General features: G+C 72.5%; 195 protein-coding genes, 4 pseudogenes and 1 riboswitch (2 of these 200 only partly in view). Of the genes and pseudogenes, 137 read left to right on the top strand and 62 right to left on the bottom strand.

Annotated features, from left to right (window positions below; translation table 11 throughout):
- Positions 1-176 carry the final stretch of a bifunctional DNA-formamidopyrimidine glycosylase/DNA-(apurinic or apyrimidinic site) lyase gene (mutM, locus tag O7634_RS16330; RefSeq protein ID WP_278150979.1) on the top strand. The gene continues 682 nt to the left of window position 1, outside the view, so the window shows 176 of its 858 coding nt (coding positions 683-858); the start codon falls outside the window, past its left edge; it ends in the stop codon at positions 174-176.
- A gap of 222 nt (positions 177-398) precedes the next feature.
- On the top strand, positions 399-2618 hold the full coding sequence (locus O7634_RS16335) for an MMPL family transporter (RefSeq protein ID WP_278150980.1): 2220 nt from the start codon (positions 399-401) through the stop codon (positions 2616-2618).
- 245 nt (positions 2619-2863) lie between these two features.
- Here the strand turns inward: O7634_RS16335 and O7634_RS16340 are convergent, their stop codons facing one another.
- Entirely contained in the window at positions 2864-3706 is an 843-nt protein-coding gene (locus O7634_RS16340; RefSeq protein ID WP_278150981.1) for an endo alpha-1,4 polygalactosaminidase, read from the bottom strand.
- 117 nt (positions 3707-3823) lie between these two features.
- The gene (locus O7634_RS16345) at positions 3824-5017 is read right to left on the bottom strand and encodes a CAP domain-containing protein (protein ID WP_278150982.1); all 1194 of its coding nucleotides are present in this window, start codon (positions 5015-5017) and stop codon (positions 3824-3826) included.
- A 371-nt stretch (positions 5018-5388) separates the two neighbouring features.
- Here O7634_RS16345 and O7634_RS16350 point away from each other — a divergent pair, with 371 nt between their 5' ends.
- The 3 genes from O7634_RS16350 (at position 5389) to O7634_RS16360 (ending at position 10165) form a co-directional block, all read left to right on the top strand.
- Positions 5389-5583, top strand: a complete 195-nt coding sequence (locus O7634_RS16350) for a hypothetical protein (protein WP_007456482.1) — start codon at positions 5389-5391, stop codon at positions 5581-5583.
- A 347-nt stretch (positions 5584-5930) separates the two neighbouring features.
- Positions 5931-9545, top strand: a complete 3615-nt coding sequence (gene smc, locus O7634_RS16355) for a chromosome segregation protein SMC (protein WP_278150983.1) — start codon at positions 5931-5933, stop codon at positions 9543-9545.
- Positions 9545-10165, top strand: coding sequence for an HAD-IA family hydrolase (locus O7634_RS16360; RefSeq protein WP_278150984.1), 621 nt, complete (start codon positions 9545-9547; stop codon positions 10163-10165). The genes smc and O7634_RS16360 overlap by 1 nt, the downstream gene beginning before the upstream one ends.
- A gap of 5 nt (positions 10166-10170) precedes the next feature.
- Here the strand turns inward: O7634_RS16360 and O7634_RS16365 are convergent, their stop codons facing one another.
- From O7634_RS16365 to O7634_RS16385, 5 genes are all read right to left on the bottom strand, one after another.
- On the bottom strand, positions 10171-10695 hold the full coding sequence (locus O7634_RS16365; RefSeq protein ID WP_278150985.1) for a DinB family protein: 525 nt from the start codon (positions 10693-10695) through the stop codon (positions 10171-10173).
- Between the two features lie 42 nt (positions 10696-10737).
- The gene (locus O7634_RS16370; protein WP_278150986.1) at positions 10738-11232 is read right to left on the bottom strand and encodes a universal stress protein; all 495 of its coding nucleotides are present in this window, start codon (positions 11230-11232) and stop codon (positions 10738-10740) included.
- A 9-nt stretch (positions 11233-11241) separates the two neighbouring features.
- Entirely contained in the window at positions 11242-12861 is a 1620-nt protein-coding gene (locus O7634_RS16375) for an MDR family MFS transporter (RefSeq protein ID WP_278150987.1), read from the bottom strand.
- 150 nt (positions 12862-13011) lie between these two features.
- Positions 13012-13452, bottom strand: coding sequence for a MarR family transcriptional regulator (locus O7634_RS16380; protein ID WP_278150988.1), 441 nt, complete (start codon positions 13450-13452; stop codon positions 13012-13014).
- A gap of 10 nt (positions 13453-13462) precedes the next feature.
- A complete protein-coding gene (locus O7634_RS16385) occupies positions 13463-15190 on the bottom strand; it encodes an alkaline phosphatase D family protein (RefSeq protein WP_278150989.1) in 1728 nt (575 codons plus the stop codon).
- 181 nt (positions 15191-15371) lie between these two features.
- Here O7634_RS16385 and ftsY point away from each other — a divergent pair, with 181 nt between their 5' ends.
- The 10 genes from ftsY (at position 15372) to O7634_RS16435 (ending at position 27480) form a co-directional block, all read left to right on the top strand.
- Complete coding sequence (gene ftsY / locus O7634_RS16390; protein ID WP_278150990.1) at positions 15372-16553, top strand: signal recognition particle-docking protein FtsY; 1182 nt, start codon at positions 15372-15374, stop codon at positions 16551-16553.
- Between the two features lie 6 nt (positions 16554-16559).
- Positions 16560-17423 carry an aminoglycoside phosphotransferase family protein gene (locus O7634_RS16395; protein WP_278150991.1) on the top strand — a complete coding sequence of 288 codons (864 nt, stop codon included), beginning with the start codon at positions 16560-16562 and terminating at the stop codon, positions 17421-17423.
- Positions 17424-17698: 275 nt separating this feature from the next.
- Positions 17699-19111 carry an ammonium transporter gene (locus tag O7634_RS16400; protein WP_278150992.1) on the top strand — a complete coding sequence of 471 codons (1413 nt, stop codon included), beginning with the start codon at positions 17699-17701 and terminating at the stop codon, positions 19109-19111.
- Between the two features lie 25 nt (positions 19112-19136).
- Positions 19137-19475 carry a P-II family nitrogen regulator gene (locus O7634_RS16405; RefSeq protein ID WP_172862163.1) on the top strand — a complete coding sequence of 113 codons (339 nt, stop codon included), beginning with the start codon at positions 19137-19139 and terminating at the stop codon, positions 19473-19475.
- A 17-nt stretch (positions 19476-19492) separates the two neighbouring features.
- Positions 19493-21769 carry a [protein-PII] uridylyltransferase gene (locus O7634_RS16410; RefSeq protein ID WP_278150993.1) on the top strand — a complete coding sequence of 759 codons (2277 nt, stop codon included), beginning with the start codon at positions 19493-19495 and terminating at the stop codon, positions 21767-21769.
- Positions 21770-22253: 484 nt separating this feature from the next.
- Positions 22254-23414 carry a sensor histidine kinase gene (locus O7634_RS16415; RefSeq protein ID WP_278150994.1) on the top strand — a complete coding sequence of 387 codons (1161 nt, stop codon included), beginning with the start codon at positions 22254-22256 and terminating at the stop codon, positions 23412-23414.
- Positions 23411-24067, top strand: a complete 657-nt coding sequence (locus O7634_RS16420) for a response regulator transcription factor (RefSeq protein ID WP_278150995.1) — start codon at positions 23411-23413, stop codon at positions 24065-24067. Before O7634_RS16415 ends, O7634_RS16420 begins: the two co-directional genes overlap by 4 nt.
- Before the next feature lie 114 nt (positions 24068-24181).
- Positions 24182-25735, top strand: a complete 1554-nt coding sequence (gene ffh / locus O7634_RS16425; protein WP_278150996.1) for a signal recognition particle protein — start codon at positions 24182-24184, stop codon at positions 25733-25735.
- A 68-nt stretch (positions 25736-25803) separates the two neighbouring features.
- A complete protein-coding gene (locus O7634_RS16430; RefSeq protein ID WP_278150997.1) occupies positions 25804-26382 on the top strand; it encodes a Uma2 family endonuclease in 579 nt (192 codons plus the stop codon).
- 18 nt (positions 26383-26400) lie between these two features.
- A complete protein-coding gene (locus O7634_RS16435; RefSeq protein ID WP_278150998.1) occupies positions 26401-27480 on the top strand; it encodes an amidohydrolase family protein in 1080 nt (359 codons plus the stop codon).
- 204 nt (positions 27481-27684) lie between these two features.
- Here O7634_RS16435 and O7634_RS16440 read toward each other — a convergent pair whose 3' ends face one another.
- The gene (locus tag O7634_RS16440) at positions 27685-28284 is read right to left on the bottom strand and encodes a TetR family transcriptional regulator (RefSeq protein WP_278150999.1); all 600 of its coding nucleotides are present in this window, start codon (positions 28282-28284) and stop codon (positions 27685-27687) included.
- Positions 28285-28464: 180 nt separating this feature from the next.
- On the opposite strand from O7634_RS16440, the gene proS reads away from it, so the two are divergent.
- The 12 genes from proS to O7634_RS16500 all read left to right on the top strand — a co-directional run bounded on the left by proS (position 28465) and on the right by O7634_RS16500 (position 36701).
- Positions 28465-29871, top strand: a complete 1407-nt coding sequence (gene proS, locus O7634_RS16445; protein WP_278151000.1) for a proline--tRNA ligase — start codon at positions 28465-28467, stop codon at positions 29869-29871.
- 1 nt (position 29872) lies between these two features.
- Positions 29873-30541 carry a DUF402 domain-containing protein gene (locus O7634_RS16450; protein WP_278151001.1) on the top strand — a complete coding sequence of 223 codons (669 nt, stop codon included), beginning with the start codon at positions 29873-29875 and terminating at the stop codon, positions 30539-30541.
- Positions 30542-30770: 229 nt separating this feature from the next.
- Positions 30771-31265: a 30S ribosomal protein S16 gene (gene rpsP / locus O7634_RS16455; RefSeq protein WP_278151002.1), complete on the top strand. Its 495-nt coding sequence runs from the start codon at positions 30771-30773 to the stop codon at positions 31263-31265.
- 1 nt (position 31266) lies between these two features.
- Positions 31267-31500, top strand: coding sequence for an RNA-binding protein (locus tag O7634_RS16460; RefSeq protein WP_013284588.1), 234 nt, complete (start codon positions 31267-31269; stop codon positions 31498-31500).
- Positions 31500-32057 carry a ribosome maturation factor RimM gene (rimM, locus tag O7634_RS16465; RefSeq protein ID WP_278151003.1) on the top strand — a complete coding sequence of 186 codons (558 nt, stop codon included), beginning with the start codon at positions 31500-31502 and terminating at the stop codon, positions 32055-32057. The genes O7634_RS16460 and rimM overlap by 1 nt, the downstream gene beginning before the upstream one ends.
- Before the next feature lie 11 nt (positions 32058-32068).
- The gene (gene trmD / locus O7634_RS16470) at positions 32069-32842 is read left to right on the top strand and encodes a tRNA (guanosine(37)-N1)-methyltransferase TrmD (protein WP_278151004.1); all 774 of its coding nucleotides are present in this window, start codon (positions 32069-32071) and stop codon (positions 32840-32842) included.
- A 141-nt stretch (positions 32843-32983) separates the two neighbouring features.
- Positions 32984-33340: a 50S ribosomal protein L19 gene (gene rplS / locus O7634_RS16475; RefSeq protein WP_030335223.1), complete on the top strand. Its 357-nt coding sequence runs from the start codon at positions 32984-32986 to the stop codon at positions 33338-33340.
- Between the two features lie 181 nt (positions 33341-33521).
- On the top strand, positions 33522-34391 hold the full coding sequence (lepB, locus tag O7634_RS16480; RefSeq protein ID WP_278151005.1) for a signal peptidase I: 870 nt from the start codon (positions 33522-33524) through the stop codon (positions 34389-34391).
- A 10-nt stretch (positions 34392-34401) separates the two neighbouring features.
- Entirely contained in the window at positions 34402-35037 is a 636-nt protein-coding gene (gene lepB, locus O7634_RS16485) for a signal peptidase I (RefSeq protein WP_278151006.1), read from the top strand.
- Between the two features lie 52 nt (positions 35038-35089).
- Positions 35090-35575, top strand: coding sequence for an NUDIX domain-containing protein (locus O7634_RS16490; RefSeq protein ID WP_278153987.1), 486 nt, complete (start codon positions 35090-35092; stop codon positions 35573-35575).
- Positions 35569-36381: a ribonuclease HII gene (locus tag O7634_RS16495; protein WP_278151007.1), complete on the top strand. Its 813-nt coding sequence runs from the start codon at positions 35569-35571 to the stop codon at positions 36379-36381. The genes O7634_RS16490 and O7634_RS16495 overlap by 7 nt, the downstream gene beginning before the upstream one ends.
- A complete protein-coding gene (locus tag O7634_RS16500; RefSeq protein WP_007075222.1) occupies positions 36378-36701 on the top strand; it encodes a DUF2469 domain-containing protein in 324 nt (107 codons plus the stop codon). Before O7634_RS16495 ends, O7634_RS16500 begins: the two co-directional genes overlap by 4 nt.
- 63 nt (positions 36702-36764) lie before the next feature.
- Here O7634_RS16500 and O7634_RS16505 read toward each other — a convergent pair whose 3' ends face one another.
- Positions 36765-37892, bottom strand: a complete 1128-nt coding sequence (locus O7634_RS16505) for a sulfite oxidase (RefSeq protein ID WP_278151008.1) — start codon at positions 37890-37892, stop codon at positions 36765-36767.
- 186 nt (positions 37893-38078) lie between these two features.
- Between O7634_RS16505 and O7634_RS16510 the strand changes: the two genes are divergently transcribed.
- Positions 38079-38756, top strand: coding sequence for a M23 family metallopeptidase (locus tag O7634_RS16510; RefSeq protein ID WP_278151009.1), 678 nt, complete (start codon positions 38079-38081; stop codon positions 38754-38756).
- On the opposite strand, the gene O7634_RS16515 is transcribed toward O7634_RS16510, so the two are convergent.
- The 5 genes from O7634_RS16515 to O7634_RS16535 all read right to left on the bottom strand — a co-directional run bounded on the left by O7634_RS16515 (position 38677) and on the right by O7634_RS16535 (position 44360).
- Entirely contained in the window at positions 38677-39858 is a 1182-nt protein-coding gene (locus O7634_RS16515) for an aminotransferase class V-fold PLP-dependent enzyme (protein WP_278151010.1), read from the bottom strand. The genes O7634_RS16510 and O7634_RS16515 overlap by 80 nt on opposite strands.
- Before the next feature lie 43 nt (positions 39859-39901).
- The gene (locus tag O7634_RS16520; protein WP_278151011.1) at positions 39902-40936 is read right to left on the bottom strand and encodes a tyrosine recombinase XerC; all 1035 of its coding nucleotides are present in this window, start codon (positions 40934-40936) and stop codon (positions 39902-39904) included.
- A 317-nt stretch (positions 40937-41253) separates the two neighbouring features.
- Positions 41254-42453, bottom strand: a complete 1200-nt coding sequence (locus tag O7634_RS16525; RefSeq protein WP_278151012.1) for a DNA-processing protein DprA — start codon at positions 42451-42453, stop codon at positions 41254-41256.
- Positions 42450-43970 (bottom strand): YifB family Mg chelatase-like AAA ATPase, encoded by a 1521-nt coding sequence (locus O7634_RS16530; RefSeq protein ID WP_278151013.1) that lies wholly within the window; start codon positions 43968-43970, stop codon positions 42450-42452. The genes O7634_RS16525 and O7634_RS16530 overlap by 4 nt, the downstream gene beginning before the upstream one ends.
- A 30-nt stretch (positions 43971-44000) precedes the next feature.
- Complete coding sequence (locus O7634_RS16535; RefSeq protein WP_278151014.1) at positions 44001-44360, bottom strand: YraN family protein; 360 nt, start codon at positions 44358-44360, stop codon at positions 44001-44003.
- Positions 44361-44658: 298 nt separating this feature from the next.
- Between O7634_RS16535 and O7634_RS16540 the strand changes: the two genes are divergently transcribed.
- From O7634_RS16540 to frr, 5 genes are all read left to right on the top strand, one after another.
- The gene (locus O7634_RS16540; RefSeq protein ID WP_278151015.1) at positions 44659-45822 is read left to right on the top strand and encodes a hypothetical protein; all 1164 of its coding nucleotides are present in this window, start codon (positions 44659-44661) and stop codon (positions 45820-45822) included.
- Between the two features lie 406 nt (positions 45823-46228).
- Complete coding sequence (gene rpsB / locus O7634_RS16545) at positions 46229-47092, top strand: 30S ribosomal protein S2 (protein WP_278151016.1); 864 nt, start codon at positions 46229-46231, stop codon at positions 47090-47092.
- A 134-nt stretch (positions 47093-47226) separates the two neighbouring features.
- Entirely contained in the window at positions 47227-48054 is an 828-nt protein-coding gene (gene tsf / locus O7634_RS16550; protein ID WP_278151017.1) for a translation elongation factor Ts, read from the top strand.
- Between the two features lie 161 nt (positions 48055-48215).
- Positions 48216-48983, top strand: coding sequence for a UMP kinase (pyrH, locus tag O7634_RS16555; protein WP_151490294.1), 768 nt, complete (start codon positions 48216-48218; stop codon positions 48981-48983).
- Between the two features lie 56 nt (positions 48984-49039).
- Entirely contained in the window at positions 49040-49597 is a 558-nt protein-coding gene (gene frr, locus O7634_RS16560) for a ribosome recycling factor (RefSeq protein WP_278151018.1), read from the top strand.
- A gap of 52 nt (positions 49598-49649) precedes the next feature.
- Here the strand turns inward: frr and O7634_RS16565 are convergent, their stop codons facing one another.
- Complete coding sequence (locus O7634_RS16565; RefSeq protein WP_278151019.1) at positions 49650-50093, bottom strand: hypothetical protein; 444 nt, start codon at positions 50091-50093, stop codon at positions 49650-49652.
- Positions 50094-50475: 382 nt separating this feature from the next.
- Between O7634_RS16565 and O7634_RS16570 the strand changes: the two genes are divergently transcribed.
- The 3 genes from O7634_RS16570 (at position 50476) to O7634_RS16580 (ending at position 54366) form a co-directional block, all read left to right on the top strand.
- Positions 50476-51891: a phosphatidate cytidylyltransferase gene (locus tag O7634_RS16570; RefSeq protein ID WP_278151020.1), complete on the top strand. Its 1416-nt coding sequence runs from the start codon at positions 50476-50478 to the stop codon at positions 51889-51891.
- 104 nt (positions 51892-51995) lie between these two features.
- On the top strand, positions 51996-53153 hold the full coding sequence (gene rlmN / locus O7634_RS16575) for a 23S rRNA (adenine(2503)-C(2))-methyltransferase RlmN (protein WP_278151021.1): 1158 nt from the start codon (positions 51996-51998) through the stop codon (positions 53151-53153).
- Between the two features lie 31 nt (positions 53154-53184).
- Positions 53185-54366, top strand: a complete 1182-nt coding sequence (locus O7634_RS16580; protein ID WP_278151022.1) for a DivIVA domain-containing protein — start codon at positions 53185-53187, stop codon at positions 54364-54366.
- An 88-nt stretch (positions 54367-54454) separates the two neighbouring features.
- Here the strand turns inward: O7634_RS16580 and O7634_RS16585 are convergent, their stop codons facing one another.
- Complete coding sequence (locus O7634_RS16585; protein ID WP_278151023.1) at positions 54455-54676, bottom strand: DUF2631 domain-containing protein; 222 nt, start codon at positions 54674-54676, stop codon at positions 54455-54457.
- A 198-nt stretch (positions 54677-54874) separates the two neighbouring features.
- Between O7634_RS16585 and O7634_RS16590 the strand changes: the two genes are divergently transcribed.
- The 3 genes from O7634_RS16590 to O7634_RS16600 all read left to right on the top strand — a co-directional run bounded on the left by O7634_RS16590 (position 54875) and on the right by O7634_RS16600 (position 59067).
- Positions 54875-56455: a Rieske 2Fe-2S domain-containing protein gene (locus O7634_RS16590; protein WP_278151024.1), complete on the top strand. Its 1581-nt coding sequence runs from the start codon at positions 54875-54877 to the stop codon at positions 56453-56455.
- Positions 56456-56601: 146 nt separating this feature from the next.
- On the top strand, positions 56602-57888 hold the full coding sequence (locus O7634_RS16595; protein WP_278148195.1) for an IS256 family transposase: 1287 nt from the start codon (positions 56602-56604) through the stop codon (positions 57886-57888).
- A 213-nt stretch (positions 57889-58101) separates the two neighbouring features.
- Entirely contained in the window at positions 58102-59067 is a 966-nt protein-coding gene (locus O7634_RS16600) for an IS30 family transposase (protein ID WP_347404235.1), read from the top strand.
- Between the two features lie 111 nt (positions 59068-59178).
- On the opposite strand, the gene O7634_RS16605 is transcribed toward O7634_RS16600, so the two are convergent.
- Positions 59179-60771 (bottom strand): NAD(P)/FAD-dependent oxidoreductase, encoded by a 1593-nt coding sequence (locus O7634_RS16605; RefSeq protein ID WP_278151025.1) that lies wholly within the window; start codon positions 60769-60771, stop codon positions 59179-59181.
- Between the two features lie 145 nt (positions 60772-60916).
- On the opposite strand from O7634_RS16605, the gene O7634_RS16610 reads away from it, so the two are divergent.
- Positions 60917-62080, top strand: coding sequence for an alkaline phosphatase PhoX (locus tag O7634_RS16610; protein ID WP_278151026.1), 1164 nt, complete (start codon positions 60917-60919; stop codon positions 62078-62080).
- A 114-nt stretch (positions 62081-62194) separates the two neighbouring features.
- Here the strand turns inward: O7634_RS16610 and O7634_RS16615 are convergent, their stop codons facing one another.
- The gene (locus tag O7634_RS16615) at positions 62195-63028 is read right to left on the bottom strand and encodes a YhjD/YihY/BrkB family envelope integrity protein (RefSeq protein ID WP_278151027.1); all 834 of its coding nucleotides are present in this window, start codon (positions 63026-63028) and stop codon (positions 62195-62197) included.
- A gap of 51 nt (positions 63029-63079) precedes the next feature.
- Here O7634_RS16615 and O7634_RS16620 point away from each other — a divergent pair, with 51 nt between their 5' ends.
- Positions 63080-63631: a GNAT family N-acetyltransferase gene (locus tag O7634_RS16620; protein WP_278151028.1), complete on the top strand. Its 552-nt coding sequence runs from the start codon at positions 63080-63082 to the stop codon at positions 63629-63631.
- 385 nt (positions 63632-64016) lie between these two features.
- On the top strand, positions 64017-67985 hold the full coding sequence (locus tag O7634_RS16625; RefSeq protein ID WP_278151029.1) for a CARDB domain-containing protein: 3969 nt from the start codon (positions 64017-64019) through the stop codon (positions 67983-67985).
- Between the two features lie 55 nt (positions 67986-68040).
- Here the strand turns inward: O7634_RS16625 and O7634_RS16630 are convergent, their stop codons facing one another.
- The 3 genes and pseudogenes from O7634_RS16630 to O7634_RS16640 form a co-directional block, all read right to left on the bottom strand.
- Positions 68041-68301, bottom strand: a complete 261-nt coding sequence (locus tag O7634_RS16630) for a hypothetical protein (RefSeq protein ID WP_278151030.1) — start codon at positions 68299-68301, stop codon at positions 68041-68043.
- Positions 68298-68558, bottom strand: a pseudogene (locus tag O7634_RS16635) (DivIVA domain-containing protein). Before O7634_RS16635 ends, O7634_RS16630 begins: the two are co-directional and overlap by 4 nt.
- Positions 68555-68809, bottom strand: coding sequence for a hypothetical protein (locus O7634_RS16640; RefSeq protein WP_278151031.1), 255 nt, complete (start codon positions 68807-68809; stop codon positions 68555-68557). Before O7634_RS16640 ends, O7634_RS16635 begins: the two are co-directional and overlap by 4 nt.
- Positions 68810-68944: 135 nt before the next feature.
- Here O7634_RS16640 and O7634_RS16645 point away from each other — a divergent pair.
- From O7634_RS16645 to ispG, 6 genes and pseudogenes are all read left to right on the top strand, one after another.
- Positions 68945-69826 (top strand): annotated as a pseudogene (locus O7634_RS16645) (helix-turn-helix transcriptional regulator).
- A complete protein-coding gene (locus O7634_RS16650) occupies positions 69816-70007 on the top strand; it encodes a DUF397 domain-containing protein (protein WP_278151032.1) in 192 nt (63 codons plus the stop codon). Before O7634_RS16645 ends, O7634_RS16650 begins: the two are co-directional and overlap by 11 nt.
- A gap of 438 nt (positions 70008-70445) precedes the next feature.
- On the top strand, positions 70446-71108 hold the full coding sequence (locus O7634_RS16655) for a Uma2 family endonuclease (RefSeq protein ID WP_278151033.1): 663 nt from the start codon (positions 70446-70448) through the stop codon (positions 71106-71108).
- A 43-nt stretch (positions 71109-71151) separates the two neighbouring features.
- Positions 71152-72363 carry a 1-deoxy-D-xylulose-5-phosphate reductoisomerase gene (gene dxr, locus O7634_RS16660; RefSeq protein ID WP_278151034.1) on the top strand — a complete coding sequence of 404 codons (1212 nt, stop codon included), beginning with the start codon at positions 71152-71154 and terminating at the stop codon, positions 72361-72363.
- The gene (locus O7634_RS16665; RefSeq protein WP_278151035.1) at positions 72363-73613 is read left to right on the top strand and encodes a site-2 protease family protein; all 1251 of its coding nucleotides are present in this window, start codon (positions 72363-72365) and stop codon (positions 73611-73613) included. Before dxr ends, O7634_RS16665 begins: the two co-directional genes overlap by 1 nt.
- A 9-nt stretch (positions 73614-73622) precedes the next feature.
- Positions 73623-74795, top strand: coding sequence for a flavodoxin-dependent (E)-4-hydroxy-3-methylbut-2-enyl-diphosphate synthase (ispG, locus tag O7634_RS16670; protein ID WP_278151036.1), 1173 nt, complete (start codon positions 73623-73625; stop codon positions 74793-74795).
- Positions 74796-74974: 179 nt separating this feature from the next.
- On the opposite strand, the gene O7634_RS16675 is transcribed toward ispG, so the two are convergent.
- Complete coding sequence (locus O7634_RS16675) at positions 74975-75580, bottom strand: PadR family transcriptional regulator (RefSeq protein WP_278151037.1); 606 nt, start codon at positions 75578-75580, stop codon at positions 74975-74977.
- 52 nt (positions 75581-75632) lie between these two features.
- Between O7634_RS16675 and O7634_RS16680 the strand changes: the two genes are divergently transcribed.
- Positions 75633-76547 carry an MFS transporter gene (locus O7634_RS16680; protein ID WP_278151038.1) on the top strand — a complete coding sequence of 305 codons (915 nt, stop codon included), beginning with the start codon at positions 75633-75635 and terminating at the stop codon, positions 76545-76547.
- Between the two features lie 5 nt (positions 76548-76552).
- Positions 76553-77392 (top strand): DUF4081 domain-containing GNAT family N-acetyltransferase, encoded by an 840-nt coding sequence (locus O7634_RS16685; protein ID WP_278151039.1) that lies wholly within the window; start codon positions 76553-76555, stop codon positions 77390-77392.
- Between the two features lie 275 nt (positions 77393-77667).
- Here the strand turns inward: O7634_RS16685 and O7634_RS16690 are convergent, their stop codons facing one another.
- A complete protein-coding gene (locus O7634_RS16690) occupies positions 77668-78234 on the bottom strand; it encodes a hypothetical protein (protein WP_278151040.1) in 567 nt (188 codons plus the stop codon).
- Positions 78235-79086: 852 nt separating this feature from the next.
- Here O7634_RS16690 and O7634_RS16695 point away from each other — a divergent pair.
- Complete coding sequence (locus tag O7634_RS16695) at positions 79087-82716, top strand: ABC transporter ATP-binding protein (RefSeq protein ID WP_278151041.1); 3630 nt, start codon at positions 79087-79089, stop codon at positions 82714-82716.
- Between the two features lie 49 nt (positions 82717-82765).
- On the opposite strand, the gene O7634_RS16700 is transcribed toward O7634_RS16695, so the two are convergent.
- The 4 genes from O7634_RS16700 to O7634_RS16715 all read right to left on the bottom strand — a co-directional run bounded on the left by O7634_RS16700 (position 82766) and on the right by O7634_RS16715 (position 87022).
- Entirely contained in the window at positions 82766-83833 is a 1068-nt protein-coding gene (locus tag O7634_RS16700; protein WP_278151042.1) for an NADH:flavin oxidoreductase/NADH oxidase, read from the bottom strand.
- A 74-nt stretch (positions 83834-83907) separates the two neighbouring features.
- Positions 83908-85200 carry a dicarboxylate/amino acid:cation symporter gene (locus O7634_RS16705; RefSeq protein ID WP_278153988.1) on the bottom strand — a complete coding sequence of 431 codons (1293 nt, stop codon included), beginning with the start codon at positions 85198-85200 and terminating at the stop codon, positions 83908-83910.
- A gap of 198 nt (positions 85201-85398) precedes the next feature.
- On the bottom strand, positions 85399-86064 hold the full coding sequence (locus O7634_RS16710) for a DUF998 domain-containing protein (protein WP_278151043.1): 666 nt from the start codon (positions 86062-86064) through the stop codon (positions 85399-85401).
- On the bottom strand, positions 86057-87022 hold the full coding sequence (locus O7634_RS16715; protein ID WP_278151044.1) for a glutathione S-transferase C-terminal domain-containing protein: 966 nt from the start codon (positions 87020-87022) through the stop codon (positions 86057-86059). Before O7634_RS16715 ends, O7634_RS16710 begins: the two co-directional genes overlap by 8 nt.
- A gap of 104 nt (positions 87023-87126) precedes the next feature.
- On the opposite strand from O7634_RS16715, the gene pcaF reads away from it, so the two are divergent.
- The 4 genes from pcaF to O7634_RS16735 all read left to right on the top strand — a co-directional run bounded on the left by pcaF (position 87127) and on the right by O7634_RS16735 (position 93135).
- Complete coding sequence (pcaF, locus tag O7634_RS16720; RefSeq protein WP_278151045.1) at positions 87127-88332, top strand: 3-oxoadipyl-CoA thiolase; 1206 nt, start codon at positions 87127-87129, stop codon at positions 88330-88332.
- A 155-nt stretch (positions 88333-88487) separates the two neighbouring features.
- Complete coding sequence (locus O7634_RS16725; RefSeq protein ID WP_278151046.1) at positions 88488-90653, top strand: EAL domain-containing protein; 2166 nt, start codon at positions 88488-88490, stop codon at positions 90651-90653.
- Between the two features lie 93 nt (positions 90654-90746).
- Positions 90747-91247, top strand: a complete 501-nt coding sequence (locus tag O7634_RS16730; protein ID WP_278151047.1) for a DUF456 domain-containing protein — start codon at positions 90747-90749, stop codon at positions 91245-91247.
- Between the two features lie 301 nt (positions 91248-91548).
- A complete protein-coding gene (locus O7634_RS16735) occupies positions 91549-93135 on the top strand; it encodes an amino acid permease (RefSeq protein ID WP_278151048.1) in 1587 nt (528 codons plus the stop codon).
- 18 nt (positions 93136-93153) lie between these two features.
- On the opposite strand, the gene O7634_RS16740 is transcribed toward O7634_RS16735, so the two are convergent.
- Positions 93154-94284, bottom strand: a complete 1131-nt coding sequence (locus O7634_RS16740) for a PQQ-dependent sugar dehydrogenase (RefSeq protein ID WP_278151049.1) — start codon at positions 94282-94284, stop codon at positions 93154-93156.
- Positions 94285-94374: 90 nt separating this feature from the next.
- On the opposite strand from O7634_RS16740, the gene O7634_RS16745 reads away from it, so the two are divergent.
- From O7634_RS16745 to O7634_RS16770, 6 genes are all read left to right on the top strand, one after another.
- Positions 94375-95739 (top strand): glutamine synthetase family protein, encoded by a 1365-nt coding sequence (locus O7634_RS16745; RefSeq protein ID WP_278151050.1) that lies wholly within the window; start codon positions 94375-94377, stop codon positions 95737-95739.
- Between the two features lie 107 nt (positions 95740-95846).
- A complete protein-coding gene (locus O7634_RS16750; protein WP_278151051.1) occupies positions 95847-97202 on the top strand; it encodes an aldehyde dehydrogenase family protein in 1356 nt (451 codons plus the stop codon).
- A gap of 5 nt (positions 97203-97207) precedes the next feature.
- Positions 97208-97975 carry a 3-oxoacyl-ACP reductase gene (locus O7634_RS16755; protein ID WP_278151052.1) on the top strand — a complete coding sequence of 256 codons (768 nt, stop codon included), beginning with the start codon at positions 97208-97210 and terminating at the stop codon, positions 97973-97975.
- Between the two features lie 116 nt (positions 97976-98091).
- Positions 98092-98790 carry a gamma-glutamyl-gamma-aminobutyrate hydrolase family protein gene (locus O7634_RS16760; RefSeq protein WP_278151053.1) on the top strand — a complete coding sequence of 233 codons (699 nt, stop codon included), beginning with the start codon at positions 98092-98094 and terminating at the stop codon, positions 98788-98790.
- Positions 98791-98837: 47 nt separating this feature from the next.
- Positions 98838-99389, top strand: a complete 552-nt coding sequence (locus O7634_RS16765; protein ID WP_278151054.1) for a pyridoxamine 5'-phosphate oxidase family protein — start codon at positions 98838-98840, stop codon at positions 99387-99389.
- Between the two features lie 192 nt (positions 99390-99581).
- The gene (locus O7634_RS16770) at positions 99582-103241 is read left to right on the top strand and encodes a SpoIIE family protein phosphatase (RefSeq protein WP_278151055.1); all 3660 of its coding nucleotides are present in this window, start codon (positions 99582-99584) and stop codon (positions 103239-103241) included.
- A gap of 28 nt (positions 103242-103269) precedes the next feature.
- Here O7634_RS16770 and O7634_RS16775 read toward each other — a convergent pair whose 3' ends face one another.
- Complete coding sequence (locus tag O7634_RS16775; protein ID WP_278151056.1) at positions 103270-103584, bottom strand: STAS domain-containing protein; 315 nt, start codon at positions 103582-103584, stop codon at positions 103270-103272.
- 95 nt (positions 103585-103679) lie between these two features.
- Here O7634_RS16775 and map point away from each other — a divergent pair, with 95 nt between their 5' ends.
- Both map and O7634_RS16785 read left to right on the top strand, forming a co-directional pair.
- A complete protein-coding gene (map, locus tag O7634_RS16780; protein WP_278151057.1) occupies positions 103680-104537 on the top strand; it encodes a type I methionyl aminopeptidase in 858 nt (285 codons plus the stop codon).
- Positions 104534-105247, top strand: a complete 714-nt coding sequence (locus O7634_RS16785; RefSeq protein WP_278151058.1) for a VIT1/CCC1 transporter family protein — start codon at positions 104534-104536, stop codon at positions 105245-105247. Before map ends, O7634_RS16785 begins: the two co-directional genes overlap by 4 nt.
- 6 nt (positions 105248-105253) lie before the next feature.
- Here O7634_RS16785 and O7634_RS16790 read toward each other — a convergent pair whose 3' ends face one another.
- The 7 genes from O7634_RS16790 to O7634_RS16820 form a co-directional block, all read right to left on the bottom strand.
- The gene (locus O7634_RS16790; RefSeq protein ID WP_278151059.1) at positions 105254-105982 is read right to left on the bottom strand and encodes a nucleotidyltransferase domain-containing protein; all 729 of its coding nucleotides are present in this window, start codon (positions 105980-105982) and stop codon (positions 105254-105256) included.
- Positions 105983-106158: 176 nt separating this feature from the next.
- Entirely contained in the window at positions 106159-106659 is a 501-nt protein-coding gene (locus O7634_RS16795) for a nitroreductase family deazaflavin-dependent oxidoreductase (protein WP_278151060.1), read from the bottom strand.
- Between the two features lie 72 nt (positions 106660-106731).
- Positions 106732-109500: an ABC transporter permease gene (locus O7634_RS16800; RefSeq protein ID WP_278151061.1), complete on the bottom strand. Its 2769-nt coding sequence runs from the start codon at positions 109498-109500 to the stop codon at positions 106732-106734.
- Positions 109497-110231 (bottom strand): ABC transporter ATP-binding protein, encoded by a 735-nt coding sequence (locus O7634_RS16805; RefSeq protein WP_278151062.1) that lies wholly within the window; start codon positions 110229-110231, stop codon positions 109497-109499. The genes O7634_RS16800 and O7634_RS16805 overlap by 4 nt, the downstream gene beginning before the upstream one ends.
- Positions 110228-110830 carry a PadR family transcriptional regulator gene (locus tag O7634_RS16810; protein WP_278151063.1) on the bottom strand — a complete coding sequence of 201 codons (603 nt, stop codon included), beginning with the start codon at positions 110828-110830 and terminating at the stop codon, positions 110228-110230. The genes O7634_RS16805 and O7634_RS16810 overlap by 4 nt, the downstream gene beginning before the upstream one ends.
- A 52-nt stretch (positions 110831-110882) precedes the next feature.
- On the bottom strand, positions 110883-111320 hold the full coding sequence (locus O7634_RS16815; RefSeq protein WP_278151064.1) for a ferritin-like domain-containing protein: 438 nt from the start codon (positions 111318-111320) through the stop codon (positions 110883-110885).
- Positions 111317-111721 carry a hypothetical protein gene (locus tag O7634_RS16820; protein ID WP_278151065.1) on the bottom strand — a complete coding sequence of 135 codons (405 nt, stop codon included), beginning with the start codon at positions 111719-111721 and terminating at the stop codon, positions 111317-111319. Before O7634_RS16820 ends, O7634_RS16815 begins: the two co-directional genes overlap by 4 nt.
- A 278-nt stretch (positions 111722-111999) precedes the next feature.
- Here O7634_RS16820 and rimP point away from each other — a divergent pair, with 278 nt between their 5' ends.
- From rimP to O7634_RS31905, 18 genes and pseudogenes are all read left to right on the top strand, one after another.
- Entirely contained in the window at positions 112000-112692 is a 693-nt protein-coding gene (rimP, locus tag O7634_RS16825; RefSeq protein WP_278151066.1) for a ribosome maturation factor RimP, read from the top strand.
- Positions 112689-113732, top strand: a complete 1044-nt coding sequence (gene nusA, locus O7634_RS16830) for a transcription termination factor NusA (RefSeq protein WP_278151067.1) — start codon at positions 112689-112691, stop codon at positions 113730-113732. Before rimP ends, nusA begins: the two co-directional genes overlap by 4 nt.
- Positions 113733-113748: 16 nt before the next feature.
- A complete protein-coding gene (locus tag O7634_RS16835; protein WP_278151068.1) occupies positions 113749-114081 on the top strand; it encodes a YlxR family protein in 333 nt (110 codons plus the stop codon).
- A 93-nt stretch (positions 114082-114174) separates the two neighbouring features.
- A complete protein-coding gene (gene infB, locus O7634_RS16840; RefSeq protein ID WP_278151069.1) occupies positions 114175-117186 on the top strand; it encodes a translation initiation factor IF-2 in 3012 nt (1003 codons plus the stop codon).
- A gap of 90 nt (positions 117187-117276) precedes the next feature.
- On the top strand, positions 117277-117573 hold the full coding sequence (locus tag O7634_RS16845) for a DUF503 domain-containing protein (RefSeq protein ID WP_278151070.1): 297 nt from the start codon (positions 117277-117279) through the stop codon (positions 117571-117573).
- Between the two features lie 126 nt (positions 117574-117699).
- On the top strand, positions 117700-118194 hold the full coding sequence (gene rbfA, locus O7634_RS16850) for a 30S ribosome-binding factor RbfA (RefSeq protein ID WP_278151071.1): 495 nt from the start codon (positions 117700-117702) through the stop codon (positions 118192-118194).
- On the top strand, positions 118191-119240 hold the full coding sequence (locus O7634_RS16855) for a bifunctional oligoribonuclease/PAP phosphatase NrnA (RefSeq protein WP_278151072.1): 1050 nt from the start codon (positions 118191-118193) through the stop codon (positions 119238-119240). The genes rbfA and O7634_RS16855 overlap by 4 nt, the downstream gene beginning before the upstream one ends.
- A 98-nt stretch (positions 119241-119338) precedes the next feature.
- Entirely contained in the window at positions 119339-119746 is a 408-nt protein-coding gene (locus tag O7634_RS16860) for a hypothetical protein (protein ID WP_278151073.1), read from the top strand.
- The gene (locus O7634_RS16865; RefSeq protein ID WP_278153989.1) at positions 119746-119955 is read left to right on the top strand and encodes a DUF6186 family protein; all 210 of its coding nucleotides are present in this window, start codon (positions 119746-119748) and stop codon (positions 119953-119955) included. Before O7634_RS16860 ends, O7634_RS16865 begins: the two co-directional genes overlap by 1 nt.
- A 429-nt stretch (positions 119956-120384) precedes the next feature.
- Positions 120385-121710, top strand: a complete 1326-nt coding sequence (locus O7634_RS16870) for an MATE family efflux transporter (RefSeq protein WP_278151074.1) — start codon at positions 120385-120387, stop codon at positions 121708-121710.
- Positions 121711-121786: 76 nt separating this feature from the next.
- A complete protein-coding gene (truB, locus tag O7634_RS16875; RefSeq protein WP_278151075.1) occupies positions 121787-122671 on the top strand; it encodes a tRNA pseudouridine(55) synthase TruB in 885 nt (294 codons plus the stop codon).
- A 75-nt stretch (positions 122672-122746) separates the two neighbouring features.
- Positions 122747-123676, top strand: a complete 930-nt coding sequence (locus tag O7634_RS16880; protein ID WP_278151076.1) for a bifunctional riboflavin kinase/FAD synthetase — start codon at positions 122747-122749, stop codon at positions 123674-123676.
- A gap of 187 nt (positions 123677-123863) precedes the next feature.
- Complete coding sequence (rpsO, locus tag O7634_RS16885; protein WP_278137994.1) at positions 123864-124133, top strand: 30S ribosomal protein S15; 270 nt, start codon at positions 123864-123866, stop codon at positions 124131-124133.
- 227 nt (positions 124134-124360) lie between these two features.
- Positions 124361-126736: a polyribonucleotide nucleotidyltransferase gene (locus O7634_RS16890; protein ID WP_278151077.1), complete on the top strand. Its 2376-nt coding sequence runs from the start codon at positions 124361-124363 to the stop codon at positions 126734-126736.
- A 48-nt stretch (positions 126737-126784) separates the two neighbouring features.
- Positions 126785-128209, top strand: a complete 1425-nt coding sequence (locus tag O7634_RS16895) for a pitrilysin family protein (RefSeq protein WP_278151078.1) — start codon at positions 126785-126787, stop codon at positions 128207-128209.
- A gap of 58 nt (positions 128210-128267) precedes the next feature.
- On the top strand, positions 128268-129032 hold the full coding sequence (gene dapB, locus O7634_RS16900; protein WP_278151079.1) for a 4-hydroxy-tetrahydrodipicolinate reductase: 765 nt from the start codon (positions 128268-128270) through the stop codon (positions 129030-129032).
- Between the two features lie 105 nt (positions 129033-129137).
- Positions 129138-129308, top strand: a complete 171-nt coding sequence (locus O7634_RS16905) for a hypothetical protein (protein ID WP_278151080.1) — start codon at positions 129138-129140, stop codon at positions 129306-129308.
- Positions 129309-129326: 18 nt separating this feature from the next.
- Positions 129327-129452: pseudogene (locus O7634_RS31905) on the top strand (GNAT family N-acetyltransferase); the annotation flags it as partial.
- An 84-nt stretch (positions 129453-129536) separates the two neighbouring features.
- On the opposite strand, the gene O7634_RS16910 reads toward O7634_RS31905, so the two are convergent.
- Positions 129537-131651, bottom strand: a complete 2115-nt coding sequence (locus O7634_RS16910) for a glycogen debranching N-terminal domain-containing protein (RefSeq protein WP_278151081.1) — start codon at positions 131649-131651, stop codon at positions 129537-129539.
- A 145-nt stretch (positions 131652-131796) separates the two neighbouring features.
- On the opposite strand from O7634_RS16910, the gene O7634_RS16915 reads away from it, so the two are divergent.
- The 4 genes from O7634_RS16915 to O7634_RS16930 all read left to right on the top strand — a co-directional run bounded on the left by O7634_RS16915 (position 131797) and on the right by O7634_RS16930 (position 136167).
- Positions 131797-132780 (top strand): LacI family DNA-binding transcriptional regulator, encoded by a 984-nt coding sequence (locus O7634_RS16915; protein ID WP_278151082.1) that lies wholly within the window; start codon positions 131797-131799, stop codon positions 132778-132780.
- A 24-nt stretch (positions 132781-132804) separates the two neighbouring features.
- On the top strand, positions 132805-134055 hold the full coding sequence (locus O7634_RS16920) for an extracellular solute-binding protein (protein ID WP_278151083.1): 1251 nt from the start codon (positions 132805-132807) through the stop codon (positions 134053-134055).
- A 104-nt stretch (positions 134056-134159) separates the two neighbouring features.
- Entirely contained in the window at positions 134160-135281 is a 1122-nt protein-coding gene (locus O7634_RS16925) for a sugar ABC transporter permease (protein ID WP_278151084.1), read from the top strand.
- Between the two features lies 1 nt (position 135282).
- Positions 135283-136167, top strand: a complete 885-nt coding sequence (locus O7634_RS16930) for a carbohydrate ABC transporter permease (protein WP_278151085.1) — start codon at positions 135283-135285, stop codon at positions 136165-136167.
- 39 nt (positions 136168-136206) lie between these two features.
- On the opposite strand, the gene O7634_RS16935 is transcribed toward O7634_RS16930, so the two are convergent.
- Complete coding sequence (locus O7634_RS16935) at positions 136207-136788, bottom strand: GNAT family N-acetyltransferase (protein ID WP_278151086.1); 582 nt, start codon at positions 136786-136788, stop codon at positions 136207-136209.
- 35 nt (positions 136789-136823) lie between these two features.
- On the opposite strand from O7634_RS16935, the gene O7634_RS16940 reads away from it, so the two are divergent.
- Positions 136824-138098: a glycosyltransferase 87 family protein gene (locus tag O7634_RS16940; RefSeq protein ID WP_278151087.1), complete on the top strand. Its 1275-nt coding sequence runs from the start codon at positions 136824-136826 to the stop codon at positions 138096-138098.
- Here O7634_RS16940 and O7634_RS16945 read toward each other — a convergent pair.
- Positions 137997-138548: a GNAT family N-acetyltransferase gene (locus O7634_RS16945; RefSeq protein WP_278151088.1), complete on the bottom strand. Its 552-nt coding sequence runs from the start codon at positions 138546-138548 to the stop codon at positions 137997-137999. The two genes, O7634_RS16940 and O7634_RS16945, sit on opposite strands and share 102 nt — an antisense overlap.
- 80 nt (positions 138549-138628) lie before the next feature.
- Between O7634_RS16945 and O7634_RS16950 the strand changes: the two genes are divergently transcribed.
- The 5 genes from O7634_RS16950 to O7634_RS16970 all read left to right on the top strand — a co-directional run bounded on the left by O7634_RS16950 (position 138629) and on the right by O7634_RS16970 (position 144394).
- Positions 138629-139858, top strand: a complete 1230-nt coding sequence (locus O7634_RS16950; protein WP_278151089.1) for a crosslink repair DNA glycosylase YcaQ family protein — start codon at positions 138629-138631, stop codon at positions 139856-139858.
- A 4-nt stretch (positions 139859-139862) separates the two neighbouring features.
- Complete coding sequence (locus O7634_RS16955; RefSeq protein WP_278151090.1) at positions 139863-140483, top strand: DUF2752 domain-containing protein; 621 nt, start codon at positions 139863-139865, stop codon at positions 140481-140483.
- Between the two features lie 455 nt (positions 140484-140938).
- The gene (gene thyX / locus O7634_RS16960; protein ID WP_278153990.1) at positions 140939-141679 is read left to right on the top strand and encodes an FAD-dependent thymidylate synthase; all 741 of its coding nucleotides are present in this window, start codon (positions 140939-140941) and stop codon (positions 141677-141679) included.
- Positions 141680-141726: 47 nt separating this feature from the next.
- Positions 141727-142653, top strand: coding sequence for a 4-hydroxy-tetrahydrodipicolinate synthase (dapA, locus tag O7634_RS16965; RefSeq protein WP_278151091.1), 927 nt, complete (start codon positions 141727-141729; stop codon positions 142651-142653).
- A gap of 52 nt (positions 142654-142705) precedes the next feature.
- Positions 142706-144394, top strand: a complete 1689-nt coding sequence (locus tag O7634_RS16970; RefSeq protein WP_278151092.1) for a ribonuclease J — start codon at positions 142706-142708, stop codon at positions 144392-144394.
- Between the two features lie 62 nt (positions 144395-144456).
- Here O7634_RS16970 and O7634_RS16975 read toward each other — a convergent pair whose 3' ends face one another.
- Entirely contained in the window at positions 144457-146007 is a 1551-nt protein-coding gene (locus O7634_RS16975; RefSeq protein WP_278153991.1) for a YbjN domain-containing protein, read from the bottom strand.
- Positions 146008-146096: 89 nt separating this feature from the next.
- Entirely contained in the window at positions 146097-146576 is a 480-nt protein-coding gene (locus O7634_RS16980) for a YbjN domain-containing protein (protein ID WP_278151093.1), read from the bottom strand.
- 113 nt (positions 146577-146689) lie between these two features.
- On the opposite strand from O7634_RS16980, the gene O7634_RS16985 reads away from it, so the two are divergent.
- Positions 146690-149146 (top strand): DNA translocase FtsK, encoded by a 2457-nt coding sequence (locus tag O7634_RS16985; protein ID WP_278151094.1) that lies wholly within the window; start codon positions 146690-146692, stop codon positions 149144-149146.
- Between the two features lie 63 nt (positions 149147-149209).
- Here O7634_RS16985 and O7634_RS16990 read toward each other — a convergent pair whose 3' ends face one another.
- Together O7634_RS16990 and O7634_RS16995 are read right to left on the bottom strand one after the other, a co-directional pair.
- Positions 149210-149455: a hypothetical protein gene (locus O7634_RS16990; protein ID WP_278151095.1), complete on the bottom strand. Its 246-nt coding sequence runs from the start codon at positions 149453-149455 to the stop codon at positions 149210-149212.
- An 82-nt stretch (positions 149456-149537) separates the two neighbouring features.
- Positions 149538-149852 (bottom strand): SMR family transporter, encoded by a 315-nt coding sequence (locus O7634_RS16995; protein ID WP_278151096.1) that lies wholly within the window; start codon positions 149850-149852, stop codon positions 149538-149540.
- A gap of 61 nt (positions 149853-149913) precedes the next feature.
- Positions 149914-149987: riboswitch (guanidine-III (ykkC-III) riboswitch) on the bottom strand.
- A 93-nt stretch (positions 149988-150080) separates the two neighbouring features.
- On the opposite strand from O7634_RS16995, the gene O7634_RS17000 reads away from it, so the two are divergent.
- From O7634_RS17000 to O7634_RS17030, 7 genes and pseudogenes are all read left to right on the top strand, one after another.
- Positions 150081-151004: an ornithine cyclodeaminase family protein gene (locus O7634_RS17000; protein WP_278151097.1), complete on the top strand. Its 924-nt coding sequence runs from the start codon at positions 150081-150083 to the stop codon at positions 151002-151004.
- 86 nt (positions 151005-151090) lie between these two features.
- Positions 151091-152602: a 30S ribosomal protein S12 methylthiotransferase RimO gene (rimO, locus tag O7634_RS17005; protein WP_278151098.1), complete on the top strand. Its 1512-nt coding sequence runs from the start codon at positions 151091-151093 to the stop codon at positions 152600-152602.
- A 77-nt stretch (positions 152603-152679) separates the two neighbouring features.
- The gene (pgsA, locus tag O7634_RS17010; RefSeq protein ID WP_278151099.1) at positions 152680-153270 is read left to right on the top strand and encodes a CDP-diacylglycerol--glycerol-3-phosphate 3-phosphatidyltransferase; all 591 of its coding nucleotides are present in this window, start codon (positions 152680-152682) and stop codon (positions 153268-153270) included.
- A gap of 270 nt (positions 153271-153540) precedes the next feature.
- Positions 153541-154059 (top strand): annotated as a pseudogene (locus tag O7634_RS17015) (CinA family protein); the annotation flags it as partial.
- A 501-nt stretch (positions 154060-154560) separates the two neighbouring features.
- On the top strand, positions 154561-154995 hold the full coding sequence (locus O7634_RS17020; RefSeq protein WP_278151100.1) for a helix-turn-helix transcriptional regulator: 435 nt from the start codon (positions 154561-154563) through the stop codon (positions 154993-154995).
- A gap of 229 nt (positions 154996-155224) precedes the next feature.
- Entirely contained in the window at positions 155225-156097 is an 873-nt protein-coding gene (locus O7634_RS17025; protein WP_278151101.1) for a PspA/IM30 family protein, read from the top strand.
- 23 nt (positions 156098-156120) lie between these two features.
- Positions 156121-156906 carry a hypothetical protein gene (locus O7634_RS17030; RefSeq protein ID WP_278151102.1) on the top strand — a complete coding sequence of 262 codons (786 nt, stop codon included), beginning with the start codon at positions 156121-156123 and terminating at the stop codon, positions 156904-156906.
- An 8-nt stretch (positions 156907-156914) separates the two neighbouring features.
- On the opposite strand, the gene O7634_RS17035 is transcribed toward O7634_RS17030, so the two are convergent.
- Both O7634_RS17035 and O7634_RS17040 read right to left on the bottom strand, forming a co-directional pair.
- On the bottom strand, positions 156915-160529 hold the full coding sequence (locus O7634_RS17035; protein WP_278151103.1) for a hypothetical protein: 3615 nt from the start codon (positions 160527-160529) through the stop codon (positions 156915-156917).
- A gap of 115 nt (positions 160530-160644) precedes the next feature.
- On the bottom strand, positions 160645-161457 hold the full coding sequence (locus O7634_RS17040; protein WP_278151104.1) for a DNA-formamidopyrimidine glycosylase family protein: 813 nt from the start codon (positions 161455-161457) through the stop codon (positions 160645-160647).
- Positions 161458-161566: 109 nt separating this feature from the next.
- Here O7634_RS17040 and O7634_RS17045 point away from each other — a divergent pair, with 109 nt between their 5' ends.
- On the top strand, positions 161567-162832 hold the full coding sequence (locus tag O7634_RS17045) for a hypothetical protein (RefSeq protein ID WP_278151105.1): 1266 nt from the start codon (positions 161567-161569) through the stop codon (positions 162830-162832).
- Positions 162833-162858: 26 nt separating this feature from the next.
- Here O7634_RS17045 and O7634_RS17050 read toward each other — a convergent pair whose 3' ends face one another.
- The gene (locus tag O7634_RS17050) at positions 162859-163080 is read right to left on the bottom strand and encodes a CPCC family cysteine-rich protein (protein WP_278151106.1); all 222 of its coding nucleotides are present in this window, start codon (positions 163078-163080) and stop codon (positions 162859-162861) included.
- A gap of 46 nt (positions 163081-163126) precedes the next feature.
- Positions 163127-163927 carry an SAM-dependent chlorinase/fluorinase gene (locus O7634_RS17055; RefSeq protein ID WP_278151107.1) on the bottom strand — a complete coding sequence of 267 codons (801 nt, stop codon included), beginning with the start codon at positions 163925-163927 and terminating at the stop codon, positions 163127-163129.
- A gap of 149 nt (positions 163928-164076) precedes the next feature.
- Between O7634_RS17055 and O7634_RS17060 the strand changes: the two genes are divergently transcribed.
- The gene (locus O7634_RS17060; RefSeq protein WP_278151108.1) at positions 164077-164667 is read left to right on the top strand and encodes a hypothetical protein; all 591 of its coding nucleotides are present in this window, start codon (positions 164077-164079) and stop codon (positions 164665-164667) included.
- A gap of 158 nt (positions 164668-164825) precedes the next feature.
- Here O7634_RS17060 and O7634_RS17065 read toward each other — a convergent pair whose 3' ends face one another.
- Positions 164826-169481, bottom strand: coding sequence for an ATP-dependent helicase (locus O7634_RS17065; protein WP_278151109.1), 4656 nt, complete (start codon positions 169479-169481; stop codon positions 164826-164828).
- A gap of 175 nt (positions 169482-169656) precedes the next feature.
- Here O7634_RS17065 and O7634_RS17070 point away from each other — a divergent pair, with 175 nt between their 5' ends.
- The 10 genes from O7634_RS17070 to O7634_RS17115 all read left to right on the top strand — a co-directional run bounded on the left by O7634_RS17070 (position 169657) and on the right by O7634_RS17115 (position 180152).
- Entirely contained in the window at positions 169657-170043 is a 387-nt protein-coding gene (locus O7634_RS17070) for a hypothetical protein (RefSeq protein ID WP_278151110.1), read from the top strand.
- Positions 170044-170340: 297 nt separating this feature from the next.
- Complete coding sequence (locus tag O7634_RS17075; RefSeq protein WP_278151111.1) at positions 170341-173175, top strand: Na+/H+ antiporter subunit A; 2835 nt, start codon at positions 170341-170343, stop codon at positions 173173-173175.
- Positions 173172-173651 carry a Na(+)/H(+) antiporter subunit C gene (locus O7634_RS17080; RefSeq protein WP_278151112.1) on the top strand — a complete coding sequence of 160 codons (480 nt, stop codon included), beginning with the start codon at positions 173172-173174 and terminating at the stop codon, positions 173649-173651. The genes O7634_RS17075 and O7634_RS17080 overlap by 4 nt, the downstream gene beginning before the upstream one ends.
- Positions 173651-175156, top strand: coding sequence for a Na+/H+ antiporter subunit D (locus tag O7634_RS17085; protein ID WP_278151113.1), 1506 nt, complete (start codon positions 173651-173653; stop codon positions 175154-175156). Before O7634_RS17080 ends, O7634_RS17085 begins: the two co-directional genes overlap by 1 nt.
- The gene (locus O7634_RS17090; RefSeq protein WP_278151114.1) at positions 175153-175752 is read left to right on the top strand and encodes a Na+/H+ antiporter subunit E; all 600 of its coding nucleotides are present in this window, start codon (positions 175153-175155) and stop codon (positions 175750-175752) included. The genes O7634_RS17085 and O7634_RS17090 overlap by 4 nt, the downstream gene beginning before the upstream one ends.
- Positions 175749-176012: a monovalent cation/H+ antiporter complex subunit F gene (locus O7634_RS17095; RefSeq protein ID WP_278151115.1), complete on the top strand. Its 264-nt coding sequence runs from the start codon at positions 175749-175751 to the stop codon at positions 176010-176012. The genes O7634_RS17090 and O7634_RS17095 overlap by 4 nt, the downstream gene beginning before the upstream one ends.
- Positions 176009-176371 (top strand): monovalent cation/H(+) antiporter subunit G, encoded by a 363-nt coding sequence (gene mnhG, locus O7634_RS17100; protein ID WP_278151116.1) that lies wholly within the window; start codon positions 176009-176011, stop codon positions 176369-176371. Before O7634_RS17095 ends, mnhG begins: the two co-directional genes overlap by 4 nt.
- Positions 176372-176589: 218 nt before the next feature.
- Positions 176590-177945 carry a hemolysin family protein gene (locus O7634_RS17105; RefSeq protein ID WP_278151117.1) on the top strand — a complete coding sequence of 452 codons (1356 nt, stop codon included), beginning with the start codon at positions 176590-176592 and terminating at the stop codon, positions 177943-177945.
- Positions 177942-179006, top strand: coding sequence for a hemolysin family protein (locus O7634_RS17110; protein WP_278151118.1), 1065 nt, complete (start codon positions 177942-177944; stop codon positions 179004-179006). Before O7634_RS17105 ends, O7634_RS17110 begins: the two co-directional genes overlap by 4 nt.
- A gap of 231 nt (positions 179007-179237) precedes the next feature.
- Entirely contained in the window at positions 179238-180152 is a 915-nt protein-coding gene (locus tag O7634_RS17115) for a sporulation protein (RefSeq protein ID WP_278151119.1), read from the top strand.
- 130 nt (positions 180153-180282) lie between these two features.
- Here O7634_RS17115 and leuE read toward each other — a convergent pair whose 3' ends face one another.
- Both leuE and O7634_RS17125 read right to left on the bottom strand, forming a co-directional pair.
- Positions 180283-180954: a leucine efflux protein LeuE gene (gene leuE / locus O7634_RS17120; RefSeq protein ID WP_278151120.1), complete on the bottom strand. Its 672-nt coding sequence runs from the start codon at positions 180952-180954 to the stop codon at positions 180283-180285.
- Positions 180954-182198, bottom strand: a complete 1245-nt coding sequence (locus tag O7634_RS17125; protein ID WP_278151121.1) for a bifunctional pyridoxamine 5'-phosphate oxidase family protein/GNAT family N-acetyltransferase — start codon at positions 182196-182198, stop codon at positions 180954-180956. The genes leuE and O7634_RS17125 overlap by 1 nt, the downstream gene beginning before the upstream one ends.
- Before the next feature lie 34 nt (positions 182199-182232).
- Between O7634_RS17125 and O7634_RS17130 the strand changes: the two genes are divergently transcribed.
- The 9 genes from O7634_RS17130 (at position 182233) to rny (ending at position 193061) form a co-directional block, all read left to right on the top strand.
- The gene (locus O7634_RS17130; RefSeq protein ID WP_278151122.1) at positions 182233-183573 is read left to right on the top strand and encodes an aminotransferase class I/II-fold pyridoxal phosphate-dependent enzyme; all 1341 of its coding nucleotides are present in this window, start codon (positions 182233-182235) and stop codon (positions 183571-183573) included.
- A 329-nt stretch (positions 183574-183902) separates the two neighbouring features.
- Positions 183903-184607 carry a UdgX family uracil-DNA binding protein gene (locus tag O7634_RS17135; protein ID WP_278151123.1) on the top strand — a complete coding sequence of 235 codons (705 nt, stop codon included), beginning with the start codon at positions 183903-183905 and terminating at the stop codon, positions 184605-184607.
- Positions 184608-184782: 175 nt separating this feature from the next.
- Complete coding sequence (locus tag O7634_RS17140; protein WP_278151124.1) at positions 184783-186387, top strand: flavin monoamine oxidase family protein; 1605 nt, start codon at positions 184783-184785, stop codon at positions 186385-186387.
- Between the two features lie 96 nt (positions 186388-186483).
- Complete coding sequence (locus tag O7634_RS17145; RefSeq protein ID WP_278151125.1) at positions 186484-187080, top strand: hypothetical protein; 597 nt, start codon at positions 186484-186486, stop codon at positions 187078-187080.
- A gap of 127 nt (positions 187081-187207) precedes the next feature.
- Positions 187208-188545 (top strand): MFS transporter, encoded by a 1338-nt coding sequence (locus O7634_RS17150; protein WP_278151126.1) that lies wholly within the window; start codon positions 187208-187210, stop codon positions 188543-188545.
- A gap of 4 nt (positions 188546-188549) precedes the next feature.
- Positions 188550-188750 carry a DUF3046 domain-containing protein gene (locus O7634_RS17155; protein ID WP_278151127.1) on the top strand — a complete coding sequence of 67 codons (201 nt, stop codon included), beginning with the start codon at positions 188550-188552 and terminating at the stop codon, positions 188748-188750.
- A 184-nt stretch (positions 188751-188934) separates the two neighbouring features.
- Positions 188935-189981, top strand: coding sequence for a recombinase RecA (gene recA / locus O7634_RS17160; protein ID WP_088990914.1), 1047 nt, complete (start codon positions 188935-188937; stop codon positions 189979-189981).
- A 14-nt stretch (positions 189982-189995) separates the two neighbouring features.
- Positions 189996-190679 (top strand): regulatory protein RecX, encoded by a 684-nt coding sequence (locus O7634_RS17165; RefSeq protein ID WP_278151128.1) that lies wholly within the window; start codon positions 189996-189998, stop codon positions 190677-190679.
- Positions 190680-191294: 615 nt separating this feature from the next.
- Positions 191295-193061 (top strand): ribonuclease Y, encoded by a 1767-nt coding sequence (gene rny, locus O7634_RS17170; protein WP_278151129.1) that lies wholly within the window; start codon positions 191295-191297, stop codon positions 193059-193061.
- A gap of 62 nt (positions 193062-193123) precedes the next feature.
- Here the strand turns inward: rny and O7634_RS17175 are convergent, their stop codons facing one another.
- From O7634_RS17175 to O7634_RS17190, 4 genes are all read right to left on the bottom strand, one after another.
- The gene (locus tag O7634_RS17175; RefSeq protein ID WP_278151130.1) at positions 193124-193996 is read right to left on the bottom strand and encodes an amino acid ABC transporter permease; all 873 of its coding nucleotides are present in this window, start codon (positions 193994-193996) and stop codon (positions 193124-193126) included.
- A gap of 28 nt (positions 193997-194024) precedes the next feature.
- Complete coding sequence (locus O7634_RS17180; RefSeq protein WP_278151131.1) at positions 194025-194681, bottom strand: amino acid ABC transporter permease; 657 nt, start codon at positions 194679-194681, stop codon at positions 194025-194027.
- A gap of 80 nt (positions 194682-194761) precedes the next feature.
- The gene (locus O7634_RS17185; protein WP_278151132.1) at positions 194762-195697 is read right to left on the bottom strand and encodes a glutamate ABC transporter substrate-binding protein; all 936 of its coding nucleotides are present in this window, start codon (positions 195695-195697) and stop codon (positions 194762-194764) included.
- 57 nt (positions 195698-195754) lie between these two features.
- On the bottom strand, positions 195755-196510 hold the full coding sequence (locus O7634_RS17190) for an amino acid ABC transporter ATP-binding protein (RefSeq protein WP_278151133.1): 756 nt from the start codon (positions 196508-196510) through the stop codon (positions 195755-195757).
- A gap of 196 nt (positions 196511-196706) precedes the next feature.
- On the opposite strand from O7634_RS17190, the gene selD reads away from it, so the two are divergent.
- Positions 196707-197696 (top strand): selenide, water dikinase SelD, encoded by a 990-nt coding sequence (gene selD / locus O7634_RS17195; RefSeq protein WP_278151134.1) that lies wholly within the window; start codon positions 196707-196709, stop codon positions 197694-197696.
- A 274-nt stretch (positions 197697-197970) separates the two neighbouring features.
- Positions 197971-198450 carry a hypothetical protein gene (locus tag O7634_RS17200; RefSeq protein WP_278151135.1) on the top strand — a complete coding sequence of 160 codons (480 nt, stop codon included), beginning with the start codon at positions 197971-197973 and terminating at the stop codon, positions 198448-198450.
- 10 nt (positions 198451-198460) lie between these two features.
- Here O7634_RS17200 and O7634_RS17205 read toward each other — a convergent pair whose 3' ends face one another.
- Positions 198461-198691: a DUF2277 family protein gene (locus tag O7634_RS17205; RefSeq protein WP_278151136.1), complete on the bottom strand. Its 231-nt coding sequence runs from the start codon at positions 198689-198691 to the stop codon at positions 198461-198463.
- Positions 198692-198851: 160 nt separating this feature from the next.
- Between O7634_RS17205 and O7634_RS17210 the strand changes: the two genes are divergently transcribed.
- The 6 genes from O7634_RS17210 to fxsT are packed head-to-tail and all read left to right on the top strand — an operon-like array spanning position 198852 to position 208028.
- Positions 198852-199040 (top strand): hypothetical protein, encoded by a 189-nt coding sequence (locus tag O7634_RS17210; protein WP_278151137.1) that lies wholly within the window; start codon positions 198852-198854, stop codon positions 199038-199040.
- 30 nt (positions 199041-199070) lie between these two features.
- Positions 199071-201383 carry an FxsB family cyclophane-forming radical SAM/SPASM peptide maturase gene (locus O7634_RS17215; RefSeq protein WP_278151138.1) on the top strand — a complete coding sequence of 771 codons (2313 nt, stop codon included), beginning with the start codon at positions 199071-199073 and terminating at the stop codon, positions 201381-201383.
- Positions 201367-202191, top strand: a complete 825-nt coding sequence (locus O7634_RS17220; RefSeq protein WP_278151139.1) for an AAC(3) family N-acetyltransferase — start codon at positions 201367-201369, stop codon at positions 202189-202191. The genes O7634_RS17215 and O7634_RS17220 overlap by 17 nt, the downstream gene beginning before the upstream one ends.
- 52 nt (positions 202192-202243) lie before the next feature.
- Entirely contained in the window at positions 202244-202903 is a 660-nt protein-coding gene (locus O7634_RS17225) for a TIR-like protein FxsC (protein WP_278151140.1), read from the top strand.
- Positions 202900-204162 carry a TIR-like protein FxsC gene (locus O7634_RS17230; RefSeq protein ID WP_278151141.1) on the top strand — a complete coding sequence of 421 codons (1263 nt, stop codon included), beginning with the start codon at positions 202900-202902 and terminating at the stop codon, positions 204160-204162. The genes O7634_RS17225 and O7634_RS17230 overlap by 4 nt, the downstream gene beginning before the upstream one ends.
- Positions 204159-208028 (top strand): FxSxx-COOH system tetratricopeptide repeat protein, encoded by a 3870-nt coding sequence (gene fxsT / locus O7634_RS17235; protein WP_278151142.1) that lies wholly within the window; start codon positions 204159-204161, stop codon positions 208026-208028. Before O7634_RS17230 ends, fxsT begins: the two co-directional genes overlap by 4 nt.
- A gap of 52 nt (positions 208029-208080) precedes the next feature.
- Here the strand turns inward: fxsT and O7634_RS17240 are convergent, their stop codons facing one another.
- Positions 208081-208989, bottom strand: a complete 909-nt coding sequence (locus O7634_RS17240; RefSeq protein WP_278151143.1) for an alpha/beta hydrolase — start codon at positions 208987-208989, stop codon at positions 208081-208083.
- Positions 208990-209139: 150 nt separating this feature from the next.
- Here O7634_RS17240 and miaB point away from each other — a divergent pair, with 150 nt between their 5' ends.
- Positions 209140-210702: a tRNA (N6-isopentenyl adenosine(37)-C2)-methylthiotransferase MiaB gene (gene miaB / locus O7634_RS17245; protein ID WP_278153992.1), complete on the top strand. Its 1563-nt coding sequence runs from the start codon at positions 209140-209142 to the stop codon at positions 210700-210702.
- A 40-nt stretch (positions 210703-210742) separates the two neighbouring features.
- On the opposite strand, the gene O7634_RS17250 is transcribed toward miaB, so the two are convergent.
- The 4 genes from O7634_RS17250 to O7634_RS17265 form a co-directional block, all read right to left on the bottom strand.
- Positions 210743-212101, bottom strand: a complete 1359-nt coding sequence (locus O7634_RS17250) for a cellulose binding domain-containing protein (protein ID WP_278151144.1) — start codon at positions 212099-212101, stop codon at positions 210743-210745.
- 238 nt (positions 212102-212339) lie between these two features.
- Positions 212340-213920 carry a cellulase family glycosylhydrolase gene (locus O7634_RS17255; protein WP_278151145.1) on the bottom strand — a complete coding sequence of 527 codons (1581 nt, stop codon included), beginning with the start codon at positions 213918-213920 and terminating at the stop codon, positions 212340-212342.
- Between the two features lie 726 nt (positions 213921-214646).
- Entirely contained in the window at positions 214647-216053 is a 1407-nt protein-coding gene (locus tag O7634_RS17260) for an IS4 family transposase (protein WP_278150502.1), read from the bottom strand.
- A gap of 191 nt (positions 216054-216244) precedes the next feature.
- The gene (locus O7634_RS17265; RefSeq protein ID WP_278151146.1) at positions 216245-217453 is read right to left on the bottom strand and encodes a DUF349 domain-containing protein; all 1209 of its coding nucleotides are present in this window, start codon (positions 217451-217453) and stop codon (positions 216245-216247) included.
- A 150-nt stretch (positions 217454-217603) separates the two neighbouring features.
- On the opposite strand from O7634_RS17265, the gene O7634_RS17270 reads away from it, so the two are divergent.
- The 3 genes from O7634_RS17270 to dapF are packed head-to-tail and all read left to right on the top strand — an operon-like array spanning position 217604 to position 220237.
- On the top strand, positions 217604-218485 hold the full coding sequence (locus O7634_RS17270; protein ID WP_278151147.1) for a hypothetical protein: 882 nt from the start codon (positions 217604-217606) through the stop codon (positions 218483-218485).
- Complete coding sequence (miaA, locus tag O7634_RS17275) at positions 218482-219393, top strand: tRNA (adenosine(37)-N6)-dimethylallyltransferase MiaA (RefSeq protein ID WP_347404264.1); 912 nt, start codon at positions 218482-218484, stop codon at positions 219391-219393. Before O7634_RS17270 ends, miaA begins: the two co-directional genes overlap by 4 nt.
- 7 nt (positions 219394-219400) lie before the next feature.
- Positions 219401-220237 carry a diaminopimelate epimerase gene (dapF, locus tag O7634_RS17280; protein WP_278151148.1) on the top strand — a complete coding sequence of 279 codons (837 nt, stop codon included), beginning with the start codon at positions 219401-219403 and terminating at the stop codon, positions 220235-220237.
- A 223-nt stretch (positions 220238-220460) separates the two neighbouring features.
- Here the strand turns inward: dapF and O7634_RS17285 are convergent, their stop codons facing one another.
- Positions 220461-221927, bottom strand: coding sequence for an NAD-dependent malic enzyme (locus tag O7634_RS17285; RefSeq protein ID WP_278151149.1), 1467 nt, complete (start codon positions 221925-221927; stop codon positions 220461-220463).
- 183 nt (positions 221928-222110) lie between these two features.
- Between O7634_RS17285 and hflX the strand changes: the two genes are divergently transcribed.
- Positions 222111-223565, top strand: coding sequence for a GTPase HflX (gene hflX / locus O7634_RS17290; RefSeq protein WP_278151150.1), 1455 nt, complete (start codon positions 222111-222113; stop codon positions 223563-223565).
- 50 nt (positions 223566-223615) lie between these two features.
- Positions 223616-225361, top strand: a complete 1746-nt coding sequence (locus tag O7634_RS17295; RefSeq protein WP_278151151.1) for a hypothetical protein — start codon at positions 223616-223618, stop codon at positions 225359-225361.
- 73 nt (positions 225362-225434) lie between these two features.
- On the opposite strand, the gene lexA is transcribed toward O7634_RS17295, so the two are convergent.
- Complete coding sequence (lexA, locus tag O7634_RS17300; protein ID WP_278151152.1) at positions 225435-226220, bottom strand: transcriptional repressor LexA; 786 nt, start codon at positions 226218-226220, stop codon at positions 225435-225437.
- Between the two features lie 539 nt (positions 226221-226759).
- Between lexA and nrdR the strand changes: the two genes are divergently transcribed.
- The 3 genes from nrdR to pyrE all read left to right on the top strand — a co-directional run.
- Positions 226760-227260: a transcriptional regulator NrdR gene (nrdR, locus tag O7634_RS17305; RefSeq protein ID WP_278151153.1), complete on the top strand. Its 501-nt coding sequence runs from the start codon at positions 226760-226762 to the stop codon at positions 227258-227260.
- Positions 227261-227292: 32 nt separating this feature from the next.
- Positions 227293-230187, top strand: coding sequence for a vitamin B12-dependent ribonucleotide reductase (locus O7634_RS17310; protein WP_278151154.1), 2895 nt, complete (start codon positions 227293-227295; stop codon positions 230185-230187).
- Positions 230188-230300: 113 nt separating this feature from the next.
- Positions 230301-230686: the 5' portion of an orotate phosphoribosyltransferase gene (pyrE, locus tag O7634_RS17315; RefSeq protein ID WP_278151155.1), read on the top strand. It continues 139 nt past the right edge of the window; the window shows 386 of its 525 coding nt (coding positions 1-386); the start codon lies at positions 230301-230303; the stop codon falls past the right edge of the window.

The following is a 230686-nucleotide window of genomic DNA, read 5'->3' on the forward strand; positions in this document are numbered from 1 at the left end:
ACGTCAACGTCAACGGCGAGAGCGGCTACTTCGACCGGGCGCTCAACGCCTACGGCCGGGAGGGCGATCCCTGCCGCCGCTGCGGCGCGCCCATCCGCCGCGAGGCGTTCATGAACCGCTCGTCGTACAGCTGCCCACGCTGCCAGCCCCGGCCCCGGGGTTCCCTACGGGGATGACCCGGAGTCGTCTCCGGGGCGCCGCCGGCGGGTCGCGGCGCGTCGCTCCGGGCTGGACCCGGGGGTACGACCGAATCGCGGTCGATGTCCGCCGCGCCCACCCCCGCTCCCCACTGCGGTGATTCCAGGGTGAGCCAGGGCCGATCCCCGATGTGACCGTCTCGTCACCTACCTAGCGTCAGCACCGATGAATGGGGGGCTGACGTGACAGGGGGACCCGTGATGGGGAAAAGACCGGTGACGGTGCGGTTGGCGCGGTGGAGCGCCGAGCACCCGTGGCGCGCGATCGCACTCTGGATCGTGTTCGTGGCGGTGTGTTTCGTCGGCGGCAACGCCGCCGGCCTCAACGAGGCCACCGGCGATGACCAGGCGATCGGCGAGGCGGGCCGGGCCGGGCTCATCGTGACCGCCGGCGACTTCGACAACCCGGCGGTGGACAACGTCCTGATCACCTCCCGCAGCGGCGCGCTGGACCAGGCGGCGGCGCGGGCGGCCGCCGACGACGCGGCGGCCCGATTGCGTACGGTCACCGGAGTGGCCGAGGTCGGCCAGCCGATCCCCGCCCGGGACGGCTCGGCGCTGCTGCTGCCGATCACCATGTCGGGTGACCCGGAGACGGCCTCGGAACGCGTCCAGCCGTTGCGGGACGCCACCGCCACCGTCCAGAAGGCCCACCCGCAGCTCCGCGTCGAACAGGTCGGCGGACCGTCGATCGGGCAGGCCCTCGACGACACGCTGGGCAAGGACTTCAAGCGCGCCGAGCTGCTCAGCCTGCCGGTCACGCTGGCGATCCTGATCATCGCGTTCGGCGCGCTGATCGCGGCGAGCGTGCCGGTGCTGCTGGCGCTCTCCTCGGTCGCCGCCGCGATGGGCCTGTCCACCCTCGCCTCGCACCTGGTGCCGGCCACCGACACCACCGGGCCGGTGATCCTGCTGATCGGCATGGCGGTCGGGGTGGACTACTCGCTCTTCTACATCCGTCGGGAGCGCGAGGAACGCGCGAAGGGCCGATCCGGCCTGGACGCCGTCGAGATCGCTGCGGAGACTTCCGGCCACGCCGTCGTGGTGTCCGGGTTCGCGGTGATCATCTCGATGGCCGGGCTGCTGCTTGCCGGCGACGTGGTCTTCTCGTCCCTCGCCGTCGGCTCGATCCTCGTGGTCGCCGTCGCGGTGGCCGGTTCGCTGACCGTCCTGCCCGCCCTGCTGGCCCGACTCGGCCGCTGGGTCGACCGGCCCCGGGTGCCGCTGCTCTGGCGACTGACCGCCCCGCGTACCGGTCGGCACGGCCAGCCCCGCGCGCCCCGGCTCTGGCCCGCGGTGCTCCGGCCCGCGCTGCGTGCGCCGGTGGCGACGCTCGTCATCTCGGTCGGGCTGCTGCTCGCGCTGGCCGCGCCGGCGCTGGGTATGAAGCTGAAGTTCCCCGGCATGGAGGACCTGCCCCGCACCACACCGGCCATGCAGGCGTACGACCGGCTCACCGCCGCGTTCCCGTCCGCCGGCACCAACCACGTGGTGGCCGTCCGGGCGCCCGCGGAGCAGGTTGACCGGGTCCGCGCCGCCCTCACCGAACTCTCCACCCGGGCGGCGGGCGACCCGCTGTTCGCCCCAGTCGAGGCGGACGGGCCGAAGATCGAGGTGTCGGCCGACCGGCGGGTGTCGGTGCTGGACGTCGCCACCCCGTACGCCAGCCGGGACGACCGGTCGGCGCGGTCACTGGAGAAGCTGCGCGAGGACCTGGTCCCGGCCGAGCTGCGGGGCATCCCCGGCGTCGAGTACGCGGTCGGCGGCAGCGTGGCCGACAGCGTCGACTACGCGCAGCATGTGCGGGACAAGTTGCCGCTGGTCATGGGCTTCGTGCTGGTGTTGACCTTTCTGGTCATGGCGTTCACCTTCCGGTCGGTGGTGGTCGCGGTCAGCTCGATCGCGCTGAACCTGCTCTCCGCCGGCGCCGCGTACGGCCTGTTGGTGCTGGTCTTTCAGGGTGAGTGGGCGGAGGGGCTGCTCGGGTTCACCTCGATGGGCGCGATCGTGTCCTGGCTGCCGCTGTTCCTCTTCGTGGTGCTCTTCGGTCTCTCGATGGACTACCACGTGTTCGTGGTCAGCCGGATTCGCGAGGGGGTGCGGTCCGGCATGCCCAACCGCGACGCCGTGTCGTACGGGATCACCTCGTCGGCCGGGGTGGTGACGAGCGCGGCGGTCGTGATGGTCGGGGTGTTCTCGATCTTCGCCACGTTGAGCACCATCGACATGAAACAGCTCGGCATCGGCCTGGCGGCGGCGATCCTGCTGGACGCCACGATCATCCGGGGAGTGGTGCTGCCGGCGCTGATGACCATGCTGGGTGACGCCAACTGGTGGGCCCCGCGCTTCCTGAGGCCCCGCCCGGAACCCGCTCCCACCGACCCCCGCGAACCCGCCCCACAACTAGTCCCGGTGCCCTGACCCTCCCACCCTCGCCCCGCCCCACCCTCCTCGCCCTCCGCACCCGCGCCCCGGGACCTCGACCTTTGATCTCGTTGATCTTGCACTTGCTGCCGCGACATAAGTGGGCCAAGTCCACAATTCGGCAACAGAAAGTGCAAGATCGCCGGGGCGTGGGGCGTGGGGCGTGGGGCGTGGGGCGTGGGGCGTGGGGCGTGGGGCGTGGGGCGTGGGGCGTGGGGCGTGGGGCGTGGGGCGTGGGGTGGTTACGGGAGGGGGCAGGGTTGGCGGGGGGCGTCCAGGGTGCGGTCCTTGCGGATGGACGCGAAGCCGTAGCCCACCGTGGTGACGCAGAAGTCGTCGGTCGAGCCGGTGTACTCCACGTGGAAGACCGGCTTGCCGGCGTCGGTGAAGGGCAGCAGCTTGGCGCACTGGTTCAGCCGGACGCACTCCTCGTTGACGGCGAAGTCGAAATCCGGGGCCAGCGCGGCGACCTGCGGAACGTCATTGATCAGCCCGGGAGACAGGCTCAGTGAGCGGGCCAGCTCGGCCAGCCGCCGGTTGAACAGCAGTTGGTCGTCGAAGTCGAGCGGGAAACCGGTGGGGGACGCGTACCCGTCGGCGTCAGCGAGGGCCACCGCGCCGAAGCCCTTGCCCCGGCAGAGCCGGAACCGGTCGGCAAGCACCGGTTCGAGGGTGTCCCAGGCCCGCACGTCCAGCCATCGGCTGTCAGGCCGGCGTCCGGCCGCTCCCCGTACGACGTCGGGTAGGCGGCTCGCGTCCGGGTCTGCGGAGCGGACCGACCCGACGTACACCTGGCAGATCAACCGGCGGTCGCGGGAGCGCAGGTCGGCGGTCTGCGCGCTGGTGGTGCCCACCGGGTCGAGCAGGAAGACAGTCGCGTCCACCGCCGGGTCGAGGGGGCCGGTGAGCTGCCACTGCCACTGCCAGTGCCGAGCCTGGTCGGCCGGCCACGCGGTGGGCGCGCCGGGTGGGGTCACCTCGGGTCGACAGCCGTACGCCGGCACCGCCAGCACGAGGACGACTCCTGCCGACAGGGCGCGGCGCAGCGGGCGTACGGCGATGTGACGCCGTGGCCGGATCCGCATCGGCAGCTCCCGGGTCCCGGGCGGCCCCGCGCCACCCTCGCCGGCACCCGGCCCGCACGCGCCGGTCCGGCATACCTCAGCCTGTCAAACGAGCGCGGGGGCGGGAACGACGCGCGCTCAGCGCGGCGCCGCGAAGACCTGCGTCCAGTACGGCCCGTTGCTGCTGGCGATGCCGACGCCGATCTCGGTGAACGCGCAGTTCAGGATGTTGGCGCGGTGACCGGAGCTGTTCATCCACGCGTCCATGACGGCGGTCGGGCTCTTCTGGTTCCAGGCGACGTTCTCGCCGTACGTCCGCCAGGTGTAGCCGACCCGGTCCAACCTGGTGCCGGCGTTGCTGCCGTCGCTGCCGGTGTGGGACATCTTCTGGTGGTCGGCCTGGTCCTGGCTGTGCCGCTGGGCGGCCGTCATCAACTTCTCGTTGATGGTCAGCGCCTTGCAACCGGCCTTGGCCCGTTCGGCGTTGACCAGGTCCACGACCTCGCGGGCCTGCGCGCTGACGGCGCCGCTGGAGCCGGTGGACCCGCTCGAACCGCCGTTCGTACTCGGCGCGCTGCTGCGCTCGACGCCGCGGCGCGACGCGGCGGTGGTCCGGGAGGCGGCCGGTGTGGGCTTGACGACCTTGCTCGGCGTCGGGCTGGCGGACGTCGGGCTGGGTGTGGCGGACGGCGAGGGCGCGGCGAGTGTGTCGAGCGCCGGCTCCTCGGTCGGCGCGGCGGGTGTGGCATAGGTGTCGTCGACGGCTGTCGACTGCGGGGCGCCGTCGTCACCACCGGGCATCGCGAGCGCGCCGACGCCGACGCTCACCACGAGGGTGGCGGCCGCCGCGGCGCCGCCGATCATCAGCGGCCGACGCCAGCGGCGTGGGGAGCGGTGCCGCCCCTCGCCGGTGCGGCCGGTCGCCGCGGCGTCTCGCCAGGTGCCGGAGGTTCCCGCCGCGGCGTCGCTGTGCCAGTCGTCAGTCCGCTGCGTGCCCGGATCGGGGCGCCACCCGTCGGACGCGCCCGGGGCCGGGGGGTTGCCGGCCCAGCGGTCCGTCGTGCTGTCCGGGTCGTGGCTCGCCCAGCTGGCGGTCGGCGCGTCGGCGTGGGCGGCCCGCTCGGGCTGGCGGTCGGCGGCGGACTGCTCCCGGTGCCACTGTTCGTCAGCCTGCTCCCGGTGCCACTCGGCGTCGGACTGGCCGGGCTCGTCGCCGAACAGGTAGGCCGAACGGGGCTCCGGGCGGTCGTGCAGCCAGGCCGGCTCGTCGGTCGGCCGTCCGGCGCGCCGGGGGGCGCCGTTCGGGTCCATTGGATCGGTCCAGCCGTGCACGCCTATGCCTCCCGTTGTCGGTAGTGGGCCGGGCTGACGCTACGGCGAGCCTGCGACCTGCGGCAACGCGGCTAAGAAAGAGTTAAGGGGAAGTCGGACACGAGGGTGCGGACTTCTGCCGATCCGGGCGTACAGTAAAGGCGTCCGGACAGAGCGTGTCCGTGCCTTGCGGCAGCCCCCCGACAAGTGGACAGGTCGACGTGGAGATGATCTACGGCCTGCGAGAACTTGACGAAGGAGGGGTTTGCGGCTCAATATATAGGTGTCGCCAGTCGCGCCCGGTCATGCCCAGATACAGCCTGGAATGACAGCCGCGTACAAATGGGCGCGCGTTGGCCGGCCTTTCCGGCAGCGCATATCAAGGAGTCAGCATGGCGAAGGCCCTCTACGGCCACGTAGGTGCAGCGCCCGACCGGCGTCTGCTCGACGAGGTCACCCGACTGCGTGCCAGGGTTCAGGCACTGGAGTTCGAGATCACGCGTCTGCGTGCCGACAATGATCGGCTCGCGGCGGCTGCGGCGGAGGCGGACGATCTGCTCCGTCTGGCCGAGCCGGCGCTGACCTGATCTCCACGTCGAAAAAACTGAATCGCACCACCGCAGAAATGCGCGCCGACACCTCCGTGCCGGCGCGCAACACTGTCCGGGGGCCTTTAGCCGTCGGACCATTCGTGATCTTGCTGTGGGTCGCGTACCGGAACCGCGACCGTAGTTCCGTAAACTGCGGCACCGGATAAGCGATCATGAAAAGCTGTTGTCTTTTGGTCGACCCACTGAACAACAGCGCGCCCTCGGTCGGCGCGGCCCGGGGCGGGTCGCGTGCCGACCCGGTCCCACCGCCGGGTTAGTCTGCGAGTTCACCCAGGTCCCGCAGCCGGCGACGGTACGGCGGCCACCGGACGAGGATCGAGTAGGTGTATCTCAAGAGCCTGACGGTGAAGGGGTTCAAGTCCTTCGCCTCCGCCACGACGTTGAAGCTGGAGCCCGGGATCACCTGCGTGGTGGGCCCGAACGGCTCGGGCAAGTCCAACGTCGTCGACGCCATCGCCTGGGTCCTCGGCGAGCAGGGCGCCAAGGCCCTGCGTGGCGGCAAGATGGAGGACGTCATCTTCGCCGGCACCGCCGGCCGGGCGCCGCTGGGTCGCGCCGAGGTCACCCTCACCATCGACAACACCGACGGCGCGCTGCCGATCGAGTACACCGAGGTCTCCATCACCCGCCGGATGTTCCGCTCCGGCGAGAGCGAGTACGAGATCAACGGAAACTCCTGCCGGTTGCTCGACATCCAGGAGCTGCTCTCCGACTCCGGCATCGGCCGGGAGATGCACATCATCGTCGGGCAGGGCCGCCTCGACGGCATGCTGCACGCCAAGCCGGAGGACCGCCGGGCGTTCATCGAGGAGGCGGCCGGCGTCCTGAAGCACCGCAAGCGCAAGGAAAAGGCGCTGCGCAAGCTCGACGCGATGCAAGTGAATCTCAACCGCTTGGCCGACCTGACCACTGAGCTGCGCCGCCAGCTCAAGCCCCTGGGCCGGCAGGCGGAGGTGGCCCGGCGGGCCGCCGCCATCCAGGCCAACCTGCGCGACGCCCGGCTGCGCCTGCTCGCCGACGACCTGGCCACCCTGCGGACCACCCTGGACCGGGAGATCGCCGACGAGACCGCGCTGCGCGAGCGGCGCGAGCAGATCGAGGGTGAGCATGCCGAGGTGCAGGGCCGGCTCGGCGAGCTGGAGGCCGCGCTCGCCGAGGACGCGCCGCTGCTCGCCGCCGCCCAGGACACCTGGTACAAGCTGTCCGCGCTACAGGAGCGCTTCCGCTCCATCGAGCAGCTGGCCCGGGAACGGTTGCGGCACCTGAGCACCAGCGGCGACGACGAGCGTCCGGGCCGCGACCCGGACCAGCTGGAAGCCGAGGCGGAACGCGTCCGCGAGCAGGAGGAGGAGCTGCGCGCGGCGCTCACCGACGACCAGATCCGGCTGGCCGAGGCCGTCGAGCACCGCCAGGAGCTGGAGCGGCAGCTCGCCGCCGCCGAGCGGGAGTTGGTCGCCGCGGCCAAGGCCATCGCCGACCGGCGGGAGGGGCTGGCCCGCCTCACCGGCCAGGTCAACTCCGCACGGGCGCGGACCACCAGCGCCGGCGAGGAGATCGAACGGCTCGCCGTCGCGCACGCCGACGCGCTGGGCCGGGCCGAGCAGGCACAGGCCGACCTGGACGCGGTCGCCGCCCAGTCCACCGAGGCGGACCGGGACAACGCCGACCTGGACGCCCGGCACGCCGAGGCGGTCGCCGCGCAGGAGCGGGCGCAGGCGACCGTACGCTCGCTGGCCGACGCCGAGCGGGCGGCGGAGAAGGACGCCGCCACCTGGAAGGCCCGGGAGGAGGCGCTGGCTCTGGGTCTGCGCCGCAAGGACGGCGCGGGCGCGCTGCTGGCCCGCGCCGACGACGTACCCGGTCTGCTCGGCAGCCTCGCCGGGCTGCTCACCGTCGCGCCCGGTCACGAGGCCGCGCTGGCCGCGGCGCTCGGCGGCCTCGCCGACGCGGTAGCGGTGAGCGGGGTGGACGAGGCCGTCGAGGCGATGCGGCTGCTGAAGATCTCCGACGCGGGCCGGGCCGGTCTGCTGGTCGGCAGCCCGGCGGGTCCCGGGATGACCGGCTCCAACGACGCGCTGCGCCCGAAGCTCCCGGACGAGGCCCGCTGGGCCCCCGACCTGGTGGAGTGCACCGCCGAGCTGCGCCCGGCGGTGCACCGGGCGCTGCGCGACGTGGCGCTCGTCGACGATCTCGCCGCCGCTGCCGAGCTGGTCGCGGGCAACCCCGAACTGCGGGCTGTCACCCCGGACGGTGACGTGGTCGGGGCGTACGCGGCGGCGGGCGGTTCGGCCAAGGCGCCCAGCTACATCGAGGTGCAGGCGGCCGTCGAGGAGGCCCGTGCCAACCGACTCACCGCCGAACGCGCGGGTGCGGAGCTGCGCGACCAGCTCGTCGAGGCGCGCGCCGAGGTGGCCGCCGCCAAGGAGGCGGTGCAGCACGCCGCGGCCGAGAAGCGCGAGGCGGAGAGTCACCGCAACGCCGCCGCCCGCCGACTCGCCGAGCTGGGCGCCGCCGCCCGGTCCGCGAAGGCGGAGACCGACCGGCTCGGCGAGTCCCGCTCCCGCGCCGAGGCCGCCCGGCAGCGCGACCTGGCGACCCTCGCCGAGCTGGAGGAGCGGCTGCGGCTGGCCGAGGAGACCCCGGTCGACGCCGAGCCCTCCACCGAGGAGCGGGACCAGCTCGCGGCCATGGTGCCGCAGGCCCGGCAGAACGAGATGGAGGTCCGGCTCGCGGTGCGTACCGCCGAGGAGCGGGTCTCCTCGATCGCCGGCCGGGCGGACTCCCTCGCCCGGCAGGCCACCGCGGAGCGCGCCGCCCGGGAGCGCGCGGCGGCCCGGCGGGCCGCCCGTACCCGGGGCGCGGGCATCGCCCGGGCCGTCGCCGGCGGCGCCCAGGCGGCGCTCACCCGGCTGACCGCCTCGATCGCGACGGCCGAGGAGCACCGCGACGCGGTCGCCCGGGAACGCGCCGCGCGCGAGGCGGAGCTTCAGGAGGTACGCGGGGCGGCCAAGCGGCTCGGCGCGGAGCTGGAACGGCTGACCAGCCAGGTGCACCGCGACGAGGTGGCGCGGGCGGAGCAGCGGCTGCGCATCGAGCAGTTGGAGGCGAAGGCCGCCGAGGACTTCGGCCTGGACGTGGAGGCGCTGGTCGCCGAGTACGGTCCCCAGCAGCCCGTCCCGCCGACCCAGGTGGACGTGGCGGCGGCCGAACGCGACGGCCTGCCGGTGCCCGAGCCGGTGCGCTACGAGCGGCCGGTGCAGGAGAAGCGGGCCGCGAAGGCGGAGCGTGAGTTGGCCCTGCTCGGCAAGGTCAACCCGCTCGCGTTGGAGGAGTTCGCCGCGCTGGAGGAGCGCTACAAGTTCCTCTCCGAGCAGCTGGAGGACCTCAAGGCCACCCGGCGGGACCTGCTCACCGTGGTCAAGGACGTGGACGAACGCATCCTGGAGGTCTTCGCCAGCGCGTTCGAGGACACCGCGCGGGAGTTCCAGCAGGTGTTCACGGTGCTCTTCCCCGGTGGCGAGGGTCGGCTGATCCTGACCGAACCGGACGACCTACTCACCACCGGCGTCGAGGTGGAGGCGCGCCCGCCCGGCAAGAAGATCAAGCGGTTGTCGCTGCTCTCCGGTGGCGAGCGGTCGCTGACCGCGGTGGCCATGCTGGTGGCGATCTTCCGCGCCCGACCCAGCCCGTTCTACATCATGGACGAGGTGGAGGCGGCCCTGGACGACGTCAACCTGGGCCGGCTGATCACCCTGCTGGCCCAGCTGCGGGAAAAGAGCCAGTTGATCGTCATCACCCACCAGAAGCGGACGATGGAGATCGCCGACGCGCTCTACGGCGTGACCATGCGCAGCGGGGTCACCCAGGTGATCAGCCAACGGCTCAACCGGGCCGACGAGGACGACCAGCGGCACGGCCGCGGCGAGGAGAACGGGTAGTGGCTCGGGAACGCGCGACGGCGCTCCTGCTGGATCTGGACGGCGTGGTGCGCCGGTTCGACCCGGCGGTGGCCGCCGGGGTGGAGCGGGAGTACGGCCTCGACGAGGGGGTGCTCACCGAGATCGCCATGCAGTGGGGTCGACTCCGGCCGGTGCTCACCGGCCAGGTCACCCACGCCGAGTGGGTGAGCAGTGTGGCCGACGCGCTGGCCGGGCCGGCCGGCGGCCCGGACCGGGCCCGCGCCGCTGTCGAGCAGTGGCAGCGCTACCGGGGCGAGGTGGACACCGCCGTGCTCGACCTCGTCCGCGAGGTGCGCGCCGCGGGGATCACCGTCGGTCTGGGCACCAACGCCACCGACCTGCTCGACGCCGATCTGGCCGCCCTCGATCTGGTCGGCGAGTTCGACGTGGTGGTCAACTCCTCGGCGCTGGGCGTGCACAAGCCCGCCCCGGAATACTTCCGGGCCGCCTGCACGGCGCTGGCCACCCCGCCGGCCCGGGTCCTCTTCGTCGACGACGAGGACTGGGCCGTCCGGGGCGCGCGGGCCGCCGGGCTGTCGGCGCACCGATGGGGCGGCGCCGCCGACCTCCGCTACCTGCGGGCGGCCCTCGACCACTGAGCCTGTCAGTCGCCGGTGACGCCGTCGATGCGTTCCCGGATCAGGTCGGCGTGCCCGTTGTGCCGGGCGTACTCCTCGATCATGTGCACGTACACCCAGCGCAGGTTGAAGGTGCGCTTCTTCGCGCCGACCTCGGTGAACGTCTCGTCGAGCGAGTGGCCGGCGGTGGCGTCGCGGGCCAGCGCCACCTCGCGGTGGAAGGTGGCGAAGTCGGCCTCGGCGTCGGCGTCGCTGACGTCGTGGTCGGCGTCCGGCGTCTCGGGGGTGAAGTACGGGTAGTCGACCGTCTGGCCGGCGAAGTTCTCCCGGAACCACCAGGCCTCCACCTCGGCCATGTGCCGGACCAGGCCGAGCAGGGTCAGCCCGGACGGCTCGACGCTCGGCGTGCGCAGCTGCTCCTCGGTCAGGCCGGCGCACTTGAGCAGCAGGGTGTCGCGGTGGTAGTCGAGCCAGCCCTCCAGCATGGCGCGCTCGCCGGCGACCAGCGGCTCGTGTCTGCGGTCAATCTCGGGTGCTCTCCACGTCGTCATCCGGTCATCCTGCGACCGGGATACGACAGTCGCGAGCGGATTTCAGGGCACCACGACGACCGGCCAGCGGCCGGTGCGAACCAGCCGGGTGGCCACCGAGCCGACCAGCCGGTGGCCGGCCTGCTCGGAGGCGCCCACCACCAGCATGTCGGCCTGGAACTCGTCGGCCGCCGCGCACAGCTCGCCGTACGCGTCACCGCGCCGGACCAGCAGGGTCAGCGGGATGCCCCACTGCTCGGCGCCCCGCCGGCACTCCCGGCGCAGCTCGTCGGCCAGCTCGTCGTTGGCGCGTTGGACCGCGCCGGCGTCCATCCCGGGCACCAGGGCGGTCAGCCCGCTCGCCGAACTGACGTAGACCACCACCAGGGCGGCGCCCTGCCGACGGGCCAGGCCGGCGGCGTAGGAGCCGGCCCGCTCGGAGGTGCGGGTGCCGTCGACGCCCACCATGATCACCCGGGGACCGTCGGTGCCGCGCTCGAACGGCAGCGGTCGGGTCCGGGGGCCGTACTCCTCGCGGTCCGGTGCTCCCACGCTCATCGTCCTACCTCACCTCTGCTCGCCGGTTCGGAGCACCGCCGCGCCAGCGCCGGCGGCGACCGTCGACTCCCGCTCGACCTCGGTGGAGACCGGGTCGCTGTTGTGCTGCCGCAGCGGCACCTCCTTGATGAAGAGCACCGCGATCAGCGCGATCAGCGCGAACGGGGTGGCCGCCAGGAAGATGTCGCCGGCACCGTGGCCGTACGCGCTCTCCACCACCGCGCGCAGCGGGCCCGGCAGGGTGTGCACGTCGGGCAGGGTGCCGCCGCTGCCGGAGTTGGACGCGGGGATGCCGAGCTGGGCCAGCCCGTCGGCGGTGTAGTCCTTGACCTTGTGGGCCAGCACCGCGCCGAGGGCGGAGACGCCGATCGCGCCGCCGAGGCTGCGGAAGAACGCCACCACCGAGCTGGCCGCGCCGAGTTCGTGCGCGCCCACCGTGTTCTGCACGGCGAGGACCAGGTTCTGCATGGTCATGCCCAGGCCGACGCCGATCAGCGCCATGTAGACGCTGAGCAGCATGAAGTTGGTGTCCGCGCGCAGCGTGCCCATCAGGGCGAAGCCGACGGTGAGCAGCACCGAGCCGGTCACCAGGTACCGCTTCCAGCGGCCGGTCTTGGTGATCACCCGCCCGATCACCGTGGAGGCGACCAGCAGGCCGAGGATCATCGGCAGGGTCATCAGGCCGGACATCGTCGGGCTCTGGCCACGGCTGATCTGGAAGTACTGACCGAGGAAGATCGACGCGCCGAACATGCCGACGCCGACCGCGATGCTCGCGACGACGGCGAGGGTGATGGTGCGGTTGCGGAACAGCCGGGGCGGGATCATCGGCTCGGCGGCGCGTGTCTCGACCCGGATCGCCAGCGCGCCGAGGAGCACCGCCCCGATGACCATGGCGGCGGTCTGCCAGGAGACCCAGGCGTACTGGTCGCCGGCGAGCGAGACCCAGATCAGCAGCAACGAGACGGCCGCGGTGATCAGGGTGGCGCCCCACCAGTCGATCTGCGCCTTCCGCTTGACCACCGGCAGGTGCAGGGTCTTCTGCAGCACGATCAGCGCGATGATGGCGAACGGCACGCCGACGTAGAAGCACCAGCGCCAGCCGAGCCAGGAGGTGTCGACGATCACGCCACCGATCAGCGGACCGCCGATGGTGCCGACGGCCATCACCGCGCCGAGGTAGCCGCTGTAGCGGCCCCGCTCGCGCGGCGAGATCATCGTGGCCATGATCACCTGAGCCAGCGCGGTGAGGCCGCCTGCGCCGACGCCCTGGAGCACCCGGCAGGCGATCAGCTCACCGGTGCCCTGGGCGAGACCGGCCAGCACCGAGCCCAGCACGTAGATCCCCAGGGCGAGTTGAACGAGGGTCTTCTTGCTGGTCAGATCGGCTAGTTTGCCCCAGATGGGGGTGGTCGCGGTGGTCGCGAGCAGGGCCGAGGTCACCACCCAGGTGTACGCGGACTGGCCGCCGTGCAGTTCGGTGATGATGCGCGGCAGCGCGTTCGAGATGACCGTGGACGAGAGGATCGCGACGAACAGGCCCAACAACAACCCGGAGAGCGCTTCCAGGATCTGCCGGTGGGTCATGTCGACGGCGGCCGCCCGGGTCGGGACTGTGGCCTGGCTCATCGTGTGTTGCCTCCGAATGGAGTCGATGTGGAACGGCGGCGGGCTGAGCGCGCACGGGCCGCCTGAGAGTTGCCCGGGACAACCGTATGCCTTGGTTGCCTGAAGCAACAACTTGTCGGACGCCAGCGGTATTCCCCGCCCGTGGCCCGGTCAGCCCCAGGAGTCGTTGAGCCGGCCGAGCAGCCGGGCCAGCTCCTCAAGGTCCCGCTCCGGCCACCCGTTGAGGGCGCGGAGGAACTCACCCAACCGGGCCGCGCGGGCGACGTCGAACCGGCGCTGCCCCTCCTCGGTCAGGCTGATCTGCGCGGCCCGACGGTCACTCGGATCGGGGTCGCGGTGCACCAGGCCGAGGACCTCCAGCGCGTTGATCTGCCGGCTCAGCGTCCCCTTGCCCACACCCAGCCGCGCCGCCAACTCGGTCAACCGGATCGACCCGCTGCGCCGCAACCAGAGCAGCAGCCCGTACGTGTTCGGCTCGAGATTCGGGTGGACCTCCCGGGCGATCTCCCAGGAGACCGCCCGGCCACGACGCAGTAGCGCGGTCAACTCGTGCTCGACCGCGCGGATCGGCTCCGGCAGGTGCTCATCCACGGCGTAGAGACTACGGCGCGGACGGCTCGCCGCCACCGGACAGTCGGCGTCGCATCACCGGGCGTAGGTGCCCGTCCTTCGTGGTGCCCTCGATGAGCACATCCGCGCCGCGCCCGCGATGGGTCAGGGTGGCGACCGCGTTGCCGAAATAGGGTCCGGCCAGCTTGCGCCAGCGCACCCCCGGACGGCGTACGCCCGCCGAGCGGGCCAGCGCACGGGTGGCCCCGGCCGGGCCCGCCGACCAGCCCAACCGCATCAACGGACGGATGCCGGCCGGCACCTGGTTGTGGATCGGCGAACAGGTGAGCTGGTGTACGGGTGTGACCACCGCCGGATCGGCGAACCGGGCCCGCGCCACGTACGAGTGGTGCACGTCCCCGGAGAGCACACTGATCGACGCGGGCGGGGCGTACGCCGGGCCCGCGCCGACGCGCGCGCCCGACTCCCGGGGGGTGCCGGTCCCGATCCGGGCGAACGTCTCCGCGAGCGCCTCGAAGGAGCGCCGGAACGCCGCCCAGTGCTCCAGGTCCAGGGCGCGGCGCAGCTTCTCCGCCCCGCGTGCCACCCACGGCCGGCGGGAGTCCGCCAGCTTCTCGTTCCACGCCTCGATGTGGTGGATGCCCTGCGGCAGCAGCCACGGCAGCGAGGCGCCCACCACCAGGTGGTCGTAGACGCCGTGCGCCTGGTCGAGGAACCACGACCACTCGCCGGGCGGCAGCATCGCCCGGTTGCCCGACTCCAGCACCCGGCTGCACCTGTTGTCCAGCATGACCAGCCGGGTCCGGCCCAGGTCGAGCGCGTAGCTCCACTGATATTGCACGGCGCGCCAGCGCTCGGTGTCGTGCGCCAGGTCGGACTCCTGGTCGACCCGGTGCCCGAACTCGCGCAGCACCCCGGTCGCGTCCTCGGCGGCGACGACCTTCGCGTAGACCGGGTCGGCGGCGATCTCGTCCGGGGAGAGGTTGCCCAGGTGCTGGTAGACCCAGTAGGAGGCGAGCCCGCTGCCGATCCGCTCCGCCCACCAGGGCTGCTCGCGCATCTCGGCGCGCCACGTCGCCGAGGTGTTCCAGTCGTCGATGATCTCGTGGTCGTCGAAGATCATTACGCTCGGCACCGTGGAGAGCAGCCAGCGGATCTCCGGGTCCCGCCAGGACTCCAGGTAGAGCTTGGTGTACTCGTCGAAGCTCACCACCTGGTCCGCCGGAGCGCCCTTCGGCCGCCTGCGCCGTCGGCGCAGCAGCCGGCGCACTGTGGGCGAGGTCTCGTCGGCGTAGACCTGGTCGCCGAGCAGCACGAGCAGGTCCGGCAGCGGGTTCGCCTCCGGGTCGGCCATCAACCGGCGGGCGTACGCGTCGAGCGCGTCCGGCGGAAGCTTGCGGGTGGTCGCGTGCTGGGTGGTCTCCCGGCACGAGCCGAAGATCAGGCTGACCGGGCGGTCCCGGTCGTCGACGGGCCGGGTGCGGATCACGCTCGGTGGGAAGCCGCTGCTCGGCACCGGCCAGACCAGCTCGTCGTCGACGAGCACCTGATAGGTCGTCTCGCTGTCCGGGGTGAGTCCTTCCACCACGACGAGGGCGTAGTGGTGGTCGTACGCCGAGAAGGTGGACGCGGTGCCGGTGGCGCCGCCGGCCGTGCGGACGGTGACCACGGCGGGCCGGGCGGTCTCCACCCAGATGGTGGCCCGGGTGTCCACGACGCGCCGCAGGAGTGGGCCGATGAGGAGGTGGGCGGCGGACATGGCGCGAGCCTACCGCCGGTTTCCGGGCATCCGCCGGGTGCGGTGCTGAGACGCCGGGCACGGCATCGGGGGCCGTGGCGGGGACGCCGGGCACGGCATCGGGGGCCGTGGCGGGGACGCCGGGCACGGCATCGGGGGCCGTGGCGGGGACGCCGTCGCCCGCATCTGACAGGATTCCGGCATGGCCGAATACCTCGTCCTCGTTCTGGTGCTGCTCGGTGTGCTGATCGTCGGCACGGTGGGGCTTGTCGTGCCGCGGCTGCGGCGGCGACCCGAGCCCCCGTTGCCGCGCACCGAGGTCGACACCAGAGCCGAGGAGGATCTCGCCGGCCCGCCGGTCGAGGCGCCGGAGTCTGATCTGTCCACCGGTGTCCTGGTCGAGCCGCCACCGGTGATCGAGGCACCGGTGGAGGTGCCCGAGCCCACCGCCGGGCGACTGGTCCGCCTCCGGTCGCGGCTGTCCCGTTCGCAGAACGTCTTCGGCAAGGGCCTGCTCGGCCTGCTCGCCCGCGACCACCTCGACGAGGACGTCTGGGAGGAGATCGAGGACAGCCTGATCACCGCCGACGTCGGTGTCGACGCCACCCGCGACATCGTCGACCGGCTCCGCGAGCGCACCCGGGTGCTGGGCACCCGCTCGGCCTCCGAGCTGCGGGCGCTGCTCGCCGCCGAGTTGGTCAACGCGCTCGACCCGAACCTGGACCGCTCGCTGCGGACCGCCCCGAAGGACGGCGTGCCCGCCGTGGTCCTCGTCGTCGGTGTCAACGGCGCCGGCAAGACCACCACCTGCGGCAAGATCGCCCGCGTGCTGGTGGCCGACGGTCGCAGCGTGCTGCTCGGCGCCGCGGACACCTTCCGGGCCGCCGCCGCCGACCAGCTCGAGACCTGGGGCTCGCGGGTGGGCGCGGAGACCGTCCGGGGTCCCGAGGCCGCCGACCCGGCGAGCGTCGCCTTCGACGCGGTGAAGCGGGGCATCGACACCGGCGTGGACACCGTGCTCATCGACACCGCCGGCCGCCTACAGAACAAGGTCGGCCTGATGGACGAGCTGGGCAAGGTCAAGAGGGTGGTGGAGAAGCAGGGCCCGATCGACGAGACGCTGCTCATCCTGGACGCCACGACCGGGCAGAACGGTCTGGAGCAGGCCCGCGTCTTCACCGAGGTGGTGAACGTGACGGGCGTGGCGCTGACCAAGCTCGACGGCACCGCCAAGGGCGGCATCGTGATCGCCGTGCAGCGCAAGCTCGGCATCCCCGTGAAGCTGGTCGGCCTCGGTGAAGGCAAGGACGACCTGGCCCCGTTCGACCCGGCGCAGTTCGTCGACGCGCTGCTGGGGACCGAGGCCACCGGACGGGACGCGTAGTCTCGGGTGACCACCGACGATCGCGCGTACGCGGGTTGGCGCGACCCCGGCAACTCCTCACAGCGCCTCGGGAGACCGTACGTGACTTCGCAGGAGATCCCGCTGCACGGCGGCAACGTGAGCACAGTTGTCCGCGTGGGTGACACAGTGCGCCGCAACGCAGGACCGTGGACACCGTCCGTGCACGCCCTGCTGCGCCACCTGGAGTACGTCGGCTTCACCGGCGCCCCCCGCGCCCTCGGGATGGACGAGCGCAACCGCGAGGTGCTGTCGTACCTGGAGGGGGAGTGCGGGGAGTACCCGCTCGCCCCGCACTGGGTCACCGACGAGGCCCTGGTCACCGTCGCCACCATGCTCCGGATGTTCCACGACGCGCAGTACGGCTTCACCCCGCCGCCGGGAGCGGTCTGGCGTTCGTTCGGGCCCCCACCGCCGGACACCGAGGTGATCTGCCACCACGACGCCGCCCCGCACAACGTGATCTGGCGTCCGGACGGCACCCTCGGCCTGATCGACTTCGACCTCGCCTCACCCGGCGCCCGGATCTACGACGTGGCGTACGCGGCCTGGACCTGGGTGCCGATCTTCGCGGACCGGGACTCGATCACGCTCGGCTGGAAGCACCCGGACCGGCCCCGCCGGCTCCGGCTCTTCGCCGACGCGTACGGGCTGATCCCACGGGACCGGCACCGGCTGATCCGGACCATCCGCAAACGGATCGTGGACCACGTCGAGGGGATCCGCCGGATGGCGGCCGCCGGCGAGCCGGCGTTCGTCCGGATCGTGCACAAGGGCCACCTGCGCCGACCGATGCGCGATCTGCGGCTGCTCGACTACGAGCGGCACGCCCTGGAGAACGCCCTCCGCTGAGCGCGTCCCGGCCGATGTCCGGCCGGTCCGTCGAGCGGACCGGTCAGTGGGTTCCACCGGTCAGCCATCGACGCCCGCCACCCGGTTGATCCACCACCGTCCATGTCGACGAGTGTGCGGACTTCGTGACACGTACGAAACAACCTGTCACGAACCGGAAACCCGCGCGGGACCCTTGGTGAAACAGCCGGCCGCGAAGCTTCCGCGCAACCGGCCTACGGGCGACGCTGCCCCGGAAAGCCGCGAAGGAGGACTTCACCCTTTAGGAGGCCAGCGTGCCTGAAGCACCGACGATCGACGGCGCCAATACCACGTGGCTGCTGGTTTCGACCGCGCTCGTGCTGCTCATGACTCCCGGACTGGCGCTGTTCTACGGCGGCCTCAACCGGGCCAAGGGCGTACTCAACATGATGATGATGAGCTTCTCCGCCATCGGGCTCATCTCTGTTCTGTGGTGGTTCTACGGTTTCAGCGTCGCCTTCGGGACCGACGTGAACGGCTTCTGGGGTGACCCGGGCGCGTACCTCGGCACCAAGACGTTCCTCGCCGAGACCGACCTGTGGGGCGCCACGGCGGAGAACCCCAGCGGCATCGGGGTCCCGCTCTACGTGTTCATGGCCTTCCAGATGGTCTTCGCGGTCATCACCGTGGCGCTGATCAGCGGTGCGATCGCCGACCGGGCGAAGTTCGCCGGCTGGCTGCTGTTCGCCTTCGGCTGGGCCACCCTGGTCTACTTCCCGGTCGCCCACTGGGTGTGGGGCGGCGGCATCATCGGCGCCGACATCCACGCGCTGGACTTCGCCGGTGGCACCGCCGTGCACATCAACGCCGGTGCGGCTGCCCTGGCCGTGGCCCTGGTCCTCGGCAAGCGGCTCGGCTGGCCGCGCGAGGGCATGAAGCCGCACAACATCCCGCTGGTCGCGCTCGGCGCCGGTCTGCTGTGGTTCGGCTGGTTCGGCTTCAACGCCGGCTCGGAGCTGACCGTCGACTCGGTCGCCGGTCTCGCCTTCATCAACACCCAGCTCGCCACCGCGGCGGCCGTGCTCGGTTGGATCGCCGTCGAGTGGGTCAAGGACCGTAAGCCGACGATGGTCGGCGCCTCGTCCGGTGCCGTCGCCGGCCTGGTCGCCATCACGCCCGCCTGTGGCTTCATCGCCCCGTGGGCGTCCGTTCTGCTCGGCGTCGTCGCCGGCGCCGTGTGCGCGCTCGCGATCAGCCTGAAGTACAAGCTCGGCTACGACGACTCGCTCGACGTCGTCGGCGTGCACTTCGTCGGTGGCTGGATCGGGTCGCTCTGGCTCGGTCTGTTCGCCACCAACTCGGTCAACGGCGCGATCACCGATGTGGTGGGCGCCTCCGACGGCCTCTTCTACGGCGGTGGGGCAACCCAGCTCGGGCGGCAGGCGCTCGCCGGTCTGATCGTCACCGTGTGGTCGTTCGGCATCGCCTGGGTGCTCGCCTTCGTCATCGAGAAGACGATCGGCTTCCGGGTCCAGGCCGAGGCGGAGGTCGAGGGCATCGACATCGGCGAGCACGCCGAGAGCGGCTACGACCTGTCCCCGGCCGGTGGCGGCACAGGCGGAGCGTTCGCGATGGCCGGCATCGGTACCCCCGGTGGCGGCGCGACGAGTGGTGCCAAGTCGGAGGCGGAGCCCGCCGAGCCGGTCAGCGAAAAGGTCGCCGGTTAACGTTCCAGGGATGGAGGGGTTGGACATGAAGCTGGTGACCGCGGTCATCAAGCCGTACCAACTGGACGCGGTGAAGGAGGCCCTGCACGCCCTCGGCGTGGCCGGGCTGACCGTCAGCGAGGTGCAGGGGTACGGACGGCAGAAGGGGCACACCGAGGTCTACCGGGGTGCCGAGTACACGGTCGAGTTCCTGCCCAAGATCCGGGTCGAGGTGCTCACCGACGAGATCGACGTGGACAAGGTCGTGGACGCCATCGTCGGGGCGGCCCGCACGGGCAAGATCGGGGACGGCAAGGTCTGGGTCACCGGTGTCGAAGAGGTCGTCCGGGTGCGTACCGGCGAACGCGGCCTCGACGCCCTCTGACCCCGGTCGCGACCGACATGACCTCGTTGATCAAGAAGAATGCGTCAGGACAGGCCGATGACGGCGACGCGAACCTCTTGATCAACGAGGTCGTCGGCGTACACGGGGGGATCGGGGACGCGGCACGGCTCGGGCGGGCGGCGGCGTACGACACCTTCCTGCGCGGGTTGCTGCCGGCCCGGGAGGGGGTGGCGCTGCTGGCGGTCGGGGGGTTGGGCCGCCGGCAGTGCGCCCCGTACAGCGACCTCGACCTGGTGTTGGTGCACGCCGGCGTGCCCGGCACGGACGAGTTGGCCGCCTCGGTCTGGTACCCGATCTGGGACGCGGGCCTGCGCCTCGACCACTCGGTGCGCACCGTCGCCGAGGCGCTCTCGGTGGCCCAGGACGACGTCAAGGTCGCCCTCGGCCTGCTCGACGCCCGGCTGGTGGTGGGCGACCAGGCCCTGGCCGACGCGTTGATCCGCACCGCCGCCGACCACTGGCGGCGCACCGCCGTCCGCCACCTGCCCGCCCTGCGCGAGATCACCGCCCGTCGCTGGGAGGCCCACGGCGAGCTGGCGTTCCTGCTGGAGGGCGACCTCAAGGAGGCCGCCGGCGGCCTGCGGGACGTGGGGTTGCTGCGGGCGATCTCCACCGCCGGCATCACCGACGCGTTGCGCCCGGCCGTGTACGCCGCCCACCTGCGCCTGCTGGACACCCGTGACGCCCTGCACCAACAGGTCGGCCGCCGGGTCGACCGGCTGGTCGCCCAGGAACGCGACGGCGTGGGGCGGCTGCTCGGCCTCGACGACGGCGACGCCCTGCTGCGCCGGGTCGCCGGTGACGCCCGTACCGTCTCGCACGCCCTGGACGACGCGTTCCGCGCCGCCGACCGGCTGCGCTCCGGCCGGGCGCGCGGCGGCGGCGGCCGCCCGGTACGCCGTCCCGTGGCGCGGGACGTGGTGGAGCACGACGGTGAGCTGGTGCTGGCCCGCACCGCGATCGGGGCGCGTCCCGACCCGAGTCTCTCGCTGCGGGTCGCCGCCGCGGCGGCCACCACCCGGCTGCCCATCGCGCGGGCCACCTGCGAGTGGCTGGCGGCCTACTGCCCCCCGCTGCCCGCACCCTGGTCGGCCGAGGCCCGGGCCGCGCTCACCACCCTGCTCGGCGCCGGCGCCGGGCTGGTGCCGGCCTGGGAGACCTGCGATCGGTACGGGCTGGTCGACGACTGGCTGCCCGAGTGGACCCGGCTGCGCAGCCTGCCCCAGCACAACCCTGTGCACCGCTTCACCCTGGACCGGCACCTGGTGCAGACCGCGTACGAGGCGAGCCGGCACACCCGTGACGTGGAGCGCCCCGACCTGCTGCTGCTCGGGGCCCTGCTGCACGACATCGGCAAGGGCCTGCCCGGCGACCACAGCACGGTGGGTGTGCCGGTCGCCAAGGCGGTGGCGACCCGGATCGGGCTGTCCGCCGCCGAGACCGAGCTGATCGGCACGATGGTGCGACTGCACCTGCTGCTGCCCGACGTGGCCACCCGACGGGACCTCACCGACCCGGTCACCATCTCCTCGGTGGCGACGGCGGTCGCGGACACCCGCACCCTCGACCTGCTGCACGCGTTGGTACGCGCCGACGCGGCGGCGACCGGACCGGCGGCCTGGTCGGACTGGAAGGGCCGGCTCGTCGCCGAACTGGTCGCCCGGGTCCGTACCGCGCTCGACACCGGCGTGCTGCCCGAACCGCCGGCCCCCGACCCGGCGCTGCTGGCCGGCCCGCTGCCGGTCGTACACCTGACCGGCGACCGGGTGTCGGTGGCCGCGGCGGACCGGCGGGGCCTGCTCGCCACGGTGGCCGGCTGCCTGGCCCTGCACCGGCTGGAGGTGATCTCCGCGGACGCCTCGGTGGTCGACGGCCGGGCCCTTGTCGAGTGTCGGGTGCAGCCCCGCTACGGCCTCCCGCCGGACCCGGTCCCGCTCCGCGCCGACCTGCGTCGCGCGGTCGGCGGCGACGTGTCGGTCACCCAGCGGCTGCGCGGCCGTGCGCTCGCCGCCCGGGGCGCCGGTGCCGCGCCCCGGGTCGTCTGGCACCGCGAGGCGGCCACCGACGCCGTCCTGCTGGAACTGCGGGCGGCTGACGCCGCCGGGCTGCTCTACCGGGTCACCTGCGCGCTCGACGAGGCCGGTGCGTTGGTCCGCGCGGCCCGCATCTCCACCCTCGGCGGCGACGTGGTCGACGCCTTCTACCTGGTCGGCGGCTGGCCGGACGACGACACCCGCGCCCACCTGGAAGCAGCCGTCCTCGCCGCCGTCTAACCCCACCCCACCCCCACCCCCACTTCCACCCCGTCCTCCCTCCCACTCCCTCTGCCCCCGCCCCCTTCCGCGCCCCCTTCCCGCGCTCCCGCGCCCTCCGCGCCTCCCTTCCCGCGCTCCCGCGCCCCCTTTCCGCGCCCTCCGCGCCTCCCTTCCGCGTCGATCTTGCACTTTCTGTCTTCGCAAAACCCCGTAAAAAGGTGCTTATCGGCAACATAAAGTGCAAGATCGCCGCGGCCTGCGCCCCGCGCCCCGCGCCCCGCGGCCTGCGCCCCGCGCCCCGCGGCCTGCGCCCCGCGCCCCGCGCCCCGCGCCCCGCGGCCCCGCGCCCCGCGCCCCGCGGCCCGCGCCCCGCGCCCCGCGGCCCGCGCCCCGCGCCCCGCGGCCCGGGCTGCGGGCGTGGGGTGGGTACGTCTGGGGGCGTAGGGGCGGTGTCGCTTGCGGGCGCACGTCGGGGGGCTTCGGCGCGGGCAGAATGACGGCCATGCGACGAGACGGGCAGGGGCGGTGGCCGGGGCTGGCGGCAGATGCCGTGCTCGCGCTGGTGCTGCTCGGGTTCGGGCTGCTCGCCACCGGTCTGGCGGGGGAGAACCAGCCAGGGTCGAGGCCGGTGGACGCCGCCTGCCGGGCGCTGATCGTCGTCGCCGCGCTGGCCCTGCTGGCTCGGCGGCGCGCCCCGGTCGTCACGCTCGGCGTGGTCGGCGTGGCGGTGTCGACGTACCTGGTGCTCGCTTACCCGTACGGACCGATCCTGCTCACGTTCCTGGTCGCGGTGTACACCGTGGCGGTGCTCCTGCCGCTGCGCACGGCGGCGGTGGCCACCGGCGGCGCGTTCGTGCTGCTGTTGATCCACGTCCTCTGGTCCCGTGGTTCGGCGCCCGGCTGGGCGGGAGTACTGCCGGCGTCGGCCTGGGTGGTCGTACCGTTCGCTGTGGGTGTGGTGGTGCGGGTCAACCGGGAGGCGGCCGCGCGTGCCCGTGCGGAGCAGGCGCGGGACCGCGCCGCGCAGGCCCGCCGGCAGGCCGACGAGGAGCGGCTGCGCATCGCGCAGGAGGTGCACGACGTGGTGGGGCACGGGCTGGCTGCGATCAGCATGCAGGCGGACATCGCCCTGCACCTGCTGCCGAAGCGGCCCGAGCAGGCGGAGGTCGCGCTGACCGCGATCAGCCGGACCAGCCGGGAGGCGCTCGACGAGCTGCGGGTCACGTTGGGCGCGGTGCGGCGGGGCGCCGAGCGGGAGCCGGTGCCCGGTCTGGCCCGGCTCCCGGCGCTGCGTGACCGGCTCGCCGGAGCGGGACTGACCGTCGAGTTGCGCGTGACGGGCACACCGCGGGACCTGCCGGCCGGCGTGGACCTGGCCGCGTACCGGGTGGCGCAGGAGGCGTTGACGAACGTGCTGCGCCACGCCGGGGTGGCGCGCGCGGAGGTGACTGTGGGCTACCGGGCCGACGGGATCAGCATCGAGGTCACCGACCGGGGTGCGGCTGACCAGCGCGCCGGCGCGACGCCGGCCGGAGCGCCGGGTCACGGCCTGGCCGGGATGCGCGAGCGGGTCGCGGCGCTGGGTGGGCGGTTGGCGACCGGGCCGCGCGTCGACGGCGGGTTCCGGGTGTACGCCGAACTGCCCACGGAGCCGACCACGTGATCCGGGTGCAGATCGCCGACGACCAGGACCTGGTCCGGCTCGGCCTGCGCGCGTTGGTGCAGAGCGAGGACGACCTGGCGCTGGTCGGCGAGGCGGCCGACGGGCTGCGAGCGGTCGAGCTGGCCCGTCGGGAGCGACCCGACGTGGTGCTGATGGACATCCGGATGCCCGGCATCGACGGGATCGAGGCGACCCGCCGGATCGTCGCGGACCCGGACCTGGCCGGTACGCGGGTGGTGGTGCTGACCACCTTCGAGCTGGACGAGTACGTCTTCGACGCGCTGCGGCACGGCGCGAGCGGGTTCCTCACCAAGGACACCAGGCCGGCCGAGCTGCTGCGCGCGATCCGTCTGGTCGCCGAGGGGGAGGCGCTGCTGTCACCGTCGGTGACCCGGCGGGTGGTGCGGGAGTTCGCCACCCGGCCGTCCCGGGCGCTGCGTCCGCACCCGCTACTGGACACGCTCACCGACCGGGAGCGTCAGGTCGTCGGTCTGGTCGGCGAGGGGCTGAACAACGAGGAGATCGCGGAACGGCTGGTGGTCAGCCCGGCGACCGCCCGTACCCACGTCAGTCGGGCGATGGGGAAACTCGGCGCCCGGGATCGGGCCCAGCTCGTCGTCTTCGCGTACCAGTCGGGGTTGGTCTCGGGGTGAGGCCGGGGCCGCGCGACAGCGGGCCCGCGCGGGGACGGCTACCCTAGCGGTGGTCGGACTCCGCAGTGCCGGCCGCGTTGTGCCCGCCGGAACACTGACAAACGGGATGTTCGCGTGTTTGACACCTTGAGTGACCGCCTGTCCGGGATCTTCACCAAGCTCCGCGGCAAGGGACGGCTCACCGACGCCGACATCGACGCCACCGCGCGCGAGATCCGCCTCGCGCTGCTGGAGGCGGACGTCGCGCTGCCGGTGGTCAAGGGCTTCATCGCGGCCGTCAAGGAGCGCGCCCGCGGCGCCGAGGTCTCCCAGGCGCTGAACCCGGCCCAGCAGATCATCAAGATCGTCAACGAAGAGCTGATCAAGGTGCTCGGCGGCGAGGGGCGACGGCTCCAGTTCGCCAAGCAGCCGCCGACCGTGATCATGCTGGCCGGTCTCCAGGGTTCCGGTAAGACCACCCTCGCCGGCAAGCTGGCCCGCTGGCTCAAGGGCCAGGGGCACCAGCCGTTGCTGGTCGCCGCCGACCTCCAGCGTCCCAACGCCGTCGGGCAGCTCCAGGTGCTCGGTGGTCGGGCCGGGGTCGAGGTGTACGCACCGGAGCCCGGCAACGGCACCGGTGACCCGGTGCAGGTGGCCCGCGCGTCGATCGAGCACGCGAAGCGGGCGGCCCGTGACATCGTCATCGTGGACACCGCCGGCCGGCTCGGCATCGACGCCGAGATGATGCGGCAGGCCGCCGACATCCGCGACGCCGTCTCGCCGGACGAGGTCATCTTCGTCATCGACGCGATGGTCGGTCAGGACGCCGTCCGCACCGCCGAGGCGTTCCGCGACGGCGTCGGCATCACCGGCGTGGTGCTCTCCAAGCTCGACGGCGACGCCCGTGGTGGCGCCGCGCTGTCGGTGCGCGAGGTCACCGGGCAGCCGATCCTGTTCGCCTCCACCGGTGAGAAGTTGGAGGACTTCGACGTCTTCCACCCGGACCGGATGGCCAGCCGGATCCTCGGCATGGGCGACGTCCTCACTCTGATCGAGCAGGCCGAGCAGGCCTTCGACTCCGATCAGAAGGAGAAGATGACCGCCAAGCTGATGGGCGGCGAGCAGTTCACCCTGGACGACTTCCTCGACCAGCTCATCGCGGTGCGGCGGATGGGTCCGATCGCCAACGTGTTGGCCATGATGCCGGGCATGGGGCAGATGAAGGACCAGCTCGCCGAGCTGGACGACAGCCACTTCGACCGGGTCACCGCGATCATCAGGTCGATGACCCCGGGCGAGCGGACCAACCCGAAGATCATCAACGGCTCCCGCCGGGCGCGCATCGCCAACGGCTCCGGGGTCACCGTGATGGACGTCAACCAGCTGCTCAACCGCTTCGCCGACGCGCAGAAGATGATGAAGCAGATGGGCGGCATGATGGGCCTGCCCGGTGGTGGCCGGCGCAAGGCGACCAAGAGCCCGAAGAACAAGCGCAAGGGCACCAAGGGCGGCGGTCGGCCGCGTACCGGCGCCGGGATGCCGGGCGGCTTCCCGGGCGGCATGCCGCAGCTCCCGCCGGGAATGGACCCGAACGACCTCACGGGTGCGCAGGGCCTGCCGCCCGGCTTCAAGCTTCCGAAGATCGACTTCAACAAGCTCGGCAAGGGTGGTGACAAGGGCCCGCGCTGACGCGTGTCGGTGACGGCGGGCGACTGATCCGGTGCTTAGGGTGATGTCGCCCCCTGGAAGGAGATGTCATGACCGCGGCCCCGATCCTGCCCGAACGGCACGAGTGGACGGTCGACGACCTCGGTGATCTGCCGAAGGACCTTCCGTACGAACTGATCAACGGAAGGTTGATCGTGCCGTCCCCCACTGCCGTGCACCAAGATCTCTGCGTCCGACTACTGCTGGCTGTCGAAGTAAACTGCCCACCGGAATACCTGGTCAGCATCGACCTGTCGATGCGGGTCGACCGGCGCAACGAGCCACGCCCGGACGTGGTGGTCATCCGCCGCAAGCATGCCGGCCGGTCGCCCGTCCCGGTTGAGGACGCCCTGCTCGCGCTGGAGGTCGTCTCGCCGACCTCCAGCTTCCGCGACATGTACGACAAGGCGAAGGTCTACGCGCACGCTGGTGTCCAGTCCTACTGGGTGGTGGACCCGCTCCAGGAGCGCGTCACGCTGACCGAGTACGCGCTCGGCGCCAACCGGGAGTACGAGCAGGTCGCGCACACCGAGGATCTGTTCGTCACCGAGCGGCCGTGGAAGGTCTCCGTGGACCTGCCGGCCCTCACCGTACGGAAGAACAGCCTGCTCGCCCCCGACGAGGAGTGATCGGGTAGGACTGTGCGCATGGCTCTTCACGTGCGCGGTGTCGTACTCCCCGACGACGAGGTCCGGGACCTCTGGCTGGTCGGCGATCGGGTGACCTTCACCCCGGTGCCCGGCGCGGAGACGGTTGTCGACGGTGGGTTCGTGCTGCCGGGGCTGGTGGACGCGCACTGCCACATCGGCATCGCCCGCGGTGGCGCCCCGATCACCTCGCTCGACCAGGCCCGCGCGCTGGCCCGGCTCGACCGGGACGCGGGGGTGCTGGCGATCCGCGACGCCGGCTCGCCGTACCCGTACCCCGAACTGGACGACGAGCCTGACCTGCCGCGACTGGCCCGCGCGGGCCGGCACGTCGCGCCGCCGAAGCGTTACCTGCGCGGCATCGGCGTGGAGGTCGACGCCACCGACGTGGCGGCCACGGTGGCCGAGCAGGCGCGCGCCGGCAACGGCTGGGTCAAGCTGGTCGGCGACTGGATCGACAGGGGCGTCGGCGACCTGGCACCGGCCTGGGACGCCGAAACCCTCACCGCCGCCGTGCGCGCGGCGCACGACGCCGGGGTACGCGCCGCCGTGCACACCTTCTCCGAGTCGGCGGTCGAGATCATGGTCCGGGCCGGGGTGGACTCGGTGGAGCACGGCACCGGGCTGAGCCTCGACCTGATCGACGAGATGGCCCGCCGGGGCACCGCTCTCGTCCCCACGATGATCAACATCGCCACCTTCGGCGGGATCGCCGAGCAGGCGCGCGGCAAGTTCCCCGGGTACGCCGACCACATGCTGGCGCTGCGCGACCGCTTTCCGGAGGTGGTGCGCGCCGCGCACGAGGCGGGGGTGCCGATCTACGTGGGCACCGACGCCGGCGGCGGCATCGACCACGGGCTGGCCGGCGAGGAGATGCTGCTGCTGCACGAGCGCGCCGGCATGGCGCCGCTCGACGTCCTCGCCGCGGCCTCCTGGGGCGCCCGCGCATGGCTCGGCTTCCCCGGCCTGGTCGAGGGCGGCCTCGCCGACCTCACCGTCTACCCCGAGGATCCCCGTGTCGACCTGCGCGTCGTCCGCGCGCCGTCGCGCACGATCCTGCGCGGCCACGTCATCCGCTGACTCCGGGGTAGCGGGCGCGCTCGCTCGGGGCCGTCCGCGCTGGGGCTGCTCCGCGCTGGGGCCGATCCGCGTCGGGCGCCCCGCCCCGAGATCGTGCTCGAACCAGGATGTAGTGGCCTCGGCGTCGCTCGGATGCCACCAAATCCAGGATCGAGCGCGATCTTGGGCGGATCTTGCGCTGGTGCACGGTGGCGCGGGGAGGGGTCAGCGGGGGGCGCGGGCGGCGGCGAAGAGGCGGACGGCGAGGTCGGTCAGGGCCGTCGCGGTCTGGTCGACCGGCTCGCGGGGGAGGACGATGTGGCTGACCACCAGTCGGACGATCGTGTCGGCGGCGAAGGCCAGCGCGGCCGGGTCCGCGCCGGGCAGGTGATCGCCGGCCCAGTCGATCAACGCGCCGGACGCCTCGGTGAGCACCACCTCGGCGCGGGTGGTCAGGTACGGCAGCAACTCCTCGGACCCGCCCCGGCCGCTGCTCAGGATCGCCTTGACCAGGGGATTGTCGCCCGCCGTACGGAGGGTGTGCGCGATGGCCGCGTAGGCGCCGGCGGACACGTCGGAGCCGTGCGTGAGCAGCGCGTCGCGGACGTCGCCGACGAACCGGTCCACCTCGGCCCGGGCCAGCGCCTCGGCCAGCCCCGCCTTGCTGCCGAACTCGTTGTAGACGGTCTGCCGGCTCACGCCCGCCGCGGCGGCGACCCCGCCCATCCGGACCGCGTCCCACCCGACAGCGATGGTCCGCGCGCGGGCGGCGTCCACGATCGTGTCCCGCACCCGCTGGCGCGACGAACCGGTCGACGTAGTCATGGTGGTCGAATCCTACGGCCGCGCCGCGCACCCGCCCACCGCCGATCCGCCCCGCGCGGGCCCGCCGGGCGGGGCCGGCCGCCGAGTGGAGCCGAGCCGGGCGTCGTCCGGACCGGGGCGCGGCGCGGCGGCGACTCCCGGAGGAGGTGTCCGCGCGGGTGGCGCATAGGATGTGCGGTCATGGCACGCGTGCTCACTCCCCGTGCGGAGGATTTTCCCCGCTGGTACCAGGACCTGATCGCCAAGGCGAAGCTGGCCGACAACGGCCCGGTTCGCGGCACCATGGTCATCCGACCGGCCGGCTACGCCATCTGGGAGCGTATGCAGGCCGAGATGGACGCCCGGATCAAGGCGGCGGGTGCGGAGAACGCGTACTTCCCGCTGTTCATCCCGGAGAACTACCTCAAGCGCGAGGCGGAGCACGTCGAGGGCTTCTCGCCGGAGCTGGCGGTGGTCACCCACGGTGGTGGCAAGCCGCTGGCCGAGCCGGTGGTGGTGCGGCCGACCAGTGAGACGGTCATCGGCGAGTTCATGGCCAAGTGGATCGACTCGTACCGGGACCTGCCGCTGCTGCTCAACCAGTGGGCCAACGTGGTCCGGTGGGAGCTTCGCCCGCGGATCTTCCTGCGTACCAGTGAGTTCCTCTGGCAGGAGGGGCACACCGCGCACGCCACCCGGGAGGACGCCCGGGCGTACGCGCGACGGATCCTGCACGAGGCGTACGAGGACCTGATGGTCAACGTCATCGGCATCCCGGTGGTGGTCGGCCTGAAGACGGCGCGCGAGCGGTTCGCCGGCGCGACGGCCACGTACACCTGTGAGGGCATGATGGGTGACGGCAAGGCGTTGCAGCTGGGCACCAGCCACGAGTTGGGTCAGAACTTCGCCAAGGCGTTCGACATCACCTACTCGTCGGCCGAGGGCGGCCGGGAACACGCCTGGACGACCTCCTGGGGCACGTCGACGCGGATGCTCGGCGGCCTGATCATGGCGCACGGCGACGACAACGGTCTGCGCGTGCCGCCGAAGCTGGCGCCGGTGCAGGCGTACGTCATGGTGGTCAAGGACGGCGAGGGCGTGGGCGAGGCGGCGGCCAAGCTGCGCGACGGCCTGCGCGACGCCGGTGTCCGGGTCGCGCTCGACGACCGCACCGACACCCCGTTCGGCCGCCGGGCCGTCGACGCCGAGCTGCGTGGTTATCCGGTACGCGTCGAGGTCGGCCCCCGGGACCTGGCCGCTGGCAACGCCGTCGTGGTGCGCCGCACCGACGGGTCGAAGACCCCGACGCCGGTGGCCGACGTGGTCGCCGCGGTGCTGAGCGCGCTGGAGACCGACCAGCAGGCGCTGCACGACCAGGCGCTGGCCAACCGCGAGGCGCGCACGGTGGAGGTCGCCACCCTGGCCGAGGCGATCGAGGCCGCCGCGACCGGTTGGGCGCGGGTGCCGTGGTCGGCGGTGGGCGTGGCCGGCGAGGCCGAGGCGAACGGCCAGGGCGTCACGGTGCGCTGCCTGGTCCGTGCCGACGGCTCGGTGCCGGACTCCGAGGACGAGCCCGACCTGGTCGCCATCCTGGCCCGCGCCTACTGAGGTGCGACCGGGCGACTCCGTCGACCGGTTCGTGCCCGGTCGGCTGATCGTGCACCGGAACGTGCGGCGTGGCCGGATCGGGTGGGTCCGGCCGGGCCGCGTGGTCAGCGACGACGAGCGGGGCCTGCTGCTCTGGATCGCCCGGGACTCGCCGGTGGCCCACGAGGTCAACGCGGCGGGCCTGACCATGCGGGCGTTGCCGTTCGCCGACTGGGTCACCCCCAGTTACCGGTTGGAGCAGGTCCGCTGGAACGGGCCACCGCTGCTGAAGTTCCTGCCCACCGGGGCGGCGCACTCCGTCTGGTGGTTCCGGGACGCGCGGGGACGGTTCTCCCACTGGTACGTGAACCTGGAGGAGCCCGCCGTCCGCTGGGACGACGGCCCGCTGGCCGGCGTCGACATGGTGGACCAGGACCTGGACGTCGTGGTGCGACCGGACCTCAGCTGGGAGTGGAAGGACGAGGACGAGTTCGTCGAGCGGCTCGCCTTTCCGGACGACTACTGGGTCACCGACGAGAAGGCGGTCCGCGCCGAGGGGGAGCGGATGATCGCCCGCGCCGAGGCGGGCGAGTTCCCGTTCGACGGCACCTGGTGCGACTTCGTCCCGCCGTCGGAATGGGGCGTACCGGACCGGCTGCCGCCGGGTTGGGACCGTCCGCCGGTGCGCTGAGGGGTGTTCCGGGTCACCGGCGCGGTGGTGTGCGGGTCCGGTGCGGGAGATCGGCTGCGGATCTGGCAGAATGGTTCGCTGGTATCCGGCGCGCGTCCGGCGCCCTCTAACCCGGGCACGTCGCCAGTCCACCGAGCAGTCTCCGGCCCAACCCCACTGTGCCGGTCGGCGCTCACCCATGCACACCGCCCGTACGGGCCGGTGAGATCGCAACAGGAGCGAAACAACTGTGGCCGTAAAGATCCGGCTCCTGCGGATGGGCAAGATCCGCAACCCGCAGTACCGCATCGTCGTCGCCGACTCCCGCACCAAGCGTGACGGTCGGGCGATCGAGTTCGTCGGGGTGTACCAGCCGAAGGAGGACCCTTCGGTCATCGAGGTCAAGTCGGAGCGGGTCCAGTACTGGCTGTCCGTCGGCGCTCAGCCGAGCGAGGCGGTGCAGCGGCTGCTGGAGCTGACCGGTGACTGGCAGAAGTACAAGGGCCTGCCGGCCCCGCCGCCGCTGAAGGTCGCCCCGGAGCGGGCCGACCGCAAGGCGGCGTACGAGGCCGAGGCGAAGGCCGCCGCCGGGCTCGCCCCGGAGACCCCGGCCAAGCCGGCCAAGAAGGCCACCAAGGCCGCCGAGGCTCCGGCTGCTGAGGCGAAGACCGAGGCTCCGGCTGAGGCGAAGACCGAGGCTCCGGCCGAGGCCCCGGCCGCCGCCGACGCCGGTGAGCAGGCCTGACATGCCACTGCGTCCGGCGTTGGAGCACCTGGTCAAGGGCATCGTCGACCACCCGGATGACGTCCGGGTGCGGATGGTCGATTCCCGTCGGGGCAAGCGGCTCGAGGTCCGCGTCCACCCCGAGGACCTCGGCACGGTGATCGGGCGGTCCGGCCGGACCGCCAAGGCGCTGCGCCAGGTGATCGGCTCCATCGGCGGACGCGGCGTGCGCGTCGACATCGTCGACTCGTACTGATGCAGCTCGTCGTCGGCCGGATCGGCAAGCCGCACGGTGTCCGCGGTGAGGTCACCGTGGAGGTGCGGACCGACGAGCCCGAGGCACGGTTCGCACCTGGCTCAGTGCTGCGCACTGAGCCGGGTGCGGTCCCGTCGCCGGTGCCGACGGGCGGGCCGGGCGTGCCGTTCCGGGTGCCGGCCGAGTTGACCGTCGAGGAGGCCCGGTTCCACCAGGGCCGCCTGCTCGTCGCGTTCGACGGCATCCTGGACCGGAACACCGCCGAGGCGCTGCGCGGGACGCTGCTGACGGTGGAGAGCGCCGACGTGGCACCACCGGACGATCCGGAGGAGTTCCACGATCACCAACTGGTCGGGTTGGCGGTGGTGACCCCGGCCGGCGAACGTCTGGGCGAGGTCGCCCGCATCGACCACGCGCCCGCGTCCGACCTGCTGGTGCTGCGACGCCCCGAGGGGCGTACCGCGTTGATCCCGTTCGTCCGGGCGATCGTTCCGGAGGTCGACCTGGCCGGTGGACGTGTGATCGTCGACCCGCCGGCCGGACTGCTCGATCTTTAGGACCACCAGGCATGCGCGTCGACATCGTGTCGATCTTTCCGGAGTACTTCGCCCCACTGGACCTGTCGCTGGTCGGGCGGGCGCGGGCCAACGGCGTACTCACGCTCGGCGTGCACGATCTGCGGACCTGGACCCACGACGTGCACCGCACGGTCGACGACACCCCCTACGGCGGCGGGCCGGGGATGGTGATGCGTCCGGAGCCGTGGGGCGCGGCGCTGGACGCGCTCGCGCCGGCCGAGGCCCCGCCGCCCCGGCTGCTGGTGCCCTCTCCGGCGGGTGTCCCGTTCACCCAGGCCATGGCGCACGAGCTGGCCGCCGAACCGCACCTGCTCTTCGCCTGCGGCCGGTACGAGGGGATCGACCAGCGCGTCCTGGCGCATGCCGCCACCCGGATGCCGGTCACCGAGGTGTCGCTCGGCGACTACGTGCTCTTCGGTGGCGAGGTCGCCGCGCTGGTGATGCTGGAGGCGGTCATCCGGCTGCTGCCGGGAGTGCTCGGCAACGCCGGCTCGCTGGACGAGGAGTCGCACGCGCACGGGCTGCTGGAGGCCCCGATCTACACCAAGCCGCCGAGTTGGCGGGGGCACGACGTGCCGGAGGTGCTCCGCTCCGGTGACCACGGCAAAATCGCCCGCTGGCGTCGTGAGGAGGGTCTGCTGCGCACCGCCGCCCGCCGTCCGGACCTGCTCGCCGCGCTGCCCGCCGATCGGCTCGACAAACGGGACATCGCGGCCCTTCAGCAGGCCGGATTTCAGCCCCCGCCGGGGGATGTGGCAAAGTAGGGGGGTTGCCGCATCCGTCCGCGCCCGCGGTCGGCTGCGAGGATCCCCGACCCGGGGTCGGTCCGCCGATCACCCGGGGATCAGAATCACCCATCCGCGCGCCGAGTGACGGTGCGCCGTGAGCCTCACGAGGACGCAGCGATGAACATCCTGGACGCCCTTGACGCCCAGTCGAAGCGGACCGACCTTCCTGACTTCCGGGCTGGTGACACCGTCAAGGTGCACGCCCGCGTCGTCGAGGGCAACCGGTCCCGTGTCCAGATCTTCCAGGGCGTCGTGATCCGCCGCCAGGGTGACGGTCTGCGCGAGACCTTCTCGGTCCGCAAGGTCAGCTTCGGTGTCGGCGTCGAGCGCACCTACCCGCTCAACGGCCCGGGCATCGACCGGATCGAGGTCGTGACCCGCGGTGACGTGCGTCGCGCCAAGCTCTACTACCTGCGCGAGCTGCGCGGCAAGAAGGCCAAGATCAAGGAGAAGCGGGAGAAGCAGCCCAGCTGACTTCCCGTTCGCCACGCCGCCTGAGCTGCGCGGATGCCGTACCGATCAGAGCGCATTACGCTGGTCGTACGGGCGCAGCGAGGCGGCGGACCCGCCCTGGTGGCGGGCAGCCGTCCACTGCCGCCCGTGGAGCCTCGACGAGGCTCCCGGGCGGTGGTGTTTCTGCGGACCGGGGAGTGGCGTGGTGCAGACGCTTGACGAGGACGGCGCCGTCGATCCGTGGCGTCGGCGGGCCCGCCGCACCCGCCGGCAGATGCCCCTCTGGCAGGAGCTGCCGCTGCTGCTGGTCGTCGCGTTCTGTCTCGCGGTGCTGATCCGCACCTTCCTGCTCCAGGCGTTCTTCATCCCCTCCGGCTCGATGGAGGACACCCTCCTCGTCGGGGACCGGGTGCTCGTCAACAAGGTCGTCTACGACGTGCGGGACCCGGTGCGGGGCGAGGTGGTGGTCTTCCGGGGCACCGACCGGTGGGCGCCACAGGTCGACGAGCAGCCGAAGCCGGGTGTCGCCGGCCGGCTCGCCCGCACTGTCGGCGACCTGGTCGGGGTCAGCCGCCCCGGCGAGAAGGACTTCATCAAGCGGGTGATCGGCGTCCCCGGCGACCGGGTCGCGTGCTGCGACAGCCAGGGGCGGGTGACGGTCAACGGCACCCCGCTCAACGAGCCGTACGTGCTGCGGGACTCCCCGCTGGACCTGCCGCCCAACCCCGCCGAGTGTCGGTCGCGGCGCTTCGACGAGGTGGTGGTGCCTCCGGGTCAGCTCTTCGTGATGGGCGACCACCGCGAGGTCTCGCAGGACGCGCGGTGCCAGGGGCCGGTGCCGATCGACAACGTGGTGGGCCGGGCGTTCATGGTGGTCTGGCCCTCGTCCCGATGGGCCTCGTTGTCCGTCCCGGCGACGTTCGACGACGTGTCCGGCCCGGCCACCGCCTCGCCCGCCGCGCCTCCGGCGCGACCCACGCCGCAGGGCGGTGTGCTGCTGGTTCTTCCCCTGGCGCTCGCGGTGCGGGGTTCCCGCGCGTTCCGGACGGTGACGTCCAGTTCGGCAACGTAGGCTCCTTGGCGTGATTGACGAGCAGACCGACAAGCCGCGTAGCTCCTTCTGGAAGGAGCTGCCGATCCTGCTGGGTGTGGCGATCCTGGTCGCGGTGCTGGTCCGCGCCTTCGTGCTGCAGACCTTCTTCATCCCGTCCCCGTCCATGGAGAACACTCTCAAGATCGATGACCGGGTGCTGGTCAACAAGCTGGTCTACGACTTCCGGTCACCGCACCGCGGCGAGGTGATCGTCTTCAAGGCACCGACCGAGTGGAGCGGCAATCCCGACGGTGAGGACTTCATCAAGCGGGTGATCGGCGTCCCCGGCGACCACGTGGTCTGCTGCGACCCGCAGGAACGGCTGATGATCAACGGCAAGTCGCTCGACGAGCCGTACATCTTCTCCCTGGACGGGGTCCGCGACAAGGCCGCCGACCAGGAGTTCGACATCACCGTGCCGGAGGGCCGGCTGTGGGTGATGGGCGACCACCGCTCGGCCTCCGGTGACTCGCTGGAGCACTGGCAGCAGTCCGGGCAGAACATCACCGAGGCCACCATCCCGGAGAAGGACGTGGTCGGGCGGGCCTTCACCGTGTTCTGGCCGGTCAGTCGGGCCACCTGGCTCACCGTGCCGGACACGTTCGACGGCATTCCCAAGCCGTAGACCGGCGGGCATGGGCGATCCGTCGCCCGTCTGGCAGTCTGGTGCCGTGAACGTGAGCGTCTACACCCCGCGACGGGCGGCCCGGGTGCTGCTCGTCGACGTGGCGGGGCGGGTCCTGATGTTCGAGGGCTTCGACCCGGCCCGACCCGGGCACCGCTACTGGTTCACGCCCGGCGGCGGGCTCGACCCGGACGAGTCCCCGGCGGTCGGCGCGGCCCGGGAGTTGGCCGAGGAGACCGGGCTGCGGCTCGACCCGGCCGAGCTGGGCGACCCGGTCTGGGCCGACGCGACCGAGTTCCCGTTCGACGGCGTCTGGTACCGCCAGACGCAGGACTTCTTCCTGCTCCGGGTCGAGTCCTGGGACGTGGACACCACCGGCTTCAACGACGTCGAGCAGCGCAGCATCGCCGGGCACCGCTGGTGGCTCCCGGACGAGCTGGTGGCCAGCGGCGACCTCTTCTACCCGCCCGAGCTACCCACCCTGCTGAGCCGGCTGGGGCAGTCGACGGCCACCGACCGGGACGAGACGCCGTGCTGACCCCACCCCGTACCGTCGTGCGCCGCGAGGCCGGCCTGTACGCCCTGGAGCGGGCCCTGCAACGGCGTGGCTTCCGGCACGTCGCCGGCGCCGACGAGGCGGGTCGGGGCGCGTGCGCGGGTCCGCTGGTCGCCGCCGCGGCGGTGCTGCCCGAGGGGCGACGTGGCGAGATCGAGGGGCTGGCCGACTCGAAGCTGCTCACCCCGGCCAGCCGGGAACGGGTGTACGCGGAGGTGGTGGACCGCGCCCTCGCGTACGCCGTGGTGGTCATCCCGGCGGAGGAGGTCGACGCCCGGGGGCTGCACGTGTGCAACCTGGCCGCGATGCGTCGGGCGCTCGCCTCGCTGACCACCCGACCGGAGTACGTGCTGACCGACGGCTTCGGCGTGGACGGCCTGGGGGTGCCCGGCCTGGCGGTGTGGAAGGGCGACCGGGTGGCGGCGTGCGTGGCGGCGGCCAGCGTGCTGGCCAAGGTCACCCGGGACCGGCTGATGGTGGAGCTGGACGAGGTGTTCCCGGCGTACGGCTTCGCCGAGCACAAGGGCTACATCACCCCGGAGCACTCGGCCGCGCTGCGCGAGCACGGGCCGTGCCGGGAGCACCGTTTCTCGTACGTCAATGTCGCAGCGGTCTCCGGCCGCGACGGTCGGCCACCGCGCGCCCGACGGCCCGGCGGCCACGGCGCGGACGAGCCGATGGAGCGCTCCGGGGCGTCAGGGGGTACCGTCGGCGTGGCGTTGGGCGAGCAGCCTCGGCCTTCGGCGCCGGTGGGGGAAGATGTGGCCATGGAAGGCGGAGTGCGATGAGCGCGGAAGATCTCGAGAAGTACGAGACCGAGATGGAGCTGCAGCTCTACCGGGAGTACCGCGACATTGTCCGCCAGTTCTCCTACGTGGTGGAGACGGAGCGCCGGTTCTACCTGGCCAACCAGGTCGACCTGCACGTGCGCAACTCCGACGGCGAGGTCTACTTCGAGGTCGAGATGCACGACGCGTGGGTGTGGGACATGTACCGTCCGGCCCGCTTCGTCAAGAACGTCCGGGTGATGACGTTCAAGGACGTCAACGTCGAGGAGTTGGAGAAGCCCGACATCTCGCTGCCCGCCGACTCCGGCTTCGGCGGCTGACCCGGCCCAAGCCGTCCGACCCCGCCACGGGCCCCCCACCCGTGGCGTGCCACCGACCGCCCGTCACTCGGCGGGCACCACGACCTCGACCCGCTGCACCAGGTTGTTGGCGAAGCCGCCCCGGTTCCACTCCTGCTCCACCGGCTGGGTCCGCCCGGACGCGTCGGTCGCCCGCGCGCCGAGCAGGTACCGGCCGGGCGTGGCGACCCACTCGTGCCGCCACCGCCGCCAGGCGAAATCCCCACCCTCGGCCGGGGCCAGCTCCGCCGGCGTCCACGTCCGCCCGCCATCGGTGGTCACCTCCACCGCCACCACCGGCGCGTGCCCCGACCAGGCACGACCATCGAGGGTGCACGGCCCGGGGCGCAGCACCCGACGCCGGGACATGAAGTCGGGAAAGCCGGGCGGGCGGACCAGGGCGCGCGGCTCGATCCGGGTCACCGGCACGCCGGGGTCGTCGGCGTCGCGGCGCAGCCGGTAGGCCACCGCGTTCTGGTACCCCTCGAACGGCTCGGTCCGGACGTCGACGGAGTGGACCCACTTCACGTGCGCCATGCCGTACCAGCCGGGCACGATCAGCCGCAGCGGCGCGCCGTGCTGCGGCAGCAGGGGAGCGCCGTTCATCTCGTACGCCAGCAGCACCTCCTCGCGCAGCGCGTCGGCGACCGGGAGCGCCCGCTGGTAGTCCTGCTCGACCCCGCGCTCGACGCCGTGGTCCGCCCCGGTGAAGACCACGTCCACCGCGTCCGCCCCGAGACCCGCCTCGCGCAGCAGCGGCGCCAGCGGGGTGCCGGTCCACTCGGCGTTGCCGACCGCCTCGACCAGCCAGGGCTGGCTGACCGGTCGGGGGTGCAGCAGGGCTCGCCCGTTGCCGGCGCACTCCAGGGTCACCTGGTGGGTCACCCGTGGCCGCGCCCGCAGGTCGGCGAGCGTGACCGTCAGCGGCCGGTCGACCGCGCCGCCGATCCGCAGCGTGTGCGTCGCCGGGTCGAGGTCCGGGATGTCGTAGTGGATCAGCAGATAGTGCAGCCCGGCCGGGGTGACGTCGTAGCGCAGCGCCTCCAGCGGAATGCCGTGGTTGCGGGCGGCGAGCTGCAACTCCTCGGCGCTGATCGCCTCGTCCGGCGCCGCGAGCCGTGCGGGTTCGCTCACCTCGGCCACCGTCGGAGCCCGGTCGTTGACAGTGGTCATGCGAACCTCCCCGGCCAGACGGCGGCCTCCGCCGTACTCGACCCAGCCTAGGCGCAGCGCGCGGCGGGGAGGGTGGCGCATAGCAGATCATCGACGCTGGTGGGGGGTCGTCCACAGGAGCCCCGGTTGTCCACAGCTCGGCGGGCCGGGCTGGCGGCTGCCCGCTGCCGGCGCGAGGCTGCCGACATGCGTCCGTCCCTCGGCCCGATCCGCCGCACCGTCCTGCTCTGCGCCGCCGTGCCGCTCGCGCTGGCCGTTCAGCTCTGCGGGCTGGCGGTGCTGGTCGCGGCGGTGCCCGGCCAACCACCGGCGCCGACAGCGCCGGTCGCGTCCCAGGCGTTCGCCCCCGCGCCGGTCGAGCGGTTCCGCTGGCCGCTCGACGGGCCACCCCGGCCCGTGCGCCGCTTCGATCCGCCAGCGCAGCCGTGGCTACCCGGGCACCGGGGCGTCGACCTGGCCGCTCCGGCCGGAGCCACGGTCCGCAGCGCCGGGTCGGGCACCGTGCTCTTCGCCGGCCCGGTCGCCGGCCGACCGGTGGTCACCGTGGGGCACGCCGACGGGTTGCGGACCACCCACGAGCCGGTCCGACCGGGGGTACGCGCCGGCCAGGCGGTCACCGCCGGCACGCCGCTGGGCGAACTGCTGCCCGGCCATCCGGGTTGTCCGGCCGCCGCGTGCCTGCACTGGGGCCTGCGCCGGGGCGAGGACTACCTAGACCCGTTGGCGCTGCTCGGCCTCGGCCCGGTGCGGCTGCTGCCGGTCGGGATTGCCCGCTCCGGGCGGGTCAACGCTGGGCGAGCAGGGCCGGCAGTCGCACGGCCAGCCGTTCGTACTCGTCGGCGGCGTTGTAGACCTGCCCGGTGAGCCGCAGCCACCCCCGGCCGTTCCAGCTCATCACCGCCACCTCCGTGGCGAGCCGTTCACCGATCCGTGTCTGCAACGCCCGCGCGGCGTCGATGGTGGTGCCCGTGCCGTCCGGTAGCGGGACGAGACGCAGCGACACCCCCGGTCCGCCGGGGTCGGGCAGCGTGGCGGGGGGCACCCCCAGAGCGTCCCCCACCACCCGTTGGCCGTACGCGGCGAGCGCGGCGTTGTGCGCGCGTACCCGGTCCACACCGAGACTGCGCAACGTGAACACTCCCGCCGGGGCGGCCAGCCAGGACGTGTAGTCGAGCGTCGCCTGCCATTCGAGCCGGGCCGGGAAGCCCGACTCCTGCTCCCAGGACACCACCAGCGGCTCGATCCGTTCCCGCCACTGTTCCGCCACCGCCAGCAGCGCGGTCCCGCGCGGGGCGTACGCCCACTTGTGCAGGTTGCCCACCCAGAAGTCGGCGCCGATGCTCGCCACCGGTGTGGGCAGCATGCCCGGCGCGTGCGCGGCGTCCACCAGGACCGGGACGCCGTGTTCACGGGCCACCCCGACGATGGCGGCGGTCGGGAAGAGCCGGGCGGTGGCCGAGGTGAGCTGGTCGACGACGAGCAGCCGGGTCCGGCCGGGGCGCAGACCGGCGCGGACGGTCTGCACGATCTGCTCGTCGCTGGCGGTCAGCGGGATCGGCAGGACCCGGCTGACGGCGCCGGTACGGCGGCACTCACGCTGGATGGCCAGGCTGACCGCGCCGTACCCGTGGTCGGTGCTGAGCACCTCGTCACCGGCGCGCAGGCCGATCGACTGGAGCACCACGGCGACGCCGGTGGTCGTGTTGCCCACCAGGGCGCTGCCGTCCGGGTGGGCCCCGAGGAACCCGGCGAGGTGCCGGCGGGTGTGCGCGATCCGGTCGACCAGGCCCTGGGTGAAGAAGCGCAGCGGGTTAGCCTCCATCTCGTCACGTAGCCGCTGCTGGGCGCGCTGCACGCCGACCGGCACCGCGCCGAACGAGCCGTGGTTGAGGTGACTGACCGCCGGGTCCAGGGAGAAGAGCAGGCGGGCGCCCGGGATCGGCTCCGGAGGCTGCGGGACGCTCACCCGATGATCGTAACCGTCCGGCCTCCCACCCTCCGGGCCCTGCTCAGGCGCGTGGGTGGGCCTGCCGGTACGCCGCGCGCAGCCGCTCGACCGAGACGTGCGTGTAGATCTGTGTGCTCGCCAGCGACGAGTGCCCCAGCAACTCCTGCACGGCGCGCAGGTCGGCGCCACCCTCCAGCAGGTGGGTGGCGGCCGAGTGACGCAGACCGTGCGGGCTGGTCCGGGGCAGGCCGGCGGTCTCCGCGTACGCGCCGACGATCTGCCGCGCGGTCGTCGGGTTGAGCCGACCACCCCGTGCCCCCAGCAGCAGAGCGCTGCCGGTGTGCGCCGCCACCATCGTCGGCCGGCCACGGCGCAGCCAGTCGTCCAACGCCCGCTGGGCGGGCACCCCGTACGGCACCGAGCGCTCCCGCCCACCCTTGCCGAACACCCGGATCACCCGTCGTCCGTGGTCGACGTCTGCGACGTCCAACCCGCACACCTCGCTCACCCGGACGCCGGTGGCGTAGAGCAGCTCCAACAGCGCCCGGTCGCGCAGCGCCACCGCCTCGGCCGGCGAACCCTCGGATGTCGGCGGTGGATCGGCGGGTGCCCGCTCGGTGGGCGTGGGCGCTGTCGCCGGTCGGCCGGTGGGCGTGGGCCTGATTGCTCGACCCGGCGCCTCGACCAGCGCGGCGGCCTGGTCGGCGCGTAGGACGCCGGGTAGCTCCCGGTGCGCGCGAGGGCTGGCCAGCGCGGCGCCCACGTCGCTGGGGAGCAGCCCGGCCCGGTGCGCCCAGGCGCTGAACGCCCGCGCCGACGCGGCTCGCCGGGCCAGCGACGTGCGGGCCGCGCCGGTGGTGCGCTGCCGCGCCAACCAGCTCCGCAGCACCGACAGGTCCAGCTCGGCGAGGTCGACGCAGCCCATCCGCACCGCGTGGTCGAGCAGCGAGACGAGATCCGTGACGTACGCGCGGACGGTGTGCGCCGACCGGTTGCGCACCCCGGAGAGGTGCTCGGCGAAGGTGTCGACGGCGTCGCGCAGCCCCGGCGGTAGGGCCTGGTGCATCGCCCGGGTGCCCCGGGCCGGCCGGCTCATCGTGGCCGCACCGGTTCGCTGTGCGGTGCCTCACCCCGGGCTCCCGTGCGGACAACTGGCACGTCGCCCAGCGTACGGCCGAACGGCGTGCCGCACCGGCCACGGCACCGCCGTCCTACCGGCGGTTGTTCTTCTTGATGAGGAACACGACCAGCCCCACGGCGAGGACAGCGGACGTGACGAGACAACACAGGGTGGCGACGTGCCACGGCTTGATTGCGCCCATGATCGCGCACCGTACCGGTAGGAACGGCTGTCGTGGTGCCCGGTGACGCGCGGTGCGCCGCACGGCACGTCGTCGTCGGGGCGGGCGACGCCTACGCGCCGCCGGTTGGCCTGCGCTCGGCTTTTCCTGGCGGGGCGAGGGCGTAGCCGTCATCCCGCCGGACCACAAGGGACAGCTCCTCCAACAGCGACAGCTTGCGCAACGCGGTCCGGACGTCGACACCGGCTCGGGCGGTGAGCCGGTCGACGCCCAGCGTGCCTCGGCGCGGCAGCGCCTCCAGCAACGAACGGGCGTCGTCGTCGAGAGTGTCGGCGGCCCGCTGCGGGCCGCGCGCCACCGGGGCCAGGTCCGCCCCGATGCGGCCCACCTCCTCCAGCACGTGCGCCACACCGGTGACCAGCCGGGCCCTGGGATGGTCGCGGAGGAACTCGTGCGAGCCGACGGACATCGCCGACGTCACCGGCCCGGGCACCACCATGGTCACCCGGCCGGTGTGGATGGCCCGCCGGGCGGTCTGCGTCGCGCCGCTGCGTGCCGACGCCTCCACCAGGACGGTGCCCAGCGTGCCGCCAGCGAGCACCCGATTGCGGATCAGGAACCGGGGCCGCAGCGGCTCGGCGCCGGGTGGCCATTCGCTGACCAGCAACCCGGTGTCGGCGATCCGGTCGAAGAGCGCGGTGTTGCCCATCGGGTACGGCCGGTCGAGCCCACAGGCGAGCACCGAGACGGTCAGGCCACCCGCGTTGAGCGCGCCCCGGTGTGCGGCGGCGTCGATGCCGAACGCGCCACCGGACACGACGGTCCAGTCCCGCTCGGCCAGCCCGTACCCCAACTCGGTGGCGACGTGCTGGCCGTAACCGGTGGCGGCCCGCGCGCCGACCACCGCCACCGAGCGCTCCAGGGCCTCGCCCAGCGGCCAGCCGCCGCGCACCCAGAAGCAGAGCGGTGGGGCGGTCTCGGCGTCGACGCGGCGGCTGACGTCCGGCAGACGCAGGACCGCCAGATCGGCCACCCGGGTAGGCCACTCGTCGTCACCGGGGATGACCAGCCGAGCACCCAGCCGGTCCGCCCGGTCCAGCGCCTCGGCCGCCACCGCCCGCGCGTCAGCCGCCGCCGAGCGGGCGGCCACTGTCGTGTGCAACCAGCCGTCCGGGCTGCCGCCGTCGAGCAGCAGGTCCAGGGCCGCCACCGGACCGAGCCGTTCGACGAGTCGGTGCACCGCGCGGGTGCCCGGCTCGGCCAGCCAGGTCAGGGCGACCCGGGCCAACCGGCTGTCGTCGTCGACGCTCACGTCGCCTCCCCCGTGCGTAGTTGTGTCGCCTCCCGGACGTCCTCCCGGTCCGGCCGGTCCCGGCCGTCCAGGTCGGCGATGGTCCAGGCCATCCGGATCACCCGATCGAAGCCGCGGGCCGACAGCGAGCCACAGTCGAGTCGGCCGCGCAGCTCGCTGGTGACCGATGCGGGCAGCCGCCATGGCGGTCGCCGCAGGTGCGGACCGCCCACCTCGGCGTTGAGCCGTCGGCCCAGATCCGTCCACCGGGCGGCGGCCGCCTGCCGGGCCGCCACCACCCGGGCGGCCACCGTCGCCGACGGCTCCACGTCGTCGCCGGTCGCCATCAGCTCCGCCGCGCGCACCGGCAGGAGCCGTATCTGGACGTCGATCCGGTCGAGCAGCGGCCCGGAGAGCCGACCCAGGTAGCGGCGGCGCACGAGCGGGCTGCACTCGCAGTGCGCGTCGCCGCCCGGCTGGGCGCACGGGCACGGGTTGGCCGCCAGCACCAACTGGGTACGCGCCGGGTACCTGGTGCTGCCGCCGCTGCGACTCAACTGGACGTGACCGTCCTCCAGTGGCTGGCGCAACGCCTCCAGCGCGCCCTTGCTGAACTCGGGCGCCTCGTCGAGGAAGAGCACCCCCCGGTGCGCCAGCGACACCGCGCCGGGCCGGGCCAGACCCGAGCCGCCGCCGACGAGTGACGCCACGCTCGCGGTGTGGTGCGGTGCCTGGAACGGCGGACGCCGCAGCAACCGGACGCCCGGCGGCAGCAACCCGGCGACCGAGTGCAGCGCGGTGACCTCCAGCGCCGCCTCGTCGTCCAGCTCGGGAAGGATCGACGGCAGGCGTTGAGCGAGCATCGTCTTGCCGGCGCCCGGCGGGCCGAGCAGGGCCACGTGGTGCCCTCCGGCGGCGGCGACCTCCAGCGCGCGTCGGCCCAGCTGCTGGCCGGCGACCTCGGCGAGATCCGGCCCGTCGACCATCGGCGGCGGCTCGGCGCAGGGCGGATCGAGCAGCGGCGCGCCGTCGCGCACGAAGGCGACGAGCCGGTGCAGGCTGTCCACGGCGCGCACCCGCACCCCGGGTATGACCGCCGCCTCGGCGGCGTTGCCGACCGGGACGATCACCCGCTCGACACCCGCCTGGGCCGCGGCGGCGACCATCGGCAGCACGCCGCGCACCGGACGGACCGTCCCGTCCAGCCCCAGCTCGCCGAGGACCACCACCCCCTCCAGGGGGAGCAGCGGTAGCTCGCCGGAGCCGCCCAGCAGCGCCGCGGCGATGGCCAGGTCGAACGCCGAACCGAACTTCGGCAGCGTGGCGGGCAGCAGGTTGAGGGTGATCCGCCGGTTGGGCCAGCGCTGGCCGGAGTTGACCACGGCGGCGCGGACCCGGTCGCGGGCCTCGTGCAGGGCGGTGTCCGGCAGTCCGGAGATCACCACCGCCGGTAGGCCGACAGCCAGGTCGGCCTCCACCTCGACCAGGTGACCGGTCACCCCGACCAGCCCCACGCAGAGCACCTTCGCGTAGCTCACGGCAGGTCACCGATCCTCGGCGGGCGCATCTCAGAACGCGCCCTTGAGGTGCTCGACCTGGGCTGGACCGGCGGCGGGCAGTCGCACCGACAGCACGTCGAAGCGCACTTCCTCAGCGGTCGTGCCGGTCTCGGTCAGCCAGAGCGCGGCGAGCCCCCGGAGTCGACGTGCCTTGGCCGGCACGACCGCCTCGGCCGGGGTGCCGAAGGTGTCGCCCCGGCGGGTCTTCACCTCGCAGAAGGCGAGCACCGGCCCGTCCCACGCGATGATGTCGATCTCCCCGGCGGGACAGCGCCAGTTGCGCACGACCGGGCGTAGCCCCGCCTCGGTCAGGTGCTGGACGGCGCACCGCTCGCCGTACGCGCCAACCGCCTGGTTCCGCTTCGTCATGACCGGGACGGTGCCCGGCGGAGCGGGCTCGCCGCGACCCCGCGACCGCTCGTCTGTGGACAACCGACGTCCTGTGGACGACCGAACGATCATGCTCTCGTTGTGCTACGGCGGGCGGACCCGGCACCGGCGGTGACAGCGAGGGTGGGGCACCGGATGCCCCGGCGGGTGGGTGCCGGCGCGGAACGGCTGGGGGTGCCAGCGAGTGACGGACGGGGGTGCCAGCGCGTGACGGCAGGTGGGTGCCAGCGCGGGACGGGTCGGGCCGAGATGGCGCGGTAGCAGCCGGTCGCATACGGTGCCGGACGTGGACGGACGACGGAGCTTGCCCGAAGATCAGGAGTCGCGCTGGTACCCCGACGATCGGGGCCGCGGTTACGGCGAGTCGGATTGGCGTGGCGCGGGTGAACCGCGTTACCGGGACACCGACATCCCCGAGCAGCGTGGCGGTGACGGCGGTCGCTCCGTCGAGGACACCGGGGCCGGCCGACGCCGGGAGCCGGACTCGGGCCGCTTCGGGACCACGACCGAGCCGGACTCGGGACGCTTCGCGGCGACGACCGAGCCGGACTCCGGCCGCTTCGGGGCGGTCGACGTGAGCCGCTTCGGCACGACGACCGAGCCGGACCCTGGTCGGCTGAACACCGCCGACCCGGGTCGCTTCGGTACGCCGGAGCGGGACTCCGGGCGTTTTCCGGCCGTCGACGCGCAGTCCGGACGGTACGGTCCCAGCGAGAACGAGTCCGGACGCTTCGGCGCGGTGGATCCGCTCGGTGACGTCCGGCCGGAGGCCGACGGATACCGCGCGAGCCGGTCCCGGCGGGCGGATCGGGACCCGTCGGAGATCTCCGGTGAGCTGCCCGGCCGCCGCGCCGCCCGGGAGCCGGTCGCCGTGGAGACCCCGGCCGCGAGCGCCCCGCCGGAGGCGCTGCTCGACAGCCCGTCGGCAGCCGCCGTACCGGGTGGTGTGCTCGCCGACCCGGTCCGTCCCGCCCCGCTCGGCGGGTACCCGATCGTCGAACCGGGTCGGGGCGGTGACCCGGGTCGGGGCGGTGACACGCCACACCCGCTGGAGATGCCGACCGGCCCGATGCCGGGCATCGGCCCCCGCCCGGACCTGGCCGGTGTCGAGGCGGCGGCGTTCTCCCCGGCGGGCGACGGCGTCTACCGGACCCGCCGACCGGTGTTGGCCGTACTCTTCGCCCTGCTGGTCGTGATCTTCGAAGTTCCCGCGCTCCGGGTGCTGCTGGCCGGCGTGACCGGCGATCCGGTGGGCGCCGGGAACGTGGTGGTCGGTATCGCCCTGGTGGCCGGGTTGCCGATCTTCGCGACCGGGCTGTACGGGCTCCGCACCGGCGGTCTGGCGCTCGCCGACAGCGGTCGGGGTTGGCTGCGCCCGCCCACGGCCTACCTGACAGTGGGCCTGGTGCTCTTCGTGGCCGCCGCGCTTGCCGCCGGCTGACGCGCTCGCCGCGAGCCCGTTCCGGCTGATGATCCTCACCAAACCCAGGAAATAGTGGCCTCCGGCGACGCGGAGGCCACTATTTCCCGGAAACAGCGCGATCAACGCTTCCCGGAAACAGCGCGATCAACACGATCAAGCAGCCGGGCGATCAACAGGCCGAGCCGCCGGGCCGGAGCAGCCGCGCAGCACCCCGGGGCGGTCGGACGGGTGGGGGGCGTACACTGGCCAACTGGCGACCGCCTAGCGCGGTCGACCTCGCGTGCCCTCTTCACGAATCGTCGTGAAGCGACGGCCTCCCTGGTCCCGATCCCGATCGGGCCCACCATGGGCCGGCGACCAGGCACCAGGACGCCCGGCCACCGGTCGGGCGTGACAACCAGGGATCTTGAGGAGTACCCCAACCATGGCCGTCGTGACCATGCGCCAGCTGCTGGAGAGCGGTGTCCACTTCGGGCACCAGACCCGGCGCTGGAACCCGAAGATGAAGCGCTTCATCATGACCGAGCGCAACGGCATCTACATCATCGACCTGCGCCAGACCCTCGACTACATCGAGAAGGCGTACGAGTTCGTGCGTGGGACCGTCGCCGAGGGCGGCAGCATCCTGTTCGTCGGCACCAAGAAGCAGGCCCAGGAGGCCATCGCCGAGCAGGCGACGCGGGTGGGTCAGCCGTACGTCAACCACCGCTGGCTCGGTGGCATGCTGACCAACTTCCAGACGGTGTACAAGCGGCTCCAGCGGATGAAGGAGCTGGAGGCCCTGGGTGACCTGAGCGGCACCGCCGCCGGTTACACCAAGAAGGAGACCCTGCAGCTCTCCCGCGAGAAGATCAAGCTGACCCGCACCCTCGGTGGTCTGCGGGACATGCAGAAGCTTCCCGCCGCGGTCTGGATCGTCGACACCAAGAAGGAGCACATCGCCGTCGACGAGGCCCGCAAGCTGGGCATCCCGGTGATCGCGGTGCTGGACACCAACTGCGACCCGGACGAGGTCGACTTCCCGATCCCGGGCAACGACGACGCGATCCGCTCGGCCGAGCTGCTGACCAAGGTCGTCGCCGCCGCCGTCGCGGACGGTCTGATCGCGCGTTCCGGCCGTCGTCGGGGCACCGACGAGAAGCCCGAGGCGGGTGTCGCCAGCGACGAGCCGCTGACCGAGTGGGAGCGCGAGCTGCTCGAGCCGAAGAAGGCCGACGAGCCCACCACCCCGGAGCAGCAGCCGGCGCAGGCCGCCACCGAGCAGCCGGCGACCGCCACCGCGGAGTGATCGCACCGTCGCTGCCCCGCCGTCCGTTTTCGCGAACGGCGGGCAGCGACGGTACGCCGGGCACGATCCGCCCGGATCCGGGTAACCGGCACCTCTGACCATCCACACGCCGACTCAACACCGAAGAGAGAGCCATGTCCCAAATCACCGCCGCGGACGTCAAGAAGCTCCGCGACCTCACCGGCGCCGGCATGATGGACAGCAAGAAGGCGCTGACCGAGGCCGAGGGCGACTTCGACAAGGCCGTCGAGATCCTGCGCGTCAAGGGCGCCAAGGACGTCGGCAAGCGGGCCGGCCGCACGGCCGCCAACGGCCTGGTCGCCCACTCCGGCACGTCGCTGCTCGAGCTGAACTGCGAGACCGACTTCGTCGCCAAGACCGAGGCCTTCATCGCGCTGGCCCAGCAGCTCGTCGAGCACGGCGAGCGTTCCGGCCTGAACAGCGCCGAGGAGCTGCTCGCCTCCGAGCTGGACGGCAAGGTCGTCGCCGACCTGATCCAGGAGCAGTCCGCCAAGATCGGCGAGAAGCTGGTGCTCAACCGGTTCGCCCGCGTCGAGGGCACCACCGCTGTCTACCTGCACCGCAAGGCCCAGGACCTGCCGCCGGCCGTCGGCGTGCTGGTGTCGTACACCGGCAAGAGCGACGAGGCCGGTGACGCCGACGCCCGTGGTGTGGCCATGCAGATCGCCGCCATGCGGCCGAAGTACCTGACCCGGGACGAGGTGCCGGCCGACGTCGTCGAGTCCGAGCGGCGCATCGCCGAGCAGACCGCCCGCGAGGAGAACAAGCCCGAGGCGGCCCTGCCGAAGATCGTCGAGGGTCGGGTGAACTCCTTCTTCAAGGACTACGTCCTGATCGAGCAGGCGTCGGTGGCCGACAACAAGAAGTCGGTGAAGCAGGTGCTGGCCGAGGCCGGCATCGAGGTCACCCGCTTCGTCCGGTTCGAGGTCGGCCAGGCCTGAGCCGTGACCGGGCGCCCTCGGCGCCCGTGGGCAGAGGACGTCAACGAGGAGGCCGCCGGTGTACGTGACAGGCACCGCGGCCTCCTCGTCACATAGGGTCGGCAGCGGCAGGTTCGCGGTACGCGCCGCACGGTGCGTGCGCGTGGGGAAGGGCGGGGCGGATGACGCAGGTTGTGAGTGACCGGACGCTGGCGGTGGACGACCCGACGGCACCGCCGCCGGGGCGTGCCCGCCGGGTGGTGCTCAAGCTCTCCGGCGAGGTGTTCGGTGGCGGCGCGATCGGCGTCGACCCGGATGTCGTCCAGGCCATCGCCCGGCAGATCGCGACGGTGGTGCGTCGGGGAGTGCAGGTCTCCGTGGTGGTCGGCGGTGGCAACTTCTTCCGAGGCGCGGAGTTGCAGAAGCGCGGGATGGACCGGGCCCGCGCCGACTACATGGGCATGCTCGGCACCGTGATGAACTGCCTGGCCCTCCAGGACTTCCTGGAGAAGGAGGGCATCGAGACCCGGGTGCAGAGCGCCATCACCATGGCCCAGGTCGCCGAACCGTACATCCCGCTGCGCGCGATCCGGCACCTGGAGAAGGGGCGGGTGGTCATCTTCGGCGCCGGTGCCGGGATGCCGTACTTCTCCACCGACACGGTGGCCGCCCAGCGGGCGCTGGAGATCCGGGCCGACGTGGTGCTGATGAGCAAGAACGGCGTGGACGGCGTCTACACCGCCGACCCGCGGATCGACCCGACCGCCAGCAAACTCGACTCGATCACCTTCTCCGAGGTGCTGCGCCGCAACCTGCGGGTGGCCGACGCGGCGGCGTTCAGCCTCTGCATGGAGAACGGCCTGCCGATGCTGGTCTTCGGCGCGCAGGGTGACGACACCATCATCCGCGCGGTGGGTGGCGACAAGATCGGCACCCTGATCACCGCCTGAGCCGTGACGACTTTCCGCAGAGCCCACGACGAGCACAGAAGGAGGCGAGGAGACCGGTGATCGACGACACCCTCCTCGAGGCCGAGGAAAAGATGGAGCGTGCGGTCGAGCACGCCAAGGAGGAGTTCGGCGCCATCCGCACCGGTCGCGCCAACCCCGCCATGTTCTCCAAGGTCATCATCGACTACTACGGCACGCCCACGCCGTTGACGCAGATGGCGTCCATCGCGATCCCCGAGCCGCGGATGGCGATCATCAAGCCGTACGACAACTCGCAGATCAATGCGATGGAGAAGGCGATCCGCGACTCGGACCTCGGGGTGAACCCGAACAACGAGGGCACCCAGCTGCGCATTCTGCTCCCGCAGATGACCGAGGAGCGGCGCCGCGACATGATCAAGGTGGCCCGGCACAAGGGCGAGGAGGCCAAGGTCGCCATCCGCAACGTCCGTCGCCGGGGCAAGGAAGAGCTGGACCGCATCGTCAAGGGCGGCGAGGCTGGCGAGGACGAGGGTCGCCGCGCCGAGAAGGAACTCGACGACCTGACCCAGCGCTACGTGGCCAACGTCGACGACCTGGTCAAGCACAAGGAGACCGAGCTGCTCGAGGTGTGAGCCCTGCTCCGAGGCCCGTTCCCGACGTCGGGAACGGGCCTCGTGTCGTCGGTCAGCAGGGGATCCAGACCGTCCTGGTGCTCTCCGCGAACTGCTCGCCGGTGTCCCAGTCCCGCAGCGCGAAACGGGCGGTTGCCCGGCCGGGGTGCAGCGCCGGAGTGATGCGGGCGAACGCCATCGAGAGTTCGACGGTGCCGCCGTCACAGACGATCTCGCCGGCGCCGTGTCCTCCGGTGGCCCAGAGGGTCGGCAGGCCGTCCTGCACCAGCGACGCCGACATCAGGACGATGCCGGCGGGGCAGTTGCGGGCGGTGGCGGTGACCGCCGTGGCCGGGTACGTCACCCCCGGTTCGCCGACGGGCGGCTCGAACGGGAACAGCTCGCTGGCGTGGCGGTCGATGGTGATCTGGGTCTGGGTCGCGCTGGCGGCGGCCGGCGCCGCCGCGGTCAGGACCATGGCGGCCGCGGTCAGCACCGCCACACCGAACTTGTACATGTGAGTGCCCTTCCCCCGTTCGGACGCGCCGGCGGGTGCCCGCGCCCCATCAGCGGACCACGCCCGCGGTCGCCGCTCAGTAGTCGATCGAGCACCGGGCGAGTCGGATCGACGGCAGCGGATCGCCTGCGGGGTGTCGTACCGGATGGGTGTGCGTCGCCGGCCGCGGCCTGGCGGCGGGGGGTGGCGTCGGTCCGTGTGCCTCGTCCGCCGTGCCGGTGCGGTGTGTGCAGTAGGCTCGGCAGGATTCCCGGCCACCGGGCGGTGCGCACCGGGGATCGACCGACCGTTGCGGCGGTCAATCGGAGGAAACATCGCACGTGTAGGGGATGCTTGTGGTCTTGCGTCATGTGGTGGTTCTCGTGCCGCGTCGCGGTGCGTGATGGGCCACCCCGACCCCTACGGCAGCGAGCCTCGCGGCTGGGACCGGCCGGAGCGCCCGGCGGCACTGCCCTGGCCCGACCAGGATCTGGATGCCGGCCACTGGGGCCGCCGTCCGGCCGCCGGCCCCGAACTGCACACCCGGCCGTACGCCGACACGCACCCCGGGTACGACGAGCCGGGCCGGCCGGTCCGGCCGGACGACCGGGACCGGCGTGGCCGGTTCGACGACCGCGACCGGTACGAGGATGACCGCAACCGCCCGGACCGGTACGACGACCGGGGGCGTGCTGGCCGGTACGTCGAGCGTCCTCCCGTCGACGGCGACGGGCCGGGCCGTTTCGACGATCCGGAACGCGGGCGCTTCGACGGGCCGGCCCGTTTCGACGGCTCGGAGGGCGGGCGCTTCGACGGTCCGGGCCGTTTCGACGGCTCGGAGGAGTTGCCGCCGGCCCACGTCGACGACCCGGGCTACCCGACCGAGCAGCTCACCCCCGTCCGGGACGAGGTGACGCCGGACGAGCCGCCGACGAGTGGTCGGCGGCCGAAGGGTCGGCGTCGGGCCAGCCTCGACCGGCCGGCCACCCAGCAGGCGAGCACCGGCCGGGCCGGCCGCAACCTTCCGATGGCGATCGGTGTCGGGCTCGCCCTCGGCGCGCTGATCGTGGTGCCGCTGGCGTTCTATCCGCTGGCGTTCCTGCCGGTGATCGCCGGGGCGGTCGCCATCGGCAGCTGGGAGATGGCCCGCGCGGTGCGCCGCAGCGGGGCCCACCCGCCACTGGTGCCGCTGATCGCCGGTGGCGTGCTGACAGTGGGCCTGGCCTGGTTCGCCGGCCCCGACGCGCTCAGTCTGGGCCTGCTCGTCACGGTGCTCGGCACGATGATCTGGCGGTTGGGCGACGGACCTGCCGGCTTCCAGCGGGACCTCACCGCCGCCACCCTGATCGCCGTTTACGTGCCGTTCCTCGCCGGTTTCGCGGCGCTGTTGGCGGCCGCGCCCGACGACGGCCCGCTGCGCATCCTCGCCACCCTGGTCGCCGTGGTCCTCTCCGACACCGGCGGGTACGCGGCCGGCGTCTCGTTCGGCAAACATCCGATGGCGCCGGCGATCAGTCCGAAGAAGTCCTGGGAGGGCTTCGCCGGCTCGGTCACCGCGGCGGCCCTGGGCAGTGCCCTGCTGCTGTGGCTGCTGCTCGACGTGGCTCCCTGGTGGGGGGCGCTGTTCGGGGTGGCCGTCTCCTGCGCGGCGGTCCTCGGTGACCTGGCCGAGTCCATGATCAAGCGGGATCTCGGTGTCAAGGACATGAGCAACCTGCTGCCCGGTCACGGCGGTCTGATGGACCGACTCGACTCGATCCTGTTCGCGGTGCCGACGGCCTACCTGTTGCTGGCGATCTTCGTGCCGGTGGTGGGGTGAGGCATGGATCACCACGTTCCGGCCTTGCACCTCCGGCGGTCCCGGCCCGTCCGACACCTCCGGACCGGCATCAGCCGCCGTCGGCGTGCCACACTGGACCAGCCATGACGAGCCTGCCCCTGATCCCCGCCATCTCGGACGCCCCCACCGCGCGCCGAGCCTCCATGCCCCCGCAGCACCTCGCTGACCTGGACCTGGCCGGCCGCCAGGCGCTGGTCACCGGGCTGGGCGAGCCTGCCTTCCGCGCCAAGCAGGTTTCCAACCACTACTTCGGGCGGCTGGTCCGGGACCCGCAGGCGATGACCGACCTGCCCGCGGCGACCCGTGAGCGGCTGGCCGAGCGGTTGCTGCCCACGCTGCTGAACCCGGTGCGTGAGCTGGCCTGCGACGACGGCGCCACCCGCAAGGCGCTGTGGAAGCTGCACGACGGCGCGCTGGTGGAGAGCGTGCTGATGGGTTACCCGGACCGGGTGACCGTCTGCATCTCCAGCCAGGCCGGCTGCGGCATGGCCTGCCCGTTCTGCGCCACCGGCCAGGCCGGGCTGACCCGCAACCTCTCGACCGCCGAGATCGTCGACCAGGCGGTCTACCTGGCCGGGGTGGCGGCCTCCGGGGCCGTCGCCGGTTCCCCGCCGCGACTGTCGCACGTCGTCTTCATGGGCATGGGCGAGCCGCTGGCCAACTACAGCCGGGTGGTGGCGGCGATCCGCCGCCTGGTCAGCCCGGCTCCGGAAGGGCTCGGCCTGTCCCAGCGGCACATCACCGTTTCCACGGTCGGCCTGGTTCCGGCCATCCACCGACTGGCCAGCGAAGACCTCTCTGTGACCCTTGCGCTGTCGTTGCACGCGCCTGATGATGATCTGCGCGACGAACTCGTGCCGGTCAACCAGCGCTGGAAGGTAGCCGAGGTGCTGGACGCAGCGTGGGAATACGCCGCCCGGACGGGCCGTCGCGTGTCGATCGAGTACGCGATGATCAAGGACGTGAACGACCAGCCGTGGCGAGCCGATCTGCTCGGCCGGCTGCTGGCCGGCAAGTTGGCCCACGTGAACCTCATCCCGCTCAATCCGACGCCGGGCAGCCGCTGGGACGCGAGCCCGAAGCCGGTCGAGCGGGAGTTCGTCCGGCGGTTGCGCGACGCCGGAGTGTCCACCACGGTGCGGGACACTCGAGGTCGCGAGATCGACGGCGCGTGTGGCCAGCTCGCCGCCGCCGAGGACAACGACACCAACACCGACCGCGCCGGAGAGGCACCGGCGTGACCGGGCGTGGCGAACGAGACCAGGAGACATAGTGGCGAGTCAGGGTCAGCGTTTCCGGCGCAAGGCGCTCCGCCGGGGATACAAGGTCGACGAGGTGGATGCCTTCCTCGACCGGGTCGAGGCGACGCTCGACGGCCGGCAGGTTGGCGCGCCGGTGGCCTCGCAGGAGGTCCACGACGTTGTCTTCCGGGTCCGCTTCAACGGTTACGACGAGTGGCAGGTCGACCTGCACCTGGACCGGGTCGAGCGACAGCTGGCCGAGCTGGAGGAGCGCAACAGCGCCGGGCGCGGTGGCGACCCCCGGATGGTTGACCGGATGGGCCCACCGGACCGGATGGGCCCACCGATGCGCGACGACAGGGGCATGGTCCCGCAGCCGATGCCGCCCCGGCCGATGCCGGCGCAGGCCGGGCCGCCCGCCGACCGCTACGGCCGCTACGACGAGCCGACCGGCGCCTTCGCCGGTGGGTACGACGGTCCCCGCGGTGGTTACGACGCGCCGCGCGGCCCGGCCGGCCCCGGCCCGATGGGGCCGGGCGGCCCGATGGGTCCCGGCCCGATGGCGGGCCAGGGCCTTCCGCCGCGCGGCCTGCCCGCCGGCCCCAGCGCGTACGGCCCGGACGACCGTTCGCCCGGTGGGTACGGCCCGGACGACCAGCGTGGTGGGTACGGCCCTGACGACCAGCGCTCGCCCGGTGGTTACCCGCCCCCGCCGGACGAGTCACGCTTCGACGGCTTCGAGGCCGGACGGCACGGCCGCGCCGACATGACCGCCGAGATCCGGATGCCGGAGCGGGACCTGCGCGACATGCGCCGTGGCCCGGCCGGTCCCCCTCCGCTTCCGCAGCAGGGCATGGGTGGCCCGCCGATGGCTGGCCCACCCGCCGTGGCCGGTCCGCCGATGGGCGGCCCTCCGATGGGCGGGCCCCCGATGGGTGGCCCGCCGATGGCCGGCCCGCCCGGCAGCGACCTCTACCGGGTCGACCAGATCCGCCGTAGCTTCCAGGTGCGCCGGTTCGGCAGCGGGTACGACCCCGACCAGGTGGACCGGTTCTTCGAGAGCCTGCTCGGCGGCATGCAGCGCCGTAACCCGATGCCGGTCGACCCGAAGGACCTGGACACGCTCCGGTTCGGCCTGGTCCCCGGCGGCTACTTCGAGGCCGAGGTCGACGCCGCGCTCAAGGACGTCCAGGACATCCTCTTCGGGCGCTGACCCGAGGCGTACGGACGAGGGCCCGTCCCCCGGGTGGGGGCGGGCCCTCGGCGTACGTCGGCCGGTCGTCCGGCGGTGGGGGATGGGCTCAGGAGCGCAGGCCGCTGCGGCGCAGCACGACATCGCCGATCACGATGATCAGCAGCAGCGCGGCCAGGCCGATCAGCCAGATGTCCTCGACCCTGCCCTCGTGGTTGCCGCAGATCATCGCCAGCAGCGCCAGTGCGGACAGCACAGCGCCGATCTGCCCGGCCCTGCGGTGCCCGGGCTTGTGCTGGTCTGGCGACGTTACCGGCTCGCTTCCTGCCACTGTCGGTCCTTCCCTCGCGATCGGATCTTTGGTTAGTCTGGCACGCCTCGTGCTCGGCGCGGTCGGGTGGGGGTTTCCCGACCACCGGTGCCGCCCACCTCGGGCTGGATGCCACTACCGGCGTCGCGGGGCAAGGGTCGGACCCACTCCGGTAGCGTTTGGCGTACACCTGATTGTCTGTTTGAGGGGGACTGTGCGGTGCGAGTGACCGGAACCGGGCACGCCAGCATGCGGATCGACACGGCCGCGGGCAGCATCCTGTGCGACCCGTGGGTCAACCCGGCCTACTTCGCGTCCTGGTTCCCGTTCCCGGACAACTCCCTGCTCGACTGGGAGAGCCTGGGCCAGGTCGACTACCTGTACGTCTCCCACCTGCACCGCGACCACTTCGACGCGAAGCACCTGCGGGACCACATCTCGAAGGACGCCACCGTCCTGCTCCCCGAGTTCCCCACCTCGGAGATGGAGGACGAGTTCCGGGCGCTGGGCTTCACCAAGTTCCTGAAGGCTCCCAACGAGCAGGTGGTGGAGCTGCCCGGCGGCCTGAAGATCATGATTCAGGCGTTGACCAGCCCGACCGACGGGCCGATCGGCGACTCCTCGCTCTGGGTCGAGTACGACGGGGTGCGGCTGCTCAACCAGAACGACGCCCGCCCCACCGACCTGAGCGCCTTCGCCGAGTTGGGGCACGTGCACGCGCACCTGCTGCAGTTCTCCGGGGCGATCTGGTACCCGATGGTCTACGAGTTGCCGCAGGCGGCCAAGACGGCCTTCGGCAAGCAGAAGCGGGACCGGCAGTTCGACCGGACCTGGCGCTACATCGACGACCTGAAGGCCGACCACGTCTTCCCGATCGCCGGTCCGCCGTGCTTCCTCGACGACGCGCTGTGGCAGTTCAACGACATCCACGGCGACGAGGGCAACATCTTCCCCGACCAGTCCGTGTTCCTGTCCGAGTATGCGAAGGTCGGCGGCACCAACGGCATCGTGCTGCTGCCGGGCAGCGTCGCCGAGGTCACCACCGAGGGGGCGACCACCACGCACCCGGTGCCGGTGGAGGAGTTCTTCGCGAACAAGGTCACCCACCTGGAGGAGATGCGGGAGCGCAAGCGCCCGATCATCGAGGCGGAGAAGGCGTCCTGGCGGCACCCCGAGGTGGACGTGCTCGGCGAGATGAAGCGCCGCATCGAGCCGCTGCTCGACGAGTCGATCTACCTGGCCAAGGGCGTCGGCGGCCCGGTCCGGTTCGACCTGGTGGGCTACGACGGCGAGAGCGTCGAGTCGATCGTGGTGGACTTCCCCGGCAAGGAGGTCCGGCCGTACGCGGACGAGAAGGTGCGCTACCGGTTCCGTACCGAGCGGTCGCTGATCGAGCACCTGCTCTTCATCGACGAGGTGGACTGGGTCAACTCGCTGTTCCTGTCCTGCCGGTTCTCGGCGGCCCGGATCGGCCAGTACAACGAGTTCGTCTACGCGTTCTTCAAGTGCCTCTCCGAGGAGCGGCTCCAGTACGCCGAGGGCTGGTACGACGAGCACGAGCGCAGCACCGACGCCGAGGACATCACGCTCGGCGACTGGGTGGTCCAGCGCCGCTGCCCGCACCTGAAGGCGGACCTGACCCGCTTCGGCATCGTCGAGGGTGACCAGCTCACCTGCCAGCTACACGGGTGGCGCTTCGACCTGCCCAGCGGTCGCTGCCTCACCAGCGTCGGCCACAAGGTCCGCGCCCACCGCGTGGACGCGGAAACCCCCGCCCCCGCCGGCGAAGCAGCAATCTAACCCCCACCCCCACCCACCCCCACCCCCACCCCACCCCACCCCACCAGGCCCACCCTGTTGATCATGAAGTTATGACGGGAGTGTGGGTCTAAGGGTGTTTCCGGCCTGACCTGCCGGGCGTTGTGCCTGGTGAGGAGGGTGCCGTGATGACCGCGACGCTGAACGAGCAGACCGGACGCAGGAAGCGGCCCGAGCCGTCGGCGGAGGCGAAAGCCGCCGCCGAGCTGGTTCGGGCCGCAAAGGAGCAAGGGCTGTCGTTGACCGGCCCGGACGGGCTGCTCAAGCAGTTGACCAAGACGGTCCTGGAGACTGCGCTGAACGAGGAGATGACCGAGCACCTCGGCTACGAGAAACACGACCAGGCCGGGGCGGGGTCGGGCAACATCCGTAACGGAACCCGGTCGAAGACCGTGTTGACCGAGGCCAACGGTCCGGTGCAGATCGACGTGCCGCGGGACCGGGCTGGCACGTTCGAGCCGCAGATCGTGCGCAAGCGGCAGCGCCGCCTGTCCGGGGTCGACGAGGTCGTGTTGTCGCTGTATGCCAAAGGGCTCACGACCGGGGAGATCTCGGCGCACTTCGCCGAGATCTACGGGGCTTCGGTGTCGAAGGAGACGATTTCGCGGATCACCGACAAGGTGATCGAGGAGATGACCGACTGGTCCCACCGGCCCTTGGACGAGATCTACGCGGCGGTGTTCATCGACGCGATCGTGGTCAAGGTCCGCGATGGGCAGGTCGCCAACCGGCCGTTCTACGCCGCGATCGGGGTCACCCTCGACGGTGATAAGGACATCCTCGGGCTGTGGGCCGGCGCCGGCGGTGAGGGCGCGAAGTTCTGGATGAGTGTGTTGACCGACCTGCGCAACCGGGGCGTCAAGGACGTGTTCTTCCTGGTCTGCGACGGCCTCAAAGGGCTGCCGGAGGTGGTCACGAACGTGTGGCCCCGAACGGTGGTGCAGACCTGCATCATCCATCTGATCCGCAACACGTTCCGGCTCACGTCCCGCCGCTACTGGGATGAGCTCAAGCGGGACATCAAGCCGATCTATACCGCCGTGAACGCTGACGCGGCCAAGGCCGCGTTCGACGACCTCGCGGAGAAGTGGGGCGGCCGGTATCCGGCGGTGATTCGGCTCTGGGACAACGCCTGGGCCGAGTTCATTCCGTTCCTCGACTACGACCTGGAGATCCGCAAGGTCATCTGCTCCACGAACGCGATCGAGTCGCTCAACGCCCGCTACCGGCGGGCCGTGAAGGCCCGTGGCCACTTCCCCAACGAACAGGCCGCGTTGAAGTGTCTGTACCTGGTGACCCGATCCCTGGACCCCACCGGAGCAGGCAGAACCCGATGGACGATGCGCTGGAAACCCGCGTTGAACGCCTTCGCCATCACCTTCAGCGACCGCTTCCCAGCCGCTGAAACCTACTAACCAAGATCGCCGGAAACACCGTTAGCGAGACAGCCCCGTTATGACCCACTACGACGGGGTGGTTTCTAGGCTTCAGTGCAACTGATCTTGGTTGGGCTGGGGGTGCTGGTGGCGAGGCCGGGTGTGGTGACGTTTGGGCATCGGCAGGTGTTGGAGCATCTGTGGGGGGCAGGGCGGACGATTTCGCAGATCGCGGGTGTGCTTGGGGTGTCGGTGAGCACGGTCTCGCGGGAGGTGGGCCGGTATCACAGTGCCCGGCATGGGACGAAGAACCCGTTGGGGCGGTCGTTGCCGTCGGGGCGGGCTCGGGCGCCGTATCGGTGGGGGTATCAGGCGCAGTGGGCGCAGCGGCGTGCTGACGCGGCGCGGCGTCGGCCGAAGGCGACGAAGTTGGGGGCCGGGACGCGGCTGCGGCAGGTGGTGCGGGGCAGACTGGCGCGTAGGTGGTCTCCGACGCAGATCGCCGCGTGGCTGCGGGCCATGTTCGCTGACCGGCCGGAGTTGCAGGTGTCTCACGAGACGATCTACCAGGCGATCTACGTTCAGTCGCGGGGCAGCCTGCGGGAGGAGTTGACTCGGCAGGTCGCTCTGCGCTCGGGACGCGCCGACCGGCGTGCCCAGTCGCGGCTGGCGGCAGCGGATCGGGGCCGCCGCCCCTGGATCGGGGACCTGCACATCAGTAACCGGCCCGCCGAGGCCACCGACCGGGCCGTGCCGGGTCACTGGGAAGGTGATCTGGTCATCGGCAAGGGCGGCCGCTCGGCGATCGTGACACTGGTCGAACGCGCCACCCGCTACGTGATGCTCGGCGCGCTGCCGCACGGGCGTGACACCGAAGCCGTCATCGGCGTGCTCACCGACCTCACCGCCCGACTACCGACGCACCTACGCCGCTCACTGACCTGGGACCAAGGCAGCGAGATGGCCGCCCACGCGGTCTTCACCGTCGCCACCGGCTGCCCGGTCTACTTCTGCGACCCCCACAGCCCCTGGCAACGCGGCAGCAACGAGAACACCAACGGCCTGCTACGCCAGTACTTCCCCAAAGGCAGCTACGACTTCCGCAGCATCAACCAGAGCGGCCTCGACGAGATCGCCCACGAACTGAACACCCGCCCCCGCCAAACACTCGACTGGGCAACCCCAGCCGAACGCCTAGACCACCTCATCGCCGCCTAACGATTGCACTCACCCCTTGACCCCAAGCGGCGTGTCACGGCGATAACTTCATGATCAACGGGGTCGGGCGGGGGCGGCAACGGGGTCGGGCGGGGGCGGGGGCGGAGGGGATTAGTGGAGGTCTTGCAGGATCCGCCGGGCGGCGTTGTGACCGGCGGCGCCGATCACGCTGCCGGCGGGGTGGCAGCCGGCGCTGCCCGCGTACACGCCGTCGATGCCGGTGGCGTAGGGCATCCGGTCGGTAAAGGAGACGGTGTTGTCGAGGTGGTGGATGTGCCCACCGGTGATGCCGAAGTGCTTCTCGATGCCGGGCGGCGGCAGGGGCACCGCGTCGGCGATCAGGTCGGCGGTGCCCGGGGCGTACCGCTCGACGATCGCGACCAGCCGGTCGACGTAGCCGGGCAGCTCCGCGTCCCAGGTGGTGCCGGCCAGGTCGTAGGGGACGGACTGCACGAAGAGCGCCGACGAGTGGTGCCCGGCGGCGTCGGAGAGCGACGGGTCGACCGTCGTGTGCAGGTACCACTCGATCGTCGGCTCGGCCGGCAGCCGCCCGGCCTGCACGTCCGCCCACATCGCGCGCAGCGCGGTCATCGGCGAGGTCGCCTCCCCGCCGACCAGCGACGCGGAGCCCGGCAGCAGATGGATGGTGGACCCGAACGGGCTCGGCGCGTCGGCCGGCAGGCAGGAGAACCGGGGCAGTCCGGTGAGCGCCAGGTTGAGCTTGAGGGTGGTGCCGGGGCGGCGGACCGCCGCCATCCGCTCGCCGAGCGAGGCCGGGAGCGCGCCGTCGGGCAACAGCTCCAGCAGGGTGTACGGGTCACACGCGCCCAGCACCACCCTCGCTGCGACCTCCCGGCCGTCGGCCAGCACCACTCCGCTGGCCGCGCCGCCGTCCAGTGTCACGGCGCTCACCGGCGTACCGGTCATGATCGCCGCTCCGGCGGCGCGCGCGGCCTCGGCGAACGTCCGTGAGACGGTGCCCATGCCGCCCTCGGCGATCATCCAGGTGCCGCCGGAGCCGGGCAATCTACACATGTTGTGCACCAGGAAGTTGTGCCCGGTGCCGGGGTCGTCCGGGCCGGCGTTCAGTCCGGACAGGCCGTCGGTGACGGCGTACATGCTGACCAGCAGTTCGGAGCGGAACTCGAACCGGGCCAGGTAGTCCGCGACCGACCCGCGGACCAGGTCGACGAAGACCTGTCGCAGCTCCGGGCGGATGTACCGCTCGGCGGTCTCCGGCACGCCCAGCGGCTCGGCCAGCCAGGCCGGGGCGAGATCCGCGCGCAACGCGGCCAGCTCGGCCTGCATGGCGTCGTCGGCGGCCACGTCGGCGGGGGAGAAGAACTCGGCGAGCTGGGCCCGGGTCGCGGCGGTGTCACTGCCGAAGAGCAGGTACGGCGAGCCGAGCCCACCCGGCGTGGGGAGGAAGTAGTGCGGATCGCGGCGCAGCACCGGGATCCGTACGTCGAGCGTGGCGAGCAGTTCCGGGGGCATCAGCCCGAGCAGGTACGAGCCGGTGGAGTGACGCAGCCCCGGCACCTTCGGGAACGGGTTCTCGGTGCGGGCCGCGCCGCCGATCACGTCGGCGGCCTCCAGCACCAGAACGTCCAGGCCGGCGCGGGCCAGCAGGATGGCGGAGACCAGGCCGTTGTGCCCGGCACCGACGATCACGACGTCGGCGCGGGCCGGAATCTCACTGCTCATGCCGGGGGAGCCTAGTCCGGACCGGCCCTCCGGTCAGCCCACCGCCCGTCGACCCGTCACCCCTCGTTCACCGTACAGCGGCTGCGGTCGATGCCCCCCGAGCCCTACCGTCGGTCGGACATCGACCACTCCGGGAGGTTCACCGATGGACCGTCGTACCGTCCTGCGTTCCGCCGTCGCCGGCGCCGCCGCCTTCTCCGGCAGCCTCTGGGCCGGTGCCGCCCTGGCCGCGCCCGCCCAGCCCGGCGTCGGCCCGTACGGGGAGCTGCTGGCCGCCGACGCCAACGGCATCCAGCTGCCGGCCGGGTTCACCAGCCGGGTGATCGCGCGTTCCGGCCAGCGGGTCGCCGGCACCTCGTACCTCTGGCACTGGGCGCCCGACGGTGGCGCCTGCTTCCCCGTCGGCGACGGCTGGATCTACGTGTCGAACTCGGAGATCCCATTGGTCGGTGGCGCGTCGGCGGTCCGCTTCGCGGCCGACGGGTCGGTCGTCTCGGCGTACCGGATTCTCGGTGGCACGAACGTCAACTGCGCCGGCGGAGCGACCCCGTGGGGGACCTGGCTCTCCTGCGAGGAGGTGCCGCTCGGTCGGGTCTTCGAGACCTGGCCGGACGGCAGCCGGTCGGCCGAGGAGCGGACCCGGATGGGGCGGTTCACGCACGAGGCCGCCGCCTGCGACCCGGACCGCCGGGTGGTCTACCTGACCGAGGACGAGGAGGACGGGTGCTTCTACCGCTTCGTGCCGGACACCTGGGGTGACCTGCGCACCGGTCGGGTGCAGGTGCTCTGCGCACCTGCCGACCAGGTGGCCGGGCCGGTGACCTGGCGGGACGTGCCGGACCGGGACGGCTTCCCGATCCCGACCCGGCTCCAGGTGGGCGCGGCGAAGCACTTCGACGGCGGCGAGGGCTGCTGGTACGACCGGGGCACCTGCTGGTTCACCACCAAGGGCGACAACCGGGTCTGGGCGTACGACGCTGTCAACCAGCGTCTCGACCTGGCGTACGACGACTCGTTGGTGCCGGCGGGCGCCGCGCCGCTGACCGGCGTGGACAACATCACCGGCACGGCCTCGGGTGACCTCTACGTGGCCGAGGACGGCGGCAACATGGAGATCAACGTGATCACGGCGGCCGGTGTGGTCGCCCCGGTCGTACGGCTCCTCGGCCAGTCGTCCTCGGAGATCACCGGCCCGGCCTTCTCCCCGGACGGCTCCCGCCTGTACTTCTCCTCCCAACGCGGCACCACCGGCACCTCCACCGGCGCCAACGGCATCACCTACGAAGTCCAAGGCCCCTTCCGCCCCTAACAGCCCCCCGCCCCGCCCCCCGCCCCGCCCCCCTTCTGGTTGATCATGAAGTTATGGTCACCGCGCGCGGCGTGTCGCGGCCATAACTTCATGATCAACCGGGGGTAGGTGGGGTCAGGCGGGGGACCGGGGGGTGCGCCAGTGGGAGAGGGCCAGGGTGGCGGAGTAGCCGGCCAGGACGATCACGTGGAACAGGTAGAGCCAGAGCAGGACGGCCACGCCCGCGCCGATGTCGTCGAAGCCGCCGAACGGCACGCCCAGGTCCAGCGGCAGCGAGGCGAAGAGGACGAAGCCGTGCAGGAAGCCGGACAGGTTCGCCGCGGTGAAGGAGCCGATCGCGATCGTGGAGAGCCAGTCCGGTGAGGCCGGCCCGACGACCCGGAACACCCACACCAGCACCGGCGTGAGCACCAGCCAGACCGCCAGGAACGACAGCACCACACCGAGCACACCCAGCCAGCCGCCCTGGCGGACGAGGCGGGTGGTGAGCGGCAGCGCCAGCAGGATCGACAGCAGCAGCGCGGGGGCCGGTGCGAGCAGCGGCAGCAGCAGCAGCCGGCCCCGCCAGCCGACCAGGTGCTCGTCGGAGCGGGGCGCGGCCACCGAGACGAACGCCCGGCGCAGCCCTTCGCCGTACAGCGACGCGGGCAGCAGGGAGGCCAGCGCCAGCAGCGGGGTCAACCCCACCCCGGCCTCGACCAGCGCCTCGACCGCCCGGGGCGCGCCGATCGCGGTGGGCAGGGCCTCCACGGCGTACGAGGTGAGCCGGCGGACCCGGTCGACCCCGGCGACGAGCGCGGTGAGCCAGATCGCCAGCAGGGCGACGGGCACCACGGCGATCGCCCCGTAGAAGGTGATCGCGGCGGCGTGCAGCGACAGGTCCCGTCCGCGCACCGGACGGAACGCGGCGCTGGTGATCCGTTTCGCACGCTGCCATCCGTTGCCCATCGCCGTCTCCTTCCCTGTCGCCGTGGCCCTCACTCCTTAAGATCGCCGCTCATGACTGTTGTCACCACCGAACGTCTCATCCTGCGCGACTGGACCGATGATCCGGCCGATCTGGCCCGGATCTACGACATCTACTCCCGTCCGGAGATCACCCGATGGCTCGCCGTGTCGCCCGGTCTGCCGATGACCGACCCGGCCCAGGCGGCCGAGCGGCTACAGATCTGGCGGGATCGGCACGCCGCCGACGGCGGCCGGTACGGCACCTGGGCGATGGAGATCCGCGAGACCGGCCAGGTCGCCGGCACGGTGCTGCTGAAGCCTCTGCCGGGCCTCGACGAGGCGGTGCTCACCGAGCACATCGAGACCGGCTGGCACCTGCACCCGGACTCCCGTGGTCACGGGTACGCCACCGAGGCGGCGCGTGCGCTCATCGCCCGGGAGTTCGCCACCGGCACCCCGGAAATCTACGCGGTCGTGTCGCCGGGCAACGAACCGTCGATGGCTGTGTGCCGCCGGCTCGGCATGGCGTACGTGGGCCGGCGCACCGACTGGTACGGCGGCGAGGAGCTGGAGACGTTCGTCGTGCGAGCGCCAGATGCCTGATCGTTCCCGTACGACCTGACGCAAGATCCGCGCAACTTCGGGGAAGGTGTGGCCTCCAGTCGTCGGGAGGTGACACCTTCCCCGACCCGTGTGCGGGAAGGTGGCTGGCGGAGGAGGCAAGCCCGTCAATAGTTACCGCTGTCGAACTGTTGACGCTCTCGTAGCACGTCAGTAACCTTTGGTCAAAGTAACGCAAGATTTCGACAAACACGTGCACGATTCTGTGCATGCCTCCGGAAAGACGCAACGGGCCTCCAGGGGAGGTCCGTTGATGGTCGTACCCCATCTCGCCGGCCCACCCCCGATCCGCCGGTGACGCACCGCAGCACACCCCGGCCGTGGTCACGCCGCCCACGGCGACCGTCCCCCGACGACAAGGACAGTGATGAGACGTACCAATCTGATCCGGATGGTGGCGGCGACAGCCGCGGCCACGCTGATCGCCACGGCAGGGGTGACCGTTGCCGCCAACCCGGCCGGCGCGGCCCGCCCCGCCGCCCCGGCCGTGTCGAACAGCGGCTTCGCCCCGGCCGCCACCAACCTCGCCCAGGGCCGTCCCACCCAGGAGAGCGGCCACGCCGACGTCTACGACTCGGCGAAGGTCGTCGACGGCAACGCGGGCAGCTACTGGGAGAGCGTCAACAACTCGTTCCCGCAGTGGGTGCAGGTCGACCTCGGCTCGGCGCAGAGCGTCAACCAGGTCGTGCTGAAGCTGCCCACGAACGGTTGGGCCACCCGGACGCAGACGTTGAGCGTGCGGGGCAGCACGGACGGTACGTCCTTCGCCGACCTGGTCGGCTCGCAGACGTACACCTTCAACCCGGCCAGCGGCAGCACCGTGACGATCAACTTCAGCGCGACCTCCACCCGCTTCGTCCGGATCACCGTCACCGCCAACAGCGGCTGGCCGGCGGGGCAACTGTCCGAGCTGGAGGTGTACGGCAGCGGCGGCACCACCCCCGACACCACCGCGCCCAGCGTGCCGGGCAACCTCTCGTACACCCAGTCCGGCACCACCATCAGCCTCAACTGGGTCGCGTCGACCGACAACGCGGGCGGCAGCGGCATCGCCGGCTACGACGTCTACCGCAACGGGGCGTTCCTCCAGTCCGTCGGGAACGTGACCACGTTCAACGACACGCAGCCGACCACGGCGACGGTGTCCTACCACGTCCGGGCGCGCGACGCCGCCGGCAACCTCTCCGGCAACAGCAACACGGTGACCCGCACCGGTAGCGGCGACACCACCGCGCCGAGCGTCCCGGGGACGCTGTCGCAGAGCACCTCGGGCAGCACCATCACGCTCACCTGGGGCGCCTCCACCGACTCCGGTGGCAGCGGGCTGGCCGGCTACAACGTCTACCGGGGCGGCAACCTGATCGCGACGTTGGGCACCGTCCTCACCTACCAGGACACCCAGCCGGTCACGGCGACGGTGTCGTACCACGTCCGCGCCCGCGACGGCGCCGGCAACCTGTCCGGCAACAGCAACACCGTCACCCGTACCGGCAGCAACCCGCCGGCCTGCGTCAACGTGGCGCAGGGCAAGAGCATGACGGCGAGCGGCTCCACCTTCACCTTCACCCCGGACAAGGCGAACGACGGGCAGCTCGGCACCTACTGGGAGGGCGCGGCGAGCTACCCGCAGAACCTGACCGTGGCGCTGGGCGCCAACCACTCCATCTCCGGTGTCACCGTCAAGCTGAACCCGGATTCGGCCTGGGGCACCCGTACCCAGACCATCCAGGTCCTCGGCCGCGACCAGGCGGCGTCGTCGTACACCAGCCTGGTGCCGGCGGCGGCCTACCAGTTCGTGCAGGGCGTCAACACGGTGACCATTCCGGTCAGCGCGACCACCGCGGACGTGCAGTTGCGGTTCACCGGCAACACCGGCGCCCCCTCGGGCCAGGTCGCCGAGCTGGAGGTCTGCGGCACGCCGGCCCCCAACCCGGACCTGGTCGTCAGCTCGCTGACCTGGTCGCCCGCGTCGCCCAGCGAGGTCTCCCCGATCACGCTCTCGGCAGTGGTGCAGAACATCGGCACCGCCGCCGCGGCGGCGACCACCGTGAACTTCAGCCTGGCCGGCGCGGTCGCCGGCAGCGCCACGGTGGGCGCGCTCGCCGCCGGGGCCTCGACCACCGTGTCGTTCAACGCCGGGACCCGGCCGATGGGCAGCTACGCCGTCTCGGCGGTGGTCGACCCGACCAACACGATCGTCGAGCAGAACAACGGCAACAACAGCCTCACCGCGCCGTCACCGCTGGTGGTGGCGCAGGCGCCGGGGCCCGACCTGCAGGTGCTGGGCATCGCCTCCAACCCGCCGAACCCGGCCGTCGGGGCGTCCGTCAGCTTCACCGTGACGGTCCGCAACCGGGGCACCACCGCCACCGGCGCGACCACCGTCACCCGGCTGGCGGTCGGCGGCACCACGCTCAACACCACCACCGCCTCGATCGCCGCCGGCGCGACCGTCACCGTCAACGTCAGCGGCACCTGGACGGCCACCAGCGGCGGCGCCACCATCACCGCCACCGCCGACGCCACGAACGTGGTGACCGAGACCAACGAGGCCAACAACGCGTTCAGCCAGTCGATAGTGGTCGGACGCGGTGCCGCCGTCCCGTACGTCTCGTACGAGGCGGAGGCCGGCCGTTACTCGGGCACGCTGCTGGAGGCGGACCCGCTGCGCACCTTCGGCCACACCAACTTCGCCAGCGAGTCGTCGGGTCGCAAGTCGGTGCGGCTCACCGGCGCGGGCCAGTTCGTCGAGTTCACCTCGGCCAACCAGGCCAACTCCATAGTGGTGCGCAACTCCATCCCGGACGCGCCGGGCGGCGGCGGCATCGAGGCGACCATCAGCCTCTACGTCAACGACGTCTTCTCCCGGAAGTTGACCCTGTCGTCGAAGCACAGCTGGCTCTACGGCAACACCGACGGGCCGGAGGCGCTGACCAACACCCCGCAGGCCGACGCCCGACGGCTGTTCGACGAGTCGAGCGCGCTGCTGGCGCAGTCGTACCCGGCCGGCACCCGGTTCAGGTTGCAGCGCGACTCGGGGGACACCGCCTCGTTCTACGTGATCGACATGATCGACCTGGAGCAGGTGGCGCCACCGGCGAGCCAGCCGGCCGGTTGCACCTCCATCACGTCGTACGGCGCGGTCCCCAACGACGGCCTCGACGACACCGCGGCCATCCAGCGGGCGGTGACCGACGACCAGAACGGCGTCATCGGCTGCGTGTGGATCCCCGCCGGGCAGTGGCGGCAGGAGCAGAAGATCCTGACCGACGACCCGCTGAACCGGGGTACGCACAACCAGGTCGGCATCAGCAACGTCACCATCCGGGGCGCCGGCATGTGGCACTCGCAGCTCTACACGCTGACCGAGCCGCAGAACGTGGTGGGCGGCATCAACCACCCGCACGAGGGCAACTTCGGCTTCGACATCGACAAGAACACCCAGATCTCCGACATCGCCATCTTCGGCTCGGGCCGGATCCGGGGCGGCGACGGCAACGCCGAGGGCGGCGTCGGCCTGAACGGTCGCTTCGGCACCGGCACGAAGATCAGTAATGTCTGGATCGAGCACGCCAACGTCGGTGTCTGGGTCGGCCGCGACTACGACAACATTCCCGACCTGTGGGGGCCGGCCGACGGGCTGGAGTTCAGCGGCATGCGGATCCGCAACACGTACGCCGACGGCATCAACTTCAGCAACGGCACGCGCAACTCGCGGGTGTTCAACTCGTCGTTCCGAACCACCGGTGACGACGCCCTCGCCGTCTGGGCCAACCCGTACGTCAAGGACCGCAACGTCGACATCGCGCACGACAACCACTTCGTCAACAACACCATCCAGCTGCCCTGGCGGGCGAACGGCATCGCCATCTACGGCGGCTACGACAATTCGATCGAGAACAACCTGATCTACGACACGGCCAACTACCCGGGCATCATGCTGGCCACCGACCACGACCCGCTGCCGTTCTCCGGCACGACGTTGATCGCCAACAACGGCCTCTACCGCACCGGGGGCGCGTTCTGGAACGAGGACCAGGAGTTCGGTGCCATCACGCTGTTCCCGGCGACCAGGGACATCGTCGGCGTGACGATCCGGGACACCGAGATCGTCGACTCGACGTACGACGGTATCCAGTTCAAGAACGGCGGCGGCAACATGCCGAACGTCGCCATCACCAACGTCCGGATCGACAGATCCAACAACGGCGCCGGCATCCTCGCGATGAGCGGCGCGCGCGGCAACGCCAACCTGACGAACGTGACGATCACCAATTCGGCCGACGGCAACATCGTCGTTCAACCGGGCTCGCCGTTCGTCATCAACGGCGGCTAATCAGCACGGTTTTCCATGAGGTCGGGGTGTCCGCAAACTGCGGACACCCCGATTTCTATGAAACCGAGTCGACCACCGCGGCGCAGGGCCCGTCGTGGGCATCGCGCCGCCGGCACCGGCCGGCAGCGCCGAGCCCGACGTCACAGAACACTCGGGTACGCAGGAACTGCGCGTCCTCCTCGCTGAGCGTGGCCTCGCCGAAGTCGACACCGGTGAGGTGACCGAGCGAGTCGCGAAGTGCCACGGCCACAGCGGCGACCTCGTCCAGGCTGGTCAGGGTGGTCGGCAGGTGGATGATCCAGCGTGATGCGGTCATCGCGGCCGCCGATTGTCAGGTGCCGTGGGCCCGCGGTGGCGGCAGTTTTGCCGGGCCTGCCACTGGCTCAGGGCTCGCCGGATGCGTTCCGCCTCGGTGTTGGCGGTCATCACCTCGCGGTGCAGCCGGTCCAACTCGTCCGCCACCCGGTTGAGGTAGTCGCGCACCTGATCGGGGTGCAGGCCGCGCCACCGGGTGTCGAAGGTCTAGGCGCGCACGTGCGGTGGCGGCAGGCGATCCCCGTCTGCGAAACTCATCGCAGTGCCACCGATCCGCCAGTGATCAGCGTCCGCACCTGTGCGTCGGTCAGGCCGCGCCGCTCCAGGACGCGACGGCCCCAGCGGTGCAGCCGGCACGGGTGCGGAGCCTCGTCCTTGCGGCAACGCTCGCCGTCGGGTGTCAGGTCGGCGGCGTGCACGGTGAGGGCCCTCAGCGCGAACACGACGTCCTCCTTGGTCACGTAGGGCGGCAGCGGCAGATCTTCGTTGCTGTCGTCATCCGGGTCCATGACCCTCCTTCGGCTGGCTCGCTTTTTCGTGGTCATCCACAAGGGTCATTTCGATGCTGGCCCAGCGCAATCTTGCGGAGCAGAATGCGGACCAAGGGTTGAGGTGACTAACGCGACGACAGCCAGGGAGATGACGTGGACGATTCCGGCAGCACAGTTCCCCGGAGGCAGCTCGGCAGATATCTGAGAGAGCTTCGCGAAAACGCCTATGTGACCGTTACCGCGGCGGCCAAGGAGTTGGAATGGTCGGCACCCCGGATCTGGCGGTACGAGACCGGCCAGGTCTCCATGCACCCGAACGACGTGGAGGCCATGTGCCGTGTCTACGGCGCGTCGGCGGAGACGATCGGGACGATGCGGGCGCTGGCCCGCGAGACAAAGGCGCACGGCTGGTAGCACAGCTACGGCGAGGCGGTCAAGGACTGGTTCAAGCTGTACGTCGGCCTGGAAGCCGCCGCCACCAGCATCCGTCACTACGAGGCGAATCTCGTCCCCGGGCTGCTTCAGACGGTCGACTACATGACCGACGTGATCGCCATCGACCACCCGCGGATGGTCGATGCGCAGCGCCAGGCGAAGGTCGACGTGCGGCTGCGCCGGCAACGTCTGCTGGCACGGGCGATCCCTCGCGCCCCGCGCCTCGACGTCATCCTCAGCGAGGCGGTGCTGCGCCGCCCGCTGCGGGATCGCGGGGCGATGGCCCGGCAACTGGAATCGCTGGTGGTGTCGTCGCGGCAGCACAACATCGGCATCCGGGTGCTGCCGTTCGACGCCGGTCTGGTGCGCTGGGCGCAGGCCGGCACCTTCACCATGCTCGATTTCCCGTCCGACGTGCGCGAGCCGGAGCCGACGACGATCTACATGGACGGTCCGTGCGGCGCGGTCTCCCTTGACAAGACCCACGAGATTGAGATCTACGAAGACGCCTGGCGCTCCCTCGGTGAGCGGGCGCTCGGCGCGGACGAGTCCCGTGAGCTGATTGCGGCCACAGCGAAGGAGATGACCGATGGTGCGTGACGGAGTCTGGCGCACGTCGTCCCGGTCCGGCGGCGAGGGCAACTGCGTCGAGGTGGCGGGATTCCCCGACACGGTTGCCGTACGCGACAGCAAGGACCGGCACGGGCCGGTGCTGACCTTCACCCCCGCGGCCTGGACCGCGTTCGTCGCGTTGACGAGGGCGCCCGATCCCGTCCGGTGACCAGAGCTGCCGCACCGTCGGAGTAGTCCCGCGACCGCCGCCCCGAACCCGGCCGCACCGTGGTGCCTGACCAACCGGTCCCGCTCGGCCCGCCCCGGTCGACACGCCGGATGGCCCCGGCTCCCGCTGCGCGCGGCTGGAGCCGCCCGGGGACCCTCCGGGCCGTCCTGCGGGGTGACCGAGGGCGTGGCGCGGCGAACCCCTTCGGCACCGTCGATGCCACCATCGATGCCGGCTGGCCGATGACGTCGGGTGGCGCCGCGGCTGACCGACGGCGGCGTCGTTACCGGGCTCGGTGGTGGTCGACGGTGACCGTGGCGGCGTCGACGGTGAGTTTCGGTGCGTCCGGTGGCGGACTCGGTGTGCGATGGCGCGTCGCGCGGGCTGCGGTGGCTAGGCTGAGCCGAGCAGGATGGTCCGCTGAGGGGGTGAGCCCGGATGGCCCAGGCAGCATTCGCGCCGGAGCCGGCGCCGCAGCACACCGAGCCGTCGTTCGACGTGCTGCGGTGGCACGACGAGCCGTGGACCGCACAGCTCGCCCTCGACCTGTTGCCGGAGACCAACGGCCCCAAGGTTGAGGTCCTGAGCGGAAGCGTGATCGTGACACCACACGCCGGATACGACCATCAGGACGCGGAGCTGGATCTCGCGTATCACCTCAAGCAGGCGGCGCGCCGAGCGAAGCTGTGGCTCTATCTGGAGACGAACGTCGTCTCTGGTAAGGATCTGTTCATTCCCGACATCGTCATTCTCGACGCGCCGGGCGGCGGGCAGACGACGATGGACATCGGGCATGCCGTGCTGCTGGGTGAGATCGTCTCTCCGGGCAACCGACGTAAAGACATCATCGACCGTCCGCGCGAGTACGCCGCGGTCGGCGTGCCCTTCTTCCTCCGCGTCGACCTGCGCAACCGGGTGCCCACTCTCGCGTTGTACGAGTTGATCGAGGGGGAGTACCGGCCGGTCGCCGCTGCGGCTGCCGGAACGCAATTTGTCATGCGGGAACCCTTCGAGTTCTCCATCGATCCGGGCGACCTGCTGGGCGAGGAGGCGGCACCGACCGGGCAGGCGCCAGAGTCGGCCGGCGGCGGGGAGGGCTGAGGCTCCCAGCGGGCGCTCAGCGGGGGTGGGGAAGAATGGGCGGGTGACTACCCCCCGCGACCTTGTCCTGCTCGGGTCCACCGGTTCAATCGGTACGCAGGCCATCGACATCGTCCGGCGCAACCCGGAGCAGTTCCGCGTGGTGGCGGTGGGCGGCGGTGGCGGCAACGTCGAGCTGCTCGCCACGCAGGCCCTGGAGTTGGGCGTCGAGGTGGTCGGGGTGGCGAAGGCGTCCGCCGCGCAGGATCTCCAGATCGCGTTCTACGCCGAGGCGAGCAGGCGCGGGTGGGCCACCGGCGACTTCAAGCTTCCCAAGATCGTGGCCGGGCCGGAGGCGATGACCGAGTTGGCCCAGATGCCGTGCGACATCGTGCTCAACGGCGTGGTCGGCTCGCTGGGCCTCGCTCCTACGCTGGCCGCGCTGCGCTGTGGTCGTACCCTCGCCCTGGCGAACAAGGAGTCGCTGGTGGCCGGCGGCCCGTTGGTCAAGGCCGCGGTGACGCGGCCGGGGCAGATCGTCCCGGTCGACTCGGAGCACACCGCTGTCGCCCAGTGCCTGCGGTCCGGCTCGCGCCCGGAGGTACGCCGACTGATCGTCACGGCCAGCGGCGGCCCGTTCCGGGGTCGGCGGCGCGACGAGTTGACGCAGGTCACACCCGAACAGGCCCTCGCCCATCCGACCTGGAACATGGGCCGGGTGATCACGATCAACTCGGCCACGATGGTCAACAAGGCGCTCGAGGTGATCGAGGCGCACGAGTTGTTCGACGTGCCCTACGCCGACATCACGGTGGTGGTGCACCCGACGTCGGTGATCCACTCGATGGTCGAGTTCGTCGACGGCTCGACGATCGCCCAGGCCAGTCCCCCCGACATGCGGCTCCCGATCGCTGTCGCGCTGGGCTGGCCGGACCGGGTTGCCGGCGCTGCCGCCCCTGTCGACTGGACGGCGACGCACACCTGGGAGTTCGCGCCGCTCGACGACGTGGCGTTCCCGGCCGTCGCCCTGGCCAAGGCCGCCGGCGAGGCCGGCAGGTGCCGCCCGGCGATCTACAACGCGGCGAACGAGGAGTGCGTCGAGGCGTTCGTCGCGGGCCGACTGCCGTTCCTCGGGATCGTGGACACCCTCGAGCGCGTGTTGGACGAGGCTCCGGACTTCGGCGAACCAGGTACCGTCGAGGACGTGCTCGCGGCCGAGTCGTGGGCGCGCGCGCACGCGCAGGAGATCATCGCGGGTTCGGTGGAAGGAGCTTGATGTCGTACCTGCTCGGGGTGGTCCTCTTCGCCCTGGCCATCCTCGTCTCGGTGAGCCTGCACGAGGCCGGTCACCTGCTGACCGCCAAGGCGTTCGGGATGAAGGTCACGAAGTACTTCGTCGGGTTCGGCCCCACGATCTGGTCGTTCCGGCGGGGGGAGACCGAGTACGGCCTCAAGGGCATCCCGCTGGGCGGTTTCTGCAAGATCGTCGGGATGACGCCGCAGGACGACGACGTCGAGCCGGGCGACGAGTCGCGGGTGATGTGGCGCTACCCGGTCTGGAAGCGGACGATCGTGATGGCCGCCGGGTCGATCACGCACTTCGCGCTCGCCCTGATCACCATCTGGATCCTGGCCGTCTCCGCCGGCCTGCCCAACCCCGACTTCCCCACCACCGATGCCCAGGCCCGCCAGGAGCCCGCCGTCATCCGGCTCAGCGACTGCGTGGTCGCGGAGAACGCGGTGCGCGCCTGCGCCCCCGGCGACGCGGCCAGCCCGGCGGCCCAGGCGCAGCTGAAGAACGGTGACCGGATCACCGCTGTCAACGGCACGCCGATCAGCAACTACGGGGAGCTGCTGACCACGCTGCGCGGACTCAAGCCGGGCGACACCGCCCAGATCGCCTACGACCGCGACGGCCAGCCGGGCACCACCAGCACCGTGCTCGCGCAGACCCAGCGTCCGCCGCTGGACGACCCCGACGGCGCGACCGCGCCGGTCGCCGCGCTCGGCGTCGGGCTCGTCCCCAGCACCCCCACCCGCGTGACGTACGGCCCGATCGGCGCCTTCGGCGCCACCGCCGACTTCACCGGTGACCTGGCCGTCGGCACCCTTCAGGCGCTCCAGCGCCTCCCGCAGAAGGTCCCCGCGCTGTGGACCGCCCTCACCGGCGGCGAGCGGGACGTCGACACCCCGATCAGTGTGGTCGGCGCCAGCCGACTCGGCGGCGAGGCGGTGGAGAACAACGCCTGGCTGGTCTTCTTCATGCTCTTCGTGTCACTGAACTTCTTCATCGGCGTGTTCAACCTGCTGCCGCTGCTCCCGGTGGACGGTGGTCACATCGCCGTCGCCTGGTTCGAACGGGCCCGCTCCTGGATCTACGCGCGGATCGGCCGGGCCGACCCCGGCCGGGTGGACTATCTCAAGCTGATGCCCTTCACGTATGCGGTGATCCTGATCGGTGGCGCGTTCACGCTGCTGACGATCGCCGCGGACGTCGTCAACCCGATCACGCTCTTCTCAAGGTGAGTGCCTGAAGTGACAGCAATCAGTCTCGGTATGCCCGCCGTACCGCCGCCGCCACTGGCTCCCCGCCGGGCCAGCCGCCAGATCATGGTCGGTTCGGTGCCCGTCGGTGGCGGTGCCCCGGTCTCCGTGCAGTCGATGACCACGACCCTCACCTCGGACGTCAACGCGACCCTCCAGCAGATCGCCGAGTTGACCGCGTCCGGTTGTCAGATCGTCCGGGTGGCCGTGCCGTCCCAGGACGACGTCGAGGCGCTGCCCGCGATCGCGAAGAAGTCGCAGATCCCGGTGATCGCCGACATCCACTTCCAACCGAAGTACGTCTTCGCCGCCATCGACGCGGGCTGCGCGGCGGTGCGTGTCAACCCGGGCAACATCCGGCAGTTCGACGACAAGGTCAAGGAGATCGCCCGGGCCGCCGGTGACGCCGGGGTGCCGATCCGGATCGGGGTCAACGCCGGGTCACTGGACAAGCGGCTGCTGGCCAAGTATGGCAAGGCCACCGCCGAGGCGCTGGTCGAGTCGGCGCTGTGGGAGTGCTCACTCTTCGAGGAGCACGGCTTCCGGGACATCAAGATCTCCGTCAAGCACAACGACCCGGTCGTGATGATCCGGGCGTACCGCCAGCTCGCCGAGCAGTGCGACTATCCGCTGCACCTCGGCGTGACCGAGGCCGGCCCGGCGTTCCAGGGCACCATCAAGTCGGCGGTGGCGTTCGGCGCGCTGCTGGCCGAGGGGATCGGAGACACCATCCGGGTGTCGCTCTCCGCCCCGCCGGTCGAGGAGATCAAGGTCGGCAACCAGATCCTGGAGTCCCTCGGTCTGCGCGAGCGCGGCCTGGAGATCGTGTCCTGCCCGTCCTGCGGGCGGGCCCAGGTGGACGTCTACAAGCTGGCCGAGGAGGTCACCGCCGGTCTGGAAGGGCTGCCGGTGCCGCTGCGGGTCGCCGTGATGGGCTGCGTCGTCAACGGTCCGGGCGAGGCCCGCGAGGCCGACCTCGGCGTCGCCTCCGGCAACGGCAAGGGCCAGATCTTCGTCAAGGGGCAGGTCGTCAAGACGGTGCCCGAGGCGCAGATCGTGGAAACGCTGATCGAGGAGGCGCTGCGGATCGCCGACGAGATGGGCGCCGAGCTTCCCGAGGAACTGCGCGGGCTGGTCACCGGCCCGACGGTCACCGTGCACTGACCTCGGTCCGTACCCGACGACGGCCGCTCCTCCCGTGTGGGGGAGCGGCCGCTGCCGTTGTGGCACCGCCGTTGTGGCGCTGCCGTTGGCGGTGCCGTCGTTGTGGCGCTGCCGTCGTTGTGGCGCTGCCGCGTGCGGATCGGTGAGGTGACTTCGCGCCCGTGCCGCCGGTCGGCGCGTCACTCGGATTCGGCGAGAATCGCGTACAGCTTGCGTCGGGTCTCGTCGAGCACCCGGGCGGCCCGCTCACGCTGGTCGTCGGTGCCGTGCGTCATCACCTGGCGCAGCGCGTTCATCGCCTGCGCGCCGGAGTCGCGGATGTCGTGCCAACTGGTCACCGTGTCCTGGGCGACGTCCGCCCAGGGTGGGGTCTGCGCTGCCTCGGTGGCCTCCGCCTGGCCGGCCTCGGTGAGCGTGAACCGCTTCCGCCCGCCACCGGACTCCTCGGTGTTGGCGACGATCACACCCTCGTCCTCGAGGAGCTGAAGGGTGGGGTAGATCGAACCCGGGCTGGGCCGCCACGCGCCGCCGGTGCGGGAGTCGATCTCCTGAATCATCTCGTATCCGTGCATCGGCCGCTCGGTGAGCAGGGCCAGCACCGCGGACCGGACGTTCGGCCGGCGGCCGCGACCCCGCCCACGCCCCCGCCCCCGACCGCCGTGGCCGTGCTCGTGATCGGGGCCGGGCGGACCGAACGGGCCGGGCGGGCCGAACGGGCTGGGCGGAACCGGCGGGAAACCGAACCCGCGCATCCGCGCCTCGTGCGTGTGTCGATGGAACCTCATTGATCTTCTCCTTGCGTCGTAGTGTCGCTGATGCATCAACGATATATCGGCAATGCATCGGCGACAACCGGCGCTGATCGCCGGAGCGGTCCCGCCCGACCAACGGGTACGCACCCGCGCCTACCTGCGCGCCACCACGAACGTCGGGATATCCGTCGGCGCCGTCCTGGGCGGGTTCGCCATCGCCGCCGACACCCGGACCGCGTACGTCGCGCTGATCCTGACCGCGGCGGCCGCGTCGGTGATCGCGGCGGCGGTCTTCCTGCGGCTGCCCACTGTCGCCCCGGTCGCCGCCCCGGCGCACGGCCCGCGGTTGGTCGCCCTGCGGGACCGCCCGTTCCTCGCCTTCACGCTGGTCGACGGGCTGATGTCGATGCACTTCAGCCTGCTCACCATCGCCCTACCGCTGTGGATCGCCGGGCACACCCGGGCTCCCGCCTGGATGATCTCCGCGTTGACGCTGATCAACACCGTGGTGGTGGTGCTCCTCCAGGTGCGCGCCGCCCGCACCGCCGCCACGGTGCCCGGGGCCGCCCGCGCCGCCCGTCGGGCCGGCGTCGCCATCGCGCTGGCCTGCGTACTCTTCGCCGCCAGCGGCGCGCTGCCCACCGCCGGGGCCATCGGCCTGCTCGGTCTCGGCGCGCTCGCCCACGTCACCGGGGAGCTGTGGCACTCCGCCGCCGGCTGGGCGATCTCCTTCGGGCTGGCGCCCGCGGAAGCGCAGGGGCAGTACCAGGGGGCCTACGGCATGGGCTACGAACTGGGCAAGATGCTCGCGCCGGTGGTGGTGACCACCCTGGCGCTCGGCTGGGGCGTACCGGGCTGGCTCACGCTCGGTGCCCTGTTCCTCCTGCTCGGGGGGCTGGTGCCGCCGGTCGTCCGGTGGGCGGAGCGGACCCGGCCGGGCGGAACCGGTGCCGGCCTTGTCACTCGACCGGCGAAGCGGGGGGCCGATCTGGCAGGCTGATAGTCGTGCTGACGGTGCCGGTACGCCAACTGGGGGAATCGGAGCGCCGCGCGGTCGAGCGACTGCTCGACCATGACCCGTTCGCGGGCGCGCAGGTCGCCGAGCGCATTGCCGCGCGCGGACTCTCCTGGTGGAGGGCCGAGGGCAGAATCCTGGGGTACGGCGCGCGCCGCAACCTCGAATCGCTCTGCTGGCTCGGCGGCAACCTCACCCCGGTCCTGGCGAGCGAGCCGGCGGTGGCTGCCTTCGCCGACCTGCTCGCGGGCGAGGAACGGCTCTGCTCCTCGATCGTCGGCCGCGCCGACGCCGTCCTCGGGCTGTGGGACCGGCTCTCCGACACCTGGGGGCCAGCGCGAGACGTCCGCCCCAACCAGCCGCTGCTGGTCACCGACACCATGCCGGCCATCCCGGCCGACCCTGAGGTACGCCAGGTCCGCTCCGGAGAGGTCGATCGCCTCTTCCCGGCCGCGGTAGCGATGTACACCGAAGAGGTGGGCGTCTCCCCGCTCGCCGAGGACGCCGGGCGCAGCTACCGCCGGCGGGTCAACGACCTGGTCCGAGCCGGTCGCGCGTACGCCCGCGTCGTCGACGGCAAGGTCGTCTTCAAGGCCGAGCTGGCCGTGGTGACCAAGCGGACGGCGCAGGTCCAGGGCGTCTGGGTGGCACCGGAGTGGCGTGGCCGAGGGATCGCCGCCGCCGCCATGGCCGCCGTGGTCCGCGACGCGCTGCTGCGGGTCGCCCCAACGGTCAGCCTGTACGTCAACGACTTCAACCTGCCCGCCCGGCGCGTCTACGAGCGCTGTGGCTTCCAGCCGGTCGGCACCCTCGCCACAGTCCTCTTCTAATCACTGCCGGTCCTTCCTGACCGCTGCCACCCGTCGCGTCCGTCCAGCCTCGCTCCCCGGTTCGGCCCTGGCGGCTCCGGCTCGTCTCGGCCTGGCTCGGCTCGGCCTGGCCCGGCTCGGCTCGCCCCGGCCTCGGCTCGTCCCGGCTCGGCCTGGCCGGCCTCCGCGTCGAGATCTTGGATAGTTTCCGTTAGCGCGTGACGGGAACTGTCCAAGATCTGAGAGAACGCCGACGGGCCGGCACCCCGGTCAGGGGTGCCGGCCCGTGGTGCGGGTCAGCTGTTCCAGTGCTGGGCGACGAGGTCGGTGGCCTGCTGCTCCCACTGGGCGTACGCGTCCGGGTACGCCGAGACCTGCACGGTCTGCGCGGCGTCGGTCAGGGGCATGTCCTGCCACCCGTCGACCTGCTTGAGGCCCTTGAGGAACGCGGTGGTGGAGTATTCGGGGTCGGTGATCTGTTCCGGGGTGCCCCAACCGCTGGACGGGCGCTGCTGGAACAGGCCCAGCGAGTCGTGGTCGTTGGCGTCACCGAGGTGGCCGAGGTTCTCCAGCTTGGACTCCTGCAGGCTCGTCGCGATCGAGATCACCGCGGCCCGCTCGGGCAGGCCGGCCTTCTTGGTCGCGGCGATGATCGCCTTGACGTTGGCGGTCTGCTCGTCGTTGAGGGTGATGTGCGACTGCTCGCCCTGCGGCTTCGGCGCCTGCACGGCCACCGCGGCGGTGGTGGCGGGCTTGGCGTCCACGGCCGGCGCGGCGTGCGCGGCGACCGGGCCGGCGAAGATCCCACCGGCGAACGCGAGACCGGCGACGGACAGCACGCTCTTACGCATGATCGTGTTCATGGGGTGAGCTCCTTCGGGGGTAAGGACACCCCTGCGCGATGCGGGGGTGTGAGCACCTCGTCCGGCGCTGCGAAAGTCTGGGGGTCGGCACACGCGGTGTGCCGGGGTGGCGATGTTCAGGCCGGGGGCCTGTCAGGCCGGGGGGCCTGTCATTCCGGGGGCGACCACCTACCGGCGGGCCGGGCTGGTCCTGCGATCGTCGGGGTATGTAACGACTCCGGCCCGGCCACGATTCCGGGCCACGGGTGCAACCGCTCACATCCCCAAAACGCCAAAACGCCCATACCGAACGATCCTCCCAGCACACTGGGTCGGTCGGTGGGTCACGTCGGCCCGCAGCAGCATGGTCGACTCGGCTTTCTGGAAATCGCGGCATCCGCGAGCGGAGGAAGCCCCGGCATCACGAAACTCGAGTCGATCACGGGCCGGCCGAACGCCCGCTTCTCCCTGAAATCGGACAAAAACGGCCCGGTCGGCTCGAGACGGGAGCCCGAGGACGGGCATAAGGAACCCTACAGGCGTCCGGCAGCACCGGCCAGGTAAACACGGGCCATGTCGCCCGAAACGTCCCGCACGGACCCGGCCCGGGGCAGGGGCATGGACGGGACGGTGGGCCGAGGGGTTGGCCGGGGCCGTGAGTCGGGCCGGCCCGGGCCCGTGGACGGGACGGTGGGCCGAGAGGTCGGCCGGGGCCGTGAGTCGGGGCCGGGTCGGGTCCGTAACCCGGACTGGGGGTCGCAGCGGGGACCACAACCGGACGGAGTCCCTGATCAGGGCCGGAAAATCGGTTGAGTTGACGGTTTTGCGCCGGCAGGCTGAGGTCTCCGCCACCCCACGTCCGGAGGACTTTCCATGCGCCTGCTCCGTGATCTGTGGGGCACCTCGACCCGTCGTATGACGATCGTGGTCGTTCTCATCGTGCTCGGCGCCGCCGGTCAGGCGGGCGCCTCGGCGCTGGCCGGGGCGGTGCTGGTGCACCGGTCGGCCGGCTTCTTCGTCGTACTGGCCGGGGCGCTGGTCGCCGTGGTCCTCAGCGACCTCGCGGTGAGCCTGCTGATGGCCGGCCTGACCGCCGACTGGTCCGCCGACGTGCGCCGCCGGCTGTGTCGCGTCGCGTTCGGGCAGGACCTGCCCACCCTGGAGACCACACCGGTGGGCGAGCTGCTGGACCGGATCGACGGGGACGTCTACCAGGTTGCCTCTGCGGTCCGTAACCAGGGCACCCGGCTCGCCCAGGGGTTGTGCGTCGGGCTGCTGTCGATGGTCGTCGCGCTGGTCGTGTGGTGGCCGGGCGGTGTCGCGATGCTGCTGCTCACCGTTGTGCTCGCGATCGGGCTGCGGCGGCCGACCGCGCGGATCGGCCCGGCGCGGATGGCCGAGGAGGAGGCGTGGTCGGACCTCGCCGCGGTCATGGAGGAGGCGGTGCACGGCCAGGACGACGTACGGACCAGCCTGGCCCGTCCGTACGTGCTGCGGCTGTACGCCCGGCGGGCCGCCGCCGTGCTGTCCCGGGGAAGAGTGGTCTGGGTGCTGTCCGCCCGGGTGGCGACGGCGGCCACGGCGACGATCCGGGCCGGCATCGGCGCGGTGGTGCTCGGCGGAGCGTGGGCGCTGACCACCGACCGGATCGACGCCGCCCGGCTCACCGCCATCTGGCTGCTCGCCCTGGCCTTCGGGGCCACGGCGGAGCATGTCAGCCGCATGGTGCCGGAGATCCAGGAGGCGCTCGGCGCGTGGGCCCGGGTGCAGTTGCTCCAGAAGGCGCGGCAGGAACCGGTCGGCGGAGCCAGTCCGAGCGAGGGTGACCTGCGCATCCGGGATCTGACCTTCACCTACCAGGAGGGTGGCCGGGGGGCCGCGTTGCGCGGGCTCAGCCTCACCTTCGCGCGCGGCCGGTCGTACGCGTTGATCGGCCGGACCGGCTCCGGCAAGTCGACGTTGGCGAAGGTGCTCACCCGGGCTGTCGACGTCCCGCCGGGCTCGGTCTTTCTCGGCGGCACCGACCTGTGTGACCTCGACGTCGAGCAGTTGCGTCGCTGGGTGGCGCTGGTGCCGCAGCGTACCGAGATCCTGGCCGGCACGCTCGCCGAGAACGTCGCGCTCTTCGACAGGGAGTTGCTCGACGCCGCCGCCAGGGCCCTGCACGAGCTGGGTCTGGCCGGCTGGATCGCCGAGCTGCCGGACGGGTTGGCGACCCGGCTGGGGGAGGGCGGGCACGTGCTCTCCGCCGGGCAGGAGCAGTTGGTGGCGTTCGCGCGGATCCTGGTGCGTGACCCGCACGTGGTGATCCTCGACGAGGCCACCGCACGTCTGGACCCGGTCACCGAGGCGCGGGTGCAGCGGGCCACCGAACGACTGCTCCGTGACCGCATCGGCATCGTCATCGCGCACCGCCTCTCCTCGGTGCGCCGCTGTGACGAGGTGGTGGTGCTGGCGGACGGGGCAGTGGTCGAGGCTGGCCCGTTGGAGACGTCGACGCGCTTCGCCGAACTGCTGGCGACGAGCCACGCCGCCGCGTACGCCACGGCGGCGCCGCTCGGCCGCACCGCTGCCGGCACCGACCTGCTGGTCGGCCCCGGCCCGAACGAAGCCTGGCCGACCGAGCCGACAACCGCGCACGCCGGGCTCACCGCGCACGCCGGGCTCACCGCGCACGCCGGGCTCACCGCGCACGCCGGGCTCGCCGCGCCGGCCGAGGAGGGCGCGCCGGCAGGTCACCCCGCGCCGGCAGGTCACCCCGCGCCGGCAGGTCACTCCGCGCCGGCGGGATCGGCCCGGACCGACCCGCCACCGCTACCGCCGACGCCTCCGGCCCGGACGCTGCGGGAGATCCTCCGGCTCTGCACCAACGATCCCCGGTACGGGGCGGCCGCGATCGGGCTCTTCCTCGGGCTCAGCCTGCTGGGGTTGGACGGCCCCGTGCTGCCGTGGCTCTGGGCGGACCTGGTCGACGGGACCGGCAACGCGTACCTGCCGGCGGTGGGCATCGTGGCCGGGCTGCTGGTCACGCTGCCGTTGCCGTACTACACCCACGTCTGGTTCCCCGGCTGGTGGGTGCGGCAGATGCTCCGCATCGGCCTGCGTCTGGTGCACGGTCAGACCGGAGCGCGGCGGGTCAGCTCGCACACCCCGGCCGAGGTGGTGGCGCAGGGCGGTGACACCGAGCGGGTGGTCCAGCTCGCCGACAACGTGCTGGACCAGACCGTCGCGCTGGTTCTCGTGGTCGCCATGACGGCGGTCACCGGCAGCGTCGTACCCGGGCTGTTCTTCCTCGGCACGATGGTCGTCTCCGGGCTGGCGGCGACGCTGTTCGGCCCGAAGCTGGAGCGTGCCGCCCGCGCGACGGTGGCGGCGCGGGCCGCCTTCGCCACGGCGTTGGTCTCCGCGCTCTCCGCGGCGCGGACGGTGAAGCTCGCCGGCGCGACCAGTGCGGTGCTGCACCACCTCGCGGCTCTGGACGTGCTGCGCAGCGACCGGCAGCGGCGGGAGATCTCGGTGCAGGTGTGGGCGCGTTCCACGCCGTCGATGGCCAGCGGGTTGTTGCCGATCGGCGCGTGGGCGCTCTACCTGGGTGGTGGGCTCTCCGCCGGTGCGGTGCTGGTGGCCGTGTCGACACTGGGCGCGGCCCGCTGGTTCGCCTGGACGACCGCCTCGCTGATCTCGCAGTTGCCCTCGGCGCGGGTCTGGACGCGGCGCACCGTGGCGATGACCGGGGTGGGCGCGTACTCCGCGGGGGTGCCGGCTGTCGACCTGGCCGCCGGCACGGCGCCCGCGCCGACCCCGCCACCCCGGCACCCGTTGCGTCGCCTGGAGCTGCGCGGCTTCAGCGTGGTGCACTCCGACGGTACGGTGGCCGTCCGGGACGTGGACCTGACGGTGCACCGTGGACAACTGGTGCTCGTCGTCGGGCCGGTGGGGTCGGGCAAGTCCTCGTTGCTGCGTGGGCTGGCCGGGATCGTGCACCACACCGGCGTACTGGCCTGGAACGGTGACCCGGTCACCGAGCCGGAGCTGTTCCTGCGTCCCAACCAGGTCGGCTACGTGGGCCAGTTGCCCCGGGTGCTCTCCGGCACGGTGGCCGACAACATCGCGCTCGGGCACCAGGTGGACGCGGCCGGGGCGGTCAGCACCGCCCAGCTCGACCACGACCTGGCCGCCGCCGGTGGCGGGTTGGGCCTGCTCATCGGGCACAAGGGCACACGGCTCTCCGGCGGGCAGTTGCAGCGGTTGGCGCTGGCCCGGGCGCTGGCCCCGCGTACCGAACTGCTGGTCGCCGACGACGTGTCGTCGGCGCTGGACGTCACCACCGAGCTGGCGCTGTGGCAGGCGTTGCGCGAGCACGGCGTGACGGTGGTGGGCTCGACCGCGAAGCGTGCGGCGCTGGTCCGGGCCGACCACGTGGTGGTGCTGCTCGGTGGCGCGGTGGCGGCGCAGGGCGCCTGGCGGGACCTGGAGGGCGACTGGTCGCACCTCGCCGGCTGAGGGTCGGGCGGCCGCCGCGCGGGCAGCCGCCCGACCGGGCCGGTTGGGGTCAGAACGCGCGGGCGTACTGGGCGGGACCGGTGTACGCGACGCCGAGCTTCGCGGCGGCCCGGCGCGGCCAGTACGGGTCGCGCAGCAGCTCCCGGCCGAGCAACACCAGATCGGCCTCGCCGCCGGCGACGATCTGCTCGGCGTGCTCGGGCTCCACGATCAGGCCCACCGCGCCGGTCGGCACGCCGGCGTCCCGGCGGATCTGGGCGGCCAGCGGCACCTGGTAACCGGGGCCGATCGGGACCTGCTGGGCGGTGCTCACCCCGCCGGAGGACGCGTCCACGAGGTCGACGCCGACGCCGGCCAGTTCACCGGCGAGCGCCACGCTGTCCTCGATCGTCCAGCCGCCGTCGACCCAGTCCGTGGCGGAGATCCGGGTCAGTACGGGCACGTCCTCGCCGACCGCCGCGCGGACCGCGCGGGCCACCTCCAGGGTGAGCCGCATCCGGGCGGCCCGGTCGCCGCCGTAGGCGTCGGTGCGGTGGTTGGTCAGCGGCGACAGGAACTCGTTGAGCAGGTAGCCGTGCGCGGCGTGGATCTCCACGGCGGCGAAGCCGGCCGCCAGCGCGCGGTCGGCGGCGGCCGCGAACGCCTCGACCACACCGTCGATGCCGGCCTCGTCGAGGCTCGTCGGCGTGCGGTAGCCGGGGGTGAACGGCTCGGAGCCGGGGGCGACGGGCGTCCAACCGCCCTCGCCGTCCGGCACGCCGCCCGTCCGCGGCGCCCACGGCCGGTAGGTGGACGCCTTGAACCCGGCGTGCGCGAGCTGTACGGCCGGCACCGCGCCGTGCGCGGCGACGAACGCGGTCACCGGTCGCCACGCGTCGACGTGCGCGCCGGACCACAGCCCGGTGTCCTGCGGGCTGATCCGACCCTCGGGCAGGACGGCGGTCGCCTCGGTCAGGATCAGGCCCGCGCCGCCGACCGCCCGGCTGCCGAGGTGGATGAGGTGCCAGTCGGTGGGCAGGCCGTCCGGGCCGGTGGAGTACTGGCACATCGGCGCCATGGCGACCCGGTTGGGCAGGGTCACCGCGCGCAGGGCGAGGGGGGTGAACAGTGCGCTCATGGGGGACATCCTCTCGATACGGCGACGGCGACGGGCCCCGGGGAGGGGGCCCGTCGCCGTACCGGGTGGTCTGGTCAGGCAGGCGCAGGGGTCAGGTCGGGCCGGGTCTCGACGGCCGGCTCCGGCTCGGTCAGGTCGCGCCGACCGGCCGCCTCGTACGCGGCCCGGTCGAGGGTGCCCTCGCGGGCCGCGACCACCGTCGGCACCAGCGCCTGTCCCGCCACGTTGGTGGCGGTGCGCATCATGTCCAGGATGGGGTCGATGGCCAGCAGCAGACCGGCGCCGGCCAGCGGCAGACCCAGTGTGCTGAGGGTCAGGGTGAGCATCACGATCGCGCCGGTCAGGCCGGCGGTGGCCGCCGAGCCGACCACCGACACGAAGGCGATCAGCAGGTAGTCGGTGAGGCCGAGCTGCACGCCGAACACCTGGGCCACGAAGATCGCGGCGAGTGCCGGGTAGATGGCGGCGCAACCGTCCATCTTCGTGGTGGCGCCGAACGGCACCGCGAACGAGGCGTACTCGCGGGGGACGCCGAGCCGCTCCACGGACCGCTGGGTCACCGGCATGGTGCCCACCGACGAGCGGGACACGAAGGCCAGCTCGATGGCCGGCCAGGCCCCGGCGAAGAAGCGCAGCGGGTTGAGCCGGCCGGCGAGGATCAGCACCAGCGGGTAGACCACGAAGAGCACGATGGCGCAGCCGACGTAGACGGCGGTGGTGAACTTCGCCAGCGGGGCCAGCAGGTCCCAGCCGTACGAGGCGACGGCGTTGCCGATCAGGCCGAGGGTGCCGATCGGCGCGAGGCGGATGACCCACCAGAGCGCCTTCTGCACGATCTCCAGCAGCGAACGGTTCAGCGCCACGAACGGCTCGGCCGCCTCGCCGACCAGCAGCGCGGCGGCGCCCACCACGACGGCGAGGAAGACGATCTGGAGCACGTTGCCCTCGACGAAGGCGCCGACCGGGTTGGTGGGCACGATGCCGGTGAGGAAGTCGGTCCAGGAGCCGGTCTTCTTCGGCGCGGCGGCGCTGCCCAGGTCGAGGGTCACGCCGCGGCCGGGGTTGGTGAGCAGGCCGAGGACGATGCCGATGCTGACCGCGATCAGGGCGGTGATGGCGAACCACAGCAGGGTCTTCACCGCCAGCCGGGCGGCGTTGGCGACACCGCGCAGGCTGACCACGCTGACCACGATGGCGGTGAAGACCAGCGGCGGCACGGCCAGCTTGAGTAGTTGGACGAAGAGGTTGCCGACGGTGTGCAGGGTGCTGGTCAGCCAGCCCAGGTCGTTGCCGCGGGCGAGGAAGCCGAGCGCCACGCCGAGCACGAGGCCGAGCAGGATCTGCACGGAGAAGGGGATTTTGCGCAGGCCGAAGGGCATGAGATGTCCAGGTGAGGTGGTCTGGTCGGGGTAGGCGGGTGCGGGACGGCTACGCCGGACAGACGCCGCTGGCCTGTAGTCGGAGATCGACATACAGGCGGACGGTGAGGCCCCAGACATTGGTCATCGTTCGCCGACGATACCCCGATCCACCCGAACTGCAAGGTGCGGTGCTCGTGATGCTCCTTACAGACTTCGGTCACGGCAAGTCAGGGCGAGCGCCGTGCCGGTGGCCACGCCCCACAACACGGCCAGCCCGAGCAGCAGCCGTTCCGTCACGCCGACCAGCGAGCCTCGGCCGACCACGAGCATGGCCAGGCCGATCGTGGCGCACAGCGGCAGGGCGAGCGTCGCCGTCCCCGCCGCCAGCCGGCGTACCACAGGGCCGGCCGGCCTGGACACGGCCAGCGCGACCATGGCGAGGACCACCGCCGCCGTCGCCGCGATGCTCGCGCCACCGTGCACCAGGTCGGCCACCGTGGTCCGCTCGAACGGCGGCAGCGGGCAGCCCGCGGAGCAGGTCACGGCCCCGGACACCGCCGTGAGCACGGCGCCGCAGGCGAGCAGCGCCGGCGCGACCCGGACCCCGGGCGGCAGCGCCGCGGCGATCAACAGCACCGCGCCGGCCAGGGCGAGCACCCCGATCCGGTACGTCACCGCGTGCGCGCTGCCGGCGATACCGGCCTCGCTCACGTACCCGGTGAGGCCCGGACCGGGACCGGCGACCACCGCGACCGTCACCGCGACCGCCCCGGCGACCGCGCAGCCGGCGGCGGCCGACGCGGCGACCCGGCGCGCGACGTCCCCGCGGGCGACGACCCCGGTCGCGCCGGCCCGGCCCGGCTCAGCCACGTCCGTGCGGCGTCGTCCAGCCGGACTCGTCGGGCCCCGACGGCACGATGCCGGTCGGATTGATCTCCCGGTGGGTGCCGTAGTAGTGCCGCTTGATGTGGTCGAAGTCCACGGTCTCGCCGAAACCCGGGGTCTGGAACAGGTCCCGGGCGTACGCCCAGAGCACCGGTAGCTCGGTCAGCTTGTTGCGGTTGCACTTGAAGTGCCCGTGGTACGCGGCGTCGAAGCGCACCAGCGTGGTGAACAGCCGGACGTCCGCCTCGGTGATCGTGTCGCCCATCAGGTACCGCTGCCCGGTCAGTCGGTCGGAGAGCGCGTCCAGCCGGGCGAAGAGCGCCCGGAACGCCTCGTCGTACGCCTGCTGGGAGGTGGCGAAGCCGCACCGGTAGACGCCGTTGTTGACGTCGGTGTGGATCTCGGCCATCAGCGCGTCCATCTCGGGGCGCAGCGCGACCGGGTAGAGGTCCGGCGCGCCGGGCGCGTGCAGGTTGCGCCACTCGGTGGAGAGGTCGAGGGTGAGCTGCGGGTAGTCGTTGGTGACCACCCGGCCGGTCACTGTGTCGACGAGCGCCGGCACCGTCACCCGCCCGGTGTAGTCCTCGTCGGTGGCCAGGTACGCCTCGGAGAGGAAGCGCACCCCGAGGACCGGGTCGAAGCCGTCCGGATCGAGGGCGAACGCCCAGCCCCGCTCGTCCCGGATCGGGTCGACGGTGCCCAGCGAGATCGCGTCGTCCAGCCCGAGCAGACCCCGCACGATCAGTGCGCGGTGCGCCCATGGGCAGGCACGGCACCAGATCAGCCGGTAGCGACCCGCCTCCAGGGGCCAGCGGTCCTGCTCGTCCGGACCGCCACCCGGCGGGGAGGTCGAGTCGGCGGTGACCCGGCCGGTGAACCGGTTGGGTTGGCGGACGAACGCGCCTTCGCCGCTTGTCTCTGCGCTGAACTGGGCCCGGACCATGCCGTCAACCTATCCGCTGTCGGCGTGGATATCCTGGCGGCTGGCAGCCCTCGCGACCCGGTGGGCGTGCCCACCCCCGCCGTCTGCACCCCTAAGGACTCGCGATGACAGTGGCATACCTGGTGGCCGGTGTCCGCACCCCGATCGGCCGGTACGCGGGCGCGCTGGCCGGCGTCCGCCCCGACGACCTGGCCGCGCACGTGATCCGCGAGCTGGTCGCCCGCCACCCGTCGGTGGACTGGGCGCGGGTGGACGACGTCGTGCTCGGCTGCGCCAACCAGGCCGGCGAGGACAACCGCAACGTGGCCCGGATGGCGGCCCTCCTGGCCGGCCTGCCCGAGGAGGTGCCGGGCAGCACCGTCAACCGGCTCTGCGGCTCCGGCCTGGACGCCCTCGCCATCGCCACGCGAGCGATCGTGGCCGGGGAGGCGGAGCTGGTCGTCGCCGGTGGGGTGGAGAGCATGAGTCGGGCGCCGTTCGTGATGCCGAAGGCGACGTCCGCGTACTCCCGCTCGGCCGAGGTGTACGACACCACCATCGGCTGGCGGTTGGTGAACCCGCTGATGCGCGACGGGTGGGGCATCGACTCGATGCCGGAGACGGCGGAGAACGTCGCCGCCGAGTACGGCGTGAGCCGCGCCGAGCAGGACGCGTTCGCGTACCGGTCGCAGCAGCGTGCGGCCAAGGCGCAGGCCGACGGCCGGTTCGCCGAGGAGATCGTGCCGGTGTCCGTGCCGGCCGGTCGCCGCGAGACCCGGCTGGTCGAGGTCGACGAGCACCCTCGGGAGACCACGCTGGAGAAGCTGGCGACCCTGCCCACCCCGTTCCGCGACGGCGGCACGGTGACCGCCGGCAACTCCTCAGGCGTCAACGACGGCGCTGTCGCGCTGCTGGTGGCCAGCGAGGCGGCGGTGCTGCGGTACGGCCTCACCCCGCTGGCCCGCGTCACCGGCGCGGCGGCGGCCGGCGTGCCGCCCCGGATCATGGGGATCGGTCCGGTGCCCGCCACCCGCAGGCTGCTGGACCGGCTCGGCGTCGACCTCGGCGCGGTGGACGTGGTGGAGCTGAACGAGGCGTTCGCCGCACAGTCGGTGGCGGTGCTGCGCGAGTTGGGCCTGCCGGTCGACGCCGAGCACGTCAACCCCCACGGCGGTGCCATCGCGCTCGGCCACCCGCTCGGCGCCAGCGGCGCCCGGCTGGCGTTGACCGCGGCGCTGGAGCTGCGTCGTCGCGGCGGCCACCGGGCCCTCGCCACCATGTGCATCGGGGTGGGCCAGGGGATCTCGCTGATGCTGGAGTCAGCCGCCTAGAGTGGTCCACACCACACGACCCGCGGCCCGCCCCGGCGCCGGTGCCGTTCCGCGCCGCGGTGAACGAACTGGGGGCGTGCCGATGCCGGACGGGTTGCCAACCGAGATCACCCTGCGGGCCGTCGCCCGGTACGACCAGCCGGCCGACTGATCCCGTGGCCGCCGTCCCGGACCCCGCCGACAGCGCCGCCGGCCGGGCCGACACGCAGGGGTACGCGGCCGACTGGGCCCGCGCGGTGCGCCGCCTCGGGTTCGTGCCGTTCAGCACCACCGAGACCGAGCGGATGCTGCTGGCGCACACGATCCGGCTGGCCGCCGTGGTGCGCGGGGAGCCGTTCGACGCGCGCCCGGCCGAGGAGGTCGGACGGGCGCTGGTGCGGGCGCACCTCACCGATCCGCAGATTCTGGAGTGGACGCTGCACGCCCTCGGCGCGACCTTTCCGCGCCGGGTCCTCGGAGCCGGTGACCGGCCGGCCGACCTCACCGACCGGATCGCGGCGGTGCAGGGTGGACTGGCCGCCGGTTTCGCCGCCGCGCTGCGCGAGCGGACCCTCGGCGAGCAGGAGCGGATCGCGCGCTCCGCCTGGCGGGCGCGCGACGAGGTCGAGCAGGCGTTGCGCGAGAGCGAGGCCCGGTTCCGGGCGGTCTTCACCGGCGCCGCGATCGGGATCGGGATCGCCGACGTGAAGGGCCGGATTCTCGACGTCAACGAGGCGTTCGCCGACATGCTCGGCTACGCGATCGAGGAGTTGCGCGAGACCGACGTGGCGGCGCTGTGCCACGCCGACGACGCCCCCGGGATGTGGGAGCTGTACCAGGAGCTGATCGAGGGCAGGCGGGACGCCGCCCGGGTCGAGAAGCGCTACCACCGCAAGGACGGCAGCGTGGTCTGGACGGATGTGGCTCTCTCGCTGATCCGGCACGAGGGTCGACCGCGCTTCACCGTCGCGATGATCGAGGACATCACCCAGCGGCACGAACTCCAGCAACGGCTGCGCTTCCAGGCGCTGCACGACCCGTTGACCGGGCTGCCGAACCGGACCCTGTTCTTCGAGACGCTCGGCCGGGTGCTCGACGGCGCCGGCGACGGCCAGCGGGTCGGGGTGTGCTTTCTCGACCTGGACGGCTTCAAGGCGATCAACGACAGCCTCGGCCACGACCTCGGTGATCGCCTCCTGGTGATGATCGGCCGGCGGCTCGCCGCGTGCGTGGCCGATCACGGCCACCTGGTCGCCCGGATGGGCGGCGACGAGTTCGTGATCCTCGTCGACGGGGGCAACGACAGCGTCGACCCGGTCGCCGTCGCGAAGGCCGCCCTGGCCGCCGTGGCGGCCCCGGCGCATGTCGGTGACCACCAGTTGGCCGTCTCGGCGAGTGTCGGGATCGTGCAGTGCCCCGCCGCGGAGACCAGCGCGTCCGAGCTGATGAAGGCCGCCGACACCACCCTCTACTGGGCCAAGGCGGCGGGCCGGGGCCGGTGGGCGGTCTACGAGCCGGAACGCGCCGCCCGTGACCTGGCCCGCTCGGCGCTCGTCGCCGGGCTGCCCGCCGCCCTGGACCGGGGCGAGTTCGTGCTGCACTACCAGCCGATCGTGTCGCTGCTCGAGGGCCGGATGCTCGCGGTGGAGGCGCTGGTCCGGTGGGAGCATCCCGAGTTGGGCCTGATCGGGCCGGACCGGTTCATCGGCCTGGCGGAGGAGACCGGCCTGATCGTCCGCCTGGGTGAGTGGGTGCTGCGGCGGGCCTGCGCGGACGCCGAGCGGTGGTGGCGGGAGTTCCCCGACGCCCGGCTGGTGGTCAGCGTCAACCTGGCCGCGCGGCAGGCCGACGACCCCGCCATCGTGGACACCGTCGCGGACGCGCTGCGCGACAGCGGACTCCCCGCGGACCTGCTGCAACTGGAGCTGACCGAGAGCGCCGTGATGGGCAGCGCCGGTGAGCCCCTGCGCAGCCTGCACCGGCTCGCCGAGCTCGGGGTGCGGATGGCCGTGGACGACTTCGGCACCGGCTACTCCAACCTCGCCTATCTGCGGCGACTGCCGATCCACTGCCTGAAGCTCGCCGGCCCGTTCGTCGAGGGCATCCGGGCCGACGGCGTGGACCTGGCGGCCGACCACCGCGACGAACGCATCGTCGACGCGTTGGTGCGGTTGGCGCACGCCCTGGAGCTGTGGGTCACCGCCGAGGCGGTGGAGACCGGGGCGCAGGCGGAACGGCTGCGGGCGCTGCGCTGCGACACCGGGCAGGGACGGTTCTTCGGGCCGCCGGCCCCGGCCGACGCGATCACCGCCCGGCTGCGGGACGGTCAGGTGGCGGCGTGAGCGAGCGGACAGCAGGCCCGGCGTTCTGGCGGATCGCGGCTGGCGACGGCGGCGACCGGTGCGGCGCGGCCGGCGGCGGGAGAGGGTGACAACGTGGATCTGACCGACTCGCAGACGGCGGTGACGGTGGTGGCCGGGTTGGCCATCCTGGCCGGTCTGGCCGGCGTGGTGGTGCCGGGCCTGCCGGCGTTGCCGCTGTGCTGGGGCGGCGTGCTGGTCTGGGCGATCTTCGGCGGCGCCGGCCCGGGTGGTTGGGCGGTGTTCGCCGCCGCCACGCTCGTGGTCGCCGGCGGCACCGTGATCAAGTACGCCTGGCCGGGCCGGAACCTGAAACGCACCGGTGTGCCGACGTCCACCCTGCTCGCCGGCGGGGTGCTCGGCATCGTCGGGTTCTTCGTGGTGCCGGTCGTGGGGCTGGTGCTCGGTTTCGTCGCCGGGGTCTGGGCGGCGGAGCGCCTGCGGCTGGGCAGCAACAGCCTGGCCTGGCCGTCCACCGTCCAGGCGCTGAAGGCCGCCGGGCTGTCGATGCTCGTGGAGTTCCTGGCCGGCGTCCTCGTCGCCGCTCTCTGGGTGGCCGGCCTCCTGCTGACCTGAGCGAGGGCGCGGGGCACTTTTCGGGTACGGCGGGACGCCGTACGGAGAGAGAGGTGTGCCCCGCGCCGCGGGTCGGGCGGTCCGAGCGCCCGGGTGGCCCCGAGCGGGCCTGGTCACCTGTTCAGGATGCGTGTCGCGGTGGCGGCGGGCAACGCAATTAGGGCCTGTGTCAAAGCCCCTGGCCGGCCTGCGGCGGGCCCGAACGACGCTGAGATTCCCGCCGGCGATGTATTGACCGTCCTAATTGGCCGGGACGACACTTTGCGCACTCGCACGCGTTACCACAGCAGGGAGGTGTGCAGTGGCCACGACGCCCGTGCCGACAGCCGAGCAACCGATGGACGACGACGCCCGCCGGCTCGCCGAACTCGGCTACAAACAGGAGTTGCGCCGCAAGTGGAGCGGCTTCTCCAACTTCGCCATCTCGTTCTCGATCATCTCGATCCTGGCCGGCTGCTTCACCACCTTCGGCCAGGCGTGGAACAACGGCGGACCGGTCGCCATCTCCTGGGGCTGGCCGCTGATATCGCTGTTCATCCTGATCATCGGCTTCTGCCTGGCGGAGCTGGTGTCGGCCTATCCGACCGCCGGGGGGATCTACTGGTGGGCGGCGACCATGGGCCGTCCGGTGCACGGCTGGTTCACCGGCTGGCTGAACCTGATCGGCCTGGTCGCGGTCACCGCGTCGGTCGACTACGGCTGCGCGACGTTTCTCAATTTGACCCTGTCGGCGCTCTTCGACGGCTGGGCCGGGACGCTGCGCCAGGCGTTCGTCCTCTTCGTGATCATCCTGGTGCTGCACGGGCTGATCAACATCTTCGGGCACCGGATCATCGACGTCCTGCAGAACGTCTCGGTCTGGTGGCACGTGGCCGGCGCGGCGGTGGTGGTGGCCATCCTGGTCCTCGTCCCCGACGACCACCAGAGCTTCCAGTTCGTGTTCACCGAGCGGTTCAACAACTCCGGCTTCGGCGACGGCGACACCGCTGGCCTGACGTTCTGGATCTACGTGCTGCCGCTGGGCTTCCTGCTCACCCAGTACACGATCACCGGCTTCGACGCCTGCGCGCACGTCTCCGAGGAGACCCGGGGCGCCTCGCAGGCCGCCGCCCGTGGCCTCTGGCAGTCGATCTTCTACTCGGCGGTCGGTGGCTGGGTCCTGCTGCTGGCGTTCCTCTTCGCCGCCACCGACGTCGAGGCGGTGAACGCCGCCGACGGCTTCTCCGGCGCGATCTTCGAATCCGCCCTGACCCCGGTCTTCTTCAAGGTTGTCATCATCATCAGCACCATCGGGCAGTTCTTCTGCGGGATGAGCTGCGTGACGTCGATGAGTCGCATGGCGTACGCGTTCAGCAGGGACCGGGCGGTGCCGGGATGGCGGCTCTGGGCGACCGTCGACCGCAACGGCACCCCGGTCAAGGCGATCATCGGCGCCACGCTGGCCGGTCTGGTGCTGACCCTGCCGGCCCTCTACGAGAGCGCGGCGGGCATCCCGGTCGCCTTCTACGCGGTGGTCTCCGTCGCGGTGCTCGGGCTCTACCTGTCCTTTCTCATCCCGATCGCGCTGCGACTGCGGATGGGGGACCGGTTCGTCCCCGGACCGTGGACGCTCGGCCGCAGGTACAAACTGCTCGGCTGGATCGCGGTGGTCGAGATCGCGGTCATCGCCGTGTACTTCGTGCTGCCGATCGTGCCCGCGGGGGTGCCCGGCAACGACGGGTTCACCTGGTCGGCGGTGAACTACGCGCCGATAGCCGTCGGCGGGGTGCTGCTGGTGGTCGCCGTCTGGTGGTACGCGTCCGCGCGGAGATGGTTCACCGGTCCGGTGCGTACCGTCGGGGAGCCGGCAGCCCCGTCGCGGCCGGCGGCTGTCGACGGGCCGGAGTGACGGCTGCCGCGCGGTGGGTCAGGACCGTGCGGTGCCGGCACGACCGACGGGCGGCGGTTGCCGCTCGCCGGTAGGGAACCGCAGGATGCGGTCGTCCGGCGGCGTGGGCGTGCCGTTGTCGTCGCGGTTGCTGGTGGTCACCCAGAGTGAGCCGTCCGGGGCCGTGGCGACGGTACGGAGGCGGCCGTACACGCCGACCAGCGCGGCGACCGGGGTGCCGACCGCTCCGGCGGCGCTCACCGGCACCGTCCAGAGCCGCATGCCCCGCAGGGCGGCGACGTACAGCGTGCCGCCGGCGAAGGCGGCGCCGCTCGGCGACGCCTGCGCCGGCGGCCAGGCCACCACGGGAGCGCGGAACCGGGGGTCGGCGCTCGGACCCTCCACGATCGGCCAGCCGTAGTTGCCGCCCCGGACGATGACGTTCACCTCGTCCCAGGTGGCCTGGCCGAACTCGGTGGCGAACAGCCGACCGCGCGGGTCCCAGGCCAACCCCTGCACGTTGCGGTGCCCGTAGCTGTAGACCGCTGAGCCCGGGAAGGGGTTGTCCGCCGGGATGCCGCCGTTCGGCCGGACCCGCAGGATCTTGCCGTTGCGGCTGGTCGGGTTCTGCGCGTTGGCGGGCGTGCCGGCGTCACCGATGCCGGCGTAGAGCAGCCCGTCCGGGCCGAAGGCGATCCGGCCGCCGTTGTGTACCGCCGCCCGGGTCAGGCCACTGACCAGCACCTGCTGGGTCTGCGGCGCGCGGAGCCGGAAGCGGGTGATGCGGATGTCGGAGGCGGTGGTGAAGCAGGCGTACACCCAGCGGTCCTGTCGGTAGCGGGGCGACACCGCCAGGCCGAGCAGCCCGCCCTCGCCACCGGCGACGACGCCGGGGATCCGGGCGACCGGCACGGGCGGCCGGCCCGGTCGTACCCGCAGCACGGTGCCGAGGTCGCGTTGGCCGACGAGCGCGCTGCCGTCCGGGAGGAAGGCGAGCCCCCAGGGCACGTCCAGCCCGGTCGCGACGACCTCCGGGTCGGCGAGGTCGACGCCCCCGGCGTCCGCCGCGACCACCGGCGTCGGTGGTGGCCGTACGTCCGCCTCGGCGCGCACGGTGGTGCCCAGTCCGGTGACGAGGACGGCGACGGTCAGGATCGCGCGAAGACGCATGACAGCTCCTCGGTGGTTTGCCGCCGACCGGGCCGGGGGCATTGACGGTGATCCGGATTGCCAGTAGACCTTGGTGATGGAGGGCCCCTGATGAGCAGAACGCCGTTCACGCTGGAAGAGTTGCGGGTCGCCGTCCAGGCCGGTGAGATCGACACCGTGGTGCTGGCCCTCGTCGACATGCAGGGCCGCTTGCAGGGCAAACGCTTCCACGCGCCGTTCTTCCTCGACCAGGTCGCCGAGCACGGCAGCGAGGGGTGCAACTACCTGCTCGCCGTGGACGTCGAGATGAACACCGTCGACGGGTACGCGATGTCGAGCTGGGAGCGCGGCTACGGCGACTTCGCGATGGTGCCGGATCTCAGCACCCTGCGCCGGATGCCCTGGCAGCCGGGCTCGGCGCTGCTGCTGGCCGACCTGACCTGGCTCGACGGCTCGGGTGACGTGGTCGCCTCGCCCCGGCAGATCCTGCGTCGGCAGTTGGCGCGGCTGGCCGAACACGGGTTGACCGCGTACGCCGGCACCGAGCTGGAGTTCGTGCTGTTCCGCGACTCGTACGAGGACGCGTGGGCGCGCGGCTACCGTGACCTCACCCCGGCCAACCAGTACAACGTGGACTACTCGCTGCTCGGCACGGCCCGGGTGGAGCCGCTGCTACGCCGGATCCGCACCGAGATGGCCGCCGCCGGGTTGACGCCGGAGAGTGCGAAGGGCGAGTGCAACCTCGGCCAGCACGAGATCGCCTTCCGGTACGACGAGGCGGTGGCCTGCGCGGACCACCACGTGATCTACAAGAACGGCGCGAAGGAGATCGCCGCCCAGGAGGGGATGTCGATCACCTTCATGGCCAAGCCGAACGAGCGGGAGGGCAACTCCTGCCACATCCACTTCTCGTTGCGCGACGCGTCCGGCGCGTCGGCGATGCTCGGGGACGGACCGGCGCACCTGTCGCCTATTGGGCAGCGGGTGCTCGCCGGGCTGCTGGCCACGATGCGCGAGTTCAGCCTGCTCTTCGCCCCGAACATCAACTCCTACAAGCGCTACCAGCCCGGCTCGTTCGCGCCGACCGCGCTGCGGTGGGGCGTCGACAACCGCACCTGCGCGCTGCGGGTGGTGGGCCACGGGCAGGGCATGCGGGTGGAGAACCGGGTGCCCGGCGCGGACGTCAACCCGTACCTGGCGATCGCCGGGCTGGTCGCCGGGGCGCTGCACGGCATCGAGAGCGAGCTGGAGTTGGGCGCGGAGTGCACCGGCAACGCGTACGACGATCCGGAGGCCGAGCGTGTCCCGACCACCCTGCGTGACGCCCTGGCGTTGTGGGAGGCGTCCGAGGTGGCCCGTGACGCCTTCGGCGACGAGGTGGTGGCCCACTACGCCAACCAGGCGAGAGTAGAGCTCTCGGCTTTCGACGCCGCGGTCACGGACTGGGAGCTGAGACGTGGATTCGAACGCCTCTGACCGCCCCCGTCCTCCGCGATCTTGCACGTGCTGTCGACGATTCGCGCCGATGTGCACCTTGTGTCGGCACCGTAACCGCAAGATCGCGTAGGGGAGGGGGCGGGGGCGTGACTGTTGTTGTTGATCCAGCTACCGGGGAGGGGTTTCGGGAGGTATCCGCGGCCTCCCTGGTCGAGGTCGACTCGGCTGTCGCCGCCGCGGCGCGGGCCTTCGAGACATGGCGACGGGTGGGGCCGGGGGATCGGGCGCGGCTGCTGCGGCGGTTCGCCGCCGTCGTCGACGCGCACGTCGAGGAGCTGGCCGCGATCGAGGTCCGCAACTCCGGGCACACCATCGGCAACGCCCGGTGGGAGGCCGGCAACGTCCGGGACGTGCTCGACTACTACGCCGGTGCGCCCGAGCGGCTGACCGGGCGGCAGATCCCGGTGCCGGGCGGTGTGGACGTCACCTTCCACGAGCCGCTCGGTGTGGTCGGCGTGATCGTCCCGTGGAACTTCCCCATGCCGATCGCCGCCTGGGGATTCGTCCCGGCCCTCGCCGCCGGCAACACGGTGGTGCTCAAGCCGGCCGAGCTGACCCCGCTCACCGCGCTGCGGCTGGCCGAGCTGGCCGTCGAGGCGGGCCTGCCCGAGGGCGTGTTCACCGTCGTACCGGGGTCGGGCGCGGTGGTGGGGGAGCGGTTCGTCAGCCACCCCGCGGTCCGCAAGCTCTGCTTCACCGGCTCCACAGCGGTGGGCGCCCGGATCATGGCCGGCTGCGCCGAGCAGGTGAAGCGACTCACCCTGGAGCTGGGCGGCAAGAGCGCCAACATCGTGTTCGCCGACGCCGACCTGGAACGCGCCGCCGCGACCGCGCCGGCCGCGGTCTTCGACAACGCCGGCCAGGACTGCTGCGCGCGGTCGCGGATCCTCGTGCAACGCCAGGTGTACGACAGGTTCCTGGCCCTGCTCGAACCAGCGGTACGCGCGGTGCGGGTGGAGGACCCGTCCCGGGACACCGCCGAGATGGGACCGCTGATCTCCGCCGCCCAGCGGGACCGGGTCGCCGGGTACCTGACCGGCGCGACGGTCGCCTTCACCGGCTCCTGCCCGGACGGCCCCGGGTTCTGGCACGCACCGACCGTGCTGCTGGCCGACTCGCCGGCCGACCGGCACTGGCGGGAGGAGATCTTCGGCCCGGTGGTGTCGGTGCTGCCGTTCGACGACGAGGCGGACGCCGTCCGGCTCGCCAACGACACCGAGTACGGCCTCTCCGGCTCGATCTGGACCAGGGACGTGGGTCGCGCGCTGCGGATGGCCCGCGCCGTCGAATCGGGCAACCTCAGCGTCAACTCGCACTCCTCGGTGCGCTACTGGACCCCGTTCGGCGGGATGAAGCGCTCCGGGCTCGGCCGTGAGCTGGGCCCGGACGCGTTGCACTCCTTCACGGACGTCAAGAACGTGTTCATCGCGACGGAGGAGTGACGCCAGTGCAGAGTCGGTTGCGGGACCGGGTGGCAGTGGTCACCGGGGCGGGTAGCGGTATCGGCCTGGCCACCGTGCGGCGGTTCGCCGCCGAGGGGGCCCGGGTGGTCTGTGTGGACATCGACACCACGGCCGGCGCGAGGGCCGCCGAGGAGTGCGGCGGAGAGTTCGTGGCCACCGACGTCGCCGACGAGTCGGCGGTACGGGACCTGTTCGACGGCGTCGTCGACCGGCACGGCCGGGTGGACATCGCCTTCAACAACGCCGGCATCTCACCGCCGGAGGACGACTCGATCCTGGACACCGGCCTGGACGCGTGGGAGCGGGTGCTGCGGGTCAACACGACGAGCGTCTACCTGTGCTGCAAGTACGCGATCCCGCACATGCGCCGCCAGGGCAAGGGGTCGATCATCAACACCGCCTCGTTCGTGGCGCTGATGGGCGCGGCGACGTCGCAGATCGCGTACACAGCGAGCAAGGGTGGCGTGCTGGCGATGACCCGGGAGCTGGGCGTGCAGTTCGCCCGCGAGGGCATCCGGGTCAACGCGCTGTGCCCAGGCCCGGTGGCCACGCCGCTGCTGCTGAAGCTGTTCGCCGCCGACCCGGAACGGGCGGCCCGCCGGCTGGTGCACGTGCCGATGGGCCGGTTCGGCGCACCGGAGGAGATCGCGGCCGCGGTGGCGTTCCTGGCCAGCGACGATGCCTCGTTCATGACCGCCGCCCAGTTCGTCGTGGACGGTGGCATCACCGGCGCCTACGTCACGCCACTGTGAGCGTGAGGAGTGAGCCGGGTTTGCGAGCCCCGCAGTCGCGAACCGGTGCCGGCGCTGTGAGCGTGAGGAGTGAGCCGGGTTTGCGAGCCCCGCAGTCGCGAACCGGTGCCGGCGCTGTGCGGCGACGTCCGCTGATCGGGATCAGCGCGTACGTGGAGCCCGCCGGTTGGGCCGTCTGGCAGGGGGTGCGGGCGGTGCTCCTGCCGGAGGCGTACGTGCGGGCGGTGACGGCCGCGGGAGGACGGGCGGTGCTGCTGCCCCCCGACGACGTGGACGGCGACGTGGTGGGCGTTCTCGACGGGCTGCTGCTGGCCGGTGGCGCGGACGTCGGCCCGGGGCGGTACGGCCAGCCGGCCGACCCGCGTACCGAGGACCGGCCGGACCGGGACGCCGGCGAGCTGACGCTGTTGGCCGCCGCGCTCGCCGCCGACCTGCCGGTGCTGGGGGTGTGCCGGGGGATGCAGTTGCTCGCTGTCGCCTACGGCGGCAGCCTGCACCAGCACCTGCCGGACGTGGTCGGGCACGACGGACACCGGCCGGCGCCCGGGGTCTTCGGGCGCCACCGTGTGCGGTTCGCTGCGGGCAGTCGGGCGGCGACGGTGCTGGCCGGCATCGACGAGGTGAACTCGTACCACCATCAGGCGGTCGCCGACGCGGGCCGGCTGACCGTCACCGGCTGGGCCGCCGACGGCGTCGTCGAGGTGGTGGAGGACCCGGCGCGGCGGTTCGTGCTCGGGGTGCAGTGGCACCCGGAGAACGAGCCGGACCCGCGCCCGATCGCCGCGCTGGTGCGGGCCGCCGAACAGCGGCTGTGACTGACGTCGCCCCCGTCCGTGGGCGTCGTCGATGGGAGGATCGTCGCATGGGCAAGGTTTATCCCGAGATCGATGACCGACTACGTGAATTCATCGCGGCCCAGTCGATGTTCTTCGTCGCCACCGCGCCGTCCGGCGCCGGAGGGCACGTCAACGTCTCGCCGAAGGGCATGCGGGGCACGTTCGTCATCCTCGGCCCACACCGGGTGGCCTACCTCGACTACCACGGCAGCGGGGCGGAGACCATCGCCCACCTGCGGGACAACGGTCGGATCACACTGATGTTCTGCGCCTTCGACGGGCCGCCGAAGATCGTCCGGCTGCACGGCCGGGGCAGCAGCGTCGCGGTGACCGAGGAGGCGTTCGCCGACCGGCTCGCCGAGTTCCCGACGCCGCCGGACGTGCACGCCGTCCGGGCGGTGATCACCGTCGAGGTGGAGCGGGTCAGCGACTCCTGCGGCTACGCGGTGCCGTTGATGGACTTCCGCGCCGAACGTGGTCTGTTACTCACCTCACACTCGCGTCGTACGACCGAGGACCTGGTGACCTACCGGGCCACCAAGAACGCGGCGAGCATCGACGGACTGCCGGTTTTCTGACCGGTCAGGGCGGTTCGGCGACCGTCGTCGGACGCCACCCGCGCCCGCGCTGTCCGGTGCCCGACGTGGCAGGCGAACGTAAGCAGCGTCCGCCGTTCGTGATGCGTTACGTTGCTGGTCCGCTTGGGTACAAGTCGGAGCACAGCGGGTGAAGATCAACGGTCGAGGGGTACGGCCGGAGCGGGAGGCTGCATGAGCTCGGCCCAGGGGGGCACCGACGAACGGCATGCCGTCGCGTCCCGCCGTGACATCCCCCCGATGCTGGCGGCGGCGTTCGCGGCCGGCGGCGAGATGGGCGAGCGCCTGGCCCGCTTCGACTGGTCCTCCGCCCAAGTCGGTGAGCCCGCCCGCTGGCCCCTGGCGCTGTCCAGCGCGATCGGCATGATGCTCGCCTCCAGCGCGCCCATCGTCATGTTCTGGGGCGACGAGCAGTACGCCTTCTACAACGACGCCTACCGGCCGACGATCGGCGCCAAGCACCCGGACGTGATCGGGCAGCCGGCCCGCGCGTACTGGTCGGAGACCTGGGCGGTGCTCGGCCCGCTGCTCGACGGTGTCCGCAGCACGGGGCGCTCCTACCGTGGCGAGGACCACCCCTTCCTACTGGACCGGCACGGCTTCGTCGAGCAGACCTACTTCAACGTCTCGTACGACCCGATCCGGGGCGACGACGGCTCGGTGCACGGTGTCTACTGCATCGTCAACGAGACCACCGGTCGGGTGCTCGGCGAGCGGCGGCTGCGGGCGCTCTCCGATCTGGGCACCGAGCTGAGCGACATCGCCGACGACGCCGAACTGGGCCGGACCGCTGCCGAGGTGCTCGGCCGGCACAACGCGGACGTGCCGTTCGCCCTGATCTACCTGGCCGACGACGGTGGCCAGCTCACCCCGGCCGGGTTCACCGGCGTCACCCCGCCCACCACGGACGTCGTGGCGGAACTGCTCGCCCGGGTGACCGCCGACGGCGGCGCCGCCACCGTCGAGGTGACCGACCTCTTCGACACGCCGCCGCCCGACGCCGCCGCCCAGGCGCTCGTGCTGCCGCTCACCGCCAACAACGAGACCGTCGGCGCGCTGGTCGTCGGAGTGGCCCGGCAACTGCCGCTCGGCGACGACTACCGCGACTTCCTGCACCTGGTCGCCGCCCAGATCTCCCGGGCGATCGGCACCCAGCGGGCGTACCAGCAGGAACGGGCCCGCGCCGCCGAGCTGGCCGCGCTCGACCGGGCGAAGACCAACTTCTTCGCCAACGTCAGCCACGAGTTCCGTACCCCCCTGACCCTGGTGCTCGGTCCGCTGGAGGACATGCTGGCCGACCCGGAGCTGCCCGCCGCCGAGACGGCCCGGCTCACCACGATGCACCGCAACGCGCTGCGCCTGCTCAAGTTGGTCAACACGGTGCTGGACTTCTCCCGGCTGGAGTCCGGTCGACTCGCCGCCCGCTTCCAGCCCACCGACCTCTCCGGCTACACCGCCCGACTGGCCAGCACCTTCCGCTCGGCCACCGACCGGGCCGGGCTGCGCCTGGTGGTGGACTGCCCGCCGCTGCCGACGCCGGTCTACGTCGACCGGGACATGTGGGAGAAGATCGTCCTCAACCTGGTGTCCAACGCGGTCAAGTTCACCTTCGACGGCGAGATCCGGGTGCGGGTCCGGGTCGTCGGTGACGCGGCCCAGCTGGAGGTGGCGGACACCGGCATCGGCATCGTGCCGGAGGAGCTGCCGCACGTCTTCGAGCGGTTCCACCGGGTGCAGGGCGCGCGCGCCCGGACCCACGAGGGCACCGGGATCGGCCTGGCGCTGGTCCGGGAGCTGGTCGAGATGCACGGCGGCGAGGTCGGCCTGACCAGTCAGCTCGACCAGGGCAGCACCTTCACCGTCACCATTCCGTTCGGGTCGGCGCACCTGCCAGCGGACCGGGTGGTCACGTTCGCCGCGCTGCCCCCGACGGAGCCCGAGCAGGCCCGGCTCTACGTGGCCGAGACCGCCCTGTGGGCCGGCACCGGCCCGGTGCCGGAATACGACAGTCGCCCGGCCGAGGGCACCTCGGCCGGGCGCATCCTGGTCGTCGACGACAACGCCGACCTGCGCGAGCACGTCACCCGCCTGCTCTCCCCGACCTGGGAGGTGGTCACCGCCAGCGACGGGCTGGCCGCGTTGCCACTGGCCCAGGAGGGTGGTTTCGACCTGGTGCTCAGCGACGTCATGATGCCCCGCCTGGACGGGTTCGGGTTGGTCAGCGCCCTGCGCGCGGACCCGCGTACCCGACACGTGCCGATCGTGCTGCTCTCCGCCCGCGCCGGCGCGGCGGAGGCCGTCGCGGGCCTCTCCGTCGGCGCCGACGACTACCTGACCAAGCCGTTCGCCAGCCAGGAGCTGATCGCCCGGGTCCGGGCCAACGTCGAGCTGGGCCAGCTACGGGGGCAGATCATCCGTCGGCTCCGGGCGCTGGCCGACGCGGCGGTGGCGGTGAACAGCGCCCGTTCCACCGCCGACGTGCTCCAGGTCGCCGCGCGGCACGCGCTCAGCCTCGCCGAGGCCGCCCGGGTGGTGGTCAGCGCCAGCGGCGCCCGGTCCGAGGCGGACGGCGGCGGTGACACCGCCGACGCACCGTCCTTCGTGGCCGAGCTGACCGGCACCACCGGCGAGACGCTCGGCGAGCTGCGGGTCTGGCGACCGGCCGGCGACGGCGCCCAGGCCGACGAAGCCGCGCTGACGCAACTGGCCCGGCTGGTCGGCGTACGCCTGGAGAACGCCCAGCTCTACGAGGCCGAGCACCGCATCGCCACCACGTTGCAGCACAGCCTGCTGCCCCGGTCGCTGCCCCAACTGCCCGGCGCCGTGGTGGCCAGCCGGTATCTTCCCGGCACCGCCGACGTCGAGGTCGGCGGTGACTGGTACGACGCGATCACCCTCGACGACGACGACCTGGTGCTGGTCATCGGCGACGTGGTCGGCAAGGGCGTGCAGGCCGCCGCCGCGATGGGACAGCTCCGCAACGCGCTGCGCGCGTACCTGCTGGAGGGCTACGACCCGGGGGAGTCGTTGACCCGGCTCAACCGGCTCGTCGCGTCCACCGAGCGCCGCTCCTTCGCCACCGTGGTGTGTCTGCTGTTCAACCCGCGTACCGGCCGTCTGCGGTACGCGAGCGCGGGTCATCCGTCCCCACTGCTGATCAGAGGAGGCGACGTGGCTTTCCTGCACGCCCGGGCGCTCGGTCCGCCGGTCGGCGCGATGCCCGATGTGACCTACGAGGCGGTTGAGGGCGAGTTGGCGCCGGGCAGCCGGCTGCTGCTCTACACCGACGGGCTGATCGAGGATCGGCAGCTCGACATCGACTCGGCGCTGGCCCAGCTGCGTGCCGACGCGGCGACCCCCAGCGAGCACGTGGCGGACCTGATCGACGCGGTGGTCGAGCGGGTCGACGGGCGGCCACGCCGCGACGACGTGGCGGTCCTCGCCCTGGAGGCGGCGGAGCTGAACCGCTTCGCGCTGCGGCTGCCGGCCGACCCGACCCGGCTCAGCGTCCTGCGCAAGCGCCTGGAGGACTTCCTGGTCGCGCACGCGGTCGGTGAGACGGACGTGTTCGACCTGACCGTCGCGGTCAGCGAGGCCGCCGCGAACGCCATCGAACACCCGGTGCACCCCGCCGAGGCCATGATCAGTGTCGAGGTGGCCATCGAGGGCCGGACGGTCACGGCCACCGTGCGCGACAGCGGGCAGTGGCGCGAGTCGACCGGTTCGGGGTTCCGGGGGCGCGGTCTGGCCCTGATCAAGGCGCTGGGGGACCTGTCGGTACGCCGTACCGATGAGGGCACCGAGGTGACCCTGCGCCGGGAGCTGCGGGACTGACCGCGCGCCCGGCGGCGGCCGGGGCGTGTCAGGTCGGGCTGAGCCAGCTCTGCTCGCCGAGGCCGGAGATCTCCAGCACCCGGCGGACCTGCCGGGACGGGCGCACGGTGAGCGCGCCGGAGAACTCCTGGGCGAGCCGGACCAGGGCGTGGATGGCGGCCGAGTCGAAGAAGGTGACCGCGCGCAGGTCGAGGGTCATCCGCCCGGCGGGCTCGCGTAGCGCCGTCTGGAGCATCGTGTCAGCGGTCGCCATGTCGACCTCACCGGCCACCACCACCTGGAGGTGATCCCCGTCGATCCGCGCGCTCGCGGAGAAGACGGGCGGTGCTCCCCCTTGATCCACGCAGACACCATGGCACAGCCACCGGGGCGGGGCAACAACCTCCTCCGGCCGGCCGTGGCGCGGGTCACCGACGGTCCCGGCGATAGGCTTGGAGCATGACCGTCCGTCCGCCGCTGACACCAGGCACGCTCTCCCCGACGCGACCGGTGCCGTCCCACATCGCCCGACCGGAGTACGTGGGCAAGAAGCGCCCGCAGGAGTGGCGTGGCTCGCACGTGCAGACGCCGGAGACCATCGAGAAGATGCGGCTCGCGAGCCGGCTCGCCGCCCAGGCGACCCAGCTCGCCGGTGAGCACTGCAAGCCCGGCGTGACCACCGACGAGATCGACAAGGTGGTGCACGAGTTCCTGTGTGACAACGGGGCGTACCCGTCGACGCTCGGCTACCGGGGCTTCCCGAAGTCCTGCTGCACCAGCCTCAACGAGGTCATTTGCCACGGCATCCCGGACTCGACGGTGCTGCACGACGGCGACATCATCAACGTCGACGTGACCGCGTACATCGGTGGGGTGCACGGTGACACCGATGCCACCTTCTGCGTCGGCGAGGTCAGCGAGGAGGCCCGGCTGCTGGTCGAGCGGACCCACGAGGCGATGATGCGGGGCATCCGCGCGGTCGCCCCGGGCCGACAGATCAACGTGGTGGGGCGCGTCATCGAGTCGTACGCCAAGCGGTTCGGCTACGGCGTGGTACGCGACTTCACCGGGCACGGCATCGGCGAGTCCTTCCACAGCGGCCTCTACGTGCCGCACTACGACAGCCCTCGCCCCACCGACGTCATGGAGCCGGGAATGACGTTCACCATCGAGCCGATGATCACGCTCGGCACCTACCAGTACGACATGTGGGACGACGGGTGGACGGTCGTCACCAAGGACCGGAAGTGGACGGCGCAGTTCGAGCACACCATCGTGGTGACCGAGGACGGTCACGAGATCCTCACCCTTCCATGACGGACACCCCGGCGGCGCTGCGTGAGGCGCACCACGCGGACGTCAGCGGTGGCTGGCTGCGTCCCGCCGTCTTCGGCGCGATGGACGGCCTGGTCACCAACATCGCCCTGATCGCGGGCGTCGGTGGCGGCGGGGTGTCGCCGCACAACATCGTGCTCACCGGTGCCGCCGGTCTGGTCGCCGGCGCCATCTCGATGGGACTCGGCGAGTACACCAGCGTGCGCTCCGCCAACGAGCAGGTCGCCGCCGAGGTGGCCAAGGAACGGCGGGAGCTGGAACGGCACCCCGAGGCGGAGGCCCGCGAGCTGGCCGACGCCTGGGTGGCCCGGGGCCTGCCGCGGGATCTCGCCACCCAGGTCGCCGAGGCGGTCCGGCGCGACCCCGAGGAGGCGCTGCGGGTGCACGTCCGCGAGGAGCTGGGCGTCGACCCCGACGACCAGCCCAGCCCGTGGGCGGCCGCGATCTCGTCGTTCCTGTGCTTCTCGGTCGGCGCGCTGATCCCGCTGCTGCCCTACCTGTTCGGCGCCACCGCGTTGTGGCTGGCCCTCGCCGTCGGCGGGCTGGGGCTGTTCGGCGCCGGCGCGGTGGTGGCCCGCTTCACCAAGCGGCCCTGGTGGACGAGCGGCCTGCGCCAACTGCTGCTCGGCGCGGCGGCAGCCGCCGCCACCTACCTGATCGGCTCGCTGATCGGCGTGTCGGGCGGGCTGTGACCCGGTTCAGGCGGTGAGCAGATCGTCGATCGTGCCGTCGACGGCGCGACCCCGAGCGGCCAACTCGTCCGCCTGGCGGCCCAGCACCACACCCACCTCGGTCATGTCCGCGCCGGCCAGGCCGGTCCGCCGCACCGCGTCCCCCGGGTCCCGGAAGTAGGTGCGGGTCAGCAGCCCGGTGACCGTGGCCGCCGCCAGCCGGGCCTCGCCGAGCATCAGCAACGCCTGGTCCGTCTCGTACCACTCGGCGAGGCGGGCGGCCCGGGCGTGCGCCGCGCTACCCCTGTACCACGCCTGCCGGGCCGCCGCGCTGAACTCCGCCGGCCGGGCTCGGGCCAGCCGCCCCAGGTGCTCGTCGCGCAGCGTCCGCAACCAACCTGTCGGGTCGTGCAGCGCCTGCGTGGTGACGTACCGGTCCGCTGTCAACGGCCAGAGCGGGGAGAGCACCCGGGCCTGCGCCAGATAGTCCTCGGCGGCGGCCACCGTCAGGTCGACGAGCACCCCGTCCACCCGCCGGGTCGCCGGCGGCGGGCCGGTCCCCGGCCGGTAGGTGACCACGAGCATCCCCGCCTCGCCGTCCCCACCGCCGTCGTCGTCGCCGTGCGCCAGGGGGCCGTGCACCGCCACCGCGAGCACGTCGGCGGGGAAGCGCCGCCGGATCGCCTCGGCCACCCGCTCCGCGACCGTCCACCGCCGATCGTCGAGGCCCCGGTCCACACCGACCAGCTCGCTCACGGAACCACGGCTGTTCGCGGCTGCGGGGCTCGCAAACCCGGCTCACTCCTCGCGCTCACGGGAACCACGGCTGTTCGCGACTGCGGGGCTCGCAAACCCGGCTCACTCCTCGCGCTCACGGGACCTTCCCCCTCCGCTACCGAGCGTCAGCCACCGATCCCTCACCGCGGGTCAGCCTAGCCAGCCGGCGGCGGTTCGGCCGCCGCGCCGCGCCCGGTCGGTACCAGCCGGAAGATGTGGATGTCCCGGCCGCCGGCCCGCCGCACGTACGTGCGGTACGCGGGCCAGGCGTCGACCAGCAACTGCCACAGCCGGTCCCGTTCGACGCCGGACGCCAGCTCGGCCCGCACCGGAACGCGCCGGCCCTTCACGTCCACCTCCGCGCTGGGCTCGGCGAGGAGGTTCATCGCCCAGCCGGGGTGGTGGGTCTGCCCCCAGTTGGAGCCGATCACCACGTAGGCGTCGCCGTCGGGCACGTACAGCAGCGGGTTGCTGCGGGGCTTGCCGGAGCGGCGACCGGTCGTGGTGATCACCAGGGACGGCAGCAGCCCGAGTGCCACCACCCGGCCCCGGGTGAGCCGACCGATCACCCGGTCGGCGGGCACCAGCAGCCGGGCGGCGGCCCCGAACCAGCGGTGGTGACCGACTCGGCGGGTGAGGTTTGCCAGCGCTGACACGCTGATCAGTCTGCCGGCTGCCCGGCCCCGGCGGCACCCCCGGACGGCTCCGGGTTGTCCGCCGGGCCGAGGTCAGTCCAGCCGTCGTTCGATCGGCAGCCGGGCGCGGGTGAACAGGCCCGCCCCGAGCATCGCCACCATCGGCACCAGCACCAGCACACCGAGCGCGGGCCACGGGACCCGGATCGGGTACGGGTCGGGCACCGGCCAGTCGCTCGCGTACTGCCTGTTGACCGAGAACAGCACGATCGCGGCGGTGCCGAGCCCGGCCACGATGCCGAGCGCCGACCCCAGACCGGCGATGACCCCGGCCTGGCAGATCGCCAGTAGCCGGCGCATGGCCGGCGCCGCGCCGACCGCCGCCAGAGTGGTCAGCTCGACGCGCCCCTCGGCGGCGGCGAGCGCGGTGGCGATGCCCGCCGCCCCCACCGTGATCAGCCCCGCCGCCGCCGCGAGCAGCAGGAGCAGGGGGGAGACGTCGCTGTGCGCCTCGCCGTGCTCCACGTCGAGCGTGAACGTCCCGAACGAGCGCAGGGCGGCGGTGAACCGTGCCTGCCGTTCCTCCGTCGGCGGGGTCGAGGCACCGATCAGCCAGCCGGCCGGAGACCAGTTCAGGCCGAGTTGCCGGGCCGCGTCGGTGGACAGCAGCAGGCGGGAGTGGCCGACGGCCCGGGGCAGCGCGTACCCCGGCAGGTCGCGGGTGGCGGCCGCCCGGCCCGGTTCCGCGTCCGCCTCGTCGACCCGTACGGTCACCAGACCGTCGTGCAGGTAGCGCGGATCGGTCACCACGACGCCGCCGGCGCGCAGCACCGCCGCGGCCGCGGCGACCTCCGCCGGGTCCGCGCCGGTGAGCAGCGGCAGCGCCGTGCCGTCGTCCACCCCGGGCTGGACGTACCCGCCCGGGTAGTCCGACTCGACGACCCGGCAGCGTGGGTCGGCGCGGGCCTGCCGACGCTGCTGCGCGGACAGGTGGTCGCCGGGCTGCCAGGGACAGGCGCGGCCCGCCGGGACCACGGGCCTGACCTCGCAGTACGCGGCGTCCCGCGCGCAGCCGGGCGCGTACACGACGGCGACCGCGTCGGTGCCCAACTGCTCCCGCGCGGCGTCGGTGACCTCGGCCAGCGTGGGCTGCCCGTCCGGCCGGTGCGCGTAGACCATCAGGTGGCCGGTCGGCAGCGCGGGCCGGTAGCCACCCGCGTCCCGGGCGCCGTCACTGGCCAGGTACCCGCCCAGCGCCACGCTGCTGGCGACGGCGGCCATCACCGCGCAGATGGCCGGCGCCGCGGCGGCCCGGTTACGGCTGGCGTCGCGCAGCGCGATCCGGGGCGCCAGCGGCAGCACCCGCCCGAGGCGGGCGAGCGCCCCGATCAACGTGGGCGTGCAGCACACCAGACCCAACTCGCCGAGGATCAGGCCGGTGAGGATCACCGCCGGGGAGGTCCGGGTGGCCCCGAACGCCGCCAGTCCCGCGCCGCCGGCCGCCAACGCCAGCCCGACCAGCAGCCAGCGGACCCGGGACGTCGGTGGGGTGCGTCGGCCGGCGAGCCCGGCGCTGACGTCCTGCCGGGCGGCCGTCCAGGCCGGCGCCAGCGCGGCGAGCACCCCGGCGAGCACCGCGACCCCACCGAGCAGCACCAGCGCCGCCGGCCAGCAGCGGTAGCCGCCGAAGCGGGCGCCGAAGACGTACTCCTCCATCAGCGGACGACCGGCGAACGCCGCGCCGACGCCGACCAGCAGGCCGGCGGCGGCGCCCAGCACGCCCAGCACCACGCCGTCGGCCAGCACGACCCGGCGTAACTGGGCGGCGTCCCCGCCGGCCACCGCGACCAGCGCCAGATCCCGCCGTCGCCGACGGACGCCGACGGCGAAGGCCGGCCCGACCAGCAGGACGACCTCGAGCAGCCCCAGACCGGCGATGAGTACGCCGGTGCTCAGGTCGTTGGCCCCGCTGTAGCCGACCAACCCGAACCACGTCCGGTTGCCGCCGGCCCGGTCGTCGGGATGGCGTGCGGCGACCACCACCCCCCGCGCGTTGAGCCGGGACACCAGCGCGGCGTCGACCGCCCCGGGTACGTCTGCCAGCCAGACGCTGCCCGGCTGCGGGCCGGTCGGTGGAACGGCCCCGGGGTGCAACGCCACCACCGAACCCAGATCGTCGGGGAACTCGACCACCCCCACCACCGGGTACGCCGCGCTCCCGTCGGTGAGGGTCACCGCCTGACCGAGACGCAGGTCCAGGCGGCGCAGCAGCGCCGGACTCACCGCCACCTCGCCGGGCTGCTGCGGGGCCCGGCCGGCCCGGAACCGCACCAGCCCCCGGGCCAGCGGGTCGTTGAGGTCCAGTACCCGACCTTCCACGCGCACGTCCCGGTCCGGACCGCGGAGCGTCAGCGGGACGTGTGGGCGTACCTCGGTGACCCGGCTGCCCGGCCCCAGCAGGGCGGTTATCTGGGCCGCGGTGACCCGCGCCGGAGGGGCGCCGCCCTGCGTGTACCAGCCCTCACCCCACTCGTCCTGGCCCACCGGGCCGGTGGAGAGCCACTGCAACTCGGCGTCGGCCACGCCGAGTCGGCGGTCGACCCGTTCCCCCGGGGTCAGCTCGGCCATGTCGTAGCTCGCCGCCAGAAACGCCAGCGCCGCCACCGGAAGGGCGATCATCGCGAGCACCAGGCCGGTCCGGCGCGGGGACCGGCGGGACTCCCGCCGGGCGATCCGCAGCGCCGCCCGCCAGGAGCCGATCAATTCGGCGAACCGCCGCCGCCGCAACGCGGCCGGTGTGGCGACCGACCCCGCGCCGGCGCTCTCGACCTCGCGGGACCGCGTGGTACGGGGGGTGGTCACCTGTCGCTGCCGGACAGCAACTGCTCGACGCTGCCCAGCGGAGCGGTCGTGTCGACCAGGACGCCGTCGCGGAGGAACACCACCCGATCGGCCCAGCCCGCGTGCCGTGCCTCGTGGGTGACCAGCACCCCGGCGGCCCCCGCGTCGATCCGACGACGCAGCAGGTGCAGGATCGCCTCGCCGGTCTGCGAGTCCAGGGCGCCGGTCGGCTCGTCGGCGAGGACCAGCCGGCGCTCGCCGACGAGCGCCCGGGCGATGGCGACCCGCTGCTGCTGCCCACCGGAGAGCTGGTCGGGGAAGCGGTCACCCAGTCCGGGCAGACCCACCTCGGTCAGCGCGGCCCTGGCCAGGGCTCGGGCGCGGCGTCCGCTGGTGCCGTCGAGCTCCAACGGGAGCGCCACGTTCTCCAGCGCGCTGAGGCTGCCCAGCAGATTGAGCTGCTGAAAGATGTAACCGATGCGGCGGCGTCGCAACTGGGCCAGCCCGCGGCGGTCCAGAGCCGCCAACGGTTGCCCCTCGACCCGCACCTCGCCGCGGGACGGGCGGTCCAGCCCACCGGCGAGGGCCAGCAACGTCGACTTACCCGAGCCGGACGGCCCCATCACGGCCACCAGCTCGCCGGGCCGGACGACCAGGCTGACCCCGCGCAGCGCGTGCACCGCGGCCGGTCCGGCCCCGTGCGTGCGGTGGACGGCGCGGAGATCCAGCACCGCGTCGTCCGACCCGCTCACCGCCGTGCCGCCTCGCCGGCCCAGCGTGCCGCCGCAGCCGCGTCGGCGTCGCCGGGTCGGGGAGCCGGTGGCGTAGGGCCGGTGGGCTGCTGCCGGACCAGGCTGGTCTCGCAGTGGTCCAGCCAGCGCACCTCCGCCTCGGCCTGGAACACCATCGAGTCCAGCACGAGGCGCCAGGGAAGGTCCTCCGGCCGGTTGCTGCCGTACTTCAACCGGGTCAGCTCCTGCAGGGTCCGCATCGTCGCGCTGCGCTGGGCCTGCACCACCGAGCGGACGTCCACCCCGGGGGTGGTCAGGGCCAGCGCGAGTTTGATCGCCAGCTCGTCCCGGGGCCGGTCGGTACGGCTGATCGGGGTGGCGAACCACAGCGCCAGGTCCGCCCGTCCGGCGTCGGTGATCTCGTACGGGCGCTGGCCGGCCTCGCTCTCCGGCAACGGGCGCACCAGCCCGTCCCGCTCCAGCCGGGACAGCGTGGTGTAGACCTGCCCGATGTTCAGCGGCCAGGTCGAACCGGTCGACTCCTCGAACGCGGCGCGAAGCTGGTAGCCGTACATCTGGCCGCGTTCGAGCAGGGCGAGCAACCCGTGACGGATGGACATGGAAACGGAGTATGCATACCTGGTATGCGCGCCGCAACCGGAGCGGACCGGTTCAGGCCGGTCGGCCGGGAAACGGCACTGTGAGCGGGGTCTGACCAGCGGTCCTGCGCCACCGGGTGGCCCGTACGGCGTACTCGACCAGGGCGGCGAGCGCCTGGTCGCGGTCGGCGCCGGTGGTGGACGCCAGGGCGGCCCGCCAGTGCGCGGCGGTGCGTTCCTCCACCTCGGCGGCGAGCCGCAGGGCGCTGGCCCGGTCGGTGACCGGGAACGGCAGCGCGTACCCGGCGCGGTCCGCCGGTACGACGCCGCCGGCCGCGCTGAGCTGCACCACCAGCGCGTCGCGCCGGCGTCGGTGCGTGGCCTCGGCCTGGCGCGCCGCGTCCCGGGCCGCCCCGGTGAGCCGCACTCCGATGCGCCCGTAGGCGTAGATCGCGGCGTACTCGGCGGAGAGGGCGGAGGCCAGGGCCTCGCCGGCGGACGGCTGTCTCACTTCAGTGCCTCCTGGTGGGTGGCCCGGGCGGCGACGATCGACCCGAGCAGTGCCGCCCGCTCCGCGGGCGCCGCGGCGCAGGCGGCGGTGGCGGAGCGCTGGGCGGTCTTCTCCAGCGCGCGCAGGGCGGCGAGCGCCGCGGCCGGGTCGGTCGCCGGCGCGCTGGTCGGCGTGGCGGGGGGCGCGGACGGCACCGCGACGCCGAGCACCCGCGCCAGCTCGGCGGCGTGCGCGCTGTGCGCCTCGGCGATCGGGTTGAGGCGGTCGGCGAGTTCGGGATGGGCGGACGCGGCCGCCCGGTGCGCGGCGACCAGCGCGAGTGACTCGTCCACCATCGGTCGCAGCGGGTCCGGAGGCGGCGTCGGTTCGTCGTCGCGGTCGAAAAGATCACAGCCGGTCATCGACGCGACGGCGCCTCCGACCGCCAGCAGCGCCCCGACGCGCAGGAGCTTTCGCCGAGAATGCCCGGATGCCTGGTCGCACTCTGTCGTTCTGCCGATCCCCACCGGCCAAGTCAACACCATGCGCGCCGGTCCGGTGGCCACCGGCGTCGGTGCGCCGCCCGGCCCACGGCCGGGCAGGCGCGTTACGCTCTGCGCAGCCACCGGCGTGTCCACTCCGGTGGCGTACCGGCATGGCGGGACGACGGGTCGCCGTCGACCAGGGAGAGGGTGCGGAGATGACGCAGCGTGGCCGTGCCACCAGGCCGACGGGTCGACCCCGCGTTGCCGCGGGTCCCCGCGGCGGTGACCTCGCCGCGCGGCGCGCCCGGTTGCGGGACGTGATCGAGCCGGTCGTCACCGACGCCGGCTACGACCTGGAGGACCTCTCGGTCTCCCGGGCCGGCCGCCGGCACGTGGTGCGGGTGCTGGTGGACGCCGACGGCGGGATCGACCTGGACGCCGTCGCCGACGTCTCCCGCGCGGTCTCGGCCGCGCTGGACGCCGCTGAGGAGACCGGCGGCGACATCGTCGCCGGCGAGTACCAGCTGGAGGTCAGCTCGCCCGGGGTGGACCGCCCGCTCACCCTGCCCCGGCACTGGCGGCGCAACGTGGGTCGGCTGGTCAAGGTCACCGTCCGGGGGGCCACGGCGTTGCCCGGCCAGCGGGGCGAGCAGCCCGCCGGCGACCGGCAGCTGACCGCCCGGGTGGTCGCCGCCGACGACGCGGGCGTGCGGCTGGAGACCGACGACGGTCGGGCCGCCTGGGCGTACGACCAGCTGGGCCCCGGTCGCGTGCAGGTCGAGTTCACCCGGCTCGCCGAGCTGGGTGAGCCGGACGACGAGGTCGAGGACGCGGACGATTCCGACGAGTTCGACGATGCAGACGACATCGACGACGATGATGACGATGTGGAGGACGAGGAGAGGTGAACATCGACCTCGCGGCGCTGCGCGCACTCGAGCGCGAGCGGGAGATCCCGTTCGACACGATTCTCGCGGCGATCGAGACCGCGTTGCTGACCGCCTACCGGCACACCGACGGGGCCGAGCCGCACGCCCGGGTGGAGATCGACCGTAAGTCCGGCGCGGCCCTGGTGTACGCGCAGGAGATGGACGCCGAGGGCACCCTCGTGCGCGAGTGGGACGACACCCCGCACGACTTCGGCCGGATCGCCGCCATGACCGCCAAGCAGGTGATCCTCCAGCGGCTGCGGGAGGCCACCGACGAGGTGCACTTCGGCGAGTACGTCGGGCGCGAGGGCGACCTGGTCACCGGCGTGGTGCAGGCGCACGAGACGCGTACCGAGAAGGGCATCGTCAGCGTCGACCTGGGCAAGCTGGAGGGCGTGCTGCCGCAGTCCGAGCAGGTGCCCGGCGAGCGCTACGCGCACGGCGAGCGGGTCCGCTGCGTCGTGGTGCACGTCGCCAAGGGCATGCGCGGGCCGCAGATCACCCTGTCCCGGACGCACCCGGCGTTGGTCAAGAAGCTGTTCGCGCTCGAGGTTCCGGAGATCGCCGACGGCACCGTGGAGATCAGCGCGATCGCCCGTGAGGCAGGTCACCGCACCAAGATCGCCGTACGCTCCACCACCCCCGGGGTCAACGCCAAGGGCGCCTGCATCGGCCCGATGGGTCAGCGGGTGCGGGCGGTGATGAGCGAGCTGCACGGCGAAAAGATCGACATTATTGACTGGTCGGACGACCCGGCCACCTTCGTCGGCAACGCGTTGTCGCCGGCGAAGGCGCTCCGGGTCGAGGTGGTCGACCTGGCCGGTCGAGCCGCCCGGGTGACGGTTCCCGACTTCCAGTTGTCGCTGGCGATCGGTCGGGAGGGGCAGAATGCCCGACTCGCTGCCCGATTGACCGGTTGGCGGATCGACATCCGTTCCGACGCGGAGCAGACCGCCCCGGCCGCGCGGGGGGCGACTGATCACGTGCGGGAACCGGGCGGCGCGATCTCGGGCAGCTAGGGGTAGACTTCTTCCAGTGGTACGACGCGCGCAGCCGGAGCGCACCTGTGTGGGTTGCCGGCAACGTGCGCCGGCCAGCGAATTGCTGCGGATCGTCGCGGTCACGGACGGGGCTGGTCACAGTCTCCGGCCTGACCCGCTCCGCAGGTTGCCGGGTCGGGGAGCGAACATGCACCCGGATCCGGCCTGCTTCGCGCTGGCGGTGCGGCGCCGCGCCTTCGGGCGTGCGCTGCGCAGCACCGAGGTCCTCGACCACGGTGTGCTGGCGAAGCACGTCGATGCGCCAACCACTACGTCCGGTCAACCCGACCGGGCGAGGGTCGCTAGCAGGGTAGGACGACCGACATGAGCACACGATGAAGTCCCTGAAATGACCAGGCTTCAAGTGCACGAGTGAGGTCGCTGCGGGTGCTGCCCGCACGACCTCGGAGTGAGGAGTGCAGTGGCAGGCAAGGCCCGCGTACACGAGCTTGCGAAAGAGCTCGGGGTCGAGAGTAAGACCGTTCTCGCCAAGTTGAAGGAAATGGGCGAGTTCGTGAAGTCCGCGTCCAGCACCGTCGAGGCGCCCGTCGCCCGACGGCTGCGTAACGCATTCGTCGCATCCGCCGGCGCCCCGGCTCCGGCTGCCCCGTCGGCGCCCGCGTCGACGCCGGCTTCACCTCCGACCCCGACGCCGCCCCCGACCCCGGGCGCTCCCCGGGTCTCGGCCAAGCCGATGCCGCCCCGGCGGCCGGCCGCGCCGGTGCCCGGTCCGAAGCCAAAGGGTCCGGTGCCCGGTGCGCCGCAGTCGGCGGCTCCGGTCGCCAAGCCGGCGAGTGCCCACGACATCGAGGTGGCGGCCGCGGAGGCGCGTGCCGCCGCGTTGAAGGCTGAGCAGGAGGCCGCGGTCAAGGCCGCGCAGGCCGCCCGTCAGCAGCAGCGGGAGAACCCCGTCCGCCGGGAGCCTCCGGCAGACGGCGGCAACCGCCCCGGCCCTCGGCCGGGTCCCGCCTCGATGCCGCCCCGTCCTGGTTCGCCGGCGGCGCGTCCGAGCGCGCCGACTCCCGGCCCGGGTGCCCGGCCGGGCGGTCGCCCGCCGGCGCGCGGCGCCGGTAACAACCCGTTCGGCATCCAGGGCGGTCAGCAGCAGCAGCGGCCCCCGGCCGCCGGTGCGGGTGGCCCCCGTCCCAACAGCCCGGCGGGTATGCCGCCGCGGCCCAGCCCGAACTCGATGCCGCCGCGGCCCAGCCCGGCGTCCATGCCGAGCCAGCGTCCGGCTGCCGGTCGCCCCGGCCCGGGTGGCGCCGGTCGTCCCGGTGGCGGCGCTGGTCGCCCCGGTGGCGGCGGCTTCCGTGGCGGTCCCGGCGGTGGCGGTGGCGGCGGCGGTTACCGCGGCGGCCCCGGCGGTGGCGCGGGTGCCGGCGGTGGCGGTGGCTACCGTGGCGGTCCCGGCGGCGGTGGCGGCGCCCCCGGTGGCGGTTTCCGTCCGGGTGCCCCGGGTGGCGGTGGCGGTCGTCCGGGTGCCGGTGGTCGTGGCCGTGGCGGCGGCGCCGCGGGTGCCTTCGGGCGTCCGGGTGGCCGGCCGACGCGCGGTCGCAAGTCCAAGAAGCAGCGCAGACAGGAGTTCGACAACCTGTCGGCTCCGACCATGAGCTCGGGTGCTCCCCGGGGTCAGGGTCAGGTCGTCCGGCTCTCCCGTGGCGCCTCGCTGTCGGACTTCGCCGACAAGATCAACGCCAACCCGGGTTCGCTGGTCCAGGAGATGTTCAACCTGGGCGAGATGGTCACCGCGACCCAGTCCTGCTCGGACGACACCCTGCAGTTGCTGGGTGAGCACCTGGGCTTCGACGTCCAGATCGTCAGCCCGGAGGACGAGGACCGCGAGCTGCTCGCGCAGTTCAACATCGACCTCGATGCCGAGGTGGCCGAGGAGCGCCTGGTCAGCCGTGCGCCGGTGGTGACCGTCATGGGTCACGTCGACCACGGTAAGACCAAGCTGCTCGACGCGATCCGCAAGGCGAACGTCGTCGCCGGTGAGGCCGGTGGCATCACCCAGCACATCGGTGCCTACCAGGTGCACGTTCCGCACGAGGGTGTGGACCGCGCGGTGACCTTCATCGACACCCCCGGTCACGAGGCGTTCACCGCCATGCGTGCCCGTGGTGCCCAGGTGACGGACATCGTGATCCTGGTGGTCGCGGCCGACGACGGCGTCATGCCGCAGACCATCGAGGCGTTGAACCACGCCAAGGCGGCCGACGTGCCGATCGTGGTCGCGGTCAACAAGGTCGACAAGCCGGACGCCAACCCGGACAAGGTCCGCCAGCAGTTGACCGAGTACGGCCTGGTCGCCGAGGAGTACGGCGGCGAGACCATGTTCGTCAACGTGGCCGCCAAGCCGGGCATCGGCATCGAGGAGCTGCTCGAGGCCGTCCTGCTGACCGCCGACGCGTCGCTGGAGCTGACCGCTCCGATCGACGGGCCGGCGCAGGGTGTGGCCATCGAGGCGCACCTCGACAAGGGCCGCGGTGCGGTGGCGACGGTGCTGGTGCAGAAGGGCACCCTGCGGGCGGGCGACTCGATCGTCGCCGGTGGGGCGCACGGCCGGGTCCGGGCCATGCTCGACGAGAACGGCAACCAGGTCTCGGAGGCTGGGCCGGCGCGTCCGGTCATGGTGCTGGGTCTGACCGCGCCGCCCGGTGCGGGTGACACCTTCCTCGCCGCGGCGGACGACCGCACGGTGCGGCAGATCGCCGAGCAGCGGCAGGCGCGGCGGCGGGCGGCGGCGTTCGCCAACTCCCGTGGTCGGGCCACCCTCGAGACGCTCATGGAGCAGCTCAAGGAGGGCGAGAAGACCTCGCTCAACCTCATCCTCAAGGGCGATGTCTCCGGTTCGGTGGAGGCCCTGGAGGACGCGCTGTTCAACCTCGACATCCCCGAGGAGGTCCAGCTCAAGGTCCTCGACCGGGGCGTCGGCGCGATCACCGAGAGCAACGTCATGCTCGCGAGCGCGTCGTCCGAGCCGGTCACGATCATCGGCTTCAACGTGCGGGCCTCCAACAAGGTCCGCGAGATGGCCGACCGCGAGGGCGTGGAGATCCGGTACTACACCGTCATCTACCAGGCCATCGAGGAGATCGAGGCAGCGCTCAAGGGCCTGCTCAAGCCGGAGTACGAGGAGGCCGAGCTGGGCACCGCGGAGATCCGCGACGTCTTCCGCTCGTCCAAGATCGGCAACATCTCCGGTTGCATCGTCCGGTCGGGCATCATCCGGCGCAACGCGAAGGCTCGCCTGCTCCGGGACGGGACGGTCGTGGCGGACAACCTCACGATCACCTCGCTCAAGCGGTTCAAGGACGACGCGACGGAGGTCCGCGAGGGCTTCGAGTGTGGTCTGACCCTGGGTGGTTACAACAACGTCCAGGTCGGCGACATCATCGAGACCTTCGAGATGCGGGAGAAGGCACGCGCCTGATCCGGCGGTGACACGCTGATCAAGGGGTTTACGCCGGCCGGCGTAAACCCCTTGATCATGCCGGGCGGGTTGGCGGTATCGTCCCTGGCGATGTTCACCGGAACCGCGCTCTTCGACCTGCTGCTGCCGGGCGACTCCCGGTCGCTCAAAGCCAAGAGATCATATGTACGGCCGATCGTCGCGGCGCTGCGCCGCTTCGAGGTGTCGGCCGCCGAGGTGGGAGCGCTCGACCTGCACGGTCGAGCGGAGATCGCGGTGGCCGTGGTGGCCGCCGAGGCGGCGCACGTCCGCGAGGTGCTCGACTCCTGTGAGCGCCTGGTGGCCGGCCGCCCCGAGGTCGAGCTGCTGTCGGTCCGCCGCCGGCTGCACGGCGTGGACGACGACTGACCACGGTGCCGGCTGTGCCCGGCGACCGGTGCGGCCGCGAAGGTAGTGTTCGAGATGTTGGCCGGTCGACCGGCGGCCTGTGGGTCGCCGGGCCGATCGGGAGCGGGACGCCGTGGAGGTGGCGAGATGTCTGATCCGGCCAAGGTACGCCGGCACGCGGAACGGGTGCGCGAGCTTGTCGCGTCGGTGGTGCGGAGCCAGATCAAGGACCCGCGGCTCGGGATGATCACCATCACCGACGCCCGGATCACCGCCGACCTGCGCGACGCGACCGTCTTCTACACGGTGCTCGGCGACTCGGTTGCCCAGGCGGACACCGCGGCGGCGCTGGAGAGCGCCAAGGGAATGCTGCGCAGCACCGTCGGCAAGGCCCTCGGGCTACGCCACTCGCCGACCCTGACGTTCGTCCTCGACGACGTGCAGGATCAGGTCAAGCACATCGATGACCTGCTCGCCGCCGCCCGCAACGCCGACGCCGAGGTGCAGCGGCTCGCCGCCCAGGCGAAGTACGCGGGCGACGCCCAGCCGTACCGGGTGGACGAGGACGAGGCCGACGACACCGACGAGGCCGACGTCGCCACCGACGTCACTGACACCCCGCGGGGTGGGGAAACGCGGTGACCAGCACCGCCAGCGTCCCCCTCGCCGGGGCGGGCCCGGTCGAGGCGGACTGGGCCGCGGCCGAGGCGTTGCTGCGGGCCCTTCCGTCGACCGGCCGGGTGCTGCTCGTCTGTCACGTCAACCCGGACGGCGACGCGCTCGGCAGCATGCTCGGCTTCGGTCTGGGCCTGCGGCAGTTCGGCCTGTCTGACGTGCGGGCGACCTTCCCCGGCCCGCCGGAGGTGCCCGAGCCGTTCCGTGGGCTACCCGGGCTGGAGCTGCTGGTCCCGGCGGACGCCGCGGACCCGGCGCCGGACCTGGTGATCTGCTTCGACGCGGCGAGCGAGTCGCGCCTCGGCGAGCTGGCCGGCCGGTTGTCCACGGCGGGCGCGGCGCTGGTGCTCGACCACCATGCCTCCAATCCGGGCTTCGGCACCGTCAACCTTGTCGATCCGGGGGCGGCGGCGACGTCTGTGGTGGCCGAGCAGTTGCTGACCCGGCTCGGGGTCGTGGCGGACGCGGCGATTGCCGAGTGCCTCTACGTGGCGCTCACCACCGACACCGGCTCGTTCCGGTTCGAGGCGACCACCCCGGCGGTGCACCAGATGGCCGCCCGGCTGTTGGCGACCGGCATCTCTCCCGGTGACATCTCCCGGCGGGTCTTCGACACGCGGCCCTTCGGCGCGGTCCGTCTGTTCGGCGCGGTGCTCGGCCGGGCCCGGCTGGAGCCGAAGGCCGCCAGCGGACGGGGGCTGGTCTGGACCTTCGCCACGCTCGACGACCTGGCCGAGCACGATCAGCGGCCGTACGTGCTGGAGGCGCTCATCGACTCGGTGCGCTGCACCGCCGAGGCCGATGTGGCCTGTGTGCTGAAGCAGAGCGCGCCCACCGAGTGGGCGGTGTCGATGCGCAGCAAGGGCGCGGTGGACGTCAGCCGGGTGGCGGTGGCGCTGGGTGGCGGTGGTCACCGGTTCGCGGCGGGCTTCACCGGTCGGGGCGCCGTCGAACGGGTGGTCGACTCGATCCGTGCGCAGTTGGACGCCGCGCTGATCCGTTCCGACCGCTGAGCCGGCGGCGTTCACCACCACCGGTCGGCCGGGAATCAGGGACAGCTCCGGGGAGTGTTGGTCTTTCCGCGCTCCGTGAGACCGGGAAGAATTACGGGATGGAGCAGCCGCACGACCTCACCGTGGAGGCCCCCCGTGCCTGGGACCGGCCCGCGGTCTCCGTTCCCGTTCTCGTCTGCCTGTCGCTCGTCGGCGGCCGGTTCGCGTCCTTCTCCACCGAGGCGAATCTGTTCACCGTCGGCACCGGCGGCGTGCTGATCTGGCTCGGTCTGAGCAACCGGGTGCCTCGCCGCCCCGCGCCACGCCGGTTGGGCTCGGGCGCGGTCTGGTGGGCGGTGCCGGTGGTGGTCTTCGGGGTCTTCGAGGGCGCGACGTTCGTGCTGGCGGCCGGCGACGACTTCCCCACCTTCTCGCGGCTGGCCGACCCGCTCTTGGAAGATCAACTGACCCGATCGGCGGCATGGTTCGCCTGGTTGGCCGCCTTCTGGGGGCTGGTGCGGCGATGATGCGAGCGCTCGCGATCGGCGGTTTCCTCACCGCGCTGGTCCTCTTCGCGGCCGTCGAGTGGGTGGCTCGCCGGGAAGGGTCGCGCGTGCCGACCCTGGGCGAGGTCTGCGCGTACGTGATGCGTTACGAGGTCGGCTCGGTTCCGGTGGGCCGGATCGGTCTGTTCGGGTTCTGGTGGTGGCTGGGCTGGCATTTCCTGGCCCGCTGAGCCGGGCTCCCGACTGTCCAGATGGCGGGAACCCTAAGCAGTATGTGGACCTGAACGATAATTTGGGAGATGGCCGGCGCCGGGTAGCGGCGCAGGTCACGGGCGGTGGCGCCACACCCCGTGCTGCCTCCCTTCAGGGTCGGACCGACCCGGGCTCACGCTGCCCAGTCGGCTGCTCCGGTAACCCCGGACCGCCGTGGGGCGCTCAGCACGACCGCCCGTGAGGGCCGCCGCGCGACGGCGGTCCGCGCCCTGGAAGGAGCGCCACCATGCCGCAGAAGTCCAAGCCCGAGCCCACCACCGACGACGCCCGCGAGCAGGCCCGCCGCGCGCTGCAGACGTCGATGGACACCCGCCAGTGAGCTGACCCTCCCGTAAGCACTCGGTGGGATTGCGATCCTTACCGCGCGCGTGCCAGGATCGGCGGCGATGTCGCAGACCGCCGCCGCCGCAGACCGGTCCGTCTCTCCCCGGCGGATCGCCAGCCTCGCCCTGCCGGCCCTCGTCGTGCTCGCCGCCGAGCCGCTCTACGTGCTGGTCGACACGGCGGTGGTCGGTCACCTCGGCCGGGTGCCGCTCGCCGCGCTCGCCGTCGCCGGCACGGTGATGACGCTCACCGCCTGGGTGGGCACCGTCGTCGCGTACGGCACCACCGGGCGCGCCGCCCGCCGCTTCGGGGCGGGTGACCGGGCTGCCGCGGTGGCCGAAGGAGTCCAGTCGTCCTGGTTGGCCCTCGGCGTCGGCCTGCTGATCGCCGTCGGCATGCAGATCGGCGGGGGCGCGCTCGCGCGTACCCTCGCCGGTGGTGGTGGCGACGTGGCCGACGCCGCCGCACAGTGGCTGCGGATCGCGGCCCTCGGCGCCCCCGGCCTGCTCCTCGCCGCCGCCGGCAACGGCTGGCTGCGCGGTGTGCAGGACACCCGCCGCCCGCTGTACTTCGTGCTCGGCCCCAACCTGCTCAGCGCGGTCCTCTGCCCGCTGCTGGTCTATCCCGCCGGGCTGGGCCTGGCCGGCTCGGCGGTGGCGAACGTCATCGCGCAGACGCTCTGCGGGGTGCTCTTTGCCGCGGCCCTGGTCGCCGAGCGGGTGTCGCTGCGGCCGCAACCCGGCGTGATCCGCCAGCAACTGGTGCTCAGCCGGGACCTGCTCATCCGTGGGCTGGCGTTCCAGGCCAGCTTCCTGTCCGCGACGGCCGTCGCCGCCCGGTTCGGCGCCGCCGCCGTGGGCGCCCACCAGATCGCCCTGCAACTCTGGTTCTTCACCGCGCTGGTGCTCGACGCGCTGGCCATCGCCGCCCAGTCGCTGGTGGGCGCGGCGCTCGGTGCCGGCGACGACGCGGGCGCGCGGGCGCTCGCCCGCCGGATCGGGCTGCTCGGCGGCATCTGCGGCGTGGCCTTCGCGCTCGTCGTCGCCGCCGGCGCCGGCATCGTCCCGTCGTGGTTCAGCTCCGATTCCGAGGTACGCGCGCAGGCCATGGTGGCCTGGCCGTGGTTCGTCGCCATGCTGCCGCTGGCGGGTGTGGTCTTCGCCCTCGACGGGGTGCTGATCGGGGCCGGCGACGTGCGGTACCTGCGCAACCTCACCGTCGTCGCGGTCCTCGGCGGGTTCCTGCCGGCGATCTGGCTGACGTACTGGCTCGACCTCGGGCTCGGTGGCATCTGGGCCGGGCTCACTCTGTTCGTGGTGATCCGCCTCGCCGCCCTGCTGCTGCGCCTGCGCGACGGCAGGTGGGCGGTGGTCGGCGCGGTCCGCTGAGGCCCGGCGGTCGCCACTGTCACGCCGGGCCGCCCAGGCGTCGCCGGGCGGGTGTCATCTGGCAGGCTTGGCCGACGTGAGCACCGATGGTCTGATCGTTGTCGACAAGCCCGGCGGCATGACGTCGCACGACGTGGTGGCCCGGATCCGCCGGCTGGCGAAGACCCGCCGGGTGGGGCACGGCGGCACCCTCGACCCGATGGCGACCGGCGTGCTGGTGATCGGTGTGGGTCGCGCCACCCGGCTGCTCACCTACGTCATCGGCGCGGGCAAGAGCTACACCGGCACCATCCGCCTCGGTCAGGCCACCGTCACGGACGACGCGGAGGGCGACGTGATCGCCACCACGCCCGCCGGTCAGGTCGACGACGAGGCGATCCGGTCCGCGCTGGCCGGGCTCAGCGGCGAGGTCGACCAGGTGCCGAGCGCGGTCAGCGCCATCAAGATCGACGGGCAGCGGGCGTACAAGCGGGTCCGCGAGGGGGAGAGCGTCGACCTGCCGGCGCGGCGGGTCACCATCTCCCGGCTGGAGGTGCTGGCGATCCGCCGCACCGAGCCGGACGTGGTGGACGTGGACGTGGACGTGACCTGCTCCTCCGGCACGTACATCAGGGCCGTCGCCCGGGACGCGGGCCTGGCCCTCGGTGTCGGCGGGCACCTGACGGCGTTGCGGCGTACCGCGGTGGGCGGTTTCACCATCGCCGAGGCCGCCACGCTCGACGAGCTGGAGCAGCGCGCCCCGAACGTGGTGAACCTGCCGCTGGACGCGGCGGCCGACCGGTTCTTCCCACGCCGGGAGGCCACCCCCGACGAGGCCCGGGTGCTCGCCCACGGCGGGCCGCTGGACCCGACCGGCCGCACCGGGCCGTACGCCGTCTTCGGGCCGGCCGGCGGCCTGATCGCTATCGTCAGCGAGCGGGACGGGCGGGCCCGCGCGGAGATCGTGCTCGCCCCGGCCTGACCGCGGGCGCAGGTCCGCCGGCCCGTAGCCGGCGGTGTCGACCCGCCGGCCGGCGGGCAGTAGGGGAGGAACGGCATGCAGCGGTGGCGGGGTTACGACGCGGCGCCCGGTGGGTGGGGGCGCGCGGTCGTCACCATCGGCGTCTTCGACGGCGTGCACAAGGGGCACCAGGCGACCATCGGGCACACCGTGGCCCGAGCCCGGGAGCTGGGCGTGCGGTCGGTGGTGGTCACCTTCGACCCGCACCCCGCCGAGGTGGTCCGCCCCGGTTCGCACCCGGCGGTGCTGACCGAGCCGGCCCGCAAGGCGGAGCTGATCGAGGCCCTGGGCGTGGACGTGCTCTGCGTGGTGCCGTTCACCCCGGAGTTCTCCCGGCTGCCGGCCGAGCAGTTCGTGCACGACGTCCTGGTCGAGCACCTGCACGCGGCGCTTGTGGTGGTGGGCGGCAACTTCCGCTTCGGTCACCGGGCCGCGGGCGACGTGGCCCTGTTGGAGCGGCTGGGCCGGACCTTCGGCTTCGGGGTCGAGGGCGCTCCGCTGGTCGCCGAGGACGGCACCGTCTTCTCCTCCACGTACATCCGCTCCTGCGTCGACGCGGGCGACGTGGGCGCGGCGGCCGCGGCGCTGGGCCGCCCGCACCGGCTGGAGGGCGTCGTGGTCCGGGGCGACCAACGGGGGCGGGAACTCGGCTTCCCGACCGCCAACCTGCTCTGCCACCGGTACGCGGCGGTGCCCGCCGACGGCGTGTACGCGGCCCGGATGATCCGCCGCGGGCAGCGTGAGCCCCTGCTGGCGGCCGTGTCCGTGGGCACCAACCCGACCTTCTCCGGCCGGGAGCGGCGGGTCGAGGCGTACGCGCTGGACTTCAGCGGCGACCTGTACGGCGAGCGGCTGGCCCTGGACTTCGTGGCGCACCTGCGCGGTCAGATCCGGTACGACTCGATCGAGCCGCTGATCGCCCAGATGAACCAGGACGTCGCCCGTACCCGGACCGCGCTGGCCTGATCGGCGGGCCCGGCGGCGGCCCTTGGCCGGGTGTTACCGGCGAGTGCTGGTAGTCTTGCCGGGACGTCGGGTGACCGGCGTGGGGCCTCGCGTGCCTGCTCGACGCCGCGGGTGCGAGGTACCGGTCCGTTCCCGGTCCATCAGGACGACGGACACCCACTGATCAACCCACCGAAACAGGGAGAACATGGCGCTCGACCAGGAAGCCAAGGCCAGCATCCGCGCGGAGTACGCGACCGCCGAGGGCGACACCGGTTCGCCGGAGGTCCAGGTCGCGGTCCTCACCAAGCGGATCGCCGAGCTGACCGAGCACCTGAAGGTGCACAAGCACGACCACCACAGCCGCCGTGGGCTGCTGCTGCTGGTCGGCCGTCGCCGTCGGCTGCTCAACTACGTCCAGAAGAAGGACATCAACCGCTACCGGTCGCTCATCGAGCGGCTCGGTCTGCGCCGGTGACGTGACGGGGGAGTGGCCGGACGGCCGCTCCCCCGTACCGCGTCCCACCTGAAACACACACGGGCCGCGCGACCACCCGAGAGGGAGCCGGTCAGCGTACCGGTCTCCGGTAGTGGCCCCCGGGAACCCCGGCATCCGCCGGTCACCCGGGCGCTTCGATCGAAGACCGGCCGGCTGAGCAGCTCCCCGATGTCGTGGGCCCACGACGCGAAGGAGCACGACAGCACATGACCGAGACCAAACTCGGCACCGAATCCCGCACCGCGGTGATCGACAACGGGTCGTTCGGCACCCGTGAGATCACCTTCTCCACCGGCCGGCTGGCCCGCCAGGCCGCCGGTTCCGTCATCGCCCAGCTGGGCGAGACGGTGGTCCTCTCCGCCACGACCGCCGGTAAGCACCCGAAGGAGCAGTTCGACTTCTTCCCGCTGACCGTCGACGTCGAGGAGCGGATGTACGCCGCGGGCCGCATCCCCGGCTCGTTCTTCCGCCGTGAGGGTCGGCCCAGCGAGGACGCGATCCTCACCTGCCGGCTGATCGACCGGCCGCTGCGCCCGTCCTTCGTGAAGGGCCTGCGCAACGAGGTCCAGGTCGTCGAGACCGTCCTCGCGCTCGACCCGCAGCACCCGTACGACGTCGTGGCGATCAACGCCGCCTCGATGTCGACCAAGCTCTCCGGCCTGCCGTTCTCCGGCCCGATCGGCGCGACCCGGGTCGCGCACATCGACGGCCAGTGGGTCGCCTTCCCGACCCTCGAGGAGCTGGCCCGCGCCACCTTCGACATGGTCGTCGCCGGTCGTACCCTCGAGGACGGCGAGGTCGCGATCATGATGGTCGAGGCCGAGGCCACCCCGAACGCCGTCACGCTGATCTCGGCCGGTGCCACCGCCCCGACCGAGGAGGTCGTCGCCAGCGGTCTGGAGGCCGCCAAGCCGGCCATCCGCGAGCTGTGCCGCGCGCAGAGCGAGCTGGCCGAGGTCGCCGCCAAGCCGGTCACCGAGTTCCCGGTCTTCCTGGACTACCAGGACGACGCCTACGACGCGGTGGCCGAGCTGGCCCGCGGCGAGGTCGCCGAGGCGCTCACCATCGCCGGCAAGGCCGACCGTGAGGAGGCCCTGGACCGGGTCAAGGCCCGGGTCGCCGAGGAGCTGGGCGCCCGCTTCGAGGGGCGCGAGAAGGAGCTGTCCGCGGCCTTCCGGTCGCTGACCAAGTCCGAGGTGCGCAACCGGGTCCTGCGGGAGCAGGTTCGCATCGACGGTCGTGGCCCGCGCGACATCCGGCCGCTGTCCGCCGAGGTGGGCGTGCTGCCCCGGGTGCACGGCTCGGCGCTGTTCGAGCGCGGCGAGACCCAGATCCTGGGTGTCACCACGCTGAACATGCTCCGCATGGAGCAGATGGTGGACACGCTGTCCCCGGAGAACCGCAAGCGCTACATGCACAACTACAACTTCCCGCCGTACTCGACCGGTGAGACCGGCCGGGTCGGTTCGCCGAAGCGTCGCGAGATCGGTCACGGCGCCCTCGCCGAGCGCGCGCTGATCCCGGTGCTCCCGTCGCGCGAGGAGTTCCCGTACGCCATCCGGCAGGTCTCCGAGGCGCTCGGCTCCAACGGCTCCACCTCGATGGGTTCGGTCTGCGCCTCGACGCTGGGCCTGCTCTCCGCCGGTGTGCCGCTGAAGGCGCCGGTCGCCGGCATCGCGATGGGCCTCATCTCCGACGAGGTCGACGGCAAGACCCAGTACGTGACGCTGACCGACATCCTCGGCGCCGAGGACGCGTTCGGTGACATGGACTTCAAGGTCGCCGGCACGCCGGAGTTCGTGACCGCGCTCCAGCTCGACACCAAGCTCAACGGCATCCCGTCGGACGTGCTGGCCGCCGCGCTGCAGCAGGCGAACGAGGCCCGGCAGGTCATCCTCGGGGTCATGAAGGCCGCGATCGAGGCGCCGGCCGAGATGTCGGACCACGCGCCGCGGGTCACCACCGTCAAGATCCCGGTGGACAAGATCGGCATGGTGATCGGCCCGAAGGGGCAGACCATCAACGCGATCCAGGACGAGACCGGCGCCGAGATCTCCATCGAGGACGACGGCACGATCTACGTCGGCGCCACCAACGGCCCGGCGGCCCAGGCGGCCGTCGACCGGATCAACGGGATCGCCAACCCGACCCTGCCGAAGCAGGGCGAGCGGTTCCTCGGCACCGTCGTCAAGACCGCGGCGTTCGGCGCGTTCATCTCGCTCCTGCCGGGCCGGGACGGTCTGCTGCACATCTCCAAGGTGGGCGACGGCAAGCGGGTCGAGCGCGTGGAGGACTTCCTCAACGTCGGTGACCGGGTCGAGGTCGAGATCGCGGACATCGACGCCCGCGGCAAGATCTACCTCGACAAGGTCCGCCCGGAGGGTGCCGAGGCGCCCGCCGCCGGCGAGGCCGCCGGTGGCGACCGGCCGGCCGGTCGGGACCGTGGCGACCGGGGTCCGCGTGACCGCGGTGACCGCGACCGTGGCGGGCGTGGCCCGGAGCGCGGTGACCGTGGCGAGGGTGGCGGCGGCGAGGGTGGCGAGGGCGGCGAGCGTCCGCGCCGCCGGACCCGGCACAGCTGATCGTCGTACCCCTGCATCACCCACCCCTCGTCGAACCGGGAGCACCACGTGAGTCGGGCCGTCAGCGCGCCGTTTCCACCGGATCGACGGGGGGTGGCCTCCGGCTGGCGGGCCAGCCGAGCGAGTCGAGTTCCGGCCGCCGGGACGGGCCGCTCCGGCGGCACCGCCCGCGCGGTGACCCGGACGCTCAGCGACGATCCGCTGGGCGGCACGGTACGTCGTACCGTGCTGCCCAGCGGCCTGCGCGTGCTCACCGAGGCGATCCCGGCGATGCGCAGCGTCTCGTTCGGCATCTGGGTGGCGGTCGGCTCGCGGGACGAGACCGGCCCGCAGGCGGGTGCCGCGCACTTCCTCGAACACCTGCTCTTCAAGGGGACCCACAAGCGCACCGCGCTGGAGATCTCCTCGCAGATCGAGGCGGTCGGGGGTGAGACCAACGCGTTCACCACGAAGGAATACACCTGCTACTACGCGCGGGTGCTGGACGAGGACCTGCCGCTCGCCGTCGACGTCATGTGCGACCTGGTCGCCGACTCGCTGTTGGAGCCGGCCGACGTCGAGACCGAGCGTGGCGTGATCCTGGAAGAGATCGCCATGCACGACGACGAGCCCGGTGACGAGGTGCACGACCTCTTCGTCGAGGCCGTCTACGGTGAGCACCCGCTCGGTCGGCTGATCTCCGGCACCGCCGAGACCGTCACCCCGATGACCCGGCGGCAGATCCAGGGCTTCTACCGCAGCCGCTACACCGCGCCGCAGATCGTCATCGCCGCCGCCGGCAACCTGGACCACGCCGCGGTGGTCAAGATGGTCCGGCAGGCCGTGCGCGGCACCCCGCTGGACAGTGACCCGGCCAGCCCGGCCCCGCACCGCCCGGCGACCCCCGGGGTACGCACCAGGCCGCCGACCACTGTGGTCGAGCCGAAGGAGACCGAGCAGGCGCACGTGATCCTCGGCTGCCCCGGCATCGACCGCCTCGACGAGCGCCGCTTCGCGCTCGGGGTGCTCAACAACGTGCTCGGCGGCGGCATGTCCAGCCGGCTGTTCCAGGAGATCCGCGAGCAGCGCGGCCTGGCCTACTCGGTCTACTCCTACGCCAGCCAGTACGCCGACAGCGGCCTGTTCGCCGTCTACGCCGGCTGCGCGCCGGGCAAGGTGGACGAGGTGCTGGCCCTGACCCGCGCCGAGCTGGCCCGGGTGGCCGCCGACGGGTTGACCGAGGCCGAGGTGGCCCGGGGCAAGGGGATGAGCAAGGGCTCCTTCGTGCTCGGCCTGGAGGACACCGGCTCCCGGATGAGCCGGCTGGCCAAGGGCGAGCTGCTCTACGGCGATCTGATGCCTGTCGACGAGCTGCTCCGCCGGGTCGACGGGGTGACGGTGGAGGACGTGAACGTCCTGGCCGCCGAGCTGCTCAGCCGGCCGATGTCGTTGGCCGTGGTGGGTCCGTTCGGCGCTGGCGACTTCGCCGTCTGATCGGCCGCGCCACCGGTCGGGGGAAGACCCGCGTCCTGATTGGGATAGGTTGTGCCCCGTGACTGACGAGCAGGAGAAGACCGCGGCCGGGCCGGTGCGGGTCGGCGTTTTCGGCGCGCGCGGCCGGATGGGCATCGAGGTCTGCAAGGCGGTGGAGTCGGCCGACGACCTCGTTCTGACGGCGTCGATCGACCAGGGCGACGACCGTTCCGGTGTCGCCGCCGACGTGGTCGTCGACTTCACCACGCCGAGCGTCGTCATGGACAACCTCGAGTGGTGCATCGACCAGGGCATCAGCGCTGTGGTCGGCACGACCGGCTTCACCGAGCAGCGGCTGGAGCAGGTGCGCGCCTGGCTGGCCCGCCGTCCCGAGGTGGGTGTGGTGATCGCCCCGAACTTCGGCATCGGCGCGGTGCTGATGATGCAGTTCGCCGCGCGCGCCGCCCGACACTTCGAGTCCGTCGAGATCATCGAGCAGCACCACCCGCGCAAACTGGACGCTCCGAGCGGCACCGCCACGCACACCGCCCGGCAGATCGCCCGGGCCCGCGCCGAGGCCGGCCTCGGCCCGGTGCCGGACGCCACCACCGACGAGGTGCCGGGCGCGCGCGGCGCCGACATCGACGGGGTACGTGTGCACGCGGTGCGCGCCACCGGCCTCGTCGCGCACCAGGAGGTGCTCTTCGGCGGCACCGGCGAGACGCTGACCATCCGGCACGACTCGTACGACCGGGTGTCGTTCATGCCGGGTGTCCTGCTGGCCGTCCGGGCGGTGGGTGACCGTCCCGGCCTCACCGTCGGTCTGGACGCCCTGCTCGACTGAGCACTGCGCCCCGCCGCTCGTCGTAGCCCAGATCTTGGACACTTTCGTCAGCGCCTGACGGAAAGTGTCCAAGATCTCTGAGCGCCGGCCGGGTAGCATCCGCCGATGATCGATGGTGGACACCGGGACCGGACCGGGCGGCGGATCACGCTCCGGTCGGTCGACGACGACAACTGGCGGGCGGTGGCCGACGTCGCCCCGCGCGACGACCAGCGCCGGTTCGTGGCCGCGCTGGGCGCGCGTTACCTGCTGCTCAGCATGCGCTCCGAGGTGTGAAACTCGCTCGCCGTCTACGCCGACGAGACAGTCGTCGGGCACGTCATGTGGGGTGTGGACGACGACGGCTCGCACTGGATCGGCGGCATGCTGATCGACGCCGCCGAGCAGGGCCGGGGCGTCGGCCGGGCCACGGCCTTCTGATCACCCCGCCCCGCCCCACCCTGACCCCGTTGATCATGAAGTTATCGCCATGACACGCCGCGTGGAGTGACAACAACTTCATGATCAACCGAGGGAAGAGCGGGCTGGGGTGGGGCGGCGTGGGGTGGGGAGGGTGGGGAGTTGCGTCAGCGAGGTGGGGAGATTGGTGACTGTGGCGTTGCCGGTGCGGTCGACGGTCACCGTCACCGGGGCGCCGGCCACGCGGAGGTTGGCCACGTGCAGCGCGCCGAGTTCGGGACCGGCCAGGGGCGTCAGCTGGACAGTCCCGTTCGGCACGTCCGGATAGAGGCCGGCCGCCGCCTGGAGCAGCAGCACCGCGCCCGCCGCGGCCCACGCCTGTGGACGGCAGGCAGCCGGGTACGGCACCGGGCGGGTCAGCAGCGCGCGGTCGTCGCCGCCGTACAGCTCGGGCATCCGGTAGTCGAACGCCTCGGCGGCGCCGAGCAGCCCCTCGGCCAGGCCGAGCGCGGCCTCCCGGTGCCCGGCGCGGGCCAGCCCACCGAGCACGATCGCGGTGTCGTGGGTCCAGATCGAACCGCAGTGGTACGACAGCGGGCTGAAGCCGGCGTCGTCGGTGGCCATGGTCCGCAGCCCGAAACCGCCGGCGAGGGCGTCGGTGGTGAGCAGTCTGGCGACCTGGGCCTCCTCGTCGCCGTCGAGCAGGCCGGTGCCGAGCAGGTGGCCGATGTTGCTGGTCAGCGAGTCGACGGGACGCTTGTCCCGGTCGAGGGCGAGGGCGGGTTGCGGACCGTACCGGCCGTCCACCCAGAAGCTGTCCCGGAACCGGCGGACCAACCCGGCGGCGTGCTCGCGCCAGCGGTCCCCGCCCGGCCGGCCGAAGGCGTCCAGCAGGGCGGCGCCGTTCACCGCGGCCTCGTGCGCGTACCCCTGCACCTCGGCCAGCACGATCGGCGCGCTGGCCAGGGTGCCGTCGTGGAAGCGGACGGCGTCACCGGAGTCCTTCCAGCCCTGGTTGGACAGCCCGTGGCCGGTGGTGTCGACGTACTCGACAAGGCCGTCGCCGTCCGGGTCGGCGTGCTCGCCGAGCCAGCCCAGCGCCGCTTCCAGGTGCGGCAGCAGCGGCTCGATCTGCTCGGCGGGCAGGCCCCAGCGCCAGGCGTCGTGCAGCAGGTTGACCCAGAGCATCGTCGCGTCGACGGTGCCGTAGTAGGCGGGCGGGAGGCGCAGACCATTGCCGGGCACCGCGAACTCGTGCCGGCGCAGCTCGTGCAGGATCTTGCCGGGGGCCTCGCCGGTCGCCGGGTCGACCCGGGTTCCCTGCCGGCGGGCGAGCACGCGCAGGGTGCCGGCGGCCAGGTCGGTGCCGAGCGGCAGCATCATCCGGGCGGCCCAGAGGCTGTCCCGGCCGAACAGGGTGAGGAACCAGGGCACCCCGGCGGCGAGGAACACGTCGGCGGGGGCGCCGGTCTCGGCCAGTCGTAGGCCGCGCAGGTCGTCGAGGCTGCGGTGCAGCAGGCGGACCAGTCGCCGGTCGTCGGCGGTCACCTCGGGCCGGGACCACTCCGGCTCGCCGGCCGGGCCCACGACGACGGCGCGCGGGTCCTCGACGGTCAGTTGCCAGCTCAGCACGGTCTCGCCGCCGGGAGGCAGGTCGACAGGCCAGGCCAGTCGGGGCGTCGTGGCGCGCTCGCCGGTGGCGTGCAGGTCCGCGCCGGGCGCGGTGACGGTGACGGTGATCCCGTTCGCCGACCAGGTGAGCGCGCCGGGATGGCCGGTCTTGGCCTCTAGCGCGGCGGCGGTTCCTCCGGACTTGACCGTCTCGATGGGGGCGAGGTCGCAGCCGAGGTCGATGGTGACGGTGGCCCGTACGCCGACGGTGGCGGTGGAGACGATCCGCAGTTCCTCGGTGAGGCCGTCGCGGGTGACCCGGCGGAGTCGGTCGACGCGGACTGTCGGGTCCGGCGTGGGGTCGCCGAGCCAGCGGGCCAGGCTCACGAACCGTGCGCCGTGCGGGCCGTCGTCGCCACGGGTCAGTCCTTCGAGTTCCCGCTCGTCGACGCGCAGCTCGGCGCGGGAGAGCACCCGGGCGTCGGCGTGGAAGACGCCCTGGACGCCGGTCGGGCGGATCTGCCCGGTCGCGTCCCCCAGCGCGCTGGTCGGGGCGAGGACCGCCCCGGCCAACTCGTGCAGGAGGGGTTGCAGCAGGCGTTCGGTCACGGTGTGGCTCCAGATCCTCGGGGTGCGGGGCGGATGTCTTGACATCGCGGCCCGGGCCGTGCAAAGTGCGAAACATTCCAGAAACTTGAACGATCTAATCCTGCCTTATCCAAATTGGATCGTTCAAGATGGCGAGAGGGATTAAGTGGCCGAAAAGGTGACCATAGCGACGGTGGCCCGGCACGCCCGAGTGAGCCGCCAAACAGTCTCCAACGTGCTCAACAGCCCGCACATCGTGCGGCAGGAGACCCGTGAGCGGGTCGAGCAGGCCATCGCCGCGCTCGGCTACCGGGCCAACCAGGCCGCCCGACAGATGCGCACCGGACGATCCCGACTCATCGCCGCCCGCATCGAGCCGACCCGCGACGGCATCAACGGCTCGGTGCTCGACCGCTTCCTGCACGGCCTCACCGAGACCGCCGACGCCGCCGGCTACCGGGTGCTGCTCTACACCGCCACCGACCACGACCGGGAGATCGCCACCTACGACGACCTGCTCGGCACGTACGAGCTGGACGCGTTCGTGCTGGTCGGCACCACCCACGACGACCCGCGCACCGCCTGGCTCACCGAGCGCGGGGTGCCGTTCGTGACGTTCGGCCGCCCGTGGGACGCCCTCGACGCGCATCCGTGGGTCGACGTCGACGGTGCCGCCGGCACCGCCCTGGCCACCCGACACCTGCTGGACGCCGGCCACCGACGGATCGCGTTCCTCGGCTGGCCGGTCGGCTCCGGCGTCGGCGACGACCGGCGTGCCGGCTGGCACGACACGCTGCGCGCGGCCGGCGTCGATCCGACCGGGCTGCACCGGGAGACCGAGGACGGCATCGCCGAGGGCGAACGGCTGATGCGTGACCTGGTCGCCGCGGGGCCGACAGCGGTGGTCTGCGCCAGCGACTCCCTCGCCCTCGGCGCGCTCCAGGCGGTCCGCGGCGTCCACCCGCAGGTGTCGGTGATCGGGTTCGACGACACACCGGTGGCCGCCGCGGTCGGGCTGACCAGCGTCAGCCAACCGCTCGGCGAGGCCGCCGCCCGCTGCGTGGACCTGCTCACCGGCGTCCTCGACGACGACCAGACTTCCGCCCCCGTGCTGCTCCAGCCCTCGCTGGCGCTGCGGCACACCGCGTAACCCACCCCCCACCAGGAGAGAACCATGGCACCTCGAACAATCACCCGCGCCGCGGTCGCCGGCCTCGCGGCCGTCGCGCTGCTCGGCTCCGCGGCCTGTGGCAGCGGCTTCGACGACTCCTCCGGCGACACCACCCAGTCCAGTGGCCCGGCCAGCCTGCAGATCCTCATCGGCTCGTCCGGCGACGCGGAGACCAAGGCGGTGCAGGAGGCCGCGGCGAAGTGGGCCAGCGGCTCCGGCAACACCGCGACGGTCACGCCCGCCCAGGACCTCACGCAGCAGCTCGGTCAGTCGCTGGCCGGCGGCACCCCGCCGGATGTCTTCTACGTGGACGCGGCCCAGTTCGCCGACTACGCCAGCGTCGGCGCGCTGGAGCCGTACGGCGACAAGATCAGCAACTCGGGCGACTTCTACGAGAGCCTGCGCACCACCTTCACCTACGACGGCAAGCTCTACTGCGCGCCCAAGGACTTCTCCACCCTGGCCCTTCAGATCAACACGGACCTGTGGGCCAAGGCCGGGCTGACCGACGCCGACGTGCCGACCACCTGGGAGCAGCTCACCGCCGTCGCCCAGAAGATCAAGGCGAAGGGGCAGGTCCCGCTCGCCCTCGGCGACACCCGGGACCGGATCGGCGCGTTCATGGTGCAGAACGGCGGCTGGCTGACCAGCAAGGACGGCAAGCAGCCCACCGCCGACACCCCGGAGAACCTGGCCGCTCTCCAGTACGTCAAGACCATGCTCAGCACCGGCCTGGCCAAGTACCCGAAGCAGCTCGACGCCGGCTGGTCCGGTGAGGCGTTCGGCAAGGGCAAGGCGGTGATGACCATCGAGGGCAACTGGATCAAGGGTGCCCTGCAGAACGACTTCCCGAACGTGAAGTACAAGGTCGTGGCGCTGCCGGCCGGTCCGAAGGGGCAGGGCACGCTCTCCTTCACCCAGTGCTGGGGTGTTGCCGCGAAGAGCAGGTACAAGGACCAGGCGATCAAGTTCGTCGAGGCGATGACCAGCGGCGAGCAGCAGATGACGTTCGCCAAGGCGTTCGGCGTCATGCCGTCGCGGCAGTCCGCGGGCGCGCAGTACACCAGCGCCTTCCCGGCCGACAAGCCGTTCATCGACGGCGCCGCGTACGCCCAGGGCCCGGTGAACGCTCCGAAGATGGACAGCGTCCTCAAGGACCTGGACACCGGCCTGCAGGGTCTGGCCAACGGTGACCCGAAGACCATCCTGCAGAACTTCGACAAGAACGCCAAGGCGGCGCTCGGCGCCAGCTGAGGTGCCGGCGGGGCCCAGGCGAACGCCCGGGCCCCGCCGCACATCCGCGATCCCGGCGCGGGCGCGTGTCCGCCGGGAGAACCCGAGAGAGGAAGGGAGGAACGATGGCGACCGAGACACTGACCGCCGTGGCGACCACGCCCGGGGCGGGCCCCCGCCGACGTCGTGGCGGCATCCGGAGCAACGAGACAGTCGCGGGCTGGCTCTTCGTCGCGCCGGTGATCGTCATCCTGGGGCTGTTCCTGCTGTTGCCGATCCTGATGGCGCTCTGGGTGAGCCTGACCGACTGGAACGGCCAGGGCAGCCCCTTCACCGGCCGGGTCCCGTTCGTCGGAGCAGACAACTACACCAGGCTGTTCACCGAGGACGGGCTGGCCCGCCGCGACTTCATGACCAGCATCCGCAACAACATCTACTACGTGGCGATAGTGGTGCCGGCGCAGACGGTGCTCGCGCTGGGGCTGGCCCTGGTCGTCAACAACCGGATGCTCAAGGGCAAGAGCTTCTTCCGCAGCGCGTTCTACTTCCCCTCGGTGACCAGCTCGGTCGCGATCAGCGTGGTGTTCCTGTTCCTCTTCGCCAACTCCGGCGCGGTGAACGCGCTGCTCGGCGTCCTCGGCATCGACGGACCGGAGTGGTTCGCCGACTCCCGGGGCGTGCTGCACCTGCTGTTCGGCGCGGTCGGCGTCGACTCGCCCCCGGCGGCGCTGACCGACGGTGGCCCGTTCGGGCTGACCTGGTGGGAGTGGTTGGCCGGCCCCAGCGTGGCGATGATCTCGATCATCACCCTGGTCGTCTGGACCACCTCCGGCACGTTCATGCTGATGTTCCTGGCCGGTCTGCAGAACGTGCCGGTCGCGTTGGACGAGGCCAGCACCCTCGACGGCGCGTCCCGGTGGCAGCGCTTCCGGCACGTCACGCTGCCGCTGCTGCGACCCACCACCTTCCTGGTGCTCACCCTCGGCATGATCGGCTCCTGGCAGGTCTTCGACCAGGTGTACGTGATGAGCCAGGGCGACCCGGCCAAGACCACGCTCACCCCCGCCTACCTGTCGTACCGGACCGCCTTCCGGGACTTCGACTACGGCGCCGGCGCGGCGATCTCGTTCGTCCTGTTCCTGATCATCATCGTGCTCACGCTGGTCCAGCGCCGGGCGCTGGCCGAGCGGGACACCGACCGGCCGCGCCGCGGCTGGCGGCGTCGGCGCGTACCGGAGGGGTCCTGAGATGGCAGTGCTCACCGACCGCCCGGCGGGGCCCGCGCGGCCCGACCACCGCGCGGCCCGCACCCTGGTCACCCGCTTCCTGGGGTACGCGACGCTGGTCTTCTTCGGACTGGTGTTCCTCTACCCGTTCGTCATCCAGATCGGCAACGCGTTCAAGACCGAGCCGGACGCGGCGGCGAACCCGCTGTCGCCGTTCCCGGACCCGCTCACGGTCGCCGGCTTCGAGCGCGTCTTCGCCGGCACCAACTTCCCCCTCTGGCTGGGCAACTCGCTGCTGGTGACGGTGCTGGTCACCGTCGGCCGGGTGTTCTTCGACTCGCTCGCCGGGTACGCGCTGGCCCGGCTGCGGTTCCGGGGCCGATCCGGGCTGTTCGCCGCCGTCATCGCGGTGATGGCGGTGCCCGGGGTGGTGCTGCTGATCCCGAAGTTCCTGGTGCTCAACCAGCTCGGCCTCTACAACAGCTACGCCGGTCTGGTGGTGCCGTTGCTGGCCGACGCGGCGGGCGTGTTCATCATGAAGCAGTTCTTCGAGTCGATCCCGGTCAGCGTCGAGGAGGCCGCCCGGATCGACGGGGCGAGCATCTTCCGCACCTTCTGGTCGGTGGTGCTGCCGATGGCGAAACCGGCGCTGATCACCCTGACCATCCTGTCGTTCCAGGGCTCCTGGAACGAGTTCCCGCACAGTCTCGTGTCGGTGCAGGACCCGGATCTGTTCACCCTGCCGCGCGGCCTGGCCGACCTGGTCAGCGGCTCACTCGGCAAGGGCACCCAGTACCCGCTGAAGCTGGGCGCCGCGCTGCTGGCCACCATCCCGGTGGCGATCATCTTCGTGGTGTTCCAGCGGTACTTCGTCCGGGACGCCAACGACGGCGCCGACAAGGGCTGACCGCGGTCGGTGCGGCGGCCGCACGGCCGCCGCACCGGCTCACTCGGTCGGAACCTTCTCGGCCGGGACGGCCACGTGCAGGCGCACCTGGGGCACCAGCATGTCGTCGACGTCCAGCGCGCGGGCCGCGCCGTCGGGCTCCCAGCCGGTGCTGGTGAGGAACGCACGGGTCGCCTCGTCACCGTCGAACGCCCACGCCACCGCCCGACCCATCCCGTCCTCCCGCCACAGGTCGACGCTCGCGGCGAGCAGCCGACTGCCGTGTCCGCGCCGGCCCCAGCGCGGCTCGACCAGCAGGTCGGTCACCGCCGCCACGTCCGGCCCGAGCGCGTCGGCCGGCTCACCCGGGGCCAACGCCTCGGCGTCGGCCGGACCGGAGGCGGCGAACCCCACCAGATACGATTGCTCGGCCTGTTCGACGGCGACCAGCACCCGGTGCGCGCCCGAGGGCGGCTCCAGCACGGCGGCGCTCCACCGCCGGGCGAGGAACGCCTCGTCCAGGTTGTCGAGCACATGCCGAGGCAGGATCCGGCGGTACGCGACCCGCCAGGTCGCGAGCTGGATGCGTGCGATCTCGCCGGCGTCCTCGGGACGCGCCGGGCGGACGTACCCGAGAGCCATGGGACGGAAGCCTACGCAGGGCGGGGGAGGCGACGGTGGTGCAGGGTGCCAACAGGACGATCGCGCAGGTCGTCGGGGTGGTGGCGCTCGCCGCCGCGGTCGCCGCGTTCCTCGCCGTCGCCGCCGTCCGGCACGGCTTCTTCGACCTGAAGGTCTACTACGGCGCGTTGACGTGGTGGGTGCACAACGGCGGCGAGATCTACGACTACCTCAAGCCGAACACCCAGTACGGCTTCACCTACCCGCCGTTCGCCGCGCTGGTCATGCTGCCGATGGCGTTCCTGCCCTGGACGGCGGCGATCGTGGTGAGCGTGCTCGCCAGCGTGGTCACCACCACAGTGGTGCTGTGGTGGCTGGTCGACCCGATCGCCCGGCGTGCCGGCTGGACCCGCTGGTTCGCCCTCGCCGTGGCGCTCTGCCTCGCCGCCGCGTTCGAGCCGATGCGCGAGACCGTCAACTTCGGCCAGGTCAACACGCTGCTGCTGTTCCTGGTGGCGGTGGACCTGCTGCGGCTGCTGCCGGCGGGTAGCCGGTGGACCGGGGCGGCCATCGGGCTCGCCACCGCCATCAAACTGACCCCGGGCATCTTCGTCGTCTACCTGCTGGTGACCGGGCGGTGGCGGGCCGCGCTCACCGCCAGCGGCACCGCCGCCGGGGTGTCGCTGCTGGCCGGCGCGCTCTTCCCGGACGCGTCCCGGGAGTTCTGGACCGAGGCGCTGTGGAACACCGGACGCGTCGGTGAGCTGGCCTTCGTCTCCAACCAGTCACTGCGCGGCGTGGTCGCCCGGCTCGACCCGCAGCACCCGAGCACCCTGCTGTGGTTGCTGCTGGTGCTCGGCACCCTGGCGCTCTGGGCCTGGCGGTCGCGGGCCGCCGTCGCCGCCGGCGACGAGGCGACCGGCCTGGCGCTCACCGGCGCGGTGATGTGCCTGGTCAGCCCGGTCACCTGGGTGCACCACCTGGTCTGGCTGCTGCCCGCGCTGATCCTGCTGGTGGACAACGCGATGGCCGCGCCGGCCGGCCGCCGCCGGTGGGTCCTGCTGGTCGCCGCGACCATCGGGTACGCGCTGCTGATCAGCCGGACCGTCTGGTACTGGGAGAAGGACTTCACCGGTGTCGACGGTTTCCTGGGCAGCAACGCGTACGTGTGGATCAGCCTGGCGCTGCTGGCCTTCCTGCCGATCCGCCGGTGGCTGACGCCGGGCGGGTCAACCGTCGAGGCGTCCGGCGTACCGCAGCTCGACCAGCCCGACCGGCGGGTGCCCACCGGCCAGCGGCACCTGGTAGGTCGACCGCTCACCGTCCGCTGACAGCCCGACGCGCTCGCAGAACCGGCGGGCCCGCCGGTTGTCCGCCAGCACCCACGCCCGGTATCCGGTCCAGCCCCGCTCGCTGAGCCCGGCGTGGGCGGCGGCCAGCAGCGCGACGGCGGTTCCGTCGCCCCAGCGGGCCGGCTCCACGTAGAGCGCCACCACCTCGCCCACCGTCGGGTCCAGGTCGTCCCGGTCCTGGTTGCGGCGGTACGGCCCGAAGGTGGTGAAGCCGACGACCGACCCGTCCGCCTCACCGAGCAGTGTGGTGAACGGGTGCTCCGGATCCGCGGTGCCGACATCCCGGCGGCGCTGCGCCCAGGCCAGCACGTTCAGCCGCCGCAGCACCTCGTCCGGCATGAAGCCGGCGTAGCCCGCCTGCCAACCGTGCACGTGCACCCGGGCGACCGCCTCGGCGTCGTCCGGCTCCTCAGGGCGGATGGTCAGCATTGCACCGTTCTATGCCCCGATGACGGTCCGAGTCCAGCTTCCCGCACCGGCGTCGTACCAATGAATTAGGGTCGCCGGCGATGACCGCACCGGAATCGCTCTCGCTCGCCCAGGCCCGCCGGGTGGCGCTCGCCGCCCAGGGCTTCGCCGACCCGGCGCCGACCGGCGTGCCCACCCGCCGGCACCTACGCCGGGTGCTCGACCGGGTCGGGCTGATCCAGATGGACTCGGTGAACGTGCTGCGCCGCGCGCACTACCTGCCGCTCTACAGCCGACTCGGGCCCTACCCGACCACGCTGCTCGACCAGGCCGCCTACCGCCGGCCGCGCGAGCTGTTCGAATACTGGGGCCACGAGGCGTCACTGGTCCCGGTCGCCCTGCACCCGGTGCTGCGCTGGCGGATGGCCCGGGCGCGCAGCGAGTCCTGGGGCGGCATGCGGCGGATCGCCCAGGAACAGCCCGAGCTGGTCGCCTGGGTCCGGGACGAGGTGGCCGCCCGGGGGCCGTTGACCGCCGCCGAGATCGAGCACGACGCGCCCCGGGAGACCGGCAACTGGGGCTGGAACTGGTCGGCGGTCAAGCAGGCCCTGGAGTTTTTGTTCTGGGCGGGCGAGGTGACCGCCGCCGAGCGCAGCACCTCGTTCGCCCGCCGCTACGACCTGCCGGAGCGGGTGCTGCCGGCGGCGGTGCTGGCCGCGCCCACCCCTACCGACGCCGAGGCGTACCGCACGCTGGTGGGCCTCGCCGCCCGGTCGCTCGGGGTGGCCGCCGAGCCCGAGCTGCGCGACTACTTCCGGCTGCCGGTGGCCGGTGCCCGGCAGGCCGTCGCGGAGCTGGCCGAGGCCGGTGAGCTGGTGCCGGTCACGGTGGCCGGCTGGCGGCAGCCGGCCTGGCTGCACGCGTCCGCCCGACTGCCCCGGTGGGTGCGCGGCAACACCCTGGTCAGCCCCTTCGACCCGCTGATCTGGGAACGGGCCCGCACCGAGCGGCTCTTCGACTTCAGCTACCGGATCGAGATCTACGTCCCGGCGCCCCAGCGCGTCTACGGCTACTACGTGTTGCCCTTCCTCCAGGGCGAGCGGTTCACCGCCCGGGTCGACCTCAAGGCCGACCGCAGGGCCGGAGTGCTGTTGGTGCCGGCGGCCTGGGTCGAGCCCGGCGCCGACCCGGGGGAGACCGCAGTGGCGCTCGCCGCCGAGCTGTACCGGCTCGCCGGGTGGCTCGGCCTGGACGCGGTCGCGCCACCCGCCGCCGGTGACCTGGCTGGCCCGCTCACCGCCGCGTTGGCCGGCGTGTCCGGTGTACCGTGAGCGCGTGACGAGCGCTCCCGGACCGGTCGACCAGCCGCAGCCCGCCCCCGGCGCGGCGCACCCGGCCGCCCTGGCCGACGCTGCTCCCGGCGGTTTCGGCGCCGACGGCGCGGGCTCCGGCGGACCGGTTGCCCAGGGCTGGCCGACCACTTCACCGGGTGGCTACCCGGCACCCGAGCCGGACCGGCTCACCCGCTTCGTGCTGAAGGTCTACGAGCGGTCGCCGCGCTGGGCGGTGCCGCTGGCCGCGCTCGGCTGCGTCGCCCTCGGCATGGCCTACGCGCTGGTCAGCAACCCGACCCACGCCGACCCGGACGCCGCGCCCAGCTGTCTGCTCAAGTTGACCACCGGGCTGGACTGCCCGGGCTGCGGCGGCACCCGCGCGCTCTGGTACGTGCTGCACGGCGACCTGCCGGCCGCTGCCCGGCACCACTTTTTGTTCGTCTTCGCGCTGCCGTTTTTGGCGTACCTCTTCGTGGCCTGGGCGGGAAACCAGGCCTTCGGTTGGCGACTGCCGGAGCTGCGACTCAGCTCCAAGGTGATCGGCGGTTTCCTGGGCGCGTGGCTGGCCTTCTCGGTGCTGCGCAACCTGCCCTGGGCGCCGTTCACCTCGCTCTACGTCTGACCTGCCCCACCGCCGCCCCGGTGATCGACTCGGTTTTCAGGAAACCGGGCGATCCATTCGCCCCGCACACCCCCGACTCCCGGAAACCTGAGTCGATCACCGATGCCGGCTGCGCACCCCCGCGCCTCCGAAGCGCGACGGCCGACCCCGGCCTACCCCAAGATCGTGCTCGATCCCGGATGTCGCGGTGTCAGGCGCGCCGGATGCCACTCCATCCAGGATGTTGCGCGATCTTGCTGGTGGGGGCGGCTGACGGGCCGTTCAGGTGCGGGGTCGGCGGGACCGCGGGGGCGTCGGCTGGCCCTTGCCCCAGATCCGGGGCAGCTCTACAGGCAGCCAGGCAACCCCCACGGACCGCCGCGGAACCGGGCGTGGCCGTCGAGACCTTGAACACCAACCGGCCCCGGTGATTCGGAAAGAAGTCGCCGGCCACTACAGTCCCAGGAATGCCGGACATGGTGCAGCCCCAGGTCAAGTTGATCGCGTGGACCCAATTCGCGGCCCCGGACGACGTGCCGTGGTCGACCGACGCGGAGGGTGGCCAGGCGCTCGCCGAGTTCGCCGGCCGGGCCTGCTACCAGTCGTGGAAGAAGCCGAATCCGGCGACCGCCACCAACGCGGGTTATCTGGCGCACATCCTCGAGGTCGGCCACCTCAGTGTGCTGGAGCACGGGTCGGTGACCTTCTACTTCACCGGGGTGTCGCGCTCCTTCACGCACGAGCTGATCCGGCACCGGCACTTCTCCTACTCGCAGCTGTCCCAGCGTTACGTCCCGGAGCGCGACGCGGCGATGGTCGAGCCGGCGGTCATCGCCGACGACCCGGAGCTGCACAAGAAGTTCGTCGAGGCCGCCGAGGCGAGCGTCCGGGCGTACACCGAGTTGCTGGAGGGGCTCGAGCAGCGCTTCTCCGACGAGCCGAACCCGACGCTGCGGCGCAAGCAGGCCCGGCAGGCGGCTCGGGCGGTGCTGCCCAACGCCACCGAGACCCGGATCGTGGTCACCGGCAACTACCGGGCCTGGCGGCACTTCATCGCGATGCGCGCCACCGAGCACGCCGACGTGGAGATCCGCGAGCTGGCCGTGGAGTGCCTGCGCCAGCTACAGGGGGTGGCGCCGAACGTGTTCGCCGACTTCGTGATTTCCACGCTGCCGGACGGCACCGAGGTGGCGGCCAGCCCGCACGAGGCGTCCTGAGCCCTTCCCCGGCGGGCTCCGGCTGGTCGTCCGCTAGGTTGGAGGGTATGACGCACGACCACCTCGACGCCGCCGCCCGACCGGCGTCCCGCCCCTTCGGCCGGGTTCTCACGGCCATGGTGAGCCCGTTCACCGCCGACGGTTCGCTGGACCTGGACGGTGCCGCCCGGCTGGCGAGCCACCTGGTCGACGAGCAGGGCAACGACGCGCTGGTCGTCAACGGCACCACCGGCGAATCGCCGACCACCACCGACGCGGAGAAGGAACGCCTGATCCGGGCCGTGGTGGAGGCCGTCGGTGACCGTGCCAAGGTGGTCGCCGGGGTCGGCACCAACGACACCCGGCACACCATCGAGCTGGCCGCCGCCGCCGAGAAGGCGGGCGCGCACGGCCTGCTGGTGGTCACCCCGTACTACAACAAGCCGCCGCAGAGCGGGTTGCTGCGGCACTTCACCGCGGTCGCCGACGCCAGCAGCCTGCCCGTGATGCTGTACGACATCCCGCACCGCTCCGGCGTGCCGATCGAGACCGAGACGCTGGTCCGGCTCGCCGAGCACGGCCGGATCGTCGCGGTCAAGGACGCCAAGGGCGACCTGACCGCCACGAGCTGGGTCACCAGCCGGACCAGCCTCGCCTACTACAGCGGCGAGGACGCGCTCACCCTGCCGGCGCTGGCCGTCGGCTGCGTGGGCGTGGTCGGCACCTCGACGCACTTCACCGGGGCGCTGACCGCACAGCTCATCGACGGGTACGACGCGGGGGACATGCCGGCCGCGCTCGCCCTGCACCGGCGGCTGCTGCCGCTGTTCACCGGCATCTTCCGTACCCAGGGCACCATCCTGGTGAAGGCCGGCCTCGCGGCGCTGGGCCTGCCGGGCGGCCCGGTGCGGCCCCCGCTGGTGGACGCCACCAACGACGAGATCGCCCGACTGCGCGCGGACTTCGCGGCGGCGGGCCTGGAGCTGCCCGAATGAACGAACGACACGAAGGACGCCGGGTGACGGCGTCGCAGAATGAGGTGGACGCGTGACCGAGGCGCACATCGAGGCGGAACTACCCCCGCCGCTGCCGGAAGGTGGCCTGCGGATCATCCCGCTCGGCGGGCTCGGCGCCATCGGTCGGAACATGACCGTCTTCGAGTACGACGGCAAGCTGCTGATCGTCGACTGCGGGGTGCTCTTCCCCGACGTCGAGCAGCCCGGCGTGGACCTGATCCTGCCCGACTTCGGTCCCATCCTGGACCGGCTGGCCGACATCCAGGCGATCGTGCTGACCCACGGCCACGAGGACCACATCGGCGCGGTGCCGTACCTGCTCGCCCACAAGCCCGACATCCCGCTGGTCGGCTCGCAGTTCACCCTCGCCCTGGTCGAGGCGAAGCTCGCCGAGCGGCGGATCCAGCCCTACACGCTCACCGTGCGGGAGGGCGGCCGGGAGCGGCTCGGCCCGTTCGAGTGCGAGTTCTTCGCGGTGAACCACTCGATCCCGGACGCCCTCGCGGTGGCCATCCGCACCCCCGCCGGCCTGGTGCTGCACACCGGCGACTTCAAGATGGACCAGCTCCCGCTGGACGGCCGGATCACCGATCTGGCCGGCTTCGCCCGGCTCGGGGCGGAGGGCGTCGACCTGCTGCTGTCCGACTCCACGAACGCGGAGATCCCCGGCTTCGTCACCCCGGAGCGGGAGATCGGGCCGGTCCTCGACTCGATCTTCGCGAAGGCCAAGGGCCGGATCATCGTGGCCTCGTTCGCCTCCCACGTGCACCGGGTGCAGCAGGTCTTCGACTCCGCCGTCGAGCACGGCCGCAAGGTCGCGCTGATCGGCCGTTCCATGGTCCGCAACATGGGCATCGCCCGGGACCTCGGCCTGCTCAACATCCCGGCCGGCCTGGTCATCGGGATCGAGGAGGCGACCACGCTGCCGCCGGAGCAGATCGTGCTGATGTCCACCGGTTCGCAGGGTGAGCCGATGAGCGCGCTGGGCCGGATGGCCAGCGGCGACCACCGGCACATCACCATCGCCCCCGGCGACACCGTCGTGCTCGCCTCCTCGCTGGTGCCCGGCAACGAGACCTCGGTCTACCGGGTGATCAACCGGCTGGCCCGGGCCGGCGCGGTGGTCGTGCACAAGGACGTGGCGAAGGTGCACGTCTCCGGCCACGCCCCCGCCGGAGAACTGCTCTACCTGCTCAACGTGGTCCGGCCCAGCAACCTGATGCCGGTGCACGGCGAGTGGCGTCACCTGCGGGCGCACGCCCGGCTCGGCATCGAGTCCGGGGTCGCCCCGGACCGGGTGGTGCTCTGCGAGGACGGCGACGTGGTCGACCTGGTCGAGGGCCGCGCCAGCCTGGTCGGGCACGTGAAGAGCCGCTACGTGTACGTGGATGGCCTCGCCGTCGGTGACGTCAGCGAGTCGCTGCTCACCGAACGGCGCATCCTCGGTGACGGCGGCTTCATCGCCACCACGGTGGTCGTCGACTCGGTCACCGGCAAGGTGGTCGCCGGTCCGACGCTGTCCGCGAAGGGCTTCTCCGAGGACCCGGAAGCGTTCAACCCGGTGATCCCGCTGGTCACCGAGGCGCTCAACCGGGCCGCGGCGGACGGTATCACCGACCCGCACCAGCTCCAGCAGATCGTCCGGCGGACCGTGGGTCGGTGGGTGAACGACGCGTACCGCCGTCGGCCGATGATCGTGCCCTCGGTGGTCGAGGTCTGAGCAACCGCGCCGACGCCGGTCCGCCCTCCGCGGGTGGGCCGGCGTCGCCGCGTAGAGCGCGGTCAGGGCAGGGCGGCGACCGCCTCGGCGTACGCGACGCCGGTCGCGATGGCGGCGTCCACCAGCACCCGTAGCTGCGCCGGGGCGACGCCGTGCGCCAGGTCGGTGGCCACGTCGCCGGCGAGCACCAGCTCGTCGCCGAGGTCGTGCGCGTACGCCTTGGGCAGCAGCCGGTCGTGGTTCCACGCGTTGCAGAACGCGTACGCCTCGGCCCGGCGGGCCGTCGGCAGCCGACGGTTTGCCATCGCGCGGGCGTGCAGGACCTCGCCCCGTTCACCGGCCCGACGGAACTGGATCACCGCGCCGTCCCAGTGGCCGACCACTGTGTCGTCCTCGTCCACCCGGTAGGTGTCGCCACGCCCGTCGAGCACGGCCGTGATCAGGTCGAGGGAGAGCGCCGCCAGCTCGCCGTCGCCCGGCCCGTCCACCTCGCCGGGGTGCCCGCCGGGCTGGTCGACGTCGTCGGGGGGCAGCGGGACCGGCGCCGCGAGCGGCCGTTCGGCCAGCCAGGCGGCCATCCGCCCGGCGTGGTGCCCGGTGCCGTTGCGCGCGTCGAAGCTGCCGGCCAGGTCGCCGGCGACCCCGACCAGCACCGCCCCGAGCGCGGTGACGTCCAGCTCACCGGCCGCCCGCTCGCCGTACGCCGGGCGGGGGATGGTCCGGCCGCCCAGCCCGGCGTCGGTGGCCAGGCCGCAGACCAGCGCTCCGGCGGCGGCGAACTCCATGGCGGCGAGGTCGTCGGACGCCCGGTCCAGCCGGGGCAGCTGCTCGGCCAGGATGGTCAGCCCCCGTTCCAGGTGCCCGCCCAACGCGCAGAACCGCAGGTGCGCGGCGAGGTGCGCAAACGCCCCGCGCTCGTGCCGGTGCCGGCGGTACGCGCGCACGTGCGCCGCCGCCGCCCGTTCCGGCTCACCCAGGCGCAGCGCGGGTAACAGGCCGGCCACCAGGTCGCGTTCGGGTTGGTCGGTGCAGGCGGCCGGATCGTCGGACGCGTCGAGTTCGGCCCGCGCCGCGGCCCACTCGCCCCAGCCGGCGAGCACCTCGGCGCGCCGGGCCGAGGCGCAGCCGGGGCAGCCGCCGGCCGGACCGGGGCGCTGCCCGGCCCACCGCTCGTACCAGTGCCGGGCGGTCGGCTCGTCGCCCAGGTGGTCGGCGATCCGGCAGTGCAGCTCCGCGACCGTCGGCGTGTCCGCGCCGTCCGCGCCGACCCGGTGCGCCAGGTCGTGCAGCAGGGACCGGGTCTGGTCCAGCCCGACCCGGGGCGTGGTGAGCAGCGCCTCCACCGCGTACCTCTGGTAGCGCAGCAGGAGGGCGGCCTCGGCGGCGGTGAGCAGGTCGGGCCGGTGGTCGGCGGCGGCCCGGCAGCGCCGGACCGGCTCGACCAGTCGCCAGCGTTCCCCGTGCAGCAGGTACGCCTCGATCAGCGCGAACCGCGCGTCCATCCCGTAGCGGACGTCCCCCGCCGCGTCGGCGCGCTCGGCGAGCCGTTCCAGGGCCACCTGGCGGGCCGGGCCGTCAGGGAGGTCCCGGGCGTCGGCGAGCGCGGCCGCCATCGCCGGTACGCGGGTGCCGTGGTCGGTGGGAGGCGGGCCGACGCGGGCCGCCCGGTCGGCGCGGCCGCCGGTGTGCTCGGCCGGACCGGTCACGACGGCACCGCGCCGGGCAGCCGGCGGACCGCCACCGCGAGTTGGCAGCCGGTGGAGATGCCGCAGTCGAGCAGGTGGTCGAGCTGGTGCGGGGTCACCCCGCGCTCCAGGTCGGTGATCACCTCTCCGTAGACCCGCGCCCGGCCGCCGTCGTCGACGTGCACGAACGCCTTGGGCCAGAGCCGGTCGTGATTCCACGAGTTGCAGAACGCGTAGAGATCGGGCACCCACTCGATGCCGAAGGTCGGGCCGACCATGGTGCGGATCTGGAGCAGCTCGCCGTCGCGTCCGAGGCGGAGGAACCAGATCAGGTTGCCGTCGACGTGACCGACCAGCTCGCCGTCCGGGGTCCGGCCGACGGGCCGGTCGCGGGCGGCCAGCACCGCGGCGACCAGTTCGTCGGTCAGTGGCCGTAGCGTGCCCGGGTGCCCGGCCAACGGATCACCCGGATCGCCCTCGATCTCCGGCGACGCCATGGGGCATCCCTTCTGAGGCGGATATCACGACCGGCGGTGGGGTTCGTGTTGCGACGCGCGGACACGACCCGGAAAAGCGGGGATCTGCCCGGCCCCACCGTTACCGTGACTCTATGGCGGGCCGTACCTCTCAGGCGAGCCGGCGGCGCGGCGCGTCGCCGCGCGGTGGCACCAACAGTCGTGCCCGTCAACCGGCGAAGAAGACCCGGGCGCCGGTCCGACGGCGCACCGCGCCCCCGCGGCCCGGCCCGGCCGTCTACGTTGGTCGGGCGGTCGGCGCACTGTGGATGGGGCTGGCGCACGGGATGGGCTGGGCCGTGCGGGCCGCCGGGCGGCAGGCCGCCTCGGCGCGTGACCTCGACCCGGAGCACCGTCGCGACGGGGCCGGTCTGTTCATGTTCGGGCTCGCCCTGCTCAGCGCGGTGGCGCTCTGGCTCTCCGGCGCGGGTCCGGTGGGTGCCCGACTCGCCGACTCGGTCCGTCTCTTCCTCGGCGCGATCTCGGTGGTCGTGCCGGTGCTGTTGGGCATCGGGGCGTGGCGGCTGATGCGGCAGCCGGCGGACCCGGAGCACCGGGGTCGCGGGCTGATCGGCTGGGGTTCCCTGCTGGTGTCGACGGCCGCGCTGCTCCACATCGGTCAGGCCCCGGCCGACCCGCTGCAACGCGACTTCGCGGGCGGCCTGGTCGGCGCGGGTGTCGGCGGGCTGCTGGAGCGGGCGGTGACGGCCTGGGTGGCGGTGCCGCTGCTGATCCTGCTGCTGCTGTTCGGCCTGCTCGTGGTGACCGCTACGCCGATCAACAAGATCCCCGAGCGGCTGGGCCTGCTCGCCGGCGGGCTGGTCGCGCCACCGGAGAGCGCCGAGGAAGTGGAGGAGCCGGCGGCCCGGCCGGCGCGCCGCCGACCCGCCAAGCGGACGCCCTCGCCGGTGGACCCGGACGACTTCGAGGACCTGGACGGCGTGGACCTCCAGGAGACCATGGTGCTGCCGCGCAAGTCGGCACCGAAGGTGCCGGCCAGCCGCAAGCCACCGGTCGAGCCGCCGGAGCACTCGCCCGCACCGACCCGGGCCGAACAACTCGCGCTGACCGGCCTGGCGGGGGACTACACGCTGCCGCCGGCCAACATGCTCAGCACCGGGGCTGCCGCGAAGACCCGCAGCAAGGCGAACGACGACGTGATCGCCGCCCTGACCGGCGTGTTCGACCAGTTCGATGTGGACGCCGCCGTGACCGGCTTCACCCGTGGCCCGACCGTGACCCGGTACGAGGTGGAGCTGGGCCACGGCGTCAAGGTCGAACGGATCACCCAGCTCTCCCGCAACATCGCGTACGCGGTGAAGTCGCCGGACGTGCGCATCCTGAGCCCGATCCCGGGCAAGAGCGCGGTCGGCGTGGAGATCCCGAACACCGACCCGGAGAACGTCGCGCTGGGCGACGTGCTGCGGTCGCGGGCGGCGACGAGCGACCACCACCCGATGGTGGTGGCGCTCGGCAAGGACATCGAGGGTGGCTACGTGGTGGCCAACCTCGCCAAGATGCCGCACATCCTGATCGCCGGCGCCACCGGCGCGGGCAAGTCCAGCTGCCTCAACAGCCTGCTGGTGTCCATCCTCACCCGGGCCACCCCGGACGAGGTGCGGCTGCTGCTGATCGACCCGAAGCGGGTCGAGATGACCGGCTACGAGGGCATTCCCCACCTGGTCACCCCGATCGTGACGAACGCCAAGAAGGCCGCCGACTCGCTGGACTGGGTGGTCCGCGAGATGGACATGCGCTACGACGACCTCGCCGCCAACGGGGTACGCCACATCGACGACTTCAACCGCAAGGTCCGCAACGGCGAGATCACGGCGCCGCCGGGCAGCGAGCGGGAGATGCGTCCGTACCCGTACCTGTTGGTGATCGTGGACGAGCTGGCCGACCTGATGATGGTCGCGCCGCGCGACGTGGAGGACTCGGTCGTCCGCATCACCCAGCTCGCCCGGGCCGCCGGCATCCACCTAGTGCTGGCCACCCAGCGCCCCTCGGTCGACGTGGTGACCGGCCTGATCAAGGCGAACGTGCCGTCCCGGCTGGCGTTCGCCACCTCGTCCCTCGCGGACTCCCGGGTCATCCTCGACCAGCCGGGCGCGGAGAAGCTGCTCGGCCGTGGCGACGGCCTCTTCCTGCCGATGGGCGCCTCCAAGCCGGTACGCATCCAGGGCGCCTGGGTCACCGAGCGGGAGATCGCCGACGTGGTGAAGTTCTGCAAGGACCAGCGTGAGCCGGAGTTCCGCCCGGACGTGCTGACCCCGGCGCAGGACAACAAGAAGAAGATCGACGAGGACATCGGCGACGACCTGGACCTGCTGGTGCAGGCGGTGGAGCTGGTGGTCACGTCGCAGTTCGGCTCGACCTCGATGCTCCAACGCAAGCTGCGTGTCGGTTTCGCGAAGGCGGGACGCCTGATGGACCTGATGGAGACCCGTGGCGTGGTCGGGCCGTCCGAGGGGTCGAAGGCGCGCGACGTCCTGGTGAAGCCGGACGAGCTGGAGGAGGTCCTGGTCGGCCTCCGCGGCGACGGGGACTGACCACCCGATCCCGGACGCACGACGGGCCCGCCGGCATCCGGCGGGCCCGTGCTGTGTGGACGATCAGTTGTTGATCAGCGCGGCGATGACCACCAGGCCGATGATCGCGGCGACGACGCTGGCCGCGGCGGCGTACCAGCCCAGCGGCTTGTCACCGAGCACCGCGCCGACGACGCCCGCGATGACGCCGAGCACACCGAAGATGATCGGGTTGAGCAGCAACGCGAGGACCGCGAAGACGAAGCCCACGATGGTGAGGATGCGGGCGGCGTTGCTGCGGGGACGGGCGGTGCTCGGCATGTCGGCCATGTCTTCCTCCTGGTGAGAGCCTGTCGTGACGAATCGATCACTACCCACTGTGGGGGCTCGTCACGCCTGCCTGCCGGGCACCTCAGTGGAAGATCTTGAGACCGACCACGCCGGCGACCACCAGCAGCAGCGAGAGGACGCGGGGCAGGCTCGCCGACTCGCCGAGCGCCAGCATCCCGACCAGCGCGGTGCCGACCGCGCCGATACCGACCCAGACGGCGTAGCCGGTGCCGACCGGGATGGTGCGCAGCGCGTACGCCAGCCCGGCCATGCTCAGCGCCAGGGTCACCACGAACACCACGGACGGGATCAGCCGGCTGAGGCCGGCGCTGCGGTCCAGGGCGATCGCCCAGGCCGTCTCCAGAAACCCCGAGAGCACGAGTACGAGCCAGGCCATCGTTCACCTCACCGGAAGTGCCCGGGGCTGCCGCACCGGGACGAGACGGGTCCGCGTGTCACACGGGGCGTCTTGGCCTGACCGGGTACGCCCACGACTCGTCCGGAGCGGCCACCGGCATCCCGGGGCCACCGCCACCGACGCTAGCACCGCATCCGATCGCCGGGCGGTGACAGTGACCACCGTGCTGTTGACCTCTACGTGACTTCAACTTGCACTATTGGCGTCATGACAGTGCTCTACGCCGACCGCGACGTCGCCGCCGCGCTGGACGCCGCCACCACGGTCGACGCCATGCGCGCCGCCGTCCTGGCCGCGTACGAGGGACGCCTGATCGCCCCGCCCCGGGCGACAGCGCCGCTGGGCGGCGGACGGATGGTGCTCACCGCCGGGCACCTGGTCGGCGAGTGGTACGGCTTCCGCTCGTACGACACGTTCGGCCACCCGCAGGGCGAGCAACTGGTGGTGCTGCACGACGCCCGGACCGGCGCGATCCGGGCCGTCGCCGTCGGCGAGGAGCTGGGCTCCCGGCGTACCGGAGGGTTGGGCGGCGTGGCCGTCGACGCGCTGGCCCGCCCCGACGCGGCCAGCCTCGGTGTGCTCGGCTCCGGCGCGCAGGCGTGGACGCAGGTCTGGGCCGCCGCGGCGGTCCGACCGCTGCGGGAGGTGGTGGTGCACAGCCGCTCCGCCGCGCGTCGGGACGCCTTCGCCGCCCGCGTCCGCGGCGAGCTGGGTGTGCCGGCCCGCAGCGCCGCCGATCCGGGTGCCGCCGTCGCCGGGCGGGACATCGTGGTGCTCGCGACCACCAGCCCGACACCGGTCCTACGCGCCGCCGACCTGAGCCCCGGCACGCACGTCAACGCTGTCGGCTTCAAGCAGCGCGATCGCAGCGAGTTCGGCACCGACCTGCTGGACCGCGCCGAGGTGCTGGCCACCGACTCGCCGGCCCAGGCGGCGAACTACCGGCCGCCGATGCTCGCGGCGACACCGGCGTACGCCGGGCGGTTGCACGACCTGGGCGCGATCCTGGCCGGGGCCGTCGCCGGCCGGACCACGGCGGACCAGGTCTCCGTCTTCTGCTCCACCGGCCTGGCCGGCACGGAGGTGTTCCTGCTCGACGCGCTGACCCGGCTGGGCGCCGCCACACGGTGACCACCACCGGGCGCCGGCGACCGGCTGCGCCGAGCGGTCCCACCGCCCGCGTGCGTGGGCGTTCCCGGCTGGCCCGGTACCCTCGGATGGTGTCTGCCACCTCTCCTTCCGCCGCCGCTGACCACGCCGAGGGCCGTCGCGTCGCCCTGCTGACCCTGGGCTGTGCCCGCAACGAGGTCGACTCGGAGGAGCTGGCCGCCCGCCTGCACGCGGACGGCTGGCAGGTGACCACCGACGGCGAGGGCGCCGACGTGGTGGTCGTCAACACCTGCGGTTTCGTGGAGAAGGCCAAGCAGGACTCGATCCAGACGCTGCTCGCCGCCGCCGGCACGGGCGCGAAGGTGGTCGCCGCGGGCTGCATGGCCGAGCGGTACGGCCGGGAGTTGGCCGACAGTCTGCCCGAGGCGCAGGCGGTGCTGAGCTTCGACGACTACCCGGACATCGCGGCCCGACTGGACGCTGTCGTCGCCGGTGAGCAGGTTCCCGCGCACACCCCCCGGGACCGGCGGGAGCTGCTGCCGTTGACCCCGGTGCAGCGGCGCGACAGCGGGGTGTCGCTGCCCGGCCACGGCACCGTGACCCGCGCCGTTGTCGACACCGACGAGCACACCCCGGCGCACCTGCGACAGGTGCTGCGTCGCCGGCTGGACACCGGCCCCGTGGCCTCGCTGAAGCTGGCCAGCGGCTGCGACCGCCGCTGCGCGTTCTGTGCCATTCCGGCCTTCCGTGGGGCGTTCGTCTCGCGTACGCCGGACGAGCTGCTCGCCGAGGCGGAGTGGCTGGCCAAGACCGGCGTACGCGAGCTGGTGCTGGTCAGCGAGAACTCGACGTCGTACGGCAAGGACCTGGGTGACCCGCGCGCGCTGGAGAAGCTGCTGCCGCAGCTCGCGGCGGTGACCGGCATCGTCCGGGTGCGGGCGAGCTACCTCCAGCCGGCCGAGACCCGCCCCGGGCTGGTCGAGGCGATCGCCACCACGCCCGGCGTGGCCCCGTACTTCGACCTGTCGTTCCAGCACTCCAGCGAGCCGGTGCTGCGCCGGATGCGGCGGTTCGGCTCCACCGACCGGTTCCTGGAGCTGCTGGCGAGCGCCCGCGCGCTCGCCCCGGAGGCGGGCGCCCGGAGCAACTTCATCGTCGGCTTCCCCGGCGAGACCCGCGCCGACGTCGACGAGCTGGTCCGGTTCCTGACCGAGGCCCGGCTCGACGCGATCGGCATGTTCGACTACAGCGACGAGGACGGCACCGAGGCCGCCGGCCTGCCCGGCAAGGTATCCGCCGCGACGATCAAGCGGCGCTACGACCGGCTCAGCGCGCTCGCCGACGAGCTGTGCTCGCAGCGGGCCGAGGACCGGCTGGGCTCCACCGTCGAGGTGCTGGTCGACTCGATCACCGACGGCGTGGTGGAGGGCCGGGCGGCACACCAGGCGCCCGAGGTGGACGGCTCCACCACGCTCGTCGCGCCGGCCGAGGGCGGGGTCGACCTGGCCGCGCTGCGCCCCGGTGACCTGGTCCGCGCGACGGTGACCGGCACCGAAGGGGTGGACCTGCTCGCGGTGCCGGATGAGATGATCTCGGCGGCGCCCGGCGCGGCACGGTGACGGCGCGTCCGAGCGGAGCGGGGGAGCCAGGTGGTGGGGTGCCGGAAACGCCGCAGGGGGCCGAGCGGAGCCCGGCGGTGACCGAGGCGACGGAGTCGACGGCGGGCCGGGTGGTCGCCGTGGTGCCCGTCGTGAACGCGGCGAACGCGTTGACCGCGCTGCGGTTGGTGCTGGTGCCGGTCTTCGCCGCCTCGGTGATCGTGTCCGGAATGACCCACTCCGGTTGGCGCATCGCCGCCTGTCTGATCTTCGCGGTGGCCTCGGCGACCGACCTGGTGGACGGCTGGATCGCCCGCCGGTTCGGGCTGGTCACGTCGGTCGGAAAGGTGGCCGACCCGATCGCCGACAAGGCGCTCACCGGCGCGGCCCTGGTGCTGCTCTCCTGGTACGACCGGCTGCCCTGGTGGGTGACCGCGCTGATCCTCGTCCGCGAGCTGGGCATCACCGGGCTGCGGTTCTGGGTGATCCGGCACGGCGTGATCGCCGCCAGCCGAGGCGGCAAGGTCAAGACCGCGCTCCAGATCCTCGCCATCGCCTGGTACCTCTGGCCGATGCCCGACGCCCTCGCCGCCGTCGGCCCCTGGATCATGGGCGCCGCCGTCCTGGTCACCGTCGCCACCGGCTTCGACTACGTAGCTCAAGCCCTCCGCCTCCGCCGCCCCCGCTAAACCCCGCCGCCCGCCCTGCCCCCGCCCGCCCTGCCCCCGCCCGCCCTGCCCCCGCCCGCCCTGCCCCCGGCCCGGCCCCGTCCGGCCCAGTCCGTGTTGATCATGAAGTTAGCGTCATCTCACGTGGCGTGTCCTGGTCATAACCTCATGATCAACGGGGCAGGGCGGGACGGGGGCAGGGCGGGACGGGGGCAGGGCAGGACGGGGGCAGAGCCGGACGGGGGCAGGGTGGGCAGGGTTGGGGGGCGGCGGGTGGGGAAGGAACGGGTGATGCAGCGCGCGGCGGGATCTCCGGAGCCGGTGGGAGGCGGGGCGGACGACGCCACCGCGGGGAGCGCGGCGGCGGGGGTGGTGCACCGGCTGGTCCAGCGGCACGAGACCCTCGCCACCGTCGAGTCGCTCACCGGTGGGTCGTTGGCCTCGTCGATCGTGGACATCGCCGGGGTCAGCGCGGTCTACCGGGGTGGCCTGGTGGTCTACGCGACCGAGTTGAAGGGGACCCTGGCGGGCGTACCCGCTGATCTGTTGGCGGAGCGCGGCCCGGTGGACCCGGAGGTCGCGACGGCGCTCGCCGAGGGCGGCCGGGAGCGGTGCGGTGCGGACTGGGGTTTGGCCACCACCGGTGTCGCCGGCCCGGAGCCGCAGGACGACAAGCCTGTCGGTCTGGTCTACGTCGCGGTCGCCGGGCCGAACGGCAGCACCGTCCGCCGGCTCGAGCTGGGCGGCGGCCGGGACCACGTCCGCGCGGCGGCGGTGGTCGAGGCGCTGCGCCTGCTCGCCGAGCGGCTGCACGCCGCCGACCACGCCGACGCCGACGCCGACCACGCCTCCGCCGACGCCGGCCACGCCTCCGCCGACCAGGCCTCCGCCGACCACGCCGACGCCGACGCCGACCACGCCGACGCCGACGCCGACCACGCCGACGCCGACGCCGACCACGCCGACGCCGACGCCGACCACGCCGACGCCGACGCCGGCCACGCCGACGCCGACTCGGCGGAGGCCGACGAGGTGTACGCCGGCGCGGTGGACGTCGAGGTCACCCAGACCGACGCGGACGGGCCGGGTTCGGGTTCCCGGGCCGTGACGGGGGCGGCCCGGGGTGGCGCGGGAGCGGCCGGCGGCACCCACCGGTGACCGGGCTCCGGCGAATCGACGGGGCGGGGCGGGATGTCGCTGGGGCCCGCAACGGGTACGGTTGCGGGAAGGCTCCGACGTTCGGGGTCGGCGCGGCCCACCGCGACCGGCTGCCCGACGCCGGGCGCGAGGTATCCCTCAGGGGGAGGTGCGATGATCCTGCTACGCCGGGTGATCGGTGACGCACTGCGAGCGCGCCGGCAGGGGCAGCAGCGCACGCTGCGTGAGGTGTCCACCGCCGCCAACGTCAGCCTCGGCTACCTCTCCGAGATCGAGCGGGGGCACAAGGAGCCGTCCAGCGAGCTGCTGGCCGCGATCTGTGACGCCCTCGGCGCACGCCTGTCCGAGCTGCTGCGCGAGGTGAGCGATACGGTGGCGCTCGCCGAGCAGATGCCGGGGGTGCTGGTGCCGATGCCGGACGAGCCGGCCGAGGCGGCGTCCAAGAGCACCAACCGGGGTGTTCGCCAGGTCACCTCCGACGGCAAGGTCGCCGTCTCGGTCCGACAGGACTCGCCGCTCAAGGCCACGCTGCGCAGCACGCGGGTGCGCCCGACCGAGCGCGACCGGGACGTGGTCTGCGCCGCCTGACCCGCCGATCGCGTTGACGATGGGCGGGCTGGCACCGGCCGCGTAGGGTTGCTGGCAGGAGCTGCCGGTGCCGTCGACTACCGGTACGGGATGCCTCGGTGGCGTTCGACTGGGACGATGGAGGCCGGCCGGCTGTTTCGGCCGGTCCAGCCGACCTGGCTGTGCCGGTCCAGCCGACCCGGCCGACCCGGCTGTGGTGGAGCGACGCTACTGAGGGGATGTCGCGGATATGGCGAACCCGTTCGTCAAGGGTTGGAACTACCTGATGGCGCTCTTCGGTGCCAAAATCGACGAGCACGCCGATCCCAAGGTGCAGATCCAGCAGGCCATCGAGGATGCCCAGCGCCAGCACCAGGCGCTCGTCCAGCAGGCCGCCGCCGTGATCGGCAACCAGCGGCAGCTGGAGATGAAGCTGTCCCGGCAGATGTCCGAGGTCGAACGCTTGCAGGGCAACGCCCGGCAGGCCCTGGTGCTCTCCGACCAGGCCCGGGCCAAGGGCGACGAGGCCGAGGCGGCACGGTTCGAGCAGTCGGCGCAGACCCTGGCCACCCAGCTGGTCTCCGCCGAGCAGGCCACCGAGGATCTGAAGACCCTGCACGACCAGGCGCTGGGCGCCGCCGCCCAGGCCCGCCGCGCGGTCGAGAACAACTCGATGATCCTCCAGCAGAAGCTCGCCGAGCGCACCAAGCTGCTCAGCCAACTGGAGCAGGCCAAGATGCAGGAGTCGGTGGCCCGTTCGCTGGAGTCGATGTCCTCGCTGACCGCGCCGGGCACCACCCCCTCGCTGGACGAGGTGCGGGACCGCATCGAGCGCCGGTACGCCAACGCGATGGGTCGCGCCGAACTGGCCGGCAACTCCGTCGAGGGCCGTATGTTGGAGATCCAGAAGGCCACCATCGACTCGGCGGGCTCCGCCCGGTTGGAGCAGATCCGCTCCAGCATGGCCGGCGAGCAGCTCGGTGGCGCTGCGCAGCGGTCGGCCGTGCCGCAGGCCGAGAAGTCCGGCCCGGCCACCGACCCGACGGCCGCCGCCCGGCTGGACGAGCTGCGCGCCAGCATGGCCCGCGAGCGGGGCACCGGCGACCCGACCGCCGCCGGCTGAGCGACCGGATCGAGGAGGTCACCGTGGCAGACGAGCGGACCCGCTACTTCCGCAGGCTGGCTCGACTGCGCCGGTCCGCCCGCCGGTGGAGTGTGCTGGCCGGTGGGCTGGGTGGGGCGGCAGCGGTGCTCACTCCGTACGCCGGTCTCGGTCTGCCCGACGCGGCCTGGGCCGGCGCGGCGGGCAGTGCGGTGGCGCTCGCCGCCTGGCGCTGGATCGACGTGCGCGCCCTGGCCGCCCAGCCGGCGCCGCCGGCGCTCGACCCGGCCGAGGCGGCGGCCCGTTCGCGGGCCCGACTGGTGGCCGCCGTCGAGCGGCTGCCGGTCGGTCCAGGTGTGTTGGCCGAGGTCCGTCGGGTTCGGTCCCGGATCGCGCTGCGTGGCACTAGCGCCGGCGAGCAGTGGGCGCGGCTGGACCGGGCGGCGCTCACCCTGGCCGGAATGGCCCCGCGCCTCACCGGGCTGGCCGAGCCGGCGGTGGTGGAGGCCGCCGCCGCCGATCAGTCGTTGCGGGACCTGGCCGGGCGGGTGGCGAGCGTCGAACGTGCCCTGCGGCTGGCTCCGGCCGATGCCCGACCGTCGCTGGTCGAGGCGCACGCCGTGTTGACCGCCCAACTGAAGGACGGGGTGGCCGCCTACGAACGGCTCGTGGTCGCCGCCGCCGGTTACCTCGCCGAGGACGCCCGGCCGGACGCCGCCCACCCGGCCGCCGACCGGCTCACCGAGGCGACCGACCTGCTGCACGGTGTCGCCGGGGCGCTCGCCGAGCTACGCGCCGTGGGCACCCCGCTGCGCGCGCCGACCCGCTAGGTGTTCTGTCACTCCGGTGTCGTCACCACCACGGGCCCGCTGTACGGGGAACTGCCGACGACGTTGAACGACCGGATCCGGTAGTGGTAGGTGACGCCCCGGACCAGCCCGGTGTTGGTGAAGCCCCGGCCGGTCACCGTGAAGATCGCCACCTCCCGGTCGAACGCCGGGTCGAGAGCCCGCTGCACGACGAACCCCGCCCCCGGGCCGGTGGGTGTGGTCGCCGCCCAGGTCAGGGCCACTGTCGCGGTGTCCGGCCCCGGCGTGCTGACGGTGGCCGCCACGGCGGTGGGCGTGCCCGGAACGGGCGGCGAGGTCACCGTGGCGACCGTCGACCATGCCGAGGCGGCGCCCAGGTAGGTGGTCCGCACCCGGTAGTAGTAGGTCGTGTCCGGGGCGACGGTCGAGTCCAGGTGGTTGTCCCCGACCCCGATCGCCGTGGTCCCCGGCCCGCTGGTGAACGTCGGGTTGGTGGCCCGCTGCACGTCGATGCCGGTGGCGAACGACCGGTTGGTCCAGCGCAGCGCCACGCGCAGCGGGGCGGCCGGCGGGAGCGCCGCGACCAGGCCGTACGGCGCGGTCAGGTGCACCGAGGCGGGCACCCCGTTGGACCAGGAGGAGTAGCTCACCGCGTTCTCCGCCCGGATCCGGTAGTGGTAGGTCACTCCCGGGGTGACTGTGGCGTCGACGTACCGGGTGGCGGCGGCCGCCACGGTGATCGTGGTGACCTCGCCGCCGAAGGTCGCCTCGGTGGCCCGTTGCAGCAGGTGACTGGTTGCGGCCGGGCGGCCGCCGTTGCTGGTCCAGGCCAGCGCGATCGCCGGTAGCGCGGTGGCCGAGCCGGGCACCGGCGTGGCGGTCAGGCCGGTCGGCGCCTTCGGGGCCACCCGCAGCACCAGCGGCCGGGTCATCCCGCCGTCGCGGTGCCCGGCGAGCTGGCTGTGCCAGCGGTACTCCCAACCGAGGTTGACCAGGTGGTTGACCACCGAGGCGGGTCGCCCGTCCGCCGGGCTGATCGGGGTCGACCCGGTTCGGGCCCCGGCCGGACGACAGGGATCGAGGAGCCGGACGCTGTCGCCCAGCTTGAACGGCAGGGCCGGCGCGACCGGGCGCAGCGCCACCACCACGTCCTCGCGGGGGTTCACCCGGACGATCCCCTTCCAGCCCAGTTCCGTGTCGTGCGGGGGCCGCAGCGTGCCGTCCCAGCCGACCCGGTTGACCACCTGCACGTCACAACCGCCGAAGTGCAACGGCTCGGTCTGTCGTACGTTGCCGCTGATCCGCCACAGCTGGGTGCCGTCGCTGGGAGCGCCGACCGGCGTGGCGGGGTCGGTGGCGAACAGCACCTCGGTGACCGGGTCGGTCGGGCCGAGCGGCAGGGTGGTCGGGTGCAGCGGGCCGGCGTGCGGGTGTCCGACGCCGAGCCGCCCGGTCAGCCGCCCATGATCCGGCTCGAAGGCCGGCTGCGCGGACTTCACCAGCACCGGCAGCGTCACCGGGCCGGTCCCGTCCGCCGGTGTGAACGTCACGCTGCTGGCGTGCACCGGCACCGTCGTCACCGTCGTGGTGCGGGTGCCGAACGCCGGGTCGTACGCCGGTTGCGGCACGATCGGTGGGCGCTGGCTGGCCGCGTACGCCAGGGGGAGGCGCGCCCGCAGCCGGTCCCTGTCGTAGGTCGGCGCGGGCACCCCGCGGACCCGGAACTGGAGCAGGGTACGGGTGTTCGGACCGTACCCCGGCTCGGTGCCCGGTGGGCCGCCCTCGGCGGTCCGGTCCGGCGCGTCGGTGTGCTGGTCGTAGCGGTTGTCGAAGCCGGGCAGCGGGGCCGGCGCGTCGTTGTACAGGATGAGCGTGCTGCCCGGCGGCACCGCGGAGAAGTCGACGAGCACGTCGGTGCGTTCGCCCGGGGCGAGCAGCAGGGTGTGCCCGTCGACGTTGAGCACCGTCGGGTCGAGCCGGTCGTAGCGGTAGCCGATCGGCCGGTTCGGCAGCACCACGGGGGCGGGCAGCAGGCCGGCCTCGTTGCCGATCTGGACGAACTCCGGCCCGGCGGCGCGCGGGTCCGGCACGCCGCCGTCGCGGCCGTCGGTGGGCCATCCCGCTGGCCGGTCCGCCGCCCGTACGGCGGGCACCATCGGCACCTCACCGGCGTCGGCGTCGGCGAGCACGCCGTCGGCGGTCCACATCGGCGCGTCGGAGCGGGCCCGGTAGAGCTGGAGGTTGAGGCTGCGGTCCAGGCACGCGTTGAGGATCCGGAACCGGTACGCCCGCGGCGCGACCTCCAGGTACGGGTAGGCGACGCCGTTGACCAGCGGGGTGTCGCCGTACGCCTCGGGGACGGCGGACGGGTGCGGTAGGGCGGGGCTCAGCGGCGGCTCGTCCGGCGCGCCGACCGGGTCGTGGTGCGGGTTGGGTGCCGGGTCGACGAGGCGCGCGTCGTCCGGCGCGGGGTCGCGCGACCAGGGGCCGTAGCCCCACCGGCCGGTCGGGTTGCGCCCCGTCGGGTGGTACGGGTTCTGCCGGGGTTGGTAGACGTGGGGGTGCCACAGGCTGCCCCGGGCGCCCCAGCGTTCCCGGTCCCAGGTCGGGTCCTCGGCGGCGAGTTGGGCGTCGTCCGGGACGAACGTCTTGTCCTCGATCACCAACGGCAGTTGGTCGGCCGGCAGCACCCCGTCGGCCACGAGCTGATCCTCGACCGGATCGGTGAGCAGGTAGAGCGCGAGCTGTCCGCCGTAGACGGTGAGCCGGGCCAGGCCGAGGGTGTTGTCGTGCCACCACAGCAGCCGGCCGCTCTGCTCGTTGGGGAAGTAGAGCGTTGTCGCCCCGGCGCCGGGCGGCGGCATGTCCGGCACGTGGGTCAGGCCGGGCCCGCCGGGGTACGGGGTGATCTCCCCGGCGGGGGTGATCCACTGCCCGGGGTTGCCCGCGCTGGTCCAGCCGGTCTGCGCCCCGGCCAGGTGCAGCACCGCCCGGTTCTGCGGGTACGGCGCCGGTCCGTCCAGCGGGCCGAGCCCGGCGCCCTCGACGGTGTCGTCGACGGGTAGGAACAGCTCACCGGCCCGGCCGGTGGGGAGCTGGTTGATGAACTTCACCCGGACCGGTCGTCCCCGGCGGGCGAGGATCAGCGGGCCGAGGTGCCAGGGCCGTTCCGGTGGCGCGACGGTGTTGTGCCCCTGGGCGTCGGTGCCGAGGTTGAGCTGCCGGTAGCCGCGCAGTCGGGTGGCCGGCAGGTCCCGGTGCAGTCGTTGCGCGTACTCCTGGAGGCCGATCTCGTAGTAGTCGCAGCCGGGGTAGGTGATCGTGTCCGGCGTGGCCACCGGCAGGTGGCCGCCGGACGCGGTGCGGCCCGGTGGCCCGGGGACGGGCAGCGGGTCGACGAACTTGCGCAGCCCGGTGCCCGCGACCACCCGCCCGTCGGGGTCGCGCTCGGGGCGGGGGCTGTGCGCGAAGTTCGGCACCGGCCCGAAGTAGTGGGGCCGCACGGCCGGGTCGAGGCTCGGCGCGGGGGCGGTCGTCTCGGCGGTACGCGCGGTCGGCACCGTCGCGGCTTGGCCGTGCGCGCCGTCGGTGCCGCGGCTGGCCCGCTCGAAGAAGGTGGAGCGGAGTCTGCGGAACATCGCCATGACTCTCCCCGGTTCGGGGCACGAGGTCGGCCACCCCGGTGTGGGGACCCCGGCACTCTGCTGACGGTCGGTGAGCGCTCAACCGCAGCATGCGACGTCGGCGGCCGGATAGGAATTACCCAATCGTCCGTTTCTGCGCCGGGTTCTCCGGCTGGCAGGTCGGGCACCAGTAGGTGACCCGCTCACCCAGCTCCTCCTTGCGGATGGCGGTGCCGCAGCGGCGGCAGGGCTGGGCGCGGCGGCCGTACACGTAGCTGGTCTGCCCCCGGTGCAGCGAGCCGGTGCTGCTCTGCGTCCATCGGCCACGGTTGGCGGCGAGCAGCCGCTGCGCGAGGGTCACCAGGCCGGGCAGGTCGGGCACCGCGGCGACCGGCGTCCACGGGGACACCCCACGCAGGAACAGCACCTCACACTTGTAGAGGTTGCCCACGCCGGCCAGGTTGCGCTGGTCGAGCAGCGCCTCGCCGATGCTCTGGTCGCCGTGGTCGGCGAGGCGTCGGACCGCCTCCGCCGGGTCCCAGTCGCCGCCGAGCAGGTCCGGGCCGAGGTGCCCGACCAGCCGGTCCTCCTCGGCAGTCGGCACCAGCGCCATGTCGTGCAGGTGGTAGCCGACAGCGACAGCGCCGGGACTGCGCAGCACCACCCGGATCAGGTGCGCGGGTCGCCCGCTCCAGCGCTCCCCGGGCGCGTAGGCCCGCCAGGCGCCGTCCATCCGCAGGTGCGAGTGCAGGGTCCAGGGCGCCCCGTCCGGGTTGGTGAGCCGGAGCAGCAGGTGTTTGCCGCGGCTGGCCGACTCGCCGACGGTCCAGCCGGCGAGGTCGGTGGTGGCGAGCTGCGGCACCCGAAAGTCACTGCTCGTGATCCGCGCGCCGGCGAGCGCGCGGTGCAGCACGCGCGCGGTGTTCCAGACGGTGTCACCCTCGGGCATCCTGCCATCCTCCCTCTTTTGAGCAGGATTCGCATGTGTCGCTATTTGTAGCCAGGTTCCTCATGATCTCCTGACATGCGAGGGTCAGGGTGTTCTGAGGAGAATGCCCATGACGCGACCCCGTTGTCATACCCTGTCCGCCATCCTCGTCGCCACCCTCGCCCTCCTGCTCGCCAGCACCCTCCTACCCACCGTCGGCGCTGTGCCGGCCGCCCCCGCCCCCGACACCCCGATCACCCTCACCGCCGCCGGTTCCTGGGCCGAGCGGTGGAGCGCCGACCTCTCGGCCGTCGACCGCGACGACGTCAACGTCCGCCGGACCACCGCCGGTCTACGGCTGCGGGAGGCCCGACCCACCGGGCGCGGCGCCGGCAGCCCGCACAGCGCCGTCGCCGACGGCATGCTGCTGACCGCCCCCCGCGTCCTCGCCCGGCCGGCCACCCGGGTACGTGCCGAGGTCAGCGCCTCCGTTCCGCGCGGCGCCGTGGTCGAGGCGCAGGTGCGTGGTTGGCGGGCCGCCGGCTGGACGGAGTGGCGGGCGGCGACCGCCGGCGCGGCCTTCGACCAGCCGGTCACCCGGGTGCAGGCCCGCGTGGTGCTGACCGCCTCACCCTCCGGCGCCACCGCGACGGTACGCGCCGTGCGGCTCACCGCCGACGCCACCGCCGCCGTGGCCGCCGCCACCCCCGGCCGGACCTACCGGGTGTACGCGACGCGCATCGGTCTGGTGGGAGAGTTGACCGCCAACGGACGTACCGTCCAACCCCGGGACCATTTCGTGGCGTTGCCGTCGCGACGCGGCCTCTCCCCGCTGAACACCGGCGACTACACGGTACGGGTGTGCACCACCACCGGCTCCCGCTGCGAGTACGCGCCGGTCTGGGACGTCGGCCCGTGGAACACCCGCGACGACTACTGGAACCCCTCCTCGGTGCGGGAGAACTGGAAGAACCTGCCGCAGGGGTTGCCCGAGGCGCAGGCCGCGTACCAGTCCGGCTACAACGCGGGGCGGGACCAGTTCGGCCGGACCGTGCTCAACCCGGCCGGCATCGACCTGGCCGACGGCACCTTCTGGGACGGGTTGCGGCTGACCACCAACGCCTGGGTTGATGTCGCCTACCTGTGGACCGGGGGCGGGCCGCGCGGCGTGGTCGGCGACGGGCCGCTGAACATCCGCACCGGGGCCAGCACGTCGGCATCGATCCGCGGTCTCGCCGCCCGGCTGGCCCACGTGCCGATCGAGTGCTACGTCGTCGGCCAGTTGGTCGCCGGCCCCTACCGCACCACCAGCCGTTGGAACCGCCTGGCCGCCGGGCAGTACGTCAGCCACGCGTACATCTCGGCGGTGTACGGCGGCAGCGTGCCGGTCTGCTGAGCCACACCCGCCCGTCGGGCGTCGCGTCAGGGGCGCTCGTCGGGGCGGGCCGCGCGCACCATGTCCTGGTAGCGGGGGTGGCTGGCGCCGTAGACGGCGTAGTTGAGTCGGGCGTGCGACAGGCTCAGGTCGCCGTTGGGGCCACCCCGGACGACGTCGGCGTCGGCGTCGCTCTGGCCGTCGTCGGTCCAGAAACAGACCGGGCAGGTGCCGCCGCCGGTCCGGGACGCGCAGCAGGGACAACGCACAGGCACACCGTGTTCACCCACCGGGGAAGCATTCCACAGTCGAACGTCAGCCCGATACCCGCAGCAGGTCCCCGGGGGACACCCGGAGGAGGTCAACCGCCCGTCCGCCGTTGACGGCGACCGCCACCAGGCCGGCCGAGTCGACGTACGCCACCAGTCCGCCGGCCGGGGCGTCGCCGAACGTCAGTCCGCGTACCGCCGTACGGGCCGCCGCCGGTTCCGGCGGGCGCACCCGGAGCGTGCTCGGCAGCACGGTGAGTAGGTCGGCGGGCGCGGCGAGCTGGACGTTGCCGAAGTGGTCGACGGTCAGCACCTCGGCGGTGAACCCGTCGGCGTCCCGGGTGAGCGTCGGCGTCGGCAGCCGTACCAGTCGGGCCGGGTCCACCGGGGTCCCCGCCTCGGCCAGCGGCGCGCCGAGGGCAAGCTGGGCCGCCACCGGCGCGAAGACATCCCGACCGTGGAAGGTGCGGGACACCCGGCTGGCCTGCCAGCGCGGCTCGGTCAACTCGACCGCGTCGGTCACCCCGCCGAGGGCGGTGGCGGCGTCGAGCAGCAACCCGTTGTCCGGACCGACCAGGAAGCCATCCGGGGTGGCGAGCGCGACGCCCCGCCGGGCGGTGCCCACCCCCGGATCGACCACCGCCACGTGCACCCCCACCGGCAGGTACGCGACTGTCTGCGCCAGCACTGCCGCACCCCGCCGGACATCGGCCGGCGGCACCAGGTGGGTCACGTCGATCACCCGGGCGGCCGGCGCGATCCGGGCGATCACCCCGTGGCAGGCGGCGACGAAGCCGTCGGTGAGGCCGTAGTCGGTGGTCAGCGAGATCCAGGGCGTGGCGGACATGCCCGCAGGTTAACCCCCTGCGCCGGTGCGTCGTTCCAGGACGAGTTCGTACCGGCCGACGAGCGGTCGACCGGTGCTGGCGGATTCGCGATAGTGCGGTGACCGACCGGCCCCTCGCGCGGCCGGTCCCGGTTGGGCAGACTGCGCAGGTGACAGTTCGGAACCTGCCCGCCGTCGGAGTCCTGCTGTTCGTCGTCGCCCTCACCACCGGCTGCGGCGGTGCTGACGACGCCGACCCGTCGACGGCGGCGCCCAGCGTCTCGTCCGTGTCGGCCCCGGCGGCGACCGGTCTCCCAGAAGCGCCGACTCCCTCGGCGGCGGCGTCCGGCGCCGGCCAGGTCGCGCCCCCGACGACCGCGCCGTCTGTCGCGCCGCAGGGGCCCACCCAGCATCGGCCGGCCAGCCCGTCGCCTGTGGTGCTGCCGCAACGGCCGGCCGGCGCGCCGGGCGCGACGCAGGTGGTCGACGCGTTCAGGAAGGCCGGTCTGAAGGTGCCCTCCCCGAAGGACCGCTCGGTCGACTGTGGCCCCGACGGGCTCGGGCTGGGCTGCTCCGAGATCGTCGCCACCGGCGCCGTCACCGTGTACGTGTTCCCCGACGAGACCAGCGCCAGCGACATCGCCGACACCTGGGGCGGCCAGTCGTACCGGCGCGGCGCGGTGGTGCTCAACTATCTGGAGGCGCGGACCCCGGCCGCCGACCGGCCACGCTACGAGAAGGTCCTCAACAGTCTCGGCTGAGCGGTCCGGGGCCGGTGTTACTGCGGAGCGGTATGACTGTGAGGCATAAATATGACACCGAGGTATACCGGCTGACGAGGTGACGGCAGCCCGGCGTTGCTCCGCGTCGGGCGCGAGTGGCCGTCTGGCGTTGCTCCGCGTCAGGCGCGAGCGGACGGTCAGCCGCGTAGGCGCAGGCCGCGCGGGGTGGCCCGGAAACCGGCGGTTGTCAGCGCGTCACGCAGGGGCGAGGAGTGCACCGCCTCGCCGTCGGCACGCTCCACCGACATCGCGCCGAGGGCTCCGGAGTGGACGGCGTCGGCGAGCGCCTTGCCGGCCGCGGCGAGCGTGTCGGTGTCGTCGGTGAAGGACAGCAGCGTCCGGCCGCCGCGCTCGACGTAAAGCACGAGATCGCCGCCCACCTGCACCACCAGGGCACCCGCCTTGCGGCCGGCCCGGTGCCCGGTCGCCGGTGCGGTGCCGTCGCCGGAGTCGACCACCCGCTCCGGCCAGGGCAGCGCCGCGCCGTAGGGGTTGGCGGGATCGGTGGCGGCGAGCACAGTGGCGGGCGCGCCCCGGCCCCGGCCGCCGTCGGTCGGCTCGGCCAGCGCGCGGAGCCGATCCACGGCGCCGGGCACCGCGAACTGCGCCGCGCCGAGGCCCTCGACGAAGTAGCCCCGGCGGGCCGCGCCGCGCTCCTCGAGCGCGGACAGCACCGGGTAGACCGCCGAGAACCCGCCGACCACCTGCTCGGCCAGCACCGCGCCGCGGGTGACGACCCCGTGTCGCTCCAGCAGCAGGTCGGCGAGGGCGGCGGCCCGACGGGTCGGGTCGAGGTCCCGATCGGGCAGGCGCGACCAGCGGCCCGCCACGGTCGGCGGACCACCACGGGCGGGCAGCGCCACCCTGCCGGGTCGCCGGTAACGGGTGCGGGGCGCGGACGGCCGGGAGCGGTGCGCGCCCCCGGCGCCGAGCACCGCGCGCAGCGGCGCGAGGGTGTCGTTGGTGAGGTGCCCCGCCCAGACCAGGTCCCAGATCACACCGGTCAGGGCGGCGTCGTCTGTCGCACCGACCCGGTCGGCGAGCGAGCGGAAGAACAACGCCTGGCCGTCGCCGAGCGCGTCCAGCACCGCCTCGTGCAGCGGGGTGCGGGTCAGCGCCTCGTCGGGCGGCGGAAGCAGCAGCGGCGCGGCGTCCGCGTACGCCAGGGTGACCCAGCCGTCACCGCCGGAGATCGCGCCCGACCCGGCCCAGACGACCTCACCGCTCGCGCACAACTCGTCGAGGTGCGCGGGGGAGTAGTCGGCGACCCGCGCGGGCAGCACCAGCCGCTCCAGGGCGGACGCCGGCACCGCCGCGCCCTGCAACTGCTCCACCGTCGCGGCGAGCGCTTCGACACCCCGGGCGGACGAACCCACCTGCTGCCAGCGCGGCAGGAACGTGGCGAGCGCCCGGGGCGGCACCGGCTCGATCTCGCGGCGCAGCGCGGCGAGCGAGCGACGGCGCAGCATCCGCAACACCTCGGCGTCGCACCACTGCGCGCCGGTCGAATCCGGCGTGAACTCGCCGGACACCACACGCCCGGTGGCGCCGAGCCGGCGCAGCGCCTGCTCGACCACGAACACGCCGAGCCCGAAGCGTGCCGCGCAGCTCGCGGCGGCGAACGGCCCGTGGGTACGCGCGTAGCGGGCCACCAGGTCGCCGAGCGGGTCGGCCACCGGGGCGAGGTACGCCTCGGCCACCCCCACCGGCAGCGCCACACCCAGGGCGTCGCGCAGCCGGGCGGCGTCCTCCACACCGACCCAGCGCTGCTCGCCCGCGATGCGGACCCGCAGCACCCGACGGGTCGCCTCCAGCTCGCTGAGCCACGTCTCGGGCACGCCCCGCTCGGTCAGCTCGGCGTCGCTCAGGTCACCGAGCACCCGTAGCAGCTCGACGACGTCCTCGGCGTCGCGGGGCCGGCGCTGCTCGGTCAGCCAGCGCAGCTGCCGGTCGGTCTCGTCGAGCACCGCCGGGTCCAGCAACTCGCGCAGGTCGACCCGGCCGAGCAGTTCACCGAGGAGCGTGGAGTCCAGCGCGAGCGCGGCCGCGCGACGCTCGGCCAGCGGGGCGTCGCCCTCGTAGAGGAACGCGCCGACGTAGCCGAAGAGCAACGACCGGGCGAACGGCGACGGCGCGCTGGTCTCCACCTCGACCAGCCGCACCTTGCGGGTGGCCAGGTCACGCATCAGGTCGGCTAGCGCCGGCTGGTCGAAGACGTCCTGGAGGCACTCCCGGGCCGCCTCCAGCGTGACCGGGAAGTCCGCGTACTCGCGGGCGACGTCGAGTAGTTGCGCGGCGCGCTGCCGCTGCTGCCAGAGCGGCTGACGGCGGCGCGGGTCGCGGCGGGGCAGCAGCAGTGACCGGGCCGCGCACTCCCGGAACCGGGCGGCGAAGAGGGCGGAGGTGCCGACCGACTCCTCCACGAGCTGGGTGATCTCGTCCGGCTCGAAGACCACCACGTCGGCGCCGGGCGGCTCGTCGGCGGTGTCGGGCAGGCGCACCACGATGCCGTCGTCCGAGGGCATCACCTGGGCGTCCACCCCGTAGCGTTCGGCCAGCCGGCGGCCCACGGCGAGCGCCCACGGTCCGTTGACCCGGGCGCCGAGGACGCTGTGCACGGCCAGCCGCCAGTCGCCCAGCTCGTCGCGGAACCGCTCGACCACTATCGTCCGGTCGTCGGGCAGCGAGCGGGTGGCCTCGCGCTGGTCACGGAGGTAGGCCAGCAGGTTGCCGGCGGCCCAGTCGTCCAGCCCGCCGTCACGCAGCGCGGTCAGCGCCGCCTCGTCACCCTGCCGCAGCAGGGTGCGGACCCGGGCGCCGATGGCCCGGCCCAGCTCCACCGGCCGCCCCAACTGGTCGCCCTTCCAGAACGGCATGCGTGCGGCCTGCCCGGGCGCCGGCGAGACCAGCACCCGGTCGGGGGTGATGTCCTCGATCCGCCAGGAGGAGGAGCCGAGCAGGAAGACGTCGCCGACCCGCGACTCGTAGACCATCTCCTCGTCCAGCTCGCCGACCCGGGCGGCCCGCTCCGCGCCGGCCAGGAAGACGCCGAACAGACCCCGGTCGGGAATGGTGCCGCCGCTGGTCACCGCGAGCCGCTGCGCGCCGGGGCGGCCGGTGAGCTGGTCGGTCGCCCGGTCCCAGACCAGGCGGGGGCGCAGCTCGGCGAAGGCGGTGGACGGGTAGCGGCCGGAGAGCATGTCCAGCACGGCGTGCAGCGCCGAGTCGGGCAGCTCGGCGAAGGGCGCGGCGCGACGGACCAGCGTGGCCAGGTCGGCGAGCGGCCACGGCTCCAGCGCCACCATCGCGACGATCTGCTGGGCCAGCACGTCCAGCGGGTTGCGCGGGTAGTGCAGCTCCTCGATCGCGCCCTCGGTCATCCGCTCCGCGACCACCGCGCAGGAGAGCAGGTCGCCCCGGTGCTTGGGGAACACCACGCCACGGGAGACGGCGCCCACCTGGTGCCCGGCCCGGCCGACCCGTTGCAGCCCGGCGGCCACGCTCGGCGGGGCCTCGACCTGCACCACCAGGTCGACGGCGCCCATGTCGATGCCCAACTCCAGGCTGGAGGTGGCCACCACCGCCGGAAGCTGACCGGACTTCAACGCCTCCTCGATGTGCTTGCGCTCCTCCCGCGAGACGCTGCCGTGGTGGGCACGGGCGATCACGGGGGTGGCGCCGCCGGCCGCGCCGGACTGGGCCATCACCTCGGCCGGTGGCCGGTTGCGCAGCGGACCGGCCGGGCCACCCCACCGCTGCCCGCCGGTCGCCGGGCCGGTGTCACCCGCGCGGTCGTCACCCGGGAACGACCCCTCCGGTACGCCGGCGGACGCGGCCTCCACCTCCTCGGCGGCCAGCTCGTTGAGGCGGGCGCAGAGGCGTTCGGCGCTGCGCCGCGAGTTGGTGAAGACGATCGTCGAACGGTGCTGCCCGATGAGGGAGAAGACCCGCTCCTCCACCGCCGGCCAGATCGACGCCCGGCGCGGGCCCGGCCCACCGAGGTCGTCCTCCGGTGGCTGCTCATGCTCGTCGAGGCGGGTCATGTCCTCGACCGGGACCTGCACGCTGACCTCGATGGTCTTCGGCGTGGCCGGCTGCACCACGTCGACCGGGCGGGCCCCGCCGAGGAACCGCGCGCACGCGTCGATCGGCCGGACGGTGGCCGATAGGCCGATGCGCTGCGCCGGGGCGGGGAGCAACTCGTCGAGGCGTTCGAGGGAGAGCGCGAGGTGCGCGCCCCGCTTGCTGCCGGCCACCGCGTGCACCTCGTCGACGATGACCGTCTGGACGCCGCGCAGCGAGTCGCGGGCCGCCGAGGTGAGCAGCAGGAACAGCGACTCCGGTGTGGTGATGAGGATGTCGGGTGGGGTGCGGGCGAAGGCCCGTCGCTCGTCTGCGGGGGTGTCGCCGGTGCGCATGCCGACGGTGATGTCGGGCGGCGTGACCCCCAGCCGGGTGGCCGCCTGGCGGATGCCGGCCAGGGGGGCGCGCAGGTTGCGCTCGACATCGACGGCGAGGGCCTTGAGCGGGCTGACGTAGAGCACCCGGCACCGTTGGCGGGCCTCGGCCGGCGCGGGCTCCCGGGCCAGCCGGTCCAGTGACCAGAGGAACGCCGCCAGCGTCTTTCCGGAGCCGGTGGGCGCCACCACGAGGGCGTTGCGGCCGGCGGCGACCGACCGCCACGCGCCGGTCTGCGCGGCGGTGGGCGCGGCGAAGGCGGCGTCGAACCAGGCGCGGGTCGCCGCGCCGAACCCGGCGAGCACCGCGCCGGCGTCTGCGTCTGCCCCGGTCACCGGTACATGGTGCCCCGCCGGTACGACAACCACGAGCGGTCCGCTGCGGAATAACCCCACAAAAAGCAGAAAGCGTGGAAGGTGCGCTTAGACCGTTAAGTCTCACTTAACTGCTTGCTTCTACAGAGCAACATAAAGTAACTTCACTCGCAACGCGAACCGGGGTGGGGGTGTGATGGCTGGCGAGCGGCGCATCGTCGAAGCGGGCACCGACGTGCTGATTCGCAAGGTCGACAGCCACCTCGCCGCGCTCCGTGCCGGCCTGCACGGCCCCGAGTTGGCGCTCGCCGAGCGCCTCGCCGACTGCCTGCGTGAGCTGGTGCTGTGCACCGCCCAGGCCAGTGCCGCCGACCGGGGTCAGGTCCGGGTCGCCGTGCACTACTTCGTGCTGCGGCGGGAGAGCCGGGGCCGACTGCTCTCGGTGCGGTCGCTGACCGCCGCGGAGCGGGTGATCGGCCGGGTCGCGCGTCAGCTCGGTCGAGCCGACCTGCTCGCCGACCCCAACCCCGGCCACCAGGCCCCCGAGAACACCCACCCCCTCGGCGACCCGCTGCTGCGCTGACCCCTCCCATCCCTGACCCCTCCCTCCCCGCGATCTTGCACTAGCTGCGGCGGCATAAGGGGCATTCCGCGCATCTCGACAACCAAAACTGCAAGATCGCGCGGGTGAGGGGTGAGGGGTGAGGGGTGAGGGGTGAGGGGTGAGGGGTGAGGGCTGCGGCTTGGGGGCGTGGGGTGCGGTGCGGGGGCGGATTGTGGCAATTCCGGTAAAACCGCCCGTGGGCTCACAAACTGTCGTCTGATCGCTGGTAGGCGTCCTCGCGGCCACGGACGCCGGCCACCACGATCGGGAGAGCGCGTGCTGGTACTGCTCATCCTCCACGTCGTGGCCGCGGTCCTCGCGCCGTCGCTGGTCCGTCGGTGGGGACCACGGGCGGGTTACTCGCTGGCGCTGGCCCCGGCCGCCGCGTTCTGCTGGGCGCTGGCCCGCACGCCGACCGTGCGCGACGGCGGGGCGGTGGTCGAGACGTACCCGTGGATCAGGCAGTTGGGTCTCGACGTCGCGCTCCGGCTCGGCACGCTGTCCTGGTTGATGACGCTGCTGATCGGCGGCGTCGGCGCGCTGGTGCTGGTCTACAGCGCCCGCTACTTCGGCGCCGACTCCGTCGGGCTGGCGCGGTTCGCCGCGGTGCTGGTGGCCTTCGCCGGCGCGATGCTCCTCCTGGTCTTCGCCGACGACCTGCTGCTGCTCTACGTCGGCTGGGAGCTGACCACGATCTTCTCGTACCTGCTGATCGGGCACAGCACCGAGCGGCGCTCCAGCCGGTGGGCGGCCGCGCAGGCGTTGACGGTCACCACGCTGGGCGGCCTCGCCATGCTCGTCGGGTTCATCATGCTGGGCGAGCACGCCGGCACGTACCGCTGGTCGGAGATCGCCGCCGCCCCGCTGCCCGGTGGCGGGTACCTGGTGGGCGCGGTGCTGCTGATCCTGCTCGGCGCGCTGTCCAAGTCGGCGGTGCTGCCGTTCAGCTCCTGGTTGCCGGTCGCGATGGCGGCGCCCACTCCGGTGAGCGCCTATCTGCACGCGGCCGCCATGGTCAAGGCCGGGGTCTACCTGGTCGGACTGCTCGCGCCGGTGCTCGCCACAGTCGGCCCGTGGCGGCCGGTGGTGCAGGTCGCCGGGGTGGCGACGATGCTGGTCGGTGGTTGGGCGGCGCTGCGGCAGACCGACCTGAAGCTGCTGCTGGCATACGGCACCGTGAGCCAGCTGGGACTGCTTGTCGCGGTGACCGGCTCGGGCACGCCGGACGCGGCGCTGGCCGGCGCCGCGATGCTGCTGGCGCACGCCCTGTTCAAGGCGGCGCTGTTCCTGGTGGTCGGCATCATCGACCACGGCGCCGGCACCCGCGACCTGCGCGAGTTGTCCGGCCTGCGGCACTGGTCCCGGCCGTTGTTCGTGGTCGCGGTGCTGGCGGCGGCGTCGATGGCCGGGGTGCCGCCGCTGGTCGGCTTCGTCGCCAAGGAGGCGGTGTTCGCGGCGTTCACCAACCAGCCGGCGCTGCTCACCGGGCTGGTCGCCGGAACCGTGCTCACCGTCGCGTACAGCGTGCGCTTCCTCTGGGGCGCGTTCGCCGACCGCCCGGGTGTGGAGCCCGTCGCGCCGGGGCCGATCGCCGCGTCGTTGCTGGTCCCGCCCGGGGTGCTCGCCGGTGTCGGACTGGTCGCCGGTCCGGCGGCGGGTGCGCTGGAGGGCGTGCTGCACCCGTACGCCGAACTGCTCGGTGTGGTGGACGCGCACCTGGCGCTCTGGTCCGGACCGACCCCGGCGCTCGGCCTGTCCGTGTTGGCGCTCGCCGGCGGCGGCCTGCTCTTCGCCGTGCGCGGGCCGCTCGCCCCGGTGCTGTGCCGGCTCCGCGCGCCGGTGAGCGGCAACCAGGGGTACGAGTGGGTCGTGGGCCGGTTCGACCGCCTGGCGATCGAGGTCACCGGGGCGACCCAGCGGGGCTCGCTGCCGCAGTATCTGGGCATCATCCTGGTCACCCTGGTGCTGGTGCCCGGCACGGCGATGCTCTCGGCGGCCCCGTGGCGGGCCCGGGTCCCGCTCTGGGACAGCCTGCTGCAATCGGTGGTCGTCGTGGTGATCACTGTGGCGGCGGTGCTGGCGGTGCGCGCCCGTCGTCGCCTGACCGCGATGCTGCTGGTGGGAATGACCGGCTACGGCACCGCGATGCTGTTCGTCCTGTACGGCGCGCCCGATCTGGCGCTCACCCAGTTCCTGGTGGAGACCGCGACGATCGCGGTCTTCGTGCTGGTGCTGCGTCGCCTGCCGGAGCGGTTCTCGGCCCGGCCGCTGCGCCGTACCCGATGGATTCGGCGGACGATCGGCGTGGCGGCGGGCGCGGTGGCGGCCGGGCTCGCCCTCACCGCGGCGAGTGCCCGGCGGGCGCCGGACATCGCCGCCGCCTTCCCGGATCTCGCCGTCACGCAGGGGTACGGCCGCAACGTGGTCAACGTGACCCTCGTCGACATCCGCGCCTGGGACACGATGGGCGAGCTGGCGGTGCTGGTGGTGGCGGCGACGGGGGTGGCCAGCCTGATCTTCGAGCGGTCCCGCACCGGGCCGCGCCCACGCCGCCCGGGGTCGGACCAGCGGGCCACCGGGGCGGGTCGGCCGGTGTGGCTGCGTGGCGGACCCACCCTGTACGAGGAGCGCCGCTCGATCGTGCTGGAGGTGGTCATCCGGTTGATCTTCCATACCGTGGTGCTGTTCTCGCTGTTCCTGCTCTTCTCCGGGCACAACGCGCCGGGCGGTGGGTTCGCCGGTGGTCTGGTGGCGGGTCTGGCCCTGGTGGTCCGCTACCTGGCCGGTGGCCGGTACGAGCTGACCGAGGCCGCCCCGATCGGCGCCGGCGCGATCCTCGGGGCCGGCCTGGCGCTGTCGGTGGGCAGCGGTGCGCTGGCACTGCTGGTCAGCGGGTCGGTGCTGGAGAGCGCCAAGATCGATCAGGCGCTGCCGGTGGTCGGTGACGTCCACCTGGTCACGTCGCTCTTCTTCGACATCGGCGTGTACCTGGTGGTGATCGGACTGGTGCTGGACATCCTGCGCAGCCTCGGCGCCGAGGTGGACCGGCACATCGAGGCGACCGGGCAGGCGACCGGAGGTCTGGCGGTCGACAAGGGCGATCGGGCATGAGGAACGGTGGCGCGGGGCCGACGTTGGTGGTGGTGCTGGCCGTCGCGGTGCTCGTCGGTGGCGGGGTGATGCTGCTGTTGGAACGCACCCTGACCCGGATCCTGCTCGGGGTGGTCATGCTCGGCAACGGGGTCAACCTGTTGATCCTGTTGGGCGGCCGGCCCGGTGGGGCTCCGATCATCGGCACCGGCCCGGTGGGCGAGATGAGTGACCCGCTGCCGCAGGCGATGGTGTTGACGTCCATCGTGATCACGTTCGGGTTCACCGCGTTCCTGCTCGCCGTCGCCTACCGCAGCTGGTATCTCTCCGGCGACGACGAGGTGCCCGACGACCTGGAGGACCGGCAGATCATCAGCCTCGCCGAGGGCGACGAGGTAGGCGCCGTCGACCGTGGCGGTGAGGGCCCGAACGGCGACCCGGAGCAGGTCGATCCCGAGCCCGCCCGGCGTCGGCTGCGTCGGGGGGAGGGGCCGTGATGGGCATGCTGGTGCCGCTGCCGGTGGTGGTGCCGCTGCTGGGCGCGGCGCTGACCCTGCTGCTGGCGGGGATGCCCCGGCTCCAGCGCGCGACGAGCGTGCTCTGTCTGGGTGGCACCCTCGCCGTGGCGGTGGTGTTGCTGGTGCAGGCGTACCGGTTCGGGCCGGTGGTGGTGGCGGTCGGCGCGTGGCCGGCGCCGGTCGGGATCGTCCTGGTGGCCGACCAACTCGCCGCGCTGATGCTGGTGGTCTCCTCGGCGGTGACCCTGTGCGTGCTGCTCTACTCGATCGGGCAGGGCCGCAGCGAGATCAGCGAGTCGACGCCAGTGTCGATCTTCCACCCGACGTACCTGGTGCTCACCGCCGGCGTGACGAACGCCTTCCTGGCCGGTGACCTGTTCAACCTCTTCGTGGGGTTCGAGATCCTGCTGACGGCCAGCTTCGTGCTGATCACCCTGGGAGGCACCGAGGCCCGGATCCGGACCGGATCGACGTACGTGGTGGTCAGCATCCTCTCCTCGATGCTCTTCCTGACGGCGGTGGGTCTGGTGTACGCGGCCACCGGCACGCTCAACCTCGCCCAGCTCGCCCAGCGCCTCGACGACCTGCCCGACGCTGTCCGGCTGACGTTGGAGCTGACGCTGCTACTGGCCTTCGCGATCAAGGCGGCGGTCTTTCCGCTGTCGGCGTGGCTGCCGGACAGCTATCCGACCGCGCCGGCACCGGTCACCGCGGTGTTCGCGGGCCTGCTCACCAAGGTCGGTGTCTACGCGATCATCCGTACCGAGACGTTGCTGTTCCCCGGCGGGCACGCGAACACGTTGCTCATGGTCGTCGCCGGGCTGACCATGGTGATCGGCATCCTCGGCGCGGTGGCCCAGTCCGACCTGAAACGGCTCTTCTCGTTCACCCTGGTCAGCCACATCGGTTACATGATCTTCGGGGTGGCGTTGAGCACCGCCGCGGGGCTCTCCGGCGCGATCTTCTACGTGGTGCACCACATCACCATCCAGACCACGCTGTTCCTCGTCGCCGGGCTGGTCGAGGAGCGCGCCGGCAGCACCGACCTGCGCCGCATCGGCGGGCTGGCCCGGGTGGCGCCGCTCCTCGGTGTGCTGTTCTTCGTCCCGGCCATGAACCTCGCCGGGGTGCCACCGTTCTCCGGCTTCCTCGGCAAGCTCGGCCTGCTCCAGGCCGGGGTGGCGGCCGGTGGACCGCTACCCGGGGCGCTGGTCGCGGCGGGCACGCTGACCAGCCTGCTCACCCTCTACGTCGCGTCCCGGGTGTGGAACATCGCGTTCTGGCGCTCACCCCGGCTGGCCACTGACGAGCCGATCGTCCGGCTGCCGAAGCTGATGGTCGGTGCCACGGTGGCCCTGGTCGCCCTCGGGCTGGCGCTGACAGTGGTGGCCGGGCCGCTCTTCGACGTCACCGCCGACGCCGCCGCCGACCTGCGCCTGCGCACCCCGTACGTCAATGCCGTGCTGCCCGGGGACGTACCGTGACCGGCTCGTCGCCGGCGGCGGTCGGGCCGCGGAGAGCGCGCGGCCGGCTCGGACGGTGGCGGGACCAGGCGGTGGCGCTCGGCTGGCTGGTGCTGGTCTGGAACCTGCTCTGGGGCGACCTCACCTGGGGGAACCTGGTCGGTGGCCTGCTGGTCGGCGGCGCGGTGCTGGTCTTCTTCCCGCTGCCGGCGGTCAGCTTCGGCGGGCGACTGCGGCCCTGGCCGCTGCTGGTGTTCGCGGCCCGGTTCGTCGTCCAGCTGGTCAGCGCGAGTCTGCACGTCGCCCGGATCGCGGTGCAGCCCGGATACCGCCCGCGTGGAGCGATCATCGCGGTACGGCTGCGGGTGGCCAGCGACCTGAACCTGGCGCTCACCGCGGAGGTGATCTCGTTGGTGCCGGGCACGCTGGTCCTCGAGGTGGACCGGGACTCCGGGACGCTCTACCTGCACGTGCTGGACACCCACGAGCCGGCCGACCTGGACGTGGCCCGTGACCGAACCCTGACCGTCGAGCGGCGCATCGTCCGGGCGGTGGGGTCCGATGCCGAACTGCGCCGCGCCGAGAAGGCGTCACCCGAGAGGGGAACCCGACCGTGATCATGTTTCTGGCCGTCGTCCTCACCGCGCTGTTGTCGGTGACCGCGCTGCTCGCCCTCACCCGCCTCTACCGTGGGCCGTCGCTGGTGGACCGGGTGATCGCCGCGGACATGCTGCTCGCCACGATGGTCAGCGCGGTGGGCGCCGAGGCGGCGGTGAACCGGCACGCCACCACGCTGCCCGTGCTCGTGGTGCTCTCCCTGCTCGGCTTCGTGGGCTCGGTGTCGCTGGTCCGTTTCGCCGTCCGGGAGCAGCGGTGATCAGCACGGTCGTCGACTGGCTCGGGGCCGGCTGCCTGGTGGCCGGCGCGCTGCTCGGGCTGGCCGCCGCGATCGGGGTGCTGCGGTTCCCGGACGCGCTGTCGCGGATGCACGCCGCCACCAAGCCGCAGGTGCTCGGGGTGCTCCTGCTGCTGCTGGGCATCGCGTTGCGGCTGCGCTCCCCGGCGGATCTGGGCATGATCGGCCTGGTGGCGGTCTTCCAACTGTCGACCGCGCCGGTCGCGGCCCAGATGATCGGGCGGGCCGCGTACCGGGCGGGTCGGCTCGACCGGGACCTTCTCGACACCGACGAGCTGGCCGAACGCGGATCGAGCGGTGGATCGGCGGGGCCGGGGTGACGACTCGGCCGACGCCCGCGGCGCGGTTGACGCGCAGCACCGGATAGATCCCGGCAAAACAGACGATCCGCTCCTTCGGCCCACCCTCAGCGGAGTCCCAGTCAGCGCCGATAAAATGGCGGCATGATCGACTCCTCTGCCCAGGAGGGCAGCAGTAGCCAGCCGGGTCGTGCCCGGCATATCCCCGTACCGACGACCCCGGGAGCCCTGAGCGACCCGTGTTGATCGTCGTCGGTCTTCTTCTGATCATTGTTCTCACTGCCGCCACCGGTTACTTCGTGGCGCAGGAATTCGGCTATGTCGCCGTGGACCGGGGCAAGCTGCGCCAGCTCGCCGATGACGGCGACCAGGCCGCCGCCCGGGCCCTGACCGTCACCAGCCGGCTCTCCTTCATGCTCTCCGGCGCCCAACTCGGCATCACCGTCACGGCGCTGCTCGTCGGTTACGTCGCCGAGCCGTACCTGGGCGGTGGCCTCGCCGACGTGCTCGGGCTGGCCGGCGTCAGCGAGGCGGTCAGCCTGCCACTCTCGGTGGTGCTGGCCCTGATCATCGCCACCGTGGTCCAGATGGTCCTCGGTGAGCTGGCCCCGAAGAACCTGGCCATCGCCCGGGCCGAGCCGTTGGCGCGGGCGTTGAGCCGGTCCACCCTCATCTACCTGGCCATCGCCGGGCCGGTGATCCGGCTCTTCGACAGGGCGGCGGTCCGGCTGCTGCGCCGGATCGGCATCGAGCCGATCGAGGAGCTGCCCAGCGGCGCCACGCCGGCCGACCTCGAGCAGATCATCGCCGAGTCCCGCGAGGAGGGCAGCCTGGACGCCGAGACGTCCACGCTGCTGGACCGGGGTCTCGACTTCCGTGAGCTGACCGCCGGGGAGGCGATGGTGCCCCGGGTCGACGTGCACACCGTACGGGCGCAGGAACCGGTCAGCCGGGTTGTCGAGCTGCTGGACACCGGCCACTCCCGCTTCCCGGTGCGCGGTGCGGAGGGCGTCGACGACCTGGTCGGCGTCGTCGGCATCGCCGACGTGCTCGGCGTACCGCCGGCGAAGCGGGCGACCACGCCGGTGAGCGCGGTGGCCGGCCCGCCGCTGCTCGTACCGGAGACGTTGCCCCTGCCCACGGTGCTGGACCGCCTGCGGTCCGGGCACCGGCAGATGGCGTGCGTGGTCGACGAGTACGGCGGCTTCGCCGGTGTGATCACGCTCGAGGACATCGCCGAGGAGCTGGTCGGTCCGATCCGGGACGAGGACGACCCGCCGGAGCGGGCGCCGGCCCGGCAGGACGACGGGTCGTGGGTGGTGCCCGCCCGCTGGCGCATCGACGAGGTCGCCGACAGCACCGGCATCGCCCTGCCCGAGGCGCCGGAGTACGACACGCTCTCCGGACTGGTGATGCGGGAGCTGGGCCGGGTGCCCGAGGTCGGTGACCGGTTGGAGATCAGCCTGCTGCCCGAGGGCGCCGAGGCCGAGGACGGCGAGGTGCCGCCCCGCGCGTTGGTCGAGGTGCTGGCGGTGGACCGGCACGTGGCCGACTCGGTGCGGTTGCAGCTCAGCCGCCCGGAGGTGACCGCGTGAGCCCCGGAATCGCGCTGTTCCTCTCGGTGATCCTGCTGGCGCTGAACGGGTTCTTCGTGGCCGCCGAGTTCGCCCTGGTGGCCAGCAAGCGGTACCGCCTGGAGCAGGCGGCGGCCTCCGGCGGCCGCGCGGCGCGGGCCGCGCTGGACGGCGTCCGGGAGCTGTCCCTGATGTTGGCCGGCGCGCAGCTCGGCATCACGCTGTGCACCCTGGGGCTCGGCGCGTTGGCCGAGCCGGCGATCGAGCACCTGATCAGCCCGCTGCTGCACGCGGTGGGCCTGCCGGACGCGGCCAGTCACCTCGTCGCCCTGATCTTCGCGTTGGCGCTGGTGACCTTCCTGCACCTGGTGGTGGGGGAGATGGCGCCGAAGTCGTGGGCGATCACCGACGCGGAGCGCTCGGCGACACTGCTGGCGCTGCCGTTCCGTGCCTTCGCCCGGGTCTCCCGGCCGGTGCTCTCCGCGCTCAACGCCCTGGCCAACGCGGTCCTGCGGCTGTTCGGGGTCGAACAGCAGGATCAGCTCGCCCAGGTGCACGGCCCGGACGAGCTGCGCATCCTGCTGGAGCAGTCCCGGGAGCACGGGCTGCTCGGCGCCGAGCAGCACCAGTTGCTGACCAGCATGCTGGAGTTGCAGGGCACGTCGGTGGCGCAGGTGATGGAACCGTTCGACACCATGGTCACCGTCCGCCGCGACGACCCGGCCGGACGGATCGAGGAGGTCAGCCGGGACAGCGGGCGATCACGCCTCGCCGTCCTGGACGAGGCCGGCGACGTGTGCGGCCTGGTGCACGTACGGGAGGCGGTGCGGGTGGTCACCACCGGCCGGGTCGCCACCGCCGGTGAGCTGATGTCGCCCGCGTTCACGCTGCCCGCGACGTCCACCGTCACCGAGGCGGTGGCGGCCATGCGGGCCCGGCAGTCGCAGCTCGCGTTGGTGCGCAACGGCGGCGGCCCGGCCCGTCCGATCGGCTTCGTGGCTCTGGAAGATCTCCTGGAGGAGGTCATCGGCGAGTTCGACGACGAGACCGACGCGGTGCCGCGCGGGAGGCGGCTGCGCTGACCGTCGACCCGGCCGCGTTGACCGAGCGCGGCCGGGTCGTGCCGTGACCGTTGGCCCAATCGTGCTGATCGAGCGCGGCCGGGTCGTGCCGTGACTGTTGACCCGGCCGCGTTGACCGAGCGCGGCCGGGTCGTGCCGTTCCGGGGCCGTCCGGCCGGGCGTGAGGTCGCCCCGACCGGGTAGGCGCTGCTGGTGCGGGCCGCCGGGGTTCGTGGCGGAGGGGGGCGCGCGGTGCGGCTGACGGGTGTGTCCCCGGAGTCCGGCGGGACCGGGCTGTCCGTACACACCACGCTCCCCAACCCGAGCACCCGGCCGGGCCTGCACCTGCCGGGGCGGGTGACGGTCGCGGCCGGGCCGGAGGACGTGCCGGTCCGGCACATCCGGCTCGGGTTGGTCACCACCGTCGAGCCGGACGACCCGGCCGCGCCCAAACGCCTGGTGCAGTTCCACCAGGTGCCGATCGCCGGCCGGTTCGTCGTACCGGCCAATCGGCGGCGCGCTGTCGACTTCGCGCTGCCGTTGCCGTGGGAGACCCCGGTGACGATCTTCGGCGGGGTGCCGCTGCTGAGCCTGCGGATGGGCCTACGGACCGAGGTGTCCCTCGACCCCGACCTCGACCAGGGGGCGATGGTGCCGGTCTTCGTGCACCCGATCCCCACCCAGCAGCACCTGTTCGCGGCGCTCGACACGCTCGGCTTCACGATCCGTCAGGCCGGGTTGCAGGAGGGTGGGCTGCCCGGGGTGCAGCACACACTGCCGTTGCACCAGCGCTGGGGATACTGGGTGGGTCCGCTCTACGCCGGGCCGATTACCGAGATGGAGGTGATCCTGGTGACCAACTCGGCCGGTCTGGAGGCGATCCTCTGGATGGATCGCCGGCTGGCGCTGGCCGGGATCACCCACCAGAGCATCAGCCGGTTCCGGATCTGGCACGAGGACGCCGACCGGCGCGACTGGGTCGCCACGGTGGACGGCTGGGTCCGCCACGCCATCAACCGGCACGCCGCCGCGGCGGCACACGCCGACTGGTCGGCGCAGATCACCGGGTCCGCCCACGTCAGCCGCCACCCCGACGAGCCGGTCCGCCCCGGCTACGGCCGCGCCGGCACCGCCGGAGAAGGCAGCGCCGGCGGCGACGGCACCTAACACCGCATCCCCCACCCCCTGCGCCCGTCTCGCCCCGTTGACCATGAAGTTATTGCCACTTTGCCCGGCGTGTCGTGGCGCCAACTTCATGATCAACGGGGCGAGGGCGGGCGGGGGCAGGGGGTAGGGGTTAGGTGGTGGTGGCGGTGGCTAGTTTGAGGCTGAAGGCCAGGAAGAGGGCGGCCACGGCGGTCGTGCCGCTGGCCGCCAGGCGGCGGCGTTGGCGGAACTGGGTGGCCAGGAAGGTGCCCGCGAAGATCAACGCGGTCAGGTACAGCGCGCTCGTCAACGTGGCGATCAGCCCGAGCAGCAGGAAGGACAGCGCCGGCCACGCGTACCCGGGGTCGACGAACTGGATGAAGAACGAGATGAAGAACAGGATCGCCTTCGGATTGAGCAGGCTGATCACCAGCGCCTTGCGGAACGGGCTGCGCATCGCCGCCGGCTCCGCGGCGTCGATGAGCCGCGGCGTGCCGGGGTCGTTGCGGTCGCGCCAGCGCCGCACGGCGCCGAGCAGCATGGTCACCCCGACATAACCGAGGTACGCGGCGCCGGCGTACTTGATCACCAAGAACAGCGGGGGGTACGCCTTGAGCAGCGACGCCACTCCGGCCGCGGAGAGGATCATCAGCACCCCGTCACCGACGAACACCCCGCCGGCCGCCCGGTAGCCGGTCGCCACGCCCCGTTTGGCGGCGGTGGAGAGCACGAAGAGCGAGTTCGGCCCGGGCAGCAGGATGATGGCCACGGTGCCCAGCACGTAAGTCCAGATGTCGGTGATCCCCAGCACGCCCGCCATCATCACGCCACCGGTGCCGTACGGCGAAGTCTTTCTCGCAGCCGGAGTTGTGCGCTCGGCCACTCGTCGACGGTCATCGAGTAGGTGACGGTGTCCCGCCAGGAACCGTCCGGGCGCTGCCGGTGCATCCGCAGCACCCCCTCCCGGGTGGCGCCGAGCCGTTCGATGGCCGCCTGCGAGCGGAGGTTGCGGATGTCGGTGTGCAGCGCGACCCGTACCGCGCCCAGGTCGTCGAAGGCCCTGCCGAGCAGGAGCAGCTTCGCCTCGGTGTTGATCCCGGTACGCCACCAGGGTCGGCCGAGGAAGGTGTGCCCGATCGCCACCGCCCGGCGCTGCGGGTCGATGTCGTAGTAGGACGTGCTGCCGACCACCGCCCCGGTCGCCGCGCACCGCTGCACCCAGGCCACCCGCTCACCGCGGTGCTGGGCGGCGAGGGCGGTGCCGATCACCTCGGCGATCCCGGCCGGCGTGGCCGGCTGTGCCACGTTGAGGTGCCGCCACACCTCGGCGTCCGCTGTGGCGGCGTGCAACTCGTCGGCGTGCGCCAGGGTCAGCGGTTCGAGCCGGACGTGCTCGCCGTGCAACGGCACCGGGTCGTGCCAGGGCGTGCGGGCGGCCCGCAGGAACGGCGGCAGCGGCGCGGTGACCCCGCTGTCCGGCTCGGGCGCCCCGGGGGTCAGCCGCAGCGGCAGCACGCCGGCCCAGTACGGCAGGTCGGCGTCGGCCTCGTCCTCGCGGACCCCACCGGCGCGGACCCGGACGGACACCTCGCGCAGTGGCAGCGCCAGCACGGCGGTCTCGGCCAGCTCGCGCCGGTTGGGTGGGCGGGAGGCCGTGCTGCGTCCCGCGCCGACCTTCTCGACGAGCGCGGTGAGCATGGTGAGCTTCTCCCGCTCGTCGGTGACCAGCCGGGCGGTGCCGTGCGCGACCACCGAGCGGTAGTTGGCGCTGTGGTGGAACTGGGAGCGGGCGTAGACCAGCCCGTCGAGCACCGTCACCGCGACGCAGACCGGCAGCCCGTCGTCGCCCCGGGCGGCGAGCAGCGGCCTGCTGCCGGTGGAGCCGTGCAGGTAGAGCGTCTCGCCGACGCGTACGTGCAGGGTGGGGAGCACCCGCGGCCGGCCGTCGACGGTGAAGCCGAGCGCGCAGTCGTACGCCTCGTCGAGGACGGCGTGAGCGGCGGCCTTGTCGTAGCTCATCCGGTCGCGGGAGCGGTTGGGGGTGGTCCGGGCGGTGGGTGGATACATGCGCGCCCCTTTGTTCTAGTACAATCTCTGAATTGTGTCAGCACGCTATCAGTTCACCGGTGGGACGGCCGTCGAGATTTCGGCCAGCGTCGAGTCGGGCATCCGTACCGGAGCGCTGCCGCCGGGTGCCGCGGTGCCGCCGGTCCGGGCGCTCGCGGCCGAGCTGGGGGTCAGCCCGGCCACCGTCGCCCGCGCCTACCAGGAGCTACGCCAACGCGGGCTGCTCGCCACCGCCGGTCGGCACGGCACCCGGGTACGCCCCCGCCCGCCGGTGGCCGCCCGTCGCTCCGCGCTGCGCCCGCCACCGCTGGCCGGCACCCGGGACCTGTCCCGGGGCGAGCCCGACACCCGACTCCTTCCCCCGCTGGGCCCGCACCTGGCGGCGCTCGCCGCCGACGGTGGCCCGTCGGTCGGCTACTCCGACGCCGGGGTGTTGCCCGAACTGGCCGAGGTGGCCCGTGCCCGGCTGAGCGCCGACGGGGTGCCGGCCGGAGAGTTGACGCTCACCGGTGGCGCGCTGGACGGCATCGAACGGCTGCTCGGCGCCCACCTGCGTCCCGGCGACGCGGTGGCGGTCGAGGACCCGGGCTGGGCCAACCTGCTCGACCTGGTCGCCGCGCTGGGCCTGCGGCCGATCGGCGTACCACTTGACGACGAGGGGCCGCTGGTCGCCGGGGTCGCCGCCGCGCTCGCCGCCGGGGCGCGGGCGCTGGTGGTCACCAGCCGGGCGCAGAACCCGACCGGCGCCGCCGTCTCCGCCTCCCGCGCCGAGGCGCTCCGGGCGCTGCTCGCGGGTCGGCGGGACCTGCTGTTGATCGAGGATGACCACGCTGCCGAGCTGGCCCGCGTACCCCTGAACGTTCTTGCCGGCGCGACCGCGAGTTGGGCCTTCCTCCGTTCGGTGAGCAAGCCCTTCGGGCCGGACCTGCGGCTGGCGGTGCTGGTCGGCGACGAGACGACGGTGGCCCGGGTGAGCGGCCGGGCGCGGGTCGGCGCCGGCTGGGTCTCCACGGTGCTGCAACGCCTGGTGCTCGCCCTCTGGCGGGACCCGGCGGTCACCGAGCTGGTGGAGCGGGCGGCGCACAGCTACGAGGAGCGGCGCGCCGGGCTGCTGGCCGCGCTGGCCGGGCACGGCCTGAGCGCGCACGGCCGCAGCGGCATCAACGTGTGGCTGCCGGTGGCGGACGAGACCAGCGCGGTGACCGCGCTGCGCGACGCCGGCTGGGCGGTGGCGCCCGGCGCCCTCTACCGGATCGCCGCCCCGCCCGCCGTGCGCATCACCGTCAGCTCCCTGGATCAGTCCGACCTGGCCCCTTTGGCCGCCGCCCTGGCCCGGGCCGAGAGCCCCACTCCACCCCACGGCTTCCTCATCTGACCCGCACCACCCACCGCCGCGATCTTGCGGGTTGTGTAGCTGAAACATCCCGGTATGAGAATCTTTGTCCCGACAGAAAGCACAAGATCGCGCGGATTCGGGGTGGTGCTGGCGGGTATGCGGGCCGCCGGAGGTGTGACGGTTATGGCTTCAGGTGGGTCTCGGCGGGGTGTCTGGATCGCGGTCGCGGTCGCGGTGATCATCATCGTCATCGTGCTGATCGCGATCGCGTCCGGTGGCGACGGCGGTGGCAACGGTTACTGACCGGTGCGGTCGATGCGCTGGAGCGTATCCGGCAGCGCGCATCGAAGGGGTATATAACAGTCGGCATGGCCGAGCAGACCGGGAACGCGCCGGGCGCCCAGCGGTTCATCCCGCCCGACGCCGACACCATTGACGACCTGCGCGCCGCCGCCGGCGGCTGTCGCGGCTGCGAGCTGTACCGGGACGCCTCCCAGACGGTCTTCGGCCGCGGTGACGAGAGCGCCCGCGTGGTGCTCGTCGGCGAGCAGCCCGGCGACATGGAGGACCAGAAAGGGCTGCCCTTCGTCGGCCCGGCCGGGCGCCTGCTGCGCCGGGCGGTCGACGACGCGGGCCTGGACCCGCGTCACCTCTACCTGACCAACACCGTCAAGCACTTCCGCTTCGAGCTGCGCGGCAAGCGGCGGATCCACCAGACTCCGGACCAGGTGCACATCACCGCCTGCCGGCCCTGGCTGGTCGCCGAGTTCGCCCGACTGCGCCCGGAGATCGTGGTGGTGCTCGGCGCGACAGCCGCCAAGGCGCTGCTCGGCCCGTCCTTCCGGGTCACCCGGCAGCGGGGCGAGCTGCTGCCGTGGCCGCAGTCGGCCCAGCGCCCGGAGGACTTCGCCCGGGTGCCGATCGACAGCGCCGGCGCGGTGGCCGACGCGCCGGAGGCCCGGCTGCTGGCGACCATCCACCCGTCCGCCGTGCTGCGCGCCGACGACCAGGACAGGGCGTACGAGGGGCTGGTCACCGACCTCACCGTCGTCGCGCGCGCCCTGCCCGGCTAGCGACGGCGCCAGCCGTCCCCGTCCCCAGGTCGTGCGGACCGCACTGTGGACGCTGCCTGCGGACAGCGACGCCCCGGTCGGGCGGCGAGGCGATACGGGTCCGAAACGTCGATGCGTGACGCGCGTAACAGGTCCTCTGCAGACTCAGGCGAGTCGATCTTGCAGGGAGGCCGTTATGAGCGATCAGACGCAGTCGATGGTCAGCCGACGCGGGTTTCTCCGTACGGTGGGTATCAGTGGCGGCGCCGGCGCGATGCTCGCCACGATGGGCGCCATCGGGCTCGCCCCCAACCCGGCCGGGGCGGTGTCGCCGGCCTTCCGCGCGCCGGAGCGCTCCGACTTCACGCTGACCGGACGACCGGGCGCGAGCGTGGTCGTCCTCGGTGGTGGCATCGCGGGGCTCACCACCGCGTACGAGCTGGGCAAGGCGGGTTACCACTGCACCGTCCTCGAGGCGCGGCACCGCGTCGGTGGGCGCAACCTGACCATCCGGGGCGGCGACGTCGAGACGGACCTGGACGGCCGCACCCAGCGGGCGGGCTTCTCCGACGGGATCTACTTCAACGCCGGGCCGGGTCGGATCGCGCAGTGGATGGTCACGATGGACTACTGCCGGGAACTCGGCGTACCCGTCGAGGTGTTCACCAACCAGAACGCCGACGCGTGGATCTACAACGAGTCCGCCGGGATGACCGAGCCGGTCCGGTACCGCACCGCCAAGGCGGACGTCTACGGCTACGTCTCGGAACTGCTGGCGAAGGCCACCGACCAGGGTGCGCTGGACGCGCGGCTGACCGCCGAGGACCGCGAGCGGCTGCTGTCGTTCCTGCAGAGCTTCGGCGCGATCGGCGGACGTGCCAGCGACTGGGCGTACACCGGAGGCAGCCGTCGTGGCTTCTCCGCGTACCCGGGCGCGGGCAACGACGTGGGCAGTCCGCTCGGCGCCCCGCCCGCGCTCTCCGACGTCTTCGCCAGCAACGTGGGTCGGTACTTCTCCTTCGAGTTCGGCTACGACCAGGCCATGCTGATGTTCCAGCCGGTCGGCGGCATGGACCAGATCCCCCGAGCCCTGGCCAGGGCGGTGGGCCCGCACCGCATCCGACTCAACGCCGAGGTGACCGAGGTGACCGACCGGGGCAGCCGGGTCGAGGTGACCTACCGGCAGGGCGGCCGGCAGTCGCAGATCACCGCCGACTACTGCGTGGCCACGATGCCGCCGCACCTGATGGCCCGCGTACCGCACAACCTCGGCGCGGCGGTGACCGCGGCCCTTGCCGACTTCCCGGTCACCGCTTCCGGAAAGATCGGCCTGGAATACCGCAGCCGTTGGTGGGAGACCGACCAGCGGATCTACGGCGGCATCACCGAGACCGACCTGGACCTCTCGCACATCTGGTACCCGTCGTACGGGTTCCACGGCAAGCGCGGCCTGGTCGTCGGCTACTACAACACCGGGGCGAACGCCCGTGCGTACAGCGGGCTGACGCCGGAGCAGCGTAGCGAGCGCGCGATCAGCCAGGGTGTGAAGATCCATGGTGACAAGTACCGCAGTGAGCTGGTCACCTCGTACTCCCACGCCTGGGACCGGACCCGCTACATCGAGGGCGCCTGGACCTCACCCCGGTACGGCACGCCGGGCTACAACCTGCTGCTCCAGCCGGCCGGTCGGGTCTACTTCGCCGGTGACTGGCTCAGCCACGAGGTGGCCTGGCAACACGGCGCTTTCGTGGCGGCCCGTTCGGCGGTCTCCGCGCTGCACCAGCGGGTGATGGCCGGCTGAGGCCCCAGATCGTGGACGGTCTCCGCCCAGCCGCCGGCTGGGACCGTCCACCATCGACCGTGCTTCACGATCCCTGCGGCTGGGTACCGGGTGTCGATGGATGCGGACAGCAACGAGCGTCGTACCGGTGCGCCCACCGCGGCCATCGGCCGCTCCAGGTGGCGACGATTCGTCGAGCGGGCGACCGTGTTGCAGTTGGTGGCCGTCTACTGGGTGCCGGCGACACTGCTCATCGGGGTGCCGGTGCGGTGGCTCTTCGACCGGCACGAGCCACTGGTCGAGCTCGTGCTGAACGCCGCGCTGAACGCGGTCGTGATCGGCCCCGCGCTCTATCTGGGCAGGCGGGTGGCGGGTGAGCAGGGCGCCCGGCGGGACCCCGAGGGGTACCCGCTGCGCGAGGCGCTGCGTACCGGCACCGCGCCCGGGGACGGCGCGGCGCGGGTCGAGTTGCCCGGTTACCTGGCCGGGCAGCGGCGGGCCACCTGGCGGGCGCTGGCGTCCATCCTGGGCATCTCCCTCGGGCTGGTCCTGCTCGCTCTGTTCGCCGCCGACAACGAGGGCTTCGCTGTGGTCTTCGGCGTGGTCGTCGCCGTCAGCGTGGCCGTCGCCGCGCTCACTCTGACCCGAATCCACCGGCTGGCATCCTCGCTGGCCGTGCCCAACCGACCGGAGACCCGCCGACAGCTCGGGTAGGGCGGCCGGTCGCCCTACCCGATCGTGCCGGACACGTCCCGGCCGGCGTCCCCCCGCAAAACCCACTGCCGCCGCTCGGTGCGGGTGCGCGAGGATGAGGTCACCCCCATCCGACAGGAGCGCGCCGATGGCGACCGAGCTGACCGCGCCGCGTGCCGGCGTCCGACCCGACGTCGCGGCGATCCAGCGGCGTACCCTGCGGCTGCTCTTCACCACCCAGATCATCGGCGGCATCGGCGTGACCATCGGCATCGCCGTCGGTGCGCTGCTCGCCGCCCGGATCGCCGGCACCGCGCTGGCCGGCGTCGCGCAGAGCGCCGGTGTGGTCGGCGCGGCGCTGCTCGCCGTCCCGGTCACCCGGGTCATGGCCCGGCACGGTCGACGGCCGGGCCTGGTGCTGGCGTACGCGGTCGGCACCGTCGGTGGCCTGCTGGTGGTGCTGGCCGCCGTGCTCCGCTCGGTGCCGCTGCTCCTGCTCGGCATGCTCCTCTTCGGCGGGGGCACCGCCGCGAACCTCCAGGCGCGCTACACGGCCGTGGACCTCGCCGAGCCGGCCCGACGGGGCCGACAGCTCTCCGTGATCGTCTGGGCCACCACCATCGGCGCGGTGGCCGCGCCGAACTTCGCCGCGCTGGCCGACCGGATCACCACCGGCTGGGGGCTGCCGCCGCTGGCCGGTCCGTTCGCGTTCAGCGCGGCGGCGTTCGTGCTGGCTGCCGTCGTACTCCTCGGGTTGCTCCGGCCCGACCCGCTGCTCACCGCGCGGCAAGTCGCGGCGGCCGGGGAGCCCACCGCCGACGCGACGGCGACCGGGGCGCCGGCGTCCGCGCCGGTCGAGGCGAGCGGGCGGCGCCGGGCCGGGATGCGTGCGGCCTGGTCGGTGGTACGCGCACAGCCCGCCGCCCGGCTCGGCATCGCCGCCGTGGCGGTGGGCCACCTGGTGATGGTGGCGGTGATGGCGATGACCCCGGTGCGCCTCGGTGAGTCGCACGCCGACGCCGACGTGTTGCGGCTGGTCGGGATCGTGCTGAGTCTGCACATCGCCGGTATGTACGCGTTCTCCCCGGTGGTCGGGTGGCTCACCGACCGGCTCGGTCGGCGGGCGGTGATCCTCGGTGGGGTCGGGCTGCTGCTGGCCGCCTGCGCGGTCGCCGGCACGGCCGGGCACCACACGCCCCGGCTCTCGGTGGGTCTGGTCCTGCTCGGGCTGGGCTGGTCGGGGACGATGGTGGCCGGCTCGACGCTGCTGTCCGAGTCGGTGCCGGCCGAGGTGCGGCCGAACGTCCAGGGGCTCTGTGACCTGATCATGGGGCTGGCCGGCGCCGGCGCCGCTGTGGTCAGCGGGTTTGTCATGCAGTTGGCCGGTTATCCCGTGCTGACCCTGCTCGCGGCGGTCGCGGCGGCACCCCTGGTGGCGCTAGCGTTGCGCCCGGCGCCGACCGGGGCGTCGGACAAGGAGGGCTGATCTCGTGCGGCTGACCGACTTCTGGGCGCGGCTGGAGGAGGCGTTCGGGCCGGGCTACGCGGCCAGCATCGCCCGCGACCAGGTGCTGTCCCAGCTCGGCGGACGGACCATCGAGCAGGCGCTGGCGTCGGGTGAGCAGACGCACGTGGTGTGGCGGGCGGTCTGCGCCGCGTATCCCGACCGGGTGCCCGCTCGACTACGCTGAGCAGCCTTTTTGCCGCCTCCGCGTGTCGCTTGTCGAGTCGTACACCTGTTCGGCTATTGTCCACAGCGGGGTGCTCGTCCACAGCTCGCGGCCCGTCGGCTGGTTTTCTGTCGGACCCAGCGCCTAGCGTGTCCGCGTGACGCGAAGCTCAGCAAAGACGCCGGCGAAGGCAGGGGTGGCAACCATGGCAGCAGGACCTGACCGGGAGAAGGCACTCGACCTTGCTCTCGCTCAGATCGACAAGCAGTTCGGCAAGGGCTCGGTGATGCGGCTGGGGGAGCGGCCCGTCGTCCAGACCGCCGTGATCCCGACCGGCTCCATCGCGCTCGACGTGGCGCTCGGTGTGGGCGGTCTGCCGCGCGGCCGGGTGATCGAGGTCTACGGTCCCGAGTCCAGCGGTAAGACCACGGTGGCCTTGCACGCGGTGGCCAATGCCCAGCGCAACGGCGGCATCGCCGCCTTCATCGACGCCGAGCACGCGCTCGACCCGGAATACGCGAAGGCCCTCGGCGTCGACACCGACGCGATGCTGGTCTCCCAGCCGGACACCGGCGAGCAGGCGCTGGAGATCGCCGACATGCTGATCCGTTCCGGCGCTCTGGACATCATCGTGATCGACTCGGTGGCGGCCCTGGTGCCGCGCGCCGAGATCGAGGGCGAGATGGGCGACAGCCACGTGGGCCTCCAGGCCCGGCTGATGAGCCAGGCCCTCCGGAAGATCACCGGTGTGCTCAGCAACACCGGCACCACGGCGATCTTCATCAACCAGCTCCGGGAGAAGATCGGCGTCATGTTCGGCAGCCCGGAGACCACCACCGGTGGTCGGGCGCTGAAGTTCTACGCCTCGGTCCGCCTCGACGTGCGCCGCATCGAGAGCCTCAAGGACGGCACCGACGTGGTCGGCAACCGCACCCGGGTCAAGGTCGTCAAGAACAAGGTCGCCGCACCGTTCAAGCAGGCCGAGTTCGACATCATGTATGGCAAGGGCATCTCGCGCGAGGGCTCGCTGATCGACGTCGGCGTGGAGCAGGCGATCATCCGCAAGTCCGGCGCGTGGTACACGTACGACGGCGACCAGCTCGGCCAGGGCAAGGAGAAGGCCCGGGAGTTCCTGAAGGAGAACCCGGACGTGGCCGCCGAGATCGAGAAGAAGATCCTGGAGAAGCTCGGCGTCGGTGTCGGCGCCGGTGACGCCGCCGGTGGCCCGGAGCTGCCGCCGGTCGACTTCTGACCGGTCGCTGACCAATGGCAGGACGACGCGCCCGTACGGGGCGGGGCTGGGATGCCAGTCCGCCTCGTACGGGTGACGCCGCGCCGCGCCCCCGCCGGGGGCGTCGGGCCGAGTCGCCGGCCGACGAGCCGACGTCCACTCCGCGCGACGAGTCCGAGCTGGCCCGCGAGATCTGCCTGCGGCAGCTCGCCGTCCGGCCACGCACCCGGGCCGAGCTGGCCGGGGCGCTGGCCAAACGCGGCATCTCCGACGAGGTGTCGGCCGAGGTGCTCGACCGCTACGACGAGGTCGGCATCATCGACGACGCCGCCTTCGCCCGAGCCTGGGTGTCGAGTCGACACTCCGGACGCGGTCTCGCCCGCCGGGCGCTCGCCAACGAGCTGCGTCGCAAGGGCGTGGACGGCGAGGTGGCCACCGAGGCGCTGGGCGAGCTGGACGAGGAGACCGAGGCGGAGACCGCCCGTGCCCTCGTGGAGCGCAAGCTGCGTACCGCCCGGGGTGAGCCGGACGCGGTCTTCCGCCGGCTGGTGGGCATGCTGGCCCGCAAGGGCTATCCGCCCGGTGTGGCGATCCGGGCGGTGAAGGACGCGCTCGCCGCGCAGAGCGCCGAGGCGGCCGAGTTCGCCGAGCAGATCGACGCCGACGCGCTCGCCGACGCCGAGGGCGAGCTGGAGCGCGACGACCGCGCGGCCGAGTGAGACCACGGGCGGCGACCGCGTCGCCGTGACGACACCGTCAATTCCACGACTCGGCACGATCGTGGCGAGTGGGCCGGGCGCGGGGTTGCTGGTGTCACACAGTGGGCTTGCCGACGTGCTCTCTGCGTAGCTGAACAGGCACGATATTCCCATAGAAGGCGGTCGTCCCGCCGTGTTTGTCCGTCAGTGTCCGCAACGCCATCAGCGCACCGTGACGAATCAACTTCTCTCCGTTCGGGGGGTTTGATCATGACTCCTTGACCTGAGCACCCCCGGACACCTAGCCTCGCCATACAGGCTCACATTGCCCGACCAGCGCAGGCTAAGCGCACAACATAGAACGCGTAACAGAACAGCATCACTTTGGCCGGCTCCACGGCCTTTGGCGGCAGCTCCGGACAGGCCGGTCCGGGGCGCTGCGACAACTGCACCCGGCCGCCGACGGTGCCCAGGGCACCGCCGGTGGAGAAAGCTATCCACGGCCAGCCGCTCCGGTCGGGCGTCCACAGCCGCAGGAGTGTGCCCCGGCACGGTCGCTGCGGTCTCGACGTTAGGGGAGGCGGCCATGGCGGGGCGGCGGCACAGGTTCACCGGTGGACCCGACGGGGTCCCGGTATGAACGCCTTCGACGTCGTGCTCCTCGCGGCCGTCCTCGTCCTCGCCGTTGTGGTGATCGGGGCCGTGCTCGTCGGCGTCCGGACCCTGCGCCGGATGGGCGCCGCGCCGGCGCCGGAGGACCCCGCCTTCATCGCCGAGAAGGATCGCCAGGAGCAGTCCCTCGCCGCCCTGCGGAGCGCGGCCGACGAGGCGAACAGCACCATCGACGTGGCGAAGTCCGCGGCCGCTGCGGCGCGCACCGAGGCGGCGGCGGCCAAGGCCGAGGCGAAGGCGGCCCGCGCCGAGGCGCGCCGGGTGCTCGACGACGCCCGCGCCGAGGCGGACACCGTTCTGGAGCGCGCCCACAAGCAGGCCGAGGCGGACGCCGAGCAACTGCGGACGGCGGCCCGGCGCAGCGGCGAGCGGGAGGTAGCGGTGCTCGCGGCCACCACCCGCGAGCAGGCCGCCGAGGTGGAACGCCGAGCGGCGCGGATGGACGAGCGGGAACGGATGCACACCGAGGAGGTGGAGCGGTTCGCCGAGCGGGAACGGCAGCTCACCGCCGCCAGCGCCGCCCTCGCCGCCCGCGAGGCGGCGCTCGCCCAGCGGGAGGCCGAGCTGGCCGAGTCGGAGGAGCTGCGCCGCCGGGAGTTGGAACGCGTCGCCGGGCTCACCGCCGAGTCCGCGCGCCTGGAGCTGATCGAGGCGATCGAGACGCAGGCCAAGCGGGAGGCGGCGCTGCTCGTGCGGGACATCGAGTCCGACGCGCGCAACACCGCCGAGCAGCGGGCCCGACACATCGTCGTGGACGCGATCCAGCGGGTCGCCAGCGAGCAGACCGCGGAGAGCGTGGTCAGCGTCCTGCACCTGCCCGGCGACGAGATGAAGGGGCGGATCATCGGCCGGGAGGGGCGCAACATCCGCGCCTTCGAGTCGGTCACCGGGGTCAACCTGATCATCGACGACACCCCCGAGGCGGTGCTGCTCTCCTGCTTCGACCCGGTCCGGCGGGAGGTCGGCCGGCTCACCCTGGAGAAGCTGGTGCTGGACGGGCGCATCCACCCGCACCGCATCGAGGAGGTCTTCGACCTGGCCCGGCAGGAGGTGGAGCAGCTCTGCCTGCGGGCCGCCGAGGACGCCCTGGTCGAGGTCGGCATCACCGAGATCCACCCGGAGCTGGTCACCCTGCTCGGCCGGCTGCGCTACCGCACCTCGTACGGGCAGAACGTGCTCAAGCACCTGGTCGAGACGGCGCACATCGCCGGCGTCATGGCCGCCGAGCTGCGCCTGGACGTGCCCACCATCAAGCGGTCGGCCTTCCTGCACGACATCGGCAAGGCGCTCACCCACGAGGTGGAGGGCAGCCACGCCATCATCGGCGCGGACCTGGCCCGCAAGTACGGCGAGCACGAGGACGTGGTGCACGCCATCGAGGCGCACCACAACGAGGTGCCACCGCAGACCATCGAGGCCGTCCTCACCCAGGCCTCCGACGCCTGTTCCGGTGGTCGGCCGGGCGCGCGCCGGGAGAGCCTCGAGGCGTACGTCAAGCGGCTGGAGCGGATCGAGGAGATCGCGGCCGGCAAGCTCGGCGTGGACAAGGTCTTCGCCATGCAGGCGGGGCGGGAGATCCGGGTGATGGTCAAGCCGGACGACGTGGACGACATCGGGGCGGCGGTGCTGGCCCGCGACGTGGCCAAGCAGATCGAGGAGGAGCTGACCTACCCGGGTCAGATCCGGGTGACGGTGGTCCGCGAGTCCCGGGTCACCGAGATCGCCCGCTGACCCACGAACGGACGACGGGCGGGTGGCCTGGCCACCCGCCCGTCGCTCACTCCCGCTTTCGGTCAGACCATCCGCGCGGCGTCCTCGCCGGCGTCCTGTGCGGGCAGCACCGGCGCCGCCGACCGCCGGCTGCGGCCCATCCGCTTCTGCAGCCACCAGGCGAGGATCGACAGCGCGCCGCAGATGGCGATGTAGATCGCCGCCACGATCAGGTACGTCGGCACGTACGGCAGCCCGAACGGCAACCGGCCGCCGATCTGCTTACCCACGAAGAGCAACTCGGGGTACGTGATGATGAAGCCCAGCGCGGTGTCCTTGAGCAGCACGACGAGCTGGCTGACGATCGCCGGGAGCATCGACCGCACCGCCTGCGGCAGCAGGATCAGCCGCAGCACCTGGTTCTTGCGCATGCCGATCGCGTACGCGCCCTCGCTCTGCCCGTACGGCACCGCGTTGATGCCGGCCCGGAAGATCTCCGCGAGCACCGAGCCGTTGTACAGCGTCAGCCCGATGACCAGCGCCCACAGCTTGTCGATCGACCAGCCGTACTGCAACGGCACGTAGTAGCCGAAGAAGATCAGGATGAGCAGCGGGATCGCCCGGAACAGCTCGACCACGAAGGTGGCCGGGCTGCGCAGGATCCACTTGTCGCTCAGCCGGGCGCTGGCGAACACCGCGCCGAAGAGCAGCGCCAGCACCGCGGCGATGCCGGCGGCCTTCAGCGTCGCCCACAGGCCGGTGAGCAGTTCGCGCTGCACCGAGGCGTACTGGAACTGCTCCCACTTGCGGGCCTCGAACTGGCCGGTGTCGGCGAATTTGTAGCCGATGTAGGCGATCAGCGCGATGATGCCGGCGGTGGAGACCACGCCCAGGATCGCGTTGCGCCGCTTCGCGCGGGGCCCGGGCAGGTCGTAGAGGACCGATGCCTGGCTCACCTCAGCCACCTTCCGTTCGCCAACTCGTTCATCGGGCCACCCTCCACTTGCGCTCCAGGAAGCGCTGCAACGCCACCAACGGCAGGATCAGGATCAGGAAGCCGATGGTGATCCAGAGCAGGACGGCGAACTGCGGCTCGCCCCGCTCGGCCATGTACGCGGGGATCGCGCCGGCCTCCAGCACCGAGAAACCGGCGGCGATCGTGGTGTTCTTCAACATGGCGATGAACACGCTCACCATCGGCGGGACCATCGCCCGCAGTGCCTGCGGCAGCACGATCAGGGTCAGCACCTGACCGAAGGTCATGCCCAGCGCGCGGGCCGCCTCGGCCTGCCCCGCGGCGACCGTGTTGACGCCGGAGCGGATCACCTCGCACACGAACGCCGACGTGTAGACGGTCAGCGCGATCGTGGCGCTGGCGAAGTAGTCGATGTTGACGTCCAGCTTCGGCACCGCGAACACGAGGAACGCGAAGACCAGCGTCAGCGGGGTGTTGCGCACCAGGTTGACGTAGGTGGCGCCGAACGCGCGCAGCGCCGGTACGGGGGAGACCCGCATCGCGCCGAGCAGCGTGCCGAGGACGAGGCTGCCGACCGCGGCGATCAGGAAAAGTTTGACGGTGTTGGTGAACCCCTCAACGAACAGCGATCCGTTGTCCGTCAGTACCCGGAAGAACTCGCCCATGCCTCGCTCTCAGTCCTCGGACGGGCGCCGGACAGGGACCATGCCCCGCCCGGCGCCACAACTCGTGTCGAGCCTGTCGATCAGTACCGCTCGAGGGTGGGCGGGGTGCCCGCCGAGCCGGACAGGCCGAGCGTGCCGTCGTAGATCTTCTGCCAGGTGCCGTTGCCGAACGCCGCCTCGATCTGGTTGTTGACGTAGTCGCGCAGCGCCTTGTCGTCCTTCGGCAGGCCGATGCCGTACTTCTCGGTGCTGAACGGCTGGCCGACGACCTTCAGCTCGGTCGGGCTCTGCGCCGCGTAGCCCTTGAGGATGGCGTCGTCGGTGGTGACGGCGTCGACCTTCTTGTCGAGCAGCTGCGAGACGCACTCCGAGTAGGTCTTGAACTCGACGATGTTGTCCGGCTCGGTCAGACCCTCGTCCCGGACCTTCTGGATCGGCGTCGAGCCGGTGGCCGAGCAGACCTTCTTGCCCTTGAGGGTGTCCTTGCCGGTGATCGACGTCTCGTCCTTGCGGACCAGCAGGTCCTGCCCGGCCACGAAGTACGGGCCGGCGAAGGAGATGTCGTTCTTGCGCTTGTCGGTGATCGAGTAGGTGCCGACGTAGTAGTCGACCTCACCACCCTTGATCGCGGTCTCCCGGTTGGCGGAGGCGATCTCCTTGTACTCGATCTTCGCCGGGTCGATGCCCAGCGTGCTCGCCACGTACTGGGCGATCTCGATGTCGAAGCCGCACCGCTTGCCCTGGGCGTCCTTGTAGCCGAGGTTCGGCTGGTCGAACTTGACCCCGATGGAGACCTTGCCCGCCGCCTTGATCTTGTCGAAGGTCGGGCTGCCGGCGATGGCCGCATCCGTCTTGGGGGTGAAGGTCGCGCCGGAGCTCTTGCAGGTGTCGGACTGGGCGGCCCCGGAGGCGTTTCCGCCCGCGCTCGGGGTCGGCTCACCCTCCTTGCCACAGGCCGCGGCCGACAGGGCGAGGGACGCCATCATGGCGACCGCCGCCACGCGCTTCATACGCATACTCTTCTCCTTCTTCGACGGAGCCCGCCGGTGGTCGGCGCGCTCCACTACAGACGCCTAGTGCGTGAGGATCTTGGAGAGGAAGTCCTTCGCCCGGTCGCTGCGCGGGTTCTCGAAGAACTCCGCCGGGGAGGCGTCCTCGACCAGCTTGCCGTCGGCCATGAAGATGACCCGGTTGGCGGCGTGCCGCGCGAAGCCCATCTCGTGCGTGACCACGACCATCGTCATGCCCTCGCTGGCCAGCGAGGTCATCACGTCCAGCACCTCGCCGACCATCTCCGGGTCCAGGGCGCTGGTCGGCTCGTCGAAGAGCATCGCCTTGGGCTGCATGGCCAGCGCGCGGGCGATGGCCGCCCGCTGCTGCTGACCGCCGGAGAGCTGGGCCGGGAACTTGTCCGCCTGGTTGGCGATGCCCACCCGGTCGAGCAGGGCCAGGCCGCGCTCGCGGGCCGCGGCCGGCTTCTCCTTGCGGACCTTGATCGGGCCGAGGGTGACGTTCTCCAGGATGGTCTTGTGGGCGAAGAGGTTGAAGGACTGGAAGACCATGCCCACCTCGCTGCGCAGCTTGGCGAGGGGCTTGCCCTCGGCCGGCAGAGGCTGGCCGTCGAAGGTGATGGTGCCGGAGTTGATCGGCTCCAGTCGGTTGATCGCGCGGCACAGCGTCGACTTGCCGGAGCCGGACGGGCCGATCACCACGACCACCTCGCCCCGGCCCACCGACAGCGAGACGTCGTCCAGCACGTGCAGCGGCCCGAACCACTTGTTGACCGCGTCCAGCACGATGAGCGGTTCGCCCGTCGTCACGTCGTCCACCGTCCCCTGTCGTCTCCCGGATCGGGGTCGGATGACCCCCGGTGCGGCCACTGTAGGCGGCCTGATGTGGCAGAACGCAACCCAGCGGGTCACGGAGCGGTAACACCGGTCACGATCGTCGTCGGGGGTCCGATTTCGGTCACCGGGCGGGCGGCCGGCGGTGGCGATCGTGGCCTGTTGTCGAGATCATGAGGGAATGACCGAACCGGTACGGCTGACGAAGTACGCCCGAGGCGGTGGCTGCGCCTGCAAGATCCCCCCGGGTGAGTTGGAGATCATGGTGGCCGGCCTCGGCCCGGCGACCGGCACCGCGGAACTGCTGGTCGGGTTGGACCACGGTGACGACGCGGCGGTGGTGCGTCTGGACGAGCGGACCGGCGTGGTCAGCACCGCCGACTTCTTCACCCCGGTGGTCGACGACGCGTACGACTGGGGGCGGATCGCGGCGGCCAACGCGCTCTCCGACGTCTACGCCATGGGCGGCACCCCGCTGGTGGCGCTCAACCTGCTGTGCTGGCCACGGGACGTGCTGCCGCTGGAGCTGGCCCGGGAGGTGCTGCGCGGCGGTCAGGACGTGGCCCGGCAGGCCGGTTGTCACCTGGCCGGCGGGCACAGCGTGGACGACGACGGCCCGAAGTACGGCCTGGCGGTCACCGGCACGGTCCGGCCGGAGGAGCTGATCACCCTCGACGCGGGCCGCGCTGGACTGCCGTTGTCGCTGACGAAACCGCTCGGGGTGGGCGTGCTGAACACCCGGCACAAGGCCACCGGCGAGAGCTTCCCGGAGGCGGTCGCGTCGATGAGCGCGCTCAACCGGGACGCCGCTCGGGCGGCGGTCGCGGCCGGCATCCGTTGCGGAACCGACGTGACCGGTTTCGGGCTGCTCGGGCACGCCTCGAAGCTGGCCCGTGCCAGCCAGCTCACGGTGGCCATCGACGTCGCCCGGGTGCCTCTGCTGGCGGGTGCGCGCGAGGCGGTGCGCGACGGCTTCGTCAGCGGCGGAAGCCGGCGCAACCTGGACTGGGTGACCCCGTGGACCGACTTCGGCGCGGCCGGCGAGGCGGAGCGGCTGTTGCTCGCCGACGCGCAGACCTCGGGCGGCCTGCTGGTCGCCGGCGAGGTGCCCGGCGCGCCGGTGGTGGGCGAGCTGCTGCCCCGGGGTGAGCATCGGGTCGTCCTGCGCTGAGGCGGCCCGAACGGAAGGCCATCAGACCGGCCCGGACGCCACCGGCAGGCGGCGGGCGGGAAGCCGGGACACGCCGCGGGGCTGGTGCGGAGCGGCGCACCATACCCGATAAACTGTCACCTTCCCGCTACTCCGAGCAATGCGGCTCAGGGAAATTTTGCCCGGAATGGTCACAGACCGGTAACTTGCCCCCGGCTGGGGTCAAATGCCCCCCACCATCGTTCATAAGGCCCGATCCGGAGGCCGGTGGGGACGAACGCAGCGAGGAGGCGGAATGACCGAGCTGTGGAACTGGAGAATCGACGGCGCTCGACCCGTGGAGGTCTACCCGGCGTTGGCCGAGGCGCTCGGTCGGGTGGTGATGCCGTTGGCCGCGGCCGACCCGGCGCGGCTGCCGACGTACGCGGTGGTGTGCGACGTCTGGGAGGCGCCGGGCGAGTTCGCCACGGTGGTGGACTGCTACGGGGTGCCCGAGCGGCTGCCCGAGCACGCGAGCATCGCCGCGCTCGCCCGACTGCTCGGCCGCAACTGCCTGCTGCGGGACGACACGCTCGACGCGGGTCGGCACCTGCTGGTCGCCCCGGACGGCACGGTGCGTCCGGTGCACTTCGACGTGCGGGACACCGACGACGGCGAGGTGCTCAGCAAACTGCGGCTGTGCTCGCTCGGCGACCCGGGCTGCCGGGGCTGGTCGCAGTGCCACCGCTCGCGGTGGGCGCCCGACACCGTCGCGCCGGCGCTCGCCGCGGCCTGACCCCCGGGCCTCAGGCCCGGGTGGTCGGGGCGCCCGCGCCTCGCACCACCAACTGGTCGAGGAGGGTGCGGGTCGCCTCGGCCACGGCGGCGACAGCGGTGTCGAACGCGGCGGCGTTGTGCGCGGCGGGCGCCCGGAAGCCAGAGATCTTCCGGACGTACTGCAACGCCGCCGCCTCGACGTCGGCGTCGGTCACCTGCGGCGTGAACGGCTCACGCAGCGTCTTGATGCTCCGGCACATGTGCGCTCCTCCTCCGTCGACCCGCTGCCACCCTTGGTGCCGACGGTGGTACCGACGGTGACACTGGGTCGATATTTGTCTATCCTGGTCTCGGACCAGAGCCTTTCGAGCCATCGTCGCCACTCGCGCTCCCAGCGCCCCGGGCCCCCGGAGACTCATTGTGGACCATGTCCCCAGTCGCTCATCCCGTCCAGTCCTCGACGACCTGACACGTAGCCTGCACACCCCGCTGGAACGGATCGTCGTCGAGCACGCCGATCTCGTCGAGGCGGTGCGCCGACGCGTCGTCACCGACGATTCCGTGCCCTCCGGCAGCGTGGCCGTGGCCCTCTTCAACTCGTGCATCTGAGTGATGGCCTGCCGGTGCGATCCGTCCGCCGTGGGCGGGTCGTGCCGGCGGATCAGCCAGTTCGTGCTGAAGGTCCACAGCCGCTGTGACCTGAGCTGCGACCACTGCTACGTCTACCAGCACGCCGACCAGACCTGGCGTGGTCGTCCGGTGCGGATGGCGCCGGCCACGGTGCGGGCCGCCGCGCGACGCGTCGCCGAGCACGCCCGCGCGCACGGGCTTCCGGTCGTGCACGTGGTGCTGCACGGCGGTGAGCCGCTGCTGCTCGGCGCCGCCGGCCTGCGCGAGGTGCTGACCGAGCTGCGCACGACCATCACCCCGTGGACCCGACTCGACCTGCGCATGCAGACCAACGGCGTGCTGCTGGACGAGGAGCTGTGCCGGCTGTTCGTCGAGTTCGACGTGCGGGTCGGGGTGTCGTTCGACGGCGACCGGGCCGCCAACGACCGGCACCGGGTCTTCGCCCACGGCGGCAGCAGCTACGACCAGGTTCGGCGCGCCCTGGCGCTGCTCCGCCGGCCGGAGCACCGCGCCAGCTACGCCGGCATCCTCTGCACCGTCGACGTGCGTAACGACCCCGACCGGGTCTACGAGGCGCTGCGGGCCGAGAGCCCGCCCCGGGTCGATCTGCTCCTGCCCCACGCCACCTGGGACAACCCGCCGCACCGCCCCGGCCCCGGGCCCACGCCGTACGCGGACTGGCTGAGCCGACTGCACCGCCGGTGGACGGACGACGGGTGCCCGATCTCGATCCGGATGTTCGAGGCGCTGCGGCCGGGTGGCGGTGGCAGCGAGGCGTTCGGGCTCGCGCCGGCCGACCTGCTGGTCATCGAGGCGGACGGCAGTTGGGAGCAGGCCGACTCACTGAAGACCGCCTACCACGGCGCGGCCGACACCGGGCTCGACGTGTTCGGCCATTCGGTGGACGAGGTTGCCCGGCACCCCGGCGTCGCGGTCCGGCAGGACGGTGCGGCGGGGCTCTGCGCGACCTGCCGGGCCTGCCCGGTGGTCGACAGGTGCGGCGGCGGTCTGTACGCGCACCGCTGGCGCGCCGGCACCGGCTTCGACAATCCCTCGGTGTACTGCCCCGACCTGCTCCGTCTGATCGACATCGTGGACTCCCGCCCGCCACCGGCCCGCGTCAGCGCCGCGCCGGTCGACGCCGGGTCCGCGCCCGTCGAGGCGTTGCTCGACGACCTCGCCACCGGGCCCGGCTCGCCGTCCACGCTCGCCCTGCTCGCCGCCACCCAGCTCTCCATCACCCGGGCGCTGCTGGGCGCCTGCCGGGACCGGTCCGGCCCCAGCGCCGCCTGGGAGCTGCTCGTCGCTGTCGAGCAGGCGGCGCCCGAGATCGTCCGGGCGGTGCTGGAGCATCCCTTCGTCCGGCCGGCGCTGGTGTGGCACCTCGACCGGTCGACCTCGTCCGGCGCCGACGCGACCGTCGATCCGCTGCCGGCCCTCGCCGTCGCCGCGGCCGCGCGGGCCGGCGTCCCGGCGACGGTGCGGGTCCCGACGCGGGCCGGGGTGGTCGCGTTGCCCACGCTGGGCACCGTCGCGTTGCCCGCCCCGCTGCCGACCGTCGAGGTGACAGTGCGGCCGGACGAGATCCGGCTGGGCAGCGGGTCCGCCGAGCGGACGATCCCACTCGACCCGCTGGCGTCGCCGTCGGCCGGCTGGTCACCGACGCGGGACGTGCCGGTGCCCGGTGGGCGGCTGCTCATCGAGGACGGCGATCCGTACCGGGACTGCTACGGCGAGACGGTGTCGTCGCGCCTCACGCCTGCCGCGGCGCTGGCGTTCGGCCGTACCCTGGCCGAGGCCCTGCGTGTCGTGCGGCGTGACGTGCCGGCGCACGCGGCGACGCTCGACGGCGGTCTGCGGGCGGCCGTGCCGTTGGCTCACGACCCGGCGCGGCCGCTGCGCAGCGCGACGGCGCGGCACGCGTTCGGCGCGGTCTCCATCACTCCGGCCCTCGACCCGGCGACGATGGCGGTGCTGCTCGTGCACGAGTGGCAGCACGCGAAGCTGGGCGCCGTGCTGGACCTGTTCGACCTCGTCGAGCCGGGGCGGGACGCCCTGATCCGGGTGCCCTGGCGCCCCGACCCCCGACCTCCGGAGGGGGTGCTCCAGGGCGTCTACGCCCACCTGGCGGTCACCCAGGTCTGGCAGTCCCGGGCGATGGTCGACGACACCGAGGCCCCGGCGCACGCCGCCCGTTTCCTGGCCTGGACCCGGGACGGCGCCGACGCGTTACTCGCCAGCCGCTCGCTAACCGAGCCCGGCGAGCGATTCGTCGGCCAGCTGCGTCGGGCCCTGGAGGAGACCTGTGTCGGGTCCGGATGAGTCGTCCCCGCCCAGGCTGGGCCGATCCCGCCTCGCCGACGACCTGCGGGCCCTGGGCGTACGCCCGGGCGCGTGCCTCGTGGTGCACTGCGGCCTGCGTCGGGTCGGTCCGCTGGACCACGGCCCCGCGACCCTCGCCGGCGCCCTGCGCGACGTCCTCGGTCCGGCCGGCACGCTGCTGGTGCCCACCCACACCGACGGCAACTCGACGACCTCCCGGGCGCACCTGGCCGCCACCGCCGGGATGGACCGGGCGCAACGGGAGCGGTACGAGGCGACGCTGCCCGGCTGGGACCGCCGGACCACCCCGTCGCAGCGGATGGGTGCGCTCGCCGAGTACGTCCGGTCCGCCCCCGGCGCGGTGCGCAGCGACCATCCCCAGACCTCGTTCGCCGCGCTCGGCCCCCGGGCCCGGCAGCTCACCGACGACCATGACCTCCACTGTCACCTCGGCGAACGCTCACCGATGGGCGCCCTCTACGCGGCCGACGGGCAGGTCCTGCTGCTCGGCCTCGGCTATGAGGCGTGCAGCGCCCTGCACCTGGCGGAATACCGGCTGCCGGTGCCTCCGCCCGAGCGGGACTACCGCTGCTTCCGGCTGGTCGCCGGGCGCCGGGTGGCGCTGGACTTCCGCGCCCTCGACCTGGACGACAGCGACTTTCCGATGGTGGGGGCCGCGCTCGACGACACGCCGATCGTGCGCCGGGGTCGGGTCGGGCGCGCCGACGCCCGGCTGCTGCCGGCGCGGGCCGCTGTGGACTTCGCCGTTGACTGGTTCACGACAAACCGGTTGGCGGCGCGACGTTGACGCACGGACTACGCTGATGTTCCGGCCGCGTGGGGAGGGCGGAGGGGCAGTCGTGACCACAGTGGACGCACCCTCCGCGACGCGTGCCCCGCTCTTCTTCGTCAGCTATTCCCGGGCCCCGGTCGGCCGCGCCACCGGCAAGCCCGCCGAGTACGTCTCCCGATTCTTCGAGGACCTCTCCGTTCACGTGAGCGAGTTGGTCGGCCCGGTGACCGGAGTGGACGCCGGCTTCCTGGACACCTCGATCGCGGGCGGCGAGCGCTGGAGCCCGGAGCTGCTCCAGGCCGCCGGCACCTGTCAGGTCTTCGTGCCGCTGGTGTCCAGCGCGCTGATCGGCAGCGACTGGTGTGGTCGGGAGTGGGACGCGTTCTCCCGCCGGCGCATCGTCCCCCGGCACAGCTCCGCCTCGGTGCACGAGACGGCGATCGTGCCGGTCACCTGGTCGCCGACGAACGGCACCGTGCTGCCCCGGGTGCTCCGCGACATCCAGCGATTCTCCCCGACCGCGATGCCGGATCCGGACATCGCGGTGCACTACCAGCGGGACGGGGTCTACGGCTTGTTGACCATGCAGTGGGAGAACGCGTACCGGGCGGTGGTCTGGCGACTCGCCCAGCGGATCGTGGCCATCCACCGGTCGTACCTGGTCGAGCCCTGGGTGCCGGCGAACATGGAGGAGCTGCGCAACCGGTTCACCGAGGAGCCGGCGTGAGCCCGCCGGGGGGTCGTGGCCGGCCGGCGACGCGCGGGACGTACTTCTTCCTGAGCTACGCCCACTCGGCGCCGCCGCCGGGCGCTCGGGCCGACGCCGACGTGTGGGTCGGTCAGTTCTTCGCCGACCTGACCGACGAGGTGCGACGTCAGGCGCGACCGGTGGCGGGGATGCGGATCGGCTTCTTCGACCAGCACATCCCGCTGGGCGCCGACTGGAAGGCCGCCCTCGCCGAGGCGCTCGGTGACGCCGAGGTGTTCGTCCCGCTCTACTCGCCCGGCTACTTCAGCCGTCCGTGGGCGCTCGGCGAGCAGGAGTCGTTCCGGGCCCGGCTGGCCGCCGCGGGGCCGGCCCGGGTCACCGCGGGTCACCTCACCCCGGTGCTGTGGATCCCGTTCCCTCCGTGGGAGACCCACCCGGAGCTGGACGGCGCCCTGGACCTGGGCCGGGACGTCCCGGAGTACGCCGCCGACGGCCTGCGCGCGTTCTGCATGCTGGCCTCCTACCGGGACCGCTACGAGCTGTTGCTGCGCCGCCTGGCGAGCCGGATCGTGCACACCGCCGAGCGCCGGCCGATGGGCCCGTCCCGGGCGCCGGGCCTCGACGAGGTCGTCCGCCCGGCGTCCACCGACCCGGACTTCGTCGTCGCCGTCCTGGCCCCGACCCGCGACCACCTGCCGACCAGCCGCGACCCCGCCGCCTATGCGACCAGCGGCCGGCGCTGGCGGCCGTACGGGCGACGCCAGGAGCTGCCCGCTGCCGAGTACGCGGCCAGCACCGCCGAGCGGCTCGGGCTGGTGGCCCGCACGGAGGACTTCGCGCACGCCGCCGATCTGCTCGCACGCCGGCCGGCGGTGCTGCTCGTCGACCCGTGGATCGCGGCGACACCGGACGGGACCGCGACCCTCGCCCGGATGCTGGCCGGCCTGCGGGAGTGGGTCGTGCCGCTGGTGGTCACCGACGACGACGACAGCCAGGACGCGACCGAATGGGCCACCGAGGTCACCCAGCTGCTGCACGATGTCGGTCTGCCCCAGGTCAAGCGCGCCTGCAACGTGCCGGAGTTCGTTGACCTGATGCCGGCGCTGGTCACCGAGGCCCGCCGCCAGTTCCTCAAGTACGGCCCGGTCGTCCCCTTCGAACCACCGCCGGAGCCGGTGCCGAGCCTGCGGGACGGCCTGGGCGCCACCGGCTCCCTCGACACCGCGTCCCCGCCTGATGATCCGGGCTCACCGCGTCCACACGGAGAAAACCGATGAACAACGATCGTGAAGGTCAGGTCGTCACCTTCTACTCGTTCAAGGGTGGGACGGGCCGGACGATGGCGCTGGCCAACGTGGCCTGGATCCTGGCGGCCAGCGGCCGGCGGGTGCTGGTCGCGGACTGGGACCTGGAGTCCCCCGGCCTGCACCGCTTCTTCCACCCGTTCCTCGACGCCGAGGCCATCCAAGGCACCAGCGGCGTGATCGACATGATCCGTGACTACGAGTGGGAGACGACCCGGGTCGACGAGCGACCGGACCGCTGGATGGAGCAGTACGCCCGGGTCGGGCGGCACGCGTTCTCCCTGCGCTGGAACTTTCCGGAGGGCGGCGGCCTCGACTTCCTCTCCGCCGGCCGGCAGAACAGCGACTACGCGGTCTCGGTGAGCGGGCTGGACTGGGACAACTTCTACAACCGGCTGGGCGGGGCGCAGTTCTTCGAGGCGCTGCGGGCGGACATGAAGCGGCAGTACGACTTCACCCTGATCGACAGCCGGACGGGGTTGAGCGACGTCGCCGACATCTGCACCCTGCACCTACCGGACACGCTCGTCGACTGCTTCACGCTCAGCGACCAGGGCATCGACGGCGCGGCCCGGGTGGCGCACTCGGTCCGGGACCGCTACCGGCGGCGCGACATCCGGGTGCTGCCGGTGCCGATGCGCGTGGACCAGGCCGAGAAGGAGCGGGCCGAGGCGGGCCGGCTGCTGGCCATGCGCCGGTTCGCCGGGTTGCCGGCCGGCATGACCGAGGCGGAGCGACGGCGGTACTGGGCGGCTGTCGAGGTCCCGTACCGCCCGTTCTACGCGTACGAGGAGACCCTGGCGACGTTCGGTGACCCGCCCGGTTCGCCGACGTCGCTGCTGGCCGCGTTCGAGACCCTGACCGGGATCCTCACCGACGGGGCGGTGACAGCGCTGCCGGTGATGGACGAGTCGGTGCGGGAGCGGGGCAAGGCGCGGTTCCGGCGGCGCACCGAGGCCGTCGACGACCAGATCGTCCTCCGGTACGCCCCGGAGGACGCCATCTGGGCCGAGTGGCTGGAGCGGGTGCTCAGCTCTGCCGGGCTGCGGGTGGTGGAGCCCACCGCCGCCGTCGGGTCCGCCGGCACACCGGCCCCGCGCACGCTGACGGTGGTCTCGCCGGCCTACGTGGCGACGCCGTCCGGCGGCCTGCCGGCCCGCGACACCAGCACCGGGTCCACCGCCCTCGCGGTGTACGTAGCCGACCTGCGACCGCTCGCGGAGTTCCCGTCGCAGAGTTCCACCAACCTGGTCAACGTGAGCGCCGCGACCGCTGTGGAGCGGGTGTTGCGACTGGTGGGCCGGCCGGTGCCCTCGTCGGCGGACGGTCCGGTGGCCGGCTCCACCCGCTATCCCGGCACCGAGCCGCTGATCTTCAACGCCCCGAACCGGAACGCGCGCTTCACCGGCCGCGAGGACGACCTGGCCCGGCTGCGCACGCAGTTGCAGAGCGGTGGCAGCGCGGTGGTGCTGCCGGTCGCCCTGCAGGGCATGGGCGGCGTGGGTAAGACGCAGGTGGCGCTGGAGTACGTGCACCGGTTCAAGGCCGCGTACGACGTGGTCTGGTGGATCGTGGCCGACCCGCCGCAGTTCGTCGACACCGCCCTGGCCGACCTCGCGAGTCGCCTCGGGGTCCTGGCCGGGCCCACCCTGCCGGACACCGTCCGGTCGGTGCTCCAGGTGCTCAGTCGGGGCGAGCCGTACGAGCGGTGGCTCGTCGTGCTGGACAACGCCGAGGAGCTGGACCAGATCGAGCCGTTCCTGCCCCAGGGGCCGGGCCACGTGCTGCTGACGTCCCGCAACCGGGCCTGGGGTGACCGGGCGAACCCGATCCAGGTGGATGTCTTCGCCCGGACGGAGAGCGTCGCGCACCTCGCCCAGCGGGTGCCGACGATCAGCGCCGAGGAGGCCGACCAGGTGGCCGAGGCGCTCGGCGACCTGCCGATCGCGGTGGCCGCGGCGGGCGCGTGGCTCGCCGACACCGGCACGCCGGTGGGCGACTACCTTCGGCAGATCGACAGGCACGGCCCCAGCGCCCTCTCCGTGGAGGCCACCTGGGACCTGTCGCTAAACCGGTTGCTGGAGCAGGCGCCCGCCGCGTACCGGCTGTTGCAGCTCTGCTCGGTGCTGGCCCCCGAGATCGCCCTCGATCTGGTCTACAGCGACGAGATGGCGGCGGCCCTCACGCCGTTCGACCCGTCGGTGTCGGAGCGGCTCGTGCGCGGCGCCCTGGTCCAGCAGATCAACCGGCTGGCGCTGCTCAAACTCGACGTGCAGGGCGGTCGGATCCAGGTGCACCGGCTGTTGCAGGCGGTGGTCCGGGACCGGATGACCGACGACGAGATCAGCGCCGCCCGGCACCAGGTGCACCTGGTGCTGGCCGCCTCCCGGCCCCGTGGCGAGGTGGACGACCCGAACACCTGGGACCGGTTGCGGATGCTCTGGCCGCACCTGGAGGTCTCCGAGGCGGTCAGCTGTCCGGACGAGGCGGTGTGCCAGCTGCTGATCGACCGGGTCCGCTACCTCTGGCAGCGGGGCGGCCTGGACCAGGCCGACGAGTTCAGCCACGAGGTGGACGAGACCTGGTCCGCCCGGCTCGGCGACGTCCGGGAGCAGACCGAGGCGACGCCGTTGAGCCGGCAGTTGCTGCACCTGCGGTTCAACCGGGCCAACATCCTGCGCAGCCTGGGTCGGTTCGACGAGGCGCGGGACCTGGACGAGGCGGTGTTGGCCGAGCAACGGCGGCTGCTGGGTCCGCTGCACCCGCACAGCCTGATGACCGCCGGTAGCCTCGGTGGTGACCTGCGGGCGCTCGGTCGCTACGCCGAGGCCCTGGAGCGGGACCGGTCCACCTACGCCTCCTGGCTGCAGGTGTTCGGCGAGGACCACCCCCGTACGTTGAGCGCGGCCAACAACCTCGCGGTCTCGTACCGGTTGGTCGGCGACTACCGGTCGGCCCGCCGGTGGGACGACGAGGTGCACCAGCGGCGACGGGTGGTCCTCGGGCCCACCGACCCGTACACCCTGGTCTCGGCGCTCCGCCTGGGCAGCGACCTGCGGGAGGCCGGCGAGTACGAGAGGTCGGCGACCCTGCTGCGCACCGTCTACGAGTCGTACTGCGAGGTGCTCGGTCCGGACGACGCCAGAAGCCTCAGCGCCCAGGTCAACCTGGCGGTGTCCCTGCGCAGCGCCGGCCGGGGGACCGAGGCGGCGCCGCTGTTCGACGCGGCCTACCGCAAGTTCGACGAGCTCTTCGGCCCGGACAACCCGGACACCGTCGCGTGCCGGTCGAGCCGTGCGGCGAACCTGCTGGCCGTCGGTGACGCGGGTCGGGCGCTGACCGAGATGACCGCCGTCGGCCAGGCGTACGAGACGGAGTTGCGACTCGGACCGGAGCATCCGCTCACCCTGGCGACGATCAGCAACATCTCCGCAGCGCAGCGTGCCCTCGGGCGCGGTTCGGACGCCCGCCAGTCCGCCGCCAGGGCGGTCGGTGACCTGCGCAAGGTGCTGGGTCCCGACCATCCGCACACCCTCGCCGCCGAGGTGAACCACGCGGTGTGCACCGCCGAGGAGGGCGACTGGGAGACGGCGCGGGACCGGCTGCGGGAGACCGCCGGCCGGCTGGCCACGGTGATCGGCGCCGACCACCCGGACACGCTGCGCTGCCTCGGCGACCTCGCCCTGGTGTTGCGCCGGGCCGCCGACGGCGCCCCGGCCGACGACGTCAGCACGGTGGCGGACCGCCTGGCCGACGTGATCGGCCAGGACCACCCGACGGTGCAGACGCTGCGGGAACGCCGCTTCATCGTCCGCGTGATCGACCCGCACACGATCTGACGGTTGGTCGCCGGTGGGCCGCGCGTCCGGCCCACCGGCCCCCGACCTGACGTCAGAGTCGCGGGCTGGTCGCGAGGTCCGGCGTGGCCAGCCAGGTCAGGGTCTGCGGCAGGATCTCCACGGCCCCGAAGTGCGCGGCGCCGGGCTGCACCTGGACCTCCGCCCGGCTGATCTTCGACGCGAGCCAGTGCGAGTGTTCGACGGGCGAGAATCGGTCCTGCTCGCCGTGCCAGAGCCGGACCTCCGCGCGGATGGCGCCGAGGTCGAACCCCCAGCCGCGGCGGATCGCCAGCACGTCGTCGATCCAGCCCTCCGGGCCGTGCCGCAGCGCCTCGGAGTACATGTCGGTCAGCAGCCGGCGGATCGCGACGTCGTCGACGACCCGGATGTCCTCGTCGGGCAACTGGGGGCGCAGGAACTCCAGCAGCGTCATCGGGTCCCGGCGGGCCTCCTCGGCCCGGACCTTCAGGTTGAGCGTGAGCTCGGCCAGGTCGTCGTCGGCCTGCCCGAAGTCCTCCACGTTCGACTCGGCCATGCCGGCGTACCAGTCCAGGTCGGGCGCCCCGGCCGGGGCGAGACCCACCAGCACGGCGGCCCGGGTGACCCGCTCCGGCAGCAGGGCGGCGCAGGCCAGGGCGTGCGGCCCACCGCCGGAGCGCCCCACCACCGCGAACCGTTCGATGCCGAGGTCGTCGGCGATCGCCGCCACGTCGGCCGCGGCGTCGGCCACCCGCCGGCCCTCGTGCCGGTCGGAGTCGCCGTAACCGGGCCTGTCGTAGCAGACCAGGTGCACGCCGAGGCGATAGACGACGATGCCCCGGGGGCGGGGGCCGCTGCGACTGCCCGGGGTGCCGTGCAGGAGAAACACCGCCGGGCCGTCCGGCGCGCCCGATGTCTCCACCGCGAGGTGCCGCCCGTCCGCCGTCGTGACGGTGCGCTGTGTCGCGTCTTGTCGCGTCACGGTTGGCCTCCCGCGGGTCGTCATGTGCTCCCCCGTGAACGGAGCCGCGCATCGTCGGCGCCGAGTGCAAAGCCCCCGAAATCGCCCAGAACACATTCTTGTGTGCAGCGTACTGCCCGTCGTGGATGCCCGCCATTGGCCACCGGGTCAATGCCGGTGGGCCGGGGCCCCGGCAGGGGCCGCTACCCTGGTAGCCCGAGGGGAAGGGGCACCAATCCGGTGGCGAGGACCTACAACGTCGTGACGTACGGCTGCCAGATGAACGTGCACGACTCCGAGCGGATATCCGGCCTGCTCGAACAGGCCGGCTACGTGCGCGCGACGCCGACCGACGACACCCCGGACATCGTCGTCTTCAACACTTGCGCGGTACGGGAGAACGCGGACAACCGGCTCTACGGCAACCTCGGTCGCCTGCGCCCGGTGAAGGACAAGCATCCCGGCATGCAGATCGCGGTCGGCGGCTGCCTGGCCCAGAAGGACCGGGGCGACATCGTCCGCAAGGCGCCCTGGGTGGACGTCGTCTTCGGCACCCACAACATCGGGTCCCTCCCGGTGCTGCTGGAGCGCGCCCGGCACAACGCCGCCGCCGAGGTGGAGATCCTGGAATCCCTCGACGTGTTCCCCTCCACGCTGCCGACCCGCCGCGAGTCGACGTACGCCGGCTGGGTGTCGATCTCGGTGGGCTGCAACAACACCTGCACCTTCTGCATCGTGCCGGCGCTGCGTGGCAAGGAGAAGGACCGGCGTCCCGGCGACATCCTCTCCGAGGTGCGCGCCCTGGTCGACGAGGGCGTGCTGGAGGTGACCCTGCTCGGGCAGAACGTCAACTCCTACGGCGTCGAGTTCGGCGACCGGTACGCGTTCGGCAAGCTGCTGCGCGCCTGCGGCGACATCGACGGCCTGGAGCGGGTCCGCTTCACCAGCCCGCACCCGAAGGACTTCACCGACGACGTGATCGCCGCGATGGCCGAGACGCCGAACGTCTGCCACTCGCTGCACATGCCGTTGCAGTCCGGCTCCGACGACGTGCTGAGGGCGATGCGCCGGTCCTACCGCTCCGAGCGCTACCTGGGCATCATCGAGAAGGTCCGGGCGGCGATGCCGGACGCGGCGATCACCACCGACATCATCGTCGGCTTCCCCGGTGAGACCGAGGCCGACTTCCAGCGCACCCTGGACGTGGTCCGCGAGGCGCGGTTCTCCTCGGCCTTCACGTTCCAGTACTCCAAGCGACCCGGCACCCCGGCGGCGACCATGGACGACCAGCTGCCCAAGCAGGTCGTGCAGGAGCGCTACGAGCGGCTGGTGGCGACCGTCGAGGAGATCACCTGGGCGGAGAACAAGCGCCTCGTCGGGGAGACCGTCGAGGTGCTGGTGGCTGTCGGCGAGGGCCGCAAGGACGAGCGCACCGGCCGGATGTCCGGCCGGGCCCGGGACGGCCGCCTGGTGCACTTCGCCACCGACGGGCCGGGCGGGGAGTCCCTCGCCGGCCAGATCCGGCCGGGCGACATCGTGCACACCACCATCACGTACGCCGCGCCGCACCACCTGAACGCCGACGGGGCGCTGGTGGCGCACCGCCGCACCCGGGCCGGTGACGCGGCCGAGGCGGGACGCTCCCCGCGTACCCCCGGGGTGTTGCTCGGTCTGCCGACGATCGGCGCGCCGCCGGTCGTGGCCGCGCCCACCGCGGGCTGCGCCGCGCACTGACCGCGCGAGGGGGCCCCTCGCCGAGGGGGCCCCGCCGCGGTCAGATGGTGATCTTGCCGGCGCCGGCGCCCGCCAGCACGATGGACTTGACGTTGCTGGCCGGGTCCAGCTGGTACGGGTACGGGATGCTGGCCACGCTGCCACCGGCCTGGCCGGTGGGCGAGTTGACGAAGTGGTTGTTGCGGGCGACCAGGCTGCCGGGCCCCGAGTCGCCCTCACCCAGGTGGTACGGGTCGTCGACGTTCTCGAAGTAGTTGCCCTCGACGAGCACGCCGGCCCGCTCGGTGGACGCGATGCCGTAGCCGCCGTTGGCCCGGTAGTAGTTGTTGTAGACGTGCACCGGGTTGCCGAACCGCACCCGGGGGTTGCGCTGGTTGCTGCCGTCGAAGTAGTTGTGGTGGTAGCTCACCCGCAGGTGGCCGACGTCCTGGCTCGCGTTGTCGTCGCTGTGCCCGAGCAGCATCGTCTTGTCGTGGCTGAACACCCGGTTCCAGGACACCGTGACGAAGTCCGAGCCGCGCTTGATGTCGACGGCGCCGTCGTACCCGTTGCTGAAGGTGTTGTGGTCGATCCAGATGTTGCTGGCCGACTCCTGCACGTTGATCGCGTCGTCGTTCCAGCTGCGGAAGGTCAGGTTGCGGATGATCACGTTGCGGTCACCGTTGATGTTGAACCCGCAGCCGACGATCGTCGCCCCGTAGTTGCCGATGATGGTCTTGTTGGAGCGGACCCGCAGCATCCCCGAGCAGGTGATCGTCCCGGTCACTCGGATCACCGCGGCGCCTGTCGCGTTCAGCGCGCTGGTCAGGCCCGAGGCGTTGCTGACGGTGGTCGTGGCGGCGTTGCCGCCACCCGTGGTGCCGCCGTTCTGGGTGGCCCAGCCGACGAGGTTCGACGGCTGCTGGTTGGTCGGCGGGGGAGTGCTCGACGGCGGCGGGGTGGTCGGCGGTGGCGTGGTCGGGGTGGTCGGCGTGGTGCTGCCGGTGCAGGCGACGTTGTTCAGGGAGAAGCTGGTCGGGGCGGGATTGCTGGAGTTGTTCCAGCTCGCGTTGAAGCCGAACGACGCGCTGCCGTTCGTCGCCAGGTTGCCGTTGTAGTCGACGTTCGTCGCGGAGACCTGGCTGCCGCTCTGCGTGACGGTGGCGCCCCACGCCTGGCTGGTCTGCTGACCGGCCCCGTACGTCCAGCGCAACGTCCACCCGGAGAGCGGGTCGCCCAGGTTGGTGACTGTGACGTTGCCGGTGAAGCCGCCGGGCCACTGGCTGGCGACCGAGTAGGTCACCTGGCACCCGGCGGCGGCCTGGGCGGACACCGAGGTCAGCAGACCGGCGGCGACGAGGGTGGCGGTGGCTGCGGCGGTGGTGGCGATCAGCGTCGATCGACGCCGTCCTGTGCGCATGCTGCTTCCTTTCGATGAGGCGGACGACCCGTCGCTGCGCCCATGCCCGTGGGCCGCGACTCCCGGCCGGACCTGTGGTCCGCGGGCCCGCCAGTGCTGGTACGTGAAGAAAGCGGCTCCTGCGCGTGCGCCGGCCGTGGACAGGCAAGCGCTTTCCCGATGAAAGCATAGAAGCATCTGGATGTAAATGGCCGGGACGGCCGATGCGGTACCCGCCCGCACCGGCCGTCCCGACAGGTCAGCAGCCGGTGCCGTTCAGCTTCACCGTCGCCGGGGCGCTGGCCGTACCGTTGGCGGTGAAGCCCACGGTGACCGACCCGCCGGCCGGCAGCGACGGAGCGTGACTCGGGGCGGCCGCGGTGACCGTCGTGCCGGACTGCGAGACGGTGGCGTTCCACCCACTGCCCAGCGTCACCCCGGACGGCCAGGCCCAGCTGACCGACCACGGGTTCGCCGCAGCCGAACCGGTGTTCGTGACGGTCAGCTCGCCCTGGAAGCCGCCCTGCCAGGCGTTGACCTGGCGGTAGGTGGCCGTGCACGCGCCGGACGGCGGGTCCGTCGGCCCACCGGTCGGCGGGGTGGTGCCGCCACCGGTGGGGGCGATCAGGTACGGCTGGAGGATCGCCTGCTTGGTGGTGTTGACGTTGGTCCAGTCGTCGAGCGCGATGCCGCCGGTGTCACCCGAGTTCGGGTTCCACGACCAGTAGGTGAAGGACATCCCGGTGACCCCGGTCCCCGTGTACGCCATCAGGTTCTCCAGCCACACCCGGTCCTTCGGGTCGGCCAGGGTGCTGCCGAACTCGCCCATCATGATCGGCGCGATGTTCTGCTTGTAGAGGTAACCCCAGTATTTGTCCCAGATCGCCGGCATGTTCGCCGGATAGTCAGGGGCGTCGAACCAGGTCTGCCGGTACACCGAGGTGGCGTACTCGTGCGGCGAGTAGACCAGCCGGTTCGCCACGTTCAGCCGTACCGGGTACTGGCCCGCCTTCGACAGGTTGCCGCCCCACCAGCCGCAGTCCTCGTCGTTGCTCGGGTCGTTGTCCCACACGTTGGAGAGGCCGCCGCTCGGGCAGCTCACCCCCTCCACGAAGATCAACCAGTTCGGCTGCACGCCGAGGATCGCGTTGCCGGCCCGCTCGGCGGCCAGCCGCCAGTCCCGGGCGGTGTCGCCGCAACCCCAACACGCGCCGGTGGCCGCCGGATTGGTGCCCTCGGCGTGCGGCTCGTTGTGCAGGTCCGCGCCGATCACAGTGGTGTTGCCCGCGTACCGCTGGGCGAGCATCTTCCAGTCGTTGATCCAGGTCGCCTCGGAGACCGTCGGCGTGTACCACAACGCCGACTGCCCGGCCGACGTCGGCCGGTGCCGGTCCAGGATGATCCGCATCCCCTTGCTGCCGGCGTAGTCGATGACCTTGTCCAGGATCTGCAACGGCGACAGCCCCACCAGGTCCGGGTTGACAAAGTCGTTGATCCCGGTGGCGGTCGCGCCCGGCTTCAACGCGTCGTTCGAGAACGGCACCCGCAACGTGTTGTAACCCAACCGCGCCATCGTGTCGAGCTGCCCCCGCCACGGGTTGCTCGACCACAGACCGTGGAAGGTCTTGTTGTCGGTCTCCATGCCGAACCAGTTGATACCGGTCAACCGGACCGTGGCACCGGTGCTGTCCTGGATCTGGTTGCCGACGGTGTGCAGATATCCGGTACCGGTGCCGGCGGCCACCGCCGGGCCGGCACCGACGGCGACGGCGACGCCCACCCCCGCCGCGACGGTGGCGAGCGCGGTGACCGCGCCGCCCAAAGCCTTGGGACGAAACATTCGAGCTCCACTTCGGAGTTCCGACGCCGTCCGCTGACGACGCCGGCGGGCGGCCGTCCGCACCCTCCGCTCCCATCGGGTACGCGGACAGTGCGCGACAGCCCAGGTCACGCGGACACGGCCACTCGCGAACGCGCACCGGCACCCTCGTCGGCGGTGCTTCGCCGTCGTCGGCGGTGCTTCGCCGTCGTCGCCCTCGTGCCGGTGGCCCTACCAGACTCCGTCGCTCATTCTGATCAGCCCGGGTCGATGCGTCAATCAGCCCTCCGGCTGCCCCAATCCGCCCCTCCGCCAACGTTCACGTGGCCTGGCCGAGCATCCGCGCGGCCCTCGGCCCTCCATGCCGCGCCCTGTCCGGTCTGACCGCGCCCTGTCCGGTCTGACCGCGCCCTGTACGGTCTGACCGCGCGCTGTCCGGTCTGCCCGCGCTGTCCGGTCTGACCGCGCGCTGCCCCGTCGCGCGTATCGCCCTCTTCGCACGTTTCGCCGCCGGACGGAGCCAGGCCGGCCGGCGCAGCCGCCATGATCCACGCAACTTCGGGGAAGTTGTCGCCTACGCCACCCCTGAGGCAGCAACTTCAGGGATATTGCGAGGCGGGGCACGAGGTGCGGTGCGGGATCGTGGGACGCGGGGCGTGGAATGCGGCGAATGGTGCCCAAGACCAGGCTTCGTGTCCGACTCGTACGCATGATCGCGCTCAATCCTGGTTGTCAACGCCGTTGCGTTTAGCGCTGTGAGCGGGAGGCAAGTCCTTTCTCGAAGACTGTGATGTCGGCGTGGAAGCTGTAGGTCTGTGCGGTTGGGGGGTGTTGTCGCGTGTTCGGGCCGTACTTGCTGGTCGGGTTCTTGCGGGTGCGGGCTTTGACGCGGGGGCGGCGCTGTGTGGGTAGGAGGTTGGCCAGCGCGGCCTGGCCTATCGCGCCGAGGAGATCGGCGGGGCCGTCGGGGTGGATCGCGCTGGCGGTGGTGATCGTGTTGACGGCGGTGTCGATGAGGATGGTGAAGCTGAGCCGGTCCATGTCCAGGCCCGGTTGGGTTGACGCGGCGTCTGCGGCGGCGCGGATGAGGGCTTGGTAGGTGGTGAGGAGGGCATATACCTCTTGCTCGATGCCGGGGATGCTGTGAGAGCGCAGGACGCGGCCGTTGAGCATGGTGGCTTTGATCGAGTAGTAGGTGGTCTCGGCCTGCCAGCGTTCGTGGTAGAGGTTGATGAGTTCTCGGGCGGGGTAGCGGGCGTGATCGGTCAGGCTGGTGATCAGGCGCCACTGCTCGCGGCGCACCGTGCCGTCGGCCAGGGTGATGGTGACCTGCGCTTCGATGACTCGTATCAGGATGAGGGCGGGTAGGGTGCCGTAGCCGATGCGGGTCAGGTAGGAGCCATCGGGCAGGCGTTGCGCGATGGTCGGGCGGCGGCAGGCGGTGGAGCGGACGAGGAACTGCGCGCCGGTGGCGGCCACGTCGTGCAGGAATCGCGCGGCGTCGAAGCCGGCGTCGGCCAGCAGCAGCATCGCGCGGTCCAGTGCGCCTACCAGGCGGTGGGCATAGGGCAGTTCGCCTCCTGCATCGGGGCCGAAGTCCGCGGCGAGCAGGGCGCGGGTCCCGCACTCGATCACCACGAGCAGTCGCAGCAGCGGGTAGCCGAACTCCCGCCGGTCTCCTACCCGTTTGCGGTAGCGCCAGGTGACCTGTTCCCGGTCGGGCACGTGCAGGTGAGTGCCGTCGATGGCTACGGTGCGCAGGCCCCGGTAGAACACGCCGGGCTGGCTGGGCAGGCCGACGACACCAGCCAACGTCTCGAACAGCCGCCGTAGCGGCGCCGCTCCGATCCGGCGGCGGGCGCGGGCAAGTGAGGAGACGCTCGGGCGCGTCAGGCGCAGGTCCGTCAGGGCGGCGGTCAGCTTCCCCCAGGTCGCCAGATAGGAACAGCGCTCGAACAGAGCGAGCGCGAGGACGAAATACACCACGACCCGAGACGGCAGCAGCCGCAGCCGCTTCTCCCGTGTCCCGGTCTCCTCCAACACCGCGTCTACCAGGTCAAAATCGATGATCTGCGTCAACTCACCCAGATGACCGGGCGCGTACACACCCCCGGCCACCCCGAACGACCGGCTGATGACAGACTTCTCCTGCAACGGGACTCCTGACAACGATCACCTTGCTCGACACAAGCTGATCTATCAGAAGTCCCGTTCGCGTCTTCAAAGCCTTGACTCAAGCCCCGATCGCCAAACGCAACGGCGTTGTCCTGGATGTAGTGGCCTGGGAGCGAGCAGGATGCCACTACATCCAGGATCGAGCAGGTTCTTGGCGCGGGGCGCGGGGCTCAGCCGGCCTGCTCGGCGAGTTGGAGGAACTGCCGCTTGGCGTTGAGCGCCTGCTCGGCCTCCTTGATGCGGCGCGCGTCGCCGGCGCTCTGGGCCCGGGCCAGCCGGTCCTCGGCTTCCGCCACCTGCGCCCGCATCTGGGCGAGCAGCGGGTTGTCCTCCTTGGTGGTACGCCGCCACGCCGAGTCCATCACCTCGCGGACCTTGTCGTCGACGGCACGCAGCCGGCGCTCCAGCCCGGCTGCCGCCTCGCGGGGGACCCGGCCCGCCTCGTGCCACTGCGCCTGGATCTCCCGCAGCTTGGCCTGTGCGCCCTTCGGGTCGGCGTCGACGTCCAACGCCTCGGCCTCGGCGAGCAGGGCCTGCTTGCGCTCCAGGTTGCCGCGCTGCTCGTTGTCCCGTGCGGAGAAGACCTCACTGCGCCGGCTGAAGAAGGCGTCCTGCGCACCCCGGAACCGTTCCCAGAGCTTCTGCTCGGCCTCCTTGGAGGCGCGGGGAGCGGCCTTCCACTGGGTCATCAGGTCCTTGAGCTGGTTGGCGGTGGCGGCCCAGTCGGTGGAGTCCCGGAGCTTCTCCGCCTCGGCGACGAGTTCCTCCTTGACCGTCTGCGCCTGCTTACGCTGCGAGTCCAAAGAGGCGAAGTGGGCGCCCCGGCGGCGGGTGAAACCGTCCCGGGCCGCGGCGAACCGCTTCCACAGCTCTCCGTCGGCCTTCTTGTCGACCCCGCGAATGGTCTTCCACTCGTCGAGGATCTCCTTGAGCCGGTCCCCGGCGGTCTTCCATCCGGTGGACTCGGCGGCCAGCTTCTCGGCCTCCTCGACCAGAGCGGTCTTGCGGGCCAGGGCCTCGACGCGAGCGGCGTCCCGGGCGGCGCGCGCCTCACCGGCCTTCTCCTCGGCGAGGGTGGCCAGCTTGTCCAGGCGGGCGGTCAGGGCGTCGATGTCGCCGACCACGTTGGCTTCGGGCAGCGTGGCGCGGATCCGCCGGATCGTGCTCAACGAGTGCCCGGCGTCCGCCGCACCCGACTTGAGTCGCGCCTCAGTCAGGTCCACCTCGGTGACCAGGTCGGCGAAGCGCCGTGCGAAGTGCGCCAGGCCCTCCTCAGGTGCTCCCGCCTGCCAGGATCCGACCACCCGCTCGCCCTCGGCGGTCTTGACGTACACGGTGCCGTCCGCGTCCACCCGTCCAAAGGCAGTCCAGTCGCTCATGTGCCCATCCTCGTTCTCCCGGCGTCGAGGGATCGATCCCCCGCCGCCGCCACGGCGCAGCCAAGTTGCTTCCGGCATTGTCACAGGTCCGACCCGGTCCGCGTCGAGCGCCTATCGCCGACCGTGACCATACGGTGTCCTAGGGCCTCAATGACCGGATCGGCTCGGAGACGCACCGGCGATTCCCGCTACGGTGAATGGGTGCCACTGGTCGCCGCAGCTGTCTGCCCGCATCCGCCCCTGCTCGTGCCGGAGGTGGCCGGCTCCGCGGCCCCGGAGATGGACGACGTGCGGGCGGCCTGCGACACCGCCGTACGCCGACTGCTGACCGCCCAACCGGACATCGTGGTGCTGCTGGGCACCGGCCCGGCGACCGGCGCGATCCCCTCCCCGGCCACCGGCTCCCTTCAGCCCTGGGGTGTCGACCTGGACGTGCCGCTGGCTCCCGGTCAGCCCGACCGGGGCGCGGTCCTGCCGCTGAGCCTGACCATCGGCGCGTGGCTGCTCGCCCGGCACGAAGCGCCGCCTGCCGCCGCGCCGCCTGCCGCCGCGCCGCCTGCCGCCGCGCCGCCTGCCGCCGCGCCGCCCAGCGCCGCCCCGCCCGCCGCCGCGCCGTCCAGCGCCGGCGCGCCCACGGCGGCGCGGACCACCGCCGTCCAGGTGGCCGCGGACGCCGGGCCAGCCGAGCTGGCCGCGCTCGCCGACGGGATCGACGCCGCCGGTGACCGGGTGGCGTTGCTGGTGCTCGGGGACGGGTCGGCCTGCCGAGGGGACAAGTCGCCCGGGTACGACGACGCGCGCGCCCTCCCGTACGACAGGCGGGTTGCCGCAGCCCTGGCCGAGGCGGACCTGGACGTCCTGCGCGACCTCGACCCGGTCGTGTCGGCGGAGCTGAAGGCCGCCGGTCGCGCTCCCTGGCAGGTGCTCGCCGGCGCGGCCCGCGCGGCGGGCGGTGCCTGGCGTGGCGAGCTGCTGCACGAGTCGGCGCCCTACGGCGTCGCCTACTTCGTGGCGTTCTGGGAGCCGGCGTGAGCGGCGGCGTCGTCGCGGTGGTCGGTCCGACGGCCGCCGGTAAGTCGGCGCTGAGCATCGCTTTGGCGCACGGCCTCGACGGGGAGGTGGTGAACGCCGACTCGATGCAGCTCTACCGGGGCATGGACATCGGCACCGCCAAGCTGACAGTCGCCGAGCGCGGCGGGGTGCCGCACCACCTACTGGACATCTGGGACGTCACCGAGCCGGCGAGCGTCGCGGAGTACCAGCGGCGGGCCCGCGCGGCGGTGGACGACATCCTGTCCCGAGGGCGGGTGCCGTTGCTCGTCGGCGGGTCCGGGCTGTACGTGCGGGCGGTGCTGGAGCACTTCGAGTTCCCCGGCACCGACGCGGCGCTGCGCGAACGGCTGGAACGCGAGTTGGCCGAGGCCGGCCCCGCCCCGCTCTACGCGCGGCTGCGGGCCGCCGACCCGGTCGCCGCCGAGAGCATCCTGCCCGGCAACGGTCGCCGGATCGTCCGAGCCCTGGAGGTGATCGAGCTGACCGGCGCGCCGTTCACCGCCTCGCTGCCGCAGCCCACGCCGTACTACCCGGCGGTGCAGCTCGGCGTGGACCTGGACACCGCCCTGCTCGACGAGCGGATCGCGCTGCGGGTCGACCGGATGTTCGCCGATGGTCTGGTGGCGGAGACCCGCGAGCTGGTCGGGCGTGGGTTGCCCGAGGGGCGGACGGCGAGTCGGGCGCTCGGCTACCAGCAGGTGCTGCGCCTGCTCGCGGGTGAGCTGACCGAGGAGCAGGCGCGCGAGGAGACGGTCCGGGCCACGCGGCGCTTCGTCCGGCGGCAGCGGTCCTGGTTCCGGCGTGACCCGCGGATCCACTGGCTGGACTCGGCCGGGCCGGACCTGATCGGGGCCGCCCTGCGCCTGCTGCCCGCCGCTGCGCGATGATGGGGGCGTGGAGTTCACCAAGGGCCACGGCACCGGCAACGACTTCGTCCTCCTTCCCGACCCGGACGGTCAGCTCGACCTGACCCCGGAGCTGGTCGCGGCGCTCTGTGACCGGCGGCGGGGCATCGGCGCGGACGGCGTCCTGCGGGTGGTCCGCGCGGCCAAGCATCCCGACGGCGCCGGGCAGGCCGGCGAGGCCGAGTGGTTCATGGACTACTGGAACGCCGACGGTTCCTTCGCCGAGATGTGCGGCAACGGCGCCCGGGTCTTCGTGCGCTACCTGCTCGACACCGGGCTGGCCACGCCCGCCGGCGCGGCCCTGCCGGTGGCCACCCGGGCCGGCGTCGTGCGCGCGCTGGTCGAGGGCGACGCCGTGTCCGTCGAGATGCGCCGACCCCGGCTGTACGACAGTTCGAGCGCCACCCTCGGCGGTCTGACCCTGTCCGGCACCGTCGTGGACGTCGGCAACCCGCACCTGGTCTGTGTCCTGCCGACCGGTGTCGAGCTGTCCGCGCTGGACCTGACCGTCGCGCCCGGATTCGACCCGGTGGTGTTCCCGTCCGGGGTGAACGTGGAGTTCATTGTGGCGGGGGACCCGGTCGACGGCACCGACGGGCACACCCTGATGCGGGTGTACGAGCGCGGCAGCGCCGAGACGCTGTCCTGCGGCACCGGTGCCTGCGCGGTGGGCGCGGTGGCCCTGCGCGACGCCGGCCGGGACACCGGCGTGGTAGCCGTCGACGTCCCCGGCGGACGCGTCACGGTCACGGTCACCGCGGATTCCTGCTGGCTGTCCGGCCCAGCAGTCCTGGTAGCAACCGGCGAGGTAACCCTCCCGGCCTAACCCCCGGCCGGCCTTCCCGGCTGCCCCTTCCCGGCTGTCCCTTACCGGTGAGCTTCCCGGTTGATCATGAAGTTATGGTCACCGTGCTCGGCGTGTCGTGACCATAACTTCATGATCAAACCGGAGGCCCCGGAGGCCCCGGAGGCCCCGGAGGCCCCGGAGGCCCCGGAGGCCCCGGAGGCCCCGGAGGCCCCGGAGGCCCCGCAGGCCCGGGGTGCGGGGTTTACGGGGTGGCGCTGGCGTTGGCGGCGATCTCGGGAAGGTCGGCCGGGCCGGGGTCGGCGGCCGGGAGCGGGCTGGGGTTGTGCGCGGCGGCGCGGACGGCGGCGGCGACCGCCGGGGCCACCCGAGAGTCGAAGACGCTCGGCACGATCACCGTTGGGTTGATCTTGTCTTCGCCCACCACGTCGGCGATGGCCTGCGCGGCGGCGATCGCCATCTCCTCGGTGAACTCCTCGGCGTGCGCGTCGAGCATGCCGCGGAACACGCCGGGGAACGCGAGCACGTTGTTGATCTGGTTCGGCTGGTCGGAGCGGCCGGTGGCCACCACCGCGGCGTGCTTACGCGCCTCCCGCGGGTCGACCTCCGGGTCCGGGTTGGCCAGGGCGAAGACGATCGCGTCCTTCGCCATCTGGGCGATGTCGTCGCCGGTGAGCAGGTTCGGGGCGCTGACCCCGATGAAGACGTCGGCACCCTGGATCGCCCCCGGCAGGTCGCCCGAGTAGTTCTCCCTGTTGGTGTTCTCCGCCAGCCACTGCCACGCCGGGTTGAGCCCGGTCAGCCCGCGGTGCAGGGCGCCCTCCCGGTCGTACGCGATGATGTCGCCGACGCCCTGGCGCAGCAGCAGCTTCATGATCGCGGTGCCGGCCGCGCCGGCGCCGGAGACGACCACCCGGACGTCCTTGAGTTCCTTGCCGACCACCCGCAGCGCGTTGGTCAGCGCGGCCAGCACGCAGATCGCGGTGCCGTGCTGGTCGTCGTGGAAGACCGGGATGTCCAGCGCCTCGCGCAGCCGGGCCTCGATCTCGAAGCAGCGCGGCGCGGCGATGTCCTCCAGGTTGATACCGCCGTAGGCCGGTGCGATCGCCTTGACGATCTGCACGATCTCGTCGGTGTCCTGCGTGTCCAGCACCACCGGCCAGGCGTCCACCCCGCCGAAGCGCTTGAACAGCGCCGCCTTGCCCTCCATCACCGGCAGCGACGCGGCCGGGCCCAGGTTACCCAGGCCGAGCACAGCGGAGCCGTCGCTGACCACCGCGACGGTGTTGCGCTTGATGGTCAGCCGCCGGGCGTCCGCCGGGTTCTCGGCGATCGCCATGCAAACCCGGGCAACCCCCGGGGTGTACGCGCGGGACAGCTCGTCACGGTTGCGCAGCGCGACCTTCGAGGTCACCTCGATCTTGCCGCCGAGATGCAGGAGGAACGTCCGGTCGGACACCTTGCGCACGTCCACCCCGTCGAGCGCCCGGAGCGCGTCGACCACCTGGTCGGCGTGCTTGGCATCGGCCGTGTCGCAGGTCAGGTCGACGATCACGTTGGTCGGGTCGGAGTCCACCACGTCCAGCGCCGTGACGATCGCCCCGGCCTCGCCGACGGAGGTGGTGAGCCGGCCGATCGAGGAGGCGTCCGCGGTTACGGCGATCCGGATGGTGATCGAAAATCCGGCGCTCGGCAGTCGGGTGATGGCCACGGGATCCCTCCGTCACGGCTGTGCGGCCGGTCGGCCGCCGTCCGCATTTCTACCGGGTTGTCGCGGCCGACCAGCATGCGGCCCCACTTTTGGCGAGGTTCACCATGGGCATATAGCAGGTGCGTTCGGCGTTGAGTCATGTCAGGATTACGTTCTACTTATCAAAACGGACAGGAGAACCGCTTGCGAGACCAGGAGAGCTTCGTCCCTGTCGAGGACGAGTTCGACGACGTCACCACCGGCGAGCTGGACCTGTCGGAGCGGCAGTCTCTCCGGCGCGTTCCCGGCCTCTCCACCGAGCTCAGTGACGTCACCGAGGTGGAATACCGCCAGCTGCGGCTGGAGCGGGTGGTCCTGGTGGGCGTCTGGACCGACGGCACGGTGACCGACGCCGAGAATTCCCTGACCGAGCTCGCCGCGCTCGCCGAGACCGCCGGCTCCCAGGTGCTCGAAGGGCTCATCCAACGCCGCACCCGTCCCGACCCGGCCACGTACATCGGCCGTGGCAAGGTCGACGACCTCGGCGCGGTGGTGCGTTCCACCGGTGCCGACACCGTCATCTGCGACGGTGAGCTGTCACCGTCGCAGCTGCGCAACCTGGAGCAGCGCACCAAGGTCAAGGTCGTCGACCGGACCGCGCTGATCCTTGACATCTTCGCCCAGCACGCCAAGAGCAAGGAGGGTAAGGCGCAGGTCGAGCTGGCCCAGCTCGAATACCTGCTGCCCCGGCTGCGCGGTTGGGGTGAGACGCTCTCCCGGCAGACCGGTGGCTCCGGTCGGGGTGGCGGCGCCGGCGGCGGTGTGGGTGTCCGTGGTCCGGGTGAGACCAAGCTGGAGACCGACCGGCGCCGCATCCGCCACCGGATCTCCCGGCTGCGCCGCGAGATCAAGGGCATGCGGACGGTACGCGTGACCAAGCGCTCCCGTCGCTCCCGCAACGCCGTTCCCGCGGTGGCCATCGCCGGCTACACGAACGCCGGCAAGTCCAGCCTGCTCAACCGCCTGACCGGGGCTGGCGTGCTGGTGGAGAACGCGCTGTTCGCCACACTGGACCCCACCACCCGCAAGGCCACGACCTCGGACGGGCGCCTCTACACCCTCTCCGACACCGTCGGCTTCGTCCGGCACCTGCCGCACCAGATCGTCGAGGCGTTCCGCTCGACGCTGGAGGAGGTCGCCGAGGCGGACCTGGTGGTGCACGTGGTGGACGGCACCCACCCCGATCCGGAGGAGCAGGTCCGGGCCGTGCACGCGGTGCTCGCCGAGGTGAGCGCGGACCGGCTGCCGGAGTTGCTGGTGGTCAACAAGACCGACGCCACCGACGAGGACACTCTGCTGCGCCTCAAGCGACTCTGGCCGGACGCGATCTTCGTGTCCGCACACTCCGGGCGGGGTGTCGACGAGCTGCGCGCGGCGATCGAGGAGCGGCTGCCGAGCCCGGCCGTCGAGGTCCGGGCCGTGCTCCCGTACGACAGGGGGGACCTGGTCGCCCGGGCCCACCGCACGGGCGATGTGCTCAGCACGTCGCACCTGCCCGAGGGCACACTGTTGCACGTCCGCGTCAACGCGGAGCTGGCCGCGGAGCTGGCTCCGTACGACGTCCAGCGGCAGGAGCAGGCGGCCGGCAGCCGGTCCTGAGCGGCCACGGCGTCATCCATCGGAAACGCGCGGCATGCGACACTGGCCGAATGCGCCGCGTTGTTTCCTCGGTCACGGTTGCCCTCGGCCTGTTTGGGGCAACCGTGGCGTTCGCCGGAGCAGCCGCCGCGGCACCCGTCGCCGGGTCCGCCGGGCTGCTCGCCGCCGCCCCCGGCCAGAAGCGGTGCACGATCACCGACGAGCGTCTGCGGGAGCTGTCCGGGCTGGTCGCGACCAAGAGCGGCTACATCGCGGTCAACGACGGCACCGATGTCGCGGCGCGCGAGCGGGTCTTCTTCCTCGACACCAAGTGTGAGATCTCGAAGGAGCCGGTCCGCTACTCGGGTCAGGGCCCGTCCGACACCGAGGATCTGGCGCTGTCCAAGGACGGCAGGACCCTCTGGATCGCCGACACCGGTGACAACGCCGACTCCAAGCAGCGCCGCACCCGCGTCGCCCTCTGGTCGATGCCGGTCAGTGGCTCCAAACAGCCAGTCCTGCACCGGCTGTCGTACCCGGAGGCCAAACCGCACGACGCCGAGGCGCTGCTCATCGGCGACGACGGCAAGCCGCTGATCATCACCAAGGTGACCAAAGGCAAGGCCGAGATCTACACCCCGACGGGGGCGTTGAAGAGCGGCGAGACCGACCCGGTGCCGATGCGCAAGGCCGGCGAGATCCTGCTGCCCAAGACGCAGACCGAAAATCCGCTGAACACGTTCGGCCGGATCGCCATCACCGGTGCCGCCCGCTCGCCGGACGGCTCCCGGGTCGTCCTGCGCACCTACGCGGACGCCTTCGAGTTCGACGTCACCAATGGCGACATCGTCGGCGCCCTCACCACCGGCAAGCCGCGAGTGACGCCGTTGACCGACCCGTTCGGTGAGGCGATCACCTACAGCCCGGACGGGAAATCGTTCCTCACGGTCTCCGACGCGGCCCGGTTCACCGAGGACGACCCGCTCGACATCCTCAGCTACTCGCCGTCGACCTCCACGGCGGTGCCGCTGGCCGCGGAGGATGCTCCCAAGCCGGCGGCCTCGAAGTCCTGGACGGCCGGGTTGAGCCTCGACGACATCACGTACCTGGTCGGCGCGGTCGGGTTGCTCGGGCTGCTGCTGGTCGGCGCCGGGATCGTCGGCATCGTCCGAGCCCGCCGCCGCCCGCCGACCGACGACGCTGCCGATCCGTCGGATCTCGACGACGAGCCGTTCGGCTCCCGGTCCGGCCGCGCCGACGGTTCCTTCGGTAGCGACGACCGCAGGAACGGCGTCTACGGGAGTGGTGCGGCGGCCGGCGGTGCGGTCTACGGCGGTGGCGCGGGTCGCGGCGGCCCGGCTCCGGCGGGTGGTGCCGTGTACGGCGGCGGTGGTGCCCGCCCCGCCGTCGCCGACGGTGGCTACGGTGCCCCGCGGCCGGGCGGTGGCGTGTATGGCGGTGGCGGAGCCCGCCCCGCTGGCGGCGGTGGTCGCCCGCAGGGCGGTGGCGGCCGTCCCCAGGGCGGTGGTGGTCGCCCGCAGGGCGGTGGCGGCGGTCGGCCGCAGGGCGGTGGCGGTCGCCCGCAGGGCGGTGGCGGTCGTGCCCAGGGTGGTGGTGGTCGCCCGCAGGGCGGCGGTGTCTACGGCGGCGGTGGTGGTCAGCCCGGGGCCGGCCGTGCCGAACCGCCCCGGCGCGGGGGACAGGAGCCGGACTACCGGGGCCAGCGACCAGCACGCCGACGCGACGAGGAACCACCCGTGGACCCGTACGGGCAGTATCCCGGCGGTGGTCGCGGGCATCGGGGCGACCGCTACTGATCTGAGCCGCTGCGCTCACTAGCCTCGACCAGCGGTACGGGTGGACGCGCGTGGCGTCCACCCGTCGAACCGGTCAGATCCGGCGGAGCACCGCCACGACCCGACCCATGATGGTGGCGTCGTCACCGGGGATCGGGTCGAAGGCCGGGTTCTGCGGCATCAGCCAGACGTGCCCGTCGCGCCTCCGGTAGGTCTTGACAGTCGCCTCACCGTCGAGCATGGCCGCCACGATCTCGCCCGAGTCGGCGGTCGGCTGCTGCCGGACGACCACCCAGTCGCCGTCGCAGATGGCCGCGTCGAGCATCGAGTCGCCCTTGACCTGGAGCATGAAGACCTCGCCCTCGCCGACCAACTCGCGAGGGAGGGGGAAGATGTCCTCCACCGCCTGCTCGGCGAGGATCGGCCCACCGGCGGCGATCCGGCCGAGCATCGGCACGTACGCCGGTGCGGGCCGCTGTGCCCGGGACAACTCGTCGTCGATGGCCTCGCTGGGGGCCCGGACGTCGACCGCGCGCGGCCGGTTCGGGTCGCGGCGGAGGAAGCCCTTCTTTTCCAGCTCCTTGAGCTGGTAGGCGACGCTGGACGGCGACACCAGGCCGACCGCCTCGCCGATCTCGCGGACGCTCGGTGGGTAGCCGTGCCGCTCGACCCAGGTGCGGATGAATTCCAGGATGCGGCGTTGGCGGGCGGTCAGGTCGACCGCAGCCGGGTCGGGGAAGGCGCTGACCACCGGAGTGACCTGACGCACGGCGGGTTGGCCCGTCCGGCTGCGGGCGGCGCTGCGGCGTCGGGTGGCCGGCGGGCCCGCCTCGGTGATCTGCTGCGGGCTCTTCGGCCGGCTGGCCCGGTCCTCGGTCACGTCCGTCCTCCCTGGTCGGCGCTGGGTGCCTCGTCGGCTCGTGGTGCGTGCGGTGGTGCCACGATGTTCATGACCGTATAGGTGAGATCGGTCATTTTCAAACATCTGTACGACCTCTCACCGGCGTGTCGGGGTGAAAAACCACGCTGCTCGTACTGATGTTCTGATAAATGGTACGTCAGATAGCACTGGTGTTCGATTGTCGGTCGGTTTCCGGTCCGCTGCCGACACGTCGACCGGTAACCCGGGCGGGGTCGTGGCGTTGAGGCTTCGGGTGGCGCGATGGTGGGGGATGACCGGATGGTCCGTGACGCGCCGGACACGCCGGCCAACTTGACCGGGCTTCCCCGGCGACATACGGTCGACCCCTAGATGTAGTAGTGACACGGGCGTAAGTTGCCTACAGGTTGGGTCCGACTACCGACCGCACTCCCGTAAGGTTGATCACGGCGGGCGCCACGAGCGCGGGGCACCGTCGTGGTGAGTCGTGCCCGGGTGCGTCCGGTTCGGCGTGGTTGATCATGATTAGGGGGTCCGCGATGCGGTGTCCGTACTGCCGGCACGCCGACTCCCGGGTGGTCGACTCGCGCGAGGCCGACGACGGCCAACTCATCCGGCGGCGGCGGTCCTGTCCGGAGTGCGGCAAGCGGTTCACCACGGTCGAGGAGGCGGTCCTCGCGGTCGTCAAGCGCAGCGGGGTGACCGAGCCGTTCAGCCGCACGAAGATCATCGGCGGGGTGCGCAAGGCGTGCCAGGGCCGGCCGGTCGACGACGACTCGCTCGCGCTGCTCGCGCAACGGGTCGAGGAGACCGTCCGGGCCAAGGGGGCCGCCGAGATCCCCAGTCACGAGGTGGGCCTGGCGATCCTGGGTCCGTTGCGCGACCTGGACGAGATCGCCTACCTGCGGTTCGCCAGTGTCTACCGTTCCTTCGACTCGCTTGCCGACTTCGAGCGCGAGATCGAGACGTTGCGGGCCGCTGCGCGCGCCCGGGAGCAGGACCGGGCCGACGCGGTTGACGCCGCCGGCCGCACCAGCTGAATCTGCACGGATTTTCGAGAGATCAAGACGCGGTGGCTGACCGCGTAGACGAGGGGGGCAACGGCGTGACAACGAGCCGTTCACGGGGCAAGGCAGGCGTGGGGCTGAAGATCGACCGGGTGTGGACGACCGAGGGGGTCCACCCGTACGACGAGGTCAGCTGGGAGCGCCGGGACGTCGTGATGACGAACTGGCGGGACGGCTCGATCAACTTCGAGCAGCGGGGGGTCGAGTTCCCCGAGTCGTGGAGCGTCAACGCGGCCAACATCGTCACCACGAAGTACTTCCGGGGCGCGGTGGGGACCCCGGAGCGGGAGTGGTCGCTCAAGCAGCTCATCGACCGGGTGGTCACCACCTACCGCACCGCCGGTGAGGAGTACGGCTACTTCGCCAGCCCGGCCGACGCCGAGGTCTTCGCGCACGAGCTGACCTGGATGCTGCTGCACCAGGTGTTCAGCTTCAACTCGCCGGTCTGGTTCAACGTCGGAACCCCGTCGCCGCAGCAGGTCAGCGCCTGCTTCATCCTGGCCGTCGACGACTCGATGGACTCCATCCTGGACTGGTACAAGGAGGAGGGGCTGATCTTCAAGGGCGGCTCCGGCTCCGGCGTCAACCTGTCGCGCATCCGTTCGTCCCGTGAGCTGCTGTCCTCCGGCGGCACCGCCTCCGGCCCGGTCAGCTTCATGCGCGGCGCGGACGCCTCCGCCGGCACCATCAAGTCCGGCGGCGCGACCCGTCGGGCGGCCAAGATGGTCATCCTCGACGTGGACCACCCGGACATCGAGGAGTTCGTGGTCACCAAGGCGCGCGAGGAGGACAAGATCCGCGCGCTGCGCGACGCCGGGTTCGACATGGACCTCGGCGGTTCCGACATCGTCAGCGTGCAGTACCAGAACGCCAACAACTCGGTCCGGGTCTCCGACGAGTTCATGTCGGCGGTGGAGAACGGCAAGGGCTTCGACCTGCGCGGCCGGCTGGACGGCTCGGTGATCGACACCGTCGACGCCAAGAAGCTGTTCCGGACCATCTCCCAGGCCGCCTGGGAGTGCGCCGACCCGGGCCTGCAGTACGACGACACCATCAACGACTGGCACACCTGCCCGGAGACCGGGCGGATCACCGCGTCGAACCCGTGCTCGGAGTACCTGCACCTGGACAACTCCTCGTGCAACCTGGCCTCGCTCAACCTGATGAAGTTCCTCCGTGCCGACGGTGGCTTCGAGGTGGAGAAGTTCGTCAAGTCCGTCGAGTTCGTCATCACCGCGATGGACATCTCGATCTGCTTCGCCGACTTCCCGACCGACAAGATCGGTGAGACGTCCCGCGCCTACCGTCAGCTCGGCATCGGCTACGCCAACCTGGGCGCCCTGCTGATGGCCTCCGGCCTGCCGTACGACTCGGACCAGGGGCGCTCGGTCGCCGCCGCGATCACGTCCCTGATGACCGGCACCGCGTACCGTCGCTCGGCCGAGCTGGCCGGCGTCGTCGGCCCGTACGACGGTTACGCCCGCAACGCCGAGCCGCACAAGCGGGTCATGCGCAAGCACGCCGCCGCCAACGACGAGATAAAGCCGACCAGCCCGGTGGCCACCGCGATCGTTCGCGAGGCGACCAAGCAGTGGACCCAGGGCAACAAGATCGGTGACAAGAACGGTTGGCGCAACGCGCAGGCCAGCGTCCTCGCCCCGACCGGCACCATCGGCTTCATGATGGACTGCGACACCACCGGCGTGGAGCCGGACCTGGCGCTGGTCAAGTTCAAGAAGCTGGTCGGCGGCGGCTCGATGCAGATCGTCAACCAGACGGTGCCGCGCGCCCTGCGCAGCCTCGGCTACCCCGAGGAGCAGGTCGAGGCCATCGTCGAGCACATCGCCGACCACGGCCACGTGGTGGACGCCCCGGGCCTCAAGCCGGAGCACTACGCGGTCTTCGACTGCGCGATGGGCGAGCGGACGATCGCGCCGATGGGTCACGTGCGGATGATGGCGGCCATCCAGCCGTTCGTCTCCGGCGCCATCTCCAAGACGGTCAACATGCCGGAGGCGGCCACCGTCGAGGACGTCGAGAAGATCTACTTCGAGGGTTGGAAGCTCGGCCTCAAGGCGCTGGCGATCTACCGGGACAACTGCAAGGTCGGCCAGCCGCTCTCCGTGGCCAAGAACAACAAGGCCACCGAGCCGGCTGCGGTCGAGGCCGCGCCGGCCGCGGTCGAGAAGGTCATCGAGTACCGGCCGGTGCGCAAGCGCCTGCCGAAGAAGCGCCCGTCCGAGACGGTCAGCTTCTCCGTCGGCGGCGCCGAGGGCTACCTGACCGCGTCGTCCTACCCGGACGACGGCCTCGGTGAGGTCTTCCTGAAGATGTCCAAGCAGGGCTCGACCCTGGCCGGGGTGATGGACGCCTTCTCGGTGGCCATCAGCATCGGCCTCCAGTACGGCGTGCCGCTGGAGACGTTCGTCAGCAAGTTCACCAACATGCGCTTCGAGCCGGCCGGCATGACCGACGACCCGGACGTGCGGATGGCGGCCTCGGTGATGGACTACATCTTCCGTCGCCTCGCGCTGGACTTCCTGCCCTACGAGCGCCGCGCCGAGTTGGGCATCTTCACCGCCTCGGAGCGGGCCGCCCAGCTCCGCGCCGAGGCCGACGCGGAGGCCGCCGTGAGCGGTGCGGACCTCACCGCGATGGCGTCCTCCGCGCCGGTGGAGACCCCGGCCAAGCCCGAGGCCGTCGCCCAGCCGGCACAGGAGGTGGCCGACGTGGCCGCCGCCAAGCCGGCCCCGGGCGTGGGTTCCAGCACCGAGTTGCTGGAGGCCGTCATCGGCAAGGCCGCCGACGCACCGCTCTGCTTCACCTGCGGTACGAAGATGCGCCCCGCCGGAAGCTGCTACGTCTGCGAGGGCTGCGGCTCCACCAGCGGCTGCAGCTGACGTACGCGACGAAGGGCGCTGCCCCGGCCTCCCTCGTGGAGGTCGGGGCAGCGCTCTTTGTGGCCTCAATGCAGAGGTTGGTTGACGGCCGGGAAGGGTGCGAGGCTCGTCGCGTGACTTCTCCCCTTGCGCGTCGCGTCTACGAAACGTGTCACCTGACCGGATCGTTCCGCTTGCGCTCAGGTCAGACGAGCGACGAGTACTTCGACAAGTACCTATTCGAGGCACAACCTGGCCTGTTGTGTGCGGTGGCCGAGGTGATGGTCACCCTGCTGCCAGAGTGTGACGTGCTGGCGGGGATGGAGATGGGCGGCATCCCGATCGCCACCGTGATGTCGCAGCTGACCGGGCTGCCGACCGCGTTCGTCCGGAAGCAGGCGAAGGAGTACGGCACCGGCAAGGCCGCCGAGGGCGCCCCCGTGGTCGGCCGGCGGGTGGTGGTGATCGAGGACGTGGTCACCACAGGCGGCGCGTTGCTGGCATCATGCCGCCAGCTGCG

It is taken from the genome of Micromonospora sp. WMMD1120 (genome assembly GCF_029626235.1).
GTDB lineage: Bacteria > Actinomycetota > Actinomycetes > Mycobacteriales > Micromonosporaceae > Micromonospora.

Coding starts and splice junctions, on each gene's coding strand:
- O7634_RS16615 (WP_278151027.1), bottom strand. CDS start 63,028: ATGGGCAACGGATGGCAGCGTGCGAAACGGATCACCAGCGCCGCGTTC.
- miaB (WP_278153992.1), top strand. CDS start 209,140: ATGCCGGTGGGCCGGGGCCCCGGCAGGGGCCGCTACCCTGGTAGCCCG.
- O7634_RS16870 (WP_278151074.1), top strand. CDS start 120,385: ATGTCGCAGACCGCCGCCGCCGCAGACCGGTCCGTCTCTCCCCGGCGG.
- O7634_RS17145 (WP_278151125.1), top strand. CDS start 186,484: ATGGATGCGGACAGCAACGAGCGTCGTACCGGTGCGCCCACCGCGGCC.
- O7634_RS17265 (WP_278151146.1), bottom strand. CDS start 217,453: ATGAGCGACTGGACTGCCTTTGGACGGGTGGACGCGGACGGCACCGTG.
- O7634_RS16740 (WP_278151049.1), bottom strand. CDS start 94,284: ATGCGTCTTCGCGCGATCCTGACCGTCGCCGTCCTCGTCACCGGACTG.
- O7634_RS16925 (WP_278151084.1), top strand. CDS start 134,160: ATGGCGACCGAGACACTGACCGCCGTGGCGACCACGCCCGGGGCGGGC.
- O7634_RS16435 (WP_278150998.1), top strand. CDS start 26,401: ATGGCTCTTCACGTGCGCGGTGTCGTACTCCCCGACGACGAGGTCCGG.
- O7634_RS16665 (WP_278151035.1), top strand. CDS start 72,363: ATGTCGTACCTGCTCGGGGTGGTCCTCTTCGCCCTGGCCATCCTCGTC.
- O7634_RS16865 (WP_278153989.1), top strand. CDS start 119,746: ATGCGAGCGCTCGCGATCGGCGGTTTCCTCACCGCGCTGGTCCTCTTC.
- O7634_RS17025 (WP_278151101.1), top strand. CDS start 155,225: ATGGCGAACCCGTTCGTCAAGGGTTGGAACTACCTGATGGCGCTCTTC.
- O7634_RS16980 (WP_278151093.1), bottom strand. CDS start 146,576: ATGGCGTCGCCGGAGATCGAGGGCGATCCGGGTGATCCGTTGGCCGGG.
- O7634_RS16695 (WP_278151041.1), top strand. CDS start 79,087: ATGCGCCTGCTCCGTGATCTGTGGGGCACCTCGACCCGTCGTATGACG.
- O7634_RS16920 (WP_278151083.1), top strand. CDS start 132,805: ATGGCACCTCGAACAATCACCCGCGCCGCGGTCGCCGGCCTCGCGGCC.
- O7634_RS16535 (WP_278151014.1), bottom strand. CDS start 44,360: ATGACGAAGCGGAACCAGGCGGTTGGCGCGTACGGCGAGCGGTGCGCC.
- O7634_RS16565 (WP_278151019.1), bottom strand. CDS start 50,093: ATGTACAAGTTCGGTGTGGCGGTGCTGACCGCGGCCGCCATGGTCCTG.
- ftsY (WP_278150990.1), top strand. CDS start 15,372: ATGGCCGAATACCTCGTCCTCGTTCTGGTGCTGCTCGGTGTGCTGATC.
- O7634_RS16520 (WP_278151011.1), bottom strand. CDS start 40,936: ATGAGCCGGCCGGCCCGGGGCACCCGGGCGATGCACCAGGCCCTACCG.
- O7634_RS16945 (WP_278151088.1), bottom strand. CDS start 138,548: ATGCTGACCATCCGCCCTGAGGAGCCGGACGACGCCGAGGCGGTCGCC.
- O7634_RS16440 (WP_278150999.1), bottom strand. CDS start 28,284: ATGACTACGTCGACCGGTTCGTCGCGCCAGCGGGTGCGGGACACGATC.
- O7634_RS17250 (WP_278151144.1), bottom strand. CDS start 212,101: ATGCGCACAGGACGGCGTCGATCGACGCTGATCGCCACCACCGCCGCA.
- O7634_RS17070 (WP_278151110.1), top strand. CDS start 169,657: ATGGCTGGCGAGCGGCGCATCGTCGAAGCGGGCACCGACGTGCTGATT.
- rbfA (WP_278151071.1), top strand. CDS start 117,700: ATGTCTGATCCGGCCAAGGTACGCCGGCACGCGGAACGGGTGCGCGAG.
- O7634_RS16860 (WP_278151073.1), top strand. CDS start 119,339: ATGGAGCAGCCGCACGACCTCACCGTGGAGGCCCCCCGTGCCTGGGAC.
- O7634_RS16845 (WP_278151070.1), top strand. CDS start 117,277: ATGTTCACCGGAACCGCGCTCTTCGACCTGCTGCTGCCGGGCGACTCC.
- O7634_RS16930 (WP_278151085.1), top strand. CDS start 135,283: ATGGCAGTGCTCACCGACCGCCCGGCGGGGCCCGCGCGGCCCGACCAC.
- O7634_RS17040 (WP_278151104.1), bottom strand. CDS start 161,457: ATGCCCGAGGGTGACACCGTCTGGAACACCGCGCGCGTGCTGCACCGC.
- O7634_RS16675 (WP_278151037.1), bottom strand. CDS start 75,580: ATGAGGTTCCATCGACACACGCACGAGGCGCGGATGCGCGGGTTCGGT.
- O7634_RS16785 (WP_278151058.1), top strand. CDS start 104,534: ATGACGGACACCCCGGCGGCGCTGCGTGAGGCGCACCACGCGGACGTC.
- O7634_RS17045 (WP_278151105.1), top strand. CDS start 161,567: ATGACGCGACCCCGTTGTCATACCCTGTCCGCCATCCTCGTCGCCACC.
- nrdR (WP_278151153.1), top strand. CDS start 226,760: ATGCGGTGTCCGTACTGCCGGCACGCCGACTCCCGGGTGGTCGACTCG.
- tsf (WP_278151017.1), top strand. CDS start 47,227: ATGTCCCAAATCACCGCCGCGGACGTCAAGAAGCTCCGCGACCTCACC.
- O7634_RS16650 (WP_278151032.1), top strand. CDS start 69,816: ATGGTGCGTGACGGAGTCTGGCGCACGTCGTCCCGGTCCGGCGGCGAG.
- proS (WP_278151000.1), top strand. CDS start 28,465: ATGGCACGCGTGCTCACTCCCCGTGCGGAGGATTTTCCCCGCTGGTAC.
- O7634_RS16715 (WP_278151044.1), bottom strand. CDS start 87,022: ATGGTCCGGGCCCAGTTCAGCGCAGAGACAAGCGGCGAAGGCGCGTTC.
- rimO (WP_278151098.1), top strand. CDS start 151,091: ATGGTGTCTGCCACCTCTCCTTCCGCCGCCGCTGACCACGCCGAGGGC.
- O7634_RS17185 (WP_278151132.1), bottom strand. CDS start 195,697: ATGCGTATGAAGCGCGTGGCGGCGGTCGCCATGATGGCGTCCCTCGCC.
- rimM (WP_278151003.1), top strand. CDS start 31,500: ATGCAGCTCGTCGTCGGCCGGATCGGCAAGCCGCACGGTGTCCGCGGT.
- O7634_RS16430 (WP_278150997.1), top strand. CDS start 25,804: ATGACCGCGGCCCCGATCCTGCCCGAACGGCACGAGTGGACGGTCGAC.
- O7634_RS16410 (WP_278150993.1), top strand. CDS start 19,493: ATGACCTCGTTGATCAAGAAGAATGCGTCAGGACAGGCCGATGACGGC.
- rimP (WP_278151066.1), top strand. CDS start 112,000: ATGACGCAGCGTGGCCGTGCCACCAGGCCGACGGGTCGACCCCGCGTT.
- rpsO (WP_278137994.1), top strand. CDS start 123,864: ATGGCGCTCGACCAGGAAGCCAAGGCCAGCATCCGCGCGGAGTACGCG.
- O7634_RS16880 (WP_278151076.1), top strand. CDS start 122,747: ATGCAGCGGTGGCGGGGTTACGACGCGGCGCCCGGTGGGTGGGGGCGC.
- O7634_RS16630 (WP_278151030.1), bottom strand. CDS start 68,301: ATGACCGCATCACGCTGGATCATCCACCTGCCGACCACCCTGACCAGC.
- O7634_RS17295 (WP_278151151.1), top strand. CDS start 223,616: ATGCGCCGCGTTGTTTCCTCGGTCACGGTTGCCCTCGGCCTGTTTGGG.
- O7634_RS16770 (WP_278151055.1), top strand. CDS start 99,582: ATGAGCTCGGCCCAGGGGGGCACCGACGAACGGCATGCCGTCGCGTCC.
- dapA (WP_278151091.1), top strand. CDS start 141,727: ATGACGCACGACCACCTCGACGCCGCCGCCCGACCGGCGTCCCGCCCC.
- pcaF (WP_278151045.1), top strand. CDS start 87,127: ATGACAGTGGCATACCTGGTGGCCGGTGTCCGCACCCCGATCGGCCGG.
- O7634_RS16500 (WP_007075222.1), top strand. CDS start 36,378: ATGAGCGCGGAAGATCTCGAGAAGTACGAGACCGAGATGGAGCTGCAG.
- rplS (WP_030335223.1), top strand. CDS start 32,984: ATGAACATCCTGGACGCCCTTGACGCCCAGTCGAAGCGGACCGACCTT.
- O7634_RS17135 (WP_278151123.1), top strand. CDS start 183,903: ATGGCCGAGCAGACCGGGAACGCGCCGGGCGCCCAGCGGTTCATCCCG.
- leuE (WP_278151120.1), bottom strand. CDS start 180,954: ATGATGGCGGGCGTGCTGGGGATCACCGACATCTGGACTTACGTGCTG.
- O7634_RS17085 (WP_278151113.1), top strand. CDS start 173,651: ATGGGCATGCTGGTGCCGCTGCCGGTGGTGGTGCCGCTGCTGGGCGCG.
- O7634_RS17125 (WP_278151121.1), bottom strand. CDS start 182,198: ATGTATCCACCCACCGCCCGGACCACCCCCAACCGCTCCCGCGACCGG.
- O7634_RS16890 (WP_278151077.1), top strand. CDS start 124,361: ATGACCGAGACCAAACTCGGCACCGAATCCCGCACCGCGGTGATCGAC.
- O7634_RS17270 (WP_278151147.1), top strand. CDS start 217,604: ATGACCGGATCGGCTCGGAGACGCACCGGCGATTCCCGCTACGGTGAA.
- O7634_RS16625 (WP_278151029.1), top strand. CDS start 64,017: ATGAGACGTACCAATCTGATCCGGATGGTGGCGGCGACAGCCGCGGCC.
- map (WP_278151057.1), top strand. CDS start 103,680: ATGACCGTCCGTCCGCCGCTGACACCAGGCACGCTCTCCCCGACGCGA.
- O7634_RS16935 (WP_278151086.1), bottom strand. CDS start 136,788: ATGGCTCTCGGGTACGTCCGCCCGGCGCGTCCCGAGGACGCCGGCGAG.
- O7634_RS17165 (WP_278151128.1), top strand. CDS start 189,996: ATGGCAGGACGACGCGCCCGTACGGGGCGGGGCTGGGATGCCAGTCCG.
- fxsT (WP_278151142.1), top strand. CDS start 204,159: ATGAACAACGATCGTGAAGGTCAGGTCGTCACCTTCTACTCGTTCAAG.
- O7634_RS16405 (WP_172862163.1), top strand. CDS start 19,137: ATGAAGCTGGTGACCGCGGTCATCAAGCCGTACCAACTGGACGCGGTG.
- O7634_RS16975 (WP_278153991.1), bottom strand. CDS start 146,007: ATGGCGGCCGCGCTCGCCGACGCCCGGGACCTCCCTGACGGCCCGGCC.
- O7634_RS16640 (WP_278151031.1), bottom strand. CDS start 68,809: ATGGACCCGGATGACGACAGCAACGAAGATCTGCCGCTGCCGCCCTAC.
- O7634_RS16990 (WP_278151095.1), bottom strand. CDS start 149,455: ATGGCCGACATGCCGAGCACCGCCCGTCCCCGCAGCAACGCCGCCCGC.
- O7634_RS16375 (WP_278150987.1), bottom strand. CDS start 12,861: ATGAGCCAGGCCACAGTCCCGACCCGGGCGGCCGCCGTCGACATGACC.
- O7634_RS16460 (WP_013284588.1), top strand. CDS start 31,267: ATGCCACTGCGTCCGGCGTTGGAGCACCTGGTCAAGGGCATCGTCGAC.
- O7634_RS16505 (WP_278151008.1), bottom strand. CDS start 37,892: ATGACCACTGTCAACGACCGGGCTCCGACGGTGGCCGAGGTGAGCGAA.
- rlmN (WP_278151021.1), top strand. CDS start 51,996: ATGACGAGCCTGCCCCTGATCCCCGCCATCTCGGACGCCCCCACCGCG.
- O7634_RS16340 (WP_278150981.1), bottom strand. CDS start 3,706: ATGCGGATCCGGCCACGGCGTCACATCGCCGTACGCCCGCTGCGCCGC.
- O7634_RS17080 (WP_278151112.1), top strand. CDS start 173,172: ATGAGGAACGGTGGCGCGGGGCCGACGTTGGTGGTGGTGCTGGCCGTC.
- O7634_RS16595 (WP_278148195.1), top strand. CDS start 56,602: ATGACCGCGACGCTGAACGAGCAGACCGGACGCAGGAAGCGGCCCGAG.
- O7634_RS16690 (WP_278151040.1), bottom strand. CDS start 78,234: ATGAACACGATCATGCGTAAGAGCGTGCTGTCCGTCGCCGGTCTCGCG.
- O7634_RS16810 (WP_278151063.1), bottom strand. CDS start 110,830: ATGTCCATCCGTCACGGGTTGCTCGCCCTGCTCGAACGCGGCCAGATG.
- O7634_RS16995 (WP_278151096.1), bottom strand. CDS start 149,852: ATGGCCTGGCTCGTACTCGTGCTCTCGGGGTTTCTGGAGACGGCCTGG.
- trmD (WP_278151004.1), top strand. CDS start 32,069: ATGCGCGTCGACATCGTGTCGATCTTTCCGGAGTACTTCGCCCCACTG.
- thyX (WP_278153990.1), top strand. CDS start 140,939: ATGGTGCAGCCCCAGGTCAAGTTGATCGCGTGGACCCAATTCGCGGCC.
- O7634_RS16365 (WP_278150985.1), bottom strand. CDS start 10,695: ATGACGACGTGGAGAGCACCCGAGATTGACCGCAGACACGAGCCGCTG.
- O7634_RS16370 (WP_278150986.1), bottom strand. CDS start 11,232: ATGAGCGTGGGAGCACCGGACCGCGAGGAGTACGGCCCCCGGACCCGA.
- O7634_RS16745 (WP_278151050.1), top strand. CDS start 94,375: ATGAGCAGAACGCCGTTCACGCTGGAAGAGTTGCGGGTCGCCGTCCAG.
- O7634_RS16605 (WP_278151025.1), bottom strand. CDS start 60,771: ATGAGCAGTGAGATTCCGGCCCGCGCCGACGTCGTGATCGTCGGTGCC.
- O7634_RS17200 (WP_278151135.1), top strand. CDS start 197,971: ATGACCGAGCTGTGGAACTGGAGAATCGACGGCGCTCGACCCGTGGAG.
- O7634_RS16820 (WP_278151065.1), bottom strand. CDS start 111,721: ATGACCGGCTGTGATCTTTTCGACCGCGACGACGAACCGACGCCGCCT.
- O7634_RS16680 (WP_278151038.1), top strand. CDS start 75,633: ATGCATCGGCGACAACCGGCGCTGATCGCCGGAGCGGTCCCGCCCGAC.
- O7634_RS16610 (WP_278151026.1), top strand. CDS start 60,917: ATGGACCGTCGTACCGTCCTGCGTTCCGCCGTCGCCGGCGCCGCCGCC.
- O7634_RS17020 (WP_278151100.1), top strand. CDS start 154,561: ATGATCCTGCTACGCCGGGTGATCGGTGACGCACTGCGAGCGCGCCGG.
- O7634_RS16385 (WP_278150989.1), bottom strand. CDS start 15,190: ATGTCCGCCGCCCACCTCCTCATCGGCCCACTCCTGCGGCGCGTCGTG.
- O7634_RS16335 (WP_278150980.1), top strand. CDS start 399: ATGGGGAAAAGACCGGTGACGGTGCGGTTGGCGCGGTGGAGCGCCGAG.
- selD (WP_278151134.1), top strand. CDS start 196,707: ATGACCGAACCGGTACGGCTGACGAAGTACGCCCGAGGCGGTGGCTGC.
- O7634_RS16510 (WP_278151009.1), top strand. CDS start 38,079: ATGCGTCCGTCCCTCGGCCCGATCCGCCGCACCGTCCTGCTCTGCGCC.
- O7634_RS17255 (WP_278151145.1), bottom strand. CDS start 213,920: ATGTTTCGTCCCAAGGCTTTGGGCGGCGCGGTCACCGCGCTCGCCACC.
- recA (WP_088990914.1), top strand. CDS start 188,935: ATGGCAGCAGGACCTGACCGGGAGAAGGCACTCGACCTTGCTCTCGCT.
- O7634_RS17150 (WP_278151126.1), top strand. CDS start 187,208: ATGGCGACCGAGCTGACCGCGCCGCGTGCCGGCGTCCGACCCGACGTC.
- O7634_RS17035 (WP_278151103.1), bottom strand. CDS start 160,529: ATGGCGATGTTCCGCAGACTCCGCTCCACCTTCTTCGAGCGGGCCAGC.
- O7634_RS16350 (WP_007456482.1), top strand. CDS start 5,389: ATGGCGAAGGCCCTCTACGGCCACGTAGGTGCAGCGCCCGACCGGCGT.
- O7634_RS16985 (WP_278151094.1), top strand. CDS start 146,690: ATGGCGGGCCGTACCTCTCAGGCGAGCCGGCGGCGCGGCGCGTCGCCG.
- O7634_RS16415 (WP_278150994.1), top strand. CDS start 22,254: ATGCGACGAGACGGGCAGGGGCGGTGGCCGGGGCTGGCGGCAGATGCC.
- rny (WP_278151129.1), top strand. CDS start 191,295: ATGAACGCCTTCGACGTCGTGCTCCTCGCGGCCGTCCTCGTCCTCGCC.
- O7634_RS16905 (WP_278151080.1), top strand. CDS start 129,138: ATGATCGATGGTGGACACCGGGACCGGACCGGGCGGCGGATCACGCTC.
- O7634_RS17180 (WP_278151131.1), bottom strand. CDS start 194,681: ATGGGCGAGTTCTTCCGGGTACTGACGGACAACGGATCGCTGTTCGTT.
- O7634_RS16655 (WP_278151033.1), top strand. CDS start 70,446: ATGGCCCAGGCAGCATTCGCGCCGGAGCCGGCGCCGCAGCACACCGAG.
- O7634_RS16950 (WP_278151089.1), top strand. CDS start 138,629: ATGACCGCACCGGAATCGCTCTCGCTCGCCCAGGCCCGCCGGGTGGCG.
- O7634_RS16570 (WP_278151020.1), top strand. CDS start 50,476: ATGGGCCACCCCGACCCCTACGGCAGCGAGCCTCGCGGCTGGGACCGG.
- O7634_RS16765 (WP_278151054.1), top strand. CDS start 98,838: ATGGGCAAGGTTTATCCCGAGATCGATGACCGACTACGTGAATTCATC.
- O7634_RS17055 (WP_278151107.1), bottom strand. CDS start 163,927: ATGTCCGCCACGCCCTGGATCTCGCTGACCACCGACTACGGCCTCACC.
- O7634_RS16700 (WP_278151042.1), bottom strand. CDS start 83,833: ATGAGCGCACTGTTCACCCCCCTCGCCCTGCGCGCGGTGACCCTGCCC.
- O7634_RS17205 (WP_278151136.1), bottom strand. CDS start 198,691: ATGTGCCGGAGCATCAAGACGCTGCGTGAGCCGTTCACGCCGCAGGTG.
- O7634_RS17000 (WP_278151097.1), top strand. CDS start 150,081: ATGACAGTGCTCTACGCCGACCGCGACGTCGCCGCCGCGCTGGACGCC.
- O7634_RS17140 (WP_278151124.1), top strand. CDS start 184,783: ATGAGCGATCAGACGCAGTCGATGGTCAGCCGACGCGGGTTTCTCCGT.
- O7634_RS16620 (WP_278151028.1), top strand. CDS start 63,080: ATGACTGTTGTCACCACCGAACGTCTCATCCTGCGCGACTGGACCGAT.
- pyrH (WP_151490294.1), top strand. CDS start 48,216: ATGACGCAGGTTGTGAGTGACCGGACGCTGGCGGTGGACGACCCGACG.
- rpsB (WP_278151016.1), top strand. CDS start 46,229: ATGGCCGTCGTGACCATGCGCCAGCTGCTGGAGAGCGGTGTCCACTTC.